Origin of the sequence: Serratia sp. JSRIV004 (assembly GCF_019968705.1) — a bacterium.
Lineage (GTDB): Bacteria > Pseudomonadota > Gammaproteobacteria > Enterobacterales > Enterobacteriaceae > Chania > Chania fonticola_B.
In genome coordinates, this window is the sequence record NZ_CP074140.1 from 4,591,594 (window position 1) to 4,822,279 (window position 230,686).

Annotated in this window: 191 protein-coding genes, 6 tRNA genes, 3 rRNA genes and 1 other RNA gene (2 of these 201 running past the window's edge); 68 read left to right on the plus strand and 133 right to left on the minus strand. The window is 54.6% G+C overall.

All coding sequences use genetic code 11. The features are described from left to right. Both KGP21_RS21955 and KGP21_RS21960 read left to right on the plus strand, forming a co-directional pair. Positions 1 to 23 carry the final stretch of a sensor histidine kinase gene (locus tag KGP21_RS21955; protein ID WP_021807619.1) on the plus strand. It extends 1,570 nt beyond the left edge of the window, so 23 of the gene's 1,593 nt are visible here — the last part of the coding sequence; its start codon lies beyond the left edge, outside the window; its stop codon occupies positions 21 to 23. Positions 24 to 40: 17 nt separating this feature from the next. Continuing rightward, positions 41 to 727, plus strand: coding sequence for a response regulator (locus KGP21_RS21960; protein ID WP_166733205.1), 687 nt, complete (start codon positions 41 to 43; stop codon positions 725 to 727). Positions 728 to 855: 128 nt separating this feature from the next. On the opposite strand, the gene ompL is transcribed toward KGP21_RS21960, so the two are convergent. The 8 genes from ompL to yihU form a co-directional block, all read right to left on the minus strand. Further along, positions 856 to 1,575 (minus strand): porin OmpL, encoded by a 720-nt coding sequence (gene ompL, locus KGP21_RS21965; protein ID WP_223536331.1) that lies wholly within the window; start codon positions 1,573 to 1,575, stop codon positions 856 to 858. Positions 1,576 to 1,679: 104 nt separating this feature from the next. Then, positions 1,680 to 3,116, minus strand: a complete 1,437-nt coding sequence (locus KGP21_RS21970; protein WP_021807616.1) for an MFS transporter — start codon at positions 3,114 to 3,116, stop codon at positions 1,680 to 1,682. An 85-nt stretch (positions 3,117 to 3,201) separates the two neighbouring features. Then, a complete protein-coding gene (locus tag KGP21_RS21975) occupies positions 3,202 to 4,599 on the minus strand; it encodes an MFS transporter (protein ID WP_021807615.1) in 1,398 nt (465 codons plus the stop codon). A gap of 80 nt (positions 4,600 to 4,679) precedes the next feature. Further along, on the minus strand, positions 4,680 to 6,707 hold the full coding sequence (locus KGP21_RS21980; protein WP_223536332.1) for an alpha-glucosidase: 2,028 nt from the start codon (positions 6,705 to 6,707) through the stop codon (positions 4,680 to 4,682). 54 nt (positions 6,708 to 6,761) lie between these two features. Then, a complete protein-coding gene (locus KGP21_RS21985) occupies positions 6,762 to 8,105 on the minus strand; it encodes an L-fucose/L-arabinose isomerase family protein (protein WP_021807613.1) in 1,344 nt (447 codons plus the stop codon). 27 nt (positions 8,106 to 8,132) lie between these two features. Then, a complete protein-coding gene (locus tag KGP21_RS21990) occupies positions 8,133 to 9,176 on the minus strand; it encodes an aldose epimerase family protein (protein ID WP_223536333.1) in 1,044 nt (347 codons plus the stop codon). Between the two features lie 47 nt (positions 9,177 to 9,223). Further along, positions 9,224 to 10,087, minus strand: coding sequence for a class II fructose-bisphosphate aldolase (locus tag KGP21_RS21995; protein ID WP_021807611.1), 864 nt, complete (start codon positions 10,085 to 10,087; stop codon positions 9,224 to 9,226). A 48-nt stretch (positions 10,088 to 10,135) separates the two neighbouring features. Continuing rightward, on the minus strand, positions 10,136 to 11,026 hold the full coding sequence (gene yihU / locus KGP21_RS22000; protein ID WP_223536334.1) for a sulfolactaldehyde 3-reductase: 891 nt from the start codon (positions 11,024 to 11,026) through the stop codon (positions 10,136 to 10,138). Between the two features lie 224 nt (positions 11,027 to 11,250). On the opposite strand from yihU, the gene KGP21_RS22005 reads away from it, so the two are divergent. The 5 genes from KGP21_RS22005 (at position 11,251) to proX (ending at position 16,706) form a co-directional block, all read left to right on the plus strand. Then, positions 11,251 to 12,147, plus strand: coding sequence for a sugar kinase (locus KGP21_RS22005; RefSeq protein ID WP_223536335.1), 897 nt, complete (start codon positions 11,251 to 11,253; stop codon positions 12,145 to 12,147). Positions 12,148 to 12,183: 36 nt separating this feature from the next. Next, positions 12,184 to 12,984 carry a DeoR/GlpR family DNA-binding transcription regulator gene (locus KGP21_RS22010; RefSeq protein ID WP_024530699.1) on the plus strand — a complete coding sequence of 267 codons (801 nt, stop codon included), beginning with the start codon at positions 12,184 to 12,186 and terminating at the stop codon, positions 12,982 to 12,984. A 343-nt stretch (positions 12,985 to 13,327) separates the two neighbouring features. Continuing rightward, positions 13,328 to 14,530 carry a glycine betaine/L-proline ABC transporter ATP-binding protein ProV gene (proV, locus tag KGP21_RS22015; RefSeq protein ID WP_021807606.1) on the plus strand — a complete coding sequence of 401 codons (1,203 nt, stop codon included), beginning with the start codon at positions 13,328 to 13,330 and terminating at the stop codon, positions 14,528 to 14,530. Further along, positions 14,523 to 15,632, plus strand: a complete 1,110-nt coding sequence (gene proW / locus KGP21_RS22020; protein ID WP_021807605.1) for a glycine betaine/L-proline ABC transporter permease ProW — start codon at positions 14,523 to 14,525, stop codon at positions 15,630 to 15,632. Before proV ends, proW begins: the two co-directional genes overlap by 8 nt. A 72-nt stretch (positions 15,633 to 15,704) precedes the next feature. Next, positions 15,705 to 16,706: a glycine betaine/L-proline ABC transporter substrate-binding protein ProX gene (proX, locus tag KGP21_RS22025; RefSeq protein WP_021807604.1), complete on the plus strand. Its 1,002-nt coding sequence runs from the start codon at positions 15,705 to 15,707 to the stop codon at positions 16,704 to 16,706. 33 nt (positions 16,707 to 16,739) lie between these two features. Here proX and KGP21_RS22030 read toward each other — a convergent pair whose 3' ends face one another. Next, a complete protein-coding gene (locus KGP21_RS22030; RefSeq protein ID WP_021807603.1) occupies positions 16,740 to 17,618 on the minus strand; it encodes a LysR family transcriptional regulator in 879 nt (292 codons plus the stop codon). 103 nt (positions 17,619 to 17,721) lie between these two features. On the opposite strand from KGP21_RS22030, the gene KGP21_RS22035 reads away from it, so the two are divergent. The 5 genes from KGP21_RS22035 (at position 17,722) to emrB (ending at position 24,057) form a co-directional block, all read left to right on the plus strand. Then, complete coding sequence (locus tag KGP21_RS22035; protein WP_115160023.1) at positions 17,722 to 18,921, plus strand: MFS transporter; 1,200 nt, start codon at positions 17,722 to 17,724, stop codon at positions 18,919 to 18,921. A gap of 393 nt (positions 18,922 to 19,314) precedes the next feature. Then, a complete protein-coding gene (gene mprA, locus KGP21_RS22040) occupies positions 19,315 to 19,836 on the plus strand; it encodes a transcriptional repressor MprA (RefSeq protein ID WP_021807601.1) in 522 nt (173 codons plus the stop codon). Positions 19,837 to 19,858: 22 nt separating this feature from the next. Continuing rightward, positions 19,859 to 21,310, plus strand: a complete 1,452-nt coding sequence (locus KGP21_RS22045; RefSeq protein WP_021807600.1) for an efflux transporter outer membrane subunit — start codon at positions 19,859 to 19,861, stop codon at positions 21,308 to 21,310. Between the two features lie 21 nt (positions 21,311 to 21,331). After that, a complete protein-coding gene (gene emrA, locus KGP21_RS22050; RefSeq protein WP_024484847.1) occupies positions 21,332 to 22,504 on the plus strand; it encodes a multidrug efflux MFS transporter periplasmic adaptor subunit EmrA in 1,173 nt (390 codons plus the stop codon). A gap of 56 nt (positions 22,505 to 22,560) precedes the next feature. Next, a complete protein-coding gene (gene emrB, locus KGP21_RS22055; protein ID WP_235050830.1) occupies positions 22,561 to 24,057 on the plus strand; it encodes a multidrug efflux MFS transporter permease subunit EmrB in 1,497 nt (498 codons plus the stop codon). 279 nt (positions 24,058 to 24,336) lie between these two features. On the opposite strand, the gene KGP21_RS22060 is transcribed toward emrB, so the two are convergent. The 4 genes from KGP21_RS22060 to KGP21_RS22075 form a co-directional block, all read right to left on the minus strand. Then, positions 24,337 to 26,178, minus strand: a complete 1,842-nt coding sequence (locus KGP21_RS22060) for a hybrid-cluster NAD(P)-dependent oxidoreductase (RefSeq protein ID WP_209530160.1) — start codon at positions 26,176 to 26,178, stop codon at positions 24,337 to 24,339. Between the two features lie 40 nt (positions 26,179 to 26,218). Next, positions 26,219 to 26,980, minus strand: coding sequence for a chitin disaccharide deacetylase (gene chbG / locus KGP21_RS22065; protein WP_209530208.1), 762 nt, complete (start codon positions 26,978 to 26,980; stop codon positions 26,219 to 26,221). Positions 26,981 to 27,287: 307 nt separating this feature from the next. Then, positions 27,288 to 28,061, minus strand: coding sequence for a MurR/RpiR family transcriptional regulator (locus tag KGP21_RS22070; protein WP_223536336.1), 774 nt, complete (start codon positions 28,059 to 28,061; stop codon positions 27,288 to 27,290). Positions 28,062 to 28,359: 298 nt separating this feature from the next. Continuing rightward, positions 28,360 to 29,451 (minus strand): tRNA/rRNA methyltransferase, encoded by a 1,092-nt coding sequence (locus KGP21_RS22075; protein ID WP_024484850.1) that lies wholly within the window; start codon positions 29,449 to 29,451, stop codon positions 28,360 to 28,362. Between the two features lie 196 nt (positions 29,452 to 29,647). Between KGP21_RS22075 and trxC the strand changes: the two genes are divergently transcribed. From trxC to KGP21_RS22100, 5 genes are all read left to right on the plus strand, one after another. Then, complete coding sequence (gene trxC, locus KGP21_RS22080) at positions 29,648 to 30,067, plus strand: thioredoxin TrxC (RefSeq protein WP_094981235.1); 420 nt, start codon at positions 29,648 to 29,650, stop codon at positions 30,065 to 30,067. Between the two features lie 115 nt (positions 30,068 to 30,182). Continuing rightward, positions 30,183 to 30,887 carry a tRNA-uridine aminocarboxypropyltransferase gene (locus KGP21_RS22085; protein WP_021807596.1) on the plus strand — a complete coding sequence of 235 codons (705 nt, stop codon included), beginning with the start codon at positions 30,183 to 30,185 and terminating at the stop codon, positions 30,885 to 30,887. Positions 30,888 to 30,942: 55 nt separating this feature from the next. Next, complete coding sequence (locus KGP21_RS22090; protein ID WP_223536337.1) at positions 30,943 to 33,594, plus strand: bifunctional acetate--CoA ligase family protein/GNAT family N-acetyltransferase; 2,652 nt, start codon at positions 30,943 to 30,945, stop codon at positions 33,592 to 33,594. Between the two features lie 153 nt (positions 33,595 to 33,747). Continuing rightward, entirely contained in the window at positions 33,748 to 35,103 is a 1,356-nt protein-coding gene (gene pssA, locus KGP21_RS22095) for a CDP-diacylglycerol--serine O-phosphatidyltransferase (RefSeq protein ID WP_218518976.1), read from the plus strand. Between the two features lie 76 nt (positions 35,104 to 35,179). Then, positions 35,180 to 35,512, plus strand: coding sequence for a YfiM family lipoprotein (locus KGP21_RS22100; protein ID WP_094981238.1), 333 nt, complete (start codon positions 35,180 to 35,182; stop codon positions 35,510 to 35,512). A 316-nt stretch (positions 35,513 to 35,828) separates the two neighbouring features. Here the strand turns inward: KGP21_RS22100 and rrf are convergent. From rrf to gmhB, 6 genes are all read right to left on the minus strand, one after another. Beyond that, a 5S ribosomal RNA gene (rrf, locus tag KGP21_RS22105) occupies positions 35,829 to 35,944 on the minus strand. 103 nt (positions 35,945 to 36,047) lie between these two features. Continuing rightward, positions 36,048 to 38,955, minus strand: a 23S ribosomal RNA gene (locus KGP21_RS22110). Between the two features lie 220 nt (positions 38,956 to 39,175). Continuing rightward, positions 39,176 to 39,251, minus strand: a tRNA-Ala gene (locus tag KGP21_RS22115). A gap of 108 nt (positions 39,252 to 39,359) precedes the next feature. After that, positions 39,360 to 39,436, minus strand: a tRNA-Ile gene (locus KGP21_RS22120). A 75-nt stretch (positions 39,437 to 39,511) separates the two neighbouring features. Next, positions 39,512 to 41,052 (minus strand): 16S ribosomal RNA (locus tag KGP21_RS22125). The 16S, 23S and 5S rRNA genes sit together here with 2 tRNA genes alongside, the layout of an rRNA operon. 404 nt (positions 41,053 to 41,456) lie before the next feature. Continuing rightward, positions 41,457 to 42,020: a D-glycero-beta-D-manno-heptose 1,7-bisphosphate 7-phosphatase gene (gene gmhB, locus KGP21_RS22130; protein ID WP_021179944.1), complete on the minus strand. Its 564-nt coding sequence runs from the start codon at positions 42,018 to 42,020 to the stop codon at positions 41,457 to 41,459. Between the two features lie 186 nt (positions 42,021 to 42,206). Here gmhB and metN point away from each other — a divergent pair, with 186 nt between their 5' ends. The 7 genes from metN (at position 42,207) to KGP21_RS22165 (ending at position 48,787) form a co-directional block, all read left to right on the plus strand. After that, the gene (gene metN / locus KGP21_RS22135) at positions 42,207 to 43,238 is read left to right on the plus strand and encodes a methionine ABC transporter ATP-binding protein MetN (RefSeq protein ID WP_021806092.1); all 1,032 of its coding nucleotides are present in this window, start codon (positions 42,207 to 42,209) and stop codon (positions 43,236 to 43,238) included. After that, positions 43,231 to 43,884 carry a methionine ABC transporter permease MetI gene (locus tag KGP21_RS22140; RefSeq protein ID WP_021179942.1) on the plus strand — a complete coding sequence of 218 codons (654 nt, stop codon included), beginning with the start codon at positions 43,231 to 43,233 and terminating at the stop codon, positions 43,882 to 43,884. The genes metN and KGP21_RS22140 overlap by 8 nt, the downstream gene beginning before the upstream one ends. Before the next feature lie 98 nt (positions 43,885 to 43,982). Continuing rightward, on the plus strand, positions 43,983 to 44,798 hold the full coding sequence (locus tag KGP21_RS22145; RefSeq protein ID WP_021806093.1) for a MetQ/NlpA family lipoprotein: 816 nt from the start codon (positions 43,983 to 43,985) through the stop codon (positions 44,796 to 44,798). Positions 44,799 to 44,915: 117 nt separating this feature from the next. Continuing rightward, a complete protein-coding gene (rcsF, locus tag KGP21_RS22150; RefSeq protein ID WP_024485562.1) occupies positions 44,916 to 45,320 on the plus strand; it encodes an Rcs stress response system protein RcsF in 405 nt (134 codons plus the stop codon). Further along, the gene (gene tsaA / locus KGP21_RS22155; protein WP_166733218.1) at positions 45,317 to 46,024 is read left to right on the plus strand and encodes a tRNA (N6-threonylcarbamoyladenosine(37)-N6)-methyltransferase TrmO; all 708 of its coding nucleotides are present in this window, start codon (positions 45,317 to 45,319) and stop codon (positions 46,022 to 46,024) included. The genes rcsF and tsaA overlap by 4 nt, the downstream gene beginning before the upstream one ends. 121 nt (positions 46,025 to 46,145) lie before the next feature. Continuing rightward, on the plus strand, positions 46,146 to 47,864 hold the full coding sequence (gene proS, locus KGP21_RS22160) for a proline--tRNA ligase (protein WP_223500258.1): 1,719 nt from the start codon (positions 46,146 to 46,148) through the stop codon (positions 47,862 to 47,864). A 65-nt stretch (positions 47,865 to 47,929) separates the two neighbouring features. Next, positions 47,930 to 48,787, plus strand: coding sequence for a YaeF family permuted papain-like enzyme (locus tag KGP21_RS22165; RefSeq protein WP_223500260.1), 858 nt, complete (start codon positions 47,930 to 47,932; stop codon positions 48,785 to 48,787). A gap of 19 nt (positions 48,788 to 48,806) precedes the next feature. Here KGP21_RS22165 and nlpE read toward each other — a convergent pair whose 3' ends face one another. Genes nlpE through KGP21_RS22180 form a run of 3 tightly spaced genes read right to left on the minus strand, consistent with a single transcriptional unit; the run spans position 48,807 to position 50,499 of the window. After that, the gene (gene nlpE / locus KGP21_RS22170; protein ID WP_021806095.1) at positions 48,807 to 49,493 is read right to left on the minus strand and encodes an envelope stress response activation lipoprotein NlpE; all 687 of its coding nucleotides are present in this window, start codon (positions 49,491 to 49,493) and stop codon (positions 48,807 to 48,809) included. A gap of 40 nt (positions 49,494 to 49,533) precedes the next feature. After that, entirely contained in the window at positions 49,534 to 49,947 is a 414-nt protein-coding gene (gene arfB / locus KGP21_RS22175; protein ID WP_021179935.1) for an alternative ribosome rescue aminoacyl-tRNA hydrolase ArfB, read from the minus strand. Positions 49,948 to 49,950: 3 nt separating this feature from the next. Beyond that, positions 49,951 to 50,499, minus strand: a complete 549-nt coding sequence (locus KGP21_RS22180) for a YaeQ family protein (RefSeq protein ID WP_021806096.1) — start codon at positions 50,497 to 50,499, stop codon at positions 49,951 to 49,953. Between the two features lie 214 nt (positions 50,500 to 50,713). Between KGP21_RS22180 and KGP21_RS22185 the strand changes: the two genes are divergently transcribed. Then, complete coding sequence (locus KGP21_RS22185; RefSeq protein WP_024529521.1) at positions 50,714 to 50,914, plus strand: YaeP family protein; 201 nt, start codon at positions 50,714 to 50,716, stop codon at positions 50,912 to 50,914. After that, positions 50,907 to 51,164: a Rho-binding antiterminator gene (gene rof, locus KGP21_RS22190; RefSeq protein WP_223499701.1), complete on the plus strand. Its 258-nt coding sequence runs from the start codon at positions 50,907 to 50,909 to the stop codon at positions 51,162 to 51,164. The genes KGP21_RS22185 and rof overlap by 8 nt, the downstream gene beginning before the upstream one ends. Before the next feature lie 51 nt (positions 51,165 to 51,215). Here rof and KGP21_RS22195 read toward each other — a convergent pair whose 3' ends face one another. The 25 genes from KGP21_RS22195 to rpsB form a co-directional block, all read right to left on the minus strand. Then, positions 51,216 to 51,530 carry a cytochrome c gene (locus KGP21_RS22195; RefSeq protein WP_223536339.1) on the minus strand — a complete coding sequence of 105 codons (315 nt, stop codon included), beginning with the start codon at positions 51,528 to 51,530 and terminating at the stop codon, positions 51,216 to 51,218. Positions 51,531 to 51,540: 10 nt separating this feature from the next. Then, positions 51,541 to 52,866 carry a tRNA lysidine(34) synthetase TilS gene (tilS, locus tag KGP21_RS22200; protein ID WP_223536342.1) on the minus strand — a complete coding sequence of 442 codons (1,326 nt, stop codon included), beginning with the start codon at positions 52,864 to 52,866 and terminating at the stop codon, positions 51,541 to 51,543. 56 nt (positions 52,867 to 52,922) lie between these two features. Continuing rightward, positions 52,923 to 54,383, minus strand: coding sequence for a dipeptide permease DtpD (dtpD, locus tag KGP21_RS22205; RefSeq protein ID WP_218518973.1), 1,461 nt, complete (start codon positions 54,381 to 54,383; stop codon positions 52,923 to 52,925). Between the two features lie 59 nt (positions 54,384 to 54,442). Continuing rightward, complete coding sequence (gene cadA, locus KGP21_RS22210; protein WP_021806099.1) at positions 54,443 to 56,581, minus strand: lysine decarboxylase CadA; 2,139 nt, start codon at positions 56,579 to 56,581, stop codon at positions 54,443 to 54,445. 96 nt (positions 56,582 to 56,677) lie between these two features. After that, positions 56,678 to 58,024 (minus strand): cadaverine/lysine antiporter, encoded by a 1,347-nt coding sequence (cadB, locus tag KGP21_RS22215; RefSeq protein ID WP_021806100.1) that lies wholly within the window; start codon positions 58,022 to 58,024, stop codon positions 56,678 to 56,680. A 419-nt stretch (positions 58,025 to 58,443) separates the two neighbouring features. Then, on the minus strand, positions 58,444 to 59,994 hold the full coding sequence (gene cadC / locus KGP21_RS22220) for a lysine decarboxylation/transport transcriptional activator CadC (protein WP_223536344.1): 1,551 nt from the start codon (positions 59,992 to 59,994) through the stop codon (positions 58,444 to 58,446). 89 nt (positions 59,995 to 60,083) lie between these two features. Next, entirely contained in the window at positions 60,084 to 60,473 is a 390-nt protein-coding gene (locus tag KGP21_RS22225) for a VOC family protein (RefSeq protein ID WP_098929928.1), read from the minus strand. Between the two features lie 218 nt (positions 60,474 to 60,691). Next, positions 60,692 to 62,830 (minus strand): lysine decarboxylase LdcC, encoded by a 2,139-nt coding sequence (locus tag KGP21_RS22230; protein WP_209528780.1) that lies wholly within the window; start codon positions 62,828 to 62,830, stop codon positions 60,692 to 60,694. A 114-nt stretch (positions 62,831 to 62,944) separates the two neighbouring features. Further along, positions 62,945 to 63,904, minus strand: coding sequence for an acetyl-CoA carboxylase carboxyl transferase subunit alpha (accA, locus tag KGP21_RS22235; protein WP_021806103.1), 960 nt, complete (start codon positions 63,902 to 63,904; stop codon positions 62,945 to 62,947). Between the two features lie 12 nt (positions 63,905 to 63,916). Beyond that, on the minus strand, positions 63,917 to 67,405 hold the full coding sequence (gene dnaE, locus KGP21_RS22240; protein ID WP_071682796.1) for a DNA polymerase III subunit alpha: 3,489 nt from the start codon (positions 67,403 to 67,405) through the stop codon (positions 63,917 to 63,919). Between the two features lie 139 nt (positions 67,406 to 67,544). Beyond that, a complete protein-coding gene (gene rnhB / locus KGP21_RS22245) occupies positions 67,545 to 68,150 on the minus strand; it encodes a ribonuclease HII (protein ID WP_021806105.1) in 606 nt (201 codons plus the stop codon). Beyond that, positions 68,147 to 69,295, minus strand: a complete 1,149-nt coding sequence (gene lpxB / locus KGP21_RS22250) for a lipid-A-disaccharide synthase (protein ID WP_059201635.1) — start codon at positions 69,293 to 69,295, stop codon at positions 68,147 to 68,149. The genes rnhB and lpxB overlap by 4 nt, the downstream gene beginning before the upstream one ends. Positions 69,296 to 69,298: 3 nt before the next feature. Then, on the minus strand, positions 69,299 to 70,087 hold the full coding sequence (gene lpxA, locus KGP21_RS22255) for an acyl-ACP--UDP-N-acetylglucosamine O-acyltransferase (protein ID WP_021179920.1): 789 nt from the start codon (positions 70,085 to 70,087) through the stop codon (positions 69,299 to 69,301). Positions 70,088 to 70,090: 3 nt separating this feature from the next. Beyond that, positions 70,091 to 70,546: a 3-hydroxyacyl-ACP dehydratase FabZ gene (fabZ, locus tag KGP21_RS22260; protein ID WP_021179919.1), complete on the minus strand. Its 456-nt coding sequence runs from the start codon at positions 70,544 to 70,546 to the stop codon at positions 70,091 to 70,093. Between the two features lie 161 nt (positions 70,547 to 70,707). Continuing rightward, the gene (lpxD, locus tag KGP21_RS22265; protein WP_021806107.1) at positions 70,708 to 71,730 is read right to left on the minus strand and encodes a UDP-3-O-(3-hydroxymyristoyl)glucosamine N-acyltransferase; all 1,023 of its coding nucleotides are present in this window, start codon (positions 71,728 to 71,730) and stop codon (positions 70,708 to 70,710) included. Positions 71,731 to 71,734: 4 nt separating this feature from the next. Further along, positions 71,735 to 72,232, minus strand: a complete 498-nt coding sequence (skp, locus tag KGP21_RS22270; protein ID WP_021179917.1) for a molecular chaperone Skp — start codon at positions 72,230 to 72,232, stop codon at positions 71,735 to 71,737. A gap of 163 nt (positions 72,233 to 72,395) precedes the next feature. Next, positions 72,396 to 74,822, minus strand: coding sequence for an outer membrane protein assembly factor BamA (bamA, locus tag KGP21_RS22275; RefSeq protein WP_021179916.1), 2,427 nt, complete (start codon positions 74,820 to 74,822; stop codon positions 72,396 to 72,398). 35 nt (positions 74,823 to 74,857) lie between these two features. Then, entirely contained in the window at positions 74,858 to 76,213 is a 1,356-nt protein-coding gene (gene rseP, locus KGP21_RS22280; RefSeq protein WP_021179915.1) for a sigma E protease regulator RseP, read from the minus strand. A gap of 32 nt (positions 76,214 to 76,245) precedes the next feature. Beyond that, a complete protein-coding gene (gene cdsA / locus KGP21_RS22285; protein ID WP_021179914.1) occupies positions 76,246 to 77,094 on the minus strand; it encodes a phosphatidate cytidylyltransferase in 849 nt (282 codons plus the stop codon). Between the two features lie 9 nt (positions 77,095 to 77,103). Next, the gene (ispU, locus tag KGP21_RS22290) at positions 77,104 to 77,862 is read right to left on the minus strand and encodes a (2E,6E)-farnesyl-diphosphate-specific ditrans,polycis-undecaprenyl-diphosphate synthase (protein ID WP_021179913.1); all 759 of its coding nucleotides are present in this window, start codon (positions 77,860 to 77,862) and stop codon (positions 77,104 to 77,106) included. A 370-nt stretch (positions 77,863 to 78,232) separates the two neighbouring features. Next, positions 78,233 to 79,429, minus strand: a complete 1,197-nt coding sequence (ispC, locus tag KGP21_RS22295) for a 1-deoxy-D-xylulose-5-phosphate reductoisomerase (protein WP_059201637.1) — start codon at positions 79,427 to 79,429, stop codon at positions 78,233 to 78,235. A gap of 158 nt (positions 79,430 to 79,587) precedes the next feature. Beyond that, positions 79,588 to 80,145, minus strand: coding sequence for a ribosome recycling factor (gene frr, locus KGP21_RS22300; RefSeq protein WP_021179911.1), 558 nt, complete (start codon positions 80,143 to 80,145; stop codon positions 79,588 to 79,590). A 126-nt stretch (positions 80,146 to 80,271) separates the two neighbouring features. Beyond that, positions 80,272 to 80,997, minus strand: coding sequence for a UMP kinase (pyrH, locus tag KGP21_RS22305; protein WP_021179910.1), 726 nt, complete (start codon positions 80,995 to 80,997; stop codon positions 80,272 to 80,274). A gap of 134 nt (positions 80,998 to 81,131) precedes the next feature. Continuing rightward, positions 81,132 to 81,986 (minus strand): translation elongation factor Ts, encoded by an 855-nt coding sequence (gene tsf, locus KGP21_RS22310; protein ID WP_021179909.1) that lies wholly within the window; start codon positions 81,984 to 81,986, stop codon positions 81,132 to 81,134. A 117-nt stretch (positions 81,987 to 82,103) separates the two neighbouring features. Further along, a complete protein-coding gene (gene rpsB / locus KGP21_RS22315; protein ID WP_021179908.1) occupies positions 82,104 to 82,829 on the minus strand; it encodes a 30S ribosomal protein S2 in 726 nt (241 codons plus the stop codon). Positions 82,830 to 83,189: 360 nt separating this feature from the next. Here rpsB and map point away from each other — a divergent pair, with 360 nt between their 5' ends. The 4 genes from map (at position 83,190) to KGP21_RS22335 (ending at position 88,151) form a co-directional block, all read left to right on the plus strand. Continuing rightward, the gene (map, locus tag KGP21_RS22320; RefSeq protein ID WP_223500266.1) at positions 83,190 to 83,984 is read left to right on the plus strand and encodes a type I methionyl aminopeptidase; all 795 of its coding nucleotides are present in this window, start codon (positions 83,190 to 83,192) and stop codon (positions 83,982 to 83,984) included. Between the two features lie 60 nt (positions 83,985 to 84,044). Next, on the plus strand, positions 84,045 to 86,708 hold the full coding sequence (glnD, locus tag KGP21_RS22325) for a bifunctional uridylyltransferase/uridylyl-removing protein GlnD (protein ID WP_179253216.1): 2,664 nt from the start codon (positions 84,045 to 84,047) through the stop codon (positions 86,706 to 86,708). Between the two features lie 42 nt (positions 86,709 to 86,750). Continuing rightward, positions 86,751 to 87,575, plus strand: coding sequence for a 2,3,4,5-tetrahydropyridine-2,6-dicarboxylate N-succinyltransferase (dapD, locus tag KGP21_RS22330; RefSeq protein ID WP_021179905.1), 825 nt, complete (start codon positions 86,751 to 86,753; stop codon positions 87,573 to 87,575). A gap of 186 nt (positions 87,576 to 87,761) precedes the next feature. After that, on the plus strand, positions 87,762 to 88,151 hold the full coding sequence (locus KGP21_RS22335; RefSeq protein WP_021179904.1) for a DUF3461 family protein: 390 nt from the start codon (positions 87,762 to 87,764) through the stop codon (positions 88,149 to 88,151). 379 nt (positions 88,152 to 88,530) lie between these two features. Here KGP21_RS22335 and KGP21_RS22340 read toward each other — a convergent pair whose 3' ends face one another. Further along, positions 88,531 to 88,980, minus strand: a complete 450-nt coding sequence (locus KGP21_RS22340) for a flavodoxin (RefSeq protein WP_021806110.1) — start codon at positions 88,978 to 88,980, stop codon at positions 88,531 to 88,533. A 33-nt stretch (positions 88,981 to 89,013) separates the two neighbouring features. Next, on the minus strand, positions 89,014 to 89,772 hold the full coding sequence (gene truC, locus KGP21_RS22345) for a tRNA pseudouridine(65) synthase TruC (RefSeq protein ID WP_115159684.1): 759 nt from the start codon (positions 89,770 to 89,772) through the stop codon (positions 89,014 to 89,016). 264 nt (positions 89,773 to 90,036) lie between these two features. Between truC and KGP21_RS22350 the strand changes: the two genes are divergently transcribed. Continuing rightward, complete coding sequence (locus KGP21_RS22350; RefSeq protein WP_218520359.1) at positions 90,037 to 91,071, plus strand: linear amide C-N hydrolase; 1,035 nt, start codon at positions 90,037 to 90,039, stop codon at positions 91,069 to 91,071. 287 nt (positions 91,072 to 91,358) lie between these two features. Next, positions 91,359 to 92,678: an alpha/beta fold hydrolase gene (locus tag KGP21_RS22355; RefSeq protein ID WP_094981695.1), complete on the plus strand. Its 1,320-nt coding sequence runs from the start codon at positions 91,359 to 91,361 to the stop codon at positions 92,676 to 92,678. Between the two features lie 173 nt (positions 92,679 to 92,851). Here KGP21_RS22355 and pbpC read toward each other — a convergent pair whose 3' ends face one another. The 4 genes from pbpC to KGP21_RS22375 all read right to left on the minus strand — a co-directional run bounded on the left by pbpC (position 92,852) and on the right by KGP21_RS22375 (position 102,229). Next, positions 92,852 to 95,215, minus strand: a complete 2,364-nt coding sequence (gene pbpC, locus KGP21_RS22360) for a penicillin-binding protein 1C (protein ID WP_179253219.1) — start codon at positions 95,213 to 95,215, stop codon at positions 92,852 to 92,854. Positions 95,216 to 95,270: 55 nt separating this feature from the next. Next, on the minus strand, positions 95,271 to 101,267 hold the full coding sequence (locus tag KGP21_RS22365) for an alpha-2-macroglobulin (RefSeq protein WP_223498283.1): 5,997 nt from the start codon (positions 101,265 to 101,267) through the stop codon (positions 95,271 to 95,273). A gap of 69 nt (positions 101,268 to 101,336) precedes the next feature. Beyond that, on the minus strand, positions 101,337 to 101,780 hold the full coding sequence (locus KGP21_RS22370; RefSeq protein WP_021806116.1) for a hypothetical protein: 444 nt from the start codon (positions 101,778 to 101,780) through the stop codon (positions 101,337 to 101,339). Positions 101,781 to 101,902: 122 nt separating this feature from the next. Further along, on the minus strand, positions 101,903 to 102,229 hold the full coding sequence (locus KGP21_RS22375; protein WP_021179896.1) for a YqcC family protein: 327 nt from the start codon (positions 102,227 to 102,229) through the stop codon (positions 101,903 to 101,905). A gap of 152 nt (positions 102,230 to 102,381) precedes the next feature. On the opposite strand from KGP21_RS22375, the gene KGP21_RS22380 reads away from it, so the two are divergent. Continuing rightward, complete coding sequence (locus tag KGP21_RS22380) at positions 102,382 to 103,620, plus strand: MFS transporter (protein ID WP_021179895.1); 1,239 nt, start codon at positions 102,382 to 102,384, stop codon at positions 103,618 to 103,620. A gap of 621 nt (positions 103,621 to 104,241) precedes the next feature. Here the strand turns inward: KGP21_RS22380 and syd are convergent. Then, on the minus strand, positions 104,242 to 104,790 hold the full coding sequence (gene syd / locus KGP21_RS22385; RefSeq protein ID WP_021806117.1) for a SecY-interacting protein: 549 nt from the start codon (positions 104,788 to 104,790) through the stop codon (positions 104,242 to 104,244). 63 nt (positions 104,791 to 104,853) lie between these two features. Between syd and queF the strand changes: the two genes are divergently transcribed. The 3 genes from queF to xni all read left to right on the plus strand — a co-directional run bounded on the left by queF (position 104,854) and on the right by xni (position 108,064). Then, positions 104,854 to 105,699: an NADPH-dependent 7-cyano-7-deazaguanine reductase QueF gene (queF, locus tag KGP21_RS22390; RefSeq protein ID WP_059201647.1), complete on the plus strand. Its 846-nt coding sequence runs from the start codon at positions 104,854 to 104,856 to the stop codon at positions 105,697 to 105,699. 183 nt (positions 105,700 to 105,882) lie between these two features. Continuing rightward, positions 105,883 to 107,247, plus strand: a complete 1,365-nt coding sequence (gene ppnN / locus KGP21_RS22395) for a nucleotide 5'-monophosphate nucleosidase PpnN (protein ID WP_021179892.1) — start codon at positions 105,883 to 105,885, stop codon at positions 107,245 to 107,247. A gap of 58 nt (positions 107,248 to 107,305) precedes the next feature. Continuing rightward, complete coding sequence (xni, locus tag KGP21_RS22400) at positions 107,306 to 108,064, plus strand: flap endonuclease Xni (RefSeq protein ID WP_021806119.1); 759 nt, start codon at positions 107,306 to 107,308, stop codon at positions 108,062 to 108,064. A gap of 30 nt (positions 108,065 to 108,094) precedes the next feature. Here xni and rlmM read toward each other — a convergent pair whose 3' ends face one another. From rlmM to KGP21_RS22420, 4 genes are all read right to left on the minus strand, one after another. Then, positions 108,095 to 109,198 (minus strand): 23S rRNA (cytidine(2498)-2'-O)-methyltransferase RlmM, encoded by a 1,104-nt coding sequence (rlmM, locus tag KGP21_RS22405; protein WP_021179890.1) that lies wholly within the window; start codon positions 109,196 to 109,198, stop codon positions 108,095 to 108,097. Further along, the gene (locus KGP21_RS22410; protein ID WP_024484299.1) at positions 109,191 to 109,586 is read right to left on the minus strand and encodes a DUF423 domain-containing protein; all 396 of its coding nucleotides are present in this window, start codon (positions 109,584 to 109,586) and stop codon (positions 109,191 to 109,193) included. Before KGP21_RS22410 ends, rlmM begins: the two co-directional genes overlap by 8 nt. Before the next feature lie 52 nt (positions 109,587 to 109,638). Beyond that, positions 109,639 to 110,556, minus strand: a complete 918-nt coding sequence (locus KGP21_RS22415; protein ID WP_021806120.1) for a transcriptional regulator GcvA — start codon at positions 110,554 to 110,556, stop codon at positions 109,639 to 109,641. Between the two features lie 508 nt (positions 110,557 to 111,064). Beyond that, complete coding sequence (locus tag KGP21_RS22420; protein ID WP_021806121.1) at positions 111,065 to 111,289, minus strand: YgdI/YgdR family lipoprotein; 225 nt, start codon at positions 111,287 to 111,289, stop codon at positions 111,065 to 111,067. Between the two features lie 193 nt (positions 111,290 to 111,482). Between KGP21_RS22420 and csdA the strand changes: the two genes are divergently transcribed. Together csdA and csdE are read left to right on the plus strand one after the other, a co-directional pair. Further along, positions 111,483 to 112,688, plus strand: a complete 1,206-nt coding sequence (gene csdA, locus KGP21_RS22425; RefSeq protein ID WP_024529486.1) for a cysteine desulfurase CsdA — start codon at positions 111,483 to 111,485, stop codon at positions 112,686 to 112,688. A gap of 19 nt (positions 112,689 to 112,707) precedes the next feature. After that, positions 112,708 to 113,142 carry a cysteine desulfurase sulfur acceptor subunit CsdE gene (csdE, locus tag KGP21_RS22430; RefSeq protein ID WP_021179885.1) on the plus strand — a complete coding sequence of 145 codons (435 nt, stop codon included), beginning with the start codon at positions 112,708 to 112,710 and terminating at the stop codon, positions 113,140 to 113,142. Here csdE and tcdA read toward each other — a convergent pair. Then, entirely contained in the window at positions 113,133 to 113,939 is an 807-nt protein-coding gene (tcdA, locus tag KGP21_RS22435; RefSeq protein WP_021806123.1) for a tRNA cyclic N6-threonylcarbamoyladenosine(37) synthase TcdA, read from the minus strand. The genes csdE and tcdA overlap by 10 nt on opposite strands. 78 nt (positions 113,940 to 114,017) lie before the next feature. Further along, positions 114,018 to 115,163, minus strand: a complete 1,146-nt coding sequence (gene mltA, locus KGP21_RS22440; protein WP_021179883.1) for a murein transglycosylase A — start codon at positions 115,161 to 115,163, stop codon at positions 114,018 to 114,020. Between the two features lie 237 nt (positions 115,164 to 115,400). On the opposite strand from mltA, the gene KGP21_RS22445 reads away from it, so the two are divergent. The 3 genes from KGP21_RS22445 to KGP21_RS22455 all read left to right on the plus strand — a co-directional run bounded on the left by KGP21_RS22445 (position 115,401) and on the right by KGP21_RS22455 (position 115,759). Next, positions 115,401 to 115,477: transfer RNA gene (locus KGP21_RS22445), tRNA-Met, on the plus strand. A 65-nt stretch (positions 115,478 to 115,542) separates the two neighbouring features. Further along, positions 115,543 to 115,619: transfer RNA gene (locus KGP21_RS22450), tRNA-Met, on the plus strand. 63 nt (positions 115,620 to 115,682) lie between these two features. Further along, a tRNA-Met gene (locus KGP21_RS22455) sits at positions 115,683 to 115,759 on the plus strand. Positions 115,760 to 115,864: 105 nt separating this feature from the next. Here the strand turns inward: KGP21_RS22455 and amiC are convergent. After that, positions 115,865 to 117,115, minus strand: coding sequence for an N-acetylmuramoyl-L-alanine amidase AmiC (gene amiC / locus KGP21_RS22460; protein WP_021179882.1), 1,251 nt, complete (start codon positions 117,113 to 117,115; stop codon positions 115,865 to 115,867). A gap of 228 nt (positions 117,116 to 117,343) precedes the next feature. Between amiC and argA the strand changes: the two genes are divergently transcribed. Beyond that, positions 117,344 to 118,669, plus strand: coding sequence for an amino-acid N-acetyltransferase (gene argA, locus KGP21_RS22465; RefSeq protein WP_021179881.1), 1,326 nt, complete (start codon positions 117,344 to 117,346; stop codon positions 118,667 to 118,669). A 74-nt stretch (positions 118,670 to 118,743) separates the two neighbouring features. Here the strand turns inward: argA and dinQ are convergent, their stop codons facing one another. The 13 genes from dinQ to rppH form a co-directional block, all read right to left on the minus strand. After that, positions 118,744 to 118,842 carry a damage-inducible type I toxin DinQ gene (dinQ, locus tag KGP21_RS29805; protein ID WP_371822059.1) on the minus strand — a complete coding sequence of 33 codons (99 nt, stop codon included), beginning with the start codon at positions 118,840 to 118,842 and terminating at the stop codon, positions 118,744 to 118,746. Between the two features lie 405 nt (positions 118,843 to 119,247). Beyond that, complete coding sequence (recD, locus tag KGP21_RS22470) at positions 119,248 to 121,098, minus strand: exodeoxyribonuclease V subunit alpha (protein ID WP_179248326.1); 1,851 nt, start codon at positions 121,096 to 121,098, stop codon at positions 119,248 to 119,250. Further along, the gene (gene recB, locus KGP21_RS22475) at positions 121,095 to 124,643 is read right to left on the minus strand and encodes an exodeoxyribonuclease V subunit beta (RefSeq protein WP_223500269.1); all 3,549 of its coding nucleotides are present in this window, start codon (positions 124,641 to 124,643) and stop codon (positions 121,095 to 121,097) included. The genes recD and recB overlap by 4 nt, the downstream gene beginning before the upstream one ends. Next, positions 124,640 to 127,531 (minus strand): pitrilysin, encoded by a 2,892-nt coding sequence (gene ptrA, locus KGP21_RS22480; protein ID WP_223500270.1) that lies wholly within the window; start codon positions 127,529 to 127,531, stop codon positions 124,640 to 124,642. The genes recB and ptrA overlap by 4 nt, the downstream gene beginning before the upstream one ends. Before the next feature lie 292 nt (positions 127,532 to 127,823). Next, positions 127,824 to 131,195 (minus strand): exodeoxyribonuclease V subunit gamma, encoded by a 3,372-nt coding sequence (recC, locus tag KGP21_RS22485; RefSeq protein ID WP_223500271.1) that lies wholly within the window; start codon positions 131,193 to 131,195, stop codon positions 127,824 to 127,826. A gap of 258 nt (positions 131,196 to 131,453) precedes the next feature. Next, complete coding sequence (locus KGP21_RS22490) at positions 131,454 to 131,807, minus strand: prepilin-type N-terminal cleavage/methylation domain-containing protein (protein ID WP_223500273.1); 354 nt, start codon at positions 131,805 to 131,807, stop codon at positions 131,454 to 131,456. After that, positions 131,797 to 132,243, minus strand: coding sequence for a YgdB family protein (locus tag KGP21_RS22495; protein WP_223500274.1), 447 nt, complete (start codon positions 132,241 to 132,243; stop codon positions 131,797 to 131,799). The genes KGP21_RS22490 and KGP21_RS22495 overlap by 11 nt, the downstream gene beginning before the upstream one ends. Positions 132,244 to 132,245: 2 nt before the next feature. Then, positions 132,246 to 132,818: a prepilin peptidase-dependent protein gene (locus KGP21_RS22500; protein ID WP_223500275.1), complete on the minus strand. Its 573-nt coding sequence runs from the start codon at positions 132,816 to 132,818 to the stop codon at positions 132,246 to 132,248. After that, entirely contained in the window at positions 132,806 to 133,309 is a 504-nt protein-coding gene (locus KGP21_RS22505; RefSeq protein WP_094981700.1) for a prepilin peptidase-dependent protein, read from the minus strand. The genes KGP21_RS22500 and KGP21_RS22505 overlap by 13 nt, the downstream gene beginning before the upstream one ends. A 206-nt stretch (positions 133,310 to 133,515) precedes the next feature. Further along, positions 133,516 to 134,310, minus strand: a complete 795-nt coding sequence (thyA, locus tag KGP21_RS22510; RefSeq protein ID WP_021179872.1) for a thymidylate synthase — start codon at positions 134,308 to 134,310, stop codon at positions 133,516 to 133,518. Between the two features lie 6 nt (positions 134,311 to 134,316). Then, complete coding sequence (gene lgt, locus KGP21_RS22515; protein WP_202672079.1) at positions 134,317 to 135,189, minus strand: prolipoprotein diacylglyceryl transferase; 873 nt, start codon at positions 135,187 to 135,189, stop codon at positions 134,317 to 134,319. 195 nt (positions 135,190 to 135,384) lie between these two features. Continuing rightward, the gene (gene ptsP / locus KGP21_RS22520; RefSeq protein ID WP_094981685.1) at positions 135,385 to 137,634 is read right to left on the minus strand and encodes a phosphoenolpyruvate--protein phosphotransferase; all 2,250 of its coding nucleotides are present in this window, start codon (positions 137,632 to 137,634) and stop codon (positions 135,385 to 135,387) included. A gap of 12 nt (positions 137,635 to 137,646) precedes the next feature. Further along, positions 137,647 to 138,174, minus strand: a complete 528-nt coding sequence (gene rppH / locus KGP21_RS22525; protein ID WP_021179868.1) for an RNA pyrophosphohydrolase — start codon at positions 138,172 to 138,174, stop codon at positions 137,647 to 137,649. A gap of 696 nt (positions 138,175 to 138,870) precedes the next feature. Here rppH and mutH point away from each other — a divergent pair. From mutH to KGP21_RS22540, 3 genes are all read left to right on the plus strand, one after another. Beyond that, the gene (gene mutH, locus KGP21_RS22530; RefSeq protein WP_021806136.1) at positions 138,871 to 139,551 is read left to right on the plus strand and encodes a DNA mismatch repair endonuclease MutH; all 681 of its coding nucleotides are present in this window, start codon (positions 138,871 to 138,873) and stop codon (positions 139,549 to 139,551) included. 126 nt (positions 139,552 to 139,677) lie between these two features. Continuing rightward, a complete protein-coding gene (locus tag KGP21_RS22535) occupies positions 139,678 to 139,896 on the plus strand; it encodes a YgdI/YgdR family lipoprotein (RefSeq protein ID WP_059201658.1) in 219 nt (72 codons plus the stop codon). Between the two features lie 197 nt (positions 139,897 to 140,093). Further along, entirely contained in the window at positions 140,094 to 141,134 is a 1,041-nt protein-coding gene (locus KGP21_RS22540; protein WP_021179864.1) for an NADP(H)-dependent aldo-keto reductase, read from the plus strand. A gap of 44 nt (positions 141,135 to 141,178) precedes the next feature. On the opposite strand, the gene lplT is transcribed toward KGP21_RS22540, so the two are convergent. Continuing rightward, a complete protein-coding gene (gene lplT, locus KGP21_RS22545) occupies positions 141,179 to 142,369 on the minus strand; it encodes a lysophospholipid transporter LplT (RefSeq protein ID WP_161738716.1) in 1,191 nt (396 codons plus the stop codon). After that, complete coding sequence (gene aas, locus KGP21_RS22550) at positions 142,366 to 144,522, minus strand: bifunctional acyl-ACP--phospholipid O-acyltransferase/long-chain-fatty-acid--ACP ligase (RefSeq protein WP_223500276.1); 2,157 nt, start codon at positions 144,520 to 144,522, stop codon at positions 142,366 to 142,368. The genes lplT and aas overlap by 4 nt, the downstream gene beginning before the upstream one ends. 471 nt (positions 144,523 to 144,993) lie before the next feature. On the opposite strand from aas, the gene galR reads away from it, so the two are divergent. Then, positions 144,994 to 146,013, plus strand: a complete 1,020-nt coding sequence (gene galR, locus KGP21_RS22555) for an HTH-type transcriptional regulator GalR (protein WP_021179861.1) — start codon at positions 144,994 to 144,996, stop codon at positions 146,011 to 146,013. Here galR and KGP21_RS22560 read toward each other — a convergent pair. Further along, complete coding sequence (locus tag KGP21_RS22560; protein ID WP_021806140.1) at positions 146,010 to 146,465, minus strand: GNAT family N-acetyltransferase; 456 nt, start codon at positions 146,463 to 146,465, stop codon at positions 146,010 to 146,012. The two genes, galR and KGP21_RS22560, sit on opposite strands and share 4 nt — an antisense overlap. A 182-nt stretch (positions 146,466 to 146,647) precedes the next feature. Between KGP21_RS22560 and KGP21_RS22565 the strand changes: the two genes are divergently transcribed. Then, positions 146,648 to 147,655 (plus strand): LacI family DNA-binding transcriptional regulator, encoded by a 1,008-nt coding sequence (locus KGP21_RS22565; RefSeq protein WP_209522711.1) that lies wholly within the window; start codon positions 146,648 to 146,650, stop codon positions 147,653 to 147,655. Here the strand turns inward: KGP21_RS22565 and lysA are convergent. Next, positions 147,652 to 148,908 (minus strand): diaminopimelate decarboxylase, encoded by a 1,257-nt coding sequence (gene lysA / locus KGP21_RS22570; RefSeq protein ID WP_021806142.1) that lies wholly within the window; start codon positions 148,906 to 148,908, stop codon positions 147,652 to 147,654. The genes KGP21_RS22565 and lysA overlap by 4 nt on opposite strands. Before the next feature lie 122 nt (positions 148,909 to 149,030). On the opposite strand from lysA, the gene KGP21_RS22575 reads away from it, so the two are divergent. Beyond that, a complete protein-coding gene (locus tag KGP21_RS22575; protein WP_209522713.1) occupies positions 149,031 to 149,954 on the plus strand; it encodes a LysR family transcriptional regulator in 924 nt (307 codons plus the stop codon). Here the strand turns inward: KGP21_RS22575 and KGP21_RS22580 are convergent. Next, complete coding sequence (locus KGP21_RS22580) at positions 149,951 to 150,859, minus strand: LysR family transcriptional regulator (protein WP_021179856.1); 909 nt, start codon at positions 150,857 to 150,859, stop codon at positions 149,951 to 149,953. The two genes, KGP21_RS22575 and KGP21_RS22580, sit on opposite strands and share 4 nt — an antisense overlap. Positions 150,860 to 150,968: 109 nt before the next feature. Between KGP21_RS22580 and KGP21_RS22585 the strand changes: the two genes are divergently transcribed. The 3 genes from KGP21_RS22585 to KGP21_RS22595 all read left to right on the plus strand — a co-directional run bounded on the left by KGP21_RS22585 (position 150,969) and on the right by KGP21_RS22595 (position 154,481). Next, on the plus strand, positions 150,969 to 151,853 hold the full coding sequence (locus KGP21_RS22585; RefSeq protein ID WP_021806145.1) for an MBL fold metallo-hydrolase: 885 nt from the start codon (positions 150,969 to 150,971) through the stop codon (positions 151,851 to 151,853). 18 nt (positions 151,854 to 151,871) lie between these two features. Then, positions 151,872 to 152,510: a DsbA family protein gene (locus KGP21_RS22590; RefSeq protein WP_218518952.1), complete on the plus strand. Its 639-nt coding sequence runs from the start codon at positions 151,872 to 151,874 to the stop codon at positions 152,508 to 152,510. A gap of 237 nt (positions 152,511 to 152,747) precedes the next feature. Next, positions 152,748 to 154,481 (plus strand): ABC transporter ATP-binding protein/permease, encoded by a 1,734-nt coding sequence (locus KGP21_RS22595; RefSeq protein WP_021806147.1) that lies wholly within the window; start codon positions 152,748 to 152,750, stop codon positions 154,479 to 154,481. A 204-nt stretch (positions 154,482 to 154,685) separates the two neighbouring features. On the opposite strand, the gene KGP21_RS22600 is transcribed toward KGP21_RS22595, so the two are convergent. From KGP21_RS22600 to agaR, 7 genes are all read right to left on the minus strand, one after another. After that, complete coding sequence (locus tag KGP21_RS22600; protein ID WP_059199085.1) at positions 154,686 to 155,645, minus strand: IS110 family transposase; 960 nt, start codon at positions 155,643 to 155,645, stop codon at positions 154,686 to 154,688. A 243-nt stretch (positions 155,646 to 155,888) separates the two neighbouring features. After that, entirely contained in the window at positions 155,889 to 156,323 is a 435-nt protein-coding gene (gene agaF / locus KGP21_RS22605; protein WP_094981498.1) for a PTS galactosamine/N-acetylgalactosamine transporter subunit IIA, read from the minus strand. A 10-nt stretch (positions 156,324 to 156,333) separates the two neighbouring features. Further along, on the minus strand, positions 156,334 to 157,227 hold the full coding sequence (locus KGP21_RS22610) for a PTS system mannose/fructose/sorbose family transporter subunit IID (RefSeq protein WP_024485029.1): 894 nt from the start codon (positions 157,225 to 157,227) through the stop codon (positions 156,334 to 156,336). Further along, a complete protein-coding gene (agaW, locus tag KGP21_RS22615) occupies positions 157,217 to 157,996 on the minus strand; it encodes a PTS N-acetylgalactosamine transporter subunit IIC (protein ID WP_021179850.1) in 780 nt (259 codons plus the stop codon). Before agaW ends, KGP21_RS22610 begins: the two co-directional genes overlap by 11 nt. Positions 157,997 to 158,010: 14 nt before the next feature. Beyond that, a complete protein-coding gene (gene agaV, locus KGP21_RS22620) occupies positions 158,011 to 158,487 on the minus strand; it encodes a PTS N-acetylgalactosamine transporter subunit IIB (protein WP_021806150.1) in 477 nt (158 codons plus the stop codon). Between the two features lies 1 nt (position 158,488). Beyond that, entirely contained in the window at positions 158,489 to 159,772 is a 1,284-nt protein-coding gene (locus KGP21_RS22625; protein ID WP_094981496.1) for a D-tagatose-bisphosphate aldolase, class II, non-catalytic subunit, read from the minus strand. 20 nt (positions 159,773 to 159,792) lie between these two features. After that, positions 159,793 to 160,569 (minus strand): transcriptional repressor AgaR, encoded by a 777-nt coding sequence (gene agaR, locus KGP21_RS22630; protein WP_037375671.1) that lies wholly within the window; start codon positions 160,567 to 160,569, stop codon positions 159,793 to 159,795. Positions 160,570 to 161,265: 696 nt separating this feature from the next. Between agaR and KGP21_RS22635 the strand changes: the two genes are divergently transcribed. After that, positions 161,266 to 162,480, plus strand: coding sequence for an MFS transporter (locus KGP21_RS22635; RefSeq protein WP_094981495.1), 1,215 nt, complete (start codon positions 161,266 to 161,268; stop codon positions 162,478 to 162,480). Between the two features lie 366 nt (positions 162,481 to 162,846). On the opposite strand, the gene KGP21_RS22640 is transcribed toward KGP21_RS22635, so the two are convergent. Then, a complete protein-coding gene (locus tag KGP21_RS22640; protein ID WP_223500277.1) occupies positions 162,847 to 164,499 on the minus strand; it encodes a multidrug ABC transporter permease/ATP-binding protein in 1,653 nt (550 codons plus the stop codon). A gap of 506 nt (positions 164,500 to 165,005) precedes the next feature. Between KGP21_RS22640 and KGP21_RS22645 the strand changes: the two genes are divergently transcribed. Then, positions 165,006 to 165,557, plus strand: a complete 552-nt coding sequence (locus KGP21_RS22645) for a tyrosine-type DNA invertase (RefSeq protein ID WP_024485021.1) — start codon at positions 165,006 to 165,008, stop codon at positions 165,555 to 165,557. Between the two features lie 166 nt (positions 165,558 to 165,723). On the opposite strand, the gene KGP21_RS22650 is transcribed toward KGP21_RS22645, so the two are convergent. From KGP21_RS22650 to KGP21_RS22735, 18 genes are all read right to left on the minus strand, one after another. After that, positions 165,724 to 166,389 carry a response regulator transcription factor gene (locus tag KGP21_RS22650; protein WP_021806155.1) on the minus strand — a complete coding sequence of 222 codons (666 nt, stop codon included), beginning with the start codon at positions 166,387 to 166,389 and terminating at the stop codon, positions 165,724 to 165,726. A gap of 66 nt (positions 166,390 to 166,455) precedes the next feature. Further along, on the minus strand, positions 166,456 to 167,049 hold the full coding sequence (locus KGP21_RS22655; protein ID WP_021179842.1) for a response regulator transcription factor: 594 nt from the start codon (positions 167,047 to 167,049) through the stop codon (positions 166,456 to 166,458). 359 nt (positions 167,050 to 167,408) lie between these two features. Continuing rightward, complete coding sequence (locus KGP21_RS22660; RefSeq protein WP_021806156.1) at positions 167,409 to 167,948, minus strand: fimbrial protein; 540 nt, start codon at positions 167,946 to 167,948, stop codon at positions 167,409 to 167,411. Positions 167,949 to 168,019: 71 nt separating this feature from the next. Further along, complete coding sequence (locus KGP21_RS22665; protein WP_037375677.1) at positions 168,020 to 169,165, minus strand: fimbrial protein; 1,146 nt, start codon at positions 169,163 to 169,165, stop codon at positions 168,020 to 168,022. Next, complete coding sequence (locus tag KGP21_RS22670; RefSeq protein ID WP_223500278.1) at positions 169,156 to 171,708, minus strand: fimbria/pilus outer membrane usher protein; 2,553 nt, start codon at positions 171,706 to 171,708, stop codon at positions 169,156 to 169,158. The genes KGP21_RS22665 and KGP21_RS22670 overlap by 10 nt, the downstream gene beginning before the upstream one ends. Before the next feature lie 104 nt (positions 171,709 to 171,812). Next, positions 171,813 to 172,487, minus strand: coding sequence for a molecular chaperone (locus KGP21_RS22675; RefSeq protein ID WP_021806159.1), 675 nt, complete (start codon positions 172,485 to 172,487; stop codon positions 171,813 to 171,815). A gap of 99 nt (positions 172,488 to 172,586) precedes the next feature. Then, the gene (locus KGP21_RS22680; RefSeq protein ID WP_021806160.1) at positions 172,587 to 173,111 is read right to left on the minus strand and encodes a fimbrial protein; all 525 of its coding nucleotides are present in this window, start codon (positions 173,109 to 173,111) and stop codon (positions 172,587 to 172,589) included. Positions 173,112 to 173,610: 499 nt separating this feature from the next. Beyond that, entirely contained in the window at positions 173,611 to 174,159 is a 549-nt protein-coding gene (locus KGP21_RS22685; protein WP_021179836.1) for a tyrosine-type DNA invertase, read from the minus strand. 592 nt (positions 174,160 to 174,751) lie between these two features. Further along, positions 174,752 to 175,486, minus strand: coding sequence for an SDR family NAD(P)-dependent oxidoreductase (locus KGP21_RS22690; RefSeq protein WP_223498295.1), 735 nt, complete (start codon positions 175,484 to 175,486; stop codon positions 174,752 to 174,754). 4 nt (positions 175,487 to 175,490) lie between these two features. Beyond that, on the minus strand, positions 175,491 to 175,739 hold the full coding sequence (locus tag KGP21_RS22695) for an acyl carrier protein (protein WP_209554722.1): 249 nt from the start codon (positions 175,737 to 175,739) through the stop codon (positions 175,491 to 175,493). A gap of 15 nt (positions 175,740 to 175,754) precedes the next feature. Beyond that, positions 175,755 to 176,564: a MaoC/PaaZ C-terminal domain-containing protein gene (locus KGP21_RS22700; RefSeq protein ID WP_223500279.1), complete on the minus strand. Its 810-nt coding sequence runs from the start codon at positions 176,562 to 176,564 to the stop codon at positions 175,755 to 175,757. After that, positions 176,561 to 177,811, minus strand: coding sequence for a beta-ketoacyl synthase (locus KGP21_RS22705; RefSeq protein WP_223500280.1), 1,251 nt, complete (start codon positions 177,809 to 177,811; stop codon positions 176,561 to 176,563). The genes KGP21_RS22700 and KGP21_RS22705 overlap by 4 nt, the downstream gene beginning before the upstream one ends. A gap of 4 nt (positions 177,812 to 177,815) precedes the next feature. Further along, a complete protein-coding gene (locus KGP21_RS22710; protein ID WP_223500282.1) occupies positions 177,816 to 179,210 on the minus strand; it encodes an efflux transporter outer membrane subunit in 1,395 nt (464 codons plus the stop codon). Then, positions 179,207 to 181,162, minus strand: coding sequence for a MacB family efflux pump subunit (locus tag KGP21_RS22715; protein WP_021806167.1), 1,956 nt, complete (start codon positions 181,160 to 181,162; stop codon positions 179,207 to 179,209). The genes KGP21_RS22710 and KGP21_RS22715 overlap by 4 nt, the downstream gene beginning before the upstream one ends. Continuing rightward, positions 181,155 to 182,330 (minus strand): efflux RND transporter periplasmic adaptor subunit, encoded by a 1,176-nt coding sequence (locus KGP21_RS22720; protein ID WP_166733267.1) that lies wholly within the window; start codon positions 182,328 to 182,330, stop codon positions 181,155 to 181,157. The genes KGP21_RS22715 and KGP21_RS22720 overlap by 8 nt, the downstream gene beginning before the upstream one ends. After that, positions 182,330 to 184,477, minus strand: coding sequence for a peptidase domain-containing ABC transporter (locus KGP21_RS22725; RefSeq protein WP_223500284.1), 2,148 nt, complete (start codon positions 184,475 to 184,477; stop codon positions 182,330 to 182,332). The genes KGP21_RS22720 and KGP21_RS22725 overlap by 1 nt, the downstream gene beginning before the upstream one ends. Before the next feature lie 24 nt (positions 184,478 to 184,501). After that, positions 184,502 to 185,449, minus strand: coding sequence for an ABC transporter (locus tag KGP21_RS22730; RefSeq protein WP_115159255.1), 948 nt, complete (start codon positions 185,447 to 185,449; stop codon positions 184,502 to 184,504). Beyond that, complete coding sequence (locus KGP21_RS22735; protein ID WP_179248339.1) at positions 185,449 to 186,117, minus strand: DsbA family protein; 669 nt, start codon at positions 186,115 to 186,117, stop codon at positions 185,449 to 185,451. Before KGP21_RS22735 ends, KGP21_RS22730 begins: the two co-directional genes overlap by 1 nt. Before the next feature lie 1,360 nt (positions 186,118 to 187,477). Between KGP21_RS22735 and KGP21_RS22745 the strand changes: the two genes are divergently transcribed. The 3 genes from KGP21_RS22745 to KGP21_RS22755 all read left to right on the plus strand — a co-directional run bounded on the left by KGP21_RS22745 (position 187,478) and on the right by KGP21_RS22755 (position 192,137). After that, the gene (locus KGP21_RS22745) at positions 187,478 to 188,563 is read left to right on the plus strand and encodes an efflux RND transporter periplasmic adaptor subunit (RefSeq protein WP_059201682.1); all 1,086 of its coding nucleotides are present in this window, start codon (positions 187,478 to 187,480) and stop codon (positions 188,561 to 188,563) included. Beyond that, the gene (locus KGP21_RS22750; RefSeq protein ID WP_223500286.1) at positions 188,563 to 191,643 is read left to right on the plus strand and encodes an efflux RND transporter permease subunit; all 3,081 of its coding nucleotides are present in this window, start codon (positions 188,563 to 188,565) and stop codon (positions 191,641 to 191,643) included. Before KGP21_RS22745 ends, KGP21_RS22750 begins: the two co-directional genes overlap by 1 nt. A 119-nt stretch (positions 191,644 to 191,762) precedes the next feature. Further along, positions 191,763 to 192,137 carry a lysozyme inhibitor LprI family protein gene (locus KGP21_RS22755; protein ID WP_021806174.1) on the plus strand — a complete coding sequence of 125 codons (375 nt, stop codon included), beginning with the start codon at positions 191,763 to 191,765 and terminating at the stop codon, positions 192,135 to 192,137. A 41-nt stretch (positions 192,138 to 192,178) separates the two neighbouring features. Here KGP21_RS22755 and KGP21_RS22760 read toward each other — a convergent pair whose 3' ends face one another. Both KGP21_RS22760 and KGP21_RS22765 read right to left on the minus strand, forming a co-directional pair. Continuing rightward, complete coding sequence (locus tag KGP21_RS22760; protein WP_021179822.1) at positions 192,179 to 192,400, minus strand: hypothetical protein; 222 nt, start codon at positions 192,398 to 192,400, stop codon at positions 192,179 to 192,181. A gap of 245 nt (positions 192,401 to 192,645) precedes the next feature. Further along, complete coding sequence (locus KGP21_RS22765; RefSeq protein WP_059201683.1) at positions 192,646 to 193,557, minus strand: EamA family transporter; 912 nt, start codon at positions 193,555 to 193,557, stop codon at positions 192,646 to 192,648. A 182-nt stretch (positions 193,558 to 193,739) separates the two neighbouring features. Here KGP21_RS22765 and KGP21_RS22770 point away from each other — a divergent pair, with 182 nt between their 5' ends. From KGP21_RS22770 to KGP21_RS22785, 4 genes are all read left to right on the plus strand, one after another. Continuing rightward, positions 193,740 to 193,958, plus strand: a complete 219-nt coding sequence (locus KGP21_RS22770; RefSeq protein ID WP_021806176.1) for a hypothetical protein — start codon at positions 193,740 to 193,742, stop codon at positions 193,956 to 193,958. Between the two features lie 2 nt (positions 193,959 to 193,960). Then, entirely contained in the window at positions 193,961 to 194,296 is a 336-nt protein-coding gene (locus KGP21_RS22775) for a low molecular weight protein tyrosine phosphatase family protein (protein WP_059201684.1), read from the plus strand. 193 nt (positions 194,297 to 194,489) lie between these two features. Continuing rightward, positions 194,490 to 195,431 carry a hypothetical protein gene (locus KGP21_RS22780; protein ID WP_209528718.1) on the plus strand — a complete coding sequence of 314 codons (942 nt, stop codon included), beginning with the start codon at positions 194,490 to 194,492 and terminating at the stop codon, positions 195,429 to 195,431. Between the two features lie 48 nt (positions 195,432 to 195,479). Further along, the gene (locus tag KGP21_RS22785; protein ID WP_223500288.1) at positions 195,480 to 195,992 is read left to right on the plus strand and encodes a DUF3828 domain-containing protein; all 513 of its coding nucleotides are present in this window, start codon (positions 195,480 to 195,482) and stop codon (positions 195,990 to 195,992) included. A 3-nt stretch (positions 195,993 to 195,995) separates the two neighbouring features. Here the strand turns inward: KGP21_RS22785 and KGP21_RS22790 are convergent, their stop codons facing one another. From KGP21_RS22790 to xerD, 7 genes are all read right to left on the minus strand, one after another. After that, positions 195,996 to 197,396, minus strand: coding sequence for an HdeD family acid-resistance protein (locus tag KGP21_RS22790; protein WP_223500290.1), 1,401 nt, complete (start codon positions 197,394 to 197,396; stop codon positions 195,996 to 195,998). A 229-nt stretch (positions 197,397 to 197,625) separates the two neighbouring features. After that, positions 197,626 to 197,699: transfer RNA gene (locus KGP21_RS22795), tRNA-Gly, on the minus strand. A gap of 157 nt (positions 197,700 to 197,856) precedes the next feature. Next, complete coding sequence (gene lysS / locus KGP21_RS22800) at positions 197,857 to 199,374, minus strand: lysine--tRNA ligase (RefSeq protein ID WP_021806189.1); 1,518 nt, start codon at positions 199,372 to 199,374, stop codon at positions 197,857 to 197,859. A 9-nt stretch (positions 199,375 to 199,383) separates the two neighbouring features. After that, a protein-coding gene (prfB, locus tag KGP21_RS22805) for a peptide chain release factor 2 (protein ID WP_098929871.1) occupies positions 199,384 to 200,482 on the minus strand; the annotation gives its coding sequence in 2 pieces (ribosomal slippage) (positions 199,384 to 200,406 and positions 200,408 to 200,482; 1,098 coding nt in all). Between the two features lie 196 nt (positions 200,483 to 200,678). After that, positions 200,679 to 202,412: a single-stranded-DNA-specific exonuclease RecJ gene (gene recJ / locus KGP21_RS22810; RefSeq protein ID WP_115159279.1), complete on the minus strand. Its 1,734-nt coding sequence runs from the start codon at positions 202,410 to 202,412 to the stop codon at positions 200,679 to 200,681. Positions 202,413 to 202,418: 6 nt separating this feature from the next. Continuing rightward, positions 202,419 to 203,132, minus strand: a complete 714-nt coding sequence (dsbC, locus tag KGP21_RS22815) for a bifunctional protein-disulfide isomerase/oxidoreductase DsbC (RefSeq protein WP_021806191.1) — start codon at positions 203,130 to 203,132, stop codon at positions 202,419 to 202,421. A 27-nt stretch (positions 203,133 to 203,159) separates the two neighbouring features. Then, positions 203,160 to 204,059, minus strand: coding sequence for a site-specific tyrosine recombinase XerD (gene xerD / locus KGP21_RS22820; protein WP_021179811.1), 900 nt, complete (start codon positions 204,057 to 204,059; stop codon positions 203,160 to 203,162). Between the two features lie 93 nt (positions 204,060 to 204,152). On the opposite strand from xerD, the gene fldB reads away from it, so the two are divergent. Next, positions 204,153 to 204,671 (plus strand): flavodoxin FldB, encoded by a 519-nt coding sequence (gene fldB, locus KGP21_RS22825; protein WP_021179810.1) that lies wholly within the window; start codon positions 204,153 to 204,155, stop codon positions 204,669 to 204,671. Positions 204,672 to 204,706: 35 nt separating this feature from the next. Here the strand turns inward: fldB and creD are convergent, their stop codons facing one another. The 5 genes from creD to sdhE form a co-directional block, all read right to left on the minus strand. Further along, entirely contained in the window at positions 204,707 to 206,095 is a 1,389-nt protein-coding gene (gene creD, locus KGP21_RS22830; RefSeq protein ID WP_223500291.1) for a cell envelope integrity protein CreD, read from the minus strand. A gap of 103 nt (positions 206,096 to 206,198) precedes the next feature. Continuing rightward, entirely contained in the window at positions 206,199 to 207,617 is a 1,419-nt protein-coding gene (gene creC, locus KGP21_RS22835) for a two-component system sensor histidine kinase CreC (protein WP_021806194.1), read from the minus strand. After that, positions 207,614 to 208,309, minus strand: coding sequence for a two-component system response regulator CreB (gene creB / locus KGP21_RS22840; RefSeq protein ID WP_021806195.1), 696 nt, complete (start codon positions 208,307 to 208,309; stop codon positions 207,614 to 207,616). Before creB ends, creC begins: the two co-directional genes overlap by 4 nt. Continuing rightward, the gene (locus tag KGP21_RS22845; protein ID WP_071681918.1) at positions 208,309 to 208,731 is read right to left on the minus strand and encodes a protein YgfX; all 423 of its coding nucleotides are present in this window, start codon (positions 208,729 to 208,731) and stop codon (positions 208,309 to 208,311) included. The genes creB and KGP21_RS22845 overlap by 1 nt, the downstream gene beginning before the upstream one ends. Further along, entirely contained in the window at positions 208,712 to 208,978 is a 267-nt protein-coding gene (gene sdhE / locus KGP21_RS22850; protein WP_021179805.1) for an FAD assembly factor SdhE, read from the minus strand. The genes KGP21_RS22845 and sdhE overlap by 20 nt, the downstream gene beginning before the upstream one ends. Positions 208,979 to 209,278: 300 nt before the next feature. On the opposite strand from sdhE, the gene ygfZ reads away from it, so the two are divergent. Then, a complete protein-coding gene (gene ygfZ, locus KGP21_RS22855) occupies positions 209,279 to 210,271 on the plus strand; it encodes a tRNA-modifying protein YgfZ (protein ID WP_223501552.1) in 993 nt (330 codons plus the stop codon). A 39-nt stretch (positions 210,272 to 210,310) separates the two neighbouring features. Here the strand turns inward: ygfZ and KGP21_RS22860 are convergent, their stop codons facing one another. Both KGP21_RS22860 and KGP21_RS22865 read right to left on the minus strand, forming a co-directional pair. Next, positions 210,311 to 210,808, minus strand: a complete 498-nt coding sequence (locus KGP21_RS22860; protein WP_021806198.1) for a DUF2165 family protein — start codon at positions 210,806 to 210,808, stop codon at positions 210,311 to 210,313. Between the two features lie 231 nt (positions 210,809 to 211,039). Continuing rightward, positions 211,040 to 211,714, minus strand: coding sequence for a hemolysin III family protein (locus KGP21_RS22865; protein ID WP_037375710.1), 675 nt, complete (start codon positions 211,712 to 211,714; stop codon positions 211,040 to 211,042). A gap of 236 nt (positions 211,715 to 211,950) precedes the next feature. On the opposite strand from KGP21_RS22865, the gene KGP21_RS22870 reads away from it, so the two are divergent. Next, entirely contained in the window at positions 211,951 to 212,559 is a 609-nt protein-coding gene (locus KGP21_RS22870; protein WP_094981477.1) for an HD family hydrolase, read from the plus strand. 33 nt (positions 212,560 to 212,592) lie between these two features. On the opposite strand, the gene KGP21_RS22875 is transcribed toward KGP21_RS22870, so the two are convergent. The 8 genes from KGP21_RS22875 to KGP21_RS22910 all read right to left on the minus strand — a co-directional run bounded on the left by KGP21_RS22875 (position 212,593) and on the right by KGP21_RS22910 (position 223,096). Then, complete coding sequence (locus KGP21_RS22875; protein ID WP_115159283.1) at positions 212,593 to 213,339, minus strand: SDR family oxidoreductase; 747 nt, start codon at positions 213,337 to 213,339, stop codon at positions 212,593 to 212,595. A gap of 174 nt (positions 213,340 to 213,513) precedes the next feature. Further along, positions 213,514 to 216,393: an aminomethyl-transferring glycine dehydrogenase gene (gene gcvP / locus KGP21_RS22880; protein ID WP_223500294.1), complete on the minus strand. Its 2,880-nt coding sequence runs from the start codon at positions 216,391 to 216,393 to the stop codon at positions 213,514 to 213,516. 85 nt (positions 216,394 to 216,478) lie between these two features. Beyond that, positions 216,479 to 216,865 carry a glycine cleavage system protein GcvH gene (gene gcvH, locus KGP21_RS22885; RefSeq protein WP_021806203.1) on the minus strand — a complete coding sequence of 129 codons (387 nt, stop codon included), beginning with the start codon at positions 216,863 to 216,865 and terminating at the stop codon, positions 216,479 to 216,481. Positions 216,866 to 216,894: 29 nt separating this feature from the next. After that, a complete protein-coding gene (gene gcvT / locus KGP21_RS22890) occupies positions 216,895 to 217,992 on the minus strand; it encodes a glycine cleavage system aminomethyltransferase GcvT (RefSeq protein ID WP_223536346.1) in 1,098 nt (365 codons plus the stop codon). 510 nt (positions 217,993 to 218,502) lie between these two features. Further along, on the minus strand, positions 218,503 to 219,705 hold the full coding sequence (gene ubiI / locus KGP21_RS22895) for an FAD-dependent 2-octaprenylphenol hydroxylase (protein WP_059201695.1): 1,203 nt from the start codon (positions 219,703 to 219,705) through the stop codon (positions 218,503 to 218,505). A gap of 228 nt (positions 219,706 to 219,933) precedes the next feature. Further along, positions 219,934 to 221,112, minus strand: coding sequence for a 2-octaprenyl-6-methoxyphenyl hydroxylase (ubiH, locus tag KGP21_RS22900; protein WP_059201696.1), 1,179 nt, complete (start codon positions 221,110 to 221,112; stop codon positions 219,934 to 219,936). Between the two features lies 1 nt (position 221,113). Beyond that, the gene (pepP, locus tag KGP21_RS22905) at positions 221,114 to 222,427 is read right to left on the minus strand and encodes a Xaa-Pro aminopeptidase (RefSeq protein WP_021806207.1); all 1,314 of its coding nucleotides are present in this window, start codon (positions 222,425 to 222,427) and stop codon (positions 221,114 to 221,116) included. A gap of 90 nt (positions 222,428 to 222,517) precedes the next feature. Then, positions 222,518 to 223,096: a YecA family protein gene (locus KGP21_RS22910; RefSeq protein ID WP_024486381.1), complete on the minus strand. Its 579-nt coding sequence runs from the start codon at positions 223,094 to 223,096 to the stop codon at positions 222,518 to 222,520. 295 nt (positions 223,097 to 223,391) lie between these two features. Between KGP21_RS22910 and zapA the strand changes: the two genes are divergently transcribed. The 3 genes from zapA to KGP21_RS22925 all read left to right on the plus strand — a co-directional run bounded on the left by zapA (position 223,392) and on the right by KGP21_RS22925 (position 224,607). Continuing rightward, positions 223,392 to 223,721: a cell division protein ZapA gene (gene zapA, locus KGP21_RS22915; RefSeq protein ID WP_021179791.1), complete on the plus strand. Its 330-nt coding sequence runs from the start codon at positions 223,392 to 223,394 to the stop codon at positions 223,719 to 223,721. 41 nt (positions 223,722 to 223,762) lie between these two features. After that, positions 223,763 to 223,946, plus strand: a non-coding RNA gene (ssrS, locus tag KGP21_RS22920) — 6S RNA. A 52-nt stretch (positions 223,947 to 223,998) separates the two neighbouring features. Further along, positions 223,999 to 224,607 carry a 5-formyltetrahydrofolate cyclo-ligase gene (locus KGP21_RS22925; RefSeq protein WP_021806210.1) on the plus strand — a complete coding sequence of 203 codons (609 nt, stop codon included), beginning with the start codon at positions 223,999 to 224,001 and terminating at the stop codon, positions 224,605 to 224,607. A gap of 47 nt (positions 224,608 to 224,654) precedes the next feature. Here KGP21_RS22925 and serA read toward each other — a convergent pair whose 3' ends face one another. Together serA and rpiA are read right to left on the minus strand one after the other, a co-directional pair. Continuing rightward, positions 224,655 to 225,893, minus strand: coding sequence for a phosphoglycerate dehydrogenase (gene serA / locus KGP21_RS22930; RefSeq protein WP_021179789.1), 1,239 nt, complete (start codon positions 225,891 to 225,893; stop codon positions 224,655 to 224,657). A gap of 426 nt (positions 225,894 to 226,319) precedes the next feature. After that, positions 226,320 to 226,979 carry a ribose-5-phosphate isomerase RpiA gene (rpiA, locus tag KGP21_RS22935; RefSeq protein ID WP_037375716.1) on the minus strand — a complete coding sequence of 220 codons (660 nt, stop codon included), beginning with the start codon at positions 226,977 to 226,979 and terminating at the stop codon, positions 226,320 to 226,322. 216 nt (positions 226,980 to 227,195) lie between these two features. Between rpiA and KGP21_RS22940 the strand changes: the two genes are divergently transcribed. After that, complete coding sequence (locus KGP21_RS22940; RefSeq protein WP_021179788.1) at positions 227,196 to 228,089, plus strand: LysR family transcriptional regulator ArgP; 894 nt, start codon at positions 227,196 to 227,198, stop codon at positions 228,087 to 228,089. A gap of 37 nt (positions 228,090 to 228,126) precedes the next feature. Here KGP21_RS22940 and KGP21_RS22945 read toward each other — a convergent pair whose 3' ends face one another. After that, positions 228,127 to 228,858 carry an oxidative stress defense protein gene (locus KGP21_RS22945; RefSeq protein ID WP_021179787.1) on the minus strand — a complete coding sequence of 244 codons (732 nt, stop codon included), beginning with the start codon at positions 228,856 to 228,858 and terminating at the stop codon, positions 228,127 to 228,129. 1,345 nt (positions 228,859 to 230,203) lie between these two features. Between KGP21_RS22945 and cspA the strand changes: the two genes are divergently transcribed. After that, on the plus strand, positions 230,204 to 230,416 hold the full coding sequence (gene cspA, locus KGP21_RS22950; RefSeq protein WP_021806212.1) for an RNA chaperone/antiterminator CspA: 213 nt from the start codon (positions 230,204 to 230,206) through the stop codon (positions 230,414 to 230,416). Positions 230,417 to 230,575: 159 nt separating this feature from the next. Here the strand turns inward: cspA and argO are convergent, their stop codons facing one another. Then, a protein-coding gene (gene argO / locus KGP21_RS22955; RefSeq protein ID WP_021806213.1) for an arginine exporter ArgO crosses the window boundary here: on the minus strand, positions 230,576 to 230,686 show its end. It continues 513 nt past the right edge of the window; the window shows 111 of its 624 coding nt (coding positions 514-624); the start codon falls outside the window, past its right edge — the gene reads right to left on this strand; it ends in the stop codon at positions 230,576 to 230,578.

Sequence of the window (230,686 nt, forward strand, 5' to 3'; positions counted from 1 at the left end):
CGCTGTTTATCCCCAAAGCTTAAGCACCCGGATCCGACCTATGCAACCTGAGACACTGGACGTTCTGATCGTGGAAGACGAGCCGCAACTGGCTACGCTACACGCCGAATTTCTTGAGAAACATTTCAACCTGCGGGTGGTGGCCTATGCCGCGACCCTGGCGGAAGCCAGAGCAAAAGTGAATGCTCACCAGCCCCGGTTGATCCTGCTGGACAACTTTCTGCCGGACGGCCAGGGGATTGCGCTAATGGAAGAAGCCGCGGTGAAAAAGCCCGGCTGCTCGGTGATTTTTATCACCGCCGCCAGCGATATGAATACCTGTAGCCAGGCGATCCGCAACGGGGCCTTCGACTACATCATCAAACCGGTATCCTATAAGCGGCTGCGCAATTCGCTGGAACGCTTTATGCAGTTTGTGCAGACCCAGCGCACCTTCAAGGTCATCGACCAGAGCAGCGTCGATGCGTTGTATAACCTGCAGTCCAAGCAGTTTTCCAACGAACCCAGCGCCAAAGGGATTGAAACCATCACCCTGGAGTTGGTGCAGGCGTTGTTCATCGAGCAGCCAGAGGTAGCCCACGCGGTGGAAGACGTGGTGGCACACGCCGGCATTAGCAAAACCACCGCACGCCGCTATCTGGAATACTGCGTAGCAACCCAGTTTGTGCACGTTGAAATGCTCTACGGCAATATCGGTCATCCTCGTCGTCTATACCGCAAGGCTTAGGCTGACATCTGCCTGTCATATTGCGGGGTTATGCTGATTCACAGATATCCCCTTCGATATCGGCATCAATGTTACATTCAGCTCTTTTTACCCGGCCAAGACTTGGCCGGGTTTTTTATTGGTGTGGCTTAAAAGGTATACCGCAACCCTACGCGGATACGATACTGCTCCTTATTATAATCGTTCCAGCGGTCCAACCATTGCAGCTCCAGATAGGGCATCCAATGGGTATCGATTTTATAGCTGAACTTATTGGTGATCTCCCAATGGTGACTCTTGCCATTCTTACTGTGGAAATCGTTAACCCGGATAAAGTAATGTGGCTCGAAGGTATAATTTAACTCATCGCTGAGCTTGAAGTTCCAGTAGTTGGCAATTTCATGGGTATCATTACGCGCCGGGTTGCCGTTAAAGTCGATGGAATCATAATTATTATGGTTATAGCGATAACGCACGGTCAGGTTGAAAAACGGCAGGAATTTATAGTTGTTGTCCAGATAGATAGCACCGCCAGAACCCGCACTACTCGAGTTGACCAGCCCGCCGGGAGACACCGTCCATTTATCCGTTGGCCGGAACAATGGATACCAACCCTCCAGCTCGTTATAGCTGTGCTTAAGCTGATCAAACTTGCCAATGTTATAGGCGTTGGTGGCCATCACACCGGCTCCACCATCAAAATTATAGCCGCCGCGCAGGATGATTTCGTTTAATTCCGAGGCGGTATTATAAGCCTCACGAGTTTCCAGATAGGCGCGTCCGGCCTGAGCGCTGGTTGAGGCAAACAACGCCGCCACCAGCAGTATCGTCTTGGTTTTATTGCTGCTAGAACCCCAGAAAGTAGACATGGTTAAATTTCCTTGTGACATTGTTCCTGATAAAAGCCTGCAGAAATCCCGCCGTCATGCCGTTAGGCATGACGGCTGTGCGTTATTATTGGTAATGCTGTGGCTTAGACTTCTTTGATTATTGCCGTATTGATTGCCGGATGAGGCTCGGCCTGTTGGTCGCGGTTTCCTTTTTTGTGATTAATCTCGGTGATGATTTGCATAAATAGCTGCTCATTCAACTTATAGAAAAACCCCATCATGACGGCGGCAACCATCGCCAATACGCAGGGATAAATAAAGATTAACTCGCGCAGGCCTTTCAGCACCGAGGCAGACTGCTCAACATTCGGTATGTAGCCGATCTGCGTCAGCATAATGCCCGGTAACAATCCGGCTAGCGCGGCGGAGATCTTGCGTGAAAAGGTATAGCCGGTATACACCGAGCCTTCCGCGCGGATGCCGGTTTTCCATTCGCCGTAATCAACGGTATCGGGCACCAGCGCCCAGTTCAGGCTGTTGACGAAGGCCGTGCCGAAGAAGGCCATGCAGGAGAACGCTACGAAAGAGAGCGAGCTGTCGCCCCAGGCGTAGTTACACAGATCTCCCAGGCACCACAGCAACAGGCCACCCAGGTAGACCCGCTTTTTACCAAAACGCTTCACTGCCGCTGGCACCATCAGCACGCCAATCAAAATGCAGCCCATGCTGAAAAAGCCCATATAGGACAGCAAATGGATATCGTGCAATACGTATTGGGTGTAATAGACCTGGATCGCCAACTTGATATTAAACGCTGCCAGCGTACACAGGTTGGCGATGCACAGCACCAGCAACGGCGGATTCTGGAAAATGGCGCGGAAGGATTTGAAGATGCCAGGTTTATGATGCGCCGGTACCACATCAACATAGCGCTCTTTGACCCCGGCATGGCACCACCACATGCAAAACACACCACAGGTCGCAAACACCACTGCGGCAACCAGATAGCCTATCTCCGGGCGTGAAGTGAACAACATCTGGATCGGGACAAAGCCCACGGTGCATAACAGCAGCCCCAACGTTGCACCTCCCTGCCGCCAAGCGGCAAGGTGCGCACGCTCCTGCGGGTTTTTGGTGATGGCTGGCACCATCGCCCCATAGGAGCAGTTCATCAGGCTGTAGAACAGGCCGAACAGCATAAACAGTACGGTGGCCAGTACGGTTTTGGTATTCAGGCTGAACCCGCTATTGAGGAAGTTGGCCACGGCCAGCAAGGCTACTGGCAGCGAGGCATAGAAGATAAACGGCCTGAACTTGCCCTTGGCACCGATATTACGCCGGGAATCCAGCAGCACGCCGGTCAGCATATCGGTGAAGGCGGTGAAGAATTTGGCGATCAAAAAGATCACGCCGCCGTAGATGGCGGGTAATCCCAGAATATCGGTATAGAACTTCAGCAAATACAGGGTACCGATACACAGCATCAGGTTGGAACCGAAGTCCCCCATGCCGTAGGCGAACTTTTCGCGCAGCGGCAACCGTAGCGTAACGGGATCTTGGTAGGATAGAGAGTTGGCCATCTGGCAGATCCTTATTATTGTCTTACACCCTGCGTCTTTCTTGTTACAAGGGCGAATACATTCGCCCCGATTAACACCTGGCTGCTTATAGCGCCGGGCTTGGTACCCGCTTGCGCTCTTCCAGCTCACCGACGATCTTGAGGTAGTTCTTCTCCGTCAGGTGATAGAACAGCCCCATGGTCAATGCGGTCAGCACGGCCAGGCCACAGGGATAGAGGAAGATCAGCTGCCGCAAGCCTTCCAGCGTGCCAGGCCCCTGCGCCACGTTGGGAACATAGCCGATATAGGCCAGCATCACGCCAGGGAAGAAGCCTGCCAGCCCTTGGGAAACCTTGCGAAAGAAGGTAAAGCCGGTATAAACCGTGCCTTCCGAACGCACGCCGGTTTTCCACTCACCGTATTCCACGGTGTCCGACACCAGCGCCCAGTTGAGGCTGTTGACGAAGGCCGTACCGAAGAACGCCAGGCAGGAGAACAACACAAACAGCGTGGAGGTATTGCCCCACATATAGTTCATGGCATCGCCCAGGATCCACAGCGACAGGCCACCCAGATAGACGTTTTTCTTGCCAAAGCGTTTCACCACCGTCGGAACCAGCAGTACCCCAAGCAGGATGCAGCCCATGCTGAAGAAACCCATATAGGACAGCAGGGTGATATCGTTGAGGACGTATTGGGTGTAGTAGATCTGGATCGCCAGCTTGATGTTAAAGCCCGCCAGCGTGCACAGGTTGGCCACGCACAGCACGAACAGCGGTTTGTTACCGGCGATCGCCTTGAAGGACTGCAACAGACCCGGCTTGGGTGCACCCGGTTTCGGGATCTCGACATAACGCTCTTTGACGCCGGAATAGCACCACCACATGCACAGCATGCCGACGAAGGCGAAGATAGCCGCCCCCACTAGATAACCCACCTGTGGGCGCCCGTCAAACAGCGACAGGATCGGCACAAACGCTACGGTACACAACAACAAACCCACCGTCGCCCCGCCCTGCCGCCAGGCAGCCAGTTGCGCCCGTTCCTGCGGGTTTTTGGTCATCGCAGGCACCATCGCGCCGTAGGAGCAGTTCATCATGCTGAAGAACAGCCCGAACGCCATAAAGATCAGCGTGGCGATCACCGTTTTAATGGTGACATCCAACGAAGCGCCCACGCCGATAAAATTGGCCACCACCAGCAACGCCACCGGCATTGAGGCATAAAGAATAAATGGCCGGAACTTGCCTTTGGGGCCAATATTGCGCCGGGAATCGAGCATCAGCCCGGTCCCCATGTCGGTAAAGGCGGTAAAAAAACGCGAGATGAGAAAGATCAGCCCGCCCCACGCGGCGGGGATCCCCAACACGTCGGTATAGAATTTCAGCAGATACAGCGTGCCGACACACAACAGCAGGTTGGAACCGACATCGCCCATGCCATAGGCGAATTTCTCGCGTAGGGGCAATATCAGCTTCACCGGATCCTGGTTAGTTTCACTCATGGTGATTCTCCTTGGAAAACACCTATTCCCAGAGATAGCCGCCCTTGCCGGTTGGGCAACGGGCGGCTGACAGTTGGTGATTACAGCGTGCGTAGCGAGGCAAACAGCTCCGCCCATTCGCTATCCGCCCGATAGAACACCGGCGGTTGGCCCATTGGTGCTGCTATCGTCACCTCGGCTTCTCCGCTATGCCGCTCACCGGTCCACAGGTTGATCCAGCTATCCTGCGGCAGGTAGAGCGTCCAGTCGGTGCGCCCTTCTTCATGCACCGGGGCCACCAGCAGATCGCGGCCAAACAGGTATTGGTATTTCAGGCTGTAGGTGTGAGCATCGTCTTCATAATGCAGGAACAGCGGGCGCATCACCGGTAAGCCGGACTGCGCATTGAGCGCCACCGCCTGCTTGATGTACGGCTTGAGGGAGGTGAAGACCTGGCTCATGCGGGCAAACTGGCGGATGGTTTCCACATCATGATCGAACTGCCAGTTATCATCTGGGCGGTTACCTTCATGGGTACGCATCATCGGCGTGAAAGCGCAGAACTCGCACCAGCGCATCAGCAGTTCTTTACTGCGTTTCATCTCAAACAGCGTGGTGTAACCGCCGATATCGCTGTGGTGCAGACCGTGGCCGGTCATCGCCAGCGACAGTGCCGCCGGGATCACCGAAGCCAGGCCGTCGTCCAGGCTCCAGTCCACGTTCTGATCGCCCGCCCACATCATCACCGAATACTTCTGGCTGCCGGTGTAGCCCGCGCGCATAAAGAACAGGATCTCGCCCAGCTTGCCGCATTCTTCCAGCGCGTCGTAGTTGCACTTGGCCCACAGTGCTGGCCAGGCGTTATGCATGATTTCCGCATCGATGCCGTTATGCAAAACGGTATCGGTCGGCAGATATTCGCCGAAGTCCGCCATCCAGCCGTCGAGGCCAAACTCAATCAGGTTCTTTTTAATGACGTTCTTGTACCAGTCATAAGCTTCAGGCTTGGTGAGATCGACTACGCCAGCATAGAACTCGCCAAATTCGACCTGGTAGTCTTTGCCGTCGTAATCCTTGGTCAGATAGCCTTTTTCTGCCGCCTCGGCATACAGCTCTTTCTCGATGGCCACGTAAGGGTTGATGTACCCCAGAAAATGTACCCCCTCCTTCTTCCACTGCGGGATGCGTTTATCCAGCTCCGGGTACAGCTCGCTGTCCCAGCGCCAGTTCCACATCAGGCGTTTGCCAAAAGAGGTGATCCGCCGTCCTTCCCAGTCCTGCGCCCAGATCCCGCTAACCTTGACACCGTGCTCGCGCATCACGTCCAGCTTCTGTTGGCAGACTTCGGTGCCACCCTGAATGCCCAGGATCACCCCGTCATACACCCAGTCCGGCAGTTCCGGCTGGCGGCCAAGTAACGCGGTCAGCTTTTCCAGCAGGCTGATGTAGCTGTCGGCACAGTCAAAGCGCAACACCGCCTGATCCTGCCAGATCGCCAGTTCATGGAACTCTGGGGCAGAAAAATCGAAGTTCATGTAGCAGCTGTTTTCTACGTGGCAATAATATTTCTGGCTGCTGACAAACGTCGGCTGCGGGAAGAAGGTCCAGTAGTAATCACCACCGGCGTTTTCCTGGCAGTCCGCCTGCCAGGTAACGTAGGTCTGCTTGTTACGCCCAACCCCCTGCTCGCTGGTCCATAACGGGAAAGGTTTGCCGCGCAGGTCGAAATAGGAAAACTGTTCGCCGCAGCCATAAACGTGATCTTGCTGCTGGGCAGCCAGGCGCAACCACATGCGGTTGTTCTGCTCGTCGCTGTTGCGCAGCTGCATTTCCAACCGCCCTTGCGCATCGGTAGTGATTGCCAGCGTGCACTGGGCCACATCGCCCCGGCTAAAGCGGATCAGCCAGCCTTTGCCCTGCGGGACGATCTGGGTTTCGGTCAGCGCCAGTTTTTCACTGAGCTGGTCTTTGATACTGAAGTTACCGCGGAACATCTCGATGTCCGCCTTGCCGCGCCCAATCCACAGGCACGGAGCCGCAGCCGTGTGTTGTATCAGCACACGCTGCTGAAAGGTCAACGTAAATCCACCTGCGTGTTGCGTGAGTTCCAAGCCTTGCTGAGAAACCATGATCCATTCTCCAAAAGGTTAAATGCCGTATTTTTCCAAGCGTTGGTCGCCCGCTCAGGTCAGTTCAATCACGTCCAAACCAAGCAGACCGGCCACTTTGCGCAGCAGCGGGCGGTGCTCGCCGTAAACCAGCGAGGTGTGGTGCTCCATACCCGCCGCAATCAGGCGCTGGCGGTAAGTGTCTGCATCCACATCCAGGCGCGCCGTCCCGGCTGTGCCGGAAAACGCCAGCGGAGCCTTGATCATTTCGCCACCGGCCAGCATCAGGCGCAGCTTGCCCTCACCCTGAGTGATGCGGCATAGCGTGATGCGCCCCGGTTTGAGAGCAAACTCAGACAGCAGAGGAAGCTTGCGGTTGGAGTGGATGGTGGCCTGCACCGGGCCATCGCGATCGGCCATTTCGATCGGTGCCTGCCCGCAGTGCCAGAACACCACGCTGTTATCCTGCGGATCGATATCCACCAGGTCGGTATTGAACGCCGCATTGCCAGAGGCCCACTGCGCCATCAGCGAAGAGAGCACGCCAAACATGTCGGCTTCACAGCCACACGGCACTTTATCTTCGTTCATCAACGCCAACGCCCCGCAGGCAGCGCAGCCGTAATCGGTAAAGAAATCCGGCCAGCAGCGCACGGCAATGCCGGTGTAACCTTCACGCTGCGCTTTTTCACGCAGGGCAGAGTAAACCTTGAGCGTTTTGCGGGTGGCCGTTTGATCCATCTCTGCCAGGTTAGGGAAATCCTTGGCACGGCGCGCATAAGGCGCATCGGCCACGCTGTCCGGCAGCGCCTTCACCTCTTCAATAAACTCCAGCACCGGCTGGCGAGTCACCTCAACGCCAAAGTGCTGCGTCAGTTGCTGCTGGTTGTAGTTACAGGCGTCAAAACCCAGCGGGTGTTCACCAATCACCATCACCTTGGCCTGTTTGAAGCGCTTAACGATCGCCGCGGCCTGCGCCAACTGCTGTAATTCGTTAATCACCCGGCTGTCGTCCGGCAGGCCGTGCAGCGTTTGCACGTTGATGGCTTCACGGCTCAGGGCATGGCAAGCCAGATTCACCCCGCAGAAAGAGTTCAGACGCAAACGGCCACCGGTACGGGCCTCCGGGAATGACCACATCGCAGTGGGCACCGGGAAATCTCGCACCACTTCGGTGGTGAGGGAGGCATCGGTAAAGGTCACTTGCAGGATCAGTAGCAGATCGAGATCGGCCTGTTTGAGTGCGGGCAGTATTTGCAGAGCCGATTCGGCATCAAACTGTAATACCGGTTCCCCCACCAGCTCGATATCCATCCCGCTCAGCGCCTGCCAGGCTTGCGCCAGCATCTCTTGCGCGTAGGGCACATCGAAGGTCGCGCGGCCAAGCGCCAACACGCCCACTTTTGCTCTATTTTTCATCACATTGCTTCCAGTAATCGAATAAATCTATGCCACGGTGCTGAAACGGTGTTCAGTCTGGCTGTAATAGTTTTCCCCTGGGCGCAGCACCACGTTGCCAAAATGGGCGTGGTGAATGCTGTCTGGGAACGCCTGGGTTTCAAGGCAGATGCCGGAAAACGCCTGATAGCGATGGCCAGCCTTGCCATTCCAGATCTTGTTGGAAAGCTTGAAGGCGTTATAAAACTGCACGCCCGGCAGCGAGGTGTATACTTCCATCACTCGCCCGGTCTGCGGACAAATCAGGCTGGCGGCGGGATGCAACGCGTCATCGCCAGGTTTAAGCACGTAGTTCATATCAAAATCCTGCGCCGGGCGGTGCAGCATGGCGTCCCCAAGACGACGGGCGTTGCGGAAATCAAATGCCGTCCCGGCAACACGGCGGATTTCACCGGTGGGCAGCATGGTGGTTTCATCTACCGGCGTCATAAAGTCGGCGTCGATCTTGAGCTGCTGATCGTGGATCAGGTGCTGATGCCCGCGCAGGTTGTAGTGGCTGTGATTAACCAGGTTGACCAGCGTCGGCTTATCGGTCTGTGCCTCAAAGCTCAGCGTCATCACGTTGTCTTCCGTCAGGCCGATGCGGTGGCTAACCTGCAGATTGCCCGGATAGCCTTCCTCACCATCGATAGAGGTACGGCTGAAAATAATGCCGTCGCCGTCTTCCTGTGCCTGCCAGACATATTTGTCAAAACCCCGACGTCCGCCGTGCAGGTGTTGTCCGGTAGGAAGCTCGTTGGTGGCCAGAATAGATTCCTGACCGTCGATGCTGAAACGGCCACCAGCGATACGGTTGGCGCAGCGTCCGGCAATCGCGCCGAAGAACGGATGCCCAGCCTGATAAGCCGCCAAATTGTCGAACCCCATCACGACATCTTCCGCTTGCCCATGGCGATCCGGCACCCAAAGCTGAGTAATGATGCAGCCGTAATCGGTCACACACAGCCGCATCCCGTTGGCATTGGTCAGCGTGAAAAGGGAAACGGCCTGCCCTTGATGTTCGCCAAAATGCTGGCGTTGAATGGTTGTCATAATCTGTGCCCTATGGTGAGCGCGGCAGTTTGCCGCGCAACGGATGCTTAAAACTGAGCGGCTTTACCCTGGCTGCCAAACAGTCTGATTTTTTCGGCGACCTTGGCCTGCATCACATCACGGCCATGTCCGAGCGACACCGCCAAGACAAACTCGTGCGGATCCTTGTCGAGCACTTCAGCCATGCCCTGGGTGAAAGCCTGCCGCAGTTCGGTGTCCACGTTCACCTTGGCGACGCCCAGTGAAACCGCCTTGCGGATCTGATCGTCTGGTACGCCAGAGCCACCGTGCAGCACAATCGGTTTTTTGACGATCTCGCGGATCTCTTGCAGGCGTTCGAACGCCAGCTTTGGCTCCTGTTTGTACAGGCCGTGAGCGGTGCCGATGGACACTGCCAGATAATCCACCGTGGTCGATTGAGCAAACTGCAGCGCTTCGTCACTGCTGGTGATCAGGGCGTCTTTTTCGTCGACCGAAATATCATCCTCGGTGCCGCCGATCTTGCCGATCTCACCTTCGACCCCAATGTTCAGCGCGTGGGCCACATCCGCCACGGCACGGGTGATCCGCACGTTTTCGTCAAATGACAGGTGAGAGCCGTCAAACATCACCGACTGGAACCCGGCCTGCACCGCCTGCATGGTCTGTTCGAAGCTGCGGCTGTGATCCAGGTGGATGCACACCGGCACCGTGATATCGTGCATAAACGCATCGATCATCGCCTTCATGGGCTCCAGACCCATCACGCTAATCACCTTCTGCCCCACCTGGATCATGATCGGGGCCTGCTCCTGTTCGGCTGCCAGCAAAATGGCGCGAATGGTTTCGGCGTTGTGTGCGCTGAACGCGCCGATGGCATAGCCGTTTTCCCATGCATGTTGGATCATGGTGTTACCAGATAAATAAGGCATTTCTTCTCCCCTCTGCGCGCTGCATAGCAACCGCAATTACGTTAAGTGTTACGCGTGATCCGCTCTGCCCGAAGCAGCCCGAACCTGTTCCAAAATGGCACTCCAATCCTGACGCCCACGCCCGCTGGCCCGCGCCTGGCTGTAAACCTCGCGTGAGGCTGCGCCCATCGGCATGGCAACGTGCAACTGATTGGCCACATCCAACGCAATGCCCAGATCCTTGTGCGCCAGATCGATCATGAACGCCGGGCTGAGATCGCCCTTCAGCACCTTGTTTGGCCAAGTGGTGGTGAAATGCCCCTTGCCTGCCGGTGTGCCGCTCATCACTTGCAGCGCAACGTCAAACGACAGCCCCAGCGCCTCGCACAGCACCGCAGCTTCGGCAGACAGCGCGTTGAGCGCGATGCTCATGTAGTTGTTGATCAGCTTCACGCGGATCCCCATGCCCGGACCACCGGCGTTGATCAGCTCCGAGCCCATCGCCATCAGCACTGGCGTCGCACACTCCACCTGCTCGGCAGTCCCACCGGCCAGGATCAGCAACGTGCCAGCCTGAGCATGGTCTGAAGTCCGCCCGACCGGGGCATCCATCAGGCTAAAACCCCGAGCCTGCATCTGGGCAATCAGCCGATCCGTTTGCATTGGGTGGATGGTGGACATATCCATCACCAATGCCGCAGGCGATAAGGTGCAGCACACCCCCTCGGCACCAAATAGCACCTCATGTACCAGTTCGCCGTTAGGCAACATGGTGATGACGAACTCCGCGTCCTGTACCGCCTGCGCCGGGCTGGTTGCCGCCTTGGCCCCCTGAGCAACCAAGGTGCTGACCGCCGCCGGGCTGATATCAAAAACGTTCAGCCGGTGCCCCTGCTTAATCAGGTTGCTGGCCATCGGCGCGCCCATTTGCCCTAGCCCGATAAATGCGATCTGTGCCATGGTTCTCTCCTGTTGGTTACCTGTGTCATGTCTGTGTCATCTCATCAGCCACAAACCAGACCGTTTTTGTCTGTTTTTGATCGTATTTGTAATTTATGGTCAAAAAATTGACAGCCGTCACTCTTTTAACATTTGAGTGAATTAAAATGGTGGCAGCGTGATCGGTAGCCACTTTTTGCTGAAAACCGTTCGCTTACACAGTTCAACATCCAGGGATCCAGACCATGACTCGAATCGCATGCGTAGGCATTGCAGTGCAAGACCGCCTGTATTACGTAGAGAAACTGCCTGAAGGCGGGGGGAAATATGTTGCCAACGACTACCGCGAAATTGGCGGAGGCCCAGCGGCAACGGCTGCGGTAGCCGCAGCCAGATTGGGCGCAGAGGTAGATTTCATTGGCCGGGTCGGGGACGATGCCACCGGGCAAACCCTGTTGGCCGAGTTAGGCAGCTATGGCGTCAATGTCAGACATGCCCGCCGTTGCCCACAGGCGCGCTCATCGCAATCGGCTGTGCTGGTGGATGCCCAGGGAGAACGCATGATCATCAACCATCCCAGCCCAGACTTACCCGAGGATGCCGAATGGCTGCATGACATCGACTTTAGCCAGTACGATGTGGTGTTGGCGGACGTGCGTTGGCATCAGGGCGCGCTGACTGCCTTCACCTTGGCCCGGCGCGCAGGTGTCACTACCCTGTTGGACGCCGATGTCACACCGCAGGATATCCACCCGCTGGTTGCTTTGGCCGACCATGCCGCCTTCTCCGAGCCGGGTTTACTGCGGATGACAGGAAAAACGGATATCGAGCAGGGATTGCGTGCAGCAAAAAATGACAAAAACGGACAAGTTTATGTCACTCAGGGTAAACATGGCTGTTTCTGGCTGGAAAACGCTCAACTGAAACATCAGCCAGGCTTTTCGGTTGAGGTGGTGGATACCACGGGGGCTGGCGACGTTTTCCACGGTGCGCTGGCGGTAGCCCTGGGTTCACAACCCGATATAGCTCAGGCGGTGCGTTACGCCAATGCAGTTGCCGCATTGAAGTGTACCCGTCCTGGCGGGCGCGCGGGCATCCCCAATTGTGATCAAACTGACTCTTTCCTGGCCAGTTTTGTATAATATGGTTGGCCGATGACAATATTAAGGGAGTGGAGCATGAGTCTGACTGAACTTACCGGCAACCCACGCCACGATCAGCTGATCCAGTTGATCGCCAAGCGCGGCTATATGAACATCGACGAGCTGGCGCAATTGCTGGAAGTGTCAACGCAGACGGTCAGGCGCGATATCCGCAAACTGAGCGAGCAGGGGCTGATTAGCCGCCATCATGGCGGGGCAGGCCGTGCCTCTAGTGTGGTCAACACGGCCTTTGAGCAACGGGAACTCTCTTACACGCAAGAGAAGATAGCCATTGCGGAGGCCATTGCCGATTATATTCCCGATCGTTCCACCATTTTTATCACCATCGGCACCACCGTTGAGCATGTTGCCCGGGCGCTGATGAACCACAGCCATCTGCGCATCATTACCAACAGCCTGCGGGTGGCGCATATCCTGTATAAAAACACCGAGTTCGAAGTGATGGTGCCGGGCGGTACGCTGCGCCCCAATAACGGCGGTATCATCGGCCCCAGCGCCGTAAGCTTTGTGGAAGGCTTTCGCGCCGACTATCTGATCACCAGCGTAGGGGCAATCGAAGCCAACGGCGATCTGTTGGAATTTGACGTGAATGAGTCCAGCGTGGTGAAAGCGATGATGGCACACTCACGTCATATTCTGCTGGCTGCGGACCACACCAAGTTCCATGCTTCGGCGGCAGTAGAAATCGGCAATACCCGACAGGCGACCGCGTTATTTACCGACCTACCTCCCCCCTCAGCAATGGGATCGGTGTTACAGCAGCAGCAAGTGGAACTGGTCGTTATTCCCACCAGCAGCGAAGAACCCACGCTCTGATCCACGGTGGTAAATCTGCTGATTTTCCTGCCGTTCCTCAATGCACGCAGAACTTTACCATGCGTGCATTAATTACCCGTTTGACACTGCCAATATTCCCTGCCAATAGTTGCCATAGTCACCAATATATCCTGCCATTACCCATTGCTCATTACGGTTAAATAACCGCGTAAAAACCGGGTAATTATACCCAATCATCAAACCGGGTATCACCAGAAAAATCCTGCGATATGAACATTGAGGGTTGTCTCAGAATGTCAGTGTGTTAGGGTATAGGGCACTCTTATTTTCTATTAGGACAATTTTAGCGTTTGATAATAAACCAAAGGAAACAGCGAATTGCATGGCAATTAAACTAGAAGTTAAAAATTTATATAAGATATTTGGTGAGCACCCGGAACGCGCATTTAAGCTGATAGACAAAGGTTTGACGAAAGACCAGCTGCTGGAAAAAACGGGGTTATCACTGGGCGTCAAGAACGCCTCTCTGGCCATTGAAGAAGGCGAGATATTTGTCATCATGGGGCTTTCCGGTTCCGGTAAATCCACCCTGGTACGCCTTCTCAATCGTCTGATAGAACCCACCCGCGGTGAGGTGCTGATTGACGGCGAGGATATATCCAAAATATCCGATGCTGCGCTACGCACCGTGCGGCGTAATAAGATCAGCATGGTGTTCCAGTCATTCGCTTTAATGCCGCATATGAACGTATTAAATAATACCGCCTTCGGCATGGAATTAGCGGGTATTCCTTTACAGGAACGCCAGGAAAAAGCGCTGGACGCTTTGCGTCAGGTTGGGCTGGAAAATTATGCCAATGCCTATCCCGATGAACTGTCCGGTGGTATGCGCCAACGTGTCGGCTTAGCCCGCGCCATGGCTAACGATCCGGATATATTGTTAATGGATGAAGCCTTCTCTGCGCTGGACCCATTAATTCGTGCCGAGATGCAGGATGAGCTCGTCAAATTACAGGCGAAACATCAGCGCACCATCGTCTTTATTTCCCACGATCTGGATGAAGCGATGCGTATTGGCGATCGCATTGCCATTATGCAAGGCGGCGAAGTGATCCAGGTGGGGACCCCGGATGAAATATTAAATAATCCGGCCAACGATTATGTGCGCACCTTCTTCCGCGGCGTCGATATCAGCCACGTTTTCAGTGCCAAAGATATCGCCAAACGTCGCCCGGTGACCCTGATCCGTAAGACCCCCGGTTTTGGTCCGCGCTCTGCGTTGCAGATCCTGCGTGATGAAGACCGTGACTATGGCTACGTGCTTGAACGCGGCCAGAAATTTATCGGCGTGGTATCGATAGACTCTCTCAAGCAGGCGCTGGCGGCCAATCAAACACTGGACGACGCCTTGCTGGATGCCCCACTGCCCGTTCCGGCGGATATGCCGCTGAGCGAACTGATCTCACTGGTCGCACAGGCTCCTTGCGCCGTGCCGGTGGTCGGGGAAGACAACAACTATATCGGTATCATTTCCAAAGGCATGCTGCTGCAGGCTTTAGATAAAGAGGGCCCTACGAATGAGTGATTATCAGGATCCATGGGCAACAGCTGCCACATCCCCTAACGACGCCCCGGCAACTCAGGCTGCTACCAGCAGCGATCCCTGGTCAACCGGCGCACCGGCAGACAGCGTACCCCATGATGCCGCTAATCAGGCCGCATCGGGCGCTGACTGGCTTAACAGCGCCCCAGTGGAGCCCGAGCACTTTAGCCTGCTGGATCCGTTCCACAAGGCTTGGGTGCCGTTTGACAGCTGGGTCACCCACGCCATTGATTGGCTGGTACTGCACTTCCGTCCGCTGTTCCAGGGTATTCGCGTGCCGGTAGATTTCATCCTCAGCGGTTTCCAGCAGTTTTTGCTGGGTATGCCTGCTCCAGTCGCCATTTTGCTGTTCTCGCTGATCGCCTGGCAGATATCCAGCCTCGGCATGGGAGCCGCCACGCTGCTGTCGTTAGTCGCCATCGGCGCTATCGGGGCCTGGTCACAGGCGATGGTCACGCTGGCGCTGGTGCTCACCGCCCTGTTCTTCTGCATCCTGATCGGCCTGCCGTTGGGCATATGGTTGGCCCGCAGCAAACATGCCGCCAAGGTGATCCGGCCACTGCTTGATGCCATGCAGACCACACCAGCCTTTGTCTATCTGGTGCCGATCGTCATGTTGTTCGGTATTGGTAACGTGCCAGGGGTAGTGGTAACAATCATCTTCGCCCTGCCGCCCATCGTACGTCTGACGATCCTGGGCATCAAACAGGTGCCGGAAGATCTGATCGAAGCCGCCGAATCCTTCGGCTCCAGCCCGCGCCAGCTGCTGTTTAAAGTGCAGCTGCCGCTGGCCATGCCAACCATCATGGCCGGGGTTAACCAAACGCTGATGCTGGCGCTGTCGATGGTGGTTATCGCCTCGATGATCGCCGTAGGCGGTCTGGGCCAGATGGTGCTGCGTGGCATCGGCCGCCTGGATATGGGGCTGGCCGCCGTAGGTGGCGTCGGTATCGTTATTCTTGCCATTATTCTCGATCGTCTCACCCAGTCGCTGGGGCGCGATCGCCGCAGTAAAGGGCTAGGCCGCTGGTATACCCACGGCCCAATCGGGTTGATCGCTCGCCCGTTTATCAAAAAAGCCTGATCGTTCTACCCGCCAGCGGCTTACTGCCCTGGCGGGCTATCTCCAAACAACATCAATAACAGAGGAAAAACTATGCGCACTACAGGGATCTGGGCAATAGCCCTTACCACACTGCTTGGTTCACAGGTTGCTTCCGCTGCTGATTTGCCAGGAAAAGGTATTTCGGTACAACCGATACAGAGCACTATCTCCGAGGAGACCTTCCAAACGCTGCTGGTCAGCAAGGCATTGGAAAAACTCGGTTATGACGTCAAAGAGCCACGTGAGGTGGACTACAACGTGGCCTACACTTCCATCGCCGCAGGGGATGCCACTTTTCTGGCAGTGAACTGGGATCAGTTGCACGCCGATCAGTATCAGGCCGCCGGGGGCGATAAAAAATTCTATCGTGAAGGGGCTTACGTCAGCGGTGCCGCTCAGGGCTACCTGATCGACAAAAAAACCGCCGAGAAGTATCACATTACCAACGTTGAGCAACTAAAAGATCCGAAAATTGCCAAGCTGTTTGATACCAACGGTGACGGCAAGGCCGACTTGACCGGCTGTACCCCGGGCTGGGGCTGTGAAACGGTGATTAATCACCATATCGACGCCTATGGCTTGGGCAAAACCGTGGAGCATAATCAGGGCAACTACGCCGCCATGATCTCCGATACCATCACCCGCTTCAAAGAAGGCAAACCGGTGCTGTATTACACCTGGACGCCTTACTGGGTCAGCGATGTGATGGTGCCAGGGCGTGACGTTGTCTGGCTACAGGTGCCGTTCTCTTCCCTGCCGGGCGAGCTGAAAGATGTCGATACCAAGCTGCCGAACGGGGCCAACTATGGCTTCCCGGTCAACAACATGCATATTGCCGCCAATAAGCAGTGGGCGCAGGCCAACCCTGCCGCCGCCAAGCTGTTTGCCATCATGAAACTGCCGATTGCCGACGTCAACGCGCAGAACCTGCGGATGCATGCAGGCCAGTCCTCCGAGGCTGATATCCAAAACCATGTCAATGGCTGGATCAAGGCTCACCAAGCCACGTTTGACGGCTGGGTGAAAACCGCCGCTGAAGCCGCCAAGTCATAATATCCCCATGGGCGCGGCATAGACGCTGCGCCCTCATTCCGGCAACATCATCTCGGTAAACTGTAAAAATCGTTCGGCCGTCTTCGACAGAGGTGAGTTCCACACGCAATACACCTGACGACGTGGACCATCGACGATCGGAATAGCCACCAGCGAACTCAAACGCTGGGCGGTGGAAATTGGCACTATTCCCGCCGCCAAACCTCGCCGTACCAGATTCTCCAACCATTCGATATGGTCGATCTCAAAGCTCACATGGCGTTTGATCCCTGCCGCCTGGAAGGCCCGGTCGGTCTGCCGCCGTGCCCCGGTTCCGCTATAGAAATCCACCAGCGGCACTTCTGATAGCGTTTGCAGATTGATACGTTGATACCCCGCCAGAGCATGTTCTGCGGCCACCAACGCCACCAGCGGCTCATCGGTCAACTGGCGATGCGACTCTGGCAGCATGTCTTTATCGCCCGGCCAGATGCCAACAAATGCCACATCGGTCTTCTGCTGGCGAATATCTTCCAGCAACACCTCGCTAATGCCAACGTACAGCCGGATATTCACCGCCGGATGATGACGGTGGAATTCCCCCAGCTTTTCGGTGAGGTCAATCGCGTTGATGGTTGAAATAGTGCCAATCGTCAGCGTACCGGATACCGTACCAGCGGCCGCCACCACTTCCTCTACCAACGTCTGCTTGGCGGCCAACAACCGCTGCGCCGGTTGAATGAAAGCCCGGCCAGCGGTGGTCAGCTCAACGCGACGCGAAGTGCGCTCAAACAGCGTACAACCGAGTTCTTCTTCCAGCTTGGCGACCTGATGACTCAGGGCAGACTGCACCGTATGGCAGCGCTGTGCAGCACGGGTAAAGCTCTGCTCCTCGGCCACCGCCAGGGCATAACGGATCTGTTTTAGATTCATGCTATCTATCGCGAAATGAGATGGATCAGATGAAAATTATACATTGGTTTAACATTCTATTCTGCCTGATACTTCGATCACAGATTTCCATTATTGAAGACCTATGAACCAACCAACCGAACACCCGGGCCTTAGCCCTGCACTGACGCTGTTAATCGCGATGGCCACCGGCCTGGCGGTTGCCAGCAACTACTACGCCCAGCCGCTGCTGGAAACCATCGCACAAAACTTTAATCTCTCGGTTAACCAGGCCGGATTTATCGTCACCGCTGCCCAGCTAGGCTATGCGGTTGGCCTGCTGTTTCTGGTGCCGTTGGGCGATATGTTTGAGCGCCGCGGGCTGATCGTCTTTATGACGCTGTTGGCCGCCGGGGGCATGCTGATCACCGCATCCTCCAGCACCCTATCGATGATGATCCTCGGAACGGCCCTTACCGGCTTGTTCTCCGTCGTGGCCCAGCTTTTAGTGCCACTCGCCGCCACCTTGGCGCACCCGGCAAAACGCGGTAAAACCGTCGGTGTGATCATGAGCGGCCTGCTGCTCGGCATTCTGCTGGCACGTACCGTCGCCGGTGCTTTAGCGGCCCTCGGCGGCTGGCGTACCATCTACTGGGTGGCCAGCGTGTTGATGATCCTGATGGCCCTGCTGCTGTGGCGCGCCTTGCCACGCTATAAGCTACATTCCGGCCTGAACTACCCGCAGTTGCTGAAATCCATTTTTTCCCTGTTCTGCTTCACCCCGTTGCTGCGTACCCGCGCGATCATTGGCGCTTTGTCGTTCGCCAACTTCAGCGTGCTATGGACCTCAATGGCTTTCCTGCTGGCTTCCCCACCGTTCAGCTATTCCGAAGGCGTAATTGGGCTATTTGGTCTAGTGGGTGCTGCTGGCGCCTTGGCTGCCTCACGTGCCGGTCATCTGGCCGATAAGGGCAAAGCAGGGCTAACCACCAGCGTCGGATTGGTGCTGTTGCTGCTGTCCTGGATCCCGATTGCGTTGGCCCCGTACTCTCTCTGGGCGCTGATTATCGGCATTCTGGTGCTGGATCTGGCGGTACAGGGGGTGCATGTCACCAACCAAAGCGTGATTTATCGCATCATGCCGGAGGCGCGTAATCGCCTGACCGCCGGTTACATGACCAGCTATTTTATCGGGGGTGCCGTGGGTTCAGTACTTTCCGCCGCCGCTTATCAACATGCTGGTTGGAACGGCGTAGCGGCGATTGGTGGCGTATTGTGCGTGCTGAATCTGCTGACCTGGTGGCGTGGCAAGCGCTATGACCCGCAGGGTCCGGCCACTATCTAGTTAGCAAGAAAATAATAACTCAGGAAATTTATTAGGCCGCAGGGTGTGAAAATTACTTACACTCTGGTAATATTGTCGCGGTAAATTATTGGCGACCTATGCACCCTGCGCCCCGGACCACCATGAACGACCTTACTCAGGTAAGTTTTCTTTCTATCCCCTCCGCAGGATGCCGTAGTGCCCCGCCCAGTGACTTAAACAAACCTTACCTATCTCAGCCTGCGGAACGGCAGAATTTGTGCCTTCAATCACAAGACCTTAGAGTCTGTGGCGTTAAGCATTTACAAACAACTTACAAATGACACGAATTGCTAAATTATTCCCCTGGCTGAAGATTTACATTATTAATCACTATCGTTACTATACCGAACGAAATTAATGAGGCACTAAATTATGGAAAGCTCGTTTACCCCCATAGAGCAAATGCTGAATTTCCGCGCCAAACGTCAGAAAGACTTCCCATACCAGGAAATCCTGCTGACCCGCCTGTGCATGCATATGCAAGGCAAGCTGTTGGAAAATCGCAATAAAATGCTGAAAGCACAGGGAATCAACGAAACCTTGTTTATGGCTCTCATTACGCTGGATGCGCAGGAAAACCACAGTATTCAGCCTTCTGAGCTAAGCTCGGCCCTGGGTTCGTCACGCACCAATGCCACCCGCATTGCCGATGAACTAGAGAAACGCGGTTGGATTGAGCGCCGGGAAAGCGATCACGATCGCCGCTGCCTGCATCTGCATATGACCCAGGCTGGGGAAGCGTTTCTCGAACAATTGCTGCCACCGCAGCATAAATGTCTGCACTTTCTGTGGTCTACGCTGAACGACGAGGAGCAGCAGCAGCTTGAAACGCTGACGCGCAAATTGTTGACCCGTTTGGATCAGATGGAAGTTTCAGAACAGTTATCCCAATAATTCCTGTTCAGGTAATCATTTTATGCGATCCCCGTTAAACTGGAGATTCACCCCGCTGTTCGCCGTTCTGTTGCTCGCGGGGTGCGCATCTACCGATAATATTGCCCCGCAATCCAAGATGATGGATCCGCAACAGCTGCAGCTTGCCCAGCCGAAAGTCAGCTCGCTTGCCATCAGCCCGCAATGGTGGCGCACGCTTAACGATCCCCAGCTTGATAGCCTGATGACCCAGACGCTGCAAAACTCGCCTTCGCTGCAACAGGCGGGCGCTCGCGTGCGTGAAGCCCAAAGCGTGGCAGGTGAAGCCAGTGCCGCCAACGGCCCCAACCTGGATCTGAATGCCAGCATCAACCGTCAGCGTGTGGCGCAAAACACCAACCTGGGCTTTGGCTATCCGCCCAACCCGGTGTATGAGTCCTCTAACTCCTTGGGCCTGAATCTGGCCTATGAGTTTGACTGGTGGGGCAAATATCGCAATCAGGTCAATGCGGCAAAAGCGCAGATCGACGCAGCCCGTGCCGAGCAGGCACAGGCCGCTCTGACGCTGACCAGTTCGGTAGCTTCAGCCTATTACCAGTTACAGGCGAATTACGCGCTGGAGAATTTGCTGCAACAAGAGGTGGATAACAATCAACGCCTGGCAGACCTGCGCCAAAAGCAATATAAAGCCGGGATCTACGGCGTGGAAATCCCGCAACAGACCCAGGCACAAGCAGACAGTGCCAAGCAGCAGATCATCCAGCTGCAGTCACAGATTGAACAACTCAAACACCAGTTGGCCGCCCTGGCCGGTCTTGGCCCGAATGCGATGCAGTCTCTGCATCCGGTGGCCATGCCAAGCGAAGAACAGTTAGCCCCCAAAGGCGAACTCACCGCAGAGTTACTGGGTAAACGCCCGGACATCGTGGCACAGCGCCAACTGGTAGAGTCCTATAACCAACGGGTCAGTGCGGCACGCAAAGAGTTTTACCCTAGCCTGTCGATCTCGGCCTTTGCTGGCTTGACCACCACCAACGTCGGCGGCACCAGCCCGAATCTGTTTGAGGCCGCCAGCCAGGCGTGGGGCGTGGTTCCAGCCATTTCCCTGCCAATCTTCCATGCCGGTGCGCTACGCAGCAAGCTGGGTGAAGAGTCTGCACTCTACGATCAGGCGGTGGGTTCCTATAACCAAACGCTCGTCAATGCGTTACAGGAAACGGCCGACGCCATCACCATTCAACAGAGCAGTAGCAAGCAGCTGCTGCAGGCAACCTCTGCCTCCCAATCCATGCAGGATGTGTACCGGGTCGCCAGCGCCAAATACCAGGCAGGAATTATTGGGCGTGATGAACTGTTGACCAGCCAGACGCAGCTATTACAGCAGCAACAGGCACAACTGAATGCCAGCAGCAACTTGATGCAGGCGAAGATAGCATTGGTACGCGCGTTGGGGGGTGGCTACCAGGCCCCGGCGGCAGCGGAACCTAAAGCATAATTTTAGAGCGTGGAGAATACCATGAGTGCAAGTGCGGAAACTCAAACCCCGCAGCAACCGGCTGGCAAAAAACGGCAGCGTAAATTCTGGCTGCTGCTGTTGACGTTTATTTTTGTGATTATTGGGGTGGCCTATTTAGTTTATTGGTTCCTGGTGCTGCGTCATCACCAAGAAACCGACGATGCCTACGTGGCCGGTAATCAGGTGCAGATCATGGCACAGGTCTCCGGTAGCGTGAACAGCGTGACCTTTGATAACACCGACTTTGTCCGCAAAGGCGATGTGCTGTTAACGCTGGATCCTACCGACGCCGAACAGGCGTTTGAACGGGCCAAAACCGCGCTGGCCAACAGCGTGCGCCAAACGCATCAGTTGGTGATCAACGGTAAGCAGTATCAGGCTAACATTGCGCTGCGCAAATCCGAGCTGAGCAAGGTAGAAAACGATCTCAAGCGTCGTATCGTGCTGGGCAACGCCGATGCCATTGGCCGCGAAGAGCTGCAACATGCGCGTGACGCAGTAGACAATGCCAAAGCGGCACTGGAAGTCGCAGTGCAGCAATATAATGCCAATCAGGCGATGGTGCTGAATACCCCGTTGGATAAACAGCCCGCCGTGCTGCAAGCCGCCGCACAGATGCGCGACGCCTGGATGGCGCTGCAGCGTACCCGCATCGTCAGCCCAATCACCGGCTTCGTTTCACGCCGTAGCGTTCAGGTGGGGGCACAGATCTCCCCTGGGACGCCTCTGATGGCCATAGTGGCACCGGACCATGTCTGGGTGGACGCCAACTTTAAAGAAACGCAGATCGCCAATATGCGTATCGGCCAAGAGGCTACCGTGGTAAGTGACCTGTACGGCAGCGACGTGGTGTTCAAAGGCAAGGTCGTGGGTATCGATATGGGTACCGGCAGCGCGTTCTCACTGTTGCCTGCACAGAACGCGACCGGCAACTGGATCAAAGTGGTACAGCGTTTACCCGTGCGTATCGAACTGGATGCGCAACAGGTTGCTGAGCATCCTCTGCGTATCGGTCTTTCTACGCTGGTCAAAGTCGACACCACCAATCTGGACGGCCTGGTGCTCTCCGATACGGTACGCCAAAAACCGCTGTTTGAAACCAACGCGCTGACGCTGGATCTGGCGCCGGTGAATCAGATGATCGCCGATGTGATCCATGCAAACGCCGGTTAAGCGAGCGGGAGGCTACCTTGGCACAGAAACCGCTTGAAGGTGCCCAGCTCGCCTGGATGACGGTCGCGCTCGCCATGGCGACCTTTATGCAGGTGCTGGACTCCACCATTGCCAACGTGGCGATACCGACCATCTCGGGTAACCTCGGGTCTTCCAACTCGCAGGGCACCTGGGTGATCACCTCGTTTGGGGTGGCCAACGCCATCTCCATTCCGATCACCGGCTGGTTGGCGAAACGCGTGGGTGAAGTTCGCCTGTTCCTGTGGTCCACGGCGCTGTTCGCCCTGGCCTCCTGGCTGTGCGGTATCTCTAACAGTCTGGGCATGCTGATCTTCTTCCGCGTGATCCAGGGCATCGTCGCCGGGCCGCTGATCCCGTTGTCGCAGAGCTTGTTGCTGAATAACTATCCCCCCGCCAAGCGTTCGATGGCCCTGGCGCTATGGTCAATGACCGTGATCGTCGCGCCGATTTTCGGGCCGATCCTGGGCGGCTATATCAGCGATAACTATCACTGGGGCTGGATCTTCTTCATCAACATTCCGATTGGGCTGTTTGTGATCCTGGTCGCGATGTCGACGTTGAAAGGCAGGGAAACCAAAACCGAGATCAAACCGATCGATACCGTCGGGCTGGTACTGCTGGTGGTTGGCATCGGTGCGCTGCAGATCATGCTCGATCAGGGCAAGGAGCTGGACTGGTTCAACTCGACCGAGATCATTGTCCTGACCGTCGTGGCCGTGGTGGCGTTGGTGTTCCTGGTGGTATGGGAGCTCACGGACGATCACCCGGTGGTGGATTTGTCGCTGTTCAAATCGCGCAACTTTACCATCGGCTGTCTGTGTATCAGCCTGGCCTACATGCTGTATTTCGGGGCGATCGTGCTGTTGCCACAGTTGCTACAGGAGGTATATGGCTACACCGCCACCTGGGCCGGCTTGGCGTCTGCGCCGATCGGGCTGCTGCCGGTGATCTTGTCACCGATTATCGGCCGCTTCGGTCATCGGCTGGATATGCGCCGTTTGGTCACCTTCAGCTTCATCATGTATGCCGTGTGCTTCTACTGGCGCGCCTACACGTTTGAGCCGGGGATGGATTTTGGCGCTTCCGCCTGGCCGCAGTTCTTCCAGGGCTTTGCGATTGCCTGCTTCTTTATGCCGCTGACGACCATTACCCTGTCTGGGTTGCCGCCGGATCGCATAGCGGCAGCATCGAGCCTGTCGAACTTTACCCGTACCTTGGCGGGCTCTATCGGCACCTCGATCACCACTACGCTGTGGACCAGCCGGGAGGCGATGCATCACTCGCAACTGAGCGAGTTTGTGAATCCGTTTAACCCGCAGTCGCAGGAGATGTACAGCAAGCTGGAGCAGCTCGGCATGAGCAAGCAGCAGGCTTCGGCGTATATCGCCAACGAGATCACCGCGCAGGGGCTGATCATCTCGGCCAACGAGATATTCTGGCTTTCGGCGGGGGTGTTCCTGATCTTGCTGGCGCTGGTCTGGTTCGCCAAACCACCGTTCAGTTCCGGGGGTGGCGGGGGCGGAGCCCACTGATCGAGTCACGCCCACAGAGGCTTATGTGAATGGCGAAGGCCCTATCGGATCTTCTATAGTATAGGGGCGGTTCAAAGATGAACCGCCCCTATAAAATTGGATGATTGTTACCAGGTTTACATAGCTCATGGCAACGCTGTCGGAACCCCGACTACCGTATGTATTTCAGCTAAAATCGAGAAGTGAACACTGCATGGCGGCAGCCACGTCAAAATGTTTTAACAGTCAGCCCTGGCAACCAAAATTGGCAAGGCTATTCACAGCCCAATATCAAATAAATTAACTGCCGAGCCCCTCAGATACGACTTCCACATCCGTTAATGGAATAGAACAGCATGCCAACACATAATTGCTCTGCTGTTCTTCAGAAGACAGTGCTGAAGAGCTTTGTTGGTCAACACGCCCGGAAACCAGCCTGACTTTGCATTGACCACAGAATCCTGCCCTGCAGCCATAGGGAAGCGACACACCTGTTTGTTCAGCCTGCATCAATAAAGGTTGCTGGTTATGACCCGCGAAAGCAGTTCCATTTATTGTCAGTGTAATAGGCGTAAATACGGATGGCGGAATAGCAGCCAGGCCAAACGCTTCTTGGTGATACTGAGATTCAGGTAAGCCTAGTAGTAATAATTGGCGTTGAGCATTTTTCATGAACTCATCAGGGCCGCAGACAAATACTTGCCGCTCAATTATCTCAGGGATGCCCTTGAGTGTGTGGGTATCTAAACATCGTCTTTTCTCGCCCCATAATGCATCAGGTTGACTTAATGCGATAATGACTTTCAGATTGGGATTTGCTGTCTGCAGATGCTCAAGTTCTAATTTAAATGCAATATCTTCACGAGTACGACATTGATAGTAAAGGAAAACATCAACAGCCTTTTTGTTATCATACAAATAACGCAGCATTGATATCATTGGTGTTATTCCACTACCTGCTGCAATTAACAAGAACTTATCCGCAGAGTCGTCGATATAGAATTCACCTGCAGGTGTTTCCATCGCCAGTTTATGCCCAACCTGAAAGTGGTCATGCATCCAGTTCGAGACGCGCCCGCCGGGTGCTCGTTTTATTGATATTGCATATAACCCGGGACGAGAAGGTGTTGACGAAAGCGTATAGCGTCGCGTGAAATATTTCCCTTCGATCTTAATTGTTATTGGCAAATGCTGTCCTGGAAGGTAATGGGGAAGTGAATTATTATTTCCCGATTCAAACCAGAAAGTACAAAAGTTGCGTGAAATATTTTCCCGTCTAACACAAAGTAGACTTAATCTTTCATTAGCATGAAGCTTAAATTTTTCTCGGGGCTTTTCCTCTAAAACCTCGATAATGTCACCCACTTTAATCACGCCTTCATTGAGGGCCACCAGATTATGCCCAAATTTAATATTACCTTGTTCATCACTTCTGAATTCAGACAATGTTCTTAGGGGTTCTTTTTTTTCATCAAATGTGCTGCTTTGCTGGTCAATAGTTGTCAGAATACATCGTGTGCAAGGCTTAACCCCCTCAAAAACAACATCACCGATGCGAATTCGTTTCCAACCATCTTCATCGAATGCATTTGTTCCACTGACGACCAGGTTAGGTCTAAAATGCATCATTGAAAAATGTTCAACACTGCGTTCATTTAGTGCCGCCAGAGAAGCCTCACTGAGGATCAGCAAAGGGTAACCGTCAGCGAAGCTGATATTGTATGGAATAGCGGCACGTGTTCTGCTTGACTGTTCACCGGTATAAAGTAGTTGCGTGGGAACGCCGAGAATGGCTGAAACCCACTGGTTTGCCTCTTTTGTAGTGGCACAGGCGGCGAAATTATCCTTAAAGACATTAGTCTGTGTTTCAAGCATCGAAAAATCTGAATATTTGAGGGTCAGGCGTTCACGTTGTGGATAGCTTAAATATAACCCTTCAGCAAATAACGTAGATGTTACATTAAGTAATTGGGGAAAATCACGTGCCGTAAGCATTTTACCATCTTCTCGCGCTACCATAAAGCGACGGTCGAACGCGATTCCCTGTTTCTCAACCCATGCTTGTGATTGGCTTATTCCGCCCGTCGATTTGACAGGATATACCGTTATCTCGGCTAAGTAGGGTTTATTGTTTAGTCTCATTTTACCCTCCAGACTAAATACCAGGCCTGAAATTTAATATTCAGATAGAAGAATAATTCCCAAGAATATATCCACGATAAATTATTTCCCTCTTAAGATTTTGGGAGGTCAATATTTCAATTTCTTTTACCCGAGGATAGGAATACGAACTCTTTAAAATGGTATCATCAAGAAAAGCAGGATGACACATAATCTCAAGGCTTTTATCTCCTCTCTTATCTGCATCATCCAGCAGTTGCAGTATGAGAGTCTCCGAGATAGTGTCCCCATAGAAACTGGAATCAAAATAATCGGTACTACGGAAATTATTGAACTGGATATCATGCTTTTTAATTTCGCGACGGTCTATACGTAAAGGGAGTGACTTCTTATTGGCAAAATGCTCAACCAATGGATAAATTTGTGGCAGCATATGTACAAAATGATGACTGTCCAGATGCGTAGGTGTTCGCCCAAATATGTCTATAAACCTCTCAAATTGCGCATTTAATTCTGCTGTTATTTCTGCAGGTTCTACCATCCCCTTTTGCGCATACTCCCACAGCCATTTGCCGAGCTCTCCTTTTTCATTGACCAGTTTTTTCATTGCCGTTAAGGGGCGTCCATAAGTCAACGTAAAGTGCAGCCCTACGCCTAAACCCGGATGCTTCTGGCTCAGTTTGGCAGCGTGGGTAACATACGGAGAGGTAACCATGGCCGTTGTCGAAGTAACAATTCCGTTATTGTAAGACTCAATAATTCCGTAGTTCTGACCTTTGCTCATACCAAAATCATCAGCATTAACAATCAATATTTTTCTCATTTTCATCCACTTATCATTTTTCAGCATTGTCCGCAGATATATGTTAATGACCTAAACGCAACACGTTTAGGCAACAACGCGCAACCAGCGTGATAGACATATCAATAATCAAACCACTAATGATATTAATATCACAAAAGAAGATGACTGCAATGTTTTTTTGATAAATTTATCAAAAAGGCCTGATTGCGCTGAAATAAACATTAGCGCTACCGAATGGATGCGATGTTACATGGATAGTTACAGGGTATTTATTCAGAACAGTTGAGCAAGAGGGTTTTTATTAAGCCTTTGATTTATAACCACATTAAGTCCTAAAGGCAAACAGGATAATGTGTATAAACATCATGTAGACGGAATTGTTATCGATAAAGATTTCTGACTCTTTCGAGTCTTTGATGACCAGTGGCACTCGTGGGAGAACGACCAGATAATCAACTACAGAGCTAGCAGTGGTATCCTCATTCATGGTGATCAGCACAAGTTTTGCCCCTTTCCTTTTGAAACTGTCTTTTTCATACTGTTTGAGAATGTTTTCAGCACCGGACACCGAAAAAATGATAACAACATCCCCTTGTGTTGCAATCTCATCAAGGTAGTCAAACCGCTCCTGCTCGCTGATCACGTGGGCAGAGCGTGTACCGTAAAACAGCATATGCTCTAAATACCCAGCCACATAAAATGAGCCACCGAGCCCCACAATGTATAAATTGTTTGCACCCAATATCAGTTCCTTTATATCGCGAGAGGATGTGTAATATTTTTCATCCCTGAGCAACTCAATGTGATCCTTGTAGCCATCAACAATCTGGCTCATTGGGTTACGTGCGTTGCCGGCCTCAGATTCTTTGTTCTTCAGCTCATTGGCTAATGAAAACCTGAACTCACTGTAACCAGAATAGCCTATTTTTTTTGCCAGGCGCTGTATTGACGCGACAGATACATCATAGATTTCGGCAGCCGAGGCTATAGAATTATCAACAATCACAACGGGCTTCTGCAGGATTTTTTTTGCCAGGATCCGTTCTGTTTTCGTGAGTTTATAGTATGAAATTGATATTTCGTTTATTGCACTGATCATATCTGCCCTGAGTTTTTTTAACAAAAATCAACGGTACGCTACAACATAAGCTTACCCAGTATAACAAGATGCATGAAGTTTCTGGATAGCTTTTGTCAGGGGTAATGCCCACTTCTGACACAAAGCTGCCTCAGACTTGACCCGCTTAACAAAGGTGTCAGGCCAAGTATGAATCAGTACACATTAGCGATTCAGGACACTCTTTTTCGTCCTCTCCACTCTTGTTGCTCTAATAGATCAAAGCCCTGGCTTTACGGCCAGGGCTTTGTCATTAATCGGATTTTAATCGCGTAAAGCATTACGCCTGGTTCTGACGCCACCAATCGGCCAACAGAATACCGGTCGCTACCGAGACGTTCAGGCTTTCTACTTTGCCAGTCCCGCCGATAGACACGCTCATATCACCCTGTTGCCAAGCGCTGTCACTCAGGCCATCACGTTCCTGGCCCAACACCAGCACCATCTTGGTTGGCAGTTTAGCCTGCGCCAACGGCGTGCCTTTATGGCTGGAGGTGGTGACGATGGTGTAACCCGCTTTGCGAAACGTATCCAGCACGGACAGGAAGTCATCGGCATTGATTGCCTTGATGTGTTCCGCCCCGCCTTCAGCCGTACGCACTGCTGCGCCAGATTCCAGCACCGCTGGATCCTGTAGCAATACGCCGTTCACGCCAAAGTGTGCACAAGAACGAACGATCGCACCCAGGTTGTGTGGGTTGCCCACTTCTTCCAGTGCCAGCACGCAATCTTTGGCCGGTGCATTCTGCAGGTAAGCCTGCGCATCCAGACCTTGACGCTTTTTAATCAGGAAGCACACGCCGCCGTGATGTTCGGTACCGGACGCTTTGGCCAGTTCCTCTTCATCCACCACATGGTAAGCCTTGCGGTTAGCCGCCATCCAACGCAGTGCCTCACGGAAACGTGGGGTGACGGATTGCACAAACCAGGCACGGACGATGGCATCTGGACGGCTGGCGAACAGGGCTTTACAGGCGTTTTCACCGTAAACACGGGTTTCTTCCGCACGTTGGCGGCGCAGCTGCTCAGGATCGATAAAGCTTTTGCCACTGATGCCACCATGATCGAACGCCGGTTCTTCTTGCGGAGCACGGGACACGGTTTTCCACGGTGATTCATAACCACCGCTGTCTTCGGTGCGCGCCGGACGGCGAGGACGATCGCTTTCACTGCTGCTGCGACGGGGATCGGTACCCCGACGGTCACCACCGCGCGCCTTATCCTGACCGGCACGGCCAGAGCGTGCATTGTCAGCCGGGCGGCCTTTGCCGTCAGGTCGTTTATTCTTGTTACGGTTGTCGCCGCTATCGTCGTCACTACGGACGAACATCACTTTAACCTTACCGTTCTTGCCACTAAATGAATCGTTCATTGTCTTCTCCACCAACGCGCAGGGCGCGAAGATTACCTGATGTTGGTGCGCTAAGCCACCAACTTGCGCTAAAAGCTAGCATCTATCAAATTCATCGAACAAATCACTTGGTCGAATGCCACGCTTTTACCGATAATAAGCAACATTAAGGATACATATACGCGGCTAACATGCTGCGTCAGCCCCAGAGGTAACCATGAATACAGTTTGTGCAGCTTGTAATGCCACCAACCGCGTGCCGGAAGAACGTCTGGCGGACGGCGCTAAATGTGGCCGCTGCGGCCATGAATTGTTCGACGGTGAAGTGATTAACGCCACCGCCGCCACGTTGGACCAGCTCCTGCAAGACGACTTGCCGATCGTGGTCGATTTCTGGGCCCCGTGGTGTGGCCCGTGCCGCAGCTTCGCGCCGATCTTTGAAGACGTGGCACAAGAGCGTGCTGGCAAGGTGCGTTTCGTGAAGGTCAACACCGAAGCCGAACCCGAGTTGAGCGCCCGCTTCCGCATTCGCAGCATCCCTACCATCATGGTGTTCCGTGAAGGCAAGATGGTCGATATGCTCAACGGCGCGTTGCCGAAAGCGCCGTTCGATAACTGGCTTAACGAGCTAGTTTAACGCAAAAGCGCTTACTATGCCGCCAGTTGTGTCGGCATAACATCGCCTAGATAGCCCGTGCGCCTCTCCCGCCGGGCTTTTTTCTGCGCTACAATGGCGGTTTTTCAGGATCGTTATGACTGACAACGCCGTACTTCGTCTGCGCCAAGACCGTTTAGACCGCGCCACCCGCCCATTTCTGGCCAGAGGTAGCCGCGCCGTGCGCTGTCAGGGTTGTTTGCTACCGCAGCAAAACTGCCTGTGTGCCACCATCAAACCGCAGCAGGCCAACAGCCGCTTTTGCCTGATCATGTTCGGCGCAGAACCGTTGAAACCCAGCAACACCGGACGCCTGATCGCCGATATCCTGCCTGATACCCTGGCGTTTACCTGGTCGCGTACCGAAGTCGATCCGGGCCTGTTAGCAGCCATCAACGATCCTACTCGTCAACCCTACGTGGTATTCCCGGCCTCTTATGCCGATGCGGACCGCCCGGTGGTTAGCAGCGTGCCCACCGGTGGCAAGCCGCCTTTATTTATCATGCTCGACGGTACCTGGTCGGAAGCGCGCAAGATGTTCCGTAAAAGCCCCTATCTGAATCAGTTCCCGGTCTTTTCACTGAACGTGTTGGCCTCATCGGACTATTTGCTACGTGTTGCCAGCCGCCCCGAACAGCACTGTACGGCAGAAGTCGCTGCCGCCCTGCTCCAACAGGCAGGCGATGAACAGGCCGCGACCGGGCTGAGCCAACATTTCAATTACTTCCGTGAACAGTATCTGGCCGGGAAACCTCACCGCCCAGAGGCACCGGTCACAGCAAATCTGCCACAAAGCGCCTAGAATCAGACGATAATTTGCCTCTTTCAGGCAAACCGATCAGGAGCAGGAGCCGCACATGAGCCAGAGAGGGTTAGAAGCGCTATTACGTCCCAAATCAATTGCCGTGCTCGGCGCTTCGCAACAGCCCGGCCGGGCTGGCTACCTGATGATGCGCAATCTGCTGGCTGGCGGTTTTACCGGCCCGATACTGCCGGTCACGCCTCGCTACAAGGCTGTCTGCGGCGTGATGGCCTATCCCGACGTAGCCAGCCTGCCGCTGACCCCCGATCTGGCCGTGCTGTGTACCAATGCCCAGCGTAACCTGGCACTGATCGAAGCCCTGGGTGAGCGCGGCTGCAAAACCGCTATCGTACTTTCCTCCCCCGTGGAACAATTCGCCGAGCTGAAGGCCACCGCACAACGCTACTCAATGCGCCTGCTGGGGCCAAACAGCCTGGGCTTGCTGGCGCCTTGGCAAGGTATCAACGCCAGCTTTTCGCCGGTCCCCATTCAGAAAGGCAAGCTGGCGTTTATCTCCCAGTCTGCCGCCGTGGCGAACACCATTCTGGACTGGGCGCAACAACGGGAGGTTGGCTTCTCCTACTTCATCGCGTTAGGGGATAGCCTGGATATCGACGTCGACGATCTGCTCGACTTCCTGGCCCGCGACAGCAAAACCAGCGCCATTCTGCTGTATCTGGAAAACATCAACGACGCGCGGCGTTTCCTTTCCGCCTCCCGCAGTGCCTCACGCAATAAGCCGATCCTGGTGATCAAAAGTGGCCGTAGCCAACAGGCGCAGCTACTGCTCAACAGCCAGCAGGGATTGGACGCCGCCTACGATGCGGCCATCCAACGCGCCGGTTTGCTACGTGTACAGGATACTCACGAGCTGTTTTCCGCCGTGGAAACCTTGAGCCATATGCACCCGCTACGCGGTGAGCGGCTAATGATTATCAGCAACGGCGCGGCCCCCGCAGCCATGGCGCTGGACCAATTACTCTCCCGCAACGGTAAGCTGGCAACGTTGACGGATGAGACTCAGGAGAAGCTGAGCACTGCCCTACCGGAGTTTATCCGGCCAGGAAATCCTATCGATCTGCGTGATGATGCAACCCCCAAGCGCTATCTGGCCGCTCTGCAACCGCTGCTCGACAGCCACGACTATGACGCCCTGCTGCTGATCCATGCCCCTAGCGCCGCCTCTCCGGGCACTGAGACCGCCGAACGGCTGATCGAGGCCATCCGCCAGCACCCACGTGGGAAACGCATTACGCTGTTAACCAACTGGTGTGGCGAATACTCCTCTCAGGAGGCCCGCCGCCTGTTTACCGAGGCCGGGATCCCAACCTATCGTACGCCAGAAGGCGCGGTCACCGCGTTTATGCATATGGTGGAATACCGCCGTAACCAGAAGCAACTGAAGGAAACCCCGGCGCTACCGATTGGGCTTACGGCCAATACCGCTGCCGCGCACCAGTTAATTCATCAAGCGTTGGGCGAAGGGGCTAGCCAGTTGGATACCCATGAAGTCCAACCGATTTTGCAGGCTTACGGCCTCAGCACCCTGCCAACCTGGATTGCCAGTGACAGCGCCGAAGCGGTGCACATTGCCGAACAGATTGGCTACCCGGTAGCGCTCAAGCTGCGCTCTCCGGATATCTCGCATAAATCCGAAGTTCAGGGGGTCATGCTTTATTTACGTACTGCCACCGAGGTGCAGCGTGCGGCGGAAGCGATCCTCGATCGGGTGAAGCGTACTTACCCGCAGGCGCGCATCCACGGTCTGTTAGTGCAAAGCATGGCCAACCGTGCCGGGGCACAAGAGCTGCGGATTGCCGTTGAACAGGATGCCACCTTCGGCCCGCTGATAATGCTCGGCGAAGGCGGCATCGAATGGCGTAAGGAAAACCAGGTCGCCGTTGCCCTGCCGCCGCTGAATATGGCGCTGGCGCGTTATCTGGTGTTGCAGGCGGTGAAAGGAGGCAAAATCCGTGGGCGCAGTGCGCTGCGGCCGCTTGATATCCCCGGCTTAAGCCGCCTGTTGGTGCAGGTTTCCAACCTGATCCTTGACTGCCCAGAGATCTCACGCCTCGATATTCATCCGGTATTAGCCTCCGGTAGCGAATTTACCCTGCTGGACGTTTCCATGCAGTTAACGCCTTTCAGTGGCGATCCACAGGCGCGCCTGGCGATCCGCCCTTATCCCCATGAGCTGGAAGAAACCATTGAATTAAAAGACGGTTCTCAATGCCTGTTCCGCCCGATCCTGCCGGAGGATGAACCGGCGCTGAAGCACTTTATCGACCGCGTCACCAAAGAAGATCTCTATTACCGCTACTTTAGTGAGATCAACGAGTTTAGCCACGACGATTTGGCTAACATGACCCAAATCGACTACGATCGAGAAATGGCTTTCGTAGCGGTACGCCATGGCGAAGAGATCATCGGCGTGACGCGCGCCCTGTCAGATCCGGACAACACCGACGCCGAATTCGCCGTACTGGTACGTTCCGATCTGAAAGGCCTGGGTCTGGGCCGACAGCTCTTGATGAAAATGATTGGCTATGCGCGAGCGCAAGGCCTGATCCGCCTGACAGGCATTACGATGCCGAATAACCGCGGAATGGTCACACTGGCTCAAAAGCTGGGGTTCAAGGTCGATGTGCAAATTGACGAAGGGATTGTCAATTTAACCCTGCCGCTACAGGATGGGGCGACGCCGTGACCGCTGTCGCAATGTAATACGAATCCACTACTTAACGCCAAAACATACGCACAATCGGGGCAACTAGTGGTATTATCGCCCGATTGTTCGAAGCATTTTATTCATGGAAGTGGCGTTCCGGCCATCCAAATATGAGAGAAGAAGCGCACTGTGATGTTGTCAAAATTTAAACGTAGCAAACATCAACAACACCTTGCACAACTGCCCAAACTCCCCCAGACGGTTGCTGATGTCCGTACCCTTTTTACGCCGGCTGATTTCCGTGCAACGCTGCTGGAATCGATCGCTAACGCAACAACCCGCATTTATCTGGTAGCGCTCTATCTGGAGCATGACGATGCGGGCCGCGATATCCTCAATGCGCTCTATCAAGCCAAGCAGCAGCGCCCTGAGCTGGAGATCTGCGTGTTGGTAGACTGGCATCGTGCTCAACGTGGGCGTATCGGTGCGGCAGCGGCCAATACCAATGCCGACTGGTACTGCGCTATGGCTGCACAGCACCCGCAGGTTTCGGTGCCGATTTACGGCGTTCCGGTCAATACTCGCGAAGCGCTGGGCGTACTGCATTTGAAGGGCTTTGTCGTTGACGATACGGTGTTCTACAGCGGCGCCAGCATTAATGATGTCTATCTGCACCAGCATGATAAGTATCGTTACGATCGCTATCAGCTGATAACCAATAATCTGTTGGCGGTGACCCTGTGCGATTACATCAAACAGCATCTGTTAACCGCCGGTGCCGTGCAGCGTCTTGATCGTGCTGACAGGCCCAAAAGCCTCGAGATCAAAAACGAAATCCGCCTGTTCCGCTTTGCCCTACGCCGTGCCGCCTATCAATTTCAGGGGAACGCCAGTAATGATGAGCTGGCCGTCACCCCGTTAGTCGGCCTGGGTAAACAGAGCATTCTGAACAAAACGATCCACCACCTGATGTGCAGCACCGATCAGAAACTGACGCTGTGCACGCCTTACTTCAACCTGCCAGCCTTGCTGGTGCGCAATATCATTTATCTGCTGCGCCAAGGAAAACAGGTGGAGATCATCGTGGGTGACAAGACGGCCAATGACTTCTACATTCCTGAAGATCAGCCGTTCAAGATTATCGGTGCGCTGCCTTATCTCTATGAAATCAACCTGCGCCGCTTCCTGAGCCGCCTGCAACGCTATGTTGATACCGGCCAGCTGATTGTGCGCCTGTGGAAAGACGGCGATAACAGCTATCACCTCAAAGGGATGTGGGTCGATGACGAGTGGCAGTTGATCACCGGTAACAACCTCAACCCGCGCGCCTGGCGGCTGGATCTGGAGAACGCCATTCTGTTCCACGATCCCAAGCACGAAATGCAGGAACAACGGCATAAAGAGTTGGAAACGATCCGTACCCATACCACAGTGGTTGGCCACTATCTCGAATTGCAAAGCATTCAGGAATATCCGGTCAAGGTGCGTAAACTGATCCGTCGTCTGCGTCGGATCCGTATCGATCGCTTGATTAGCCGTATATTGTAAACTCGCTATAATTAACTGCACCACAGCCCGGCAATGCCGGGCTTTTTTGTCCATATTGAGACAGGATGTTTTCACTATGTGCCCACTCCGCCCGTTTATCCTCCTTCCGGTACTGTTGTTCTCCAGTGGCTGTACCCACATGGCCAATGATAGTTGGACCGGTAAAGACAAGGCTCAGCACTTTGTGGCTTCCGCTGCATTTGCCGCCGCTGGCGCAGCTTATGGCGATCATCAGAACTGGAATGAGGCACGTAGCCGCAGTTTTGGCCTGCTATTTTCGGTTGGGTTGGGCGCGGCAAAAGAGCTGTATGACAGCCGCGAAGGCGGTACGGGCTGGAGCTGGAAGGATTTTGCCTGGGATGTGGCAGGGGCTGCGACAGGGTACAGTATTTATCATCTGGCGCGTTGAAGCTTGGTAATGACCCCTCACCCTAACCCTCTCCCACAGGGAGAGGGAACCGATCGAGTCCGCGGATCTCTCTGTGTAATACTTCATCTTTCTACTTACTTCCAACGTCCTGAAGCGGTACGGGCAACCCCAACCTCTCCCCACTTTCCGAAGCAGTACGGGCTCATCCACGACGCCGGACGGCTCCCTCTCCCTCACACGGGGGTTCAGTTGTTCTCGGCTGGTACTCTGGGAGAGGGTGGGGGTGAGGGGCATTTCTGTTTTTGACCCATAGCAAAAAGGCCATCCTTGCGGATGGCCTCTTGGCTTAATTGATGCCTGGCAGTGTCCTACTCTCGCATGGGGAGACCCCACACTACCATCGGCGCTACGGCGTTTCACTTCTGAGTTCGGCATGGGGTCAGGTGGGACCACCGCGCTATTGCCGCCAGGCAAATTCGTTTCATTCTTGGCCGTTACTTTCGTAACCACCAGAACCAATCTCGGAACTTCACTGAAAATCTCTACAATCTCTTCAAAACACCTTCGGTGTTGTAAGGTTAAGCCTCACGGATCATTAGTACTGGTTAGCTCAATGCATCGCTGCACTTACACACCCAGCCTATCAACGTCTTAGTCTTAAACGTTCCTTCAGGGGCCTTAAAGGCCCAGGGAAGACTCATCTCGAGGCAAGTTTCGCGCTTAGATGCTTTCAGCGCTTATCTTTTCCGCACTTAGCTACCGGGCAGTGCCATTGGCATGACAACCCGAACACCAGTGGTGCGTTCACTCCGGTCCTCTCGTACTAGGAGCAACCCCTCTCAATCTTCCAACGCCCACGGCAGATAGGGACCGAACTGTCTCACGACGTTCTAAACCCAGCTCGCGTACCACTTTAAATGGCGAACAGCCATACCCTTGGGACCTACTTCAGCCCCAGGATGTGATGAGCCGACATCGAGGTGCCAAACACCGCCGTCGATATGAACTCTTGGGCGGTATCAGCCTGTTATCCCCGGAGTACCTTTTATCCGTTGAGCGATGGCCCTTCCATTCAGAACCACCGGATCACTAAGACCTACTTTCGTACCTGCTCGAGCCGTCACTCTCGCAGTCAAGCTAGCTTATGCCTTTGCACTAACCTCACGATGTCCGACCGTGATTAGCTAACCTTCGTGCTCCTCCGTTACTCTTTGGGAGGAGACCGCCCCAGTCAAACTACCCACCAGACACTGTCCTCACCCCGGATCACGGGGCCGAGTTAGAACATCAAACATTAAAGGGTGGTATTTCAAGGTTGGCTCCATGCAGACTGGCGTCCACACTTCAAAGCCTCCCACCTATCCTACACATCAAGGCTCAATGTTCAGTGTCAAGCTATAGTAAAGGTTCACGGGGTCTTTCCGTCTTGCCGCGGGTACACTGCATCTTCACAGCGAGTTCAATTTCACTGAGTCTCGGGTGGAGACAGCCTGGCCATCATTACGCCATTCGTGCAGGTCGGAACTTACCCGACAAGGAATTTCGCTACCTTAGGACCGTTATAGTTACGGCCGCCGTTTACTGGGGCTTCGATCAAGAGCTTCGCCTTGCGGCTGACCCCATCAATTAACCTTCCAGCACCGGGCAGGCGTCACACCGTATACGTCCACTTTCGTGTTTGCACAGTGCTGTGTTTTTATTAAACAGTTGCAGCCAGCTGGTATCTGCGACTGGCTTCAGCTCCGAGAGCAAGTCTCTTCACCTACGCGCCAGCGTGCCTTCTCCCGAAGTTACGGCACCATTTTGCCTAGTTCCTTCACCCGAGTTCTCTCAAGCGCCTTGGTATTCTCTACCTGACCACCTGTGTCGGTTTGGGGTACGATTTGATGTTACCTGATGCTTAGAGGCTTTTCCTGGAAGCAGGGCATCAACTACTTCTGCACCGTAGTGCATCGTCATCACGCCTCAGGGTTGGTAGCGTTCCGGATTTACCAGGAACACCCCCCTACACGCTTAAACCGGGACAACCGTCGCCCGGCTAGCCTAGCCTTCTCCGTCCCCCCTTCGCAGTAACACCGAGTACAGGAATATTAACCTGTTTCCCATCGACTACGCCTTTCGGCCTCGCCTTAGGGGTCGACTCACCCTGCCCCGATTAACGTTGGACAGGAACCCTTGGTCTTCCGGCGAGCGGGTTTTTCACCCGCTTTATCGTTACTTATGTCAGCATTCGCACTTCTGATACCTCCAGCAAACCTCACAGTTCACCTTCAACGGCTTACAGAACGCTCCCCTACCCAACAACGCCTGAGCGTCGCTGCCGCAGCTTCGGTGCATGGTTTAGCCCCGTTACATCTTCCGCGCAGGCCGACTCGACCAGTGAGCTATTACGCTTTCTTTAAATGATGGCTGCTTCTAAGCCAACATCCTGGCTGTCTATGCCTTCCCACATCGTTTCCCACTTAACCATGACTTTGGGACCTTAGCTGGCGGTCTGGGTTGTTTCCCTCTTCACGACGGACGTTAGCACCCGCCGTGTGTCTCCCGTGATAACATTCTTCGGTATTCGGAGTTTGCATCGGTTTGGTAAGCCGGGATGGCCCCCTAGCCGAAACAGTGCTCTACCCCCGAAGATGAGTTCACGAGGCGCTACCTAAATAGCTTTCGGGGAGAACCAGCTATCTCCCGGTTTGATTGGCCTTTCACCCCCAGCCACAAGTCATCCGCTAATTTTTCAACATTAGTCGGTTCGGTCCTCCAGTTAGTGTTACCCAACCTTCAACCTGCCCATGGCTAGATCACCGGGTTTCGGGTCTATACCTTGCAACTATTCGCCCAGTTAAGACTCGGTTTCCCTACGGCTCCCCTATACGGTTAACCTTGCTACAAAATATAAGTCGCTGACCCATTATACAAAAGGTACGCAGTCACACCACGAAGGTGCTCCCACTGCTTGTACGTACACGGTTTCAGGTTCTATTTCACTCCCCTCGCCGGGGTTCTTTTCGCCTTTCCCTCACGGTACTGGTTCACTATCGGTCAGTCAGGAGTATTTAGCCTTGGAGGATGGTCCCCCCATATTCAGACAGGATGTCACGTGTCCCGCCCTACTCATCGAACTCACAGTTAATGCATTTTAGTGTACGGGGCTATCACCCTTTGCTGCGCGACTTTCCAGACGCTTCCACTAACACAAGAACTGATTCAGGTTCTGGGCTGTTCCCCGTTCGCTCGCCGCTACTAGGGGAATCTCGGTTGATTTCTTTTCCTCGGGGTACTTAGATGTTTCAGTTCCCCCGGTTCGCCTCGTATGGCTATGTATTCACCATACGATAGTGTGTCGAAACACACTGGGTTTCCCCATTCGGGTATTGCCGGTTATAACGGTTCATATCACCTTACCGACACTTTTCGCAGATTAGCACGCCCTTCATCGCCTCTGACTGCCTAGGCATCCACCGTGTACGCTTAGTCACTTAACCTCACAACCCGAAGGTGTTTCTGTAAACAGAAGACACTGTCGTGCTGTTTATTTGAGAGACTCTATGACAGGTTAATCCTTACCCCAGTACTTCTACGGAGGGATAAGTTTCAGCTGTCATGTTTCAATTTTCAGCTTGTTCCAGATTGTTAAAGAGCAAAATACTTCGCAGCATACTGTTGCCAGTACACTCTGAAGTATTACCAAGGACCATATGGATATGGTGGAGCTAAGCGGGATCGAACCGCTGACCTCCTGCGTGCAAGGCAGGCGCTCTCCCAGCTGAGCTATAGCCCCATACAGTCACTTGCAGAAACCTTTATTTACCACTCGCTCAGGCAAGGCATGCTCACTGGACGTTTACGGTGTAAACGTATCGCGTGCAACGCAGCACAAGTGCGAATTTGGTAGGCCTGAGTGGACTTGAACCACCGACCTCACCCTTATCAGGGGTGCGCTCTAACCACCTGAGCTACAAGCCTATAAAGGTATTTCTGCTCGTTACTTTTTCATCAGACAATCTGTGTGGACACTGCACTCAACTGCATATCTTTAGGTAAGGAGGTGATCCAACCGCAGGTTCCCCTACGGTTACCTTGTTACGACTTCACCCCAGTCATGAATCACAAAGTGGTAAGCGCCCTCCCGAAGGTTAAGCTACCTACTTCTTTTGCAACCCACTCCCATGGTGTGACGGGCGGTGTGTACAAGGCCCGGGAACGTATTCACCGTAGCATTCTGATCTACGATTACTAGCGATTCCGACTTCACGGAGTCGAGTTGCAGACTCCGATCCGGACTACGACATACTTTATGAGGTCCGCTTGCTCTCGCGAGTTCGCTTCTCTTTGTATATGCCATTGTAGCACGTGTGTAGCCCTACTCGTAAGGGCCATGATGACTTGACGTCATCCCCACCTTCCTCCGGTTTATCACCGGCAGTCTCCTTTGAGTTCCCGCCATTACGCGCTGGCAACAAAGGATAAGGGTTGCGCTCGTTGCGGGACTTAACCCAACATTTCACAACACGAGCTGACGACAGCCATGCAGCACCTGTCTCACAGTTCCCGAAGGCACCAATCCATCTCTGGAAAGTTCTGTGGATGTCAAGAGTAGGTAAGGTTCTTCGCGTTGCATCGAATTAAACCACATGCTCCACCGCTTGTGCGGGCCCCCGTCAATTCATTTGAGTTTTAACCTTGCGGCCGTACTCCCCAGGCGGTCGACTTAACGCGTTAGCTCCGGAAGCCACGCCTCAAGGGCACAACCTCCAAGTCGACATCGTTTACAGCGTGGACTACCAGGGTATCTAATCCTGTTTGCTCCCCACGCTTTCGCACCTGAGCGTCAGTCTTTGTCCAGGGGGCCGCCTTCGCCACCGGTATTCCTCCAGATCTCTACGCATTTCACCGCTACACCTGGAATTCTACCCCCCTCTACAAGACTCTAGCTTGCCAGTTTCAAATGCAGTTCCCAAGTTAAGCTCGGGGATTTCACATCTGACTTAACAAACCGCCTGCGTGCGCTTTACGCCCAGTAATTCCGATTAACGCTTGCACCCTCCGTATTACCGCGGCTGCTGGCACGGAGTTAGCCGGTGCTTCTTCTGCGAGTAACGTCAATGAACAGTGCTATTAACACCGAACCCTTCCTCCTCGCTGAAAGTGCTTTACAACCCGAAGGCCTTCTTCACACACGCGGCATGGCTGCATCAGGCTTGCGCCCATTGTGCAATATTCCCCACTGCTGCCTCCCGTAGGAGTCTGGACCGTGTCTCAGTTCCAGTGTGGCTGGTCATCCTCTCAGACCAGCTAGGGATCGTCGCCTAGGTGAGCCATTACCTCACCTACTAGCTAATCCCATCTGGGCACATCCGATGGTGTGAGGCCCGAAGGTCCCCCACTTTGGTCCGAAGACGTTATGCGGTATTAGCTACCGTTTCCAGTAGTTATCCCCCTCCATCGGGCAGTTTCCCAGACATTACTCACCCGTCCGCCGCTCGTCACCCAGGAGCAAGCTCCCTGTGCTACCGCTCGACTTGCATGTGTTAGGCCTGCCGCCAGCGTTCAATCTGAGCCATGATCAAACTCTTCAATTAAAAGCTTGATTTGCTGCAACTCGTGCAGCGATGCTCGAAAATTAACTTTCGTAATCATTCATTCGCATGAATGACTGCTTGGTCACTCTTCAAGACTTGATATTTTTTTGCTACCGAAGTAGCTGGATATCGTCTTGTGAGTGCCCACACAGATTGTCTGATAAATTGTTAAAGAGCAGTGAGTTACGCGCTTTCGCTTGCTAACTCGAGGTGGCGTATATTACGCCTCCCTCTTTCAGAGTCAACCTTAATTTCAGGTTTTTTTCTCTGCGACCCCCGGAGACTCTGTGAAGTTGTTCACATGTTCCGTGTCGATGGAGGCGCATTATAGGGAGCTGGTTCAGAATGACAAGGGATAATATGCACTTTTCTTCCGACCGCTCACTATTCATGCATAACGCTGCTTAAACCCGCTTTTTAATCGCTGCCGGCAGCTCTTGCAGGCTGTTTAGCACCCAATCCGCCGCTTTTTCGCCTTCTTCAGTCACTGGCTTGCCGGTGCGTACCAACACTTTAGTGCCTACCCCTGCAGCTGCGGCCGCCTGCATGTCTTCGATTTTGTCGCCAACCATATAAGAAGCGGCCAAATCGATGTTCAGTTCTTTCTGCGCCTGCAACAACATGCCCGGCTGCGGTTTGCGGCAATCACAAACCTGGCGATACTCTTCTATTACTGCTTCAGGATGATGTGGGCAGAAATAGATGCCGTCCAGATCGACGTCGCGGTCAGCCATCGACCAGTCCATCCATTCTGTCAGACGCATAAACTGGTCTTCGCTGAATTTACCACGGGCAATGCCAGACTGGTTGGTGACCAGCACCAGTGCGAAGCCCATGCTTTTCAGTTCACGGCAGGCGTCAATCACGCCATCGATAAACTGGAAATCATCTATTTCATGGACGTAGCCATGATCGATATTAATCGTGCCGTCACGATCTAAGAAAATTGCTGGAACGCGTTGTGTCACCGGTATGCTCCTGAAAGCCTGAAAACCGCCACAGTATCGCATGTTTTCGCCGAGACTGAGAATGATGAAGAATAGCGTTAACGTTGACTTGGACGTCTAGACGCCTTAACATCTGATCCAGACCTTGGCGCTGATCAAGGTCTCTCTTTATTAGGCCACGGCAACCAAGCTAAAAATAAGAAGAATATGATTAAACTTTCCAACATCACCAAAGTGTTCCAGCAGGGGTCGCGTTCCATTAGCGCACTCTCTGACGTGACTCTTCACGTTCCTGCCGGACAGATTTATGGCGTCATCGGTGCCTCAGGCGCCGGTAAGAGTACGCTGATCCGCTGCGCCAACATGCTTGAGCGCCCAACGTCAGGTACCGTTCTGGTTGATGGCCAGGATCTAACCTCCCTGTCTGAAGGTGAGCTGACGCGCGCACGCCGCCAGATTGGCATGATCTTCCAACACTTTAACCTGCTTTCTTCACGTACGGTCTTCGGTAACGTTGCCCTGCCGTTGGAGCTGGACAACACCCCACGCGCGGAAATCAAAAAACGCGTGGTCGAACTGCTGGAGCTGGTTGGTCTGTCAGATAAGCACGATGCCTACCCTGCCAATCTGTCAGGCGGCCAAAAGCAGCGTGTGGCCATCGCCCGTGCGCTGGCTAGCAATCCTAAAGTGCTGCTGTGCGACGAAGCGACCAGTGCGCTGGACCCTGCCACCACCCGCTCCATTCTTGAACTGCTGAAAGATATCAACCGCCGTCTGGGGCTGACCATCCTGCTGATCACCCATGAAATGGACGTAGTGAAACGTATCTGCGATCAGGTCGCGGTTATCAGCCAAGGTCAATTGATTGAGAAAGATAGCGTTAGCGAAGTGTTCTCCCATCCCAAGACGCCGCTGGCACAGCAGTTTATCCAGGCTACGCTGCATCTGGATATTCCGGATGATTATGCCGCACGTCTGGTACCTGAGCGTACCGGAGGCCGTCAACCGCTGTTACGCCTGGAGTTTACCGGCCGCTCGGTCGATGCCCCGTTACTGTCAGAAGCGGCTCGTCGCTTTAACGTGAACAACAATATTATCAGCGCACAGATGGATTACGCTGGCGGCGTGAAGTTCGGCGTGATGCTGGCTGAACTGCACGGCTCCGATGAAGATGCACAGGCAACGATTAAGTTCCTACAAGAAAATCAGGTAAAAGTAGAGGTTCTGGGTTATGTCTGAGGCAATGATGTGGTTAATGGCACGTGGCGTGTGGGAAACCGTTACGATGACCTTTGTCTCCGGCTTCTTTGGCTTTGTTCTTGGCTTACCGGTTGGCGTACTGTTATATGTGACCCGCCCTGGGCAAATCATTGCCAACAATACCGTCTATAAGGTGTTGTCCGGATTGGTGAACATTTTCCGTTCCATCCCGTTCATTATCCTGCTGGTCTGGATGATCCCGTTCACTCGCATGATCGTTGGCACCTCTATCGGTTTGCAGGCGGCTATCGTTCCACTGACCGTGGGCGCGGCTCCCTTTATTGCCCGTATGGTAGAAAACGCCCTGTTGGAAATTCCGTCAGGTCTGGTTGAAGCTGCTCGTGCCATGGGTGCGACCCCAATGCAAATCATCACCAAAGTGCTGCTGCCTGAAGCGCTGCCAGGTTTGGTGAATGCCGCTACCATCACGCTGATCACCCTGGTGGGCTATTCTGCAATGGGCGGTGCCGTTGGTGCCGGTGGCTTAGGTCAAATTGGTTATCAGTATGGTTATATTGGTTATAACGCTACCGTGATGAATACGGTATTAATATTACTGGTGGTGCTGGTGTATCTGATCCAGTTTGGTGGCGACCGTATCGTGAAGGCCGTTACCCACAAATAGTTTTACCCACGCGCTGACATCTACTCGATAGCTTTGCTGCATCTGGCAGCATAAAGAGTAAGGCGTATTTCATATGCGAGTCTAATTGAGGAAGGGATATGTCGTTAAAGTTTAAATCCATCGCAACAATCGGCGCACTGATCGGTACTCTGGCTCTGGCCGGTTGTGGCCAGGATGAAAAAGATCCAAACCATATCAAAGTGGGTGTTATTGTTGGTGCTGAACAGCAAGTAGCTGAAGTGGCACAAAAAGTAGCAAAAGATAAGTATGGCCTGGACGTTGAGCTGGTCACCTTCAACGACTACGTGTTGCCAAACGAAGCCCTGAGCAAAGGCGATATCGATGTCAACGCCTTCCAGCACAAGCCTTACCTGGATCAGCAGATCAAGGATCGTGGTTATAAGCTGGTTACGGTGGGTAACACCTTCGTGTACCCGATCGCCGGTTACTCCAAAAAGATCAAATCCATTGATGAGCTGCAAGATGGTTCACAGGTAGCACTGCCTAACGATCCCACCAACCTGGGCCGTTCACTGTTGCTGCTGCAAAAACAGGGTCTGATCAAGCTGAAAGACGGTGTTGGCCTGCTGCCAACCGTGCTGGATGTGACCGAGAACCCGAAAAACCTGAAGCTGGTTGAACTGGAAGCACCACAGCTGCCACGTTCACTGGACGATCAGCAAATCGCTCTGGCCATCATCAACACCACTTACGCCAGCCAGATTGGTTTGACGCCAGCCAAAGACGGTCTGTTTGTTGAAGATAAAGACTCACCTTACGTCAACATCATGGTTGCCCGTGAAGATAACAAAGACGCGGAAAACGTGAAGAAATTCGTTCAGGCTTACCAGTCTGACGAAGTTAACGAAGCAGCCAACAAGATCTTTAACGGTGGCGCAGTAAAAGGCTGGTAATCATTCCTTAGCCATTTTATTCCGATAATTGCAAGACGGGCTACGGCCCGTCTTGTTATTTGTGCCAGAGATTGCTTCAATAGCGCCACTTTGATTATAAAATGGCAGGGACTCTCAATGCGTGTTTTACCTCTCTGTTTGTTAGCGCTCGCGCTGACTGGATGCTCAACGCAGCACACGGCTCCATCCACAACAAACAGCACAACAACTACGGCCGCTCCCGCTCCGGTAAAAGCCACCCCAGCAGCCCGCCCGGCCCCGGTAAAACTGTACAAGAGTGCAGAAGAACTGGTCGGTAAACCTTTCCGCGATTTAGGTGAGGTTTCTGGCGAATCTTGTCAGACCACGGTTCAGGACTCTCCGCCAAATCTGAATACCGCACGTAAGCGCATGCAGACCCGAGCCTCCTACATGAAGGCCAATGCGGTGCTACTGCATGACTGTCAGATTGTCAGCGGCGTCGCCGGTTGTTACCAGCAGGCCATCTGCCAAGGCTCTGCGCTTAACGTCTCAGCCAAATGACCGAATTTGTTTTTGAGCAGATCGGCACCATCCGTTCTCCGTATAAAGAGAAATTCGCGGTTCCCCGTCAGCCTGGGCTAGTTGAAGACGGCGGCGGTGAACTGGTGCTGTTGCCGCCTTACAATCAACCCGAAGCGGTACGTGGCCTCAGCGAGTTCAGCCATCTGTGGGTGATGTTTGTGTTTCATCAAACCATGGAAGGAGGCTGGCGTCCTACCGTGCGGCCTCCTCGTCTGGGCGGCAATGCGCGTATGGGCGTGTTCGCCACCCGTTCGACCTTTCGCCCTAACCCGTTGGGTATGTCCTTGATCGAACTGAAAGGCATACGGACTCAAGGGGGCGAGGTGGTACTGGAGCTGGGCAGCCTGGATTTGGTTGACGGTACGCCGGTGGTCGATATCAAACCTTATTTGCCGTTTGCCGAAAGCCATCCGCAAGCGCGAGCCGGGTTTGCTCAGGCGGCTCCGGCCGGTGATATGCCGGTGAATTTCTCGCCCGAAGCGGAACAACAGCTGCAGCAACATGTGCGGCGCTACCCCAACCTGCGCCGTTTTATCACTCAGGTTCTGGCGCAAGATCCTCGCCCCGCCTATCGAAAAGAAGAAGCCAGCGGGCGCGAATATGCGGTATGGTTGTTGGAGTTCAACGTGCGCTGGCGGATCGTTGATAGTCAAAGCGAAGTGTTGTCGCTCGACGCCCGTTAAAATTCCGCCCGCTCTCTTTTGACAACCGGCTTGCGCTGGTAAACTAAGCCACTTTTGAAAATTTTGGCGGCCAACCCTGGCAGCCCGATGCAATTTGCAGTTCTAACGGAACCAAAACACCATGCGTACAAGCCAATATCTGCTCTCCACACTGAAGGAGACACCTGCCGACGCCGAAGTGATCAGCCACCAGCTGATGCTACGCGCCGGGATGATCCGCAAGCTGGCCTCCGGTCTTTACACCTGGCTGCCGACCGGCCTGCGCGTTCTGAAGAAGGTTGAAAACATCGTTCGCGAAGAAATGAACAATGCTAACGCGATCGAAGTTTCCATGCCGGTAGTTCAGCCCGCAGACCTCTGGCTGGAAAGCGGCCGCTGGGAGCAGTATGGCCCGGAATTGCTGCGTTTTGTCGATCGCGGCGAACGTCCGTTTGTACTTGGTCCAACCCATGAAGAAGTGATCACCGATCTGATCCGCAACGAAATCAGCTCCTACAAGCAGCTGCCGCTGAACTTCTTCCAGATCCAGACCAAGTTCCGTGACGAGGTTCGCCCACGTTTTGGCGTAATGCGTTCGCGTGAATTCCTGATGAAGGACGCCTATTCCTTCCACACCACCCAGGAATCCTTGCAGGTCACCTACGACGCGATGTACGAGGCCTACAGCAAGATCTTCAACCGCATGGGACTGGATTTCCGTCCGGTGCTGGCCGATACCGGTTCTATCGGTGGCAGCGCTTCACATGAGTTCCAGGTGCTGGCAGACAGCGGTGAAGACGATATCGTGTTCTCAACCGGTTCCGACTATGCTGCCAACATCGAGCTGGCCGAAGCGGTTGCCCCCGCTCAGCCACGTGCTGCGGCAACCGAAGAACTGCGCATCATCGATACGCCGAATGCCAAAACCATCGCCGAGCTGGTAGAGCAATTCCAACTGCCAGTAGAGAAAACGGTGAAAACCTTGATGGTGCACGCCAGTGAAGAGAGTGGCCACAAGCTGGTTGCCCTGCTGGTGCGCGGCGATCACGAGCTGAATGAAATCAAGGCCGAGAAACTGCCACAGGTCGCGGTTCCACTGACTTTCGCCACCGAAGAAGAAATCCGTGCAATCGTCGGCGCAGGCCCAGGATCCCTTGGTCCAGTCAATTTGCCGATCCCAGTGGTTGTCGATCGCAGCGTAGCCGCTATGAGCGACTTCGGCGCGGGTGCCAACATCGATGGCAAACACTACTTTGGCATCAACTGGGAGCGTGATCTGCCGCTACCACAGAGCGCGGATATCCGTAACGTGGTGGAAGGCGATGCCAGCCCAGATGGGAAAGGTACGCTGCTGATCAAGCGCGGTATCGAAGTGGGCCACATCTTCCAACTGGGTACCAAGTACTCGGAAGCGATGAAAGCCACCGTACAGGGTGAAGATGGCCGTAATCAGGTGCTGACCATGGGTTGCTACGGCATCGGTGTGACGCGCGTGGTAGCTGCTGCCATCGAACAGAATCACGATGACCGTGGCATTATCTGGCCAGACGCGATTGCCCCGTTCCAGGTAGCTATTCTGCCAATGAACATGCACAAATCATTCCGCGTGCAGGCTCTGGCTGAGGAACTGTACGATACCCTGCGTTCACATGGCATCGACGTGATCCTCGACGATCGTAAAGAGCGCCCAGGCGTGATGTTTGCCGATATGGAACTGATCGGCGTGCCTCACTCCATCGTGATTGGCGATCGTAACCTCGACAGCGAAGAGATTGAGTATAAAAATCGCCGTGTTGGCGAGAAGCAGATGATTAAAACCGGCGAAATCGTTGATTTCCTGCTGGGCCAGATCCAACGTTAATTGATAGACCAAGCCCCCCAGATGGGGGGCTTTATTAATGGATATTGTTGTTAAAGGATTAACTTATGCCATTACGCAGCCCCTCGGCTACCTGCCTGTATGCTTTGCTTTCGGTGTTTTTGACCGGTTGCACGATGAACGTAGGCTTATCCGACCGTGAAAAACACTCCATCAATCCCGTCAACGTTCAGTTCCAATCGTTAAGCTCCGCCCCAGGAAAAACGCTGCGCGAAATCAATCAGACCGACCTGCAAGAGGGTGACCTGCTGTTCTCCTCAACGATTGGTTTGAAATCACTCGGGATCCGTATCTTGAGTACTTCGTCAGTCAGCCATGTTGCTGTGTATATTGGTGAGGGCCAGGTTGCCGAAGCGGTAGGGGAAGGCGTGCAGATTATCAGCCTGAAAGATGCGCTGACCCATAGCGACAAGATGTTTGCTTTGCGCATCCCCGATCTGACACCGGAGCAGGCTAGCCAGATCCGTCAATTCGCCAGCCAAAAGGCCGGCAGCCGGTATAACTATCTGGGCATTGCCGAGATGGTGCCCTTTATGATGACCAAGCAGCTGTGTTCGCTGAACCCCTTCTCTGCCGATTTCCGCCAGCAATGTGTACAAGGCTTGGCCGCCGCCCAGCTCAAGACGCCGACCGGCGCAGAGTCGTCCTATTTCTGTTCGGAGTTTGTGATTGCCGCGTTTGAAAACGCCGGACATCCGTTGACGTTAGCCGCCCCAGGCTGGGTCAGCCCAGGCGATTTACTGCATATGCGCGAAGGGGATATTGCCACGCTGGCACCTAGCAAAGCGCTGGTTTACGTGGGCCATATCAAACCGGGGATCTATTTACGTTCGCGGGCGTTAGCTAAAAACCAACCCACACTGATATCTGCAACGGACAACAATAACGACCCCATCATCAAATGATGAGGCCATAATTCGTTGATTAATTAGCACAGCTCTTGCTGTTGTCGAAAGTGATTTTGCCACCCGGCTCCGGGATCAGCGCTTTTTGCATCTGCCCTTCCTCCATGGAAGGCTGCACGCTGAAATGCCCGTTCAACATCAGGAATACCGGTTCGCCCGGTGCCCGCTGAGCCTTCAGATAGCCCTGCTCCAGCGCGATATTATTCGCTACCGGGAAGGTTTTGCCAGTGGCACAATCCTGGAATACCGCCGCGTCGGCCATATAGGTATACAACCCGGTCAACGGCATCGGCGTTTTCGGCAAGGCTTTGGTCACCGGCGACAGCACATAATTAAGCTGAGAGACAATCGGTGCTCCACTGCGGTCCAGCATTCTCAATTGCTTGCCTTCCGGATGGAAATAACGTTTTTCACCATTGCTCTCGGTCAGCACCAATTTATCTGCCGTGCGCGCCCATTTACCGTAGCTGGCAAAGGTGCTATCGCCATCTCTTGAACCGCGATAGGTTTCCTGCAAGATAAAGGTGCCGTCTTGATCGAGGAACAGTGTGGTGTCCAGTCCGCTGCAATCGGCACAGGGCAATAAGCCCTGATAGCTCTGCTGCATCGGCTGAAGCGGCTGTTCTTTTGGCTGGTATTGATTATTACATCCCAGCAATGAAAGGGCTCCTGCCGCTAAAAACAGGGCAATGGTTATTTGCTTCAAGTTATTCTCCTGTTGTCATCCGTTGATGCCAAGACGCCGCCTAAGGTAAAACCTTGCCGCGCAGCGCCTTGGTCGCGCCTTTACGCACTTTGCCTTCGAGACGGCGTAATTTGGCGCCTTTACTTGGTTTGGTGGCCCTGCGCGTCTTTTCGACCACCATCGCCTGTTGGATCAGTGCCACCAGCCGGGCCAGTGCCGCTTCACGATTCATTTCCTGGCTGCGATATTCCTGCGCTTTGATAATTACCACCCCATCACCGGTCACTAAATGATGATTAAGCGCCAGCAGCCGTTCTTTATAGTACTCTGGCAGGCTGGACGCCCGGATGTCAAAGCGCAAATGGATCGCCGTTGAGGTTTTATTCACATGCTGGCCACCCGCCCCCTGCGCGCGGATCGCCGTTAATTCTATTTCGTTGTCCGGTATGGCTACGTTCCTTGACAGTTCCAGCACCGGTTATACCTGCGCCTGCTGCCATTCGGCAAATTGAATTTCCAGACTATTCTGAAGGTCTGACAGCCAGATAGTGCCTTCCTGCAGCGTGGCCTGTAGCGTCATATTGCGGCTGGCTAACGCGGTCAAGCGGGACAGTTGTTCATCATCGAGAAAGCGAATGCTCAAGTTCTTGTGGTTGGCAACTTTGCTCTGCATAGACTGCCACCAGACATGCCCGGCGCGATCGCCATAGGCGTAAAGCACCACCCGAGGTGACTGATTGCAGGCTTTCTTGATGCGTTTCTCGTCCGGCAGCCCCAGCTCTATCCACATCTCCAGCCCGTTATGGTCGTTGCGCCGCCAGATTTCCGGCTCGTCTTCCGCACTCAGGCCTTTGGTAAACACCAGGCGTTCATCGGCATGGCAGATCCAGGCCAGCAGGCGCAGCATCATGCGCTGTTCGGTTTCTGAAGGATGCTGGGCCAGGGTGAGTGTGGTATCAAAGTAAAAGTGACGGTCCATATCAGCGATATTGAGCGTGGCTTTGTAAATTGTTGCTTTCAGCGCCATGGGTAACCTCTTTATTAACAGGCCACATTGTACTTGATCAGGGCAGCCCGCAGCCAGCACGGGGAACGTCAGGAGTGGACTAATGCCCAAAAAGAGGAACTAATAACTCACTAACACCTGTGCTATAGTCCTTTAGATAGGATTTAACCCCGAGTGTCTGTGCCTTATTGCAGCCTGCGTGGCAATAATGCAGAGATCCTAAAGGGAGGCCATTGTGCAACAATACTGTGAGTTAGTACGACGTTTTTACGCTCAGATCGGCAGTGGAGATCTAGGCTACGTGCCGGATGCACTAGCATGTGTGTTAAAGGCATTGGACGAGGTTGCCGCGAATAGCGAGCTACCGTCCTCCGTTAGGGAACAGGCGGCATTTGCCGCCGCTAACTTATTGGTGAGCGACCATGTTGATGAATGATGAGTACCAATCCATCAATTGCGATGACTATGAAAGCCTGGAACTCGCCTGTCAGCATAACTACATTCTGAAGCTAGAGTTACGCGACGGAGAGAAGTTCGAAGGCATTGCCACCGAGTTGAAATTTACCAAGGGCGTTGAGTACCTGATTGTCGATCAGGCCGGTAGCGCTCTCAGCTTGCGTCTGGATCACATCCTCAGTTTCAGTCATCCGGAAATCGGTACCGTGGTTGTCAGCCTGTCAGACTGATATAGCGGTAACGCCATCTCCACAGGGCAGCCCAAGGGCTGCCCTCGTCATTTAAGGCTTCAGGCTGGCGTAATAGGCCGCCAGGTCGGCAATATCCTCATCCGACAACCCCGAGACATAGGCCTTCATTACTTCCGCCTGCCCGCCAGAGCGCTCCCCTTTCTTGTAAGCCTGCAAAGAGTGCTCCAGATACATTTGATTCTGCCCGGCCAGGTTCGGGTACATAGGTACCGAAACCTTGCCTTCCGCGCCGTGGCAAGCCATGCAGCTGGCCGATTTATTCTTCCCTGCCGCCGCATCGCCCGCCGCCATGGCGGAAAAACTCAACACGCTGGCCATCACTATCATTACGCTCACCAATTTCATTGCCCACTCCTCACAACAGATTGTTATTATTTTTTTTCCAGCCAAGCCGCCAGACCGGTTGCCCCGCAGACGCTTGCCCTTCCTCAGTAATAAATACGCCCACGGCAGCGATTAACTGCTCATCATAGTAGAGCAACGGGATACGTTCACGCTGCCACGGTGGAATAGCCAACTCTTGCCACAGTTTTTTGATCGGGCGTGAACCGGCACGGCCAACTATCCGCGCCCTGCCCTTGGCGGTAAAACGCACGCTGACCGACTCATGCTCTAAAGGGGCACGTACCTGGCATTCACCTTCGCCCACGTACAGAGTACCCAGTCCGTCTGGTAACGCCAGTGGGGCCTCATTAGGCCAGGGCAATTGTGCGCCGCTCAGATCAGACATCAGCGGTAGCAGATACAAGCGCTGGCGAAAACGGCGGATCTGGTAGTTCCCGAGTTGCAACTGTGGTTCGGCATCTTCCCGGCTTAACGCCACTTCCTGCCATAGCCGATGCAAGCTATCTCGCGCAGGCATGGTGACGCCAAACAGCCCAATCCAGCGCCGTAGCAAAGCATAGCGCCTGGCCGCAGAACAGGTAGCCAATTCGGCGATAGCGAGCGAGTTTTCGCCATCCAGCAGTTGGGTCAATTGCTCGGCCAGCAGCTCATCAAGCAGTTGCTCCTGCTCGGCACATAATTCAGCGCTGCGGGCGGTGGCGGCAGCAAAATGCGGCCAACGTTGATTCACTATCGGCAGAACGTTCAGACGTAAGAAGTTGCGATCGAAGCGGGGATCCTGATTGCTGTCATCCTCGATCCACTGCAGTTGATGCTGGTGTGCGTAGGCTTCCAACTGCTGACGAGATATTCCCAACAGCGGGCGCAATAAGGGATTGTTACCCAAACGGGTTTGTGCCGCCATGGCAGACAACCCCGCAGGGCCGCTGCCCCGTTTTAAGGCCAGCAAGAAGGTTTCACATTGATCGTCGAGATGCTGCGCCGTCAGCAAAGCCTCGTCTACGGCCAACGTTTCTGCGAAAGCAGCGTAGCGGGCCGAACGGGCCGCGGCCTCGATACCTCCAGGCCGCCCCTCTAGCTGAACATGTTTTATCACCAGCGGTACCTGCCAGCGTTCGCATTGCTGCTGGCAATGTGCCACCCAATCATCGGCAAAACGGCTCAGGCCATGGTGGACATGCACCGCGCGCAGGGCAATGTCCGGTTGCTGCTGGCGCAACAGCATCAGCATATGCAATAGCACGCTGGAATCCAGGCCGCCGCTGAACGCCAGCAGTAGTTGGCGCTCAGCCCCTAGATGGTCGGCAATCTGTGTCAGGAGGTGGTGGGTCTTCATCAATTGAGCTTAGTGACATCTACATAGCTGCACGTTAACCAGCCCACCGCCATCAATCAAGCATTAACCGCGCTATCATTGCGCCGGGTCATTCCCCACCACAGCCCCAGAGCCGCCAGCACCAAGGCGGCGCAGCCTGCGGCTCCCCAGCCTATCTGGGTGAAAACCTTGCCATAAGCTTCGATCATCGCATTACCCAGTTGGCTTTCGGTGGTCTGATTGGCAATCAGGCCCGCGAGATAATTAGCCACCGAGCCGGTCGCCAGCATATAAATACCGGTCAACACGCCGGTGACGCCAGGAATATCCAACCGGGTGATTTGGGCCATCGCCACCGGATCGATAAACAGTTCGGCAAATCCCATCACCGCCAGCCCGGCCACCATCATCCCCATCGAGGCCTGGCCATGCAGTTCCCCCCAGCGCGCATTTAGCGCCATCAGCATAAAGCCCACCGCAATCAACAGCAGGCCAAAGGCAAACTTGCACCAAATGCGCACCGTCTGAGCGTTTCCCTGGCTGCTACGCATCAGCCAGGCCAGCAGTACGCCGCCCAGCATGACCGCAAAGGCGTTTACCGACTGGAACAGCGCAGTAGGTACCGACCAGGAGAACCATTGCCGGTCAACAAAGTGATCGATAAACAGGCTGATCGAACTGCCGCCCTGTTGGGCAAAGGCCCAAAACAGCGTCCCCAGCAGCATCAAGATGATGATTTGCCATAACGCCCGCCGTTGTTCACCGCTCACCCGCCAGAGGATACGCATGACGATCACCACCGCAACGGCGCACACTACGCCAAGCAGATAGCCGGCCCAGTTGTGAATAAACAACAGCGCGAAAAACAGCGGAGCACACAGCACCCCAGCCACCAGCCAGAACCAATGCGGCAAGCGTAGCGTGGTGGCCTGTATCAGCGGGATATTCACCCCGCGCGTATGCCGAAAATGTTTACTTCCCGACAGGAAGATCATCAGCCCGGCAAACATTCCTATTCCCGCCAGCGCAAAACCGACGTGCCAGCCATAACGTTCAGCGGCCAACCCACAGGCGATCGGAGCCAGGATAGAGCCAACGTTCCCCGCAGCGTACAGCAGAGAAAACCCGCCTTCCCGCCGTGGATCCTGCGCCTGATACAGCTCTCCCAGCAGGCAGCTGATATTGGATTTAAACAGGCCGTAGCCGCAGATGATTATGCCCAGCGCCAGGTAAAGAGAGTTGGCAGAGACCGAACCCAGCCCCAATACGATATGGCCCACGGTCATCAAGGCCGCCCCGGCAATCACCGAGACGCGGTTACCCAACAGGCGATCGGCCAGCAGGCCGCCCAGAATGGGGGTGACATAAACCAAAGAGGCATAAGCGCTGAAAAGGGTGATGGCGTGGCTATCGGAGTAGCCTAACTGGTGGGTCAGATAGAGGATCAGTAACGCGCGCATGCCGTAAAAACTAAAATACTCCCAGATTTGGATTGCAACGACATAGTAGATAGCGCGCGGCTGTGAGGGTGTTTTCATGGTGTACTCCCATCAGGATAAGCAAGGGGAAAGCGTCTGTGCTTTCCCCTGTGATGCCATTATTCCGCTTTCAACACTTTCACCGTGTAGCGGCCATCCGGCTGGCGGTACGCCCCGTGAATATCGGTCTCAAAGCCCGGATAATGCGCGCCGATTTCACACAGCATTTGCAGGAACTCCAGCACCGGGCGGCTTTCTTCGGTCAGCATTTCCCCCGGCATCACCAACGGCACGCCTGGAGGATAAGGCAGGATCATATTGGCATTGACCTTGCCGACCATATCCTCCAGATAGACTTCCTCCACTTCGCCGTGCAGCTCTTTCTGGAAGGCGTGGTAAGGGTTCATCACCATGGTTGGCAGCACTTCAAACGCACGGTACATCAGGTCCGGCAGGTTGTGATGCTCGACCAGGCGATGGATGTTCTGCGCCAGATCCTGGATGCGCATGTTTTCATAGAACTCAGGCGCTTCCTGATACAGCGATGGCAGCATGTTTTTCACCCGCAGGTTCAAATCGAACGAGCGTTTGAAATCGGTCATCGCGCGCAGCAGGCTCAACGCTTTGGTTTTATCGATACCAATGCTGAACAGGAACAGCAGGTTGTACGGGCCGGTTTTCTCCACGATGATGCCGCGCTCATCCAGGTATTTGGCTACCAGGCTGGCTGGGATACCGAACGGTTGCATCTCGCCTTCTTTGCTCATCCCTGGAGTGAGGATGGTCACCTTGATCGGGTCGAGATACATGTGTTCGTTATCGATGTTTTTGAAGCCGTGCCAGGCGCTGTCGGAACGCAGCGGCCAGCATTCTGGCTCATCGATATGCTCAGGCTGCCAGACGTCAAAGAACCAGCCTTCGGACTCCACTTTCAGCCGTTTGATTTCCTTGCGGAACTTGATGGCACGCTCGATGGAACCGTTAATCATGCGCTTACCGGCGTTGCCCTTCATCATCGCAGCGGCGGTTTCGGTGGACGCCACGATGCCGTAATGAGGCGAGGTAGTGGTGTGCATCATATAGGCTTCGTTAAAGGTCTCTTCGTTGATGTCCCCTTTAACGTGGATCATCGAAGCCTGCGAGAACGCCGCCAGCAGTTTGTGGGTCGACTGGGTTTCATAGATCACCTTGCCTTCAACCCGGCCCCCGCTCATGCCGCATTTGCCTTTGTAGATCGGATGGAAGTTGGTGTAAGGCACCCAGGCGGAATCAAAGTGGATCGATTTAACGTCCAGAGTCTGTTTGATGAAATCGGTGTTGTAGAGCAGGCCGTCGTAGGTGGAATTGGTGATCACCGCGTGCGCTGGCCAGCTGGCGTTCGGCGTTTCTTTCACCCGCTTGGCGATAGTGGCGCGGCTGAATTCGCTCTGCGGGATACCGCCGAGAATTCCGTAGGCATTGCGGGTTGGCCGGAAGTAGATCGGCGTGATGTCACTCATCATCATCAGATGGGTCAATGATTTGTGGCAGTTACGGTCGATCAGCACGGTGCTGCCTGCCGGAGCGGCATACATACCAACAATCTTGTTGGCGGTAGAGGTGCCGTTGGTCACCATGTAGCTGCGTTCGGCATTGAACACGCGGGAAATATACTCTTCGGCCTCTTTGTGCGGGCCGGAGTGATCCAACAGCGAACCCAGTTCGGAAACCGAAATGGAGATGTCAGACTTCATGGTATTCGGGCCAAAGAAGTCATAGAACAGGCTGCCTACCGGGCTTTTCTGGAAGGCGGTGCCGCCCATATGGCCTGGAGTACAGAAGGTATATTTGCCTTCACGCACGTATTTGAACAGCGCCTTGGTCAGCGGTGGCAGGATGGCATCGATATACTCGTCGGTGTTCTGTTTGATCTTGGCGGCGATATCTTTTGCCGCGCCCAGCGCGTATTCGAAGAAGCGCACCTGCATGCGCAGATCGTTGAGGCTGACATCAAGCGTCGAATAGGTATTGGCAAAGGCATACAGCGGCATGTATTCATTGAGCTGGCTGATCTCTTCGCACAGCTCAAGGTTGTATTTGTCCCAATCGAAAATCACGCCGCACAGGCGGGCATTGTTTTCGATCAGCTTTAATAAATCTTCACGGTCATTAGGGTAGACGATGCGGAAGTCCAGGCTTTCCAGCGCCTGATGCAGTTCGCGGATCGGCTCTTCTTTGAAGTAGACACCCATGTGATTCATGATGGCAATAACGTTCATAATCATTTCTCCAGGCAAAGCGGGCCCCTTCCCGTCGCGGCTGACAGGTCGGAAAGAAAGGGGCTGGGTAAATTCAGTGGGTCAGAGCACGCAATCTCAGTGCGCTTTGGCCGTGGTGCTGTCGTTGACCGCTGCGGCTGCTTTGGCAACCTGGCGGGTATTCATTTTGCGGGCATAGAACATCAGGATGATCAGGCTGACGATAAAGGTGCCGGACAGCTCGAAGGAGTTGGCGCCCATCAGGGCGATAAAGCAGAATCCACAGCCCAGTACCGACGCCACCAGGCTCAGCAGGTTACGCACGTTGACGCCTTCAAAGCGGATCAGGTCAACGCAGGAGTAGAAGTAAGGCAGCATGGTCAGCAGCACCGCGATACCGGTCAGTTCGCCGAACAGGTCGGAAGCCTTGCCACCACTGGAGTTCATCACGGTGATCAACACCATCAGCGCGGTCATTTTGCAGCTTGCCAACAGCAGGCCCTTCTTCGGAATGCCGTTTTTATCCAGTTCGCCATACACTTTCGGGAAGTTGCCGTCGTTGGCCGCACGCACCCCGGCCTGGCCTACCAGCATCATCCAGGAACCCAACGAGGTCAGGCAGGCAAAGGCGGTGAAGGCGGATACCATCGGAGCGGCCCAGTTACCCATAATGGCGGAAGCGCTGATGGCGAATGGCGCACCGCTGGCGGCCATTTGCGCCGCTGGGAACATCCCGCTCATCACCTGAGTGGCGGCAATGTAGATAATCCCAGCCAGGCCGGTACCCAGCATGGTAGCCAGTGGTACGGTACGTTTAGGGTTTTTTACCATCCCGGTGCTGACGGCGGCGGATTCAACGCCGATAAACGCCCACAGGCAGAGCAGGATACTTTTCACCACGGCATGGCTGTCGGTGGTACCCGAGGTATTCCAGTTGGCTTGATAGGTGGCAACATCAAACCAGTGCCAACCGGCCACGGCGGTGACCACTACCGGGATCAAGACCAGTACTAGGCCCAGCGTGGTCAAGCGGCTGACCCAGGTGCCCCCCAGCAGATTGACAAAGGTGAATATCCAGACGATGGCGATACAGGCAATCCCGGCCGGTACCGGATTATTCAACGCGGGGAAGAAAGTAGAGAGATAAGAAACGGCGGTAATGCCGATTGCCAGGTTACCGATCCAGTTGGCATGGTAGTAAAGTACGCCAGTCTGGAAACCGAACGCCGGGGAGATTTCCCCCGCATAGGCAATTGGCCCACCCTGCTGCGGGTTTTTGGTCGCCAGGCGGGCGTAAACATAAGCCAATGACATCGCGCCGATGATAGAAATCACCCATCCCCAGATGGCGATAGATCCCAGACTTGCCAGGTTTGCCGGTAATAAGGCAATCCCGCTCCCCATCATATTACCGGCGACGACGCCGGTGCAGGCAATAAGCCCTATTTTCTTGGATGAAGCCATGGTCAGTTTCTCCTGATTATCGATGCTGGTAAGTGCTGAGCATTAAGAGGCGAGATTAATGAACAGACTTGATAATCAGGATGCTAACGATCGGCCAAAATAAAGTCCTAAAGATAAGGTGAAATTACGCTCAGGGTGCGACAAATGATAACCGGAGGTTTTTGGTGAAAACATCAAGATGGCAGGATGAGCTAAAGAAAAGATAAATATTATTTAAAAACAATAATATAAATTTATAAAATAGCTGTAATCAGTGATGTAACCGGAGGGAGCCATACAGAACGCCGACACGCCGTAAACCCGTCCCTGGGGGCTCGCAATCGCGCATCCCTGCGCTCAACGGTCGGCTAACCTGTATGACTCCCACCGGTATCAAGCTTTTGGTGTCGCTATATTTATGCCACGGGTCGGTAATGGGGCTATTTTTGGGTGTCGTAATTGTCCAGATAAGGAACCACGGCAGCGACCGAGGTCTGGAATACGCCATTGCGGATCCAATGTAGCGTATTTTCACCGGGGCGCAGGTTAAAAGCGGTAATATAAGAGTCCGCAGCCTGATGGTTATGGCCCTGCATTTCGTAGACTTTGCCTAGTAACACATAGTTCAACCATGACATCTGTAGATCGATAGCTTTATTAATGGCGCGATAAGCCTCATCGGTTTTTCCCTGCGACAAGGCATCGACGGTAACTATCTGCTGCAAGATGGGTGAATTTACCAATGCTGGTAACGTCCCCAGCCGGGTAATATCCGTTCGTAGCTGTGCGAGTTCGGCCGCATCAAGGGGTTGGTAGGAGTTACGCAACAAATCCACCAGCACTTTTTCGGCAACGGCATACTCAAAGTCCGGCGAGGCTTTGATTATTGCCTCCAATTGGCTGCTGGCGCGGGTCAGTGAGTCCGCATCTCCCTGTACCAGCAACTGATGTGCCTGATAGAAACGCTGCAGCGCCGGGCCATTTTGCGGCAGCAGCTGCGCCAAACGCTGCGCCAGTTGCTGCGGCCAAGGCTGTTTCAGCGCCGCCGACAGGCTGGCAAGGAAATCCTGCTGAATTTTTAGCTGATTATCGGTGGTAATAAAGTAGCGCTTATCCAGCATGATCGAGCTGTCGGCATTATCCACCAGCCGCACCGACAGGAAGCATTGCTGGGCACGGTAATGGCGTTGGTTAACGAACTCGATATACAGCGACTTGCCAGAGCTGCTCGGCCCGGCAAAGTTGTAGTTAGTCTGATCGTGTACCAGGAACGTGGAATAGGTATTCAGCGCGTCGGTAACCAGCTCACTCACGCCAACTACGTAAGAGAGCTGTGGCGTCCAGTTGCTGCAGCTGTTACCCCCCTGGATACGAATATCGATATCACGCGGGTTGAGCAACACCGGCATAGTGGACACCGGTATGCGCTGAGACAGGGTCGCAATGCCAACAAAGGCGACGCAGGCAGACAGCGCCGCCAGGAAAGCCAGCCACACCCAAAAGGGTGAGCGTTGATAAAAACGACCTGCCGCACTAGGTAACAGGGTCTTTGGCTTGGTGGCCGGGCGAGGTGGTATATAGGCGGGAGCCTCTTCCTCGCTGCCATCTTCCGGCTCATGCATTACCACGGCCACTTGGGGTAGCAACGGCGGCGCGTCCTCCCCCTCTTCACACCACATGACCGGCGCCGTCAGTTTATAACCGCGTTTGGGAACGGTGATGATGTATTCAGGGCTGTCTGGATCACCGTCTTTCAGATATTTGCGCAGTTCGGAAATACACTGGGTCACCACATGGTTGGTGACGATATTACGCTTCCAGATGTTATCAATCAGCTCGTCGCGGCTGAGCACCACGTCCGGGTGCTGAGCAAAGTACTGCAACATATCGATCAGGCGCGGTTCCAGCGTCCGTTGACGCCCATCACGGCTTATGCGGTTGTCGGCCGGGGTGATCAGCCACTCCCCGACGCGGAAAACAGGCTCTTGCATGGCGGAAATAACTCTGTGGACACTGAGGGCAAGGGCGCGATGATAGCATAACGACCCATAACTTGGGCCGTTCTCAGCAGATTAAGCATTCATAGTTCATATAATTCGAGCGGTAATCCGTCAGGATCGCTGAAAAAGGTAAAGCGGGATTGGGTATAGGGATCGACCCGAACCGGCTCGCAAACGACCCCTGCCGCCTGTAAATGTGCTATCGATGCCTCGATGTCCTCTACGCTGAATGCCAGATGACGCAGGCCACAGGCTTCCGGGCGGCTCGGCCTGGCAGGAGGAGATGGGAAAGAAAACAGTTCAATGACGTATTGGCCATTCAGCGCCAGATCGGCTTTCCAGGAGTCACGTTCTTCACGGTAATATTCCGCTAACAGGGTGAACCCCAGGATATCGCAGTAAAAGTGCTTACTGGCGGCGTAATCAGAACCAATCACCGCAATATGGTGAACCTGTCGTAATGCCAACATGGATGGACTCCGTAAGTTATTTAGTGACCCCTCACCCCAACCCTCTCCCACAGGGAGAGGGAGCTGATTCAGAGCCGTAATCAGGTTGAAGAGTTGATCTGTAGCCCGTTTTATTTCCCCTCCGATCCCTGAGTCGCAGCCAGATACCAAAGTCAGGATGTGGCACGATCGGTCCCCTCTCCCTGTGGGAGAGGGCTAGGGTGAGGGGCCATTATTACCTAACTGGTTTTCAGCACCTTCACCAGATAGCGCCCATCCTCGGTCAGTTTAGCGCCGTGGATATCGGTTTCAAAACCTGGATAGTGTTCACCGATCGAGCACAGCATCAGCAGGAAATCGAGCACCGCGCGGCTCTCTTCGGTGATCATCTCCCCCGGCATCACGACCGGTACGCCCGGCGGATAAGGCAGGATCATGTTCGCCGCCACCTTGCCGATCAACTGATCGATCTCGCAGGTTTCCACATTGCCGCGTACCTGCTGCTGGAACATCTCATAAGGCGTCAGCTTCATTTCTGGCAATACGTCAAACGCACGCAACATCAGGCCCGGTAAATCGTGCTGGCGGATCAGTTGGTGGATCCCGGCGGCCAGATCCTGAATGCGCATATGGCGGTAGAAGTCCGGATCTTCAGCATACAGATCCGGCAGCATGTTCTTCACCCGCAGGTTAAGATCGTAAGCTCGTTTGAAATCCGTCAGGCTGCGCAGCAGGCTCATCGCCTTGGTCTTGTCGATACCAATGCTAAACAGGAACAGCAAGTTGTACGGGCCGGTTTTCTCCACCACGATCCCACGCTCATCCAGGTATTTCGCTACCAGCGCGGCAGGGATCCCACTTTCCTCCAGCTCACCCAGTTCGTTCATCCCCGGCGTCAAAATGGTGACCTTGATCGGATCCAGATACATATGATCGCTGTCGGTCTGGCCAAAGCCATGCCAGTTATCGTCCGGATTCAGCGGCCAGCACTGTGCTTCGTCAATCTCTTCCGGCTGCCAGATATCGAAGAACCAGGTATCACTCTCAGCGCGCAGGCGTTGCACTTCACGACGAAAATGCAGGGCTCGCTCCACCGAACGGTTAATCATGCGCCGCCCTGGATTGCCACGTAGCATCGCCGCAGCGGTTTCCATTGAAGCCACAATGCCATAATGCGGCGAAGTGGTGGTGTGCATCATGTAAGCTTCGTTAAAGGTGTTCTCATCATAATCCCCTTTAATGTGGATCATCGAAGCCTGAGAGAACGCCGCCAGCAGCTTGTGGGTCGATTGAGTTTCATAGATCACCTTGCCTGGGATGCGATCGCCACTCATGCCGCTTTTGCCGTCATAAATCGGGTGGAAATTGGTGTAAGGCACCCAGGCCGAATCGAAGTGGATCGACGCCACGTCCAGCGTTTGCTTGATGTAATCGGTGTTATACAGCAGGCCATCATAGGTGGAGTTGGTGATCACCGCATGCACCGGCCAGCTGGCGTTGGCTGTGTCTTCCACCCGCTTGGCAATGCTGTCGCGGGTAAATTCGCGCTGGGGAATGCCGCCTAAAATACCGTACGCATTTCGCAACGGGCGCAGATAAATCGGCACGATGTCACACATCATCAGCAGGTGACACAGCGACTTATGGCAGTTACGGTCAATCAGTACCGTACTTCCGGCAGGTGCCGAATACATGCCGACAATCTTGTTGGCGGTAGAGGTGCCGTTGGTCACCAGATAGCTTTGCTCCGCGTTGAACGTGCGGGCAATGTACTCCTCCGCCTCCAGATGCGGGCCAGTGTGATCCAGCAGCGAGCCGAGCTCCGTCACCGAGATGGAAATATCCGCCTTCAGGGTGTTGGCACCAAAGAAATCGTAGAACAGGCAGCCCACCGGGCTTTTCTGGAACGCGGTGCCCGCCATATGGCCCGGCGTACAGAAGGTATATTTCCCCTCCTTCACATAGGTGAACAGCGCCTTGGTCAGCGGAGGAGTGATGGTATCCATATATTCATCGGTATACTGGCGAATGCGCTGGGCGATATCGTCGGCAGCGTTCAGACCATACTCGAAGAAATAGAGCACCATACGCATTTCGTGCAGGTGGACGTCAAAGGTGGAGTGAGTGTTGATAAACGCATACAGCGGCAGGTATTCATTCAGCTCATTGATTTCGCTGCACAGCTCCAGGCTGTATTCATCCCAGTCGAAGATCACCCCACAGATACGCGCATTGTGTTCGATCAGCTTGAGCAGGTCACCGCTGTTCTTCGGGAACACCAGTTGGAAACCCATTGAGGCCAGCGCCACGTGCAGTTCGCGGATAGGCTCGTCTTTGTAATACACGCCCATCGGGCTCATGATCGCAATGATATTCATCGCAGCTATCCTTCAGTTAACTACCAATAGCTTATAACAACATAAAAAGCCGGGGCTGTCTTACGCGCATAAAAAAACCGCCCCGAAAGGCGGTTAGTCATCAGGCGAACAAACTCAGCAGTAACCGTAGTTCATCAGCCGTTGATAGCGACGGTTGAGCAACTCTTCGTTGTTCAGGCCATCCAGATCCGCCAAGTCCGCCAACAGTTGGGCTTTCAGCGAAGCCGCCATTGCCGGTACGTCGCGGTGAGCGGAGCCCAAAGGCTCTGGGATCACAGAATCGATCAGCTTCAGCTCTTTCAGACGCGGTGCAGTGATGCCCATCGCTTCTGCGGCAATCGGTGCCTTATCGGCACTTTTCCACAGGATCGAGGCACAGCCCTCCGGCGAGATCACCGAATAGGTGCTGTACTGCAGCATATTCACTTTATCGCCCACGCCGATCGCCAATGCTCCGCCGGAGCCGCCTTCGCCGATCACGGTGCAGATCACCGGGATATTCAGGCGAGACATTTCACGCAGGTTGCGGGCGATCGCCTCAGACTGGCCACGCTCTTCCGCACCCACGCCAGGATAAGCACCTGGGGTATCGATGAAGGTGATCAGCGGCATCTTGAAGCGGGAGGCCATTTCCATCAAGCGCAGCGCTTTGCGATAGCCTTCCGGTGCTGGCATACCGAAGTTGCGGCGGATTTTCTCTTTGGTTTCACGCCCTTTCTGATGACCAATGATCATCACCGGGCGGCCATCGAGGCGCGCAATACCACCGACAATGGCTTTGTCATCGGCATAGGCGCGATCGCCTGCCAGCTCTTCAAAGTCGGTAAAGATGTGTTTGATATAATCCAGGGTATAAGGACGGCGCGGGTGGCGTGCCAATTGGGCAATCTGCCAGGCCCCAAGATCGGAAAAAATCTTGCGCGTCAGCTCAACGCTCTTCTCACGCAGGCGCTGAACCTCTTCGTCCAGATTAATATCTAATTTTTCGTCTTGACGGCTGACTGCGGTCAGCGAGTCAATTTTCGCTTCCAGCTCTGCAATCGGCTGTTCAAAATCAAGAAAATTCAGACTCATAGCATTCCTATTTTAGTCAAATTCCAGTTCCACCTGCTCATTACCTACCAAGGTCCGCAAATCTATCAACAAGCGGTCGGTCGGCGTCACGCGCCAAGTTGCACCAAAGCGCAATCTTGCCCGTGCATCTTCCCGTTGATAGTAGAGATGCACTGGAATCGTCCCCGAGCGATGGGGTTCCAAAGACTGACGGAGACGGTTCAAAAGCTGGTCATCAATTTGCCTGTCCGTCAGCGAGATAGCAAGCCCGCGAGCGTATTTTTCACGTGCTTCACTGATGTCCATTAATTCACGAGCGGTCATTTTAAGCCCGCCGTTAAAGTCATCAAAGCTGACCTGTCCAGTCGCGATCAGGATACGGTCTTTTTCCAACAAATGCTGGTATTTTTCCAAGGCATCGGTGAATAACATGATGTCCAGACGCCCTGAACGGTCATCCAGCGTACAAATGCCGATGCGGTTGCCGCGTTTGGTCATCATGATCTTGGAAGCAATCACCAACCCGACGGCAGTAGTCATCTTGCCGCGATCCGTCGGATGCATATCTTTCAGGCGCTGGCCACCGGCATAGCGCTCGATTTCTTTGAGGTACTGAGTGATCGGGTGGCCGGTAAGATACAGCCCCAGCGTTTCCCGTTCACCATCCAGCACCACCTGTTCCTGCCAAGGGGGAACGTTGGCGTAGGATTGCTCCACCTGTTCCGGCGCTTCCGCCAGCACGCCAAACATATCCGCCTGGCCGATGGCTTCGGCTTTGGCGTGCTGATCGGCCGCTTTAAGCGCATCCCCCAGGGAGTTCATCAACGCGGCGCGGTGTGGCCCCAGGCGATCGAACGCCCCAGACATGATCAGCTTTTCCAGGATACGGCGGTTGAGCTTTTTAATATCGGAGCGGGCGCACAGGTCGAACAGATCTTTGAAATACCCCTGCTCGCCGGAATTACGCGCTTCGATAATTGCTTCGATCGGCCCTTCCCCCACGCCCTTGATGGCGCCGATGCCATAGACGATCTCGCCCTCATCATTAACGTGGAAGTGATACTGCCCGCTGTTGATGTCCGGCGGCAGGATTTTCAGGCCCATGCGCCAGCACTCATCCACCAGCCCCACCACCTTATCGGTGTTATCCATATCGGCGGTCATAACCGCGGCCATAAATTCGGCCGGATAGTGGGCCTTCAGCCACAGCGTCTGGTAAGACACCAACGCATAGGCAGCGGAGTGCGATTTGTTAAAGCCGTAACCCGCGAACTTCTCTACCAGATCGAAGATTTTAACCGACAGTTCGCCGTCAATGCCGCGCGATTTCGCACCATCTTCAAAACCGCCGCGCTGCTTGGCCATCTCGACCGGGTTCTTTTTACCCATGGCGCGACGCAGCATGTCTGCACCGCCCAGCGTATAGCCAGCTAATACCTGAGCGATCTGCATTACCTGTTCTTGGTACAGGATGATGCCATACGTCGGCTCCAGCACCGGTTTCAACGATTCATGCTGCCACTGGATATCAGGATAGGAGATCTCTTCGCGCCCGTGCTTACGGTCGATAAAGTTATCTACCATGCCGGACTGCAACGGGCCGGGGCGGAACAGCGCTACCAGTGCGATCATGTCTTCGAAGCAGTCAGGCTTCAGACGTTTGATCAAATCCTTCATGCCGCGCGATTCAAGCTGGAATACCGCAGTGGTTTCCGAGCGTTGCAACATGTCGAAGCTTTTCTTGTCATCGAGCGGAATGGCCGCGATATCTATCGGTTCCAACCCGGTCTTGGCGCGACGGGCGTTAATCATCTCCAACGCCCAGTCGATGATGGTCAGGGTACGCAGACCGAGGAAGTCGAACTTCACCAGCCCGGCGTATTCCACGTCGTTCTTGTCAAACTGGGTGACCGGGTGGTTACCTTCGGCATCGCAATAAAGCGGGGCAAAGTCGGTGATCTTGGTTGGCGCAATCACCACGCCCCCGGCGTGCTTACCGGCGTTACGCGTCACGCCTTCCAGCTTGCGCGCCATGTCGATCAGCGCTTTGACCTCTTCGTCTGCCTCATAGATTTCTGGCAGCTGCGGCTCTGCGGCAAAGGCTTTTTCCAGCGTCATGCCCGGATCGGGCGGCACCAGCTTGGAGATACGGTCAACGAAGCCATAAGGATGCCCCAGCACGCGCCCCACGTCGCGGATCACCGCTTTCGCCGCCATGGTACCGAAGGTGATGATCTGCGATACCGCCTCACGGCCATACATGTCCGCCACGTGCTCAATGACCAGGTCGCGTTTTTCCATGCAGAAGTCGACGTCGAAGTCGGGCATCGAGACACGTTCCGGGTTCAGGAAGCGTTCGAACAGCAGGTCAAACTCCAGCGGGTCGAGATCGGTGATTTTCAGCGCATAGGCCACCAGCGAACCGGCACCGGAACCACGCCCCGGGCCTACCGGCACGTCGTTATCTTTCGACCACTGGATGAATTCCATGACGATCAGGAAGTAACCCGGGAATCCCATCTGGTTGATCACTTTCAGTTCCAGATCCAGACGCTCATCGTATTCAGGACGGCGCTCGGCACGGACCTCCGGATCTGGGAACAGGAACTCCAGACGTTCTTCCAACCCCTCTTTGGACTTGAGCACCAGGAAATCTTCGGTGGTCATATCGCCGGTGGGGAACTGTGGCAGGAAATATTCGCCCAAACGGATGGTGACATTACAGCGCTTGGCAATTTCCACACTGTTTAGCAACGCTTCCGGGATGTCGGCAAACAGCTCGCACATTTCCTCTTCGCTGCGCATGTACTGCTGCGGGCTGTAGTTTTTCGGGCGTTTGGGATCGTCGAGCGTGAAGCCATCATGGATCGCTACGCGGATCTCATGGGCATCAAAGTCATCTTCCACCAGGAAACGGACGTCGTTGGTGGCGACTACCGGCAACCCACGTTCGGTTGCCAGGGCTACGGCGGCGTGCAGATAGTTTTCTTCATCCGCACGGCCAGTGCGGATCAGTTCGAGATAATAGCTGTCCGGGAAATGCTGCTGGTAAAACTCCAGGCATTGATCGACCAGGGCCTGGTTGCCACGCAGCAGAAACTTGCCGACGTCGCCCATGCGTGCACCGGAAAGCAGGATCAACCCGCTGCGGTGTTCTATCAGCCAGTCGCGATCGATCACCGGACCGGCCGGGCCATAGCCGCGCTGATACGCCCTGGAGATTAATAGGGTGAGATTTTGATAGCCAACGTTATCGGCTGCCAGCACGGTAAGCTGTGCCAGCTCATCGCCCAGCTCTTCGCTTTGCACATGGAAATCCGCACCGATGATCGGTTTGATCCCGGCACCGTGCGCACTGCCATAAAACTTCACCAGACCACACATATTGGTGAAGTCAGTGACGGCCAAGGCTGGCATGGCTAACGCGGCAGCTCTTTTCACCAACGGGCCGATCTTGGCCAATCCATCAATCATGGAGTAGTCACTGTGGACGCGCAGATGAATAAAACGAGGTTCGGCCATATCCAGATACCAACGTGTTGGGGTCCAGCAAGCTGGACCAGGGTTACATTAGGGTATGGGGAAGATCACCGTAGCCATTTCCCCTCACCCCGACCCTCTCCCAAAAGGAGAGGGGGCGTAATTTTAAGCATCGTGTGAACTATGCGAACGAGCCAGACTCCAGCACTCGTCTGACCGGGGCAAAACTGCGGCGATGATGCTCGGTAGCACCCAGAGCAGCCAGCTTTTCCAGATGGAACGCAGTCGGATAGCCCTTGTGTTGGGCAAAACCGTAATCCGGGAAAATCGCATCCAGCTCGGTCATCTCGCGATCGCGGGTCACCTTCGCCAGAATCGATGCAGCACTGATTTCCGCTACCCGGCTATCCCCTTTCACCACCGCTAACGAACGCATCGGCAATTTGGGGCAACGGTTGCCGTCAATCAACACCATGTCCGGTGCGATATGCAAACCCGCCACCGCACGCTGCATCGCCAGCATGGTGGCATGCAGGATATTCAGTTGGTCGATCTCGACCGGTTCAGCCCGCCCCAGGCTCCAGGACAGCGCCTTTTCCAGGATCTCGTCGTATAACGCCAGGCGGCGCTTCTCACTGAGCTTTTTGGAATCCGCCAGGCCAACAATCGGCCGTGCAGGATCGAGGATCACCGCAGCGGTCACAACGGCGCCCACCAAAGGCCCGCGCCCCACTTCATCCACACCGGCAAACAGCCGGGCGGCAGGGTAAACAAAGGGTTCCATCATGCTTTCGCCAGCTCCAATACAGCCTGAGCGGCCTGTTCATCGGCACCACAGCGAATGCTCTGATGCAGTTCAAGGAAGGTCTGTTTTAACAGCTCCGTCTGCGGGCTGTCTTCCAGCAGCGGCAATAACGCCGCGGCCAGCTTATCCGGTACACAATCGTGTTGCAGCAGTTCGGTGACGATTTCACGCCCCGCCAGCAGGTTAGGCAATGAGACATACGGGGTTTTCACCAGCCGCTCCGCCAGCCAGAAGGTAAATGGCTTCATGCGGTAGCCCACCACCATCGGGCATTTTGCCAACATGCATTCCAGCGCTGCGGTGCCGGAAGCCAACAGTGCCGCATCGCTGGCCACCATTGCCTCACGCCCTTTGCCATCCAGCAGGTGAACCTTGAGCTCCGGCGCAACCTCGGCCTTGATGCGCTCAAACTGCTCACGGCGCTTGGCATTGACCAAAGGCACCACCACTTCCAGATCGGGATAATGCTCGCGTAGCAGTTGTGCGGTACGCAGGAAGTCACCACTGAGCATTTCCACTTCGGCATTACGGCTGCCGGGTAGCAATGCCAAACAGCGAGCGCCCGGGGCAATGCCCAGCGTAGCGCGTGCGGCCAGCTTATCCGCCTGCAATGGCATCGCATCGGCCATGGTATGACCGATAAAGCGGCAAGGGACGTTGAAACGATCGTAAAACGCTTTTTCGAAAGGGAGGAACGCCAACACCAGGTCGGTCGCTTTACCAATTTTGAAAACGCGTTTCTGACGCCAGGCCCATACGGACGGGCTGACATAGTGAATAGTGCGGATACCGCGCTGTTTCAGGCGGCCTTCCAGCGTGAGGTTGAAGTCTGGCGCATCAATACCGACAAACACGTCAGGCTTCAGCTCACTGAACCGGCGGGTCAGATCCTTGCGGATCTTCAACAGGCGTGGCAGACGCTCAAGCACCTCTACCACGCCCATCACCGCCAGCTCTTCCATTTCGTACCAGGTTTCACACCCTTCGGCCTGCATCAGCGGGCCAGCGACACCGACAAAGCGGGCGCTTGGATAGTGCGTCTTAAGCGCACGAATTAAACCGGCACCCAGAATATCACCGGAAGTTTCCCCGGCGACCAATCCGATAGTCAATGGACGATTTGGCATAACTCAGCGAATAATCCCACGGGTAGAACGCGCAAAGAAATCGAGGAACTGCTGCACCACGGGCTGCTGTTGCGCCAGGGTTTCGATCTCTGCTTTAGCCTCGTCGAAGGTCTTCTCGCTGCGATAGAGGATTTTGTAGGCGTTGCGGATCGCCTGCATTTCATCCTTATCAAAACCACGGCGTTTCAGGCCTACGGCGTTAATACCAAATGGCGTTGCGTGGTTACCCTGCGCGATGACAAAAGGCGGTACGTCCTGAGCGACACCGGAGCAACCACCGACCATCACATGGGCACCAATCACACAGAATTGGTGGATCGCGGTCATGCCGCCAATGATGGCGAAATCGTCGATCTCCACGTGACCAGCCAGCGTGGCGTTGTTGGCCAACACGCAGGAATTACCCACCACGCAGTCATGAGCAACGTGCACGTTGACCATCAGCAGGTTGTCATTACCGACTTTGGTCAGGCCCGTTCCCTGCGCAGTACCGCGATGAATGGTGACGCTCTCACGAATGCGGTTACGATCGCCGACTTCAACCCGAGTCGGTTCACCAGCGTATTTCAGATCCTGATTCACTTCACCGATAGAGGCAAACTGATAGATCTCGTTATCGCGGCCAATCTTGGTGATACCGTTCACCACCACATGCGATTTGAGGACCGTACCCGCGCCGATTTCCACCTGGGAGCCGACGTAGCAGAAGGGACCTATATGCGCACCAGCGCCGATGACGGCGCCTTCTTCAACGATCGCACTTGGATGGATAAAGGCGGTTTTATCAATCACGGATTATGCCTCCCGGCTGCGGGCACACATCATGGTTGCTTCGCAGACAATTTTTCCGTCGACGGTCGCCACGCCTTTAAAGCGGGTTAAACCACGACGGGTTTTTTCGAAAGTGACTTCCATAATCATCTGATCGCCAGGCACCACAGGGCGCTTGAAGCGAGCCTCGTCAATACCGGCGAAATAGTACAGCTCGCCCGGTTCCAGTTTACCCACGCTCTTAAATGCCAGGATACCCGTGGCCTGAGCCATAGCTTCCAAAATCAGCACGCCTGGAAAAATCGGTTTACCAGGGAAATGCCCCTGGAAAAACGGCTCATTAACGGATACGTTCTTCACTGCACGCAGATATTTATGCTCTTCGAAATCCAATACACGGTCAACCAGCAAGAATGGATAACGGTGAGGAAGCAGTTCCAGAATTTCTGCAATATCTAGAGTATGAGTGTCAGTAGTCAAAATACTCTTCCTGTCTCTAAAAACTGATGGCATCAACAACACGGCCTGCGTTGACCCCAAAAAGGAGATCATCAGGCAGGCCGCAAATTAACAACTCTTTGCGCTTTTGGCATCATTGCCAACGCGTTTCGTTTTATACCCAGCATCCCGGGCCGTGGTGATTAGTCTTTTCCGACTTTTCGTTCGACAGCTTTCAAGCGCTTGCTAATCTCATCGATATTCATCACCAACGCCGCGGTTTTACGCCAAACTTTGTTGGGTTGTAACGGAATGCCAGAGGAGTATACCCCAGGTTCGGTGATTGGTCGCATAACCATTCCCATCCCGGTGACAACTACCTGGTCAGCAATCTCCATGTGACCATTGATCACACTGGCGCCGCCAATTTGGCAATAGCGCCCGATTTTCAGGCTACCCGCCATGATCACACCGCCCGCGACGGCGGTATTCTCGCCAATCACCACGTTGTGTGCAATCTGACACTGGTTATCTATGATAACACCATTCCCAATCTGGGTGTTATCCAACGCGCCGCGATCGATGGTGGTACAGGCCCCAATCTCAACGCGATCGCCAATAATCACCGTGCCAAGCTGCGGGATCTTGATCCAGTTGCCACGCTCGTTGGCGTAGCCGAAACCGTCCGCACCAATCACCGTTCCCGATTGGATCAGGCAGTGCTGGCCGATTTCCACTTCATGATAAATCGTCACGTTGGCCCACAGACGCGTACCTGCGCCGATGCGTGCCTGCTTGCCGATAAAGCAACCCGGGCCGATGACCACGTTATCACCCAGTTCAACACCGGATTCGATAACCGCGTTCGCCCCAATAGCAACGTTCTGTCCCAGCTTGGCCTGCGGAGAGATCACCGCGCTTGGCGCGATATCTGCTGCGGGTGCTGGCGTGGTGTCCATCAACTGCGCCATACGCGCATAGGTCAGGTAAGGGTTTTTCACCACCAGCGCTGCGCTACGGCAGTGTGGTAGGTCTGCTTCGGTGAGTACCACGGCACTCGCCTGGCAGGAAGACAACTGCTCTTGGTAGCGGCTGTTTGACAAAAACGTGATTTGGCCAGGCTGTGCGGAATGCATAGAAGCAATGCCGGTGATGACGAGATCGCCATCACCGTGCAATTGTGCATCCAACTGCTGCGCTAAATCAGCCAGTCGAATTGAAGGCATGGCGTTATTTAACCTGTTTCAGCACGTCTGCAGTAATATCTTTAGAAGTTCCTGCGTAAGCCACTGCGTTGGCGTCGATCACGACGTCATAGCCTTCTTTGCTGGCAACAGCTTTCACAGCATCCTGAATACGGCTCAGGATCTTGTTACGCTCTTCCATCTGGCGACGACGATTGTCCTGCTCGAAAGCCTGCGCTTTCTGAGAGAACTGCTCACGCTGAGCCATCACGTCTTTTTCCATCTTGGTGCGATCGCTGGCTTTCATGGTAGAACCATCACGCTGCAGTTTCTGCATTTTGGTTTGCAGATCGCGTTCCATGTTCTGGAGTTCGCTTGCACGGCCTTTGAATTCGCTTTCCAATTGCTTGGCTACGGTTTCACGAGCTGGCAGCTGTTGGAAAATGCTAGAAACGTTAACAACAGCAATTTTGTCAGCTGCCTGAACGCCTGCAGAAGCAGCCATTGCTAAACCGAGGCCTGCGGCACATAACCACTTTTTCACTATAAACTCCTTACCATCACCCATTTGTGTCACATGACACTTTTGAAAGTACACAATCTGCCAGACTTATCACATTACACAATGAGATTTCTCTCGCTATGAGCGGGTTTAAGCCTGGCATTTGCGATTCTTGTACCGCTATGCCCACGGGTGAAACCGGTTATTACCAGGTTTTACCGATGTTAAACTGGAACTGCTCCGACCTGTCGCCGTCGTATTTCTTGATCGGATCCGCATAGGAGAAGACCAACGGCCCCAGTGGAGACATCCACTGCAGCGCAAGACCGGCAGACACGCGAATGTTGCTCGCTTTGCTGTAGTCTGGCACCCCGTACATCAGCGTCTGATCGGTGTTTTCCCAGTGGGTATCCCACACGGTACCGGCATCGATAAACAGTGAAGTACGTACCGAGTTGGCGTATTTCTCGCTAAGGAACGGCGTAGGCGTGATCAACTCCATACTTGCCACGGCCATGGCGTTCCCGCCCACCGCATCGTTCGAATTACAGATATCCTGACGATCCGTTGTGCTACCGACTTTAAACTGACACTGATACGAGTTGGAGTTGTAGTACACGGCTTTTGGACCAATGGTGTTGGACTGGAAGCCACGTACGGTACTTGAACCACCCGCATAGAAGTTTTCATAGAACGGCATTTCTTTACCGCCCAATCCATCGGCATAGCCCACACGGCCACGACCCAGCAACACCCAGGTCTTGTCATCGTTAAGCGGCATATACTGCGCGGTGTCCAACGTCATCTTGTAGTATGAGTTGTCGGAACCCGGCACGGTCACCTTGGTGTTGAACGTAGTGCGGTTACCCTGGGTAGGGAAATAGCCACGGTCCAGATTATTATAGGTCCAGCCCAGGTTCAGCGTGAAGTCATCGGCTGTAAAGCTGGCGCGATCCTTAAAGTCAGGATAATCGCCCATCGAGTTCAGATAGCGCCACATGGCAATCTGCGGCTGCATTTCTGACAGGGAGTTATGGACGTAACCCAGGCCAGCTCGCAGCGAGTTGTTCTCGTTGATTGGGAAGCCCAGCGTGCCGTCAACACCATAACTGCTGTTGGTATAGTCAGACAGATCGGCATTATTCGCTTTAAAGTCGTTATAGAAGATACGGCCGCCCAGACTCACACCGTCAACGGTGAAGTACGGGTTGGTCACCGACAGCTCGGTATAGGTCTGATAGTCGTTCTTGGTACCGCTGATGCCAACAGAGTAGCCCGTGCCCAGCCAGTTATCCTGCTGTACACCTGCCTGGAAGCTGACGCCACTTTCGGTACCGTAACCCACACCAAAGTTCAGCGTCCCGGTGTTACGTTCTTTCACCTTATAGGTGATATCAACCTGATCGGGGGAACCCGGTACACGCTGGGTTTCAACGTCGACCGTCTCGAAGTAACCCAGTCGGTTCAGACGCTCTTTACCCTGCTCGACCTGATCGTTACCCAGCCACGCCCCTTCCATCTGGCGCATTTCGCGGCGCAGAACGGAATCTTTACTGGTGTCGTTGCCTTCGAACTTGATGCGACGCACATAGAAACGGTTACCCGCGTCGATGTTGACGTTCAGCTTCACGGTCTTATCCGCATCGTTGATTTCAGGCTGAGTCTGTACGCGAGGATAGGCGTAACCATAACGGCCAAACATCTTCTTGATGTTATCTTCCATTTTGGTCACTTTGGTGCCGTTAAACAGCTCACCTGGCTCAATCTTGGTCAACTGGGCCACCTCGGCCGAATGACCGGCCAGGTTGCCATTGACCACCACGCCGGAAAGCTTGTACTGATCGCCTTCGGTGATGTTAACGGTGATATAGATGCCTTTTTTATCTGGCGTCAGGCTGACCTGCGTCGAATCGATATTGAAACGGGCATAGCCGCGATCCAGATAGAAGCTGCGCAGGCTTTCAAGGTCCCCCGCCAGCTTTTGCTTCTGGTATTTGCGATCGGCCACTACGTTCCACCACGGCACATCATCACGCAACTGGAAGTGCGCGATCAGCTCATCGTTGGTGAAGGCATGGTTGCCGACAATGTTGATTTGTTGAATCTTGGCGGAAACCCCTTCCGTGAACACCAGTTTCAGGTCAACACGGTTGCGCGGCAACGGCGTGACAACGGCTTTCACCGAGGCACTGTATTTACCGACGCTGTAGTAGAAGTCTTCCAACCCTTTTTCAATGCTGGATAAGGTGGTGCGGTCGAGTGCTTCACCAACCCGGACGCCAGAGGCCTCCAGGTTTTGCTTGAGCATGTCATCTTTCACCGATTTGTTACCGGAGAAAGTGATGCTGGCAATGGTAGGGCGTTCCTTAACCTGAACAATCAGCGTATCACCATCGCGCAGGACGCGAACGTCCTCGAAGTTGCCAGTGGCAAACAACGCACGGATGGTATTACCGATATCATCATCAGAGACGGTATCGCCTACGCGAACCGGCATGTTGAGTAACGCCGCACCGACGGCGACTCGTTGCAGGCCTTCGAAATGAATATCCTTCACTACGAACCCGTCTGCACCGTATACGGTGGCGCTGCCAAACAGCAGCGACGCTATGAGCAACTTTTTCATCGCCATCGTTGTTATGCGTTCTTCCTAACCTGTCCCCGCCCCTAAAGACGAGAAAAATCATTGAAAAGTGCAAGACCCATCAGCAGTACCAACAAGATCGAACCAATGCGGTAGCTGTAGTCCTGTACTCGCTCAGAAACTGGCCCCCCCTTCAGCTTTTCTATCGCCAGGAAGAGGAGATGCCCACCATCTAATACCGGTAATGGGAAGAGGTTGATGATCCCTAAGTTGACGCTAATCAACGCCAGGAACATCATATAATACACAAAACCCACCTCTGCTGATGCCCCTGCTCCCTGTGCAATGGAAATCGGGCCACTCAGGTTGTTCAGCTTTACATCACCGGTAATTAATTTACCTATCATGCTGACCGTAAGGTGCATCAGCTGCCAGGTTTTGTCCCCCGCCTGATACAGCGCAGAGAACGGCCCATATTGACGGATGGTCTTGTACTCATCCGGCAGAGGGATAACTTTAGGTATAATCCCGGCAAACCCCACCGCTTTGTCTTTTCCCACCGGCTTTGTATCTGGTATCAGCGTTAAAGACAAGGGGGCGCCGTTTCTTTCTATCTCTAAAACCAGCGGAAGCCCTGGAGCATTGTGGATACGTTTAACCAACGTAACCCAACGACCAAGTGGCTGACCATCGACTTTAACGATCCTGTCCCCCGCTTGTAAACCTGCCTTTTGCGCAGCCGACCCGGTCTGGACTTCCGCCAGCACGGATTCAATCTGCGGGCCACGCGGGATCATGCCTAGAGAACGCACGGGATCTTCTTTGTCCGGCTCAAAGCTCCAGTGGCGCAAATCCAGGGTCTTGCTCACCTTTTGTGAGGTACCAAACGGAGCAATTTCTACCTCGGTTTGCGCATCACCGATTTTGGTCACCAACGCCAGACGAACAGATTCCCAATCAGGCGTTTCGATACCGTCAACGGACTTAAGTTCCATTCCCGGAGAAATTTCGGCATGAGCGGCAATGGATTGCGGAGTAATTTCACCGATGACCGGGCGGTAACTCGGCACGCCGATGATAAAGACGACCCAATAGGCAAGAATGGCAAACAGGAAATTGGCAATGGGGCCCGCGCTGACAATCGCCGCGCGCTGCCAGACGGTTTTATTATTGAACGCCTCATGACGCAGCTCGGGAGCTACCGTTTCGACGCGCTCATCGAGCATTTTGACATAGCCGCCAAGGGGGATCATGGCGACGACATATTCGGTGCCCTGGCGATCGGTGCGGCGCCATAGCGCACGGCCAAAGCCGATAGAGAAGCGCTCCACGCGGACGCCACAGCGGCGGGCCACCCAAAAGTGCCCGAACTCATGCACGGTGATCAATATACCCAGAGCGATAATAAACGCGACCAAGTTCCAGAGTACGCTGACCATAGAATCCCTTTACTCCCCCCGCCGATGACGGATTAAAACACTAACAGCATCAAGCAGGCAAATACCGGTACCGCTGCGGTCAGGCTATCGATACGATCCAGAATGCCGCCGTGCCCCGGGATCAGATGACCACTGTCCTTGATACCGGCTTCACGTTTGAACATGCTTTCCGTCAGATCGCCCAATACCGAAGCCAGGGCCGCAATTACCGAACAGACCAATAGGGTCATAGGCACCACGTTCAGCGGCGCATAGCGGCCAAACAGCCACGAAATCACGGCAGACGTGACCAGCCCACCGACCAGCCCTTCCCAGGTTTTGCCTGGGGAGACCTTCGGTGCCAGCTTGTGTTTGCCAAACAGCTTGCCGAACATGTAGGCGCCGGAATCTGCGCCCCAGACCAGCAGCATAACGTACAGCAACCACCAGGCACCGGTAAAATGATTCTCTTCATAGCCGAACTGACGCAGTGCCAGCATGCCCCAGAAAAACGGCACGATGGTCAACAGGCCAAAGACCAGCCGCAAGGTGCGCGAATTACGCCACAGCGCCGCCGAGCCTGGATAGAACAGCACCAGCAGCAGAGCCACCAGCCACCATCCCAGCGACAACCATAACGGGCCAGCGATCTGCAATTGGTGAACAGACTGATGGTAGGCAGGCACGCTGAGCATCATCAGCGCCAATAGGAAACCGCACAATATCGCCAGCCAGATACGTTGGGGGCGGGCAGCAAAGCCAGCCAACTGCCCCCATTCCCAGGCGGCTAACATGCACACAGCGAGTGTTACCAGGGCAAAGCCCATCGGCGGCAGTAAGAACAGCGCTGCGATAACAATCGGAATTAAAATCAGAGCCGTTATGATGCGAGACTTCAGCAAAAGTTCCCCCTAGGACGCATTGGCGTCGATAGGTGTTGTTCCTCCGAAGCGACGCTCGCGTTGTGCAAATGCATTCAGCGCACCTTCAAAGACAAGTTCATCAAAATCTGGCCAGAGTACATCAGTAAAGTAAAGCTCGGCGTACGCAATTTGCCACAACAAAAAGTTACTGATGCGATGTTCGCCACCGGTACGGATCACCAGATCCACCGGAGACAAATCGCTCATGCAGACGCGCTCACCCAGTAACTCCTCGCTGATCTGGTCCACGCACAGCGTACCCTGCTGCACTTGCTCAGCCAGATCCTTCACTCCCTGAATAATATCCCAACGGCCACCGTAATTGGCGGCAACGTTAAGCGTCAGGCCATCGTTATTTTCTGTCAGTTGCTCCGAGCGGCGGATACGCTCTTGCAAACGTGCGCTGAACCGGCTGACATCGCCGATCACACGCAACCTGACATTATGTTTATGCAGGCTTTTTACTTCGCTGTCCAGTGCGCGGACAAAAAGCTCCATCAGCGCGGAGACTTCCTGCGCCGGACGGTTCCAGTTTTCGCTGCTGAAGGCATAAAGCGTGAGTGCATCTAAATGGTGACTGGCGGCAAAACTGACCGCGCGGCGTACCGATTTCACCCCTGCTTTATGACCGAAGACACGTAACTTGCCCTGGCGTTTAGCCCAACGCCCATTGCCGTCCATAATGATCGCGACATGACGTGGCCCATGAGCAGAAAGATTAGCTTCTTGTTGGTTTGCGGACGACATAACTCGTACTTATTTCCTCGGTAGAAACACCACAGCCTTGCCGGAATATCGGACCTTACGCGCAAAAAAAGCCGTGTGCCTGACACAGCTTTTCAGTCTGCCTGCCTGGTGCCCCAAGGGGCTCCCGGCAAAGATTGGCGTAAGTTTTCCCCGTCTTCTGGCTTGGCACTGCCCTATTGGCCGCGTTTGTCAGGTAAAAAGAGCTGCCAATCCGGCCATTATTCAACGGTATAACCGGTGATTATGGCGCAGACTATAACACCTCCGTGAAGCCTGAACAAACGGCCACACGGCGGCCTGGCGAGTTTACCAGCAAATTCAGACAATGTAGCAGAGCCGAATTTGCCCTCGGTACACCCCGCCCAAGTGATTAAACCCGCAGGTTACGAACCAGACCTCGAGCCACCTCACGCGCCTGACGATCGATCTCCAACACCATCTCAATACTGGTTGGCTCCGCCAGCGCCATACATTCAACAACCTTTTGGTTCACGGCTGAAATATCAGTGAAACGAATTTGTTGCTGCAAAAATGCCGCTACGGCAATTTCATTGGCCGCGTTGAGCGCGGTGGTCGCCGCCTGGCCCGCATCGAAGGCTTCGATCGCCAAATACAGGCAAGGATAGCGCTCACGCTCCGGCTCGGAGAAGGTCAGCGCCCCGATACGGCAGAAATCGAGTGCAGCCACCCCGGAGTGGACCCTCTGCGGGTAAGCCATGGCATGGGCAATAGGCGTGCGCATATCCGGCGTACCCAGTTGGGCCAGCACGCTACCATCGGCATAGCGCACCATGGAGTGGATCACCGACTGCGGATGGAGGATCACTTCCATCTGCTCTGCCGAGGCGTTGAACAGCCAGCGAGCCTCGATATACTCCAGCCCCTTGTTCATCATGGTGGCGGAATCTACCGAGATTTTGCGCCCCATAGACCAGTTGGGATGCGCACAGGCCTGATCCGGCGTCATAGTGGCGAACTGTTCCATCGGCGTAGTACGGAACGGGCCACCGGAACCGGTCAGCACGATGCGCGAAACGCCGTGGGCTTCCAGCGAGCTATACCCCAGTTGGCGTTGGATGCTTTCTGGCAGGCTCTGGAAGATGGCGTTGTGCTCGCTGTCCAGTGGCAGCAACTGTGCCTGGCTCTTTTGCACCGCGTCCATAAACAGGCGGCCACAGGTGACCAGAGACTCTTTGTTCGCCAGCAGCACCTGCTTACCGGCACGAATAGCGGCCAGGGTGGGCAACAGCCCAGCGGCCCCGACGATAGCGGCCGTCACCTGATCGACGTCGTCTAATGCGGCCAGCTCGCAGGCTGCCTTTTCACCCGCCAACACGTCGGTTTTCACACCGTTTTCTGCCAGCACGGCGCGTAACTCATTGGCGGCCTGCTCATCGGCCATTGCCGCATAACTCGGGCGGAACTCTATGCACTGCTGCGCCATGACCGCTACATTACGGCCAGCTACCAGTGCCTTGATCGCGAAAAGGTCGGGATTTTCCCTGACCACGGCCAGGGTGCTGGTGCCCACGGAACCGGTGGAACCCAGAATTGTCAGTTGCTTCATGAGATCGCTCTGAATCTACTGCGTGATGAGATCGGAGGTACACCACAGTGTAACTTGCATCACGGCTGGTTTACGCTCTGTGCGTACGATAAAACGAGATCTGCACCACAAAAAATAAAGCGCCGCCAAGGCGACGCTTTATTTCAAGGCGATGGAGATTAGAAATCCATCAGTTCTTTTTCTTTATCGGCCAATGCCGCATCAAGCAGTTTGATGTAGGCATCGGTCATTTTCTGGATATCGTCTTGTGAACGGCGATCTTCATCTTCGCTGATTTCTTTGTCTTTCAGCAGTGCCTTCACTTTATCGTTGGCATCGCGGCGCACGTTACGCACGGCCACACGGCCCTGCTCGGCTTCACCACGTACGACCTTGATCAGATCCTTACGGCGCTCTTCCGTCAACGGAGGAAGCGGAACGCGGATCACGGTGCCAGCCGAGCTTGGGTTCAGGCCCAGATCGGAAGACATAATGGCTTTTTCTACCGCCGACCCCAGAGAACGGTCAAACAGGTTGATCGCCAGCGTACGGGAATCTTCTACCGTGACGTTGGCCAGTTGGCGCAGCGGCGTTGCTGTACCGTAGTATTCCACCATGATGCCGTCCAGGATGCTTGGAGAAGCACGGCCAGTACGGATCTTGCTGATTTGGTTTTTAAATGCTTCGACGCTTTTTTCCATGCGTGAATCAGCATCTTTTCTGATTTCATTAATCACGTTGCGAACCCTTGGAAGCTGGTTACTTGGCAGGCTGTACTGAAAAGTATAGCCCGTGAATTTTACTTATCAGAAGCACACAACGCCTGGCGTTACCCACTCCTGCGAAATTTGGCCAAACAGCCGTTATTTGGTGATCAGAGTACCTTCGTTCTCACCCATCACCACGCGACGCAGTGCGCCCGGCTTGTTCATGTTGAATACGCGGATCGGCAAGCCATGATCGCGGGCCAGCGTAAACGCCGCCAGATCCATCACTTTTAACTCACGCTCCAACACGTCCTGGTAGGTGATCTGTTCGTACAGCGTTGCGTCCGGGTTTTTCACCGGGTCAGCGGAGTATACACCATCCACTTTAGTCGCTTTCAATACCACATCGGCTTCAATTTCGATGCCGCGCAGGCAGGCCGCAGAATCCGTGGTAAAGAACGGGTTACCCGTACCGGCGGAGAAAATCACCACGCGGTTGTTACGCAGCAGGCTGATCGCCTCTGCCCAGCTGTAGTTGTCACATACGCCATTCAACGGAATGGCAGACATCAGGCGGGCGTTCACATAGGCACGGTGCAGTGCATCACGCATAGCCAGGCCGTTCATCACGGTAGCCAGCATTCCCATGTGGTCGCCCACTACGCGGTTCATGCCAGCTTGTGCCAGACCTGCACCACGGAAAAGATTGCCACCGCCAATAACTACACCGACCTGGATGCCCAGCTCGACCAGCTCTTTTACTTCCTGAGCCATGCGATCCAAAACGCTAGCGTCGATCCCAAAGCCTTCTGCACCTTGCAGGGCTTCACCACTCAGTTTGAGCAGGATACGCTGATAAACGGGTTTTGCATTGGTTGCCATGGTGTTCTGTCCTAAGAAGCAGTAGTAATAGTATTGGGGTTTTCAACCGATTAGCCTGGGCACGCGGGGCCCATCATCGGCGTTTCTCTGGCTGGATAAAATGGAGCCGCCTCGCGGCGGCTCCATTAACAGCATTAAGACTGTTTGCTCATTGCTGCAACTTCAGCAGCAAAGTCAGCTTCAACTTTCTCGATGCCTTCACCCACTTCAAAGCGGATGAAATTGGTTACGTCAGTGTTGTGCTCTTTCAGCACCTGAGCAACGCTCTTGCTTGGTTCGATCACGAAAGGCTGACCGGTCAGAGAGACTTCGCCGGTGAATTTCTTCATGCGGCCTTCAACCATCTTCTCTGCGATTTCTTTCGGCTTGCCAGACTGCATGGCGATGTCCAACTGAACTTGGTACTCTTTCTCTACCACTTCAGCAGACACATCTTCAGGCTTGACGAATTCAGGCTTGCTAGCGGCAACGTGCATTGCCAGCTGCTTAACCAGCTCTTCATCCGCGCCTTTGGTAGCGGCAACCAGAACACCGATGCGAGCACCGTGCAGGTAGCTACCCAACACGTCGCCTTCCAGGGCAGCAATGCGGCGAATGTTGATGTTCTCACCGATTTTTGCCACCAGCGCAACGCGCTCTTCTTCGAACTGCGCTTTCAGCACGTCAACGTCAGTGATTTTGCCAGCAAAAGCCGCATCCAACACTTTGTCAGCGAAAGCCTGGAAACCGCCGTCTTTAGCAACGAAGTCGGTCTGGCAGTTAACTTCCACGATCATGCCGAAGTTGCCTTCGATTTTGGTTTTGATCACGCCGTCAGCAGCTACGTTGCCTGCTTTTTTCGCCGCTTTGATCGCGCCAGATTTACGCATGTTTTCGATTGCCAGCTCGATGTCGCCGTTAGATTCGATCAGCGCTTTTTTGCAATCCATCATACCTGCGCTGGTACGCTCACGCAGTTCTTTTACCAGGGCAGCGGTAATATCAGCCATTTCTTTTTCCTCGGTTATCTCGCTCGGAGATAGTTCTCATTCAGATAAGCAAAGGGGGCCCTTAAAGGCCCCCCTAACCAACATATTCAATACCTGGTTAATAAGGGCTTGACCTTATTATTCAGCTTCTACGAAGCTTTCTTCCGCCTGAACGGCCAGATCTTGAGAACGACCTTCACGGATGGCGGCAGAAACGGCGGTCAGGTACAATTTGATTGCACGGATTGCGTCGTCGTTACCAGGGATGATGAAGTCAACGCCGTCTGGATCGGAGTTGGTATCAACGATAGAGAATACCGGGATACCCAGGTTGTTGGCTTCTTTGATCGCGATGTGTTCGTGATCGGCATCGATAACAAACAGAGCGTCTGGCAGACCCCCCATGTCCTTGATACCACCCAGGGAGTTTTCCAGCTTGGCCAGTTCACGAGTGCGCATCAGCGCTTCTTTCTTGGTCAGCTTGTCGAAGGTGCCGTCTTGGGACTGGATTTCCAGATCTTTCAAACGTTTGATTGACTGACGAACGGTTTTCCAGTTAGTCAGCATGCCGCCCAACCAGCGATGGTTCACGAAGAACTGATCGCAGCCGTTAGCATATTCTTTTACCGCTTCGCTTGCTGCGCGCTTGGTACCAACGAACAGGATCTTACCTTTACGGGAAGAGATCTTGGTCAGTTCAGCCAAAGCCAGGTTGGCCATTGGTACGGTTTTTTCCAGGTTGATGATGTGAACCTTGTTACGTGCGCCGAAGATGAAAGGCTTCATTTTCGGGTTCCAGTAACGGGTCTGGTGACCAAAGTGTACACCAGCCTGGAGCATGTCGCGCATGGAAACAGTTGCCATGATTAAAACCTCTATTAGAGTTGATTGGGGTTATGCCTCCACGTATCCCATAACGCCGACCCGGACAATGACGTGAGCCATCTCAAGGCACCCCGGCGGATGTGTCGATACGTGTGTGTTATTTACACAATGTGAGTGCAGTTAAAACTACTTCGGTCATTTCCTCATTGGCACTCAAGGCCGAATGCGGATCTGCCGGCGCGCTTTATACCATAAACCCGCCCCAGACACCAACTTTTGTTGCAGTTGACCTGGCCCTTCACAAATGAAATTTGGCAGCCTCAAGCCGGGCTGATACCATAACTCAATGCCTTATCTTTCTACCTTGTCGACCATAACGACACCTGCGGACTAACTTTCATGGCAATTTCAATTAAAACACCTGATGACATTCAAAAGATGCGCGTTGCGGGCCGCCTGGCCGCAGAAGTGCTGGAAATCATCGAGCCCCACGTTAAACCCGGCGTCACCACCGGCGAGCTGGACAGGATCTGCCACGAGCATATCACCAATGAACAGCAGGCGATCTCGGCCTGCCTGGGCTACCACGGCTTCCCAAAATCGGTCTGTATCTCGGTGAACGAAGTGGTGTGCCACGGCATCCCAAGTGACGACAAGGTGCTGAAAGACGGGGATATCGTCAATATCGACGTGACCGTAATCAAAGACGGCTTCCACGGCGACACCTCCAAGATGTTCATCGTCGGTAAACCCACCATTCTGGGCGAGCGCCTGTGCCGCATCACCCAGGAAAGCCTGTATCTGGCCTTGAAGATGGTCAAACCGGGTATCCGCCTGCGCACTCTGGGTAAAGCCATCCAGCAGTTTGTTGAAGCAGAGAAGTTCTCCGTCGTGCGCGAATATTGCGGCCACGGCATCGGCGAAGGTTTCCACGAAGAGCCGCAGGTACTGCATTACGATGCCGATGACGGCGGCGTGGTGCTGCAGGTCGGTATGGCCTTCACCATTGAGCCTATGGTCAACGCCGGTGATTACCGCATCCGCACCATGAAAGACGGCTGGACGGTGAAAACCAAAGATCGCAGCTTGTCGGCACAGTATGAGCATACTATTGTGGTGACTGATAACGGCTGCGAGATAATGACGTTGCGCAAGGATGACACCATCCCCAACATCATTACGCACGAGATGTAAGAACCGCAGGGTTCTTGTGACAAGCCGGCCTATGCCGGCTTTTTTTATGGGCGGCGAAACATGTCTGAAAATTATCGTGAGCTAGAAACCCCGGCCGTACCCAAGAAGCCGGACGCTCCCAGCACCTATGCCGATGAAGAGATCAATTGCCTGGCCCTCAAACAGCGGCTTGAGCAGTTTCAGCAGTGGCTGGCAGCGGCCTTCAATGCTGGTGCCAGTGCCGAAAGCCTGGTGGCGGCGCGCAGCAAGTTTATCGATCGGCTATTGCGGCGGCTGTGGCTGTTTTACGGCTTTGACACTATCCCCGAAACGGCGCTGCTGGCCGTCGGCGGCTATGGCCGTGGTGAACTGCACCCGCTGTCTGATATCGACGTGCTGGTACTCAGCCAGACTCGCCTGAACGATGAACAGGCCGCTCGCGTCGGTGAATTCATTACCCTGCTGTGGGATCTCAAACTGGAAGTCGGCCACAGCGTGCGCACGCTCGAAGAGTGCCTGCTGGAAGGCTTGGCGGACCTGACCGTTGCCACCAACCTGATCGAATCCCGCATGATCTGCGGCGACGTCGCCCTGTTCCTGCAATTGCAAAAGCACATTTTCAGCGACGGCTTCTGGCCTTCGCCCAAATTCTTTGACGCCAAGCTGATCGAACAGCAGCAACGCCACCAACGCTATCACGGCACCAGCTACAACCTGGAGCCGGATATCAAGAGCAGCCCCGGTGGCCTGCGTGATATTCATACGCTGATGTGGGTGGCCCGCCGCCATTTCGGCGCCACCTCGCTCGATGAGATGGTCGGTTTTGGCTTCCTGACTCAGGCCGAGCGCAACGAATTGAACGAATGCCAAAGCTTCCTGTGGCGTATTCGTTTTGCCCTGCACCTGGCGCTGCCGCGTTATGACAACCGCCTGCTGTTCGATCGCCAGCTCAGCGTGGCCCAGCTGTTGCGCTACGAGGGGGAAGGCAATGAACCGGTAGAGCGCATGATGAAGGATTTCTATCGCATGACGCGCCGCGTCGGCGAGCTGAACCACATGCTGCTACAGCTGTTCGATGAAGCGATCCTGGCATTGGACGCTACGGAGAAACCCCGCCCGCTGAACGATGATTTTCAGCTGCGTGGCGATCTGATCGATTTGCGCGACGAAACGCTGTTTATCCGCCAGCCAGAAGCCATCATGCGCATGTTCTACCTGATGGTACGCAACCGCGAAATAAAAGGCATCTACTCCACCACCGTACGCCAGTTGCGCCATGCGCGCCGCCACCTGAAACAGCCACTGTGCAACATTCCCGAGGCCAGAGAGCTGTTTATGGCCATTCTGCGACACCCAGGCGCGGTCTCACGGGCGTTGGTGCCAATGCATCGCCACAGCGTGCTGTGGGCCTATATGCCGCAATGGGGCAGCATCGTCGGCCAGATGCAGTTTGACCTGTTCCATGCCTATACCGTCGATGAACATACCGTGCGTGTGCTGCAAAAGCTGGAAAGCTTCTCCGATGAGGAAACTCGCCCACGCCATCCGCTGTGCGTGGAGCTTTATCCTCGCCTGCCTCACCCAGAATTGCTGTTGCTAGCGGCGCTGTTCCACGATATCGCCAAAGGGCGCGGGGGCGATCACTCCATTTTAGGCGCCCAAGACGCCCTGGAGTTTGCTGCATTGCATGGCTTGAACTCACGCGAAGCACAGCTGGTTGCCTGGCTGGTACGCTGCCACCTGCTGATGTCGGTTACCGCGCAACGACGTGACATTCAGGACCCGACCGTGATCCAGCAGTTCAGTAGCGAAGTGCAAAGCGAAACTCGGTTACGTTACCTGGTTTGCCTGACGGTCGCCGATATCTGTGCCACCAACGAGACCTTGTGGAACAGTTGGAAACAGAGCCTGTTGCGCGAGCTGTATTTCGCCACCGAGAAGCAACTGCGCCGTGGTATGCAGAACAGCCCGGATCTGCGCGAGCGGGTGCGCCACCATCGTTTACAGGCGCTGGCATTGTTGCGTATGGATAATATCGATGAAGAAGCGCTGCACCATATCTGGAGCCGCTGCCGCGCCGACTATTTCCTGCGTCACTCGCCGAATCAGCTCGCCTGGCACGCCCGCCACCTGCTGGCCCATGACTCAACCAAGCCACTGGTGCTGGTCAGCCACCAGGCCACGCGTGGCGGCACCGAGATCTTTATCTGGAGCCCGGATCGCCCTTACCTGTTCGCCGCCGTTGCCGGTGAGCTGGATCGGCGCAATCTCAGCGTGCATGACGCCCAGATCTTCACCAACCGCGACGGCATGGCCATGGACACCTTTATCGTGCTGGAGCCGGACGGCAGCCCGCTGGCCCAGGATCGTCATGCTGCGATCCGCCATGCGCTGGAGCAAGCTATCACCCAGCGAGATTATCTACCGCCGCGCGCTCGGCGTCCGTCGTCCAAACTACGCCATTTCAGCGTACCGACAGAGGTCAGCTTCCTGCCAACTCATACCGATCGCCGCAGCTATCTGGAGCTAATTGCCCTCGATCAGCCCGGCCTGCTGGCACGCGTGGGTGAGGTTTTTGCCGATCTGGGCCTGTCGCTGCACGGCGCACGTATCTCCACCATCGGCGAACGGGTCGAGGATTTGTTTATTTTGGCCGATGCCGATCGGCGGGCGCTGGATCCGCAAACACGCAGAAAATTAGAACAACGGTTGACAGAGGCACTCAATCCAACCGATAAAATGTGATAAAAGTAACCTTTCGTAAATAAAATCAGGACAGAGAACAGCATGCAGCAATTACAGAACGTTATTGAAAGCGCCTTCGAACGCCGTGCGGATATTACCCCGGCCAACGTAGACACCGTAACGCGTGAAGCGGTAAACCAGGTGATCGCCCTGCTGGACAGCGGCGCCCTGCGCGTTGCCGAGAAGATTGAGGGGCAATGGGTTACCCATCAGTGGCTGAAAAAAGCCGTCCTGCTGTCTTTCCGTATCAACGACAACAAGGTAATGGACGGTGCAGAAACCCGCTATTACGACAAAGTGCCGATGAAATTCGCTGACTACGATGAAGCTCGCTTCCAGAAGGAAGGCTTCCGCGTAGTGCCACCGGCTACCGTGCGTCAGGGGGCATTTATCGCTCGTAACACCGTGCTGATGCCTTCTTACGTCAACATCGGTGCCTACGTCGACGAAGGCACCATGGTAGATACCTGGGCCACCGTAGGCTCTTGTGCGCAGATCGGCAAAAACGTTCACCTGTCCGGCGGCGTCGGCATCGGTGGCGTGCTGGAGCCGTTGCAGGCCAACCCAACCATCATCGAAGACAACTGCTTTATCGGTGCGCGTTCAGAAGTGGTTGAAGGCGTGATCGTGGAAGAAGGTTCCGTGATCTCAATGGGCGTTTATCTGGGCCAAAGCACCCGTATCTACGATCGTGAAACCGGTGAAGTGCACTATGGCCGCGTACCTGCTGGCTCCGTGGTCGTATCCGGCAACCTGCCTTCCAAAGATGGTTCCTACAGCCTGTATTGCGCTGTGATCGTCAAGAAAGTGGACGCCAAGACCCGTGGCAAAGTCGGGATCAATGAGTTATTGCGCACTATCGACTAAGCTTGAACGGCGGGTGCAGCACCCGCCATTTTTTTGCCTTCAATACGCGGGCCGTCACAGTCTGTGACGGGCGTTTTCGCCATACTCTCTGGCAGTGGAATATTCCTGATGTGTTTCGATTTGCAGCTCACTACACTGCATATTGGCTAATCAGGCAAATATAGTTGATTAAAAGGTGGCGCTATTATGTATGACAACCTGAAAAGTTTAGGTATCAATCAACCGGAAGATATCGATCGCTATAGCCTGCGTCAGGAGGCCAATAACGACATCCTCAAGATTTACTTCCGCAAAGATAAGGGCGAGTTCTTTGCCAAGAGCGTGAAGTTCAAGTATCCACGCCAGCGCAAAACCGTGGTGGCAGACAATGCCGGCCAGGGTTACAAAGAGATCCATGAGATCAACCCCAACCTGCGCTACGTGATCGATGAACTGGATCAACTCTGCCAGCGCGATCAGGTGGAAGTGGATCTGAAACGCAAGATCCTTGATGACCTGCAGCATCTGCAAAACGTGGTCACCAACAAGATTGCCGAGATCGAATCCGATCTGGAAAAGCTGACGCGCGGTAAATAACCGCCACCCTCAGTCTAGTATTTGTCAGTTTAGGACGATTGGTCGCCCCTCACCCCTGCCCTCTCCCGCTGTAGAGTCCAGGGATCTCATAAACACAGAGATTGGGAGAGGGAGCGAGCCCGGAGTCGCAGACAGGTACAGGAGGTAAGTTGTGGCACGTTCAGTCCCCTCGCCCTGTGGGAGAGGGTTAGGGGTGAATAGGGTAAATCGGTAATCGATAGAGTTATTACTGCTCCGGCAGGCAAAACCTAATTCTTTAACGCTTGCTGGCTGCGGCCTTGAGTGCGTAAGGGATTAGGTTTTTTTTTGCTTTAGCTTTACCACAGGGGATAGCAGGAATAAAGTCGTGCCTGGCCGCTCGCCACCAGGCATCGAGAGGCTATTTCAACAAGGCGCCCCACTGCTCTACCCACGGGCAGGAAACCACTTCCGGTTCAGGTTGCTCGATCGCATCGATCTCCAGCACTTCACCTACGCGCGTCGCTCCCTGCTCCTGCAGCAAAGCATCAAAGGTACGCCCGGCACCGCAGAAATTGTCATAGCTACTATCACCCAGTGCAATCAAGCCATAACGCAGCTCCGGCTGATAGCCCACCTGGTCGCGAATAGCCTGGAACAGGGGTGCAATACTGTCAGGCAAGTCCCCTTGCCCGGTGGTGGAAGTCACGACCAGCGCATAATGCTGGCGGTAAAACTGCCACTCTGCCAGCGTCCCTTCCTCAAACACTTTGACCTCATGGCCCTGTTGTTGCAGGATATTTTCTGCCTCTTCCGCCACTAACAAAGAGTTACCGTAGACCGTTCCAACGAAAATGCCGACCTGAGCCATCGTTGCTGCTCCCTTATGACCGTTGAAAAATGATTAGCTATCCTGACCGTTAGCCTGCGGAAACTCAAGTTCTGGCAGCACGTTATGCCAGCCAAATTGTGACATGACACCTTGCCAATCCGCTTCCCAGGGCGCGGAAATATGCAGCGGTTGGCCGCTCACCGGATGAGTAAGTTGAAGATGGCTGGCGTGCAGCATCAGGCGTGAACAACCAAAATGTTCGGCCATCCCGCGGTTTTGCCGCAGATCGCCGTGAGCGGTATCACCAATAATCGGATGGCGCAGGTGCACCATATGACGACGCAGCTGATGCTTACGCCCGGTCTCTGGTTTCAGCTCAACCAGGCTATAGCGCGAGGTGTCATAGCGGCCAATCGCCACCGGCATCTCCACCGTTGCCAAGGGCTGATAATGACTTACCGCCGGTTTTGGAGCTTTATCCGGGTTGGCATGTTTATCCGCCAACTTATCCAACTCTTCCGTCAGCGCATAATCAACGGTGCCGCCCTCTAAAACATAGCCCCGCACCACCGCGTGATAGGTTTTCTGTACCTGATGCAGTTCAAACTGTTGCGATAATAACCGAGCCACATCGCTGGACAACGCCATCAGCAATATGCCGGAAGTAGGACGATCCAGACGGTGTACGGTAAATACGTGCTGGCCAATCTGATCGCGCACGGTTTGCATGACAAACCTCGTCTCGTGACGATCCAGCCAGCTACGATGCACCAGCCAACCTGAGGGTTTGTTAACGGCGATCAGATGTTCGTCCTGGTACAACACCTTCATAGAGTGATTTTTTCCATAGATTAATCATGCATTTTATCTCCTTGCCCCTGCAAGCTGCAGCCTGCTGGCCGGTTTGCAGGGGCAAGGAGATAGGTAATTGATTGATTCTATCGTCAAACATAAATAATAACGAAACGAAAATCCCGTTTGGCGCTCTCGTTTTTGCCCCACGGGTCAGTAGTGCCTACACTGTACAAAAAGTAGCAAGGAGAGATAACGGTGAGTTGGAATATAACGCTTTTGATAACCCCCCTTTTATTGTCCATGTGCGGCATTCTGTTTTCACCACAGTTGGCAATGGCCTGTACTCGCGCGGTCTACCACGGCGAAGGTAATCTGGTGATCACCGGCCGCACTATGGACTGGAAAGAACAGCTGCACTCTGACCTGTGGATTTTCCCGCAAGGAATGGAGCGCAGTGGTAATGCAGGCAGCAACTCGATCAAATGGACATCTAAATACGGCAGCGTCGTGACTTCCGCCTATGGTGTTGCAACCACCGATGGTATGAATGAAAAAGGTCTGGTGGCCAATATGCTGTGGTTGGTGGAATCTCAATACCCGGCATTCGATGGCGAGCAGCCAACCTTATCATTGGCAGCATGGGCACAGTATGCGTTGGATAACTTCGCCACGGTGCAAGAAGCGGTTAACTCACTGGAAAAGGCCCCTTTTATCGTTGTGACCGGCGGTGTGCCTGGCCAGGAACGTTTGGCCTCCCTTCATTTGTCGTTGTCCGATGCCAGTGGGGACAGTGCCATTTTCGAATACATTAACGGCAAATTAGTGATTCACCATAGCCGCGACTATCAGGTCCTGACCAATTCCCCTACCTTCGATCAGCAGTTGGCCATCACCAAATACTGGCAAGGGATTGGGGGTAACGTCATGCTGCCTGGCACAAACCGTGCTGCCGACCGTTTTGTACGCGCACAGTTTTATATCAACGCTATCCCGAAATATCATCAGGCCAGGCTGGCAGCCTCTAGCGTGCTGAGCGTTATGCGCAATGTTTCTGTGCCCTTTGGCATCACGACCCCTGAAGAACCCAATATTTCTTCCACTCGTTGGCGCACCCTGGCCGATCAAAAGAACAAGCTGTACTACTTTGAATCGGCACTGGGCAGCAGTACTTTTTGGGTAGACCTGAAACGGGTCAACTTTGCTGCCGGCGCTCCGGTTAAAAAGCTGACGCTGGGTAAAGATGAGATGGCAGATTTTACCGGTGAAGTTTCCGCTGAGTTTAAAACCAGCCCTCCCTTTGAGTTCCTTGCTGCCGACGTCATAGATAACGGCTGAGCCCGCTCGATGTTGACTGGTGGCTCCCACTGCCACCAGCACTCCCTTTATATTCATCAGTCAAGAATACTTATTCAGTCACACTCTTGCACATTTTGACTAAAATTTAATCACCCATGCATTTGCTAAGTTCATTCCTCCTGTTACGCTGATGTTCACTCTTCAAACTCCGGACTATTGTTGCTTATCGATAAAATAGAGTAGATCTGAACGCTCCGCGTAAACACCGATATGGCATTAAAATAACCGGCAGAAAAAAGAGAACACCATAATAGGGAGAGAAAAACATGAGCGTTGAACGAGAATATTTGTTGCCAGCGATCTGGGTGCGTGAACACCTGGTCCAGGTCCCGCTGAATTGGTTCAATAACAAGGATACCCGCACCATTGAGATCTTTGCCCGTGAGTTGGTTGACCCGTTACGCCGTGATGAACAACTCCCTTGTCTGCTGTTTTTACAAGGTGGTCCCGGAGGGAAAAGCCCACGCCCTACGGCACGCAGCAGTTGGATCGCCGAAGCCCTCAAAAGCTATCGGGTGATCCTGCTCGATCAGCGTGGCACCGGGCGCAGCAGCCGCATTGAAGGTAAGAGTCTGGCCGGGCTAACCGCCCACCAGGCGGCAGATTACCTGGCCTGCTTCCGCGCCGACTCGATAGTGAGCGATGCCGAATATCTGCGTAAAAACTGCTTTGGCGATCGCCCGTGGAGCACGCTGGGGCAAAGCTATGGCGGCTTTATCACGCTGACCTATCTTTCTCAGGCGCCGGAAGGTCTCCACTGCTGCTTTATGACCGGCGGCCTGGCAAGCCTGCAGCCCGATGCCGATGAAGTCTACGCTCATACCTATCCGCAGGTGATCGCCAAAAATCGCATCTTCTATCAGCGTTACCCACATCTGGAGCCGCTTATCGGTCAGATTGCCGACAAACTAGAGCAGGAAGAGGTGTTGTTGCCCGATGGCGACCGGCTGACCATACGCCGCCTGCAAAGCCTGGGGATCGATCTTGGCATGAGTGAAGGTTACGAGCGGCTACTTTGGCTGTTTGACGAAGCCTTCAACCCGGACGGTGAATTCAGCGACACCTTTTTGTCACAGGTAATGGCGTTGACCAGCTACGCGGAGAATCCGCTGTTTGCCGCGCTGCATGAAAGTATCTACGCACAGGATAAGGCCACCAATTGGGCCGCCCAGCGGCAACGGGGCAACTTCGATGCTTTCGCCGAAGATCGGCGCCCGCTTTACCTGACCGGGGAAATGATCTATCCCTGGATGTTCACCGAGATCGCCGCTCTGCGCCCCTTCAATGAACCCGTTAAGTTGCTGGCCGATCGCCGCGTGTGGTCACCGCTGTATAACAGCGATCGCCTGCTCGACAATCGGGTACCGGTATTCGCCGCCATTTATTTCAGCGATATGTATGTCGATTTGCAGCTCTCGCTGGCGACGGCGCAACAGGTGGGTAATTTGACGCCGTGGATCACCAACGAGTATGAGCATAACGGCTTACGCGTTGGTAATGTTTTTGGTCATTTGCAGACGATGGCGCAGAAAGCGGGCATTTACGCCCCCTCATCCCAACCCTCTTTCGCAAGGATAGCGAGCTGATGGCCCTGCTCTTTTGGCAGTAAAGAGAAAATCTCAAGCAAACTCTAAAGCTGTTTTGGAAGTAGAAGCAAACTCAATAACCTTCTTTATCCAAGGTAAGTCACTACCATTTCAAACACGCTCGTTCTGTCCCTCTCCCTGTGGGAGAGGGTTAGGGTGAGAGGAGAGGCATCTTAGTTCACCAGCTCAATGGTGATCAGGCGGCTATCGGCCCGGCCATGATCGTCCACCGCCCGGATGCGATACTGGCCATTGTTGACCGGCCGCCAATCGATGGCGGTTTTACTGCCGCTGCTGCCAAGATAAATATCATCGACAAACCAATACACCATTTTACTGTCCGCATCCGTCACCGCATTGAAGGAGATTTTGTCACGCCCCTGCTGCGATTGCCGCAAGGTATAGGTAGTATTTTTCAGCGGCGAGGTAATGCGCGGCGGGCTGCCCCCCATCGCCACCGCATTATCCTTGCAATGGTTTACCGGCGGAGCTCGCTTGGGTAATCCAGCCTGCGCAAACACGTTAGCCAGATCGGAAGGCCAGAACTCAAACACTTCGGTGCGGGTTTGTGTTTCATCATACGGCGGGCAGGCCACCTCACCGCTGTGAATATCCAACACCACCGGGCGATAGACGGTATCGACCTTGATCGGCGACTTGCCGGGGATAAACCAGGTTTTGCCTTTTTGCTGGCACCACTGCGTCGGCAGGTTGCCGCTAGCCAAGCAAATATCCACCCGCTTCAACTGTTTCGGGAAGGAGTGTTTCGGCTCCTGCAAGGCCGGATAGCTGGCGTTAATGCTGTCGATAATATTGAAAAATAACGGGGCTGCCGCATCGGCCCCCACAAACACGTTGTTGCCTCTGCTGTCGAAATTCCCTTCCCATACCACCAGCACGTAAGGCCCGAAGATCCCGACGCTCCAGGCATCGCGGAAGCCCCAGGAGGTCCCTGTTTTCCAATAGACCGGCAGGGATGACGAGCGTTGTGCCAAAGTATCACCAGGCCGGCGGTGCTGGCGCAGCATATCCAGCGTAGTAAAGCTGGCTTCTTCGCTGAGCAAACGGATTGGTGGCGGATAGGCATCACTCTTTTGCATCCGTAATGGGCGCAATGCGCCCCGGTTAGCCAACAGCGCATACAGCTTCGCCAGTTCCTGAGCAGTGATTTCACCGCCCCCCAACACCAGCGACAATCCATAATGGTTTTCACTGGCCAGGTTGGCGATGCCGGACAGGCTTAAAAACTGGTAAAACGTCGGTTGCCGTAGTTGTGAAGCTACGTACACCGCTGGAATATTACGGCTGAAATTCAACGCATCCGTCGCCGTTACCGGCCCCAGGAAACGTCGGTCAAAGTTTTCTGGCGCATAGGCGCCAAAGGATGAAGGCACGTCCTTCAGGATGGTCATCGGATGCAGTACGCCCTGCTCCATCCCCAAAGCATAAATAAAGGGCTTGAGGGTCGAACCAGGGGAGCGCTTGGCATTGGTCCCGTTCACCTGCCCCTGGATCTCGCGGTTGTAATAATCGGCAGAGCCTACCAGCGCCCTTATCCCCATATCACGGCTATCCACCAACAGCACCGAGGCATTATGGATCCCCCGGCTCTGGTTACGGACGATAAACGCGTTCACCTGCCTTTCGATCAGCCGCTGGAGCCCGGCATCCAACGTGGTATCCACACGGGTATCCAACTGCACTAACTGCTGGGTCTGTTGACGCAACTGTTCGATAAAGTGTGGAGCAATGTACGGCATCCGTTCTGGTTGGCGCAGTGCCAAAGGGAGTTGAAACAAGGCACGCTGACTACTGTCGGTGCTATACACGCCCTGCCAGCGTTGAAACAGGCGGTTACGGGCCTGCGTCAGGGCTTGCCCCAACACGCCGGTTTTAGGATCGATACGATAGCTGGGTGACTGCGGTAACACCGAGAGCGTCAGCGCCTCCGGCAAGGTCAGATCCTGCGGTGCCTTGGCAAAATAGATCAGGCTGGCCGCACCGATGCTTTCAATATTGCGGCCATAGGGGGCGTAATTGAGATAGGCTTCCAGAATATCGTGCTTGGAGTAGCTGAGTTCCAACTGCACGGCCCGCAGAACCTGCATCAGTTTACCGCCGGGTGTACGGGTATTCAGATGCCAATGCATGCGCGCCAGCTGCATGGTGATGGTCGAACCGCCCTGCATTTTGCCGCCGGCTACGTAGCTGCGCCAAAAGCCACGCAGCAGACTGACGGGGTTAAATCCGGGGTTGTAATAGAACCAGCGATCTTCATGCAGCAAAATACCCTGCACCGCCAACGGCGAGATCTTTTCCAACGGCGTCCACAGGCGATAACGGTCGTCATTGGCCAACGTGAGGCGCATCAGCGTCCCGTGGCGATCGTAGTAAACCGTAGAGAAGGGCACGCCCTGCGAAAGAGGAGGATGCGGCCACAGCCGGGCACCTACCAGGCCCAGCGCCAGCAGAAATACCGCCATCAGGATATTTTGCAGCCAGCGTTTTGCCACAGCAGATACAGGAAGGATTTTCATGGAGTCTCGATACCCACGAACCCCGCAGCTCAACGCTGCGGGGCATCGCGATGGCTTATTGACTTTCCGCCGGTACAACCACCAGTTTACCGCTGCTGGCCGACATGGCCTGCACTTCACGATCGTACATGGCTTCGCCATAAGCCGGAGGGATCGCAAAGCTACCGGTGTTGGTCGCTTTAATCTGGTAGACAAACTCCTGCACATCGGTGCTGGCGCTACCATAGATAATCACCCGGTCTTCGCGGATATCACTGTAATCAGGTGCCCAAGTGGAGCCCGAGGCAGCCAGTGGTGACTGCCACCCTGCATCCGTATTCTCGCTGGCTTCACCGTCTTCGCCGGTCGATTCTGGCTCTGGTGCCGTTTGCTGCACCACTTCAAATCCGCCAGGCAGCAGATCGACAATCGCCAGGTTGCTCTGCCCTTCTTTCGAATTGGCGCGGATTTTCAGATGAACGTTGATCTTCTGTCCTAACGTTACCTGAGTGACCGGTTTGCCCTGTTCATCGGTGTAATCACGGGTAATTTCCAAACCGCGAGCAATGGCTTTCTGTGGAGCAGCCAGATCGTAACCGGCCTGAGTGACCACATACCAGGCCGGAGCGTCGGCGCTGTTGGTAAAACGGATAGCCTTGGCCTCGGCCGTAAACTGGCCTTTGGCAAACAGCCCTATCATCTCTGAAATCACCTGCGGATCGACGTTACCTTGCTTGCCGCTCTGCGCAATCGTCAGCGAATCGCTAGTATTGGCCTGCGCCGCCACCTGAGCCGAGTAGCTTTCCAGCGCCAGGATACTCATCGCCGAAGAATAGGTGGTGTAGCGCTCTTCTTTCAACGCCTTGACCATGTTCTCCAGCACCTGCGGAGGGATGGAAGACACCTTCTCCGGGAAGTGGCGAGCGATCAGGTACAGACGCGTTGCGTCCTGCACCAGCGGATCGAAGTAATTCTGCGTCCACCAGCCTTTGTCATAGGCTTTGCTCAGTTGCTTCCAGCTAGGTTGCAGCAAGGCATTCGCCTCATCGTCCATTTTCAGCAGACGGTAAGACGATGCCAGATACAGGGCACTCAGATCGGTTTTCCAGCTGTCTGGATACAGTTTCTGCAACGTATCCTGCACCGAGGCCAGCGAGTTGGTGGTAATTTCGCCCTGCAAGGTCAGCAGGTAGACTGCCCAGGTACGCAGACGCAGATGGTACATATCATCATAACGGTTGGCTGCCAGTTCACGCAGCGCACCGTTGGCATCTTCCAGCATTCCCACCGGCAAAGCATAACCCGCCGCTTTGGCTTCCAGCAGGTATTGCACCACGTATGGCGTGACGAAAGGATCGGTTTCCGGCGATGAACGCCAGGCACCAATGGCCCCGCTGTCGTTCTGGCGGGAACGCAGTACGCCGAGCAGGTTTTTCAGCTGTTTGCTGACTTCGGCCTGGCTCAGGCTGCTTTTCATTTCCGGATGCTGGCTTTGCATGATCAGCGGAATGGAACGGCTGACGATCTGCTCAGAACAGTAGTACGGATAATCCGCCAGATACTGCGCCAGGCCGTTGGTCAGCACCAACGGGGAGTGAGATACCGCCGCGCTACGCTGCGCATAGGCATCAAACATCTGCCGCAGATTATCAATATTCTGGCTGCTACCGCTCATCCGGCCCATCACCGTCTGGGTGCGGAAAGGCATTGCCGGGCGTACCGAGGTGCTAACGGTACGGCGGCTGGTTTTATCACCGTAACGCGCATCAAACACCAACGGAGCATCACCCAGTGCCGCCTTGGCACGCAGGCGGAAGGTGATCACACCTTCACGCTTCTCCGCCAATGACAGGCTTTGCTCGGCCTTACTCACCACTTCCAACTGCGGTGGCGGCGTCAATTGCACGGCGATCGCCACAGGCTTTCCGTTCAACCCTTCGAGGTTATTGCTAACCCCTACGCTGACATCAAACTCATCCCCCGGTGCCACCATATAAGGCACATTCGGCGTCATGATGAAGTTGTCACGTACCGTCGCGGAGGTTTGGGCCTTGCCGATTTTGCTTGGCGTAACCGAAATGGCCATCACGCGGATCTTGCCGTTGAAGTAATCCGGCACCGGATAGGTAAACTGCTTCTCGCCGTTCACTTCGGTAATGCCAGACCAGTAGGCCACCGGCTTGTCGCGCTTGCGCTTGAAAGGATTCAGGTTGAGATCCAGCCCTTCACCCGCATCACCGCCCGGTGCCGCAGAAAGCGCCATCAGCTTGCTGAATTCCGGCAGGATCAGATCGAGGATCTGCGAGCTTTCCACACTCAGCTCACGCTTACGGAAGAAGTACTCCAGCGGATCTTTCAGGCGGTAACGCGCTACCTGCAAGATCCCTTCATCTACGGCAAACAGTGCCACCTGCTGTGGACCATCGGTTTTCACCGTAATCGTCAGGTTATCACCCGGCTTAATCACCTCAGGCGTCACTATTTCCAGGCCGTTTTGCCGGGCTTTGGTGCTGATTTTAAACGGCATGACGCCATAGCTCAGCGGGCTCATAAAGATCTCGCTGGAGTTCACGTCGCGCACAAACTGCACGTTGATATACCCGTTGCCTTCCATCCCGGCCGGAACCCGGATTTTCTGCACCGAGCTGGTGGTATCGGTGTGGAACCACTGCCAGGCATAGACACGGTCTTTTTCGATGGTGATCAAACCGCTGCCGGTATAAGGCGCGTTGATCGCCACTTCAATTTCTTCACCCGGCTGATATTCCGCCTGGTTCAGTTTCAGCTTCAGTTCGGCATTGCGATCCAGCGAACGGCTGAGGTTGGCATTGCCCGCCACGCTATAGGCGATACGGTTGAGCACCTTGCCCTGTGCATCTTCGATCACCAGAACAAAGTCACCCGGGGTGTCGGTTGCCAAGGTCAGATCGGTGCCCTGCTCGCTCAGCGCCAACGGCTGCTCGGACAACTGCACCTCTTTCATCTTCGATTGGTATTTATAAACGCCAGAATCCTGCTTGGTCAGCACCGAGATGTATTTCTGCTCGATCAACACCTGCTTCAGATCGGCGAGTGCAATCTGTTTCAGGGAAGGATCGACGGCAATCACGTTCAGATTTCGCGCCGAACCCCGGTTGATATAGCCTAAATCACCGTCTGGCTTCACGCCTACCAGATAGTCATACGGCGATACCAGCACCCGAGCGGTGGCGGCAACGGAACGCCCGCCACCCGCTACAAAGGCTTCTGACAGCAGTTGTAGCTGATAGGTGGCATCCGCATAGGACTTCAGATCCAGTGGGATATTCGCCACGCCCTGCTCGTTGGTGGTACGGTCTTCCAGCTCGGTTTCAAAACCGTCGCTATTCTGGCGGTTCTCAAAGAAGGCGTAATCCGGAAAGCGATCGAAGCTTGGATACATTGGCCGTAGCGTCAGCTTCGAGGTAACTCGGCGATCCTGGGCAGGCGTGCCAAACAGGTTCTGCACATCGATGTTCGCCTGCAGCTCAGAAGGTTTCACCCACCCTTGCTGGCGGTTCGGCGTCAACTCCAGCTTCACCTTCAGTTGGTCTGGCTCAAACTCTTTTACGTTGACGGCGGTATGGCCGAGCAAGGTGGAAGTGTCGTTATTCTTGCCAATCAGATACAGGTAGACGTTCCATTCGCCCGTTGGCGCATTCTCGTCGGTGGTGTAACTCAATTCATTGAAACCACTGCCACCGAGAGTCAGCGGCACCGTTGTCATCAATTTGTCGCGCGGATCGCGGATCTCGGCACGTACCGGTACGCCAGCCAGGGCTACGCCCCAATCGGCAGCACGGGTAATCAGACCAATATTGAAGGTATCGCCCGGACGGTACACGCCACGATCGGAGAACAGATAACTGCTCAGGGTGCGTGGATCGATCGGAGTTTCTTCGCCTTCAATATCAAAGCGGGAGAAATCCAGCCCGCGGTCGTTGTAGCGGGTGGTCGGCAAGAAGGACACATCGCCCTCTTTTTCGACCAAGAACATCACCGGCTGACGTTCGTTGGTATACACGTCCAACGATGGGAAACGCACGTGCCCATTGGCATCGGTCACCTGGCTGAGCAGCGTCACGCCGTTTTTGGCGATCACCGAAACCTTGGCGTTACCGACTGGTGCACCGCTGTGGATAGATTGGACAAACACATCACGCGTTTTATCCTGCGAGCGTTTGGCAATGATGCCCAGATCGGTGACGACAACAAAGCGCGAATCTCCCACGCTAGGTGAATCATCCCCTTCTTGCTCGCCCTGATCGCCTTCATCCTCTGCGGCCTGCGTCTTTTTCTTTTCCGGCTGCCATTCCGACAGCGTCAGCAGGAACACGCCGCGATGGGAATCCGTGCTGGTGGACAGGTAACGTGAGAGATCTATGCCCTTATAGCTTACTTCACCCGGCTGATCGTTGTTGATGACCGTTTGATAGTTAAAGTGTTCGGTAAAATATTCATCGTTAAGCTGGTTGAACTGGGCCGAAGTGTATTCGCTGCTTTTGAATGAGACGATATGCTGCAGCTGGCTTGGGATCACCCGCTTGATATCCAGACGCAGGCCGGGCACGTTACGCGCCGCCACGCTGATTTGCTTGTCACCATTCACCGACAGCAGAGAACCCTGTGACATAAACTGCAAGGTTTTCGGGAAGTCTGGTACTTCGACGATACGGTAGACCTTCTCCGGCATTTTATAGCCGCCCGAAGAGGTCATCAGGTTAGTGATCTCCAGCAGCATAAAGCGGTGAGCCGGTGCGTCAAACTTGAAGCTGAACTGCGGTTGATAGGTCTCTTCCGCTTCATTCAGGGTCAGCGTCAGCGGCGTAGACTGGGCCATCACGCTGTTTTCGATGCTCTCGGTCCCGCCCCACTGATAAAAATCGTCCGGTTCGTTACTGGCTTCGGAATCGTTAGGATTATGCTGCGGCAACAGCCAGGCCTTGACCGCGCGCCCGGCATCTTTGTCTTTGATCGCATCGCTGAAGGCGACGATCAGCGCACGCTGGCCTTTGCTGCCATCGCTATCGACCACCTGGGCGCTAGCGTCCTTCACAGTGAGGCTATACAGAGTTGGCACCGACACCCAGCTGTCTTTCGATTGAGCGATCTCATTGGCAGACACCACCGACTTGATGCCCTTGCCCAGTACCAGATGCACTTTACCACCGTGATCCAGCGCTTTCAGCGGTTCAGAATGCACCCAGGCGTTCAGCTTCTTGGCATCGTAAACCAGGGAGAAATTAAGTTTCTTTTCAGATTTGGCGTTGGCTTCGATCAACCCCATGGCGATCTGCTTTTCAAAGCTGGCCACGTCCACTGGCGCATTGAATTTGACGTTGAAGATAGCGCTGCGCTTTTGCGGATCTTGTGGGTCTTGATAATACTCAGCTTGCCCAAGTTGATAGTCAAAAGCCGGGGCACTAAAGCTGTAGTGGGTGTTGGCGAGTTTAATCTGCGGGGCCAGCAACACGGCAGGCTCGAGCTTAACCTCATATTTGCTGCCCATCGGCAATAGGTTTTTCGGCGTGAAGACCAGGGTCCAGGCGTTATTCCACTTCCACTGCCCTTCAAGGGCCGGGCTGATGGAGATGCCTTTTTCCACGACCTTGCCAGCATCGGTCAACGGTGCCACGGAGTTTCTAAAGGTGAGGGTGACCTGCTGCGGCGCAGATTTCTGCACGGCAAAGTTAACCGGCTCAGGATCGGATACCCGCACGCTGGTTTCCTGGTACACCATCGGTGCCGGTTCAATCGGCTGTGGCCGATTCAGCCACCAGTGCCATCCGTAGAAGGCGCCACCCGCGGCGCACAACAGCACCAGCAACGACAGGCTAATGGCTTTGGGATATTTGTCTACCCCACCTTCCAGCCGCAGGAAGCCGCGCCTCACCCCGCCGGATACCGCTGCCCACCAGGCAGGTGCATTCCAGTTCAGGTTGCCCACCACCGGCTTGAACAGCCGCCCCAACAGGCCAAAAACCAGGGCCAACAGGCGGAACAGGCCTTTTATCAACGTAAAAGGCAAACGGAGGATAAACTTCAGCAAATCCATGATTGCAGCACCTTTATAATCCTTGAAAGACACCCAGAGACAAGGTTTCCGACGACGGAGCCTAAGCAGCTAACAGCCTACACCCATTCCAGAAATCAGTGACAATACCAACACAATAAGAAGAATGGTCATGATCACGCCAAAAGCAAACATGGCAATTTGAAAAGCCAGCGTGCCAATACCGAGCAATACCGCAGCGGAAACCGCGCGCGGATTTTCCTTACACACACCAGCAATGGCGCCCAGGATCACGGCCCCCACAGCCAATACGGCAGTGACGATCTTCAAAATCCGATCCACATCATAATGAGGCCGCGAGACCTTTTCAGGGATTTGCTGGCCAGCCAATGAGGCCAGCAGTGATTCTTTGATAGCCACCGCTTTACCCGCAACAAGGCTTTCCAACGTCTGCTGAGGGGCAAATGGCCCGGCATAGAAATGCACCATCGCCAATAACAGCGCCAGGCCGCCTAGCGCAATCCCCGACCAACCGAATATATTTTGTCTCAACATGAGAAACCCTCCTTGGTGACTCGCGGTAATGTGCACATTATCTACTAGTTGCACACGGCGGTGGAAACTCTATTTTAGCCATACCGGCGAATTGCAGATTGCAGGTGTAGAATGCAGCGCGATTACAGCTCGATATTGAGCAGTGAATCCAGCTGTTGTAACAGCAACAGCAGCGGCAGGCAGTTCGGCTGTTTATCCTTTAACGCTTCTTCAAAATAGGGGGTGATGGCAAAACGCGTTGGCAGTGGCGCATTAGCATCGAGCAGCGCATGCATCCTTGGCAACAGTATCCACTGCAACCACTCTTCGGCCTGCATGCTGTCGATGCAAAAGGGTTCCGTGCTGGCAAAAGCCTCGGCTTCTGGCGGCGTCAACTGCCACAGCGTCAGATCGCGCATGGACTGTTCAATCGCCTGTAAATTGTGGCGAACCTGGTTGGATATACTCATCGACATTCCCGAACAATTTAAGCATGTTAATCAGCCTACGGCTGCAAGCCGCAAAGCATAACATTTAAGCCCAAAGCACCCAATTTTATCTGGTGGCGCCATGCCTGGCACGGCACAATACGCGCACCCAAAAATCACACATGATAAAAGACATGCCCGCAACATCACTCAATAAAAATCACGCTACGCCCGGTAAAGCCATGCTGGCTTCGGTTACCGGTTATGCTATGGACGGCTTCGATCTGTTGATACTCGGCTTTATGCTGCCGGTGATCACCACTGAGCTGGGTCTCACCTCATCACAAGCCGGTTCGCTGGTGACCTGGACATTGATCGGCGCAGTGATTGGCGGCGTGATCTTCGGCCATCTCAGCGACCGTTTTGGCCGCATCCGCGTGCTGACCATCACTATCCTGATGTTTTCGCTGTTTACCGGCCTGTGCGCCGTTGCCGTCGGCTACTGGGACTTGCTGGCCTATCGCACCCTTGCCGGGATTGGGCTGGGTGGCGAATTCGGTATTGGCATGGCGTTGATCGCCGAAGCCTGGCCCGCTGAGAAGCGTAACCGTGCCTCGGCTTATGTGGGCATGGGTTGGCAGCTCGGTGTACTTGCCGCGGCCTTCCTCACTCCGCTGTTGCTGCCTTATATCGGCTGGCGTGGCATGTTCCTGGTAGGCCTGCTGCCGGCGCTGGTTTCCTTCCTTATTCGCCGAACCATGGGCGAACCCAAAGCGTTTACACAGCAAAAAACCAGCGAACAGCAGCTCTCCTTTACTCAACGATTAAAGCTGCTATTTAAGGATCGCGCCACCGGCAAGGCCAGCCTGGGGATCTTTATCCTCTGCTCGGTGCAGAACTTTGGCTATTACGGGCTGATGATCTGGATGCCGACCTATCTGGCCAAAAACTTTGGCTTCTCGCTGACCAAATCCGGCGTCTGGACGGGAGTCACGGTGATCGGTATGACCTTCGGTATCTGGCTGTTCGGCGTATTGGCCGACCGCTTTCCCCGTTGGATCATCTTTGTCATTTATCAGGTTGGCGCTGTGGTGATGGTCATAAGCTATGCGCAACTCACCGATCCCACGCTGATGCTGTTTGCGGGTGCACTGATGGGAGTATTCGTTAACGGGATGATTGGCGGCTACGGCGCGCTGATTTCTGACACCTACCCGGTACAGGCTCGCGCCACGGCGCAGAATATCCTGTTCAACCTGGGCCGCGGCGTCGGTGGGTTGGGGCCATTGGTGATCGGTGCGCTGGTCACTCAGGTTTCCTTTACCGCCGCGATCAGCCTGCTGGCCGCTATTTACCTGTTGGATATTTTCGCCACGCTGTTCCTGCTACCGAAGAAACAAAGCACAGGCGATACGTTGGGGGCAATCGGGTAAACCTTAAGGGGGGGAAGTCAGGCAGGATTTGCTGTCTGGCCTTTGCTCCAGACAAAAAGTTGGGGGCACTGCGTTAACAGTGCCCCCGGTTCGTTTTATAGCTAATCCCGCTACAAGTGTGCTCCCTGCTCAATCCCTGAAAACTTTTCCTTTCGGCCATCCTGACCAAAACAATCCTTCGCAAAATCCTCTAACATCATCCTGACGCGGTTCCTCGGCCTTCCTGACCCACCAACAATCCTGTGCTGGCTCTCTATCTCCGTCCTGGAGGTGTCCTTGGTTTCAATCCTGAAACATCCTGTGTATCATCCTGATACCAATCCTTTCCACTCTTCCTGAGTGCATCCCTTTCTTCTTCCTGAAGCTGCATCATCCTGACGCTTTCCTGCTCCATCCGGCTTCCTTCCGGTAGACATAAGATCGCTTATTTCCTTCCCGTTAACAAGGGCATGTAGGACGGATTACGGTAAACTTGACTTAACCTACATCGGCAAAAATACATAACAAACTGATATATATAACTAATAATTAAAAAATGGCTAACTAAATCGAAAAATTAAAAGCGATCTCTCACAGCTTTTGTAAGAGATCTCGCACACGCACTAAAGGCAAATTAGCCGATTAATTAACTCTGGGGCGTAAAGCATTGAGAAAATCCCCCAAACTGGCGGCTAATAGCGTGCGTTTTTTGCTGCCAAATTGCTCAAGCAGCACGTTGCCGCTGACATTACACAGCGACACCACCGTCATTTCCGATTCTGTGGTCGCCAGGAACAACGTAGGCGATAGCTTAAGGCGTTTTTGCGTCACCAGATGCCCAATCAGATTCTCCTGCAGACGAATAAAGTCGTCTTCACTCCAGACCTGCAATAGCGTCAACGGATGCTCGCCAAACTCCGCATTCATATCCCCGGCATACTGTTGGGTATAGAAGGTGTGGATATCCGGCTGTAGTTGCAGTTCCAGCGCCTGCTCCACCTTTTCCAGGCTGGCCGCTGGCGTAAAAGGCTGTGGCAGCCACAGCACCGTATCATCGCGATTTTCGACAATACAGGGGGAAGCCACGCCGTACAGTTCCTGGCTAGCCGGGGCATGGCCATACTGCTGCTGCCATTTGTCGACATAGCGCTGGGTAAATTCACACAGGGCGTGCGATACATCATGGTCCATATTTTTTCTCGCATACGGTAAACTGGTGCCTATTGTACCTATCTAAGACCAAGGTGACAGCTCATGTCCTCCTATCAAGATCATCAGGCTCTGGCGGCACTGACGCTGGGCAAGCCAACCGCATACCGTGACTGCTACGATGCCTCACTGTTACAAGCGGTTCCTCGCAGCATGAACCGGGAGCCGCTGGGGCTTTATCCCGATAACCTGCCGTTCCACGGTGCCGATATCTGGACGCTGTATGAACTGTCCTGGCTCAATGCCAAGGGGCTGCCGCAGGTCGCGGTGGGAGAAATCAGCCTGAATGCCAACAGCGTCAACCTGATCGAGTCCAAAAGCTTCAAGCTCTATCTCAACAGCTTTAACCAAACCCACTTCCCAGACTGGGAAGCGGTACGCTCTACGCTACAACGCGATCTCGCCGCCTGCGCACAAGGGGATGTCAGCGTGAGCCTGTTCAGCGTCGATCGGCTTGAAGGCAGCCCTATCGCCCGGTTGGAGGGTGAATGCCTCGACCAGCAAGACATCAGCATTGATAACTACGAGTTCGACACGGGTTACCTGGAAGGCGCAGCCGGTAGCCAAATCGTCGAGGAAACGCTGGTCAGCCATCTGCTGAAATCCAACTGCCTGATCACCAACCAGCCCGATTGGGGCTCGGTGCAAATCCGCTATCGCGGTCCGCAGATCAACCGTGAAGCCCTGCTACGCTATCTGGTTTCGTTCCGTCATCACAACGAATTCCATGAACAGTGCGTTGAGCGGATCTTTAACGATCTGCTGCGTTTCTGCCAGCCGCAACAATTGAGCGTTTATGCCCGCTACACCCGGCGCGGTGGTCTGGATATCAACCCTTGGCGCAGCAATGTGGCGTTCGAACCGGCGCATGGCCGTCTGGCCCGTCAATAATGCTCAACAACTGAGCTAACAGGCGGTTTGTATTGGTAAAAATCCGGAGACGGCGGTAAGGTTAAATCAAGAGTGCCCGCTTTTTGCTCAGGCATTCCAGTAGGCAATACAAAATTCTTACCGCAGTGCACAGAGACAGGTAAGGATTATTATCGCCCTATTTATGGGCGCAAAGGAGTTACCTTGATTACACATATCAGCCCACTTGGCGCTATGGATTTGTTGTCGCAGCTGGAAGTAGACATGCTGAAGCGTACCGCCAGCAGCGACCTGTACCGTTTGTTCCGCAACTGCTCCCTGGCGGTGTTAAACTCCGGCAGCCAGACCGACAACAGCAAACAGTTGCTATCGCGTTATGAAAACTTTGATATCAACGTACTGCGCCGTGAACGCGGCGTAAAACTGGAGCTGGTGAACCCGCCAGAAGAGGCTTTTGTTGATGGCCGCATTATTCGTTCATTGCAGGCCAACCTGTTTGCGGTGCTGCGCGATATCCTGTTTGTCCACGGCCAAATTGACAGCGCCGGGCGTTTCCAACACCTGAATTCGGAAGACTCCATTCATATCACCAATCTGGTGTTCTCCATCCTGCGTAATGCCCGCACGCTTCACCTCGACGAAGACCCGAATATGGTGGTGTGCTGGGGTGGCCACTCGATCAATGAAAACGAATATCTTTATGCCCGTAAGGTCGGTAGCCAGCTGGGCCTGCGCGAGCTGAATATCTGTACCGGCTGTGGGCCAGGGGCGATGGAAGCGCCAATGAAAGGGGCCGCCGTCGGCCATGCGCAGCAGCGCTACCACAACAGCCGCTTTATCGGCATGACCGAGCCCTCCATTATTGCCGCCGAGCCGCCGAATCCACTGGTTAACGAGCTGGTGATCATGCCAGATATCGAAAAACGTCTGGAAGCCTTTGTGCGGATCGCGCACGGCATCATCATTTTCCCTGGCGGGGTCGGTACAGCGGAAGAACTGCTGTATCTGTTGGGCATTCTGATGAACCCGGAAAATAGCGAGCAGGTACTGCCGCTGATCCTCACCGGGCCGAAAGAGAGCGCCGATTATTTCCGCGTGCTGGACGAATTCATCATGAATACGCTGGGCGAGAAGGCCCGCCGTCACTACACCATCATCATCGACGATCCGGCCGAAGTGGCCCGTCAGATGAAAAAGGCCATGCCGCTGGTGAAAGAAAACCGCCGCAATACCGGTGATGCCTACAGCTTTAACTGGTCGATGCGCATTGCACCGGACCTGCAGCTCCCCTTCGAGCCAAGCCATGAAAACATGGCCAACCTCAACCTGTACCCGAATCAACCGGCGGAACAGTTGGCTGCAGCCCTGCGCCGTGCATTCTCAGGGATCGTAGCGGGTAACGTGAAGGAGAACGGCATCCATGCCATCGAACAGTTCGGCCCTTACAAGCTGCATGGCGATCCGTTGATGATGAAGCAGATGGATAACCTGTTGCAGGGCTTTGTCGCCCAGCACCGCATGAAACTGCCGGGAACCGCCTACGTGCCTTGCTACGAGATTGTAGCCTGATCCTCACCTCTGGGCGGCGTCATAGCCGCCCTAATTTTCTGACGTTGTTGCCTTGCCTATGCCTATACATTTACTGATTGTCGATGCTCTGAACCTAATTCGCCGCATTCATGCGGTGCAAGGCTCCCCTTGTGTCAACGCTTGCAAGCATGCGCTACAGCAGTTGATTCAACACAGCCAGCCCACCCACGCCGTGGCGGTGTTCGACGAAGACGACCGTAGCGAGAGCTGGCGACATCAAATTCTGCCCGATTACAAAGCCGGGCGTTCGCCGATGCCGGAAAACCTGCATCAGGAAATGCCGCAGCTGCGCGAAGCGTTTGCCGAGCTTGGGGTGGCCAGTTGGCATTCGGCTGGCAATGAGGCGGACGATCTGGCTGCGACGCTGACGGCCAAAATTGCCGCAGGCGGGCACCAGGTGACGATTGTCTCTACCGACAAAGGCTACTGCCAGCTGCTGGCACCCAGCGTACAGATCCGTGACTACTTCCAGAAACGCTGGTTGGATATGCCGTTTGTGCAGCAAGAGTTTGGAGTGTTACCGCAACAGCTCACGGATTATTGGGGGCTGGCAGGCATTGGTAGCAGCAAGATCCCAGGCGTTGCCGGTATCGGGCCAAAAACGGCGGTATTGCTACTGCAACAGATGGGGAGTCTGGATGGTCTGTATCAACACCTGGAACAGGTGCCGGAGAAGTGGCACAGCAAGCTGTTAGAGCACCGCGAGCTGGCCTATATCAGCAAGCAGGTCGCCACTTTGCGTACCGATCTGACGCTGGACGGCAATCTGCAACAGTTACGTTTGCCAATAAATTAAGGGCGCTGCCAACAGCAACGCCCTTACGCCTTACTCGCGCTCGTCGCGGCGGCCGGGAATGGCCGACCACATGCGGCGCACGTGTACGGTGATCTCTTCACGATCGTGGTACAGCTGCTTGGCGTGGATCTCTGCGCTAATCCCCTCGTTGGCCAAGGCTTCGTGGATGCTTTGCAGGTTCTGCGCCACCTCTTCGTAGCGCTTCTTCATCGGCAGCTTCAGGTTAAAGATCGCCTCACGGCACCAGCCTTTGAGCAACCATTGGATCATCAGGCTGGTCACTTTTGCCGGCTTCTCCACCATATCGCACACTACCCAGTAGTTTTTGCTGGTGGTCGGCTCAAAGCGGAAGCCGTCGACACGATGGTGGGTCACCTGCCCGGTATCCATCAGACTCGGGGCCATCGGGCCGTTGTCCACCGAATGCACCATCATGCTGCGTTTGACCAACTGATAGGTCCAGCCGCCAGGGCAAGCCCCCAGATCGACCGCAAACATCCCACTGCCTAAACGCTCGTCCCATTCGTCTGCCGGGATGAAAACGTGGAAAGCCTCTTCCAGCTTCAGCGTAGAGCGGCTTGGCGCATCGGACGGGAACTTCAGGCGTGGGATCCCCATATAGAACGGGGAGTTGTTGTTGCTATAGGAATATCCCACGTAGCAACAGCCCGGCGCGATAAAGAACACGTGTACCACCGGGCGAGAGGGATTCTCACGCGCCATCAGCACTTTCTGCTCACGCAATGCGCCGCGCAGCGGCACAGTCAGCTTGCGGCAGAACTTCAGCAGCTCTTTGCTTTCGTTGGTATCCGGTACTTCTACCCGTAATTCACCGCCGCGATCGACCACGCCCATCAGCATGCCGACAATCGGTGAAACCCGATCTTCCGGTGGCAAATCACGCAGCAGTTCTCCCACCACCAGCATCTGGCGGGCAAAGATCAGCTCACGGAACGGGATTTCTTTCGCCAGGCGATCGGCATCGTCCGGCTGATAGCATTCAAACAGCACATAGCCGCTGTTGTCTTTAACCCTGGCAAAACCAAACACTTCCAACTGGGCGGCCTTGTCGGTAATTTCCGCCGCGCACTCTTTCTCAAAGCCTTGGCGGCAGTACAACGCGATCTTATTCATGGCGCTCGGCCTTTTTCCTCAGACGCAAAGCGCCAATCAACATCAATGCCCAACCGATCAGGAAGCAGGTCCCGCCCACTGGCGTGACATAAACCCAAACCTTTTGGTGAGACAGCGCCAGACAGTACAGGCTGCCGCTGAACAACACGGTGCCGAGCGCCAACAGCGCTCCGCTCCAGTAAAACCACAGGCTGACCCGACGCTGCATGGCAACGGCCAGCCCCAGGATCGCCAGAGTATGGAACCCCTGGTAATCAAGCCCGGTGCGGATCCAGGCCATTTCATTGACCCCGAGCGCACTACTCAATACGTGCGCACCAAACGCGCCCAGAGCAACATAGACAAAACCACTGATAGCAGCAAAAATCAGCATAGAACGGCTACTCATCATTATTCACCTTAATCGAGATCCACCAGCCACAACGTCACCGCAGCCGGCTTTATTGTTCATAGCGAAAGCGGAACTTCTCCTGTTCGCTGGCCGCACGCGCCAAGATCCATTGGCGAAAGGCGGCTATTTTACCCAGTTCTGCCTGGCTGTCATGACATACCAGATAAAAAGCGTTTTTACTTACCAACACATCGTTAAACGGGCAGACCAGCCGACCGGCTTCGATCTCGGTTTGCGCCATCACGTTATTCACCAGCGCAATCCCCTGGCCATGAACGGCCGCCTGTACCACCATGGCACTATGGCTAAAGATTGGCCCTTGCTGCACGTTGATATGCTGTAACCCCAGTTGGCGGGTATATGCCAGCCAGTCGCGGCGTGAAGTATCATGCAGAAGCGTATGATAAGCCAGATCGCCCGGCACTTTCAGTGCATGATCGCCCATTAACAGGCTGGGAGAACAAACCGGCAGCAGATACTCCGCGTACAGACGCTCGGCGCGTACTCCCGGCCAGTTGCCACGGCCATAAAAGATCGCCACGTCAACGTCATCCGCCAGCTTTTCTTCTTCGCGGTCAATGGCCTGGATGCGCACATCGATCCCCGGATAAGCTGAGTTAAAGCTGGAAAGACGTGGCACCAGCCACTGAATGGCGAAACTGGGCGGCAGGCTGACGGTCAGAGCCCCCTTGGCACTGCGTGCCTGAAGCTTGCGTGTTGCCTCATTGATCGAAGAGAAAATCTCTTTGATATCCAGGTAATAACTCTGCCCCTCTTCCGTCAGCAACAGAGAACGGTTGCGTCGTCGAAACAGTTTCAGCCCCAGGAAATCCTCCAGAGACTTGATCTGATGGCTGACTGCGGCCTGGGTAACAAACAGCTCCTCTGCCGCCTTGGTAAAGCTCAAATGGCGGGCTGCCGCGTCAAAAACCCGCAGAGCATTAAGAGGAGGGAGACGTTTAGACATTCATTGACCCTTTTGTATGGCAAACTGCGGCGTTGTCGGCTGAACGCGTCCTTACCGCTACCTAGCTGTGCCGAAAAATGCCGCGAGCGCAGGGACACGCCAGAGCGGCCAATTTGCAATTCATCGGCTTTAGTTACATTTATGTAACAAATGACCGCCGGGTTTCGCAAACGAGATCAGGCTGCATGATACATAACGCCACTAGCCCATCCGCGTGGACTATTGCCATTAGTTTTTTTAATCCGAGCCATTATAAATTGTCCGTTGAGCATGCGCCAGTAAATACCTATAGTGGCGACACTTCCTGGGCCGGAACGAAAAGGGATTGGGTGTCGAAGACGCCGATGAACTTTTGGCTTGTGGTTGTGATGTTGTGTTTGCAATTTGTCCGCCAATTCGGACATGGTAGCTAGGCTACTGTTTTTCACTTCCTGTACATTTACCCTGTCTGTCCATAGTGATTTTATGCAGCACCGCCAACTTCGCGGTGCTTTTTTTTGCCTGGAAGTTACTGATTACCTTCAACCATCTCCTTCACATCGGCACGGTTAATCTGCTGCTCAACGCCGTTGGCATCTTTGTAGCTGATCATCCCGGTATCGTCATCCACCTTGGGTTTTCCATCGGCGACAATGGTGCGCCCATCGCTGGTATGCATGACGTAGTTACTTGAGCAGGCTGCCAGGGTAAACGTGAGCATCAGGGCAGAGATAACTGCGGCTGTCTTGTTCATTTGTGACTCCTTGTAGATAAAAATGCTGTAAAAATCATTTCTGTTATTTAAGGGACTCATTCGAACGCCAATATTCAGCATAACAAACTTTCGTCAGATTTCCAGGAAACAGCGACAATTGTTCGGGATAACTTGTCTCTGACGGCAAAATAGGACAGGATCAATGGCTGACAAAGCCACTGATAATCAGCCGATGAAGCCTTTTGAGCCTACCTTGTTCCGCAGCCAGTTCCCGGCCCTTCAACAGGCAGGAATTTATCTGGACAGTGCCGCTACCGCGCTAAAACCGCAGGCGGTGATCGACGCCACGCAGCAGTTTTACAGCGCAGATGCCGCCACCGTACACCGCAGCCAACATCGTGCGGCACAGGATTTGACCCAGCGCTTTGAGCAGGCACGCCAGCAGGTTGCCACCTTGATTAATGCCCCTTGTGCGGACGACATCGTTTGGACCCGCGGCACCACGGAAGCCATCAATTTAGTCGCGCAGAGCTATGCTCGCCCACGCCTGCAGCCGGGAGATCAGATCCTGGTTAGCGAGGCGGAGCATCATGCCAACCTGATCCCGTGGTTGATGGTGGCAGAACAGACCGGTGCCGAAGTGGTGAAGCTGCCGCTTGGCCCCGATCGCCTGCCAGATTTGACGCTGCTCCCTACGCTGTTGTGCGAGAAAACCCGCATTCTGGCCTTGGGGCAAATGTCCAACGTCACGGGAGGCTGCCCGGATATCGCGCTGGCTATTGAGTTGGCCCATGCGGTGAACGCGGTAGTGATGATCGACGGCGCACAGGGCATTGTGCATTGCCCTGCCGACGTTCAGCGGCTCGATATCGATTTCTACGCCTTCTCAGCGCATAAACTCTATGGCCCAACTGGCATTGGTGCGTTGTATGGCAAAACCGCGCTGCTGGCTCAAATGGGGCCATGGCAAGGCGGGGGGAAAATGCTGACGCAGGCTTCTTTCAGCGGCTTTACGCCACAAAAACCACCGCACTGTTTTGAAGCCGGTACGCCAAATATTGCCGGAGTGCTGGGGTTGGGTGCCGCGTTGAGCTGGCTGGAAACGCAGGATATGGCCGCCGCCGAGCAATACAGCCGCGCCCTGGCGCAAAATGCCGAACAGCGTTTGCAGCAGTTACCCGGATTTCGCAGCTTCCGCAGTTCCGGCTCCAGCCTGCTGGCCTTTGATATCGCCGGGATCCACCACAGCGATATCGTCACCCTGTTAGCCGAACAGAACATCGCGGTACGCGCGGGCCAACACTGCGCCCAACCTTTGATCGCCGCATTAGGGGTCAGCGGAACATTACGTGCGTCATTTGCGCCTTATAATACGCCGCAAGACGTCGATGCTCTGGTGCTGGCGTTAACTAACGCCATCGAACTACTGGCGGAATAAGATGCACAACGGAGAACCGATGCTTGCCCCTCACCCTTTTGGCCGTGAAATCACCGCCGAGACGCTGATAACAACCTTCAGCCCGCTAAAACAGTGGGAAGACCGTTACCGCCAACTGATCATGCTGGCGAAACGCTTGCCATCGCTGGCGGCCGATCTACGGCAAACGGAGATGGAACTGAGCGGTTGCGAAAACCGGGTCTGGTTGGGGCACCAGCGGTTGGCAGATGGAACACTGCATTTTTATGGCGACAGCGAAGGACGCATTGTGCGCGGCCTGCTGGCGATCCTGCTGACCGCAGTCGAAGGCAAAACGCCTCAGCAGGTCTTAGCTATCGATCCTTTGGCCCTGTTTGACAGCTTGGCGCTGCGTGCCCAGCTCAGCGCCACCCGAGCCAGCGGCCTGGCAGCCTTGGCGGCCAGGGTACACGCCATCGCTGCCAGCTATGCCTGACGTGCCGCCTTTGCCACCATCTTCTTCAACGCGTGGGAGACGGCAATAAAGCCAAAGGTCGCGGTGACCATGGTCGCCGCGCCAAAACCCGCGCTGCAATCCATTCTTTTCGGCCCTTCTGCGGTACTGCGTGAGGCGCATACTGAACCATCCGGCTGCGGATATACCAGCGGCTCGGTGGAGAAGACGCAGTCGATCCCCAGCTTGCCTTTGCTGTTTTTCACCACGTTAAAGTCGTTCTTCAACCTTTCACGCAGCTTGGCGGCCAGCGGATCCTGGATGGTTTTGGCCAGATCGGCCACGGCGATCTGCGTAGGATCGATCTGCCCACCAGCACCGCCGGTAGTCACCACCGGGATCTTGTAGCGTCGGCAATAGGCCAACAACGCCGCTTTGGGCCGCACGCTGTCGATCGCATCAATCACATAGCTGAAATTATGGTTCAACAGCTCGGCGACGTTGTCCGGGGTAATAAAATCATCTACGCAGGTCACCCGGCATTCCGGGTTGATCGCCAGGATCCGTTCCGCCATCACTTCGGTTTTCGATTGGCCAACATGCTGGCGCAAAGCATGGATCTGCCGATTGGTGTTGGTGACGCAGACGTCATCCATGTCGATCAGGGTGATCGCTCCAATGCCGGTGCGTGCCAGCGCTTCAGCCGCCCATGAACCGACCCCGCCAATGCCGATCACACAAACGTGCGCCTGGGCAAACAGGGCCAATGCCGGCTGGCCGTACAGGCGTGCCGTGCCGCCAAAACGCTGTAGATAGGCCTCTGAATAGGCTGTACTCATTTTGCTTTACTTACCTTGGTTGCAAATAGGCAGGGCCGGAAGATCCGGCCCTGCGGGTCAAGCTATATGCCATCGTTCTTAGCGGGTAACCAACTGGGAACCACTCGAGGCGGTCAACGGTTGATTGGCGCTAAACAGCTGTGCCCCAGGATTACCGCCTTTCAATACCCAGACCCGGCCATAGTGATTATAGAACCCTGCCGAGTGACCGGCTTCTGGGCCAATCCCCTGGTACATGTCAAAGTGCTGGCCCTTGATGGCGCCACCCACGTCGAGAGCGACCATCAGGCGCATTTCATATTTTCCCGTGAACTTGCCCTTGTTGTCCAGTAGCGGGACTTCTGCCAGCAACGTGGTACCGGCCGGGATCAGAGAGCGATCGGAGGCCACGGAGGCTTTGGCAATCAGCGGCACCGCGCTGGCCCCTTTCACCGGAGCAAAAGGCACCGGGTGGAAGAACACGAACGACGGGTTTTGCTCCAGCAGTTCGCGCACCTCGGCTTCGCTGTGGGTATCCGCCCACTGGCGAATGGCCTGCATTGACATGTCGGCCTTGGCCACTTCGCCGCGATCGATCAGCACCTTGCCGATACTGCGGTAAGCATGGCCGTTCTTGCCGCTATAACCAAAGAACACCAATGGCTGGCCATTGCCGAAATCGACATAGCCGCTGCCCTGCACTTCCATCATGAAGTTATCCATCAGGGAGTTGGTGTAAGCGATGATGTAACGGCTGTCCAGCGCCCCTGAGTAGATACCGGCACGATCCGGCAGGCGGCGCTTGCCTTTGGCTGGCATGCTGTACAGCGGGTAGCGGAATTCGCCCTGTTGGGTATAACGCGCCTGCAGCACCGGGGTGTAATAGCCGGTGAACTGGACGTTGCCATAGCTATCGACGCCTTCCATCTGATAGGCGCTGAGGCCGAACTGGTTCAGTTGGCGCGTATCCGCCCCCGCCGCCATCCAGTTTTGCACCGCCTGATAGGTGGCGTTATTGCGGTTAAACAGCGACGGCGAAGCGTATTTAATCTCCATCAGCTGGTTGGCGTAATCCTGGCCGTTGATCGGGGCGCCTCTGGCATTGGGGCGATTCACCAACTCCAGCGACTGATCCAGATGACCATCTTTATACTGCTGCCCCCGGTCGGTCGGTTTTGACGAACAACCGGCCAGTACCGCAATCACTAACCCACCGAGCAGGTATTTGCCCCAACGTCCTTTCATTGCACACTCTCTCAGACTGATATGTTCCATACCCAATGGATACGGGTAAACTGGCTGAACGATAACAAACGGCCATAGATAAAGGAATCGCTACCGCTAAAAATTCCCAGCCAGATGATTATGATGAAAAAAAACGCAAATTGGGGACTAATGCAGCATAAAAATGGCTTTCGGTGAATTATATGCAAAAAGGGTTTGCAACAAAATGCCTGGAGAGTATAGTGCGCTTCCATCGGACGCGGGGTGGAGCAGCCTGGTAGCTCGTCGGGCTCATAACCCGAAGGTCGTCAGTTCAAATCTGGCCCCCGCAACCAACCGATACTGTGATAACGGTATCAAAAATGTGTTGGATTCGATGAAAGAAAAGGTATTATACGGACGCGGGGTGGAGCAGCCTGGTAGCTCGTCGGGCTCATAACCCGAAGGTCGTCGGTTCAAATCCGGCCCCCGCAACCAACCGATACGGCAATAGCGGTATCACATGAAGGGTTGGTTCGATAATATCAGTATCAAGACGGACGCGGGGTGGAGCAGCCCGGTAGCTCGTCGGGCTCATAACCCGAAGGTCGTCAGTTCAAATCTGGCCCCCGCAACCAATCTTGATAACATCAGACAAGCACCTTAACGGGTGTTTTTTTGTATCTGAATTTCCCCCTACCTTCCCAATTAACTACGCCGCCCCTCCTTGGGCTACGCCTGGTTTAACGCCGTGCCAATGCGCCACCGTTGGCGAAATAGGCTTTGATCCCGGCCAGAATAGATTGCGCCACCTGCTGCTGAAAATGGCTGGTGCGCAGCTTGCGCTCTTCTTCCAGATTGCTGATAAACGCCGTTTCCACCAGGATCGACGGAATATCAGGGGCCTTCAACACGGCAAAACCGGCCTGATCGACACGATTCTTATGCAAACGGTTAATTTTACCCATCCGGTTCAGCACTTCCTTACCGAATTTCAGGCTGTCATTGACGGTGGCGGTCTGCAAGAGATCGAACATGGTGTGATCCAGGTAGCGATCGCCACTCTTGCTGACTCCGCCGATATCGTCGGCGGCGTTCTGGGTTTGCGCCAGAAACTTGGCGGCGTTGCTGGTTGCCCCTTTGGTAGAAAGCGCAAACACCGAGGAACCGCGTGCCGCACGGTTGCTGAAGGCATCGGCGTGGATCGAGACAAACAGATCGGCCCGCTGCTTACGCGCTTTGGCTACACGTACCTTTAATGGGATAAACACGTCTTCATTACGCGTCATAAACACTTTCATGTTGGGTTCGCGTTTGATCAACGCACTGAGACGACGGGCAATCTGCAGCACGATATCTTTTTCACGGGTTTTATTTTTGCCAATGGCCCCCGGATCTTCACCGCCATGCCCAGGATCGAGCATGATCACAATCGGCCTATCGCGCCCTGCCTTACCGGCCTGCGGTGCTTCCGCCGGTAACGTCCGCTCCAGATCGCCCTTGTTGTAATCTTCCAGTAACGCCAACAGCGGATCATACTCTTCACCGCTGCCCCCCTTGGTAGGATAAAGATCCATTACCAGGCGGTTACGATATTCGGAGACCGGTGTCAGGGTAAACATATTTGGGCTGACGCTTTGCTTGAGTTCCAGCACCAGCCTGACGGTATTTTTGTCAAACTGGCCGACCCGCGCCTGTTTCAGATAGGGATCTTCTTTGCGCACCTGCCCGGCGATGCCTTTAAGCACGCTATTCAGCTGTACCCCTTCCACATCCACCACGATGCGCTCTGGATTGGTCAGGGCAAACTGTTTGTATTTTAGCGGGACATTGGATTCCAGCGTGACTCGGGTATAGGTCGAGGAAGGCCAGACACGAACGGCAATCACATGAGAAGCAGCGGCGAAACCAACGCGACTCACACTCAGCAACCAGGTTGCAGCAACCCCCTGCAACAAACGACGGCGACCCGGATTGTGATTAGAGTTAGGCATGCGGCTCCGGTAAAAATAACGATTAAAAAAACAGCAAAAAAAAACAATGGCAAAAACTTTACCCAATCCATTCACCGCTGTCATCAGAAAATCTTTTTATGATCTTTCAATTTATTAATCAGTTAGCGCATTTGTCAGAAAAATCACTGTCATTTCCTGCTTGCCTTTGGCGCAATAAAAGAATAAAAATACAAAAATACCGTATAAATATGCAAATGAGGTCTTGCCGTGAAGGAACGTAGTACAGAGCTGGTGCAAGGATTCCGTCACTCAGTTCCCTATATCAATACTCACCGTGGCAAGACCTTTGTCGTCATGCTGGGTGGCGAAGCTATTGAACATGAAAACTTTTCCAGTATCGTCAATGATATCGGGCTGTTACACAGCCTGGGCATTCGTCTGGTGGTGGTCTACGGTGCGCGGCCGCAGATTGACGCCAATCTGGCGCAGCATAACTACGAGCCGATTTACCATAAGCATACCCGGGTAACAGACGCCCATACCCTAGAGCTGGTCAAGCAGGCCGCCGGCTTGTTACAGCTGGATATTACCGCACGGCTTTCCATGAGCCTGAATAACACCCCATTGCAAGGGGCGCACATCAACGTAGTGAGCGGCAACTTTATTATCGCCCAACCGCTGGGCGTGGATGACGGCGTCGATTATTGCCACAGCGGCCGTATCCGCCGTATTGATGAAGAAGCCATTCATCGCCAACTCGATAGTAAGGCCATCGTGCTGATTGGTCCGGTGGCGGTATCGGTGACTGGCGAAAGCTTTAACCTGACCTCGGAAGAAGTCGCCACCCAGTTGGCAATCAAGCTGAAGGCCGAGAAAATGATCGGCTTCTGTTCATCACAAGGGGTGACAGATGCAGAAGGCAATATCCTTTCCGAACTGTTCCCCAACGATGCACAAAAACGTATCGAGCAGTTGGAAGAGGCAGGTGACTACCATTCCGGCACCGTACGCTTCCTGCGCGGCGCGGTAAAGGCCTGCCGCAGCGGGGTACGCCGCAGCCACCTGATCAGCTATCAGGAGGATGGTGCACTGGTACAGGAGCTGTTTTCACGCGACGGTATCGGTACCCAAATCGTTATGGAGAGCGCCGAGCAGGTACGCCGGGCGACCATCAATGATATCGGTGGGATACTTGAGCTGATCCGCCCATTGGAGCAACAGGGGATTTTAGTCCGCCGTTCGCGCGAACAGTTGGAAATGGAGATCGACAAGTTCACGATTATCGAACGCGATAACCTGACCATTGCCTGCGCGGCACTCTATCCGTTCCCGGAAGAGAAGATTGGTGAGATGGCCTGCGTGGCAGTGCATCCAGATTACCGCAGCTCGTCGCGGGGCGAGATGCTGCTGCAGCGGGTAGAAAGCCAGGCGCGCCAGATGGGGCTACAGAAGCTGTTTGTGCTGACCACACGCAGCATCCACTGGTTCCAGGAGCGCGGCTTCACTCCGGCGGACGTCGACGTGCTGCCGATGCAGAAGCAGGCTTTATATAACTACCAACGCCGCTCGAAGATCCTGTTGGCCGATCTTTGAACGTAGTGGGACAAGCTGAGTAAATGTTAAAGGCCAGGATATGGTTAACCCTGGCCTTAGCTACGTTTCCGCTATCAGTCGATCAACCGGCGGATCAGTTCTAGCAGCGCGACGAGCGCTTTCAGAACGATGAGAACTTTATCGATCAAAGTTTTCATCCGTCTCTCCATCATATGGAGCGAGATCGCCGCTGCTTACCCTTCCATTTGCCTGTCACAACGGCTCCTTCCATTGTTAGTAAGGAAGCACCTCGCTCCGGCCAGAGCACTGAACCCGGCACCACCCGCAATTCAGCCAGGACTTCAAGACGTTATACCGCCATACAGAAGGCTGAAACGAAGCATCTCCATAACTAACTTAATGACTATACAACATTAAATTTTCTCGGGCGAGGCTTGGAACTTGTCCAAAAATGCTTCTCTATGATTTGCCTTTATCCGCCGCTGTTTATATACTGAGCACGTTAGTAAGGGAGCACCTCGCTCTGGCCAGAGTTACCGCTCCGTGCTGGAACACTAAAAAAACCTGACCTCACCAGTCAGGTTTTTTTACGTCTGTATGGCAAACGCCCACCGTTATTATTTCCCAATCTGCAAACGGTCTGCCAAGCCGCTGCGGCGTTGGGTGGGGGTGCGGATAGCGCTCACCAACACCTTGTCTACCGCATACAGCGAAAGCCGCTGGCGCGCGCGGGTAATGGCGGTATAAACCAATTCGCGGGTCAGTACCGGCAGAAAATGATTCGGCAGCACCAGCGCCGTGTGGTCGAACTCCGAACCCTGTGATTTATGCACCGTCATCGCATAGGCGGTTTCATGCGCCGGTAAGCGGCTAGGCTGTACCGATTTAATGCTGCCGTCCGGTAATTGGAAATGCACGCGCAGATCGCCGCCCTCACCGGGCAAGGCAATGCCTATATCGCCGTTAAACAGCCCAAGCGCGCTATCATTACGGCCAATCATCACCGGCCGCCCTAAATACCAGCGACCGGCGGGGCCAGGATTACGCCGAATCAAACCGGCACGCTGCAACCCACTTTCGATACGCTCATTCAACCCGGCAACGCCAAATGGCCCTTCGCGCAGTGCGCAGAGCAACTGGAAACGGCCAAAGGCATCCAGGATCGTTACGGCCCCCGCCCCTTCTGCTACCAGCCGCAGATAGTCGCGATAACCAGCAACGCCGTTATCCAACAGCCGTTGATAATCTTCGGTTTCTGCCAGCGGATAACCCGCCACGTCGGCATAGCTGCCATTCAACGCCGCCAGGGCGCGCTTGCTATCGCCAGCATTCACCGCCAAAGCCAACTGGCCAATGCCGGATTTGGCATCAAACCGGTAACTCTTGCGCAGCAGGCACAGGCTATCGCGCACCGCTGCCTCGGCCTGCGCTGGCTGCCCTTGCAAGGGGCAACCGGTCAGGCGCGACAACTGTGCCGCACGGGTTTCGCTATATCCCTGCTCGGCAAACCGGCAGATATCCCCCAGCACGGCTCCAGCCTCCACCGAGGCCAGTTGATCGCGATCGCCAAGGAAGATGACTCGCGCCTTGGGGGGTAAGGCGGCAATCAACCTTGCCATCATGGGCAAGTCCACCATCGAAGCCTCGTCCACTATCAGCACATCAAGATGCAGCGGGTTCCCCCGGTGATAGCGCATGCGTTGGCTGTTTGGCTGGGCCCCCAGCAAGCGGTGTAACGTCGCCGCTTCCGTAGGAAACAAGGCACGTTGCTCCGGGGTTAAGTCCAACTGACGGCTAGCGCTTCCCAAGGATTCGGTTAGTCGAGCCGCTGCTTTACCGGTAGGCGCAGCAAGCTGGATACGCAAACGCTCCCCGGCCGCCAACTGCACCAGCGCCGCCAACAGCTTAGCGACGGTTGTGGTTTTACCAGTACCGGGGCCGCCGGAAATAATCGCGATGCGGCGCGTGGCCGCTACCGCTGCGGCAATTTTTTGCCAATCAGGTTCGTCCGTGGCTGCGCCAAATAACCGATCGAGGATGGTGCGCAGCTGCGCTTCTTCAAGTTCCTGTGGCACGCTGTCGCTGCTGATAAAAGTGGCGACGTCACCTTCGCTCTGCCACATGCGTTGCAGATACAGCCGCTGCTGTTGCAGTACCATCGGCGTTGCCGTACTGCCATCGCTAATCGCTGGCGAGACCGCCAGACGCTGTTGCCAACTCGCCACGTCCGGTTGCCCGCAGGCCTGCCAGGCAGCCAAGGCCAACTCTGGCTGGCGGCCACCAAACAGATTTTCCGGCAATAATTGTTCGAGCAACAGACAAACGTGGCCCGCACCGGCCTCCGAGCTCAGGCAGGCGGCGGCCAGCAGAATATCCGGCTCATCATCGTTGGCGACCACCTGGGCAAATTGAACGTCCAGCGGTCGCAAGGCGCCCAGAGCCAACGCCTGATGCAAAATCTCAATCATTGCCCATCCTCAACGTCGACCGTTTCACCGCTAAACAGGCGATCCATTCCTTCAACCAGAGCGAACTCCGGACGACAGGCAAAAATACCGTTGCCCTCATGCTCGGCATCTACCCCGCGTAAAAACAGATAAATTACCCCGCCAAAATGGCGCTGGTAATCGTAATCCGCCAGACGATGCCCCAGATAGCGGTGCAGCGCCAAGGTATAGAGTTGGTATTGCAGATCGTAGCGGTGTTCCGCCATCGCCCGCGCCATCGCCTCTTGGGTATAGGCGCTGCTGTCTTCGCCCAGCCAGTTGGATTTGTAATCCAGCAGGTAATATTTGCCCTGCCAGCAGAACACCAGATCGATAAAGCCTTTCAGCATGCCCTGAACCTGTTGGAAATCCAGCGCCGGGCAGCCAGCAGAAAGGGGATCGTAGCGTTTTACCAGTTCATCCAACTGCTGCGCTTGCAGCAAGCCACCGATCGGCAGATAGAACTGTAATTCTGCCTGCCTGGCTCCCGCCGGTAAGGCGGATAGCGCGACGCCGCTGCTATTAAGTGGCGCATTCAGCAACACCTGCATCCAGCCGGATAATACCGGCAACCAATGCTCCTCCAGCCCTTGCTGTTGTAACTGCGCCAACAGCCACTGTTCATCTAGCGGTTGGGTAAAGTCCAACTCCTCAAACAGGCTGTGCAGGAAGGTTCCAGGTGCCGCGCCGCGCGGGAAAGTATGGGGAGTCAATGCGGGTGGTGTAGCCGTATCGCCCTCACCAACGGCATCAACGTCCAGGCGCGGCAACAGCTCCTGCATCCGGCTTGCGCCATGCTGTTGCAAGCCGGTATAGCTGGTAACCCGCCAGAAATCCTGCATCCTGCGTGGAAACTGCCTGGCCGTCAGTTCTGCGGCGGCGGCCATCTGTGGCTGCCAGCTTTGTTCACCCGGTGCATCCACCAGCGACAGCGCGATGCCCTGAGTTGCCAGCTGTTGCAGGCAGTTTTGCAGATAGGCCGCATCGCCCGCCTGCCCGGCCTGCACCAGATATCCCAGCGCGCTGCGGTGCAAATCCGTATCGCCCTGCTTCTTGCGCGTACCGAGGAACAACGGCGCAATACCGATGCTGCAGTGATACACCGAACGGGTCAGCGCCACGTATAGCAGGCGCAAATCCTCTGCCAACCGTTCCTCCTCCGCCCAGGCCACGCTTTCTTCGTTGGCATTCAGATCCAGCAGGGCTTTAAAGGTCTGGCGATCGTGATACAGCACCTGTTGCTGCTGGCGGAAATTCCCCACAAAAGGCAGCCATACCAGATCGAACTCCAACCCTTTCGACTTGTGGATGGTGATCACCTGCACCAAATGACGGTCGCTTTCCAGCCGCAGTTGCTGATTGTCCGACTGGCGATTCGGCTGAGCGATCTGTTGTGCCAACCAACGCACCAGCGCGTGTTCACCATCCAGTTGCGCCGTGGCTTCCTGCAACAGTTCCCCCAAATGCATGACATCGGTCAAACGGCGCTCACCCCCAGGGCTGGCCAACAGGTTTTCTGCCAGATGCCGCTTGGCCATCACCTCACGCAGCATTGGTAACACGCCGCGGCGCAACCAATGGCTACGATATCCATCAAACTCGTTGACCAAATCATCCCATGCGGACTCGTTATGGTTTAGTCCATCCAGCGTCAAGGCATCCAGCCCCAATAGCCCGGTGGCCAAAGCGCAGCGCAGGGTTCGCTCCTGTTCGGGTGCCAGTACCGCCTGTAGCAACCACAGTAAATCTTTGGCTTCTGGCGTATCAAATACGCTGTCACGGTTGGAAAGGTAAACCGAGGGAATGGCCAGCGCGCTCAGTGCATCACGAACCAACGCTGCTTCGGCGCGGCTTCGCACCAGAATGGTAATATCCGATGCCTGAACGTGGCGGCGTTGTTCCCCTTTGACCAGCCAGGCTTCTCCGGCCTGCCCGGCACTCAGCCAGTCGCGGATCTGGGCTGCACACAAGCGCGCCATTAATTGTTGGTAATCACTTACTCCGGCCCCATCCCCAGGTTGCAGCCAAAATTGCATAGCCGGTTGCGGCTTATTCTGCCACTCGAAGACCAGTTCCTGATTCTTCGCTGCGGCAGCCACCTCGATAAACGGGATTTGGCCAAACAGGAACGGCTTTTCCACCTGAGCAAACAGGCGGTTAACGCTGCCAACCATCGCCGGTGATGAGCGCCAGTTGGTCTCTAAGGTATAGTGGGCACTTACCTCTGAACGAGCCTTCATATAGGTAAAAATGTCTGCACCACGGAAGGCGTAAATCGCTTGTTTGGGATCTCCGATCAGCAGCAGGCCACACTCTTCCCGGCCAACATACAGTTTCTGGAAGATCCGGTACTGCTGTGGGTCGGTATCCTGAAACTCATCGATCATCGCCACCGGATAACGCTGACGGATCGCCAGCGCCAGTTGTTCACCACCGGCGCTTTGCAGTGCCGCATCCAGCCTGCTGAGCAGATCGTCAAACCCCAGTTCGGCACGCTGGCGTTTTTCCTGTTGAATGGAAAGGCGTATTTCGCTCAGCGCCCGTGCCATGATCAGGTCACGCAGGGTCAAGGGTTCGGCAAACAGCTCATCAATCGCCACAAACAGCGGATGCCGCGGAGCCTCACCTTTTTTGGTTTTCTCCAGCAGCACCGATTGGCGGAACTTCTCCAGCTCTTTGGGCAACTGGTAATCTTCGGTTTCCTGCCCCGCCCATTCCCCCACCTTATTCAGCCAGTTGGGTAAATGTTTGCTGCTGTAGCTGCGTTTGTCGACGCCAGACTGACTGATGAGTGCTTCCAGATCGGCCGCCGCCTGCCATTGCGCCTTGAGGGCATCGATCCGCGCAACGATCTGTTCATGGCGCATCAGCACCGTTTCGTCATCTTTCGGCGGCTGACGCAGAGTGGGAGCTTCGCCATGCAGATAGCCCGAGAGATCGCTCAACAAAGCCTCTGGGCCGCTCCACTCCTGACTGACCGCCCGGGCAACGCCCAGTGGCAATGGATAACAGTGACGCCGCCAAAAATCGGCGCAGGCCTGGCGGCGCAACGGCAGTTCGTCCTGCACCAGCGTTTGTTCAAACAAAATGCCCGACTCGAATGCGTTGTGAGTGAGCATTCGCTGACAAAAACCGTGGATAGTGTAGATCGCCGCTTCGTCCATCTGGCGCTCGGCAGCCAGCAATTGCGCTGCGGCCTCTGACAGATCGCCAATCTCCGCCATCAGCGCGGCAAACAGCGGGTCTGAGCTATGCCCGCGTACGCAGGCAATGCGTAATGCGTGGATATTACTGCGAATGCGGCCCCGGAGTTCCTCCGTCGCCGCTTCGGTAAAGGTAACTACCAGGATCTCTTCTACCGTGAGCGGCCGTGGAAACGCTGCTGCCTGGCCTAAGCCAAGCAGCAGGCGCAGATACAAAGCACCGATAGTGAAGGTCTTCCCTGTCCCTGCCGAGGCTTCGATCAGCCGTTCACCAAACAGCGGCAACGTCAGTGGATCAAGCCGCTGAGGAACGCCTTTCGTCATGGCGTCGCCACTTTACGAGGCAGCGTTTTTTGCAGGGACGAGGCGTTAGGATAGGTCACCCAACCCTCACCCGGCGCCGCAAAATCGGCTTTCTGCTGGCTGCTGCCACTCACCTGAGACAACAGTGCCAGACCCTGTGGCTTAATCACCGCCTGATGGAAATAATCCGCCAGCTTGGCAGGCGTCAGAGTCTGTACCTGAGCGATCAGCTTTTCACGGGTATCGAAGGCGAAATTACCGCGATCGAAATCGCTGCTAAAGCGGCCCGCTTCTTCACCTAAGGTCTGTGGACGCTGTTGCAGCTCATTGATCATGGCCTGTTTGTATTGGGCAAAATCGGCATCACTCAACTCACGCAGGCGCTTTTCCGTTTTCGGGTAGAAATCTTGATAGCGCTGGTAGAGATAGGCTGGCTGCTTACTGTTGCTTTGCAGCAGGAAACCAATGCCCCACTGGCGGCCAACCGGCATCGCAAAGGAGAACACCGCATAGCCGAGCTGCTCTTGCGTACGCAATTGGCTGTAGAACCACGGCTGGATGATCTGCCCCAGCAATGAGCTATACGCCATGCTGGTCACTTCGTCATACCCCGTTGGGACATACACCGCCGCCAGCGCCGAATCGGTGCTGCTGCCAGGGCGCTGCAGGTTGGCAAACTGGTTTTTGGCAATCACGACATTTTCGCCGTGCCACCATTCCAGACCAGTACAACCCAGGCTCTGCTTCAGTGAAGAAGCCAACGTGTCCACCTGTTGCTTGCTCATATTGCCCACTACCAGTAACTCCGGCGTGGCCCCGGCCATCAGGCTGTCACGGTAAGCCAGCACGTCTTGCAACGTAATGGTTTTCAGCACTTCGCGGCGTTCGCTACGCTCGGAGTAAGGCACGCGGGACAGCATCTGTACCGGCTGGATCGCCAGCTCAAAGGCTTTGCCCTTCTCTGCGGAATCCAACTGTTCCAGATACCAGGATTTCGCCTGTTCCAACTGCTCTTGCGTTGGGGTAAAGCTGGAGTAGCCTTCAATCAGCGAGGTCAACAGTTGTGGAAGACGCTGGGTAAAGCCATTGGCGCTAAACATCAGGCCATTATTAGGCGAGGTAGAGAAGCTAATCCCCCCCACAGAAGCCTGATAACTTAACTCATCTAGCGAGATCCCCGCCAGATAATCCATCAACGAGAACAGCACCTGATTACGCGCGGAATCCATGGTTTTGGCGTTACGCAACGCTACCGTGACATCGGCCTTGGGTTCATCGGCAAAATAGCGGCTTGGCATATACAGCACCCGCAGCCCTGGCTGGTTCACCACCATTTCCGGTTTGATAAACTCATGTGAGGGCTTGTTCAGGGTAAACTCATCCGGAATATAAGGGTTCAGCCCCGGCAGAGAAAGTGCGATATTTTTACCCAACTGCTGCCATTTCGCGAAGCGTTCCGCGCTGATTTTCTCGACCTGATAAGGTGCCTCGACAAAGTAAGCCGTTTTGTTGTGTGGCTCATTCGGGCTGATAAACCAGATACGCGCATTTTGTGGCGTCATTTGCCCCAGGCGTTCAGCAATGGCTTCAGGATCGTAGCGATCGGCCAGGTACGGCGCATCCAGCGTATGCTCTACCGGCACGCGCAGCATGGTGTCCACCAGCCATTCGATGTAATTCATGTCGCGGGTAATCGACGGATAGCGGAAATCCAGATTCAGCACATGGGCGATCTCGTCAAAATAACTTTGCTTGATCCCTTCACCACGCAGCATTTTCAGATAGCTGAAGATCGCTGCCACCACTTTGTCACGCTCCGCCAGCCCCTTGTCGGTCAAGGAAACGCTGATTGAGAACACGCCACCGTTGCGATCGATCATCGGGTCGGCACCCGCATTGATGGCATCTGCCAGCCCCTGCTTCTGTAGCCAGTCAGAAAGCGTATTGGTGCTGCGGTTGCCAATCAGGTAGCTGATATAGGTATCGGTTTTACTGCGGAACTCGGCGCTGTTGTTATCGATACGGAATTCGACCTTCAGCTGCTTGCGCGGCTGCGCCGGTACATAATGAATAATGATGCCCTGCTGCTCCGAGGTGACCGCCGGAACGGTGATCGGTGGCACTTTCGCATCGTGATTAGGAATGCGGCCGAAGGTTTTGACCGCCAGCGCTCTCAGTTCAGGCAAGGATTGGTTGCTGTACAGCACGCCCTTCATCAGGTTGGCAGAATAGTAACGCTTATAAAAACTAACCAGTTCTTCATGCAGCTTGCTGCCTGGCTTGTCCTGCAACGTCTCGAGGTTGCCGCCAGAAAAACGTGCGCTAGGGTGAGCCGGATTGAGGGTTTCTGCCCCAACCTGCGCCATGCGCATACCGTCACGAGAGCGCGCCATCGTTAACTCAGCATTCACCGCGTTGCGTTCGCGGTCCGCATTGCCGGGATCCAAAATAGGTTCGGCAATGGCATCGGCCATCCGATCGACAGCGGGTTCTAAAGCGTCATTTTCCACTTCCAGATAGTACGCAGTGCGGTAAGACGCGGTGCTGGCATTGTGGCTACCACCGTGCTTTTTCAAAAACTCGGAGAGGTTCTCGGGTTCTGGATAGCGCTTGGAGCCCATCAGTACCATATGTTCCAGGTAGTGAGCCAGGCCAAGTTGGCTGTTGGGATCTTCCAGCGAGCCTACCGGCAGCGCCAGAGCAGCCAGTGACTTTGGTGCTAACGCGTCGGACACCAGCAGTACGGTCATGCCGTTATCCAGCTTGATAGCCTGGTATTCACGCGGATCGTGATCGCTTTTGTTGATCTTTTCCGCCAGCGGTTGCCAGCCTTGCGCGGCCCAGCTTAACGGCGCCCAAAACATAACCAATAACATCAACCCGGTAATGCGGGTCAACAGTCTGCGCATATCCAAAATAAACCCCTGTTCTCTGGCTGTCTCGCCAACTCCCTGACGGTGACAGCACGGTGCAAAATGACACAACCGAAAGCGATGCCCAATGAAATTCAATTTCTAACTCAACGCATTACGGTTTTAAACACTCAACTCACTATAGCCCACATCGTTGGGGGCGCAGCGTACGCCACTCTACAACGTATATGCCTATACGTTATGTAAGACCAGACTTAACCTCAATGGTTGAGTATAAAAGCGTAAAATTTTTATCACCCCACTGCGACCTGTGCCACCGTGAGGGGTATTACCCAAGATTATTACGGGCCACGGGTAGCAGGTAACGCTTTGTTTCTTTGAGAATTTGTTCAAGGCGAACGTTATCCATTTGGCGGAAAACGCGCTGGGTATAGGGATCTGCCCCTTCCCCCGGGATCCGCTGATCGCCCTGCCAGGCTTGCAGCAGCTTGGCACGCGCCTTGATCTGGACTTCTTCATCCCAGTCTATCTGCTGCGTTTGTGCCTGATAACATTGGCTCAACCAGGCCCAGCCGCTTTTATTGAGCAGCATCAGCGGCTGCGACAGGCCACGGCGGTAGCCCGCCACCAGCTCCGCCAACTGCGCGTGGGCATCCTCGCTTGCGAGCGCAGCGAAGCGCCAGGCGGAATTCTTGCTGCCAAACATACGGCTTTCCCCGCTACCGCCAACGCAGCAATACACCAGGTGCTCCAGCCAAAGCAAGATGCCGTCTACGGCAGAAAGCGTTGCCGGTCGCCAGCGCAGCAAGCCATCCTGCTGTACCTGATGCAGCCAGCCGGTGATACGCATGCCCGCCACGTCGATATCCAGCTCCAGGCTGCCATTCTCCTGGCGCTGTTCACGCACCCGCTCGGCCAGCTCCGCCATTTCCTCCTGCTGCTTTTGCCAGTAAATCTCACCGAAAGCCCCGTAAGGTAATCCCCCCGATGCACGCACCCGTTGGTATAACTTGCCTGCGTCCTCCCCCTCGATCAGCGTGTTCAGCAATTGGCTGTTGAACTGATAGCGGCTGAGGTTATCCAGCGTAAAAGGCTCGTCTTCCGGCAGATCGGTCTCTTCCAGAATAAAGTTAACGCCAAGACGTAGCTGGAAGAAGGCACGGATCGGATGGCGGTAAAAACGGAGCAGTTCATCAAGAGAAACCTGGGTTTTCTCTTCCTCCGCCAGCGGTTGATTAAATTCTGGATGTGCAGCGCCACGGCCATCGGCAGCTGCCAACCATTCCGCCGCATAGCTTTGATCTTCGCTCCCCGGCAGGAAGTTTTCCGCAGCAAACGGCATGCGGGCATGGCGTTTAAGCAAGTGCTCACCGACCCTGCGTGCGCTGCCGTCTGCATCCAGCCCTTCATCGCCGGGCAGGCAATAGCTTTGCTGCAGATATTCCAACAGTTCAGTGACCAATACGGAAGGATAGCGCTCGCTGTTATCCTGAATGGAACGGCCAATAAAGCTGATATACAGCTGCTGCTGGGCAGAGAGGATCGCCTCCAGGAACAGGTAGCGGTCATCGTCACGGCGGCTGCGATCGCCGCGCTTAATCTGCTGCGCCATCAGGTCAAACCCCAGCGGCGGCAAGGTGCGGGGGTAGACACCGTCGTTCATGCCCAGCAGGCAGACCACCTTGAACGGAATGGAACGCATGGGCATCAAGGTACAGAAGTTGATCTGGCCAGCCAGGAAACGCTGGCTGATACGCTGCTGATCGAGCCGTGCGGCCAGTTCATCGCGCAGCAACGTCAACGGCACGGCATCGGGATAACGCGCCGCCAGGCCAAAGCTGGCCACTTTCTGCCACTGCTCTTCGATCAGCGCCAACGCCTCTTCCGTTTCACTGTCCGTCTCAAAGAAGCTATTGAGCAGTTGGCGGCACAGCGGCAACCATTCGGCTAACGGCCGCTCTTCACTGAGGATTTGCCGCCAACGGCTGAGTTGTGCCAGCAGATCGGCCAGTTGCCCGGCCAGTTCGGCTACTAATCCACTCGACTCATCGTAAGGTAATACGCCCTGCCAATCTCCGGCGTTGCTGTCCATGGCGTAGCCCAGCAGCATCCGCGTCAGGCCAAACCGCCAGGTATGCTGCCCGGTTGCAGGCAGATCCAGCTCACGCACATTGTCATCATCCAGCCCCCAACGTACCCCGGATTCGCCAGTCCAGTGGCGTAACAGGCTTAAGCCTTCTTCCTGAATCGAGAAACGTGCCGCTAGCGCGGGCACGTCCAACAGCGCCAGTACCTGCTCTGAGGTAAAACGGCTTTGCGGCAGATCCAGCAGGGAAATAAAGGCTTGTAGCGCAGGATGCGCCTGCCTGGCCTTGCGGTCGGAAATGGCAAACGGCAGATAGCGCCCGGCGGGGGCATTGCCAAACACCGCCTGAATATACGGGGTGTAACTGTCGATATCCGCCACCATCACGATGATGTCGCGCGCGGTAAGTTGGGGATCTTCTGCCAGCATGGTCAGCAACCGATCGTGCAGCACCTCGACTTCGCGCTGCGGGCTGTGGCAGGCATGCAGACTGATGGAGCGATCCTGCGGATCGAGCTGGCGTTTATTGTCACTGCGCTCCAGAGTTTCCGGCGTGGTGCCGATCAGTGCGTGATCTTCCAGTTCCAGCATGTCGTGCTGAATGGCATGCAGCAAACTATCTGCCGGGATCTCGACAAAGGCATCGACTTCCTGCACCGCCTCCATCTGCGACAGTAAATACAGATGATCGCGCCCCAATTTGCCCCACGAAGCCAACAGCGGATTACTCAACTGTTGTTCTCCCTCGGCATCAAATAGTTGGGCAGCCTGTTCCGGCTGACGGAACAGGCCTTGCTCACGTGCCTGATGATAGTGGCGGCGTTTGCGGCTCTGCAAACGGGCCAGAAAGGCGTAGTCCTGAATGTCGCCCCAGTAATAGCGGCAGGGGTTGGTAAACATCAGATGGATATCAATATGTTTACCCAAAGCCTGCAGCGCTTCCAGGTAGATTGGCGGCAAGGCAGAAATCCCACAGATAAACACCCGGGGCGGCAACCCTGCTGGGCATTGAGTGGCATTCTCCAGGGTACTAATAAACCGGCGATATAAGTTGGCACGGTGCCATTCAGGCTGACCCAGCTCGTGGGTATATTCCACTAGCCGATGCCACAGGGGGGCTTGCCAGCTTTGTGCATCTGCAAGCCCTTCTACCGTTTCCCCACGCTGCCAACTCTCCAGCCACTGCGGGCGATAAACCAGATATTGGTCAAACAGATCGGCAACACGCCCGGCGAGCTGGTGGATCTTGCGCTTGTCGGCGTCATCGGTCAGGTAATGCTGTAGAGGAGCAAACTCGGGCCGGGTCAGCATGCCTGGCAGCAGCCACATCAGCTTCCAGGTCATGGCATCTTTGCTAAAGGCGCTCTCTTTGGGTATGCCGGGTAATACCTTGGTGAACATGTCCCAGATAAAGGTCGCCGGGAGCGGGAAAACGATATTCGCGGCAATGCCAAACTGCTCGGCCAGCTGCATCTGCAACCATTGCGCCATGCCGGGGCTTTGCACCAGCACCACTTCCTGTTGAAACGGATCGGCCAAAGGCTCTCTGGCTATCAGCGCGCTGGTCAGCGTTTTCAGCAAGTCCAGTTGATTGGAATGATAAACCGTAAACATGAGGCTCCTTGGAAGCGAAAAAGGGCATTACCGACTACTGAGTCAACGGCCCCTCACCCTAACCCTCTCCCACAGGGAGAGGGAACCGATCGAGAACACCTCGGCAAAAAGAGTCCGGGGCAAGTCTAACAACACTCGTGCTACTGGTCGTAATTTTAGTGACAGAATTCCCCCTCATCCCAACCCTCTACCAAAGAGAGAGGGAACCGATCGAGAACATCTCGACCAAAAGAGTCTGAGGTGGCACAACACCCCGTTCTACTGCCCACAATACCAGCGGCTGAGTTCAATCTGTTGGTGCAGCGGCGTTTGTATCTTCACCGTACGCCGCAGGCATGAGCCTTGCGCTTGGCGGGTTTCGACTTGGTAGTGCCAATTAGGCGGTAGCGATATGGCATGGCTTATTTCGGCACCGGCACTGAATATTTCCAGCTGTTGGTGCGCCAGCGACAAGGCCTGTCGATATTGCCACTGCCGTTGAAATGCCTGCAACAGCACCTGCTGATAGTGTAACAGCCCTAGCAGCGAGACGGCGAACAACAATGCCGCGATCAACACTTCGGGCAGGCTGAAGCCCCGCTGACTTCGCCGGCCAGCTGGTTTATTCAGCACAGTCGCTTTCCCGCTTTTCCGGACAGAAATCCAGCCAGCCGCCTTTTTGCGCTTTCAGCAGGTGGCCACCAGCCCCGCCTTGCTGTGTAGCCAGTTGGTATAGCCACAAGGGCTCCGCTCCCGCAACATCTCCAGCCCCACGCACCATTACCAGACCGGTACGGGCCGATAGCCGGGCGCAGGCTTGCAAAGCCTCGCTGCTAATCTGCTGACAGGACCAGTGGCTCGCCTGCAGAGACTCCCGTGGCCACGGTTGCGTCAGCCCCCAGCTTAGGGCCGAAGCCGCCTGGTTGTAAGCCCGCAGATAGCGCTGCTGATCGACGGCCAGCAGTAGCGCACTGTCCAATTGCCGCTGCTGGGCGGTGAGCAGCATCAGCCCCATCACCAGCAACAACATCACCGCAGCCAACGTGCTGCCCCCCTGCTGCATATCCATCTCTAGGGTGCCTCCATGCTAACCGCCCACTCCAGGCGGCGTTCTATATTTGCCCGCACCGTTGAGCGGCCCCTTAGGGTAAACAACATCAAGGACTTGCCATCGCGCCCTGCGATCTGGCTGACAGAAAAAGACTCAATCCGTACCTCTTCCTGATCCAGCAAGCGTTCCCAGCCGCTGCCCTGGCACTGGGTCACGCCGCTTTGCCCCTCCAGCCCGCCAGCCCGCAGGCGGTAACCAAAATACTCGGCATCGCCACCGCTGTCCCAGTTGCCATTGCGGTTAAGATCGTAGGCTACGATCACACAGCTGCCCGGCGCTTCCCCCGCTGCATGGCCAATCAGCAACGAGCGCCCCTGACACTGCCCGGCACAAAATCCGCTGCGGCGCAGATCCTTTTCAATCCCGAAAGCCAGCTGGCGTAACACCAGCTCCAACCGATAATGACGGCCTACATCAACCGTCTGCTGACGCAGTATCGGTAAGGTTTTCGCCGCCGCCAATGCAATCAGGCTGCCGAATGTCATCGCCAGCAGCACCTCCGGCAGGGTAAAGCCTTGTTCTAAGGTTCGCATAAGGGCAGGCTCCGGATAGCAGTTTCTTCGCTGCACAGCCGCAGCCGACCTTTGGCAGACAGCACCAGACGTATGCGGCCAGCCGGATTGCCCAGCAGGATATGCCCGGCCTGCGCATTGTTGCGCACCCCATAAAATCCCATCTCCTTTTGGGTATAACCTTGTAACTCCACATCCAGGTGTTCTGGGGTAAAGACCCGGTCCGCCAATGCACTACAAGGTGCCACCTGCGGGCCGCTGCCTATGCACCAGATTTTCCCAGGCCGAAACCACAATAACGCGTTGCGGTTATGCCAGTTGGCATCGGCCTGTAAGCGCGTTAAGAATGCCAGCAGTTGCTGGGCGGTCTGCTCAAGCCGTAGCGCCTGTTGATAATGATGCCACTGGCTAACCCCCCAAGAGGTCAGCATCCCCGCCAGCACCATCACGATCATCAGTTCGATCAGCGTCAGGCCTTGCTGGTGTTCGGGGCTATTTTTATATCGGTTCATACGGCGAGTGTAATCAGCCAGAGGCACGATGAAAGGCACCTTTTCTCAGGCTGGCAAATGATACGCAGAATTTTTAGTTAGCAGGTAACAAGCTGGGGGAAGTTGAGTACGGCTTCGCATTTTTGGCAATGCAGCACGAGCGCAGCATGCGGCGCGCCTACTTTCAGTAGGCGTAAGAAAGAGGGCCGGATACGGCCCTCAGCAAATCAGATAGCGACAGGAGCCTTGATCGGCGGGTGCGGATCGTAGCCTTCAATCTCAAAGTCTTCAAAACGATAATCAAACAGCGAGGCTGGCTTGCGTTTGATCACCAGCTTCGGCAACGCACGCGGCTCGCGGGTTAATTGCAGCTGCGTCTGCTCCATGTGGTTGCTGTAAAGATGGGTATCACCACCGGTCCAGACAAAATCGCCCACTTCCAGATCGCACTGTTGCGCCATCATATGCACCAGCAACGCATAGCTGGCAATATTGAACGGCAGGCCGAGGAACACGTCGCACGAGCGCTGATACAGCTGGCAAGAGAGTTTGCCGTCCGCCACATAGAACTGGAAGAAGGCATGGCACGGTGCCAGAGCCATCTTATCCAGCTCACCCACGTTCCACGCAGAAACAATAATACGGCGAGAATCCGGATCCTGTTTCAGCTGTTGCAACACGGTGCTTAGCTGGTCAATCTCGCGACCATCTGCCGCGCCCCAGGCACGCCATTGCTTGCCATAGACCGGGCCAAGATCGCCGTTTTCATCAGCCCATTCGTCCCAGATGCTGACGTTGTTTTCGCGCAGATACGCCACGTTGGTATCGCCGTTCAGGAACCACAGCAGCTCATGAATGATCGACCGCAGGTGGCATTTCTTGGTGGTCACCAACGGGAAACCTTCCTGCAGGTTGAAACGCATCTGGTGGCCGAAAATCGACAACGTGCCAGTGCCGGTACGGTCGGCTTTAGGGGTGCCCTCGGCGAGCACTTTGTTCATCAAATCCAGATACTGTTTCATTTTTCCTCACGACTGTTGTTGCTGTGGACGACGACGATACGCCCAGATCATCATAATAATACCGGCGAGCACCATCGGCACGGACAGGATTTGCCCCATGCTGATCACCCCGTCAAACAGGCCAAGCTGGGCATCCGGCTGGCGGAACGCCTCGACGATAATACGGAACGTGCCATAGCCAATCAGGAACAGGCCCGAAACGGCCCCCATCGGACGAGGTTTGCGGATGAACAGGTTCAGAATGATAAACAGCACGATGCCTTCCAGCACCATTTCATACAGCTGCGACGGATGACGTGGCAACACGCCATATTCGTTGAGCAGCGGTAGCAGTTGAGGATTGGCGGCAGCGATAGCGATATCTTCCGGACGCGAGCTTGGGAACAGCATCGCCCAAGGTGTATCGGTAGTGACACGCCCCCACAGCTCACCGTTGATAAAGTTACCCAGGCGGCCAGCGCCCAGACCAAACGGGATCAGTGGGGCAATAAAATCAGAAACCTGGAAGAAGTTACGCTTGGTGCGGCGGGCAAACCACAGCATCACCGCGATCACGCCAATCAGGCCGCCGTGGAATGACATTCCGCCATCCCAGACTTTGAACAGGTAGAGCGGGTTATCCAGGAACAGCGGCAGGTTGTAGAACAGCACGTAACCGACACGGCCACCGATAAAGACCCCAAGGAAACCGGCATACAGCATGTTTTCCACTTCGTCTTTGGTCCAACCGCTGCCGGGCTTGTTCGCGCGGCGTACCGCCAACCACATGGCAAAAACAAAGCCAACCAGGTACATCAAACCGTACCAGTGCAAAGAGACCGGGCCGATAGAGAAAATCACCGGATCAAATTTTGGAAACGCCAGATAGCTAGTGCTCATCTATCACCACAATATGTCTGTTATTCATCCCCAAGCGGGGGCGGCAGGTGCCAAACGCGGTGCAAAGCCCGTGCAACGGGAGCACCGCATTGAGATGGCGCATCATAACATAGGCTTAACCACGTCCGGGCTTGCCGGCAGGGAAAAGTTCTGTAAAAAAATAGGTCAACGCTTAACGGGCTGGACAACGCCTAATCAACGGCCACCGCGGATCAGCCCCCCCATGCCACGCCGTTCCATAAACGCCGCTACCTGGTGGCGAACCTCGGTGGTCATCTGGGCACTCAATACCCGCTTGGCCAATCCTTGCGCGTCTTCAAGTTCGATATGGCGCAACAGATATTTGATCCGTGCGACGCTGCGCCCGTTCATGCTCAAATTGCGGTAACCCATACCCACCAGCAGCAGAGCACCCATCGGGTCTCCCGCCAGTTCACCGCACAGGCTGACATGCAGCCCGGCCGCAGTCCCCTGATCGATGATCAATTTCAGCACCTGCAACATGGCTGGATGCAGGCTGTCGTACAACGAAGCAACGCGGGTATTATTACGATCCACCGCCAGCAGATACTGGGTTAAATCGTTGGTTCCTACCGAGACAAAATCGACGCGTGTCGCCAGATAAGGGATCAGGAAGATCATCGACGGCACTTCCAGCATGACGCCAATCCGCGGCTTGGGAATGTCGTACCCCAGCATCTCTTCCACTTCTCGCCCGGCGCGATCGATCAGGCGCTTGGCCTCGTCGATCTCTTCCAGGCTGGTGATCATCGGCAACAGGATCCCCAGATTGCCGGTTCCCGCATTGGCACGCAGCATGGCGCGCACCTGGATCAGGAAGATTTCTGGCTGATCCAGCGTAATACGGATCCCCCGCCAACCGAGGCACGGGTTTTCCTCGCTGATCGGCATGTAGGGCAACTGTTTATCAGCGCCGATATCCAGCGTACGCAGCGTCACCGGCTTGTGCGGATAGAAGAGTTGCAGCATGCCCTGATATTGCGCCACCTGCTCCTCTTCCGACGGGAAGCCGCTTTGCAGCATGAACGGGATCTCGGTGCGGTACAGGCCAACGCCGTCCACGCGCGCACCCAGCAGTTGTTCATGTTCCGGGCTAAGGCCGGCGTTCAGCATCACCTGGATCCGCTCACCGCTTTTCAGCTCTGCGGGCTGTTCAACGTCGTCTTCTGCCAGCTTGCTGAGCTCCTGCTCTTCGCTGATCAGACGTTGGTATTCCTTCACCAGCACCGGTTCCGGATCGACCAGCAGCTCGCCGCGATAGCCATCAACAATCAGCATTCGCTGGGCCAACAGCGCAGGCTGGATGTCCGCCCCCATCACCGTTGGCACGCCCATGGCCCGCACCAGGATCGCGGCATGGGAGTTGGCGGCACCGTCCCGCACTACCACGCCAGCCAGGCGATCCTGCGGCACTTCGGCCAACAGGGTTGCCGTCAGCTCATCGGCGACCAGCACAAATCGGGCTGGCCATTGGCTGGCCCCTTGGGTGGTATCGTCGAGGTGGAAGAGCAGACGTTGGCCAAGCGCACGCAGGTCGCTGGCACGCTCGCGCATATAGGTATCTTGCAAGGTCGCAAACTGGGCAGCGAAGGCTTCAATCACCTGTTTTACCGCCCACTCGGCTACCGAACCGGCATCGATCTCCGCGTACAGTTCACGTTTGAGACGAGCATCGTTGAGCAGGTGGGAATAGAGATCGAAGATCGCCGCGCTCTCTTTTTGCGAGCTGGCGCTAAAACGCTTACTGAAGCGGCGGAACTCTGCCCCAGCCTCTTCCAACGCCTGTGTCAGGCGTTCACGCTCGCTGACGGTATCCAGCGTGGAGGCTTTATACACCTGATCAAGTGAAGGTTGGCTGCTATCTAACCACCCCTCCGCCACTGCCACGCCAGGAGCCGCAGCCAGCGCCCGAATGCGGGTCTGGCGATACTGGCCAAAAATGGCGTTTAGCTGTGATAACGAGAGGATCCCGGCCATTTGGGTGGCCAGGGTAACCATGAAGGATTCTTCGCTTTCGTCAAACTGGCGCAGTTCACGTTGCTGCACCACCAACACGCCAAGCAACTGGCGGCGATGAATGATCGGCACGCCAAGGAAGGATCGGAAACGATCCTCTTTGACCTGCGGAATATATTTGAAGCTGGGATGGCTTTGGGCATCCGCCAGGTTGATCGGCTCTGCCCGCCGCCCGACCAGGCCGACGATGCCTTCGTCAAAGGCCAGGGCGATAGTTCGCCCACGGGGCTTTTTCAACCCGCGCGTCGCCATCAGGTAATAACAGCGGCGGTCGTTGTCTGCCAGATAGATGGAGCAAACTTCGGTGTCCATCGCCAGACAGGTTTCATTGACCAAAAGATCCAGCGCATCTGTCAGACTGGCCGCCGCGGCCACTTTCTCAACAATTTCTCGCAAGCGCGTGAGCATAGTCGGTTTGACTTAACCTCTCTTTCGGCGATAAGCAGGAGGCTGCCGCTGCGCTGCCAGTTCCTGCATAGGCATGACGGTTGCGGCAAACTCTTTCATAACCCGGCGGTACACGTCGCGTTTAAACGACACCACCTGGCGCACCGGATACCAGAAGCTCACCCAGCGCCAGCCGTCAAACTCCGGCGTACTGCTGCGCTGCATGTTGATATCCGCGTCATTGCACATTAACTGCAGCAGAAACCATTTCTGCTTTTGGCCGATACAAACCGGCTTTGTGTCCCAACGCACCAAACGTTTTGGCAATTTATAGCGCAACCAGTTGCGGGTTGAGGCCAGGATACGCACATCCTTTTTACTCAGCCCCACTTCTTCGAACAGCTCACGGTACATCGCCTGCTCAGGCGTTTCGCCAGGGTTTATTCCCCCTTGGGGAAACTGCCAGGAGTGCTGACCGTAACGGCGGGCCCATAGGACCTGCCCCTGACGATTACAGATTACGATACCAACATTCGGGCGGTAGCCATCATCATCGATCACCGGACTACCTCGATAAGCATAAATTCGTATTGATAACCTGATTGTTTCACACAAGCCACAGGCGGTAAACCACTGCTTTGCAGCGCCGTCGCTCGGATAACATTGGGATAACTCACAGATAATGGCAAAGTTATAAACATGTAACGAGGTTGGAGGGCGGTTTTATTCACTTTTTCTGTGGATAGGTGTGTGAAGAACTCTAGGGATAAGCCGGGAAAACTCAATTGAACTTAAAATTCGCCATATTTTTAATTTTTTATTATTCCTTTAAATACAATGCAATAATGACTTAAACACAGTTATGAACAGGGTAAAAATGTGATCTATGCACGCTTTGGATCTTTCTCTGGCGAAAGATCCACCAATGCGGATTTTATCCACAGATTATTATACCCAGTGACCTATAAAACCGCCAAATTCGTAAAAAATGCCCCGCGTCAAGGCTGTAAATCAAACCAGTGATCGGCAAAAAGTTGGGTTATCCCAGAAATCTGTGGATAAATAGGTGTAAGATCCTGTTTATTGTCGGTGGCTACAGGTGCACAACCCCGCGATGAAATTTTTCTACCGCGATGGGGTAGCCAAAAAGTCATGCAAAATCATGCTACTATTGTTGTTTTCCCCAGCCTGCTTTTCCCTTTTAAGGCTGTGAGTAAATTCGGTACATTTTTTAACCATAATGCATAGGTCTGATTTATGGCGTGTTTATCCCCGCTGCCGCCAGAAAACGAGCAGCAATTATTAGCCCGTGCCCAGGCGCTGGCTGGCTTTAACCTTGGTGAACTGGCAGCTCGTGCGCAGGTCAGCATTCCCAAGGATCTCAAACGGGATAAAGGTTGGGTCGGCATGCTGCTGGAGCTCTATCTGGGTGCCATGGCGGGCAGCAAGCCTGAACAGGATTTCCCAGAGCTGGGCATTGAGTTGAAAACCATCCCGGTCGACGCCGCCGGTAACCCGCTGGAAACCACTTTCGTCTGCGTAGCCCCGCTGACAGGCAATAGCGGCGTCACTTGGGAAAGCAGCCACGTACGCCACAAACTGGCACGCGTGCTGTGGATCCCGGTGGAGGGTGAACGACAAATCCCATTGGCACAGCGCCGCGTAGGTTCCCCGCTGCTGTGGCAGCCCAATCAGGAAGAAACCGAGATGCTGCGCCGGGATTGGGAAGAGCTGATGGATCTTATCGTGCTCGGCCAGGTTGAGCGGATCACTGCCCGCCATGGCGAAGTGCTACAGCTGCGGCCAAAAGCGGCCAACAACAAGGCACTGACCGAAGCCACCGGCGAACAGGGCCAACCGATCCTCACCTTGCCGCGCGGCTTCTATCTGAAGAAAAACTTCACCCGGGCGCTGCTGGCCAGGCACTTTACGCTTTGATTAGCCCTGCGCATCCTGATTTCACCGTCATTTCTCCTTACACAGATGGGATACGTCCGAAAGCCATCTTTGGCAGAGTTTGCTACTCTATTAGGACAATTATTCTAGGTATATAAGGTGTTCGGCATGAAAAAGTGGGTAATGGCTATTTCCGCCCTGATGATGGTCGCCGGATTAGCAGGCTGTTCCAGCGACTATGTGATGGCCACCAAAGATGGCAATATGATCCTCACGCAGGGTAAGCCTAAAATCGATAAGGATACCGGCCTGATCAGCTATCAGGACGAGCAAGGCAAGCAGCGTCAGATTAACGGCGATCAGGTCTCGCAGGTTATCGAGCGTTAATCCCAGCCCCCGCATCTTCCTGACCCCTGACGGATTATCAATCAGGGGATTAGCCCTGCCCTCGGCTGTTATATTCCACTTTCACCATCTTCTTAGCTTGGTTATAGTCAAGTAAGGCGTGTTACGCCGTTGGATCTCTGGCTGCTGTTTTACCGGGCATCACGCCCGTAAGCGCTAACATTGAAGGAAGGCCGTTAATGCAATACCACCGTATTCCCCACAGTTCTTTAGAAGTGAGCGTGCTGGGACTGGGCACCATGACCTTTGGCGAACAAAACAGCGAAGCCGATGCCCACGCACAGCTGGATTATGCATTAGCCGCTGGCATCAACCTGATTGATACCGCAGAGATGTATCCAGTGCCACCGCGCCCGGAAACCCAGGGGCTGACAGAGCAATACATTGGCAGTTGGATCAAAGCGCGCGGCAACCGCGATAAAATCGTGCTGGCAAGCAAGGTCTCCGGGCCGATCCGGGGTAATGACGCTGGGATCCGCCCACAGCAGGCGTTAGATCGCAAAAATATCCGCGCTGCCCTGGATGCCAGCCTGAAACGGTTAAACACCGATTATCTGGATCTGTACCAGCTACACTGGCCGCAGCGCACCACCAACTGTTTCGGCAAGCTCAATTATCAGTACACCGATGAGAAGGCCACCATCCCGCTGTTGGAAACTCTGGAAGCGTTAACCGAGCAGGTCCGGGCCGGCAAAATTCGCTATATCGGCGTCTCTAACGAAACCCCTTGGGGCGTGATGCGCTACCTGCAACTGGCAGAAAAACACGAACTACCGCGTATCGTCTCGATCCAGAACCCCTACAGCCTGTTAAACCGCAGCTTTGAGATTGGTCTGGCGGAGATCAGCCAACATGAGGGTATCGAACTGTTAGCCTATTCCAGCCTGGCCTTCGGTACGCTGTCCGGCAAATACCTCAACGGTGCCAAACCGGCCGGGGCACGCAACACACTGTTCAGCCGCTTTACCCGCTACTCTTCAGCCCAGAGCCAGGCGGCGATCGCCGAATACGTGGCGCTGGCGAAAAAGCACGGTCTGGACCCTTCACAGATGGCATTGGCATTCGTGCGCCAGCAGCCGTTCGTTGCCAGCACCTTGCTGGGTGCCACCACGCTGGAGCAGTTGAAGATAAATATCGACAGTTTTGACGTGGTGTTGAACGAGGAAGTGTTGCAGGCTCTGGAAGAGATCCACAGCCGCTTCACCATTCCAGCACCATAAAGACTATAGGGGCACAGCATGCTGTGCCCCTATGTATCAAACCGTTAGGCTTTGGAGCGGAATTGAGATATCCACAGGACGGTGATGGCAAGGCCGAACACGACGCCAAAACCGATCCCGACGCCGATCACCGGCACACCTAATTTGACCACCAAAGAGTAGAGGCCAAGCATCAGCAGCATGGCGGTATTTTCACCCAGGTTCTGTACCGCAATAGCATTCCCCGCCCCAACGGAGCGTTTGCCCCGCTCTTGCAACAGCGCATTCAGCGGCACCACAAAGAAACCACCCAGCACACCAATCACCAGCAGCACGCCATAAGCATTCAGCATGCTGGTTTGCACGGCAAAGAAGGCTACGGCGATGCCGATCAGGATCCCGGCAGGCATACAACGCTTAACCGTTTCCAGCGTCACAAAGCGTGCTGCCGCCCCGGCCCCGACCACGATACCTATTGCCACCATCGCGTTGAGCATGGTTGGCGTGGCGTTATCGCTAATGCCCAGCGCCACCGGCACCCACAGCACCAGCAGGAAGCGCAGGGTAACCCCAGCGCCCCAGAACAGGCTGGTACCAATCAGTGAGAAACGGGTTTGCCCATCGCGCCACAGCACCACGCAAGCGTTGAAGAAAGTGCTCCCCATGACGCGTGGGTGCCAGGAGGCCACCTTATGGGCAACAGGCAAGCGCGGGATGTACAGGTTGGCAACGACCGCCGCGCCGTAAACCACGGCACACACCGCCAGTGCAGCTACAATATGCCAGTCTGCCAGCAGGCCACCGGCTACCGAGCCCACCAGGATGGCGGCAATGGTGGAAGCTTCCATCAGCCCATTGGCCTTCACCAGCTTATCGCCGCTGGTGATCTCACCCAGGATGCCGTACTTCGCCGGTGAATAAGCCGCCGCCCCGATGCCGACCAGGGTATAGCCCAGGAACGGGTTCAGCCCAAAGCAGATCACCAGCGCACCGGCCAGCTTCAAACCGTTAGCGACCATCATCACCCGGCCTTTGGAGAAGCTGTCGGCGATTTGGCCCACAAACGGAGCCAGGATGATATAGGTGGCCACGAAGGCCATTTGCAGTATCGGTTGGCTCCAATCGGGGTACATTTGCTGTTTGATCAGCGCCAGGGTAGCAAACAGCAATGCGTTATCGCCGAAGGCCGAGAGAAACTGGGCACAGATCACCGCGATCATCGAACGTGACAGCAGTGGGGAATCAGTTGCATTCATGATGCCTTCTCCGGCTGTTCAGCCATTTGGCGCAAAGTAACGAAATCCGGTTTGCCGCTGCCCAGTAACGGCAACGCCTTCACCAGGCGAATATCACGCGGCACCGCCAGCTCCGGGGTGCCCTGCTCACGAGCCACCCGCAGCAAGCTATCACGGGTAATGCTGGCGTCGTTGGTGAACAACACCAGCGCTTCGCCTTTGCTGCTGTCGCTTTTCACCGTGGCCGCATGCAGCCCTTCCGGCGACAGGCGCACGGCCAACTGTTCCACGCTCTCCAGCGAGATCATTTCCCCCGCCAGTTTGGCAAAGCGCTTCACGCGGCCACGAATGGTGCAATAGCCCTGTTCGTCGAAGCTGACAATATCACCGGTATCGTACCAGCCAGCTTGCAACACGCCGTTTTCGTCCTCGGCTGCCGGAGTTTCCAGTTCGCCTGGGCGTTCAACCCGCAGGTAGCCCTTCATGATGTTCGGGCCTTTCAATTGCAGACGGCCACCGTTATCGATCCCGGCCATCTTAATCAAACGTGCTTCCATCTGCGGCATAATGCGGCCTACGGTGCCAACTTTGGCCGCCAGAGGCACGTTGATCGACACTACCGGAGCACACTCAGTGACGCCGTAGCCTTCTAAAATGCGGATGCCGTATTTGTCCTGATAAATCTGTTTGGTGCTTTCGGCCAGCTTCTCGGCACCGGCCACCACATAGCGCAGGCGGGCAAAATCGTAAGGATGGGCGAAACGGGCGTAGTTGTTGAGGAAGGTCGCTGTCCCAAACAGCACGGTGCAGTTACGGTCATAGACCAATTCCGGCACCACGCGATAATGCAGTGGGCTTGGGTAGAGGAATACCCGGCTACCAGTCATCAACGGGGTGATCAACCCAACCGTCAGGCCGAAAGAGTGGAACAGCGGCAGCGAGGACATAAAGCGATCGCGCGGGGTGAAATCCGCAATGGTTCGGATCTGCTCCACGTTCGCCAACAGGCTGGCATGGGAATGCACCACGCCCTTCGGATGGCCTTCCGAGCCGGAGGTAAACAGGATCAGCGCCGCATCTTCTGGCTGCTGCGGCACCATGGCCTTTTGTGGCTGGAACAGGTGACGCAGGATCCACAGCTTATCGTCGCGGGTGACGGTATCTTTCAAATCTTCCAGATAAACCCAATTGGCTTCCGGCACCTGCTCTGGCAGGTGAGTCAACTTGCCCTTTTCCAGGAACTGGCGCGAGGTGACGATGGTTTTAATGGTGGCCGCGGTCATCGCGCTTTTCAGCCCGTTCACACCGGCGGTGTAATTGAGCATCGCCGGAATACGGCCCCGCAATGAAGCGCCAAAGATGGCGGCAGCGGTAATAGTGGCATTGGGCAACAGCAGGCCAACATGCTCTTTCGGCGCGGTAAAGCGCTCCAGGATGCGGCTGACGCCCAGCGATTTTTTAAGCAGCGTATGATAGCTGTCTTCCTTGAAACCTATGTCTTCGATGCAGGGCTTGAAGCGCCCATAACGATGCTGTGCGGCCAACAGCGCGCCGAACAGGGTTTGCGGTTTGAGGGTATCCATGCGCGCCTGCATCATGATCTGATGCAGCCTGTCACCGGCCAACTGCCGGCGTTGACTGGCTTTTGGCGCGTCTGGCATCGGTAAAGTGGTTGGTGGCAGAATGCTGATGGTGGTCTGTGGGAAGGCGCGGAGTTTATACACCCCGGCCATACGGCCAAACACGCTGAACTCCGGGCCATCGATACGTACCGGCACGATGGTGGCGCCAGATTTGGCGGCGATAAAGGCCGCCCCGTCGTAGACCTTCATCAATGAACCGGTCACCGTAATGCGCCCTTCCGGGAATACCACGATCGGCCTGCCCTGTTCAACCATGCGCACCAGATGCTTGATGGCCATCGGTTTGGTGGGATCCAGTGGCACAAAATCGATATAAGGCTTCAACCAGCGCATAAACCAACGTTCGGAAATGCTGGAGTAAACGGCAAACACCGGTTTGATCGGTAAGAACAACGCCAGCAGCGCGCCATCCATGAAAGAAACGTGATTCGGGGTGATCAGCAGTTTCTGCTGCTCAAAATGCTTGGCGTCGCCTTCGACACGAACACGAAACAACAGGCGAAACAGTGCACGTAACACGGTATATATCATCCCACTCTCCCTCGGGGTTGATGGCCTTAAAAATTGTCTGAGGAAGAATACTATACGGCAGGCAAAAAAAAACCTACGCATCCGCGTAGGTTGGTGCAATTGAAAATGGCTTCAACATACAGAGTATGCCGATTGCTCACCAATCAATACCTCTGGGACAGTCAATTTACCCCGCCACGCCAAACTCTCGCCAGCGGCCAATCGCAACAGTCCGACGCAAAGTGTAACCAGCGATGTAGTTTTTCCTTTGATAGACATTGTTTTGAAACTATTGAAAAACCTCAACCAACCCGGATCGTTGGGGCACCGCACGTTGCGCCCGTTAACCCTGGATCCGCTTGGGGTGAAAAGGTGAATTTAAAAGCCATAAATGCAACGCTCACCACAAGTTAGCGATACCAGCCCTTGCGGCGCGCGATTTTTTCCGCAAAACTGAGGAATGTAAGCGATTACCCAGGAAGTGTTGCAGATATGGCCACGATTAAGGATGTTGCCAGGCTGGCGGGTGTTTCCGTCGCCACGGTGTCCCGCGTAATAAATAACTCCCCAAAAGCCAGCGAAAGTTCACGAACCGCCGTGCTGGCCGCCATGGAAGGATTGCAGTATCACCCCAACGCCAATGCCCGTGCGCTGGCACAGCAATCCACCGAAACCCTGGGCCTGATTGTCTCTGACGTTTCCGATCCCTTCTTTGGTGCCATGGTAAAAGCCGTGGAGCAGGTGGCCTACGCCACGCATAATTTTCTGCTGATTGGTAACGGTTACCACAATGCCGAAAAAGAGCGCCAGGCCATTGAGCAACTGGTGCGCCATCGCTGTGCGGCCTTGGTGGTGCATGCCAAGAAGCTGACCGACGATGAGCTGACCGTCTGGATGCGCCAAATCCCAGGCATGGTGCTGATCAACCGAACGCTGCCTGGGTTTGAGCCCCGCTGCGTAGCGCTAGACGATCGTTACGGTGCCTGGCTGGCTACCCGCCATCTGATCCAGCAGGGCCACCAGCGGATCGCCTTCATCTGCTCCAACCATCAGATTTCAGATGCTGCCGATCGATTGCAGGGCTACCTGGATGCATTGGAAGAACACGGTATTGCGGTGGATGAGAAGCTGGTTGCCTACGGCAAGCCGGATGAGATTGGCGGCGAGCAGGCCATGACCGAGTTGCTGGGCCGTGGTAAGCAATTTACCGCCATCACCTGCTATAACGATCCGATGGCCGCCGGGGCGCTTTCGGTGCTCAGTGATAACAGCGTGGACGTTCCTGGCCAGATTTCGCTGATTGGTTTTGACGACGTGCTGATTTCCCGCTATCTGCGCCCACGCCTGACCACTATCCGCTACCCGGTGGTGGCGATGGCAACGCAAGCAGCAGAGCTGGCATTAGCGTTGGCCAACAACCAGCCGCTACCGGAGATCACCAATATGTTCAGCCCGACGCTGGTCCGCCGCCATTCGGTCGCCAGCATCAATAACGCTTTCGATCAGAGCTAATCTAGCCGGCGGTGGTAGAGGCGCACGGGGCGATCCGGGTACTCCAGCGCCTCGCCGATGTGCTGCCAGCCATGGCGTTCGTAATAACCGCTAAATTCGGCATACAGATACAGCTCCTTGAACCCGGCTTGGCGGCTGTACTCCTGCACATATTGCTGGAGCTGCAACCCCAGCCCGCTGCCGCGCTGGCTCTCTTCAACGTAAAGCGCGGCCAGCCACGGCGTTAAATCCTGGCGGCTGATCAAATCACAGCGCCACAGCCCCACGGTGCCCACCGGCTGGTCATCCAACAGGGCGATAAAGGTGATCGGCAAACCTTCATGCCGCAGGCTGCTGGCCACCACACTGGCAAAGAATTCCCGGCTGTTTTCGCTGCCAAACGCCTGCCACTGCCAGTCGATAACCTGTTGCTGATGCTGCGGATAGTCCGCCAGATGCACAATACGAAACACGCTAATCCCCTCGGAAAAATGCCTTAAACGCCTGCACCGTCAGTGTACGCCAATCAATGCATGGGTGCCCCAACAACATAGGTTGCTGAATTTGTAGGGGTCGAACATGTTCGAGCCGATCTCACCCTATGCTAGACTCAGCACTATTTACCGCAGCGGACGTTGAAAGAGGGTAGCCATTGATGATCACCATGTTGGATGTTTCCATGCGCGCGGGGGTGTCCAAAGCCACGGTTTCCCGCGTTTTAAATGGCACCGGCCAGGTGAAGAAAAGCACGCGTGATGCGGTGTTCAAGGCAATGGATGAATTGGGCTACCGGCCGAACTTTCTCGCCCAATCGCTGGCCAATAAAAGCTCCAACAGTATTGGGCTGGTAGTGTCCAATTTTGACGGCCCCTACTTTGGCCGTTTGCTGCGCCAGGCTGCCAAACTGGTCGAGGCCAGCGGCAAGCACCTGATCGTCACCGACGGCCACGACACGCCAGAAGATGAATTGCAGGCGGTACGGCTGCTGGCGGATCGCCGCTGCGACGCGATTATCCTTTACACCCGCTTTATGAGCGAAAGCGCCCTGATGGAGCTGCTGGAAGACCTGCCGGTTCCGGTGATGATCATTAACCGCGATCTGCCGAAGGCCCGTGAGCGCTGCGTGTTCTTCGAACAGCAACAGGCCGCCTTCAACGTGGTGGATTACCTGATCCGTCAAGGGCACCGTGAGATCGCCTGCATCACCGGGCCTATTGATACCCCCACCGCCCAATCCCGCTTGGCGGGTTATCGTCAGGCGTTGGAACGCCACCAGGTTGCGTTCAATGATGCCTTGATCACCAACGGTGATAGCAGCGTACCCGGCGGATACCTCAGTTGTAAGGCACTGCTGGCTAGCGGCAACTCCTTCAGCGCGCTGTTTGCCAGCAACGATGATATGGCCATCGGTGCGATGAAGGCCCTGCACCAGGCTGGCAAACGCCTGCCTGAGGACGTTTCGCTGTTTGGTTTCGACGATGAACCAAGCGCCGCCTATCTGCAACCGGCGTTGTCCACCGTCTACCTGCCGATCGATGCGATGATCGAAGCGGCGATCGCCCAAGCCCTGCGTCTGATCAACGGCGAAGCGCTACAACCGCTAACGCCGTTTGTCGGTGAGTTAAAACTGCGTGAGTCCGTGGTACCTGGCCCCTACGCTTAAATTAACTCCAGCCCGATCAATTCTTCAATCGTCTGACGGCGACGGATCAGCCGAGGCTCACCGTTTTCAAACAGTACTTCCGGCAGCAGCGGACGACTGTTGTAGTTGGAGGACATCGACGAGCCATAGGCCCCGGTGTCATGGAACACCAGATAATCCCCGACCCGCACCTGCGGCAACGGACGGGTTTCAATACCGCCACCCGCCTGCTGGGTAAACACATCACCTGACTCACACAGCGGCCCGGCAATCACGGTGTCTTGCAGCGGTTGATGATCAGTATTGCGGCCGTCGGCAGGCAGTAGGGAGATATGGTGATAGCTGCCATACATCGCCGGACGCATCAGATCGTTGAACCCAGCGTCTACCAAGACAAAGTGGCGGCTGCCCATCTGTTTTACCGAACGCACTTCGGCCACCAGCACGCCCGCTTCCGCCATCAGGAAACGCCCCGGCTCGATTTCCAACTTCACCGGATGGCCCAGATGTGCGGCAACTCGCTCACGTGCACGGTTCCACAGGCCGTAATAGTGTTCGGTATTAATCGCCTCTTCCCCTTGCTGATAAGGGATAGAAAGGCCGCCACCGGCGGAAATCGCCGTAATGTCCTGCCCCAGGGCAATCACCTGCTGCACCATGGCATCACACACGCGCTCCAGGTGCTGGTAATCCACCCCGGAACCGATGTGCATATGCAGCCCGATCAGTTTCAGTCCGTATTGCTGCACCTTGGCGACCGCCTGCGGCAGATCGGCATACCAGATACCGTGCTTGCTGTTTTCACCGCCGGTATTGGTTTTCTGGCTATGGCCGTGGCCAAAACCAGGATTGATACGTAGCCACACCGGATGCCCGGCAGACACCTGACCAAGCTGTTCCAGCATATCGATAGAACCAGCGTTGACCGGGATTTTCAATTCGCTGACGCGCGCCAGCGTGGCGTGATCCAGCACATCTGCGGTAAATACGATATCCTCGCCACCCGGCTCAAAACCGGCTTTTAACGCGCGCTCGATTTCCCCCAGCGACACCGAATCCACCTTGACGCCCTGCTCGCGCATCAGGCGCAGAATATGAATATTCGAGCAGGCTTTCTGGGCAAAACGGATCACGTCAAAGTGCTGCAACTGGCTGATACGCTGGCTGATGATATCTGCATCATAGGCCCAGACCGGGCAACCAAAGCGTGGGGGCAGCGCCAGCAGATTGGCGGCGTTCAGGGCGGTAGAGGTGTCGTTCAAGGCGCGTGGCATGGTTCGGTTCCCATAATCAAATTTTCCACCATCATGCCGCAGCAGCCTCTGTGTGAAAAATATCTATTTCGCCATAGTCTATTCATTTATGATATGGCTTTCCCTCTCCGTGGAGTTTCGCCATGTACGCCATTACCCTACGCCAGATTGAAATTTTTCACGCGGTGATGACCACCGGAAATCTGACCGAGGCGGCGGCGCTGCTGCAAACTTCACAACCGACCGTCAGCCGCGAACTGGCCCGCTTCGAGAAGCTGATCCAGCTGCAACTGTTTGACCGCGTACGTGGCCGTCTTTACCCCACAGTGCAAGGTTTGCGGCTGTTTGAAGAAGTGCAGCGTTCTTATTACGGCCTGGATCGCATCAAGAATGCAGCGGCAGGTATCCGGCAATTCCAGCAGGCGCAGCTTTCCATTGCCTGTCTGCCGGTGTTTTCCCAATCGCTGCTGCCTGCCGTGTGCAAACCTTTTGTCGATCGTTACCCGGAAGTGAGCTTCAGTGTGATCCCACAGGAGTCACCATTGCTGGAAGAATGGCTTTCGGCACAGCGCCACGATCTGGGCCTGACGGAGAATACCCTGACGCCCGCTGGCACCGAGCGCATGACGCTGCTGACGATGAATGAAGTGTGTGTGCTGCCTGCCGGGCACCCAATGCTTGCGAAAAGCACGCTGACGCCGCAGGACTTCAACGCAGAAAACTTTATCAGTCTGTCGAGCACCGACAGCTATCGGCAACTGCTGGATGCATTGTTCCATGAGCAAGGCATCGAGCGCCGGATGGTGATGGAGACCCACAGCGCCGCCTCGGTCTGTGCGATGGTCAAGGCCGGAGTCGGCATCTCGATCGTCAACCCACTGACCGCGTTGGATTACGCCAATAATGGCGTTCATGTGCGGCCCTTCAGCGTCGAGGTGCCATTTACCGTGAGCCTGATCCGCCCGCTGCACCGCCCCTCTTCCGCGCTGGTCACGGCCTTTGTGCAGCACTTGCAGCAGCAGGCGCAACAGTTGCCCGCCCGCCTGGCTTCCGTGATCCAACGCTAACGCAGCGTGGCACGCCAGCCAGGATCGGTGGCAAACCATTCCACCAGGAAGTCCAGCATGGTGCGCAACGTGGCGGGCATTTGGCGGCGCGAAGTGTAAATGCCGTAGATCCCCATCGTTTGTGACAGATACCCCGGTAACAGTTCCACCAACTCCCCCTTTGCCAACAGTGGCGCAGCGGAATAGTAAGGCTGCATGGAAATCCCCGCTCCTTGCAGCGTTCCTGCCAACAGCACCACCGACTCGTTGGCGCTGAGGTTACCGCTGACTGCCACCGCCGACTTCACACCCTGCTCATCAAAGTGCCACAGGCTTTTACCAAAGTAGGAGTAGGTCAGGCAGTTGTGCAGAGCTAAATCTTGCGGGTGACGCGGGGTGCCATGAGCGGCCAGATAGGCTGGAGACGCGCAGATCACCGAAGCGCAGTTGGAAAGCGGCCGAGCAATCAGATTAGGATCCAACTCATTGGTGATGCGTAGCGCCAGATCGATCCGTTCTTCCACCAGATTGACCGCCCGGTTATCCATTTGCAGGTCCACAGCAACCTGAGGATGACGTTTCAGGTACTGCGCCACCGCCCCCACCAGCGCCGTTTGGCCGAGCGATTGCGAGCAACTGATGCGTAACAGGCCGCGTAAATCATCACTCTGCTCATTTTCGACCAGATCGATATCTTTCGCTACCGCCAGCATTTGGCGGCAACGTTCCAAGGTGCGCTCCCCGGCATCGGTCAGGCTGAGCCTACGCGTAGTACGGTGCAACAGCCGTGCGCCAGCCCATTGTTCCATCTGCGCCAGATAGCGCGTCACCATAGCCCGCGACATCGCCAGGGTATCCGCAGCCGCAATCATGCTGCCGCGTTCGACGATAGTGACAAAAACCTCTGCAGCGGTAATGCGATCCATGATTCGCTCGATTTACGCAATTAATAATTGCTTATTATCCGGTTTTTCTCTCGTTCTATGCAACCTATCATCTGGCCAACGACAACAAATACCTAAAAGGCACCTGCACATGTTTAAGAAATCATTACTGACCCTGGCCGTAACCGGCTTCGTTTCATTCAGCACCTTCGCCAATGCAGCTAATACGTTGACCCTGGAAGTGTATAACCCTGGCGAAAAGAGCGTATTCCCGGTCTCCTCCGAGATTGTCAGCGGCCCACACGAAGTGGCGCTGATCGATGCCCAATTCCAGCGTAACGACGCGCAGGAACTGGTGAAAAAGATCAAGGCCACCGGTAAGAAGCTGACCACGGTCTACATCAGCCATTCGGATCCGGATTTCTATTTCGGCCTGGACGTGATCAAAGCCGCCTTCCCAGAAGCAACTATCATTGCTTCACCGGAAACGATCAAAGCGATCAATGCGACCCAGGCAGGTAAACTCGCCTATTGGGGCCCCATCCTGAAGGAGAATGCACCGAAAACCGTGATCGTGCCGCAGCCGTTGCAGGGCAGCAGCTTTAGCATCGATGGCCAGCAGGTCGAAGTGAAAGGCCTCAATGGCCCAACGCCAGACCGCACCTTTGTGTGGATCCCATCGTTGAAAGCCGTGGTGGGTGGTGTGCCGGTAGCCGGTGACAATATTCATCCGTGGATTGCGGATAATCAGACCATCGAGTCACGCGCTCATTGGCAGCAAACGCTGGAAAGCATCAAGGCGCTGAAACCGCAGGTAGTGGTTCCGGGGCACTTCCTGCCGGGAGCGGCGCAAACGCTGGAGTCGGTGACCTTTACCCACAATTACCTGACCACGCTGGAAAGTGAGTTGCCAAAAACCAAGAATTCCGCGGAACTGATCGCGGCCATGCAGCAGCACTATCCAAAGCTGCAAGATGGTTCTAGCCTGGAACTGAGCGCCAAAGTGCTGAAAGGCGAAATGAAGTGGCCGCAGTAAAGCGGTAGGAGCAAAAACATGACGACCCTGCATTACATTTTCGATCCGCTGTGCGGCTGGTGTTACGGTGCAGCACCGCTGGCCAAGGCTGCCCAGGCTATTCCGGGCCTGACCGTTGCCCTGCACGCCGGTGGCATGATGACCGGCAATGCCCGCCGAACCATCAACGAGGAATGGCGCAATTACGTGATGCCCCATGATAAACGGATTGCCGAGCTAACCGGCCAGCCCTTCGGCGACGGTTACTTCAACGGACTGCTGCGTGACACCACGGCGGTGATGGACTCTGAGCCACCGATCGTTGCGATCCTGGCCGCTGAACAGCTCGCTGGACGGGGCCTGGATATGCTGCACCGCATTCAGGAAGCTCACTACCGGGAAGGACGACGTATTGCCGATACGCCGGTGTTGGAAGCGCTGGCGAGTGAGCTGGGCCTGGATCCTGCTGCCTTTATTGCCGAGATGCGTTTGAACAGCGGCGCGCCAACGACACAGCATATCGCCGACAGCCGCGCACTGCTTGCCAAAGTCCGAGGGCATGGCTTCCCGACCTTTGCCCTGGAGGATACTCAAGGGCGGCTATCCCAGATCCCCGTGCAGGAGTATTTGGGGAATGTTGAAGGCTGGAAAGCCTTGCTGAAAGATGCCGTGAAATAAATCTGTCGGGGCGAGCACATGTTCGCCCCGAACATAGTTGTAACAATTTCATTATGTGTTGTGATTTGCCGCCGCGCCAAAGACGCCCTCGCCTTACGCTACTCAACGTTTCTTGCGCTCGTTTTATCTCCGCTGTATTGCAAATAATGAGCCACGTCAAAACTGCTTACATGTGGCGGTTTGTTTGTTACCAGCCTCGTGCCCATGCTAGAAGAAAACGATACCTTCTGGATTTTCATGAACACGAGCACCACACAAAAACGGGCCGTCTGGCAGTTGATCAAACCCTTTTGGGTTTCGGAAGAAAAATGGCGCGCCTGGGCGATGCTGATCGCCATCGTTGGCCTATCCCTGGGGCTGGTCTATATCAGCGTGCTGATCAACCAGTGGAACCAAGTGTTCTATGATGCCCTGCAGAATAAAAACTACCCGGTATTCAAAGCCCAACTGTGGCGCTTTACCTATCTGGCGTTGGCTTTCATCGTGCTGGCGGTCTACAAGATCTATCTGACCCAGGGCCTACAGATGCGCTGGCGGCGCTGGATGACGGAAAAATTTATGGGCAAGTGGCTGGCGCATCAGGCCTATTACCATACCGAACAGCAGCAGATTATCGATAACCCCGACCAACGTATCTCCGACGATCTCAACGTCCTGACCCAGTACACCTTATCTTTGTCGCTCGGTCTGCTTTCCAGCCTGGTGACGCTTTGTTCGTTTATTACCATTCTCTGGCATATCAGCGGGCCGATGACCTTTGTGATCGCCCAACATACCATTACCCTGCCCGGTTATATGGTGTGGTTTGCCCTGCTGTACGCGGCGCTGGGATCGTTGCTGATCTGGTGGGTAGGCAAGCCGCTGGTTATGCTCGGCTTTAATCAGGAACGCTATGAAGCGAACTTCCGTTTCGGGCTGATCCGTATCCGTGAAAATAACGATGCCATCGCGCTGTATCACGGTGAACCACGTGAGAAGCAGCAGCTAAGTAACCGCTTTGAAGCCATCCGCAGCAACTGGTGGTCGATCATGCGTATCACCCGGCGGCTAAATATCGCCAGCAACTTCTACGGCCAGTTTGCCATTGTCTTTCCGCTGCTGGTGGCGGCACCACGCTATTTCTCCGGTGCGATCCAGATGGGCGGGCTGATGCAGATCTCCTCCGCGTTTGGCCAGGTGCAAGGCTCGCTGTCGTGGTTTATCGACGCGTTTTCCAATCTGGCCACCTGGAAAGCCTGCGTTAACCGTCTGGCTGGCTTTAACGCGGCGGTGGACGAGGTCCATAACCTGACCCGCGGCATCAGCCTGCAACAGGAAGACCACTCACCGCTAATGCTGCGCGATGTTGGCCTGACGTTGCCCGATGGACAGCCGCTGTTAAGTGCGGCAACCATGACGCTGCAACGCGGCGAGCGCGTGCTGGTCGTCGGCCCTTCTGGCTGTGGTAAATCTACGCTGCTACGTGCGATTGCCGGGATTTGGCCTTACGGTTCTGGTGAGATCGGCCTGGATAAACATCTCACTACGCTGTTCCTGCCGCAGCGCAGCTATATCCCGATCGGTACGCTGCGTGAGGCGCTAAGCTATCCACACCAGGATAAAGACTACAGCGATGAGCAGTTGTTGAAAGTCCTGGAAAACTGCCGGCTGAAGCACCTGCAACGCTGGCTGGATACCAGCGCCAACTGGAGCCATCGGCTTTCACCGGGCGAGCAGCAGCGGTTGGCGTTTGCCCGCGCGATCCTTACCCGCCCGGATGTACTGTTCCTGGATGAGGCCACCAGCGCGTTGGATGATGAAACCGAGCAATTGATGTATTGCCTGCTGGTTGACGAACTGCCGGAGGTCACGCTGGTCAGCGTGGCACACCGCAACAGCGTGGCGAAATATCATCAGACCTGCTGGCGTTTCAGCCGCGACGAACATGGCCCGGCCCAGATGGCGCTTAGCCCGTTGCCGATACCGAGTTAGCCTCAACATACCCCTCACCCTAACCCTCTCCCACAGGGAGAGGGAACCGATCGAGTTTAACTGAAAGTATCGTGACCCTTCATAAGCATCGACTGATCCACCTTGGATAAGGAGTGCTCGAGGTTGCTGATATGATCTCTATACTGCCAAAAGAGCAGGGGCTATCAACTCCCTCTCCCTGTGGGAGAGATACCGTCTTGTCGGCTATCCGGCAAGCGGTATTTCCGCATTAAATGTCTTTCCTGATTTCACCACACCATAGGCCAGTTGCAGCAACTTTCGCATCGCCGCACACACTCTTTCTTTGCCCGACTTCCCACGCAACTTCAGCCTTTCTGTTAAGTCTTTAACCACAACATTGTATTGGCCTGCCACTACCGCGGGCATGTATAACGCACTTCGCAGCTCACCGTGCCCCACTTTCGATAACCGGCTTTTCCCTTTAAACATCCCCGACTCACATCGCTGTGGATTCAGTCCTGCGTACGCTACCAGGGCCTTGCTGCTGGTGAACCGACGCAGGTTTCCTGCGAAGGCCAGCAGGCTGGAGCTCAGCATCTCTCCCACTCCAGGGATACTTTTTAGCAACTCGCTGTCCCGTTTCAGGTCAGGGTTATCATCGATGTGCTGACTGATTTTCTTTTTCGTTTCTCGTATCAGTTCATCCAACGTGGCGATGTGCTCATTGAGTGAAGGGACGATGACTGCTTCGGCCACCTCCAGGCGATTTTCTTCCATCTGACGCATCTCTTCCAGGTTCTTAAGATGCCTGACCAACGCGGTCAACTGGCGCTCGCTCAACGGGGCTGGGAACCACGGGGCAGGCTGATGCAGTGCGCAGTAGCGGGCTATCATCGCTGCATCGCTTTTGTCCGTTTTGTTCCGGGCCAGTTCTGTATTGCCGAAGGAATGGATACACGCCGGGTTCATCAGACTGACGTGGTAGTTGTTGTCTGCCAGATAAGTGGCCAGTTCCGTGCTGTAGCTCCCGGTGGCTTCCATACAGACATGACAGTCGCCAAAGCGGCTCAACCAGGCTGCGAACTCGCGGCATCCAGAAGGGGTATTGGCAAACTTTTTGGTTTTATACTTCTGATTGTCCAGCAGTACGGCGACATCAAATTTGTGTTTAGCGATATCAACGCCGACAGGGGTTCTACGCATTATGGCACTCCATAACCATGTCTGAAATTTATCGCCGGACCATCCTTATATGTAGGTGCTCATAGGCACAGGATACCGTTCGGTCTACAAGGCGACAGGGAAATAGACAGCCGGGGCACAATCTCTCCCACGGGCTCATAGGCACTAGGGTTAGGGGGAGCTCACCGGCTATCTCCCGATGATCAGTCGGGGATCTTCTCCGCTAAGGCGGAGAAGATCAAGACATAAGGGTTGGGGTGAGGGTCAAATCCCATCAGCCTCGGCGTTGGCGCATTTCACCTTACGCCGCTCATGCCACAGGCTGGTCAAACCGCGTTTGCCGCAGGCCAGCGCCATGTCACGGAACTCGATCAGGCTCAGCCCTTCGCGCTCCAGCATCATTTCGGCAGCCAACTGCATATTCACCCCGGTCAACACCTCACAGTTGCCATGCGCATCGGCCAACTCGCAGGCACTACGGAAAGGCGATCCCCCCAGCATATCAGTAAGGAAAACCACGCCGTCCGCTTGTTCTACCGCTTGCAGCGCCGCACTCAATGCGACTTTCAGCTCCGCCGTCCCCATATGGACCGGGAAGTCCACCGCGATACAGGCAGGCTGTTCCCCTACCACCTGCTCTACCGCCTGTAGCAGGCCACTGGCGAAACCGCCGTGGCCGGTAATGACAATTCCTGGCATGTTCTCTTCCTCACAGTAAACCGATAAATTTACCCACTACGCCAATCACCACCGTCACACCGATCAGTTTCACCGGTGAGAAACCGCGCTTCATCAGGAAGAACACCAGCAACGTGAAACACAGCGGTAACAGGTTGGGCATCAACTTATCGAGCACGTCCGTTTGCAACGCCACGGTGGCCTTACCGGCATGCATGATCAGCGGCGTGGAAAGATGTACATAAGAGGCCACCAGCGCGCCGATGACCGTCATGCCCACGATTGACGCCGCATGGGATATTCGTTTGGTATGGGTTTTCAACAGCGTCAGCGCACTGGTGCCCGCCTGATAGCCATAGTGCGCCAGCCCAAAGCGCAGCCCGAAGTGGAACACGTTGAACAACAGCAGGAACACTATCGGCCCGAACAGGCTGCCTTCCAGCGCCAGAGATGCCCCGATGCCCGCACAAATCGGCAACAGCGTCAGCCAGAATAGCGCATCGCCAATGCCTCCAAGCGGCCCCATCAGCGCCACCTTCACCGCTCGAATGGTGGAGACTTTCTCCTTGTTTTGCTCCATCGCCAGCACCAGTCCCGAAAGGAAGGTGACGTCGAAGGGATGCACGTTGATAAACTCCATATGCATCTTCATCGAATTCGCCAGATCCTGAGGATTGCGGTGGATCTTGCGCAAGCCAGGGATCAGGGTGTACAGCCAACCACCGGCCTGCATACGTTCATAGTTGAACGATGCCTGCAGCAGCAGCGAGCGCCAGGCCATGCGGTTAATATCGCTACGCGTCAGCGCTTCTGCTGGCTGGCTATCAACATAGTCATCCTGCTCTACCTGGCTGGTGGCCAATGCCTGTTCCAGGCGTTTTGCTGCCTTTTGCGCCAGCAGATCGTCAGAATCATCAAATGCCATCTTCGGCGTCCTCCGGTTGAACAGGCTTTCTGGTCACATCCGCATCTGCCCGTTGACTGTTAAAGAAATCGATCAGCGCGATCGCCAATGCCCCCAGCGCCACCGCCAGGATCGGCAGCTTAAGGAACGTCACCGAAATAAAGCCGAGGATGAAATACGCCACGTAGGTTTTCTTCATCATCACTTTCATCAGCAGTGAGAAGCCGATCGCCGGCATCATGCCACCCGCCACCGCCAGCCCATCCAGCAGCCAGGTCGGCGCTTTCTGCACCATGGCGCTGGCCGCATCGGCACCGAAGTAGATCGGCAAAAACGCCACCACAAAGTAGAAAACAAACAGGATGCTGATGCCGAGGTAGTTCACCCGCTCAACGCCGCGCCAGTTCAGTTCCTGCACCATGCGATCGCAGCGGTGCATCATGGGTGAAAACGCGGTGAACAGCAGCGTGATGCAGCCCTGTACCGCAATGGCGAACGGCACCGCCACGCCAATGGCCACCTTGGGATCGGCCTTGGTGAGGATGGCAAACGCCGTGCCGACTACCCCGCCGATCACCACGTTAGGCGGTTGCGCACCGGCCAGTGGCACCATGCCCATCCATACTAGTTCCAGCGTCCCGCCCACCAGCAAGCCGGTGGTGACATCCCCGAGGATCAGGCCAACCAGCGGCCCCATCACTACCGGGCGGTGGAAGTGGGTCAGGCCGTCGAACAGGTCGACCCCGGCCAACCCCGCCAGCAATGCAATCAATAACGCGTCAGTTAACATGCTTCCCCCTGCGCTCAAGCGAGCAGTTTGCCTATCGCTTCACCGGCTTCATCCGGCACCCGGCGCACCTCGCAGGCTACGCCCAACGCCGCCAGCTCACGAAAGGCGGCAATGTCATCGTCATCCACCGAGACCGTTTTGTGGATTTGCCGTTTTCCTGCGGCGAAGTGCATATTGCCAACGTTGACGAAGGTGATGGGTACCCCGCCTCGCACCAGCGTCAATACGTCCTGCGGCGTTTTACACACCAGAAAAATCTTTTGCCGATCCGCCGCCTTATGGATCACGTCGATGGTTTTTTGCAGGGTGAAGTACCGAGTCTGCACGCCATCCGCCACCACCATGTCCATCAGGTTTTGCTGTACCGGATCGGCAGCGGCGTCATCGTTGGCTACTACCACCAGATTGGCTCCCAGCGTGTTGGTCCAGGTCACCCCGACCTGGCCATGCACCAGGCGGTTATCGATACGGGTCATCAGAATATTGGGCATATCAGCGCACCTCCGGGTAACAGGCTGAGTGGTAGTCGTCGAGCACCTGGGTAATTTTGTGGATCACCCAATCTTGCGGATCCTGGCTCAGCTCACCGGCATTCAAGGCCCGTGCCTGATCGGGTAAATACTGGCTGAGCAAGGCCAGCGGGATTGGGTTGCTCCGTAGATTGTCCATCAGCGCATTCACTGCCTGCTGAACCTGTGGCTGCGGCCAGTAATAGCGCACGCGATCGCTCAGGCTGTAGTGCCGGTCCAGATACTGTTGATGCGGGCTGCCGTGATAATAGCGGCTCCACTGCTGCGGCTGTTCACGCATCACCTGCTCAAGCGTGGCGCACAGCTGGGCTGAACAATGCTCCCCCAACCATTCACGTTCGATCCGATCGAGGGCAAACAGCGCCTCACGCAGCGCAAAGGTGAGCGCCGGGCCGACTTTCAGAATGGCGAAATGGTCACGCACCAGTTGCGAATAAGCCTTCGGTGCCTGGTAGTCGGTCGAATGGGCCTCATACAGCAAACCCGGTTGGCGTTCGATAAAGCGGCTCAATTCCTGCGCCGCCTGCGGTTGGTAATGTTCGACGCTGTGATGGTCGAACTCGACGCCGGGTTGCACTACCAAGGCGATCACTCGTGACCAGGCGCTGCTCAGCTCTGCCTGCTGCCAGGCATGACGGTGCGCTTCTAACGTGGCGGAGACTGCCTGTGGCGTAGTCACCTGGATGCCTTGCAGCGTTTCCTGCGCACCGCCCGGCACCGGTACTTCGGTTCCGATCACATATACCGGAGCTTCACCACCCGCTTGCTGCCAGGCTCGTTCTGCCACCGCACACAGACGCGCCGCACGCTGCGCCACCACTTCATCACCCAACGGGGTGGGATCGTCAGCGCAGGACATGGAGCAGTCGAGGTGGATCTTGCGAAATCCGGCGCGCACATAGTCGTCAATCAGGGTTTCGGATAGCGCCATCGCCTCTTGTGCCGGGCGGTCTTGCCAGGCGTTGGGGCCAAGATGATCGCCCCCCAGCCAAATAGCGCTCCTTGGTAACCCGATGTCATCCGCCATCTGCCACAGCGCATCACGAAACTGTGCGGCGGTCTGGCCGGTGTAGCCGCCAAACTGGTTAACCTGGTTTGACGTCGCTTCGATCAATACCGGCGTGCCACGTGCCTTTGCCTGCCGCAAGGCGGCCTGCAATACCCAAGGATGCGCGGAGCAAACGGAAAATATCCCCACCGGCTGGCCGGCCTTGTGCTGTGCTACCAGTTGTAACCACTGCTGCATGAATCCCCCATGAGGGCGCCCTACTCGCGATCGGCTATCACCACATCTACGCCTAAATCGCTGAGCGCCTGCTGATAATCTTGTGGAAGACGGCTATCTGTGATCAGCCGATGAATTTGCCCGACTTCGCGGATCATGCAAAAGCTCTTGCGACCAAACTTGCTGGCATCCGCTACCGCGATTATTTCGCGCGCCACCTCGCACATCACACGATTGAGGTGTGCCTCACCGGGGTGAGGCGTAGTGATCCCCGCAACCAGATCGAAACCGTCGACGCCCAGAAACAGTTTGTCGAAGCGGTACTGGCGCAATTGCTGCTCGGCAGCCGGGCCATAGAGCGAATAGGAGTTCTGCCGGACGCTTCCCCCCAACACCATCACTTCCACCCCGTCGTAACCTGACAGCTCATAGGCAATGTTCAGCGCATTGGTCATCACCACCAGATCGCGGCGCGGTTTCAACCAGGGCACGATCTGGGCCGTGGTGGAACCGGAGTCCAGGATCAGCGCATCACCGTCACGCACGTAGCTTGCTGCTCGGCAGGCAATCTGTGATTTCACATCGCGGTTCAAGCGCCCCTTGTCATGTAGCGGGCGGTCGAAGGCAAACTGCTGGTTGAGCATCGCCCCGCCATAGGCACGCAGCGCACAGCCTTTACGTTCCAGAAAGCGCAGATCGTTGCGGATCGTCACCGTGGAAACGGCAAACTGTTTGCTGAGCTGTTCCACCCGCACGCTTCCGTGCTCGCAGAGCAAATCGATAATGTGTTCACGTCGTTTAGCGGTGTTCACTGGCATGAGCAATAGGTCCTCAGGTTTCCGGTTTTGGCCGGGAGATGATGGCTTTCGCTCTACTGCGGCGGTATTACAACAAAGCGAAAGCAATGAAATTGTGATCGGGGTTACAGGGCAGTTTTAGCAGCAAATGGGGGTAAAAAGCTTTCGGATCGAAATGAAATGAAACTATTTCCTCGGCGGGCGCGAGAAAAGTGAAATCTGCCGCAGGCCGATAGGGCGGCAGGTTAAGAGTATGTGAAAAATAGCACAGTGAAAGCGGCTTTGGCGGGCAGCAGCGAAAAGGCTTTTCTTTCCTTAGGTGATCAACATCACAAAACTGTTAATTGGCTCAGTTTAGCCAACCGACACCCAGGTGGGTCACCAGACCGACAATCACCAAAATCACGATCACGGCGATGGTGTAAAGCACAATACGGCGGGGGCTGTAGAAAGAAGACATAGCGATTCCTCACAATAAGTTTACTGCCGTTACTATCCGTTATAGCGGGCAATGCTGCCAGCAATAGTTTCCCTCGCGTTGATCAAAGTCACCTGGTGGGTGCCAAGCGGCGCTTCCTTAACCTCTTGTCAGGCGGGGATATCTTTCCTAAACTGGCGCGTAGATACTGGCAGCCCTGCCTGTACGTAAGCGTTAACGTCAATCAACGCATCTCGTCATGCAGTAATGATTGGCTGCATGCCTGATGCGAGGATCTCATGCCCCAACCCGAACCATCCGCAAATTGTGTTGTTAAACGCAGCCGTTTGACGCGTTTCTTATTGCTGGCCGGCATCATGCTGGTGGCGGCTAACCTGCGCGCTCCTTTAACCAGCGTAGGCCCGTTACTGGAACAGATCCAGCGCCAACTGATGCTTTCTGCCACCGCTGCCGGGTTACTCAACTCCCTGCCGCTGATCCTGTTTGCGGTGTTATCGCCATTAACGCCGTCGCTGGCCAAGCGCATCGGAATTGAGCGCACCCTTGGGCTGGCGCTGGCGCTGCTGGTCGCCGGGATCGTGCTGCGTTCACAACCTTGGGATGGCATGCTGTGGTTGGGGACGGTGCTGATAGGCGCGGCCATCGCCTTTGCCAACGTGGTATTACCCACGCTGGTAAAACGCGATTTTCCTCATCGGGCGGCAGTGATGATCAGTACCTATGCAGCCGTGATGTCACTGGTGGCCGCTATCGCCTCCGGCATGGCGGTGCCGTTAGCGGCATTCAACGATAACGGCTGGCGTTTTTCATTGCTGTGCTGGAGCCTGCCGGCGTTTATCGCGCTGGCGATCTGGCTACCCCAACTGAAGCGCAAGCCCACTCCGGTTACCCGAACCGGCACGCCGGTGGCCGCAGAAACCTTTCGTTCCCCCTGGAGCAGCGCCCTGGGTTGGCAGGTGGCCTTGTTCATGGGGCTGCAATCCATCACCTTCTATACCATTATCGGTTGGTTCAGCGCCTTTGCCGCCAGCCACGGCACCTCACCGCAGCAGGCGGGCTTCGAGCTGTTTGTTTATCAGATCGTGGCGATCGCCGCCAACTTTGTGATGGTGTTTGCACTGCCACGCGCGCGCGACCAGCGGGGGATCGCACTGGTCAGTTCGCTGTTGATCTTTATTGGCGTAGGCGGATTGCTGTTGCTGCCTGCCCACTCGCTTATCTGGTTGATCTTTGCCGGGCTGGGGGCGGGGAGTTCATTGGTGCTGGCGCTGTCCTTCTTTGGTCTACGCAGCCAGCACCATCATCAGGCAACGGTGCTGTCAGGGATGGCACAGTCTATCGGCTATCTGCTGGCCGCACTGGGGCCGACCTTGTTTGGCCTGGTGCATGATTTGACGCAAGGCTGGACGGTGCCGTTGACGATTTTGCTAGGGTTAACGCTGCTGCAGATGCTGTTCGGCATCTTGGCCGGGCGTCGCAAGATTATCGGCTGAACCGGGCACGGCATGATCTTCCTCCAGCCAAAGATCTTCAATAAAGCGCTGTTGCCGCTCATTGAGCTGCCAGGATGGCGGAAATTTTAGCGTTTCCGCTAGTGGGACCTCTGTGGTGGGAATGAGTGAGTGATTATGCATCGGCGCGTTCCTGCTCCCCTGACTACCCTGTTGCCAATTAAAATCGGTACCACAAGCGCACTGTCATGTACCGTTTTCCCCAAGACACAGAGTAAATCATTGGCGGCGATTTTGATTATCGATATAAACAATCACTCAACTAGCCTAAACCTATGAGGCGACAGATATTCCTCAACCGACTCGCTATGTCGGGGCGAATATTAGCGCCCCGGCAAATTAAGCAATTCAATCAAGCTGGCTGACGGAGTCCCGGCTCGCCTGATGGCGCTTATCCCCAATCAGTTCGCTCAGATGGCCATCTCGCATTTGCAGCAGGCGATCCGCATGTTCAAAGTAATGGTCGTCATGGCTGATGGCAAACACGGTTTTTCCCATTTCGCGCAGCTGAGGCAGTAATTCGCGGTAGAAAGTACGGCGGAACTGGGGATCCTGATCCGCCGCCCACTCATCCAGCAGTAAAATATCCCGCTTTTCAGCCACCGCCAGCAACAGGGCCAGGCGCTTGCGCTGCCCTTGTGACAGTTGCGGATTGGTGACGCGCGTACCGTCGAACTCCAATTTGCTTTTCATTTTCAGGCGCTGCAACCAGGTTTCCACCAGTTCGGCGTCCGGCTGTTCCCCTTGCGGCCCCAACAGATGGTGAAACTGGTAGAAATCCGTAAAGATGGCAGAGAACAGGCGGCGATAATCTTCACGATCGGCGACCGTAATCGGTTGGCCATCCAGCAGGATCTGCCCACTAACGGGCACATACAGCCCAGTGAGCAGCATGGCCAGCGTCGATTTACCGCTGCCGTTGCCGCCAATCAGGAATACCAGTTCGCCCCGCCGTAACGTCAAATTGATCGGCCCAACCGCAAACCCTGATTGCTGTTCGCCCGCCGCATAGTGGAATGCCACGTCGCGCAGTTCCAGCGTTTGCCACGTACGAGCCTGTGGAGCCGGAAATGCCGGATCATAGTCTGCCAGTTTGAGCGCCTTCACTTTATTGAAGGCCACTTCGGCCGCAATCAGCGTCGGAAATGCCCCAACCGCCTGTAATAAGGGGGTACGCAGGAACAGTAAGGTCAGGGAATAGGTCGCCGCTATCGTGGTGTTCGCCCAACCCAAGCTGTTCGCCATATAGAACACCAGGCCGATGGCGCCCAGCATCATGATATTCGACCAGTTCACGGCGCTAAGGTGGAAGGTATCTGCGCGGATAATATGGTAACGGTAGTCACTGGCATCGGGCTGGTAAGCCTGCTGGAATAACATTTTTGCCCGATCGCGGTTCAGCGCCAATTCTTTGCGCCCGTCGATCGCCGCTTGATAATGCAGATAGAGCCGCTCTTCCGCTTCGCGCACGCTGCTCAGGTGGCTATAAACCCGCGAGACCAGATACCAACTTCCCAAAATGGTGATCGTCACCCATATCGCGGTCACACCCAGCATGGCAGGCGACAGCCAGCCCAGATAGGCAGCCGATCCCAGGGTCAGGATCACCCCCTGAACCAACTCCGGTAGGCGGACAAAAGCAATGGTGATATTGCGAATATCGCTCGACAGGCTAGCCAACAGTGAGGCACTGCCCAACTGCTCTAACCGTTCAATATGGGTATCCAATATGCGCTTTACCAGTTGGCCACGCAGCCGATAAACAAAATAGTGCCCCAAAGTGGTCAACGCCAACTGAGAACCGAGCGTAACAGCCATCAGCAGGGCCAACAGGCCGAGAAACTGCGGCAACACCACTAGCGGGTTACCCGCCGCTCCCATCAGTTGCACGTTAATAAATGCAATGATGCCAATCCCCAACGCCGCACTGGCCATGGTTAACGCCATTACCGCCAGAAACGGCCAGCGATACTGCTGGAACACCACCCGTAACAACTCCATCAGAAACCCTATTCAAAAATCATGCACTGGCGGGCATTGTAGTGGGCGAAAGCGTGATATCAATAACAATTCTCATTTTGTTGGGCGGGCAGATGCTGGCCCTGGCCTGCCCGTGCAGGCCAAACGCGGGGCGATAACTAAAGCCAATATAGAGCAAGCAGCTGTTTGTCTAGCTAAAAACATTATTAACACAATAATAAAAATCTCAAAAATAGGTATAAACCCAAAGATGTTCAAGTCTATTTAGATAAACAACTAACCTGTTAGATTGGTGGACATTTATAAATACACGATTTTTAAATCCATCAACCCGGGTTTCCTGATGATCAAGTGAGTTGATTTTTTCTTAATAAATAACCATTAACCCCGCTGCAAACCTAGTAATAAGATAATGCCGCAGGATTAATGCCGCAGTAACACTGCTATTTTGTTTGCTGATCAGGGTATTCAATGTTTAAATGAATAAACACCCGTCATATTTGCTTTATTTAACTTAGGGATAGAGAATGACAAAACGCAAATATCTCAGCCATATTGAAATTGAGAGAATGATCTCCGCCGTCCCGGACGGTGCCAACGGTTGCCGCGATCGCTGTATGCTGTTGATGTGCTTTATTCATGGGTTACGCGTCAGTGAACTACGGGGGCTGCGGCTGGAGGATATTGACCTGGCCACCAACCGCTTACACGTATCGCGCCTAAAGAACGGTTTTTCAGTCCAACATCCTATTCAAATCCGTGAGCGTATCGCACTGAGCCGTTGGCTGGCAAAACGCCCAAGCTACCTGGAACCTGATAGCCCCTGGCTGTTTCTTTCTCGCCACGGTGGGCAAATTTCACGCCAACAACTTTACCGATTAATAAAGTCCTACGGTGAATTAGCCGGTATCGACGTCCAGGTCCATCCCCATATGCTCCGCCACTCCTGCGGCTATGCCCTGGCAGACAGAGGGATCGACACCAGGCTCATTCAAGATTACCTGGGCCATCGCAACATTCAGAACACCGTTATTTATACTGCCAGCAATGTTGAACGCTTCCGGGTAATACATATTTAACCCAACGCAGGCCACCGATTCAAACTGGCACCACATTTTTTACTTCGCAGATGTCGTTAGCCGTGCAACAGCCAATATTCTTACGTTATATATCAGAGACGATCACGGTGGGCGGTATGCCCCGCCATACTTGATGACAGCAAGGCGGGGCAACGATTTCTAGCCATCAATCGGCAAACTGCTGGCTAATGTTTTTTCTCAGCGAGAACAGCTCGCTGTCGTTTTTAACCTGTAGTTTGCGCATGGCATTACATTTGTGCGCGCTGATGGTCTTGATGCTGCGTTGTTGCAGTTCAGCAATTTCCCGCAGGCTCATCCCGTTGAACAAGAACGACAGAACATCATTTTCGCAGCGGGTCAGATGATGCAGGCTTGAAACATCTTCAGGATCGCTACGCGCCAGATAAGAGCCAATCAACGGGCTCAATACGCGCTCACCGTTAAATACCCGGTGAAAAAACTCCCCGACCAGCGGCAATTCATCCCCACGGGATACCACGCTGATATTAGCCACATCAAGCAGCTTGCACAGATCCTCCCCTGTCTGGCTGCGGGTGTAAACAATGACACGTAACTCAGGCTGCTGCGCACACAAATTAAGTAGAACTTCCCGGCACTGCGCGATGGTTTCATTCAGGCCATTAAGTTCGGTGATGAGAATATCGACGGGTTGGTACAGCAACCTTTCGGCAACCGCAGCCATGCTGGTTTCCTGCACGATAATCTCATTGGCGACGTTAAGCGTGCCAAGAAAGCAAGACAGCCCAGTAAGTGTGAGTGGGCTGCGATCCATTAACGCCAAGCCAAGCGGCTTTTGTGACAACGGTTGCATAGACGACTCCTGTATAAATATCTCGTTGATCCCATCCAGAGAACAAGTGCATAGCGGTATCAAGGGTTAGCGGGCAAACACCGGGCCGGTCTTTGCCATCCACTTGCCTTGCAAATAAAGTTCACCGTCATTCTGAAAGCCCAACTTGTGCATCGCATTGCGCTTATGGGTGCTGACGGTGCGGACATCACGGTGCATCATCAACGCCGCGGTGGTCACGCTTTTACCGGAAAACAGGTGCGTCAACACATCCAGTTCACGGGACGTCAAGGCTTTGCCAATGGCAGACTGACTGCTCAGCAATTGACGCACCTTATGGCTATAACTGCGACAGCCAGATAAGACCTGCTTTACGCATTGCGCCAGCGCAACGCCAGGCTCCTGTTTGAGCACCAGCCCTTTGATACCTGATGCGGTCAGCAATTGCAGCACCCGAGGATCGTCAAGAGCGGTACACACGATCATCGCCGTGGTTGGCCAATGCTCCAGGCACTGCGCAATCAGCCTTAAACCATCCAGAACCGACTCTTCTTCACCACACAGTTCCATAATCAACAGCCGGGCCGGACGGTGGCGCATCAATCCTGGGATTTGCTCCAGATTACTGACCCGCTGTACCTCGTCCGTCAGTCCACAGGACTGGGCCAAAATATTACGCATTCCGAGTGCCGTGATGGGGCAAGATTCCATTACAATCACACCGTCCCCTTTTAGCCCATAAGGGCTGGGGGAATGCGCACTCCCTCTCTGATAAGTATGAACCACTGTCATATTAAACCTCCCATTTCTGCTAAATACCCTTTTTTACTTCCTTGATAAATTGGTGTGCAAAAATGTCATTCCCTCTCATATTTATGAGGGCTATCTTTTCTTGTTTTTATTGATCAAACAACACATTGAAAATAAAGTCAGCTACCAACAATTAATAAGCCCCAGGCAATTAACCCAACAGACACAGGTAAAGCTACCATAAAAAAGTGGGGCCAGGTTTTCTTATGGCTAGAGGGTATTACTGGTGATTACTGATAGGTGAGTGCCACCTGCACAACGCCCTCAATACTGCCTGGGGTTGCACCACCGTTAGTGCTAAAAGCGCGCGCCTTCAGCGGGAAACTCGCTTTATTGGTGGAGTGATCGACAGCCACGGTCATATCACTGCCGCTGCCCAACCGGCGATTAGCTGATGAACTGCCATCAACCATTTCAATCTGCACGGCACCGGCAGGATTGGCCGCCTCGTTCTTATACAAATCCGTGCTTTCCTCCGCTGCCGTACCGGTGAATGCCGCAGTAACGTTAGTGGTTGAAACTGGGCAGTCACTCAGATCCAGACTAAAACTCTGCCAATCGCTCCCCGCACCCGCAGTCAGAGTATGTGCCTTGATCTCCCCCAAATTCACGTTTACATCGCCCCCCACTGCATCGACCGTACATGGCGAAGCTTTAACCGTACCGGTGATCTTTATACGTGCATCGACCGCCAGAGCCGAGTAACTGATCCCCATACCACCGAGAGCCAGGCACAATGCAGTCGTTTTAAAAATTGCTTTCATATCCATAATAACTATCCTTCTCCATTTTAGTTAAACTTACTTTCGCAGAAAGTTCGAGATTGCCGATGCAAACGGGATTATTCCATTTTTACCGTAATAGTCGCGGTTGCCTCAAAGTCTCCAACTTTCGGTGCTTTGCCGGTCGTGCTAATAGGGTAGAAATTCAATGTCGTCTGACTATCGCTATTGATATTACCCAAGCCATTCATTTCCATTGATAGCCGATCTCCAGGCGAAATAACCTGAGTGTTCCCGCCACGTTTTTCCTCAATTCTGATCGCAATATCATCATTATTCGACGTCACCGAACCATTAGTGGTAGTGGTCTTCAGGGCAGTAGGATCATGAGGATTCACCTCGCCCTCAAACAGCAAGCTGATTTTTGCGCGCGTCGACAGGTTGGTACACTCCAGATACAGGGTTTCTTCATGTATCTGGACGGTACTTGGCTTTTGGCCTTTAACTTTAAAATCGGTGGACATAATGCTGCCAAAGGGCACGGTAATCATTGGATTTTTAAGTTCGCATTTTTGCGGCACGGTGATCTTACCGCTCATGCTCACTGAAGCCGTTGGTCTGCTCCCCCGGCCTACATTGGGATCCGAATTAATATAGACATCCAACAGGGGAGAATGCGTTATTGTCGACGTGCCAATAACCGCCTGCCTGAAATAGAGATGAACTAATCCTTGTGCACCACTATCATAGAGTACGCCCTTACAATCCTGAGGCCGGTTAAAAAAACCATTCCCCCGCCATCCGTTACCTGGGAAAGGCACAGGGAAATATTTATTGACGGCACCGGCAATATACACATCCATAGCAGCAGAAAAATCCTCGCTACCGCTCAACGAATAGAACTGCCTGCTACCATCCCCATCCGGCAGAGGCGCCCCCCTTGGGACAGCCATAATAAACGACTCTTTCATCCGAGTTTCGCTACCGCAGTCGCAGTTGACCCGATACCCGTCCCCCTCGTTCTGCCACACATTTTCGGCCTTATTCACCTCATAAAACGTCTTGCCAGCCGTGTTCTTATCCGGATGGTCGAACAACTGATTAAACGTAAAGTGATAACCCATAGTGGAGCCTGCAGGTTCGCACTGCCCGATGGCTGCCTGCGCCGATGGCAGGCTCCCCAATCCCAAGGCGATAACTCCCCCGATGGCTGAATAATGCACTAACGATTTCCATTTATTCATCATTAAAGCCTTTATAAACATTGGCCATTCATCAAACGGATCCCGGCGCTATCTTGTTGCTCCGGCACACTGTAAGACACTTGGCATTGCTGTGACGCGGCGTTGCCCCACTTGACCTGCAACTTGCCGCTACCGGCCATCCCAGAGAGGAATACCTGACCACCGTCACCGACGATGCTGCCGTTGTCACCCCCATTGCTATCGGTTACGGTGGCACCGAACGGTACTGGCGCCCCCTGCCTCAACAGGGTCATCAATACCCGCTGACCGACATTAGGTTTGAACTCGGCGCGCACGATGGCACCACGGGTTGGGATCACCGTCTGACTGGTTATCGTCATATCGACATCATCTGGCAGAGTAGTGGTATTTATCGCAATATTGTTTTTGCGATAAACCGTGGCATAAGGCACCACGGCATAGCCACGCCAGTCGGTCGTCACTCCTGATTGGTTGGCTATATTGACACCCTTGGCTCCCGGTGCTTTCACCAGCACCGCTGTCTCATTCATCTGTTGCGAGAGTGTCAAACCGTCTTCGTGCAAGAGGATCCCACCCTGCACACCGTAGTTGAGGCGTTGATCGGAACGGTTATAGCCATACCCCACGTTGACTCTGCCCAAGCCGCCACGATAGCCAAGGCTGCTATTGCCGTAAGCTCCGACTCCCTGGCTGGTGTAGCCCTGGCTGACGTTATAGCTCAGGTTATTACTGGGTAATGCGGTACCGTTCAGGCCGACTGAGTTACTGGTGGTGCCTTTACGGCTGGTATTCAGGTTGTAGCTTGCATAGCTGTCAGACAGCCTTCCACCCAATGGCATGCTGATATTTAAGGCGAGAATATGGTCGTCGTAGTTGACGCGTTCGCCGCTGCTGTCATAACCATCTCTGCTGAAGGTGTAGTTCAGGCCATAGCTGATACTGTTCCAGCTATTGTTATACCCGACGCTCACCGACTGGTTACGGCGCCGATCGTTCCAATAATCTTCGTTGTACAGACTGAGCGACAGTGAACCGGCACCTTCCCATAGCGTCTGGCTCATCGACAGTTCAGCACGGCTCTTCTTGTGATTCTGACTTTGTGATGTTTTGCCGCCGGTATAGGTATTTAACGTTTCCTGCAGCGTATAGAACCCCGCCGTAGAGTAACGATAGCTGGCCAAGGTGAAGCTGGTACCCGTTTCGACAAAGTTCTTGCCGTAACGCATACGCCACGACTGGCCGCGCTCTTTGGCAGAAAATTCAGGTTTAGACCAAGCCTGGGTAACATCGGCAGAAAACGCGCCGATAACCCCCATGTTTTGCCCCCAGCCGAGAGCCAGTGCCTGATATTTGCTGGCGGCCTGCACGCCGCCGTAGAGGGTGGCCCCACTCGGCAAGCCGTAGATCGCCGTGCCTTGAGTAAACAACGTATCATCCACGTTACTGTTGGATGAACGATATTGGCCGCTGGTCAGGCTGTATTTGAAACGCCCTTGCCGCTGTAACACCGGGACGGAAGCAAACGGCACCACTAACCTTTGCTCGCTGCCATCGCTCTCTTTAATGCTCACTTGCAGATCGCCGCTGCCCGCCGTCGGATAGAGATCGCTGATTTCAAAGGCCCCAGGTGGCACATAGCTCTGATAAATGACATAGCCGTTCTGGCGAACCGTGACCTGAGCGTTACTGCGGGCAATGCCTCGCACCGTCGGTGCATAACCCCTCAAACTCTCTGGCAGCATGTCATCATCCGAAGCTAACTGACCGCCACGGAAAGGCACGCTGTCAAACACCTCACTTTGGGAGGAGCTATCGCCCAGTATCAACTGGCTCTTCAGCGCCACGATATCGCGCTGTAAATAGGTATTGATGGAATCCCAGTGGCTTTCACCCTCAGAGTCACGATTCCAGGTTGAGTAGTTACGCAGACGCCAGGCGCCGAGGTTGATCCCTGAACGCAGGTTGAGATAATAGCTATTGCTGTCCGAGCTCTTACTGCTACGTGCCCAACTGTTGGCACCGCTAAAGTTATAGTTGACCAACAGCGCCGGTATTCCCTGATCCCACTGGTCTGGCGGAACATAGCCACGAACAGTCGAGTTCAATGCCGCCTGGGGGATACTGATGTCCAACCGCTGTTGATTAAAACGGAACGAGGCCGATGCCTGGGGAATGATCTGCGCCAGATTAACGCACTGCCCAGAGGCCGGGATAGCGGGGAAGGAAGCGATCTTCACGCCCATTGCCTCAAGCATATCGCTGCTTAGGCAAGGCTGCAGGCTATCCTCACCTGCCGGGCTTCGCTGCAGGGAGAAATCAAGATCCTGGGTATCGATCATCGCCCCATTCAGATAGATATCAACCCGGTACGTACCTGGGGCCTGAGTACGGCCATCTTCAAAAACCGTCAGATCAGCCCCTCGCTGAGACGGATTATCAAGCTCCAGCAGTGCCGGGTTAAAGTAATCGCGGGCCTGTGCGCTACCGGACATTCCCATTAACATGGCAACCTGACATGAGATCAACCAGGTCAGCGGGGTACGGTCAAATCCGCGCGAGCCTATACGCTTCGGGTTTTTCATCCATTTAACTCCATTTATCAGCCGTGCCAGTAAATTCCGGCAAGCCGCGTCCCTTCCCTGTACTACCTGTGCAGGGATTAGCTGTATTTAATCTGGTGAATGCCTTATAGAACCCCGATAAACGGTTTAGTAATACCGCCGTAATCGTTAATAACTTCCCAGCTCAATGCCCCACCAAGACTACCGTCGGGTAGTTCAAAGCGCGCACTGGACTTCGGTGCAACCATGCTGACATTTTTCAGCGGACTACCATTAACCTTGACTGAGAATAGCGTGATAAAATAGGGTGATGCATTGGTCACCTGAACCGCGTTACCGCTACGCTGCCAGGTCAATGTCTTGGCGGCGTCCTCTAACGTACCGGGTAACCCCTGTGGGCGATAAATCAGCTTGATGCGCGTCTTGACCGCAATTTGTAAACTGTTTTCCTGTTTCTTAGCCGAAGGAATAGATTTGATGTTCAGCCAATAGAGAGATTCTTTATCGGTCGGTAAATTCCCGCCAGCACGCACTACGCGTAGAATATTATTCTGCTCACCATCCAAACGGAATAAAGGAGGGGTAATGATAAATGGCGCCTTGGACGTGTCCCCTTCATGCGTGTCAACCCAGGACTGAATGAGATAGGGCACCTTATCCGGGTTATTAATCCCCAGAGAGGCTTCTTTTTTACCACCGTCATAAACCAGGCGCGTTCCGCCGACAATAATGCCCGCCTGTACCTGCGCACCAAAGGTTAGTAACAGCGCTGCGACTATTGTGCTCCGCCAGACTTTCATTGCTTATTCACCACTTCGGCCATTGAGAGAAAGGCCAGGGGATGGCTTTCGCCCCCCTGACCAGCCTTATACCGCCCGTATCAGCCGAGCGGATAAAACTTACTGATAGATAATGGTAAAGTTGCTTACTGCGTTAGCCTTACCCGCAGTGACGGTGGCTGAAGTCGCGTAGTAACGTGCAACAAACCCGAGCACGTTATCTTCGGTGCTGCTCAGCGGGTAAACGCTTGAATCCGTGTGCAGGTTAATCACTTTGTTGTTGTTGTCAGCAATCTGAACACCAACGCCAGTGGCAACACCTGGCTCATCGGTCAGCGCCAGAACGGCATCGTTACCCGCAACCTGGATACCATCAAAACGCACTGTCGCCGCTTTAACCGTATCTGGGCAGTCTTGCAGGATCAGGGAGAAATCCTTAGAGGCAGCAGTGACGCCAGCGCCACCCTTGAATGCGCCGACAAATACTTTACCCAGAGTAACGGTCTGGTTTTCTGAATCAGAATGCACAGTACAAGCTTGATCGATGATTTCACCAGCGAAGTTTACTTTGCCGTCTGCAGCGAACGCCGCGGTGGAAAACGCGGAGGCGGCCAGTACAGCCACGGCGAGCAGATTCTTGTTCATAGACTACTTTTCCTTTTAAATAATGCACTTCAAATACGCGCATTTGTTTATTTTTGACATAACCCTATGTCATTCCTTTTTATTTAGTTCATCGACTGAAACACGCCTGCGCAAATAGCAATGGGGCAGTAATACCTTTCCAGCCAAACGATTCATTTTGAACTAAAGTGACTCCTTTGGTTTAACGTGCCAAGGATGGCCTTAAAAAAAACAACGAATAGTTTAATGCTCTGAAAATTATAGGAATAAAAGAATTATGAGCTAGTTATAAAACAGGAAAGTTTCGATCTTGGATTTTTTTAGGTGGTCAAGTAAGAAAACACTTAAGGCTGGATGAGGGTTTATTATGGGGAAAATTATTTAACTCATTGTTATTTAATGACTTTATTAATCAAGATGAATTATTGAATAGTTAGTGTTGACATTATTTTTGAGTATCCTTAGAGTATGTTGCAATTTAGTTCAAAGTGACTCATTAGACATATTTTCCTTACTCAAATCACCATACTTCCTTGAACCGCCTGGCATTGCTTGCCGTATATAACACCGTATTCTGAATATTCCTATGGCCAAGAAAATCCTGAATCAAACGCGTATCAATTCCCCGGTCCGCCAAGGCAAAACCGCAGCCATGGCGCAGCATATGGGGATGTGCATTGACCTCTAGATTGGCCGCCTCACTGTAATTACGAATGAGCCAATAAATACGTTGGCGTGATAACCGAGATCCCCGGTTAGAAAGAAACAACCACTCGCTATCCGCACCACGATAATGTTTTCTCTTGGCCATCCAACGCTGTAAACACTTACGCTCGCGCACATACAAAGGATGAACCGTTGAGAAGCCGTTTTTCAATCGATGAATATAAATATTGCCACCTTCAAGATCGATATCTGACAGCCGCCAACTATTGATTTCACTCACGCGGCAACCATGAATAAAACACATATAAATCAAACAGTAATCTCTCTCTGGGTTCTTGCCTTTCAGCGTTGCCTCTAGCAGTTTTTCCACTTCGGAAGGCGTTAAATGTTTACGACTGGTCATAGTACCTCTTTGACTTTTCACCAAAATTATGTGGATTTTTCCTCCCTTTTATTTCCACAACAACGCTCAGGAGCATTGGCCCCTGCCTTCGGATAACATCCTGGATCCTACGCGGAGTATAGCCGATAAATAATTACGAAACAGCCAGGTCATTGAACAATGATAATTACCCATGATCTAACGCAAATTAGCTAACATTTAGATTAAAATCAGTAGTTCAGCTCAGCTATAGGTTAATAAAACAGCAAGATTAAATTGCGCAACATAATAACAACAGGATAAAAGCAATAAATACAACATAAAAAACCCTTGATGAAAAAATCAATAACAGTTAACCCCGGCAACCTAATGATCAGTAAAAAACAGTGGTGTTCGACAGTGGCCTCACCAGAGAATAATCCCAAAATAAAAGCATATAAAACAAATGATAAACATAGTTACTACCTATATAAAAAGGCAGCTTTATCGGAAAATACGCATAATGATTGGGTTGAAAATCAAACGGAGAAAAATAAATTCGCAGGAACGTACGGCAATAAAAAGGGGCACCGATAGACAGTGCCCCGACTTGATACAGGATGTATTAACGCGCTCAGACGGTCAAACCACCGTCTAGCACCAAAATTTGCCCCGTCATATAACGGCTATCATCACCGATGAGAAACGCGGTGGTACGCGCTACCTCGCTGGCTTTGCCCAGGCGGCGTAAAGGAATTTGCTTGCGCAGCGCCTTCAGCGCCTCCGGCGGAATGGCCTGTGTCATCTCGCTTTCGATAATCCCGGGCAACAGGCAGTTCACTCGGATACCAAAGCGCGCCACTTCCAGCGACAGAGATTTCCCCAGGCCGATCATCGCCGCCTTACTGGCCCCGTAGGCCGTTTGCCCGGAGTTGCCCTTGATGCCCGTCACCGAGGACATCAGCACCATAGCCCCTTCCCCCTGCGCCATCATGGCGGGCAGCAGGTGGCGGTTCCAATAAAAGATGCCGTTGAGGTTGGTGTCGATCACCTGCCGCCAGCGCTCGCCGGTTTGCTGGATATGCAAATCATCCAGCGTGATCCCGGCGTTATGGATCACCGCAAAAGGTGCACCGAGGCGTGCCAGCAACTGCGGAGCTACAAGGTTCACCGCCTGCTCGTCACTGCCGTCACACACGCAGCTTTCCACCCAGCCAGGCAACCCCGCGCAGGCTTCAATCACCGCCGCGCTGGCCGCCTTGCCGTTACGGCATGTGAACACCACGTTCCATTGCTTGGCCAACTCTTCCACCAATGCGCGGCCAATTCCCCGGCTCCCACCGGTCACTAACACCCATCGTTTAGTCATGAGATTACTTTTGTGCATCGGCCAGGTGTTGACAGAGTTCACCCAGCGTCATAGTCGGCTGATTGATGAACATTTCTGCGGTGAGCGTGGCTCCGAACTCGCGCTTCGCCAGCACCATCAGCTCCACATAGTCCAGGCTGTCCAGCTTCAACTGGCGCAGGGGCATCTCTGGCGCCAGATCGGCCATCCCGAGATCTTTGGCATCACAAATCATTTCCGTGACGGTGTCGTAAACCTGTTGGTAGTTTTCCATGGTTATATCCTTATGTTAATGATCGGCCATTGGCCATGTTTTTAAGGTGACGGAAGTCGCCAGCAGCGGATGCCACTCCGTTCTGGCCTCAATCACCGTGCGTAACACCAATCCGCTGCTTTTATTCCCGATCACCAGCATCGGCTGAATGCGGTAGTACAGCCGATCTTCGGGTGCAAATAGCGTTTCCGGGTTGAATAATCGGGCGCTGAAGTGGGTCTCATGATGCGTCTGTACCACTGGGCTCTGGGCAAACACCTCAATCAGCGTGGTGGCCTGCAGTTCCGGAAGCGTCGTCGCCAACATCGCCACGGTTTCCGGGGATTTCACCAGCAGTTGGAACAGCAGGGCGTCAAAGAAACTCCATGCCTGAGTGGTATCCGATGCCTGCCCTGGGAACGGCTGGCAGAGTGCCATCACCTCGTTAACGGTCAGCGCATGCTCGTGATCGGAAGCCACCAAGTCTAGTGACCTAGCCGGAACCAGCTTGCTGCTGAAGCAACTTTCCTGCGTGGCACAATCCCGCAACTCACCGGTGATCTGCTTGCCATTGCCCGCTATCTGCAAGTGATACGGCGTCTGGCACAACACCGGTCGGCGCATACGGGTGCTGAACACATAAAAGGCATGCTCCAGCGGATCCGCAAGCAGCACCGCACTCAGATGACGTTTCATATCCAGCATCGCACGCATCCCGTGGACGCTCAGTTGATCGGCCCCCATTTTGCGTACGTGTTGCAGATCAAAGTGGATCGGGTTGTAGTCGCCGGAAAAAGCAGCCCATTCCTCGGCATCGCGCAGGGTGTAGTTGAAGATCATGCTCATGCCTGCCCGATAACCAACGCCGCGTTAGCGCCGCCGAAGCCGAAGCTCAGATTCAAGATGTTCTTTAACCGGGCCGGGCGGTGCCCTTCGCTGATGTAGTCCAGATCGCACTCCGGGTCAGCATTTTTCAGATGACAGGTGGCGGGCATCAGCTGATGCTGCAACGCTTGCAGGCAGATGATGGATTCAAAGCTGCCTGCCGCCGCAATCAGATGCCCGGAGTAAGACTTGGTGCTGGAAAGCGGCGTGCTGTAGGCCGCGTCGCCAAAGGCCAGCTTGATCGCCTGGGTTTCATTCAGATCGTTGAGGGGCGTAGAGGTGCCGTGTGCATTGATATAGTCAATCTCCTCCGCCGTCACCCCGGCCTGGTGCAAGGCATGCTGGATGGTTTTCACCCGGGCAAGCTTGTCTTCCGCGGGAGCGGTAAAGTCGAAGGCATCAGAGTAATTGCCGTAGCCCTTGATTTCCCCCAGGATGGTTGCCCCGCGAGCCAGTGCGGCTTCGCGTTCTTCCAGGCACAACACGGCAGCACCTTCGGATAGCACAAAGCCATTGCGATCGAGGCTGAACGGGCAGCAGGCCTTGCTGATATCATCCTGCTCACTCGTCAAAGCACGCAGCACATCGATATTCCAGACGGCAGTGTCGCTGCTTAACGACTCTCCTGCCCCGGCCAGCATCATCGAGGCACGGCCACTGCGGATCACCTCAAACGCATCGCCAATGGCAATCGTCCCGGTCGCACAAGCCGCAATCGGACTATTTTGATAACCACGCAGCCCCCAGAACAGGCTACAGGCGGCCGTCGCGACATTCGGCATGGACAGGAAGCAGCCAAAGGGTGAACCCAGTCCTGCCCGCAAAAAGTCCTCATGATTGTTTTGAATTTCATCCTGGCCCGCCCAGCCGCTGCCGATGATAGTGCCGCACTCCAGCAAATCGTAATAGGCTGCCGGGCTCTCCCCATGGAAAGCCATCTCCATTGCTTCGCGGGCCGCCCCCAAGGCTAACCGGGCAAAGCGTGGCAAACGGCGGCGGATCGCGGCAGGCACCCCTTTCAAGTCTGGTTCGTCGTCGATCACCCCCAAGAAACGTGACTGGATCCCCACGGCAGATTTATCGTAATAGCGGTAGCCTTGTTGATAATCCATCATCGCCGCCCAGCTTTGCTCGGTATTCATCCCCAATGGCGTGACCGCACCGAACCCCGTAACCACCACGCGACGTGGCAAAGCATCTCTATTCATGATCTCATCCTGTTATATCACCGTCTTTTTCCACACCGCCGCCCAACGCCAGCCACAGCTTCATGGTGGCGTTGAGGTAGTTGTACTGCAGATCTGACAAATTGCTTTCAATGGTCAATAACGCATCCTCGGCATCCAGCAAGGTCTGGAGGGAGGCCGCACCGGCCTGATACTGGCTGTTGGCCAGCGCCAAACGCTGATGACCAAGCCGCAGGTTGCGTTGCTGATTGATTTTTTGCTGTTGATAGCTGAGCCGTTGCGACATGGCGTTGTCCACGTCCGCCAACGCGTTGTAGACCTGGCTGCGGAAAGCGATCGCCGCCTGCTTGACGTCTAAATCGGCTATTTCGATGGTCAGTTGCACGGTATTCCAGTTCAGGAAGGGTAAAGCAACGCTGCTCCCCAAGCTTCTGCTCGGGTTGCTGAACCACTGCTGGAAAATCGTGCTGCCCGCATTGAGTGAAGCACTCAGCGAAAGCGAAGGGTAGAAGTTCAAACGCTCCACATCCGACCCTGCCAGCGCAGCACGCAAAGTCTTTTCTGCCGCCTGCACATCAGGCCGACGGGCAATCGCTTCTACCGGCAAAGCGCTCGCTACCGGCACTTCCTGATTGATATCAAGGGAGCGGCGTTCGGCCTGGCGATCGGTGGGTGAACGGTTGAACAGGATCGCCAGCGCGTTGCGATTCTCTTCCCGCTGCTGTTGCAGCGTGCGGTAGTTATTCTCACGATTGATCAGCGATTGCTGTGCCTGTTGCAGGTCGATCTGCCCGGCGGCACCGGCGTCATAACGCGATTGCACCATCGCCAGCGTCTGTTGGCCGATTTCCAGCCCCGCTTGCTGTTGCTTGATTTGCTGATTAAGGTTGGCGATCTGCCAATAATACTGCGCCGTGTTGCCGATGAGCGTCAGCGCGGTGTTTTGCCGATCCTGTTCCTTGGCCTCAGCCTGCCACTGCGCCTGCTCTCTGGTTCGTGCCAGTTTGCCCCACAAATCCAATTCATAACTTAGCTCCAGACCACTGTTGTAAGACTCTGTGGAGTTCGTATTCTGACGCAGGTTCTTGCTATTACTGACCCCGCCGTTTGCCGTCGCGGTTGGCGTCAGGTTGGTATTCTTCAGCCCGGCCGCCAGCCTCGCCTGCTGGAGTTGCAGCCCGGCAATGGCCAGATCGTTGTTGCTGGTCAGCACCCGCCCAATCAGCACGGAGAGCTGCGGATCGTCGAAGTTATCCCACCAATGCTCGGTGTGTTGCAGAAAATCGCTTCCGCTCTGTTGCATCCGCCACTCGGCAGGTACTGACAGCATTGGCCGCTGATAATCGCTTTTCGTCAAGGAGCCACAACCGCTCAACAGCAGTGGCAATAGCATCACCAGAGAAAGTTTGTTGTTCGTCATTCGCGCGCCAACGCCTCCGTTGGATGCAGACGCGCCGCATTGCGCGCCGGGAAAAAACCAAAACCCAAGCCGATCAACGCCGAGAACCCACAGGCCAGCACCAACGGCGGCCAGGTAAAAATCATGGTGAACTCCTGTGTCACCAGGGAGAAAATCACCCCGGCCAGCCCGGAGCCAATAATGCCAATCAACCCACCCAGCGAGCAGATCACCATCGCCTCAATCAGGAACTGGCGCATGATGTCCACTGGCCGCGCACCGACCGAAAGGCGTATGCCGATCTCATGGGTACGTTCGGTAACCGAAACCAGCATGATGTTCATCACGCCAACCCCGCCCACCAGCAGTGAAATCCCGGCAATGGCGGTGATCAGCAGCGTCATCGAATCCGAGGCTTTACGGATGGCCTTGGTCATCTGGTCATTGGTTTGGGTGAAAAAATCGCGCCGGCCATGCGCCTGTTCCAACAGCCGTTCGACGCGCCCCTGTGCTTCGATAAGCGAGGACCCTTCGTGCACACGCAGCATAATCGACTCGATCGGCATATCGCCGGACATGCGCTCCAGCACTGCGGTATAAGGCATCCAGGCACCCAACATCATGCCGCTGTATTTGCCGCCTTTAGGTTCAGCAACGCCGATCACCCGGTAAGGGGTACCTGCAAGCTGGACGATCCCGCCCTCAGCCACTTCATCCGGCTCAAACAGCGTGTCGCGTAATTGCGGATCGATGATCACCACCGGCTCACGCTCATCCAGATCGCGCCGGGTAAAGCCGTTGCCGGAAAGGAAATTCAGGCCCTGCACACGAAAATAGGCGTTGCTGATACCGGAAATCGAAGCCATCGCCTCTTTGCCACCGCGCACCGCGGCCACGGTTTTGCTGACCACCGGCGATACGCTGTCGACATAAGGCTGGTGCTCCAACAGCTCAACATCAGCCACCGTCAGCGAGCGGGCGAGGTCCGGGCGCGGTTTATCCCACCCCAGTCCGGGGCGGACATCTAAGGTACTGCTACCTAATTGGCTAATTTCATTGAGTATATTTTGACGTGCGCCCTCACCCACCGCCATTGACGACACCACGGAAGAGACGCCGATAATGATGCCCAACATCGACAAAAAGGCCCTTGCTCGATGCCCCAGCAACGCACGCCAGGCCATCTTGACCGCCTCTTGCACGCTCGGCCAGAACGGGTTGCGCCCGGTAGCCGCGGCAACTGGCAGCGCAGGTTTGGTTTCCTGCAGGGCTACCGCCTCATTACGCTGGTCGGCCACGATCTCGCCGTCGCTGATTTCGATAATGCGCTGCGCCTGATTGGCCACGTCCCGATCGTGGGTGACGATAATGATGGTATGCCCCGAACGGTGCAGGGAATGCAGGATCCCCATCAGTTCCTGACCACTGGCACGGTCGAGCGCACCGGTCGGTTCATCGGCCAGAATGATTTCCGCCCCGTTCATCAACGCCCGGGCAATACTGACACGCTGCTGTTGCCCACCGGAGAGTTGCGCCGGTTTGTAATCCATTCGGTGCTGCAATCCAAGCCGGGTGAGCAGGTATTCGGCCCGCGTCTGGCGTTCTGCCGCAGGCATCGCGGTATACAGGGCGGGAATGGCGACGTTTTCGGCGGCGCTCAGGTAGGGCATCAGGTGATAACGCTGGAAAATAAACCCGATGTACTGACTGCGTAGCTGAGCCAACTGCTCACTGCTGGCAAGCTGGGTGGAGATCCCCTTGATCTGCATCTCCCCCTGCGTAGGCTTATCCAGGCAGCCGATGATATTCATCAGCGTGGATTTCCCCGAGCCGGACGCGCCAATGATCGCCACCATTTCGCCACGCTGAATGGAGAGAGAGATATTTTTCAGCACCGCCACGGTCTGCAACCCGGAGACAAAATGGCGGGAAATGCCGCTCAGTACGATCAAGGGAGTGGATAACTTAACCATTGCTAGCACTCCCGACGGCACGCTGCGCCAGTACTACGCGGTCTCCCTCTTTCAGCCCCTCTTTCACTTCGGCAAACTGGCGATCGTTCAGGCCGATGCGGATCCAGCGTGTTTCAAGCTGTTTGCCATTCATCACCTGTACCTGATAACGATCTTTACCCTGCTGTTCACCGAAGGCGGCCACCGGCACGCGCAGGGCATTCTTCACCTGTTCGGTGATAATAAAGACCTGAGCGGTCATCGAGGTGCGCAACAGACGTTTGCTGTTGGCAATGGCAAACACGCCGCTGTAATAGACCGCCGAAGCCTGCTGATTGGCAGAGCCTGACGAGTTACCTTCCTGCAAGGCTTCGTTCGGGGCTTCCTGGATCGAGCCCATCACGCTTTCGTAACGCTGTTTGGGATCGGCAACAACGTAGAACCACAGTGGTTGCCCGACTCGCACCTTCAGGATATCAGTCTCCGAAATACGGGTGTGTACCGTCATGGTGTCGACATCCGCCAGCACCAGAATGGTCGGCACGGTTTGTGACGACACGATGGTCTGCCCTTCTTTGGTGACGATCCCCAACACTTCGCCATCGATCGGCGCGACGATGCGGGTAAAGTCCAGATTGGCTTTCGCGGTTTGCTGCTCCATCTGCGCCTGAACGATCTGCGCGTCGTTGACCTTCAACTGGGCAAGCTGGGTTTGGAACTGCGCCTGCGCCTTCTCCAGATCGCTTTTCACGCCTGAACCATCACGATCCAGCCTCATTTGACGCTTCAATTCCTGCTGATACTGCTTGAGCGTTGCCTGGGTGACCTGTTTCTGCGCCTGAGCGCTTTGCAAGGCAGCCTCCGATTTACGCAACTCATTCTGTTGCAAGGTCGGATCGATTTCCGCCAGCAGTTGTCCTCGGGTGACGCGATCGCCCTGCTTCACATACAGCTTTTGCAATTGTCCGTTAACCTGCGCACCGACGCTGACCTGCAACGCCGGTTTGAGGATACCGGTGGCCAACACGGTTTTCTCGATATCGCCACGGGCGATCTCTTCGATGTCATAGGTATTATTGTGCGTAGGCCCAACGATGAACCAGGCGATCGTGCCGATCAACACCACCTGACACAGCAAGGCAATCGACACTAGCCTGCGTTTATCCATGCCAAACATTTTCAACTTCATTAACTCACCGCCGTGGTTAACGCTGTTGACGCTTCAAGCTCCGTAGCAACGCTCACCACATGGCCGTTGCTCACGCGGTACACCCGATCAAACATCGGCAATACGCTTTCGCTGTGCGTCACGGTGATCAGCGTTTTATGCTGCTCGCGACAATGCGTCAGCAAGGTGGTCATCACCTGGTGCGCCGTTTCCTCATCCAGGTTGGCCGTAGGCTCATCGAGCACCAGCACCGGACGATCGCTGTACATAGCCCGCGCCAGCAGCAGACGTTGGCGCTGCCCCAGCGAAAGCCCTGCATGGCTTTCACGGATCAGGGCATTCAAGCCCCCCGGAAGTTTTTCTATCACCGAGCTCAGATTCAGACCTGTAAGGGAGCGCTCGATCTGCCGATGTTTGCGCTCATCAAACCCCTCATCAAACAGGGTGATATTTTGCAGCACCGAGGCATTGAACAAGATGTCCTCCTGGCTTTGCAGGAAGAACAACGCGTGCACCTGCTGATAATCGAGCAGTTGGCCATCAACAATCACCTGCCCCTGCTGGGGTGTCATCAGGCCGGTCATCACCTTCAGCAAGGTACTTTTCCCCGCCCCCGACTCACCCACAATGGCAATGCTTTTCCCAGGTTTTAGCGACAGAGAAAGGTCTTGCAATACCGGCTGCTGGGCGTCATAGGCAAAGGCGATATTTTTATAACGTAACTGCGAAGTGAATTTAGGGATCGGTGTGGGTACCGCATCCTCCGCCCTATCCTGTTCAGGCCGCGATGGGAACAAGTCTCTGGCGCGGGTATCGATCACGTGCAACTGGTTCTTTTGCAGAACGGAGTAGAAAATCTTGGTGATATAAGAGGTGAAGATTTCACGCACAAAACTGTAGGCAAAGAACTCACCCAGCGTGATAGTGCCGTTTTTCAGCAACGGCAGCGCCAGCAACATAAAGAACACCATCTCCAGGCTGCCGATCAACTGATACAGGCTGCTTTTGACCTGCTCATACATCTTCTGCTGCTGGCGACAGGTAAACAACGACAGTGTAAACTTGGCGAACATCCCTTTGCGCTGGCTGTCCAATCCGGCGGACTTGATGGTGGAGAACCCTTGAATACTCTCCAGGATAAAGTCGCTCTGCTCGGCGGTTTTTACCTGCAACTGCTGGGTGTAAAAACGGTCACGATAGATGGCCCAGACGCTGACCAATCCCATCAGAGTGACCCCCACACCAGACACCATAGCCAGCAGCGGGCTCATGTAGCACATCACCGCCAGTGCGATAGCGCCAATGATCCAGTCGGTACGCAGGCCGTTATCCAGCTCGATTTTAGTCCCTGACGCCATCTGCCAGTTGGAAAAACGGCTGAAGACTTCGCCCGGCGCGCGTTTATCAAAGAAGTTCAGTGAATTGCTGAGCAGGCGCGAGAATCCCGCCACGCTGTTGATCACCACAAAGCGTTTGATAAAGCGCTCGGTGATCCAACGCACGCCGAAGGCCAGTGTGGTCGACACGACAAATGCCAGCAGGAAGTAGAAATAAGGGAAGTCGGTTTCACCTGCGCTGGAAAAAACCTGATTGATGGCGCTGCTGACCATCGTCGGCATAATAAACAGGGTTAAAGAGATCAGAAACGCCAGTATCATCAGCCGGTAAATACCGGGGATACGCGCGGTTTCTTTCAGGCTCATGGTGTCGGACGCACTGAAGCGCTTACTGGGCTGAACATTGGCCAGCGCCTGAGAGTCAGGCTGGGCTTCACTGTCCAGCACCAACGCATAACCGCTGATTTCCATTTTTAACGCATCAATCGGCAACAGTTGCTGACCAATGCCCGGGTTCATCACGCAGACATGATTACCTTTACGGTAGGCCAACACCACATAATGGCTCGCCCCATAATGTAAAATGGCAGGCAGCGGTATTTCCGCCAGTTCACCGTGCTCGAAAGCAACGGGATAGGCGGGCATCGCCAGTTCCGCCATAATGTCGCACAGTGTGGCCAGCGAGGTGCCATGCTGCGAGGCGGGATAGCGCTCCCGCAAGCTCTCCAATGGCGCACTGATGCCCTGCGTTTCCGCCATCATGGCGATGCAGGCCAGCCCACATTCATTCGTTTCGCCTTGAAACACCAGCGCCGGGATTATCTTTTCCATGATCTGACTTCTTCAATTTCCAGGTTATTCATTGATAAAAAATAACGAATGTGAGTGCCATAACAGCCAATCTTCAGGGTGCCTGACGATCGACGTTTCAATCAGTTCCGGCAGTTTGGCTTTCAGATTGCAGGCCGGTATCGGCGGATAGATGTGGATCTTTATTCCCTGATCGTAATACAGGTAATAAGAGACCACCTGTGCAGACAAGGCTCTGGCGATACGAATAACGCCGCTGTGCAGGTTGGCCGGGCGATCAAACAGGCGGCAACTGAGCTTCGCCGTTTTCGCCTCATTGGTATTGACGGTGTAATCCGGCGAGATATCCGGGAAAATCATGATATTGCGTTGATGATCGGCCGCCGCCATAATCGCGCTAGTCAAATTGCCGGCAATCGCCCGGTTATCATCATGGATCGAGCAGTAAGACAGGTGAATTCCCGCTTGCTGTCGCATTCTTTCCTGATAGACCTCCGCACTGGCAGAAACCACCACCGTTGCCTGCCCCGGAAACACCCCAGCTCCTACCATGCCAGCCAACACGTCAGAAACCATATGCAGCGGTGCAAGAACCACCGGTTGCCCTGCTCGGTGCAAGGGTTCGACAACTGCGTTGAGCTGTACCTGACAGTGTTCCAACTGGGCCAGGAGGTGAGCGTTACCGGCATAGGCAGCGGCCAGATCCAACAAACGACGACGCTGGCTGATCTTGGCAAAATCCACCTTGCGGTCATCCTTAATCAGGCATTGCTTATTGGCTGCGGCCACAAACGCACGCCTGCGCTCCCCCCGATTATTCAACCGCAGCCAGCGGCTAAGCGCCGCCAGCCCAAGAAACCAACGATAATCGCCATGCCGCAGCAACCAGCAAACGGTCTTGTGCTGTGTTCTGCGCAACGGTAAAAAACCCCGCGCGATTTTTGCGAGGGCATCTCTCCAGGCCAGATAAACCCACACGGCAAAGAAGCGCATTATTGCTCCAGCGGTTTATCATGCTGCAGCAACGACAGCAGGTGATCGGCAAATTCCGGGAAATCGCGATCCTGCAGTGCCAGCCACTTCTTGCTGACGATAAAGGTTGGGGTCGCGTTGATTTTGTAGTGATCGGATACCATGGTCATATAGCTCAGCAACTCTGCGACCTGCGGAGTTTGACTGGCTGCGTGATAAGCCGCGAGATCGATATCATTCTCCATCAACCAGCTATCAAGATTTTGGGGTTGACTCAGATCGCTTTGCTGTTTGATGACGGCGTTATAGGCACTTTCACGATGCTGAGCTTCAATACCCATCACCGTCAGGGTGGCAAATAATGGGGCGTAACTTGCCAGGCCATTGCTCTGCGCATTATTGAGATGCAGACGGATCAGTTTTGTCCCTGCTGGCATACGCGCTTCCAGCTTGGCAATATTCTCTTCGTTTATGGCACAGTAGTGGCAGCCGTAAGAGAATATCTCGACGAGGGTATTACCCTCTTTGATCGGGCTATTCTTGATCTCGTCATCGCTGACAGCAACCAGAGCTTGCTGTTCGATGCCCTGATTCAATACAAAATAGTGGAAATAGGCCGTCGTGATCAACGAGGAAATAACGATGATCGCCAAGGTATAAATGAGAAGCAGTAGGGGTTTTTTGAACATAAACCATATCTCCTAAAAAAGGCACACCAATGAGATCTTATAACGGAGGGATAGCCATTTTTATTTAGCACGTAGCGCCGTTGGCGAGCCAGCAGCCATCACATCCCTGTCCATCAATAAGCACCACTTTTCAAACAGGCCGATGCGAAAATCCTATCGCATCAGCCCAAATTTATATCCTGAAACTCAGGAAGAGCTTACGGCCGGCCTGCCGGGCAGTTGGCAGAATCAACAGAGGAGCTAGTCTGACTCACAATTCGGCCATTCTTATCCAGACAAGTTCTGACTACATAGCAAGCACCACCAGCGCCACCCACATACTCAACAGCACAGACTCTTTTACATTTACCGCCAACAATTGTATCTGCTTCAAGTGTATTAACTTTTTTCACAACATCGTCCTTTTTATAAAAGTGAAACAAAAACAGCCCGAGTAACGCCTATCATCAGTGATAGAGCAATCCTACGCTTGATATAAAGGCACGATTAACCATACCTTTATTAAAGCGCAGGAAATTACGTTAAGCTGAATTATTTCGCTCTATCAAAAGAACTCTAGCCCAAGGATAGCCCGACGTTTAAAGCAGATCAATAATAATTTTTGTGGCAATTGACCTATTGCAACCAAATCATAATGCCGCTAATACAGGATATTTCCCGTTAAAGAACAAGATTAAACACAATAAAAAATACACCACTAGATATACCGTACCAAATAAAAGAAATTAATAAAGGACAATTCCCTGAACGTGAAAATAACCCCACATCAAGAACGCAAGATATTAAAGAAAATCTAAACGGTATTACGAGGCGATAATCGGAGGGAGAAAGCAGAACAACTTGCATCATTGATAGCACAAGGTGTGCGGGACTGGGACTTTTATCATAGCCACCAACATAATTGCGGAAAATGATTTAGATCATAACCAAGAATCATCTTAATCCGTACCATCCTCGGCATCCTGCTACCGCGGATGCTGATTATCTGTTACCGATCATCTTAGCCGGGAAATCATTAGCGTTGATTGATTAGCCATAACCGAAACCGGGCCAACGGCATGAACTGAAGATAATTTACTCACGTTGGCAAACGGCATACTAAGCTTGAAGAGTCTACGAGTGGTTGAAACTGAAGGAAACAACATGGGTTGCGCACGCCCGCTAGCGGGTACCGGGAATCGCGTCAGGAGTGCGTGAAATCCCAGAGGGTTGTGTCCTACGGTCACAGTAGCAAGATTAAGTTCCCGCAGCAGCGTGAACCAAGGCCGGAGCTGGCCTAGACGAGCGGTAAGACGTGATGCATATGGTCAACGAGTTAACTCATCGCTCCCCCTAAAATCCGATCCTAAGAGATTGCATCGTGAATATAAAACTGGTTGCCGTTGTGCTTTGCACACTTTTTCTTACTGCCTGTGACAGAGAGACGCCTAAAGAACTCGAAAGCGTCCGTCCGGTGAATATCTTTGAAGTTAGCAACAGTGCCCAGCAAGGAGTACGCATCTTCCCAGCCAGGATTATCGCGGGTGACCGTACCGACCTGGCTTTTAAGCGCCCGGGGCAACTGCAACAATTGCTGGTACGCGAAGGGGAACGAGTCAACCAGGGGCAAGTGATTGCCGAGCTAAACAGTAATGACGCGCGCCTGCGGCTACGTGATCGGCAGGCCACGTTCGATTTGGCGCAGGCGCAATTCAATCGTTTCGCCACCCTGAGTGCCCGCAATGTTATTCCCCGTGCCGAACTGGATGTTCATCGCGCAGCGCGTGATTCGGCCCAAGCCGCCTTGAAGTTGGCCAGGGAAGAAGTGAGCGATATGCAAATCCGTGCCCCCTTTACCGGTGTGATTGCCACGCTCACTGCCCGTAACTATCAAGTGATCCCGGCAGGCCAACCGATAGCGACCCTGAACTCGCTGGATTCGCTGGATGTGGTCTTCAGCATCCCCGAAAATCTGTTCATTGTGATTGATGAAAACAATGCACAGTACCAACCTATTGTTCTGTTGAACAACTTGCCGGGCCGCGAGTTTACCGCCCGCTATAAAGAACACACCACCAATACCACCGCGGGCTCATTGACCTATCAAATGACCCTGACCATGCCGCGCCCAAAAGATCTGCCAATGCTCTCGGGAATGAGCGGCAGCGTGAAAATCAATCTCGGTAATCTGGCCGGGGCTTCGCAGAAGACCAATGTCATTGTGCCCGTAGAAGCAATATTTAACCCAGATAACAGCCCACGCAATCAGCCCCACGTGTGGGTGATCAAGGAACGTGATGGCAAACTGTTTGTGGAATCTCGTCAGGTTGAAACCGGACAACTGACCGCGAACGGAATACAGATCGTATCCGGTCTGGCCGATGGTGAACGGATCGTCGCCGCCGGTACTCGCGAACTGCGCCCCAATCAGGAAGTGCGCGCCTGGGTCCGTGAGCGAGGTCTGTAATGAAACTGACAGAGAACTTTATCAACAACGGCACCCGAATCTGGTTGGCTATCCTGCTGCTAGGCATTGGCGGCGTGCTGGCGTTTCTCAACATCGGCAGGCTGGAGGATCCGGCCTTTACCATCAAGACTGCGGTGGTGGTCACCCGCTATGACGGCGCTTCGGCCCAGCAGGTGGAGGAAGAAGTCACCCTGCCGCTGGAAAATGCCATTCAGCAGTTGCCATATATCGACAACGTGACCTCCATCTCCAGCGTGGGGCTGTCGCAGATCACCATTAATATCCGTGCCGAATACGGAGCCGCCGAATTGCCGCAAATCTGGGATGTGCTGCGCCGGCGCATTGGCGATGCCGCGATACGGTTGCCCCCCGGTGCCAGCCCACCGATAGTGAACGATGATTTTGGCGATGTGTACGGCTTCTTCTTCTCGCTGTATGGCGACGGCTTTAGCAATCAGGAGCTGCGCAACTTTGCCGAGCTGCTACGCCGTGAGTTAGTGGTGGTGCCAGGCGTGGGCAAGGTGGGGATTGTCGGGGTGATCCCGGAAGAGGTGCAGATTGAGATCTCCCGCGCCCAGATGACCGCCGCCAATATTATCCCACAGCGGCTTTACGATCTGCTGAGCCGGCAGAACGTGGTGTCCAACGCCGGAGATCTGTTGGTGGGCAGCGAGTCGATCAGGCTGCATCCCACCGGGGAATTTGCCAGCGTGCAAGAGTTGGGTAACCTGCTGATTAGCGAGCCGGGTAGCCCGCGCAGCGTTTACCTGCGCGATATCGCCACTATCAGCCAGGGCGTAACCCACTCCCCCAATAATATCTACCGTGCCAACGGGCGGCCTGCGCTCTCCATCGGCGTATCCTTTGCCCCGAATGTGAACGTGATTGTGGTGGGCGAAGCGGTCAAGGCCCGGTTGGCCCAACTGCAAGCCGAACGCCCCGCCGGGATGGATATCAGCGTTTTCTACGATCAGTCCCATGAAGTAGAAGGCGCGGTGAACGGCTTTATCATGAACTTTTTGCTGGCGCTGCTGATCGTGGTCGGCACCCTGCTGATCTTTATGGGGGTGCGCAGCGGGCTGGTGATCGCCGCCTCGCTGGCGCTGAACGTGCTTGGCACCCTGCTGATCATGAAGCTGTTCAACATTGAGCTGCAGCGCGTTTCGCTCGGGGCGTTGGTGATCGCCTTAAGTATGTTGGTGGATAACGCCATTGTGATCGTCGAGGGCGTGCTGGTTGGGCGGCAACAGGGTGAGAAAACCCTGCAGGCCATTAATAACGTGGTCAAACGCACCATGTTCCCGCTACTGGGGGCGACGGTGATTGCCATTCTGGCGTTTGCACCGATCGGCTTATCCAACGATGCCACCGGGGAATACTGTAAGTCACTGTTCCAGGTGCTGCTGATCTCTCTGATGCTGAGCTGGTTCACCGCCTTGACCCTGACGCCGGTATTCACCAAATGGGCGTTTGAAAAACAGAAAATGGCCGAGCCAAAACCCGATGAGCCGGTCAAGTCGCCTTATGACGGTTGGCTGTTCCGCGTCTATCGCAATCTGTTGGGCAAACTGCTGCGCCAGCGCACCATTACGCTGGGGGTGCTGGCCGCGTTGATGGTTGTCTCGGTGATCGGTTTTGGTAACGTGCGCCAAAGCTTCTTCCCACCGTCCAATACGCCGATCTTCTTCGTCGATCTCTGGCTGCCCTATGGCACCGATATCGCCTACACCGAAAAGATAGCCGCCGAGATCGAGCAGCATATCCAGGCGCAAGAAGGCGTCAGCGATACCATGGTCACCATCGGCCAGGGTGCGATGCGCTTTATGCTCACCTACAACGCACAGCGGCAATATTCCAACTATGCACAGATCATGGTACGAGCCAAACAGCTCAACCAGATCCCCGGTATGATCGGCCAAATAGAGGGCTACGTACGCAACAATTTCCCTCAGGTGAACGCCCAGGCCAAGCGCATCATGTTCGGGCCTTCGAATAACAGTTCCATCGAAGCACGCTTTATCGGCCCGGATCCTAACGTGCTGCGAACGCTGGCGGCCAAGGCAGAAACTATCGCCAGCGCCGACCCCAATGCCGACGGCGTGATGCACGATTGGCAACAGCGCAGCAAGGTCATTCGCCCGCAGTTTTCGGATTATCTTGGCCGTGAATTAGGGGTGGATAAACGCGAAATCGACAGTGCACTGCGCATGAGTTTTGGCGGGATCGCCGTTGGCCTATATCGTGATGGCACACGGTTAATGCCGATTGTGTTAAGAACGCCGGACTCGGAGCGGTTGAATGCCGAACGGTTGAACGACGTGATGATCTGGAGCCAGGCACGGCAGGCGTTTATTCCCATCGACAACGTGGTCAACGGCTTTACTACCGAGTGGGAAGATCCTCTGATCATGCGCCGGGATCGCAAACGCACCCTGACGGTTCAGGCCGATCCTAGCTCCCAGAGCGGTGAAACCTCTGCCGAACTGTTACAACGCATCAAACCGGATATTGATGCCATCCCATTACCGCTCGGCTATGAACTGAATTGGGGCGGCGACTATGAAAGTACCAAGGAAGCCCAGGCAGGGTTGTTCACCAGCCTGCCGGTAGCCTTTGTGATCATGTTCATCATCACCGTGCTGATGTTCAGCTCACTAAAAAATGCCGTCGCCATCTGGCTGACCATTCCGCTAGCGTTGATTGGGGTAACCGTGGGCTTCCTGCTAACCGGTATCCCGTTTGGCTTCATGGCGCTGATTGGCCTGTTGAGTTTGAGCGGGATGTTGATCCGTAACGGCATTGTGCTGGTAGAGGAGATCGGGTTACAACGGCAGGAAAAACCAATCCTGGAAGCCATCATCGACGCCTCTACCTCACGCTTGCGCCCTATCCTGCTGACGGCCTTTACCACCGTACTCGGCCTGGCCCCACTGCTTAGCGATGCCTTCTTCCAAAGCATGGCGGTGGTGATCATGTTCGGCCTGGGCTTTGCTACCGTGCTGACGCTGTTGGTGCTGCCGGTGATCTACAGCTGTATGAACTCCGATAAGCAAAAGGTCACACCGCAAACCGAGGCTTGAGACTTAAGTAAGAGCACCGCATACGCCCGGTTGAATTTTTGTCTTCAATCGGGCTATTGCAAAATGCGGCATTGGTTTACTGTGTAGCCAGTTCAAAACCAAACACGGAGAAGTGCAAAGTGATTAAAGAAACAATCTTGGGATGTTCGCTGCTGTTGGTCTCTGCCACTACGTTGGCCGGTGGTTGTGACAGCCCGCGCACCCCTTATGACGTGACCTACTGCGCGGCATTGGAGATGGTGCAACTGGATCAAGAGATCAATGTGCAATACAAGAAGGTGATGGGGTTGCTGACCCAACCGCAAAAGCAGACGCTGAAGCAGTCGCAGATCGAATGGCTTAAAAATCGGGACAGTCAATGTAGCGACGATTCCATGATCAATGTCGCCTGCTCAAACAAGACCATGCAAAGCCGTATCGATTTTCTGAAAAGCGTAGAGCGGGAATGTAAAAGTACCGGCTGTGACAGCAAAAAACTGGCTCAACAGCAGTAATAGGATCGGGGCGCCTATGCTGCGCCCCGACTAAAAAATCACTATTTGGTTAACGCGATAATACCCAATGTCAGGCCAGCGACCGCTGCCGCCCCGCCTGCAATCGCCCCGGCGGTTTCCCAGTTATCCTGGGTGGTGCCTTTCATACAGGTATTAGTATGAACCAGACGGCCTTGGTCGTCATAGACCGGTACGCAAGGCGACTCGGTAGCACACCCGGACAGTAAAACGGCCAGCAGGCCCGCTGCAATAAACTTACTCATACTCACACCTCGGCGTTCAACAGCCAAAAAAACATCAAAATGAATGAAAATCGGGCCACTGTACCACCGATGCCTATCGCGATGGATCCGGAATAGTCGCAAAATGTGTGGGGGAGTGAAGCTATTAGATTAGGGCCTGCAATAGCAGAGTGGCTCATGGTTTATCGCGCTGCCTTCAATGGATGACGGCACAGCATGAAAAAAAGAGTAGATGAGGGAGTTCAGCATTCTCCCCCTTCACACCACTAGCGCTGTTGATATTTTCTGATGGCAGGCTTGAGCAACCCGCCAAACACATTGACCAACAAGCCCACGATGATCACCAATGCACCGATCATTTGTTGCAATGATAGCCTTTCGCCTAATAACCATGCAGCTGAGACAATACCGATAACCGGCACCAGCAGCGTTAACGGCGCAACGCGCCAGGTTTCGTAACGGCTCAGCAGGTTACCCCAGATGCCATAACCCATAATGGTGGCAACAAACGCCAGATAGAGCAGCGCCAGAATGGTTTCACCTTGAATATGCACCAGGCTGTCAATCAACAGCGCTTGCCCCTCAAACAACCATGAGCATATGAAGAACAGCACCACCGGTACGGGTGTACTCCACACCACCAGTGACATGATCGGCACATTACGATCGCGCATAATCACCTTGTTAGTGATATTCCCCAGTCCCCAAGATAGCGCTGCGGCCAGCGTCAACATCATGGTGGTCAACGTGATACCCGCCGTCGTTTGCCCAGCCATGCCCGCGCTAGCCAGCATAAACATGCCAACGGTGGCAATCATAATCCCGGCAATATGGTTCCATTTCAGCTTTTCTGCCAGCAACAGTGCGCCGAGCAAAATGGTAAAGAAAGCCTGGGCCTGCAACACCAGTGATGCCAAGCCCGCAGGCATGCCAAGCTTGATCGCCATAAACAGGAAAGCGAACTGACCAAAGCTGATGGTGATGCCGTACGCCAGCATCCAGCGGAGCGGGATTTTCGGTGGTTTGACAAACAGGATTGCCGGGAACATGACAAGCGCAAAACGCAGGCCCGCCAGTAAAAACGGTGGCATGCCATACAGACCAACTTTGATGACCACAAAGTTCAGCCCCCAGGCCACCACCACAAACAGTGCCAACAACTTATCCTTTACTGACATCATGCATTCCTTTTATTTCCCGTAGAGAGGTTGCGACCTCGTCAGAGCAGTGGCCACAGAATAAAGACGATTTATTGTTTATAGCCGAAATGTTAGCATTACCGGGCGGCATAAGATGCTGCTGCACCACCTCTCGTATTATCGCGGCTGCTGAACCCCGATAACACCGATGAGGCATTAACATGACTGACATACGTGGCCGGGCCTGGCGCCTGGTAAATAACAAACGCAACAAACACCGTGAGATGGGGGATTTTCAACCCAAGTTCACCAAAGAGAAAAAGTGGAAAATGCTCTATACCCGCTCACATAAAGTGACCCGGGCGAGGCAACTAGGCATTGAATACCCACAAGTATCCCGCGCCGTAGCCCGGCGTAACTCACTTGATGAGATTGATTAACCATGAATGTGCTGTTTGTCTGTAGCCGTAACCAATGGCGCAGCCCTACCGCAGAACGCATATGGCAACGGACTCCCGGCCTGACCACCAGGTCGGCCGGGACCAGCCGTAATGCCAAAAAAACGGTAACGCCGGCGTTATTGCGCTGGGCAGATATGATTTTTGTCATGGAGCAAAAGCACAAGAGCCGGTTGGTTGCCGAGTATCAGCGCCTGTTGGAACACAAACCGCTGCACGTTCTCGATATCCCCGATGACTATCAATATATGGATCCTGAGCTTATCACCCTGCTCGAACAATCTGCCGAGCCGTTCCTATCGCCTTTCATCCTGAAATAATCTTGTCGGGCACATGTCCTCGAAAGCGGTGTTCTCCCTTGCAGCGAGCGGTTTATCGTAAGCAGAAAATAGTCCCTGAGTCTGGTAATCTACCAGGCTTGAGTTCTTGGGTTTTAAGCCTTCCGGCTAACTAGCTAGGGTACAGTAAGACACTAATTCAGGATTATGTGATTGATTATAGGGATATAAAAGTATGATTACCGAACATACCGCGTTTTTCGCCAGCCCCTCCAAGCGATGTGATGATGTGTCTGCCATCGAGCGTAGAATAGCGACAAAGACGCTCTACTTATTGCTTTCTCCCGTTTTCACACTTGTTTTCATTGCATCTCTGGCTACGCCAACCCTATTTTTTATCGAGGGTGACACCTTTCTACTTGGTGTTTTATTTTTATTGATCCTTCTCCCCCTGAATTATTTATTCTTTAAAAGAATTAGCGACAACTTAAAATTAAAGCATGGAGAGGTGTACTTTAACGTCACCTCTCAAGGTGTTTTCTATACGCGATACAACGATCTTTCAGGCGGTGTAAGTCATTATCAGCTACTATGGCCAGAAGTCACAGGTTCGTTAGAAGACGGCACCAAGGCCACGATTGGCTTTCGTAATACGGGCTATAAAAATAATACTAAAAACCTGATTATCTACACCCAAACCCAATCCGGTGAAACGAAAGAAAATTTAATCCCGGTGCATGAAATAAAGAAATTCAAGCATCACTGGGAGATTACACGTGCAATACTGATGCAGATTGCCTCTCTACAACGGCCCGAACTGGTGATTTCTGAGGAGGTTTTCTATGACTTCAATGTTAACCCCTCGACGTTTGAGTTTCAGAAGAAAAGCCGACGAAGAAGGCTGGCAAATTTCGTTGGGATCACTATATCACTTATCCTCATTTTCGGGGCTTTGTATAGTGCATCTATAGGGCTTACAACGATTGAAGTGAGTGGCTTCTGGTTTGTGTTGTCTCTGGTGGTTTTGTTCTTGGCTATGATATTAATCATCGCGTTCACCGTGGTGATCTTTGAGCGCATCCCTTTCTTTAGGAATAGTTTTCCAGCGTATACCTTGGTTTCGTACAGGGCTGAACAAGAACGACCAAGCGTTGCCATCAAGGTGAGCACACCGTAGTATGGACCGTTGATTTAAGGGATAGAGAACGATTAAGGAATTGTAACCATGCGCATTTTTGCTTTGCTCTGTTTCTCTCTGCTTTCGTTTGCTGCACTTACGCAGCCCGCATCGGCCATTGAAAATCCCAGTAACTTTATAGCACGGATCTATGCCACCTATGGCCATGATGATGTTGCAACCGCATTCATCGGCGAAACGGGCCCGAAACGGATTGCTTCAAAGCAATTCCTCGCGGTGTTGGAAGAGGATCAGGCGCTAACCTTACCGGGCGATATAGGCTATCTTGACGCCGACCCGATCTGCCAGTGTCAGGATTATCAGAACCTGGTGGTGACGGATATCAATATTCTCTCGAACGATAATAAAAAATCGCATGCCGCAGTCACTTTTCGCGCTTTTAGTGATAACAGTCTCACGACTACCACCACGTTTGATTTAGTGGCTGAGAATGAGCAGTGGTTTATTGACGATATTTTTGATGCCAATCAGCACAGTGTTCGTAATGCTATTGATGCAAATAATAAAGCCCTGCGTATAAAAGGGGAAACATTACCATAATCGCTACTTGCCTTTGTCATTTGAGGGCTCACTGCGAACATTTGACGCTATCGTGCCCTGCGCTTTTTCATCACGCCATTGCTTGCGCAAAGATAACATTTTCTCCAGGGCTCGTCGTATGGTGGTTATCCAACCGGCCGGCCGGGGATCCGCCAACATGCTCAATGCACGTGCATAGTCAAGCATCAGCCCTGGTGTCCAGGCCATCGTTTTTGCGCGTTTACGTATTTGTACCGCCACCCATAATTCCGGCGTCGTGAGAATTTTACTCAACACCCACCAGTGGCCACGTTGTCCCCATATCTTACTCACTACGCCTTCCAGCGCTGCTTCAAGACCCCGCGCCACACTGCTTGAGCAGTTACGATGCGTGAGATTATACGTATTGTCTTCACGATAAACTTCCCAGAACCGTTTCAGACGTTCAGCATCGTAGTTCCTGATCCGCACACGCTGGGTTGAAGGACACCATGCCCCTGACTCTGTCACATAATCCGGTTGGAATTTCCCTTCAACATTATTGTCTGCGGTTGCCCGCAGCAAGCGGGTAAATTGATCTGGCGACCGATCAATATCGACCGCTGGATACAAACTGATATATATACCTTCCGGAGATTCAAGTGCAGCATGGCCGGTGGAAATCACCCCATTTTTATCCACCGCAGCAATATAACGATCAATCACAGGATGAGGCACCGTTTTACTCTTCGAGGATCCCACAGGAGTCCAGACATGTATGGTCAGTGCAGGTTCATCATCAGCCGGAGGGCCTTCCCATTCAGTCACCAAAGGCGTGGTTACTGCACTACTGGCTTCCTCAGCGGCCTTATTACCCAAAACCGCGGGGTTGACCTCCAGCTTTTTGACGCGCATCGCCAGCATAACCATATTCCACCCACCAAACATCAACCCAAGACCTAAACAATAAGGCACGGTGCCGACATAATGGGTCGGGTAGGGCTGAAAGAAGAAAATAGCTAACATCACTTCCAATACACCGCCAGCCACTACCAACTTCCAGTTTTTATAGCGCACGACCCCAGCGGAGACAATTTGCAATAACCCATCGGCCAAAAACAACGTGCCAAAAATCATCGATAAAATAAAATGGCCATGGTGTTGTCCACTCAAGATCAATATCGCGGCCAGGGAAAATGCGCCTCCTTTCACATAACGCAAGGTACGTTGTCCGCCGATGCCGGTATGCGCGACCATCAGCGTTGCCAGTCCCTCGATCAGCAACAGGAAAGCAAAGGGATGCAAAGGGAAATAAATCGCGTTATCCAACGCATCGATGAAAACGATTAAGCCCGCTAACACGCCTAACCAACCGGCAATCATCAACCCTCGCCAGCGGTTACGTAAATAATCTACCCCAAGTAAAATCATTACCAACCGAACCATGCCTTATCCCCTCTCATTGTAAGGCGGTTTGTCAGATCTACGCAGAAGTGGTTTTCCAAGATGGCATGAGTATAGTTTCAAACTGCATAGGTGTAACTAAACACATTTCTATAGAAGATAGTGGTTTGATTGGGGAAACACGGGTTGAACCAAGTTGATATGGGAAATGATAAAACGTTATTAAATCAGAGAATAGTTGATTTTAGTGGTGTTCAGGGAGACTTGAGATTGGAGCGGGTGAAGGGAATCGAACCCTCGTATGCAGCTTGGGAAGCTGCCGTTCTACCATTGAACTACACCCGCTTAGGTGTGCGACTGGCATTATAACCGGTTATGCGCGCCGGGCAAGAGAAGATAACGCATAACTGCCGATGTTTTAAGCGGTTAGCAACACCCCGCTCTCTTCAGGCGAAAAAAAACCGGCACAGTCGCCTGCACCGGCTTAATCACTCAGCTAACGTTACTTGCTCGGGCGCATGGCCGGGAACAGGATCACGTCGCGGATGGTGTGGCTGTTGGTCAACAGCATCACCATACGGTCGATACCGATGCCCAGACCCGCGGTTGGCGGCAGGCCATGTTCCAGCGCGGTGACGTAGTCTTCGTCGTAGAACATCGCTTCGTCGTCACCAGCATCTTTCGCGCTAACCTGATCGGCAAAACGCTGCGCCTGATCTTCTGCGTCGTTCAGCTCTGAGAAGCCGTTACCGATTTCACGCCCGCCGATAAAGAATTCGAAACGATCGGTGATTTCCGGGTTCTCGTCGTTACGGCGTGCCAGCGGAGAAACCTCTGCCGGGTACTCGGTGATGAAGGTTGGCTGGATCAGATGGCTTTCTGCGGTCTCTTCGAAGATCTCGGTAACTACGCGACCCAGACCCCAGCTCTTCTCTACCTTGATGCCGATGGATTCGGCAATCGCTACCGCGCTAGCCATCTCGTTCAGATCGTCGAGGTTGGTTTCCGGGCGGTATTTCTTGATCGCTTCACGCATGGTCAGCTTTTCAAACGGCTTGCCGAAGTCGAACACCTCATCACCATAAGGCACCTTGACGTCACCCAACACGTCCTGCGCCAGCGTACGGAACAGCGACTCGGTCAGCTCAATCAGGTCTTTGTAATCCGCATACGCCATATAGAGTTCCATCATGGTGAACTCTGGGTTATGACGCGGGGAAACGCCTTCGTTACGGAAGTTACGGTTGATCTCGAACACGCGCTCGAAGCCACCTACCACCAGGCGCTTCAGATACAGCTCTGGCGCGATACGCAGGTACATGTCGATGTCCAACGCGTTGTGGTGCGTGACGAACGGACGAGCAGACGCGCCGCCAGGGATCACCTGCATCATCGGGGTTTCGACTTCCATAAAGCCTCGACCCACCATGAAGTTACGGATCGCCGCCATCACCTGCGAACGGATCTTGAAGGTGTTGCGGGATTCTTCGTTGGCGATCAGATCCAGATAACGCTGGCGATAACGGGTTTCCTGATCGGCCAGGCCGTGGAACTTGTCTGGCAGCGGACGCAGTGCTTTGGTCAGCAGACGCAGCTCGGTACAGTGGATAGACAGTTCGCCAGTTTTGGTCTTGAACAGCTTACCGCGTGCGCCGAGGATATCGCCCAGGTCCCATTTCTTGAACTGCTCGTTGTAAACACCTTCAGGCAGATCGTCGCGTGCGACGTAGAGCTGAATGCGGCCACCCACGTCCTGCAGCGTCACGAAGGAGGCTTTACCCATGATACGGCGGGTCATCATACGGCCAGCTACGGTCACTTCGATACCCAGTGATTCCAGCTCTTCGTTTTCTTTGCTGCCGTATTCGGCATGCAGTTTGTCGGAGGTGGTATCACGACGGAAGTCGTTCGGGAACGCAATGCCGTTCTCGCGCAGCGCGGCCAATTTTTCACGGCGTGACTGCAGCTCGTTGTTGAGATCCAACGCCTGTTCGGCGCCTTGTGCTTGTTGCTCAGACATTTCTGTTCCTCATAACCCGGCTTTCAAACTTGCCTCAATGAATTTATCCAGGTCGCCATCCAGTACGGCCTGCGTATTACGTGTTTCGACGTTGGTGCGCAAATCCTTGATGCGGGAGTCATCCAGCACGTAAGAACGGATTTGGCTGCCCCAGCCGATATCGGACTTGTTGTCTTCCAGCATTTGCTTGTCAGCATTTTTCTTTTGCATCTCGTATTCATACAGCTTGGCGCGCAGCTGTTTGAATGCCTGATCCTTGTTCTTATGCTGAGAGCGATCGTTCTGGCACTGCACCACAATATTGGTTGGCAAGTGGGTAATACGCACCGCCGACTCGGTTTTGTTAACGTGCTGACCACCAGCACCGGAGGCGCGGTAAACGTCAATGCGCAGATCGGCCGGGTTGATTTCGATATCGATATCGTCATCCACTTCCGGATAGATAAATACGGAACTGAAGGAAGTATGGCGACGGCCACCGGAATCGAATGGGCTCTTGCGTACCAGGCGATGCACGCCGGTTTCAGTACGTAACCAGCCAAACGCGTAGTCGCCGATAATCTTGATAGTTGCCGACTTCAGGCCCGCGACGTCGCCGTCGGACTCTTCAATCACTTCCGTTTTAAAGCCTTTGGATTCCGCCCAACGCAGGTACATGCGCAGCAGCATGCTGGCCCAGTCCTGCGCTTCGGTGCCGCCGGAGCCTGCCTGGATATCCAGATAGCAGTCCGCGCTGTCGTATTCACCAGAGAACATACGACGGAATTCTAATTGTTCCAGCTTGGCGCTCAGTTGATCGAGCTCAACCACGGTCTCGTTGAAGGTGTCTTCGTCTTCCGCCTCAACCGCCAGTTCCAGCAGGCCAGTGACGTCTTCACAGCCCTGTTCCAGCTGATCGATGGTTTCGACAATGGCTTCCAGCGACGAGCGCTCTTTGCCTAATGCCTGTGCGCGTTCAGGTTCGTTCCAAACGTCCGGCTGTTCCAGCTCGGCGTTAACTTCTTCTAGGCGTTCTTTCTTGGCATCATAGTCAAAGATACCCCCTGAGAACGGCTGTCCGCTCGGACACATCCTGAATGCGGTTTTTTACCGGATTAATTTCAAACATGATTTTTTGTGTTCTTACGTTGATGTCGTCGATGGCGAAATGCCATTGGAACCGGTAATTCTAGCGGATCCAGCGGCCAGTTTATAGCGAGTTGGTCAGTTTTTGTGGGGGATCAACGTTCAGATGCAAGAATCAACATGTGGCACGTCAAGTCCCCTCTCCCTTTGGGAGAGGGTTAGGGTGAGGGGCTAGCCGGTTAACGCGGCCAGAGGTGCTGAATGAGCAACTGCACGTTACGGTTGCCACGGAACTCGTTCACATCCAGTTTGTACGCCAGTTCCACTTCTTTGATGCTGCTGTCCGGCCACTGCGTAGTATCGATATTGAAGGCGATGCCGTCCAACAATGGGCCGCCACCGAGCGGTTCGATCATCAGCTTCAGGTGTTTTTCGCCCACCAACCGCTGTTGCAGGATACGGAACTTGCCGTCAAAGGTTGGCTCAGGAAACGCCTGCCCCCAAGGCCCGCCCTCACGCAGAAGCTCCGCGGTGGTCAGGGTCAGTTCTTGCATCATCAACTCGCCGTCCGACCAGATCACGCCTTCCAGCATGGCTGGATCGAGCCATTCGCCGACCAGCTCGCCAAAACGCTGGCGGAACTCGTCAAACTTGGCCTCTTCCAGCGACAAGCCCGCCGCCATCGCATGGCCACCGAACTTCATCATCAGCCCAGGATTCAGGGTATCGAGCCGCTCCAGCGCATCACGCATATGCAACCCGGCCACCGAGCGGCCAGAGCCTTTCAAAATGCCGTCGCCCGCAGGGGCAAAGGCGATCACCGGGCGATGGAAACGCTCTTTGATGCGAGAAGCCAGAATGCCCACCACGCCCTGATGCCACTCTGGGTGATACATCGCCAACCCGTAAGGCAATGCGGTGGTGGTGCGTTCCAACTGATCGCACAGCTCCAGCGCTTCCACCTGCATCCCCTGCTCTATCTCACGCCGGGTCTGGTTGAGCGCGTCGAGATCGTTGGCCAGCATACGCGCCTGGGCAATATCGTCGCTCAACAGCATGGCGACGCCGATCGACATATCGTCCAGCCGCCCTGCCGCGTTCAGCCGTGGCCCAAGAGCAAAACCGAGATCGCTGGCCGCCAATTGCCGCGCATCGCGGTTAGCCACTTCCAGCAGAGCGCGAATACCTGGCCGACACTTGCCAGCCCGGATGCGGTTCAGCCCCTGATACACCAGAATACGGTTGTTGGCATCCAGCGGCACCACGTCCGCCACCGTGCCCAACGCCACCAGATCCAGCAATTCGGCTAGATTAGGCATAGCCAGCGCACGCTGTTCGAACCAGCCGCTGTCACGCAGCTTGGCCCGCAAAGCCAACATCAGATAGAAGGCAACGCCTACACCAGCCAAAGATTTGGAGGGAAAATCACAGTCACGCAGGTTCGGGTTAACGATCGCCTCTGCCGCAGGCAAAGTATCCCCCGGCAGATGGTGATCGGTGACCAGCACCTGTATTCCCAAGCCGTGCGCAACGTCAACGCCCGCATGCGAGGAGATACCGTTATCGACCGTGACGATCAGCTCGGCACCCCGAGCCGCCGCCTGTTCCACTACTTCGGGGCTAAGGCCATAGCCATCTTCAAAACGGTTGGGCACCAGATATTCGATAGAGCTACAGCCCATGCTACGCAAGGCCAGCACCGTCAGTGCGGTACTGGTGGCGCCGTCGGCGTCAAAGTCGCCCACCACCATGATGCGGCGGCCGTCGGCCAGTGCCTGCTGCAATATCGCTACCGCAGCATCGATACCGCTCAACTGTTGCCAAGGCAACATGCCCTTGACGCTACGCTCCAGCTCCTGCTCGCCCTTAACTCCGCGCAACGCGTATAAGCGACGTAACAGGGGAGGCAGGCTGGCGGGTAAATGGCTGGCATCTGCCGCCTCGCGGCGGCGTAATTGGGTTTTAATACTCACCGTGACTTATTTCGTGGCTGCGGAGGCTGCATGCGCATCCAACATCGCGGCCATCTCTTTCGGCCCTTGGTAGCCAGGGACAACCATGCCGTTTTTCAGCACGATAGCCGGGGTGCCGTTGATACCAAACTGAACGCCCAGCGCATAATGCTGGCTGATATCGGTTTTGCAGGTTGCCGGAGACACCGCGTCGCCCTTCATGGCAGCATCGAAAGCCTTAGCCCGGTCTGCGGTACACCAGATGGAACGCATATCTTTCTCTGCCTGAGATTCCAGCCCCTGACGCGGGAACGCCAGATAGCGCACGGTGATCCCCAGATCGTTGTACTCTTTCATCTGCTCGTGCAGCTTGTGGCAATAGCCACAGGTGATATCGGTGAACACGGTGATCACGTGTTTCTCTTTCGGCGCTTTGTAGACGATCATCTGATCTTTCAGCGCTTCCAGACGGGTCATCAACAGTTGGTTAGTCACGTTAACCGGCTCGCCGCCGCTGACGTCAAACAGCGGCCCTTGCAACACGTGCTTGCCATCTTCCGTCACATACAGCGTGCCGCCTTCGGTCAATACGGTTTTCAAACCGGCGACCGGCGAGGGTTGCACGTCTGCCTGCTTAATGCCCAGGCTACCTAGTGCTTTCTGAATGGCTGCATCGTCAGCATGGGCCGCGCCGGTAACCGAAGCCACCAGCAGGGAGAGCAGCATTAAACCTTTTTTCATTCTTCCAATCCTTTCGATCCCTGCGCATCAGGCGCGCGGGTGATGCTGTTGATGTAGCTGTTTCAATCTTTCAGTGGCTACATGAGTATAAATTTGTGTGGTTGAGAGGTCGCTATGCCCCAATAACATCTGTACGACACGAAGATCGGCCCCATGGTTCAGTAAATGGGTGGCGAAAGCGTGGCGCAGCACATGCGGAGACAGCCGTTCGCTGTCGATACCCGCTAGGATCGCATAGTGTTTAATCCGATGCCAGAACGTCTGGCGAGTCATTTGTTGGCTGCGGTTGCTGGGGAATAGCACATCCAGCGTCTGGCCGTTCAGCATCCAGGGCCTGCCGTGTTCCAGATAATTTTCAATCCAGTACACCGCTTCTTCACCCAACGGCACCAGGCGCTCTTTGTTGCCTTTACCGATCACCCGCACCACCCCCTGGCGCAGGCTGACATCGCTGATGGTCAACCCCACCAGTTCCGACACACGCAACCCGGTGGCATACAATACTTCGAGCATAGCCTTGTCACGCAGCTCCAACGGTTGATCGACGCAAGGTGCCTGTAGCAAGGCCTCAACCTGCGCTTCGCTCAGATCCTTGGGTAACCGCTGCGGTAATTTGGGCGAGGCCAGCAACGCGGTGGGGTCATCTGCCCGCATTTTTTCACGGTTGAGATATTGGAACAGGCGGCGCATCGCGCTTAACAACCGGGCTGAACTGGTCGCTTTGTATCCTCCCTCCACCCGTTCGGCGAGGAAGGCCTGTAAGTCCAACGCTTCGGCCTGTAACAGGCTGCGGTTGTTGAGAGCCAGCCAACCGGCCAGCGCCTGTAAATCGAGCCGATAAGAGGCCAGCGTATTCTCTGCCAGATTGCGTTCGATCCACAACGCATCCAGGAATTGCTCAATCAGCGCACTGTCTTGCTGTTGCACGCGGTCCTCTCTTGGTTACGTTTCTGCCACAGGCATTATGCCTTAAGGTATACTCGTTGCAATTCTACCTACGGCATTATAAATGGTTTAAACATGAAGATTGGTCTGTTTTACGGCTCCAGCACCTGCTACACCGAGATGGCAGCAGAAAAAATCCGTGAGATTCTGGGTGAAGACCTGGTCGACCTGCACAACCTGAAAGACGTTTCTCCCAAGCTGATGGAAGACTATTCCATCCTGATCCTGGGTATTCCAACCTGGGATTTTGGTGAGCTGCAAGAGGATTGGGAAGCGATCTGGCCGCAACTGACTGAACTAGACCTGAAAGGCAAGATCGTCGCCATGTACGGAATGGGCGATCAGTTGGGTTATGGCGAATGGTTTCTGGATGCGCTGGGGATGTTGCACGACCAGCTTGCCCCACAGGGCGTGCAGTTTATCGGTTTCTGGCCGATCGACGGGTTTGAATTTACCAGCCCCAAACCGCTCAGCGCCGACGGCAAACACTTTGTTGGCCTGGCGCTGGATGAGGTGAACCAATACGACCTGAGCGAAGAGCGTCTGCAACAGTGGTGTGAACAGATCCTGCTGGAGATGGAACCGCTGCTGTAACGAAATTGGGCGCGATATCGCGCCCAACAACGTCTTTATTTCCACAAACTGAAGCGGCTCTCGCCATTACTGGCTGGCGTCTCAGCGGTTTCTGGCTCGGCAATATTACCCTTCAAGCGAGTCGGATCGGCCACCTGATACCAGTCCAGCTTACGCGTCAGCAGCATAATGCCCGCCAGAACCCCGAACAGCAGCACCGAACCTAATACCAGTGCGTTATCTTCCGACTGCAACAGCATATACAGAATGCCATACAGCAGGAGCAGACTGGCGGCGAATAGCATGCCACGACGCATCCCGCGCAGCACGGCGCTGAGGTAGAAGGCAATCAGTCCACTACAGGCCACGCTTGCCAGCAGGTACGCCACGTCGAACCCCAGATGTTCCGAGAAAGCCAGCAGGATCAGATAGAACAGCACCAGCGCCGCCCCCACCAACAGATACTGGATCGGGTGCACCCGCAGCCCGGTCAGGGTTTCGAACAGGAAGAACGCCATAAACGTCAACCCCAGGAACAGCACCGCATACTTCACCGCCCGCTCGGTCAGTTGATAGTGATCGACCGGTTCGATCAGGCTCGTCGTGAAGGTCGGCAGCTTTTCCTCTTCCATGATGCCGTTATCATACATGAATGAGCTATTGATATTGTTGGCAAACCAGGTGCTGCGCCAGCGGGCAGAGAAGCCTCTATCGGTCACCTTGCGCTCATCCGGCAGGAAGTTGCCCAAGAAGTTCGGATGCGGCCAGTTACTTTGTAATAGCAGCTCGGAACTGCGCCCTACCGGCACCAGGGACAAGCTGCTGGTCCCTGCCAGGTTGAGGGTGAAATCCGCCGTCAGCCCTTCTTTCTGCAACGAGGCCAGGGCCAGCGGTGCATGGATCCCCTGAGAAAGCCCACTGACCAAAGTACCCGGCTCAAACTTGGCCTGCTGTTGAATGCCGTTGAGGGCAGAGATGCTTTTGATACCACGAGAATCGCTCAATGACAGCATCAGGAAGGGTTGGCCGATCGTAATGTTGCTATGCTGCAAATCCTCCAGATCGGGTTGGCCGAATTTCACCTGGAAATCCAGTGGCCCCTGATACACCTGAGTCTGGTAGATACCCAGCTTACGGATCTCAACGTTGGGCTTGCCATTGACCACCAAAGATTCGGGCAAAACAAAGCGTTGATAGCGAGTGGTCTCTATCTTGATTTCGCCTTTTTCGTTCTTCTTCTCTTCCCGGAAGGTGTACGGGATCACGATCACTGGCCCAAGAATACGCTGCGCCCGGCTGGTGCTTTCACTCACTTGCCCCACTACGCTCTGGCGATAGCCGCTACGTTCCTGTACCACATCCATGAGCATACCCACCGGGATCATCATCAGGATCATCAATCCCAGCAGGGTGGTTATTTTCCAAAACAGTACCGATTTAAACATCGTGGCAGACTCCTTGTAGGTAATGTCGCTACGATAAAGTCGGCAAGTGAAATCAGAATGTGGTTATGTGAAGGGAAGGTGAAGTGCGGGCAATAAGTTATATTCAGAGTGGTAAAGTGAGGATGGCCTTCGCGCCTGTGGGTTGCAGGTTTTGCAAACGGATGGTACCACGATGCAGGCGCGCCACTTCCTGCACGAAGTTCAGGCCCAGGCCGCTGCTCTTGGGTTTATCTTCCCGTGCCAGCGAATAGAAGCGTTCAAATACCTTATCCAGCGCATAGTCGGGTATGCCGCTGCCAGTATCGCAAAGGGTGAGCTGGTAATGATGCTCCAACCGCTCGCCATTGATACTGACCGAGCCACCGGCAGGGGTGAAATCCAGGGCATTATCCAACAGATTGCTCAGCGCCTGCCCCAGCAAAAAGGCATCTCCAGTCAGCGATGCTTCCGCTAACGCCCCCAATTCAATCGTGACGCCACGCTGCGCCGCCTGTGCTTCTTTACCCGCGACAATCTGCCGGACTAACGGCACCATCGCTACCGCAGCCAGTTCCAAACCGGGCCGGCTTTCTAACTGCGCCTGCACCAGCAACTTATCGACCAATTGCTGAATGCGGGCACTCTGCTGTTCGATGTTGGTCAAAAAGCGTTTCGCCGTCGCGGGAGGCGGTGATTCCTGCAAGAGTTCCGCCGCGCCACGGATCGCCGCCAGCGGGCTTTTCAACTCGTGTGTCAGGGTATGCACATATTGTTCAATATAAGCCTTGCCTTCCAACTTCATGCGCATGCTTTCCAGCGCTTGCGCCAGTTGGGTCAGCTCAACGCTGCCCATGCGTGGTAATGGCACCGCCTCGCCGTGCGCCACTCCGTCGGCATAACGCACCAGGCGGTTGATCGAACGGTTAATCCACCAGACGAAGCCCAGCCCGATCGCTAGCGCAATCCCTAGCAGCACTGCGCCCGCCAGCAAAATACGCCGCTCGCTGCGGCGGATCACCGGTGCCATGGTGCTGTTGGGTTTGCCGACACTCAACACGCCGATAATCTGCCCTTGCTCCACCACCGGTGCGGCCACGTACATCACCGAACTGCTCTCGTCATCGGCAATCGTCCGGGTGCTGCGCGCACCGTATTGACCACGTAATGTCAGATAAACATCGTTCCAGCGGGAGTAATCCTGCCCCAACGCCTGGCCTGAGGAATCGAAAATCACCTTGCCGCGCCCATCGGTAAGATAGACACGATATTCGTTCCTATCCTTGCGGATCCCGGCGATATTGGCCCCGATCGGCCGCTGATTTAGCTGGGCGATAGCCTGTGCCAACTGACCTTTTGCCGCATCCCCATGTCTCATATCCAGCCGCGCCACCTGTGCCAGCAGGTTGGCGGTATCCACCAGCGTGCCTTCGGTGGCACGCCGTACGCCAGGCTTGACCTCCTGCACGAAAATGCTCAGCACGAAATAGCCCGCCACCGCCACAATCAGGAAATAGCCCAACAGCAGGCGCAGGCCAATCCTCATGGCTGGCGGCTCACGCTATAGCCTAAGCCACGATGGGTATGGATCGGGGGTTCTGCGGCATCGATCGCCCGCAGTTTGGCACGCAGCGTTTTGATATGGGTATCGACGGTACGATCCAGGCTCTCTTCCGCCTGGGCCCAAACGATGTCCATCAACTGCTGGCGGGAGAACACCCGGCCAGGCGCTTGTAACAGGGTTTTCAGCAACAAGAATTCATAGCGGGTCAGCGGCAGCGGCTGTTGGTGGTAGCAGATCGTGGCTCCCTCTTCATCCAGGCTAAAGGCACCAAAATGATAAAGGGCAGGCTGTTGCAAGCGCTGCTGCTTGTGTAAACGCCGCAGGATCGTGCGCACGCGGGCGCTGACCTCACGTGGGGAGAAGGGTTTGGCTACATAGTCATCGGCACCGATTTCCAGCCCGATCAGGCGATCGAGTTCACCGCTGCGCGCGGTAAGAAACAGGACCGGTAAATCCGCCGCCTGCGCCAGCAGCCGACGGCAAAGCTCAAAACCGTTGATATCGGGCAGGCCGACGTCGAGGATCACCAACGCCGGTAAGCCCTGTTGCAGAGCCTGCAAAGCAGGCTCGCCACGTTCAAACCAACGCACCTGAAAGCCTTCGCTCTCCAGGGTATAAATCAGCGTATCCGCAATGCTGGGCTCGTCTTCTACCAGCCAAAGCAGCGGTTTCATTATACGTCCTCATCGGTAGCGGATTGTTCAAACAACAACCGTTGACGCAGTTGGCGCCAATCCGCTTTGCTCATGGAATCCGAAGCCAACCACAGCCGATGGCGTTTCTTGCCGTCGATCTGCTGAAGCGACAGCAAAATACCGAACCCAGGCATCCAGGGCTTGTTCACCATCAGCCATTCTCGGCCATGCCACTCAATCCGGCGTTCAGCCAGCAACCGCAGTTCTCCCTGCCTGGATGCAATGCGCTTTTGGCTGCGAATGCACTCAAACACCACCAACGTCAACAGCACCAACCAGATCGGGCCATAGCCTTCCGGCCACGGGGCGATCAGGATCAGTAAAATCAGCAGGCCGTGAGTCAGCAACGAGACTAACTGGGTACGCCAGGAAACGCGGACATCACATCGCCACAGGGCCACGGGCTTTATTTCGCATTTGGATCAGGGACACCATTCTCTGCAGATCTTGATCCTGCGGAGCGCCATGATTCATCAGCCAGTTGAACAAATCGGGGTCGTCACATTCGAGCAAGCGGATGAATACGGCCTTGTCTGCATCACTCAGCGTATCGTATTCATGTTCGAAAAACGGCATGATCGAGATATCCAACTCGCGCATGCCGCGGCGGCAGGCCCAGTGAATACGTGCTTTATTATTAATATCCATGTTGTTATGACTAACCTCTTTTCGGCATGGCTTGCCATGCTCTTGGGCAACCGACACTTGGTATGGCAACGCGCGCGCAATTTAATTCCGTCAGCCAACGATTTGGGTGCAATTGGGTTTCGTTGGCCGTAAGCGCCTAGAGTAACAATTTGACATACTCGCCGGGAAGGGCGTTCACCCAACAAAACGTAAAATGTCAAAAAAAGCGCTGCCTGGTAATAACTGTTTGCAAAGCCAGCCACCTCTTTTACCATGGTAGCAACCCCAACAGGTATGCTAAACATGCAGCAGGAACCGATTATGGCGTTCAATATTCCTTTTCCACCCCGTCAACCTTCCGCCTCTTCCCATCTGCCACTGACGCTGATCTCACTGGAAGATTGGGCCATGGTGCAGTTGAGCGGGCCAGACACGGTAAAATATCTTCAGGGCCAGGTAACGGCCGATATCGACAAACTGGCGGCCGATCAACACGTGCTGTGCGGCCATTGCGATGCCAAAGGCAAAATGTGGAGCAACCTGCGTTTATTCCACCGCGGTGAAGGCTTTGCCTATCTTGAGCGTCGCAGCGTGCTGGAAAGCCAACTGGCGGAAATAAAGAAATACGCGGTATTCTCCAAAATCACCATCGCGGCAGACAGCAATGCGGTGCTGCTGGGCCTCGCTGGCCTTGAGGCGCGGGCCGCATTGGCGAAGGTGTTTAGCACCCTGCCAGATGCAGAACACCAAGTGGTGCAAGATGGCGATACCACCTTGCTGCACTTTGCGCTGCCAGCAGAACGTTTTGTGCTGATTACCACGGCAGAAACCGCCGCTCTGCTAGCTTCAAAGCTGGAAGGTCAGGCTGAGCTGAACAACAGCCGCCAATGGCTGGCACTGGATATTGAGGCCGGTTATCCGGTGATTGATGCAGCAAACAGTGCGCAGTTGATCCCTCAGGCGACCAATCTTCAGGCGCTGGACGGGATCAGCTTCAGCAAAGGCTGCTACACCGGGCAGGAAATGGTGGCTCGCGCCAAGTTCCGGGGAGCCAACAAGCGCGCCCTGTACTGGCTGGAAGGTAAAGGTAGCCAGGTTCCACAAGCAGGTGACGATCTGGAGTTGAAGCTGGGTGACAACTGGCGCCGCACCGGCACCGTGCTGGCGGCAATCTCGCTGGCTGACGGAACGCTGTGGGTGCAGGTGGTGATGAATAACGATCTGGAAGCGGACAGCGTGCTGCGCGTACGCGATGACGCCAGCAGCCAGCTCGCCATCAAGCCTCTGCCTTACTCACTGGCGGAAGAAAAGTAAGTGGTTTGGCCGCAGGCATCACGCCTGCGGCCAGACGAGTTATTCGTCCAATTCCCCATCACGCGGCACCAGATAAATCAGCACCAGCAAAATAGTGACAAAGAAGCGGAAGGCATCGGGCACACCGTTCCACTGTTTTGACATCCACATGCCAAACCACTCGCCACCAACCGACATAAAGGCCACCTGCCAGGTGAGGAAGCCTAACGTCAACCCAGCAATGGCAAAGGTCTTGGCCCGGTTAAAGCTGGCCGCAGGCAGTTTCAGGCCGCGCAGCAGACGGATCCCCCCAATCCAGCACAAAATCGCGGTGAGGGTTTCCAACGCAATAATGCCGATATACCCCACCTGATGCAGCCATGGCGACTGGATGGAGCGATAGGTGATAGTGGCATCAGGGAAGATCGTATCCATCATAAAAACATGGCGTACGAAGGCAAAGTTGGTGTCGTAATCGGTGATATTGCCAAAGGCTACCAGTGAGGCAAATAGCGCGATAGCACAAACCAGCAGGGCTTTGGATAAACGAACGATCATATTGAAGAGTCCTGGGTAATGATTAAAGGCACCGGAAGGTGCAAATACCCCATAGATCTCAAGATGCAGGTCAGCCAGCAGCAAGCGCAGCCAACCCCCTGCGACTTGAAAGCGAGGGGTTTGGCGGGCTCAGAAATAAAGCTAAGGCTTGCTGGATACCCGAAAGAAACAAGCGCTTCTTTTTAACCCAAAAGAAACGCTTTGGCAATATATCGACAACAGATGAGCGGGTTATACGTAAAGGTAGATCGCCATGAAGTGGCACACACTGCCGCCGAGCACAAAACCGTGCCAGATCGCATGGCCAAAACGGAAGCGTTTCGAGGCATAGAAAATCACCCCTAGCGTGTACACCACGCCCCCTACCGCCAGCAAAGTTACCCCTCCGACTTCCAGGCGCATTGCCAACTGGTAGATCACGATCAATGATAGCCAGCCCATGGTCAGATAGGTCACCAGCGACAACACCTCGAAACGGTGCGCAAATGCCAGTTTGAAAATCACGCCGAACAGCGCCAGCCCCCAGATCACCACCATCAGCCCCCGCGCCAACGGTGAGTCCAGCCCCACCAGCAGGAACGGCGTATAGGTTCCGGCGATCAGCAGGTAGATGGCACAGTGGTCAAATTTTTTCAGCCAGTGCTTGGCTCTCTGATGTGGAATAGCATGGTACAGCGTGGAAGCCAGGAACAGCAGGATCATACTGCCGCCATACAGGCTATAGCTGGTGATGGCCGTTACCCCAGCGCCGTCGTTTACCGCCTGAACCAACAGCAGCACCAGGCCGACAATCCCAAACACCAAGCCGATACCGTGGCTGATGCTGTTGGCAATTTCCTCTGCCCATGGATAAGCCGTGGCGGGCAACTGGTCTGCCCCGACTTTCACTTCGTCCTTTTTCCCCATAAAGCGCAACCCCTCAAAACAACGCATATTGTGCGAATTAACTGCAAATGAGATTAACTGAGAACGATTCCAGTGTACACGTGTACGCTAAAATAAAACTGTGAGCGCTTGTAACACCACGCTAACATCGAAATCCTCAGCCTGCTGGGCTACAATCGATATGCTTTGCACCCTATGGATTTCAGTTACGGCTGGAAGACGGCGGGTATCCCATCATTCACCTCGAGGTTCGTACCATGTCATCCGCTGTACCCGCGTTAGACTTTGGCTCCATGACTCAAACCATCCAGTTTCTGATGGAAATCGACAAACTTAAAAGCGTGCAACGCCGTACCAAGGTGATGGGTACCCAGCGTCAGGAAAACTCGGCCGAGCACAGTTGGCACTTTGCCATTGCGGCCTTGAGTCTGGCCCCTTATGCCAGCGATGAGGTGGATATTCAGCGCGTGATCCAGATGGCCCTGCTACACGATATCGTCGAGATCGATGCCGGTGACGTCATGGTTTACGATCTGGCAGCACGAGCGGCGATCCACGACCAGGAAGTGGCGGCGGCAAAACGGTTATTCGGGATATTGCCGGAACCACAACGTGGGGTTTTCACCGCGCTGTGGCAGGAGTATGAAGCAGGCGAAAGCGCCGATGCCCGCTTCGCGTTGGTGCTGGATCGCTGCATGCCAATGCTGATGAACCTGCACAACGGCGGTCAGAGCTGGGTAGAGAATGATATCAGCCTGCAACAGGTATTGGACCGTAATACGATGATTGCCGATATCCATCCCGAGCTGTGGCAACATTTGGAGCAGCATTTGCAGGATGCACAGCGTAAAGGCTGGCTGAAGTAATCGATGAGGGGCGCCGATGGCGCCCTTGCTGATTCAACGCCCGCCAGCGGCTTCGATAAAAGTGCCAGTGACGTAGGACGCCGCATCGGAAAGCAGCCAGACAACAGCTTGCGCCACTTCCTCTGGCTGACCACCCCGTTGCATTGGCAACGCTGACTTCACCCGATCTACCCGCCCCGGCTCTCCTCCGCTGGCATGCATCTCGGTGTAAATACAACCTGGCCTTACGCAGTTGACGCGTATCCCCTGTGCCGCCACTTCCAACGCCAGACCGGTAGTTAACGTATCCACCGCCCCTTTTGAAGCCGCATAGTCGATATATTCCCACGGAGCCCCCAGACGCGACGCAGCGGAAGACACGTTGACGATCGCTCCTCCCTGCCCACCATGGCGTAACGCCATACGTTTTACCGCTTCGCGGCAGCAGAGAAAATACCCGGTGACGTTGGTCGTCAGCACCTTATTGATCCGCTCGGCGGTGAGTTGCTCAATGCTCGCCTGTTGGAACAGAATACCTGCGTTATTGACCAGTGCATCAATTGGCCCCAACGTGGCTTCCAGTTCGGCAAACATCGCCACCACCTCAGTTTCCTCGGCGATATCTGCTTGCAGAGCCATCGCCTTGCCACCCTGTTGGCGGATCTGCGCCACCACTAACTCAGCAGCAGCACTATCACGCAGATAATTGACGCCCACCGCATAGCCCTGCTGGGCCAATAATAATGCCGTCGCGCGGCCTATGCCCCGGCTGGCACCGGTCACTAACACTACTTTTGTCATTATTGTTCCTTGCTATTGAGATCAGAAACGATAGCGGGTATTTACGCAAGCAAGTCAGGCAACTTGCTGCTCGACGGTAGATTAATCAGTGAAGCGCAATTGCTGCGGTGCTGCAATAAAAAAGGGACACGGCTTCATGCCGTGTCCCTCGAGCATCATTTTGGCAAGATAGTGTTATTCGTAGTCGCTCATCGGTACGCAAGAGCAGAACAGATTACGATCGCCGTAGACATCATCCAGGCGCTTCACGCTCGGCCAGTATTTATTCTCACGCACGCCAGCTATCGGGAATACCGCCAGCTCGCGGCTGTAAGCATGCTGCCAGTCGTTAACCAGTTCCGCCTGCACGTGCGGTGCGTTAACCAATGGGTTGTCTTCCAGTGGCCATTCGCCTTGCTGCACGCGGTCAATCTCGCTGCGGATAGCCAGCATCGCATCGATAAAGCGATCCAGTTCCACTTTGTTTTCCGACTCGGTCGGTTCAACCATCAGCGTGCCTGCCACCGGGAACGACATGGTCGGCGCATGGAAACCGTAGTCGATCAGACGCTTGGCGATATCCATTTCGCTAATACCCGTCTCTTCTTTCAGCGGGCGAATATCCAGAATACATTCGTGCGCCACGCGGTGATCGCGGCCGGTATACAGCACCGGATAAGCGTCTTTCAGGCGGGTTGCGATGTAGTTGGCATTCAGGATTGCCACCTGGCTGGCCTGCTTCAGCCCTTCCGCACCCATCATGCGGATATACATCCAGCTTATCGGCAAGATAGAGGCGCTGCCGAACGGTGCAGCAGAAACCGCGCCCTGCTGGGTGGTCACGCCATCAATCTGCACTACGCTGTGGCCTGGAACAAACGGCGCCAGGTGAGACTTCACGCCGATAGGTCCCATGCCTGGACCGCCACCGCCGTGAGGGATACAGAAGGTTTTATGCAGGTTGAGGTGCGATACGTCCGCACCGATATAGCCCGGCGTGGTGATCCCCACCTGCGCGTTCATGTTGGCACCGTCCAGGTAAACCTGGCCGCCAAACTGATGCACAATCTGGCACACTTCGCGGATGGTTTCTTCATACACGCCATGGGTTGACGGGTAGGTCACCATGATGCAGGACAGGGCTTCCCCGGCCTGCTCGGCTTTCACCCGCAGATCGTGAAGATCGATGTTGCCGTTCTTGTCACAGGCCACAACCACCACGCCCATGCCCGCCATCTGGGCAGAAGCCGGGTTGGTACCGTGTGCCGAGCTTGGGATCAGGCAGATATTACGCCCAGCCTCGTTGCGGCTTTCATGGTAACGGCGGATCGCCAGCAAACCGGCATACTCACCCTGAGCGCCCGAGTTGGGCTGCATGCACACCGCATCGTAACCGGTCAGTTGCACCAACCATTGGGAAAGCTGCCCAATCATCACTTGATAACCTGCTGCCTGCTCTGGTGGGCAGAACGGGTGCAGTTCAGAGAATTCAGGCCAGGTGATCGGGATCATCTCCGCAGCGGCGTTCAACTTCATGGTGCAGGAGCCCAGCGGGATCATTGCCTGGTTCAACGCCAGATCTTTACGCTCCAGACGGTGCATATAACGCATCATCTCGGTTTCGCTGTGATAGCGATTAAACACCGGATGCGTGAGGATCGGATCTTTACGCAGCATGGCCGCAGGGATCGACTGGCTGTTTTTGCTCACGGCAGCATCCAGCGCATCGATATCCAAACCGTGGTTATCGCCGAGCAACAGGGCAAACAGCGTCTGCACATCTTCACGGGAAGTGGCTTCATCCAGCGTGATGCCGACTGCCCCGTGGATATCGGTACGCAGGTTGATGCCGAAGCCCAGCGCGCGTTCCAACACCGCCGCCTTGTCTTTCACTTCTACGGTCAACGTGTCGAACCAGGTTTTATGGCGCAGTGTCAGACCCGCTTGTTGCAAGCCAGCGGCCAGGATATCGGTCAGGCGATGGATACGCCCGGCGATACGTTGCAGGCCTTGTGGCCCATGGTACACCGCATACAGGCTGGCGATATTGGCCAGCAGCACCTGCGAGGTACAGATATTCGAGTTGGCCTTTTCGCGGCGGATATGTTGCTCACGGGTTTGCATCGCCATGCGCAGCGCAGTATTGCCGGCAGCATCGCGTGATACCCCGATAATACGGCCTGGCATCGAGCGTTTGAATTCGTCACGGCAGGCAAAGAACGCCGCGTGTGGGCCACCGTAGCCCATTGGTACGCCGAAGCGTTGCGCAGAACCGAATACCACGTCGGCACCTTGCTTGCCCGGTGCTGCCAGCAGCACCAGCGCCATGATATCGGCAGCCATGCTGGTGATGATTTTGCGCGTTTTCAGCTCTGCCAACAGGGCGCTGTAATCGTGCAGCTCACCGGTGGTGCCAACCTGTTGCAGCAGTACGCCAAACACGCCTTGCAGCTCCAACACCTTCGCCGGTTTATCAACGATCACGTCAAAACCAAAGGTTTCGGCACGGGTACGTACCACGTCCAGCGTTTGTGGGTGCACATCGTCAGCCACAAAGAAGCGGTTGGCGTCTTTCAGTTTGCTGGCACGTTTGGCCAACGCCATCGCTTCTGCGGCAGCGGTAGCTTCATCCAGCAAGGAGGCAGAGGCCAGATCAAGCCCGGTCAGATCGAGGGTCAGCGTCTGGAAGTTGAGCAGCGCCTCAAGGCGGCCTTGCGACACTTCCGGCTGATAAGGGGTATAAGCGGTATACCAGCCTGGGTTTTCCAGCATGTTGCGCAGGATCACCGGCGGCGTCAGCACCGCGCTGTAGCCCATACCGATATAGGATTTGTAGCGCTGATTCTGTGAGGCAATCGCCTTCAGTTCGGCCAACGCCTGATGTTCCGTGGCCGCATCGCCTACCGGCGGAGGCCCTGGCAGTTGGATATCGGCTGGCACAATCTGTTGGATCAGCGCGCTGAGTGAGCGAGCGCCCACGGCTTCCAGCATCTGCTGCTGTTGCTCTGCGGAAGAGCCGATGTGGCGCTCGATGAACGCTTCGCTGTGTTCAAGTTGGCTGAGTGTCTGAGTCATTGCTACAAATTCCTGAATGCTTGCGGGGTACGGGATATAGCCTGAACTGCAAAACGCCCCACAGGGTGGTGGGGCGTGATAGTGATTATTCGTCGATGGAGGCCTGGTAAGCACCCGCATCTAGCAGCTTGTCTAGCTCTGCCGCATCGGACGCCTTGATGCGGAACAGCCAACCTTCGCCGTATGGCTCGCTGTTGACCAGCTCCGGGGAGCTTTCTAGTTCGCCGTTAACCGCGATGATCTCACCGCTGATGGGCGCATAAATATCGGAAGCGGCCTTGACCGACTCCGCAACGGCACAGTCATCACCCGCGGAAACCGTGGTGCCGACTTCCGGCAGATCGACAAACACCATATCGCCCAGCAGTTCCTGCGCGTGTTCGGTGATACCAACAACGTATTCGCCGTTGCCTGCGTCACGCACCCACTCATGGGAGGTGGCGTATTTCAATTCTGTTGGCACATTGCTCATTGGCCTGCTACTCCTTCGAAGAATAAAAACTAATTGATCAGTGACTTACCGGCACGTACAAAACCTGGCTTACAGACTTTCACTGGCATTTCACGGTTACGGATCTGTACGATAGCCTGCTCACCGATACCGGCCGGAACCCTTGCCAACGCAATGCTGAAGCCCAAGGTTGGTGAGAAAGAACCGCTGGTGATCACCCCAACCTGGGATTGACCGTTCGCATCGGTGAAATGCACCGGCAGCTCATTACGTAATACGCCTTTTTCCGTCATGATCAAGCCGACCAGTTGTTCGGTGCCTTTTTCACGCTGCTGTTCCAACGCTTCACGGCCGATAAACTGACGATCCTGCGGTTCCCAGGCAACGGTCCAGCCCATATTGGCGGCTAACGGTGAAACGCCTTCGTCCATTTCCTGGCCGTAGAGGTTCATACCGGCTTCCAGGCGCAGAGTATCGCGGGCGCCCAGGCCGGCAGGTTTCACCCCGGCTGCCAGCAGTTTCTGCCAGAAATCCACCACCTGCTCTTTCGGCAGGGCAATTTCATAGCCCGCTTCGCCGGTATAGCCGGTGGTAGCAATAAACAGATCCCCCGCCTGCACGCCGAAGAACGGCTTCATGCCTTCCACAGCCTGCTTCTGTTCTGGGGTAAACAAGGTGGCGGCGCGCTCTTTGGCTTGTGGGCCTTGCACCGCAACCAGCGCCAGATCGTCACGCACCGTCAGCTCAACGTTGAACGGAGCCGCATGCTGTTCGATCCAGGCCAGATCCTTTTCGCGGGTGGCGGAGTTCACCACCAGGCGGAAATAGTCTTCGGTAAAGAAATAGACGATCAGATCGTCGATCACGCCGCCGGACGCATTCAGCATGCCGGTATACAGCGCTTTACCCGATTGAGTGAGTTTGGCGACATCGTTCGCCAGCAGGTAACGCAGGAATTCACGGGTACGAGCACCGTGCAGATCCACGATGGTCATATGGGAGACATCGAACATGCCGGCATCCTGACGCACGGCGTGGTGTTCATCAATCTGGGAGCCATAGTGCAGCGGCATCATCCAGCCATGAAAATCAACCATGCGCGCACCGCACGCCACGTGCTGGTCGTACAGTGGGGTTTGCTTTGCCATCTTTTCCCTCTTTCCACTCAAGTAGCCGAAGACAGGGTGTTATTACGCAATAAGGCGGGTGTAGCTCGCGGGCCTGATTGCGCGAAACACGCTGGCTGCTCAACACAAATTGCCTCGCCAATGGTCAACGACGCAAACGATACCTTTGCCCTGACGTTAACACCGAACGCCCCTATTAACCATAAGTTAAAATAGGCTCGACCGGATTCAGGGTCGGTAAAATGCCGCGTTAGTTTGCAGAGTTTTTCACTGGAAAAATGCGCTTTGAGGCACAAAATTAACAATTAAAGCGGCAAAAATCCGAAGTTATATAACAAACAGAGGCTGGGATAGAGAATTTCGGTTTTTGATAACCGGCCATGGAATTAGAAAAAGTAATGATAAATTCTGCCTGAAATTAGAATTTCTCAAACGAAGAGAGGTATAAGAGAAATCGATGACGGGTAAACATGCAGATTAGCGGGCGCAGTATGCCGCGCCCCATAGTGAGGTTTGTCAGCCCCAAGCTGACTAGGCGAGCCAGTCCGGCAGATCGTTAAGCCCCATGGCCTGACGCACCAGCTTCGGCTTCACGCCCGGCAGGCTGTCGGCCAGCCTTAAGCCCACGTCACGCAGCAGTTTTTTCGCCGGGTTATGGCCTGCAAACAGTTCGCGGAACCCTTGCATACTCGCCAGCATCACTGCGGCACCGTGCTTGCGGCGGCGCTCATAACGGCGCAGATACAGGTGTTGACCGATATCCTTGCCCTGACGTTGCAAGCGTTTCAGCTCGGATATCAGCTCGGCGGCGTCCATAAAGCCCAGGTTTACGCCCTGCCCAGCCAGCGGATGCACGGTATGTGCCGCATCCCCCACCAGCGCCAGACGATGGGCGGCAAAGCTGCGAGCGTATCGCCCGGTAAGCGGGAAGGTCAGCCGCTCGCTTTCAAGCTGGCAGTTGCCCAAACGCATATCGAAGGTCATCGCCAGTTCGCGGTTAAAGGCTTCAGGTTCCAGCTGTTGCAGCCGTTCAGCTTCTTCTGGCGCAACCGACCAGACGATCGAACTCAAATGTGGATCGCTAAACGGCAGGAAGGCCAGGATCCCTTCGCCATGAAATACCTGACGCGCCGTAGCCAGATGGGGCTCTTCGGTGCGAATGGTGGCCACCAGCGCGCTGTGGCGGTAGTCCCAGAAGGTCAGCGGGATATCGGCGTGTTGGCGCAGCCAGGAGTTGGCTCCATCGGCACCGATCACCAACCGGGCGGTTAACATGCGGCCATCTTCCAACGTGACGAAGGCGTCGTTTTCCCCCCATGCCACCTGTTTCAGCGCGGCCGGAGCGAGCAGCGTTACGTCGGCCAAGGTGGCCGCCTTATGCCACAGAGCCTGCTGGATCACCTCGTTTTCAATGATATGGCCGAGGTGGCTGAAACCACATTCGTCGCCGCGAAACGCGATCTTGCCGAAGCTGTCACGATCCCAGACTTCCATCGCGTTATACGGGCTGGCGCGCAGGTTGCGGATCTCATCCCACACGCCAATGCTTTGCAGCAAGCGCTCGCTGGCGGCGTTAATGGCAGATACACGCAACGCGGGTTGCTCTGGCAGCGGCGATAATTCCGGCTGCCGTTGTTCCAGCACCGCTACGCGCAGGCCGCTGCCCTGCAAACCGCAGGCCAGTGCCAATCCCACCATACCGCCACCGGCGATAATCACATCAAATGATTGCATGCTGCTTGAGTTCCTTAAATTTGCCCCTCACCCCAACCCTCTCCCACAGGGAGAGGGAGCTGATTTGGTGACTTTTATCAAAATATTGCCCCACATCAGCAAGGCAGGTAGGGCAAAAATTAGTGTTCATCCCAACTTCGGCCCAACCCTCTCCCAAAGGAGGGGGAGTTGGTACGGTGACAACAGTCAACATTCTGGCCGACTTCAGCAACATAGCTAAGGGAAAAATTAGCGTTCAACCCAACCTAACGTGCGTTTGGCAAAGGCATCGCGCATGGCCGGTAACTGCTCCATTGCCATCAGCCCCAGATTACGCCCGGCAACCAGCGGTGCGTAGCTATTGGCAAACAGGCGTATCAAACCGTCGGTGACGCCGATGGTCGCCTGCTGATCCTGTTGCCGACGTTGCTGATACTGGCTCAATAGCGCATAGGCCCCCAGATCGGTGCCAGCCTGCGCGGCTTCTGCCAGGGTTTCCGCCAGCGACATCACATCTCGCAAACCCAGGTTGAACCCTTGCCCAGCGATTGGATGCAGCGTTTGCGCCGCGTTGCCAACCAGCGCCAAGCGGTGGCTCACGTGCTGATTTGCCCTTAGCAGGCTAAGAGGGTAGCTGTGGCGCTTGCCCGCCTTCAGCATCTTACCCAGCCGCCAGCCGAAGGCCTGTTGCAGCTCACTGAGAAAACGCTCATCACTCCAGCTATCGACCTGCTGACGAGTTTCCCGTGCGTGACACCACACCAGCGAGCTACGCCCGCCAGACATCGGCAACAGCGCCAACGGCCCGTAGCGGGTGAAACGTTCAAACGCCCGCCCTTGCGGAGCCTCGGCCGTTGAAACGTTGGCAATGGTGGCAAACTGCGGGTAATCACTCTGCTGCCACTGGATATTGCAGGCCTGCGCCAGCGCCGAACGTGAACCGTCTGCCGCCACCAGCAACTGGCCCGTCAGGCGCTGCCCATTATCCAACTGCACTTCAGCACGATCGGCGGTGCGCAGCACATCGACCACTTTGGCCGGGCAATGCAGAGTGACCCCAGGGGCTTTCGCCAGCAACGCAAACAACCGCTGCCCGGCATCGTGCAGTTCAATCACCTGCCCCAATGCCTCCACCTGATAGTCCCGCGCGTGCAGGTTCACAAAACCGGCATGCCCGCGATCGCTAACGTGGACGTGAGTGATTGCCGTGGCACAGTCCCGCAAGGCAGCCCAAACGCCGATACGCGCCAGCTGTTGGCAGGTTCCCTGCGCCAGAGCGATAGCCCGTGCATCAAAGCCAGGATGCGCGCGATCGTCCGGCCGAGTAGCCTCCACCAGCTCGACGGCCACCTTGCCCTGAGTCAGTGATGAAATCGCCAGTGCCAACGTAGCGCCAGCCATCCCACCGCCCACAATGATTACGCTCATGTTATCTGGCCGCCGCCATCAAAGCCTCAATTGCGTCGGCATCCTTCACCACGCTGGCGGTCAAGTTCTCATTGCCGTCTTGGGTGATCAGGATGTCATCTTCAATGCGGATACCGATACCGCGATACTCCTGCGGCACATCGGCATCCGGTGCGATATACAGGCCAGGTTCTACCGTCAACACCATACCTGGCTCCAGCACGCGATCGCGGCTCGCTGAGCCATAGTGGCCCACGTCATGCACATCCAGCCCCAACCAATGGCTCAGGCCGTGCATAAAGAACTGGCGGTGTGCCTGCTCGGCAAACAGCTGTTCCACATCGCCCTTCATCACGCCCAGCTCAACCAACCCGGCGATCATGATGCGAACGACCTGATCGTTCACTTCGCGAATGCTGATACCCGGTTTAAACATTTCCAGCGCCTTGTTGATCGACGCCAGCACGATGTCATATACCTCACGCTGCGGCTTGCTGAACTTGCCGTTAACCGGGAAGGTGCGGGTAATATCGCCGGCATAACCACGATATTCACAACCGGCATCAATCAGCACCAAATCGCCGTCACGCATTTCACACTCGTTTTCGGTGTAATGCAGGATGCAGCCATTCTCTCCGCTGCCGACGATGGTGTTGTAAGACGGGAAGCGGGCACCCAAGCGGTTAAATTCGTGCAGGATCTCCCCTTCGAGCTGATATTCGAACATACCCGGGCGGCACTTTTCCATCGCACGGGTATGCGCCATGGCGCTGATCTCACCGGCGCGGCGCATAACAGCAACTTCTTCTGCCGATTTGAACAGGCGCATGTCATGCAGCCAAGGACGGTAATCCGTCAGGGTTGCAGGGGCTTCCAGGTTCTGACGGAAGCCTTTACGCAGTTTATCCAGCGCGCCAAACAGAATTTCATCGGCATAGGCATATTGCCCCTGGGCGTGATACACCACGTCCAGGCCGTTGAGCAGCAGGTGCAGTTGATCGTTGATTTCGTCGAAGGCCAGCGCGCGGTCTACCCCCAACTTGGCCGGAGCCGCGTCTTGGCCCAAACGGCGGCCAAACCAGATTTCTGCCGTCAGATCGCGTACGCGGTTGAACAGCACGCTGTGGTTATGAGTTTCATCACTCTTCACCAGGATCAACACCGCTTCCGGCTCGTTGAAACCGGTCAGATACCAGAAATCACTGTTCTGACGATAAGGATATTCAGAGTCTGCACTACGCGTCGCTTCCGGTGCGGCGAATATCACTGCCGCGCTGGCCGGAGCCATCTGTGCCAACAAAGCCTGACGGCGTTTATGGAATTCCTGCTGGGTCATCACATCTCCTGAAATCGGTTTATGCCACCTGCTGAACGCAGTCAGTAGGGGTTATCAGCGCTCTCGGCCAACGGACGCGGGATCCGCCGGTCAGTGCAACGTCGGCCGTTTATTTTCCGGGGCCGTCGGTTTCTGGCGGGTAAATTCAGTATGGCAAAGCAGCGCAGCAACGCGCACATACTCCACCACTTCTTCCAGCGACTGTTCCAGTTCTTCCTGGTCTTCGCCTTCGTCATAACCCAGTTGAGCGATATTACGCAGATCGTCGATCGCCTCGCCCACTTCATCTTTCACCTGCGCCAGCTTCGGTTGCATCATGCCCAGCCCCAACAGGAAGTGGTTTACCCACCCCGCCAAGGCATCCGCACGGTCAAACACGCTGACGGTTTCGCCTTCCGGCATCATCAGTTGGAACATGAACTCGTCATCTTCCAGCGTATCACGAGTGATTTCATGCAGCTGCTGTAACGGTTGGCTCAACGCCTGCGGGAAGGCAATGCCTTCGTTGGTCAGATCAAACACCAGCGTCTGCCAGCTGGCGTCACGGTTGCCACCGCACAGCAGGCCACTGATCAAACCGTGCATCTCGGCTGCGGTCAAAGCAACCGCCTGCTGGTTAAGAGCCACGGTCAAAGATTGGTAACTTGGAAATGTATTCTGTATAGACATGCGCATTCGTCATCGTTGGCAGGATAAGTTCGTGTTATGCTACCACCAAGGTCCGTTGGTATACCAGTTGAGGCAACACCTCAGTGGCTAGTTATAATCAGCGCAGTCCGGGCAAACGTACGGTAAATACGCATTTTGCAACCGTTTTTTGTCTGGTAAGGTTAGGCGCGGTAGATTACAACCAGGTACTGAAAAAGTGTTGAATCTTGGTACCCAGGTATATATAGTGACGCCCGCTTCGGCAGCCCGGCAATGGCTGACCGGTGCTGGCGCGAAATTTAGGCAGGAAGGTGGCATGTCTGCACAACCGGTAGATATTCAAATTTTTGGCCGCTCGTTAAGAGTCAATTGCCCGCCAGAACAACAAGATGCGTTGAACATGGCAGCAGAAGATCTTAACCAACGGTTGCAAGATCTTAAAGTTCGCACTAGAGTCACAAATACAGAGCAACTCGTATTTATCGCGGCATTGAACGTCTGTCACGAACTTGCTCAAGAACGCTTGAAAACGCGTGACTATGCGGCCAATATGGAACAACGAATTCGTATGCTGCAACAGACCATTGAACAAGCACTGCTTGAACAGGGTCGCATCTCTGAACGTCAGGATGCACAATTCGAATAACTTAAGTTGCTGGAGTTGAAGGCTCCGGCAATGAGTGAAAAATTTCTCTGAGATGTTTGCCAGCGGGCCAGTCCCCTGAGCCGATATTTAGTACCAACAGAATGTGATGATCCATGATCGGTGTGCATGCTCGGCCCGTCCGAGAAGCCTTAAGATTGTGACAGCACGTTCACCTTGAACCATGGGTTCAAGGGTTACAGCCTGCGACGGCATCTCGGAGATCCCTTCACCTGCGTTTTCAGTGTGTTAACTCACCACTTTTGGCGAATCTCACACTATGTCTTTGCAACCTCAGTTCGCTCAGCAACGCCAACTCATCCGTAACGAAATACGCCAACGACGTCGTGCCTTAACGCCCGCTCAGCAGCATGATTTTGCCCAGCAAATGGCCTGCAATATTGCGCAACATCCCCGCATTCAGGCGGCCAGAAGCATTGCGGCGTTTCTCTCTTTTGATGGCGAACTAAATACAGGCCCGCTGATCGAGCGACTGTGGCAACTGGGTAAACAGGTTTATCTGCCGGTGTTACATCCGTTCAGCCCCGGTAACCTGTTATTCCTGCATTACACCGCGCAAACACCTCTGGTGAGTAACCGCTTCAAAATCCTCGAGCCAGCGCTCGATGTCCGCAACGTCTTGCCGGTGTCACAATTGGATGTAGTCTTGACGCCGCTGGTCGCCTTCGATTCGGCAGGGCAACGTCTGGGGATGGGCGGCGGGTTTTACGATCGCACCTTGCAGAACTGGCAACACATTGGCCCCTATCCGATGGGGATTGCGCACGATTGCCAACGGGTTAGCGCCTTGCCGGTGGAACAATGGGATATTCCCCTGCCAGAGATTATCACCCCGTCACAAACCTGGGCCTGGCCAGTCTCCGCATAGCAAAAGGCCGGATTGCTCCGGCCTTGATGTTTTCCGTCGGTTACCGACTAGAGCAGTAAGCGGGCGCGGATAGTCCCTTCGATCGCTTTCATACGTTGCAACGCAGCATCAGCACGTTCGGTTTCCGCTTCGATATCGATAACCACGTAGCCGATTTCCGAGCTGGTCTGCAGATACTGGGCCGCGATGTTCACCCCTTCTTCGGCGAAGATCTGGTTAATCTGCGTCAGGATGCCTGGACGGTTTTCATGAATATGCAGCAAACGGCTGGCGTTCGGGCCATGAGCTGGCAGCGATACTTCTGGGAAGTTGACCGCAGACAGCGTTGAGCCGTTATCGGAATACTTCGCGAGCTTGCCAGCCACTTCATCACCGATGTTCTCCTGCGCTTCCTGGGTTGAACCGCCGATATGCGGCGTCAACAGCACGTTATCGAACTCGCACAGTGGAGAATTGAACGGATCGCTGTTGGTTGCCGGCTCTTCCGGGAACACGTCGATTGCCGCACCAGCCAGATGGTTGCTCGCCAAGGCGTTACACAGTGCCGGGATATCTACCACGGTGCCACGTGAGGCGTTGATCAGGATCGCACCTGGCTTCATCAGCGCCAGCTCTTCGGTGCCGATCATGTTCTTGGTCGACAGCGTTTCCGGCACGTGCAGCGTAACCACGTCGCTCATATTGAGCAGGTCGGAAAGATGACGCACCTGTTGGGCATTACCCAACGGCAGCTTGTTCTCGATGTCGTAGAAGAACACCTTCATCCCCAGGCCTTCCGCCAGGATGCCAAGCTGAGTCCCGATGTGGCCGTAGCCGATGATCCCCAACTTTTTGCCCCGCGCTTCATACGAGCCCACGGCCAGTTTCTGCCACTGGCCACGGTGTGCCTTGGCGTTGGCCATTGGGATCCCGCGCAGCATCAACAGCAGCTCACCCAGCACCATTTCGGCCACGGATCGAGTATTGGAGAAAGGCGCGTTAAACACCGGAATGCCGCGTTTGGTCGCTGCTTTCAAATCAACCTGGTTGGTGCCGATACAGAAACAGCCCACCGCGACCAGCTTCTCTGCGGCCGCGAAAACTTCCTCGGACAGATGCGTACGCGATCGGATACCCACGAAGTGTGCATCACGGATCGATGCCTTCAGCGCTTCGGTGTCTAACGCACCTTTATGATATTCGATGTTGCTATATCCGGCAGCACGCAGGTTATCTACGGTGCTCTGATGAACCCCTTCTACCAACAGGAACTTAATCCTGTCTTTCTCCAATGATACTTTTGCCATTTACCCGACCCTATAATCAGACTTCAGAAGCGGCTGTTTTCCCCTTTATACCCGTCATATTCCAAGCGACAGCTTGAAATCCAGAGGGTATAGCTTTCACATTACCGCCAGACCGGCAGCAACCCAAAATCAACAGCACGTCCCTCCAACATAACAAAAATAACGCGCCCGGCAATACAAACGATTGCCTGCCCGTTAGCACAAGGCTCAGCGATGTCGGTGCTTTCTGGTGGAAAATGCCATCGGGAAAGATTTAGGCAGAAGCTTAACGGAGGTTATTCACGGAATGTGACATATGTCACCAAATTCGTCGATTTTGAGAAAAGATATTTTAAGACAAGAATTATGCGTGGCGGGCCGTTAGCCCGTAAAAAGCGGCGAACCGGCTGAGGCTATGTCAGCAGGCTCGCCGCTGTCATGGCCAGATTATCTGACCACTTTTTTTACGCCATCCGGCGTGCCGACCAGTGCAACGTCCGCGCCACGGTTGGCAAACAGACCCACGGTAACCACACCGGCGATGCTGTTGATCTTATTTTCCAGCGCGATAGCGTCAAGGATTTCCAGGTTGTGCACGTCCAGGATCACGTTGCCGTTATCGGTTAACACGTTCTGGCGATATTCCGGCAGGCCGCCCAGCTTGACCAACTCACGCGCTACGTAGGAACGGGCCATCGGGATCACTTCTACCGGCAGCGGGAATTTACCCAGCACATCAACCTGCTTGGTGGAGTCGACAATGCAGATAAACTGACGAGCAATGGCAGCAATGATCTTCTCACGGGTCAGAGCCGCGCCACCGCCTTTAATCATCTGCATGTGGCCGTTGATTTCATCGGCACCGTCCACGTAGATATCCAACGAATCCACTTCATTGCTATCGAAAACGTGGATCCCCAGGCTTTTCAGCTTGGCGGTCGACGCGTCTGAGCTGGATACCGCGCCTTCGATCTGGTGTTTGATCGAACCCAACGCATCAATAAAGTGAGCCGCGGTAGAGCCGGTGCCCACGCCCACGATAGTGCCAGGCTTCACGTATTCCAATGCTGCCCAACCTACCGCTTTTTTCAGTTCATCCTGAGTCATGATGTGCTCATTGCCTATGTACGAAAACGTGTGCGTATTATAGGGTAAATCACTGACGGCAACTTAGGCTAAAACACACTTATTTAACCTGACGCACATTTCTGCCCCTCCCTACGACGCCCGCGCTGAAAAGAGCGGCGGGATTTTTTCACCTGAGAAAGTGCAAAAATGTGGCATAGTGCCTGAATCAATTTACTAAAAGGGATCTTCTCTCCGATGAAACGCCCAGACTATAGAACGCTGCAAGCGCTGGACGCGGTGATCCGTGAGCGTGGCTTTGAGCGCGCGGCACAAAAACTTTGTATCACCCAATCGGCGGTATCCCAGCGCATCAAACAGTTGGAAAACCTGTTCGGCCAACCGCTACTGGTACGCACCGTGCCACCGCGCCCAACCGAGCAGGGTCAAAAACTGCTGGCCTTGCTGCATCAGGTCGAGCTGCTGGAAGAGGAGTGGTTAGGGAATGACAATGGGGTCGATACGCCGCTGTTGCTGTCACTGGCGGTCAACGCCGACAGCCTGGCAACCTGGCTGTTACCGGCACTAAAACCGGTACTGGCCGATTCCCCGGTGCGCCTGAATTTGCAGGTGGAAGACGAAACCCGCACGCAGGAACGTCTGCGCCGGGGGGAAGTGGTGGGCGCGGTGAGTATCCAGCCGCAGCCGCTGCCGAGCTGCCTGGTCGATCGGTTGGGCGCGTTGGACTATCTGTTCGTCGCCTCAAAAGCCTTTGCCGATCGCTATTTCCCCAACGGCGTGACCCGCTCCGCCCTGCTGAAGGCACCGGCGGTGGCATTCGATCATCTCGATGATATGCATCAGGCATTTTTACAGCAGAACTTCGATCTCTCGCCGGGCAGCGTTCCCTGCCATATCGTTAACTCGTCAGAGGCGTTTGTTCAGTTGGCACGGCAAGGCACCACCTGCTGTATGATCCCGCATCTGCAGATTGAGAGAGAGCTGGCTAGCGGAGAACTGATCGACCTGACTCCGGGCCTGTTCCAGCGCCGTATGCTGTTCTGGCACCGCTTTGCACCGGAGAGCCGCATGATGCGTAAGGTCACCGATGCGCTGCTGTCTCACGGGCATCAGGTATTAAGGCAGGATTAAAGGCGCGGCATAACACCGCGCCCCGGCAAGAGATTGCTTACTGTGCGGCGTTGGTTTTCAGCTCGAATACCACGTCCACCTGATCGTCAAAGTGAATACTTTGCTGTTCGTAAGTCTGAGCGGCATCGCTTTCCGGTGCCGCAGCAGCGGCCTTAAACATGCGCGCGACCGGCATCGGCTGGTAGTTGGCAACGTGATAGCGAATGCTGTACACCGGCCCCAGCTTGGCCTTAAAGCCCTGCGCTAACGAGGCAGCTTGCTGAGTGGCGTTTTCAATCGCTTTCTGACGTGCCTGCTCGCGATAAACCTCTGGCTTGGCCACCCCAAGCTCAACCGCACGAATTTCGTTCAAACCCGATTTCAGCGCACCGTCCAACAGCTCGTTGAGTTTATCCAACTGGCGCAAGGTTACCTGCACCTGGCGCACAGCCTGGTAGCCCTTCAGCTGCGATTCACCGGTTTTCAGATAGTCATATTCTGGCTGGGTCCGCAGGTTGGCCGCATTGATATCTTTCTTTTCAATGCCGTTTTTTTGCAGGAAGTCAAAATACTGCGCTACGCGCTCATCAACCTGTTTTTTCGCCTGGGCAGCATCTTTGGCAGAGACGCTGACTTCGATCGCCAGTGTGGCAATATCCGGGGTGGCGTCAACGCTGGCCGTACCGGAAGTGACCACATGCGGCCCTTCAGGTACTTCTGCTGCCTGCAGCGCCAGAGGTAACGTGCCTAATCCAATCATTGCGGCCATGGCCAATGCTTTAAGCTTCACAGTGTCTCCTTGAATGACTAAATGCTTACCTTCAAAGCTAACACATCCTGCCGCCCTTGGAATTCGGATTAGTGACAAAGGGTAGCGTTGTCCTGCAAAAAATTGAAAAATCGCATCCCGGAAATTGCGTTTTCTGGTAGGAAAGGTACGTACGATCTGCGACAGACGAAGCAACGCCCCCATCCACCGATTACGCAACTCACTTAAATTGCATAAATAACCCCCATCGAAAGCTAAAACGTCATTGGCATGATGAGAAAGTATTACGGAGTTCAGCCAAAAAAGGTGGGAGCGGAATTCTTGAGGTTTTCATTGTGAGAGAACCGATCAGGAAATCAGGCGAGAAACACACCTTTTAACCCGGTATTAACAGCATCAGAGTTTGTCACACCTTCATACTGAGCCTGTTTTAACTTGGATTTACTGATAATAAAAACATGTTGTTAAAAACAGTATTGACACAGTATCTAAAACCCGTAAATTAGGCATCAACAGCCGCACATAAAACAGCTCGCTGTTAATATAGAGCGCAAGCAGTATGTATTTTTAATAGTGTTTTTGTTTTTTTGCGGTAAAGGCCACGAAATATTTTTATATGGGATAATCGCAGTTGGGTAGAGTGGCAGGCTCACGCGATAACGTTTTAAGGCCATGTAGTCAGTCTCTATAATCGCAAAGTATGTATGTTAACGCGATGGTGTAAGGCTCTGATTTATAGTTTTTTGATGTTGCGTATTGTTGAAAGAATGTTATCGCAACGAAAGTAAGGCCACGCATCAAGTACTTTATATCGCGAGGGGAGATGTACTGGTTTAACCTACTCAATCTTTGATATTTCTTCGGATTAGTAGGCGTTATAAACATCAGTCAGTATAGGGAGGATGATATAGCTATCTTTTATCACCCAATATTATCTGTGATAAACAAGTGCATTTAGAGTAGTACCAAAATCAGTAGTATCAAGTTATGTAAGTTGATTCATGTTAAATCTTAAGTTTGTAGTACCCTAAAAGCCCTGACTGCAACGGTCGGGGCTTTTAGCTTTCATGGTTCAGCCAAGCTTCGTGTTCCGTACATACAGCCATCGAAAAGATAAGGCGCGGTACACGTGTGAAAAAAGTTAGTGAAGTTAATGCTTGCAAAATTAATCAGCACGTGACTATTATGGCTCATCGGTTTGGAACACAGACCTTATGAAAGCAGTTTTAGTAAAGCAGTCCTCAGTCCAAGTGCTATCCATAGATATCCTTCTTCATGAGCCTCCTCCTAAGTGCCCAATAAGTAAATCTCTGCAAAACAGGCCATGTTCGCCACATTGAGTGGCTCAAAATTAAAGGAAGTATCTATGTCTGATAAAATGACTGGTTTAGTAAAATGGTTTGATGCAGGTAAAGGTTTTGGTTTTATTACTCCTGCTGATGGCAGCAAAGATGTCTTCGTGCATTTTTCTGCGATCCAAAGTAACGATTTTAAAACGTTAGATGAAGGGCAAAAAGTAGAATTCTCTATTGAGAATGGTGCTAAAGGCCCTTCAGCTGGTAACGTTTTTGCGCTTTAAAGACCGATCAGTTTGCTAGAGCTTGCAATAGCGATGAGGGCAAATAGCCTGAGCAGTTAAGCCATAGCGATAAAAAGCCCGCTCTCGTAAAGCGGGCTTTTTCGTATAGAAAAATCAAGAATATGACTCAAATACTACTAGGGTTGGTATGGTCGATTCCTACCAATTAGAGGTTAGCCCATGCCAGGCTAATTGTAGCGCAATGACCCACATCACCAGCCCGACCAGAACGTTGATAATCCGTTGTGCCGTCAGGGTTTTCAGCCACGG

What these genes read in the sequence shown, in the direction of transcription:
- amiC (WP_021179882.1), bottom strand. Translation starts at nt 117,115, where the DNA reads ATGCCTAACTCTAATCACAATCCGGGTCGCCGTCGTTTGTTGCAGGGG.
- proV (WP_021807606.1), top strand. Translation starts at nt 13,328, where the DNA reads ATGGCAATTAAACTAGAAGTTAAAAATTTATATAAGATATTTGGTGAG.
- chbG (WP_209530208.1), bottom strand. Translation starts at nt 26,980, where the DNA reads ATGAGAAAAATATTGATTGTTAATGCTGATGATTTTGGTATGAGCAAA.
- metN (WP_021806092.1), top strand. Translation starts at nt 42,207, where the DNA reads ATGATTAAACTTTCCAACATCACCAAAGTGTTCCAGCAGGGGTCGCGT.
- KGP21_RS22030 (WP_021807603.1), bottom strand. Translation starts at nt 17,618, where the DNA reads ATGAATCTAAAACAGATCCGTTATGCCCTGGCGGTGGCCGAGGAGCAG.
- mltA (WP_021179883.1), bottom strand. Translation starts at nt 115,163, where the DNA reads ATGAAAGGACGTTGGGGCAAATACCTGCTCGGTGGGTTAGTGATTGCG.
- rpsB (WP_021179908.1), bottom strand. Translation starts at nt 82,829, where the DNA reads ATGGCAACTGTTTCCATGCGCGACATGCTCCAGGCTGGTGTACACTTT.
- KGP21_RS22045 (WP_021807600.1), top strand. Translation starts at nt 19,859, where the DNA reads ATGCGATCCCCGTTAAACTGGAGATTCACCCCGCTGTTCGCCGTTCTG.
- proS (WP_223500258.1), top strand. Translation starts at nt 46,146, where the DNA reads ATGCGTACAAGCCAATATCTGCTCTCCACACTGAAGGAGACACCTGCC.
- KGP21_RS22230 (WP_209528780.1), bottom strand. Translation starts at nt 62,830, where the DNA reads ATGAATATCATTGCGATCATGAGCCCGATGGGCGTGTATTACAAAGAC.
- recD (WP_179248326.1), bottom strand. Translation starts at nt 121,098, where the DNA reads ATGATTGAGATTTTGCATCAGGCGTTGGCTCTGGGCGCCTTGCGACCG.
- pyrH (WP_021179910.1), bottom strand. Translation starts at nt 80,997, where the DNA reads ATGGCAACCAATGCAAAACCCGTTTATCAGCGTATCCTGCTCAAACTG.
- KGP21_RS22375 (WP_021179896.1), bottom strand. Translation starts at nt 102,229, where the DNA reads ATGAGTATATCCAACCAGGTTCGCCACAATTTACAGGCGATTGAACAG.
- KGP21_RS22735 (WP_179248339.1), bottom strand. Translation starts at nt 186,117, where the DNA reads ATGTTCAAAAAACCCCTACTGCTTCTCATTTATACCTTGGCGATCATC.
- ygfZ (WP_223501552.1), top strand. Translation starts at nt 209,279, where the DNA reads ATGGCGTTCAATATTCCTTTTCCACCCCGTCAACCTTCCGCCTCTTCC.
- KGP21_RS22535 (WP_059201658.1), top strand. Translation starts at nt 139,678, where the DNA reads ATGAAAAAGTGGGTAATGGCTATTTCCGCCCTGATGATGGTCGCCGGA.
- KGP21_RS22505 (WP_094981700.1), bottom strand. Translation starts at nt 133,309, where the DNA reads ATGAACCGATATAAAAATAGCCCCGAACACCAGCAAGGCCTGACGCTG.
- tsf (WP_021179909.1), bottom strand. Translation starts at nt 81,986, where the DNA reads ATGGCTGATATTACCGCTGCCCTGGTAAAAGAACTGCGTGAGCGTACC.
- KGP21_RS22650 (WP_021806155.1), bottom strand. Translation starts at nt 166,389, where the DNA reads ATGCAACCGTTGTCACAAAAGCCGCTTGGCTTGGCGTTAATGGATCGC.
- KGP21_RS22765 (WP_059201683.1), bottom strand. Translation starts at nt 193,557, where the DNA reads ATGTCAGTAAAGGATAAGTTGTTGGCACTGTTTGTGGTGGTGGCCTGG.
- dinQ (WP_371822059.1), bottom strand. Translation starts at nt 118,842, where the DNA reads ATGATGGAGAGACGGATGAAAACTTTGATCGATAAAGTTCTCATCGTT.
- KGP21_RS22575 (WP_209522713.1), top strand. Translation starts at nt 149,031, where the DNA reads ATGTACGCCATTACCCTACGCCAGATTGAAATTTTTCACGCGGTGATG.
- agaF (WP_094981498.1), bottom strand. Translation starts at nt 156,323, where the DNA reads ATGCCAGGAATTGTCATTACCGGCCACGGCGGTTTCGCCAGTGGCCTG.
- csdE (WP_021179885.1), top strand. Translation starts at nt 112,708, where the DNA reads ATGCTTGCCCCTCACCCTTTTGGCCGTGAAATCACCGCCGAGACGCTG.
- KGP21_RS22770 (WP_021806176.1), top strand. Translation starts at nt 193,740, where the DNA reads ATGACTGACATACGTGGCCGGGCCTGGCGCCTGGTAAATAACAAACGC.
- KGP21_RS22870 (WP_094981477.1), top strand. Translation starts at nt 211,951, where the DNA reads ATGTCATCCGCTGTACCCGCGTTAGACTTTGGCTCCATGACTCAAACC.
- KGP21_RS22100 (WP_094981238.1), top strand. Translation starts at nt 35,180, where the DNA reads ATGTGCCCACTCCGCCCGTTTATCCTCCTTCCGGTACTGTTGTTCTCC.
- KGP21_RS22380 (WP_021179895.1), top strand. Translation starts at nt 102,382, where the DNA reads ATGCCCGCAACATCACTCAATAAAAATCACGCTACGCCCGGTAAAGCC.
- ubiH (WP_059201696.1), bottom strand. Translation starts at nt 221,112, where the DNA reads ATGAGCGTAATCATTGTGGGCGGTGGGATGGCTGGCGCTACGTTGGCA.
- agaV (WP_021806150.1), bottom strand. Translation starts at nt 158,487, where the DNA reads ATGCCCAATATTCTGATGACCCGTATCGATAACCGCCTGGTGCATGGC.
- yihU (WP_223536334.1), bottom strand. Translation starts at nt 11,026, where the DNA reads ATGGCACAGATCGCATTTATCGGGCTAGGGCAAATGGGCGCGCCGATG.
- truC (WP_115159684.1), bottom strand. Translation starts at nt 89,772, where the DNA reads ATGAAGGTGTTGTACCAGGACGAACATCTGATCGCCGTTAACAAACCC.
- KGP21_RS22860 (WP_021806198.1), bottom strand. Translation starts at nt 210,808, where the DNA reads ATGATCGTTCGTTTATCCAAAGCCCTGCTGGTTTGTGCTATCGCGCTA.
- KGP21_RS22660 (WP_021806156.1), bottom strand. Translation starts at nt 167,948, where the DNA reads ATGGATATGAAAGCAATTTTTAAAACGACTGCATTGTGCCTGGCTCTC.
- ptrA (WP_223500270.1), bottom strand. Translation starts at nt 127,531, where the DNA reads ATGCGCAGACTGTTGACCCGCATTACCGGGTTGATGTTATTGGTTATG.
- gcvT (WP_223536346.1), bottom strand. Translation starts at nt 217,992, where the DNA reads ATGGCAAAGCAAACCCCACTGTACGACCAGCACGTGGCGTGCGGTGCG.
- lpxB (WP_059201635.1), bottom strand. Translation starts at nt 69,295, where the DNA reads ATGCCAAATCGTCCATTGACTATCGGATTGGTCGCCGGGGAAACTTCC.
- ispU (WP_021179913.1), bottom strand. Translation starts at nt 77,862, where the DNA reads ATGTCGTCCGCAAACCAACAAGAAGCTAATCTTTCTGCTCATGGGCCA.
- glnD (WP_179253216.1), top strand. Translation starts at nt 84,045, where the DNA reads ATGTCTGAAAATTATCGTGAGCTAGAAACCCCGGCCGTACCCAAGAAG.
- KGP21_RS22790 (WP_223500290.1), bottom strand. Translation starts at nt 197,396, where the DNA reads ATGGTTCGGTTGGTAATGATTTTACTTGGGGTAGATTATTTACGTAAC.
- KGP21_RS22585 (WP_021806145.1), top strand. Translation starts at nt 150,969, where the DNA reads ATGTTTAAGAAATCATTACTGACCCTGGCCGTAACCGGCTTCGTTTCA.
- KGP21_RS21960 (WP_166733205.1), top strand. Translation starts at nt 41, where the DNA reads ATGCAACCTGAGACACTGGACGTTCTGATCGTGGAAGACGAGCCGCAA.
- KGP21_RS22540 (WP_021179864.1), top strand. Translation starts at nt 140,094, where the DNA reads ATGCAATACCACCGTATTCCCCACAGTTCTTTAGAAGTGAGCGTGCTG.
- KGP21_RS22940 (WP_021179788.1), top strand. Translation starts at nt 227,196, where the DNA reads ATGAAACGCCCAGACTATAGAACGCTGCAAGCGCTGGACGCGGTGATC.
- zapA (WP_021179791.1), top strand. Translation starts at nt 223,392, where the DNA reads ATGTCTGCACAACCGGTAGATATTCAAATTTTTGGCCGCTCGTTAAGA.
- KGP21_RS22365 (WP_223498283.1), bottom strand. Translation starts at nt 101,267, where the DNA reads ATGGATTTGCTGAAGTTTATCCTCCGTTTGCCTTTTACGTTGATAAAA.
- emrA (WP_024484847.1), top strand. Translation starts at nt 21,332, where the DNA reads ATGAGTGCAAGTGCGGAAACTCAAACCCCGCAGCAACCGGCTGGCAAA.
- KGP21_RS22600 (WP_059199085.1), bottom strand. Translation starts at nt 155,645, where the DNA reads ATGCGTAGAACCCCTGTCGGCGTTGATATCGCTAAACACAAATTTGAT.
- dtpD (WP_218518973.1), bottom strand. Translation starts at nt 54,383, where the DNA reads ATGAAAACACCCTCACAGCCGCGCGCTATCTACTATGTCGTTGCAATC.
- KGP21_RS22910 (WP_024486381.1), bottom strand. Translation starts at nt 223,096, where the DNA reads ATGTCTATACAGAATACATTTCCAAGTTACCAATCTTTGACCGTGGCT.
- KGP21_RS22785 (WP_223500288.1), top strand. Translation starts at nt 195,480, where the DNA reads ATGCGCATTTTTGCTTTGCTCTGTTTCTCTCTGCTTTCGTTTGCTGCA.
- rcsF (WP_024485562.1), top strand. Translation starts at nt 44,916, where the DNA reads ATGCGTGTTTTACCTCTCTGTTTGTTAGCGCTCGCGCTGACTGGATGC.
- KGP21_RS22670 (WP_223500278.1), bottom strand. Translation starts at nt 171,708, where the DNA reads ATGAAAAACCCGAAGCGTATAGGCTCGCGCGGATTTGACCGTACCCCG.
- KGP21_RS22680 (WP_021806160.1), bottom strand. Translation starts at nt 173,111, where the DNA reads ATGAACAAGAATCTGCTCGCCGTGGCTGTACTGGCCGCCTCCGCGTTT.
- pepP (WP_021806207.1), bottom strand. Translation starts at nt 222,427, where the DNA reads ATGACCCAGCAGGAATTCCATAAACGCCGTCAGGCTTTGTTGGCACAG.
- KGP21_RS22635 (WP_094981495.1), top strand. Translation starts at nt 161,266, where the DNA reads ATGCCCCAACCCGAACCATCCGCAAATTGTGTTGTTAAACGCAGCCGT.
- KGP21_RS22410 (WP_024484299.1), bottom strand. Translation starts at nt 109,586, where the DNA reads ATGAGTAGCCGTTCTATGCTGATTTTTGCTGCTATCAGTGGTTTTGTC.
- agaR (WP_037375671.1), bottom strand. Translation starts at nt 160,569, where the DNA reads ATGCCAGTGAACACCGCTAAACGACGTGAACACATTATCGATTTGCTC.
- KGP21_RS22700 (WP_223500279.1), bottom strand. Translation starts at nt 176,564, where the DNA reads ATGAGCATGATCTTCAACTACACCCTGCGCGATGCCGAGGAATGGGCT.
- KGP21_RS22690 (WP_223498295.1), bottom strand. Translation starts at nt 175,486, where the DNA reads ATGACTAAACGATGGGTGTTAGTGACCGGTGGGAGCCGGGGAATTGGC.
- KGP21_RS22370 (WP_021806116.1), bottom strand. Translation starts at nt 101,780, where the DNA reads ATGTTGAGACAAAATATATTCGGTTGGTCGGGGATTGCGCTAGGCGGC.
- KGP21_RS22875 (WP_115159283.1), bottom strand. Translation starts at nt 213,339, where the DNA reads ATGACAAAAGTAGTGTTAGTGACCGGTGCCAGCCGGGGCATAGGCCGC.
- recC (WP_223500271.1), bottom strand. Translation starts at nt 131,195, where the DNA reads ATGTTTACGGTTTATCATTCCAATCAACTGGACTTGCTGAAAACGCTG.
- KGP21_RS22675 (WP_021806159.1), bottom strand. Translation starts at nt 172,487, where the DNA reads ATGAAAGTCTGGCGGAGCACAATAGTCGCAGCGCTGTTACTAACCTTT.
- KGP21_RS22610 (WP_024485029.1), bottom strand. Translation starts at nt 157,227, where the DNA reads ATGGCATTTGATGATTCTGACGATCTGCTGGCGCAAAAGGCAGCAAAA.
- KGP21_RS22070 (WP_223536336.1), bottom strand. Translation starts at nt 28,061, where the DNA reads ATGATCAGTGCAATAAACGAAATATCAATTTCATACTATAAACTCACG.
- creB (WP_021806195.1), bottom strand. Translation starts at nt 208,309, where the DNA reads ATGAAACCGCTGCTTTGGCTGGTAGAAGACGAGCCCAGCATTGCGGAT.
- KGP21_RS22090 (WP_223536337.1), top strand. Translation starts at nt 30,943, where the DNA reads ATGAGCCAGAGAGGGTTAGAAGCGCTATTACGTCCCAAATCAATTGCC.
- thyA (WP_021179872.1), bottom strand. Translation starts at nt 134,310, where the DNA reads ATGAAACAGTATCTGGATTTGATGAACAAAGTGCTCGCCGAGGGCACC.
- KGP21_RS22010 (WP_024530699.1), top strand. Translation starts at nt 12,184, where the DNA reads ATGAGTCTGACTGAACTTACCGGCAACCCACGCCACGATCAGCTGATC.
- KGP21_RS22705 (WP_223500280.1), bottom strand. Translation starts at nt 177,811, where the DNA reads ATGAATAGAGATGCTTTGCCACGTCGCGTGGTGGTTACGGGGTTCGGT.
- KGP21_RS22060 (WP_209530160.1), bottom strand. Translation starts at nt 26,178, where the DNA reads ATGAGACTAAACAATAAACCCTACTTAGCCGAGATAACGGTATATCCT.
- gcvP (WP_223500294.1), bottom strand. Translation starts at nt 216,393, where the DNA reads ATGACTCAGACACTCAGCCAACTTGAACACAGCGAAGCGTTCATCGAG.
- KGP21_RS22145 (WP_021806093.1), top strand. Translation starts at nt 43,983, where the DNA reads ATGTCGTTAAAGTTTAAATCCATCGCAACAATCGGCGCACTGATCGGT.
- KGP21_RS22350 (WP_218520359.1), top strand. Translation starts at nt 90,037, where the DNA reads ATGTGCGGCATTCTGTTTTCACCACAGTTGGCAATGGCCTGTACTCGC.
- KGP21_RS22035 (WP_115160023.1), top strand. Translation starts at nt 17,722, where the DNA reads ATGAACCAACCAACCGAACACCCGGGCCTTAGCCCTGCACTGACGCTG.
- KGP21_RS22640 (WP_223500277.1), bottom strand. Translation starts at nt 164,499, where the DNA reads ATGGAGTTGTTACGGGTGGTGTTCCAGCAGTATCGCTGGCCGTTTCTG.
- KGP21_RS22750 (WP_223500286.1), top strand. Translation starts at nt 188,563, where the DNA reads ATGAAACTGACAGAGAACTTTATCAACAACGGCACCCGAATCTGGTTG.
- KGP21_RS22685 (WP_021179836.1), bottom strand. Translation starts at nt 174,159, where the DNA reads ATGACCAGTCGTAAACATTTAACGCCTTCCGAAGTGGAAAAACTGCTA.
- accA (WP_021806103.1), bottom strand. Translation starts at nt 63,904, where the DNA reads ATGAGTCTGAATTTTCTTGATTTTGAACAGCCGATTGCAGAGCTGGAA.
- ptsP (WP_094981685.1), bottom strand. Translation starts at nt 137,634, where the DNA reads ATGCTCACGCGCTTGCGAGAAATTGTTGAGAAAGTGGCCGCGGCGGCC.
- lysA (WP_021806142.1), bottom strand. Translation starts at nt 148,908, where the DNA reads ATGCCACGCGCCTTGAACGACACCTCTACCGCCCTGAACGCCGCCAAT.
- KGP21_RS22760 (WP_021179822.1), bottom strand. Translation starts at nt 192,400, where the DNA reads ATGAGTAAGTTTATTGCAGCGGGCCTGCTGGCCGTTTTACTGTCCGGG.
- KGP21_RS22335 (WP_021179904.1), top strand. Translation starts at nt 87,762, where the DNA reads ATGTATGACAACCTGAAAAGTTTAGGTATCAATCAACCGGAAGATATC.
- sdhE (WP_021179805.1), bottom strand. Translation starts at nt 208,978, where the DNA reads ATGGATATTAATAATAAAGCACGTATTCACTGGGCCTGCCGCCGCGGC.
- KGP21_RS22695 (WP_209554722.1), bottom strand. Translation starts at nt 175,739, where the DNA reads ATGGAAAACTACCAACAGGTTTACGACACCGTCACGGAAATGATTTGT.
- rnhB (WP_021806105.1), bottom strand. Translation starts at nt 68,150, where the DNA reads ATGATGGAACCCTTTGTTTACCCTGCCGCCCGGCTGTTTGCCGGTGTG.
- creD (WP_223500291.1), bottom strand. Translation starts at nt 206,095, where the DNA reads ATGTTTAAATCGGTACTGTTTTGGAAAATAACCACCCTGCTGGGATTG.
- queF (WP_059201647.1), top strand. Translation starts at nt 104,854, where the DNA reads ATGTCCTCCTATCAAGATCATCAGGCTCTGGCGGCACTGACGCTGGGC.
- map (WP_223500266.1), top strand. Translation starts at nt 83,190, where the DNA reads ATGGCAATTTCAATTAAAACACCTGATGACATTCAAAAGATGCGCGTT.
- KGP21_RS22355 (WP_094981695.1), top strand. Translation starts at nt 91,359, where the DNA reads ATGAGCGTTGAACGAGAATATTTGTTGCCAGCGATCTGGGTGCGTGAA.
- KGP21_RS22715 (WP_021806167.1), bottom strand. Translation starts at nt 181,162, where the DNA reads ATGGTTAAGTTATCCACTCCCTTGATCGTACTGAGCGGCATTTCCCGC.
- galR (WP_021179861.1), top strand. Translation starts at nt 144,994, where the DNA reads ATGGCCACGATTAAGGATGTTGCCAGGCTGGCGGGTGTTTCCGTCGCC.
- rpiA (WP_037375716.1), bottom strand. Translation starts at nt 226,979, where the DNA reads ATGACTCAGGATGAACTGAAAAAAGCGGTAGGTTGGGCAGCATTGGAA.
- KGP21_RS21975 (WP_021807615.1), bottom strand. Translation starts at nt 4,599, where the DNA reads ATGAGTGAAACTAACCAGGATCCGGTGAAGCTGATATTGCCCCTACGC.
- KGP21_RS22625 (WP_094981496.1), bottom strand. Translation starts at nt 159,772, where the DNA reads ATGCAGCAGTGGTTACAACTGGTAGCACAGCACAAGGCCGGCCAGCCG.
- lysS (WP_021806189.1), bottom strand. Translation starts at nt 199,374, where the DNA reads ATGTCTGAGCAACAAGCACAAGGCGCCGAACAGGCGTTGGATCTCAAC.
- xni (WP_021806119.1), top strand. Translation starts at nt 107,306, where the DNA reads ATGCCTATACATTTACTGATTGTCGATGCTCTGAACCTAATTCGCCGC.
- gcvH (WP_021806203.1), bottom strand. Translation starts at nt 216,865, where the DNA reads ATGAGCAATGTGCCAACAGAATTGAAATACGCCACCTCCCATGAGTGG.
- KGP21_RS21985 (WP_021807613.1), bottom strand. Translation starts at nt 8,105, where the DNA reads ATGAAAAATAGAGCAAAAGTGGGCGTGTTGGCGCTTGGCCGCGCGACC.
- KGP21_RS22925 (WP_021806210.1), top strand. Translation starts at nt 223,999, where the DNA reads ATGTCTTTGCAACCTCAGTTCGCTCAGCAACGCCAACTCATCCGTAAC.
- KGP21_RS21980 (WP_223536332.1), bottom strand. Translation starts at nt 6,707, where the DNA reads ATGGTTTCTCAGCAAGGCTTGGAACTCACGCAACACGCAGGTGGATTT.
- KGP21_RS22140 (WP_021179942.1), top strand. Translation starts at nt 43,231, where the DNA reads ATGTCTGAGGCAATGATGTGGTTAATGGCACGTGGCGTGTGGGAAACC.
- KGP21_RS22195 (WP_223536339.1), bottom strand. Translation starts at nt 51,530, where the DNA reads ATGAAATTGGTGAGCGTAATGATAGTGATGGCCAGCGTGTTGAGTTTT.
- lplT (WP_161738716.1), bottom strand. Translation starts at nt 142,369, where the DNA reads ATGAATGCAACTGATTCCCCACTGCTGTCACGTTCGATGATCGCGGTG.
- cadC (WP_223536344.1), bottom strand. Translation starts at nt 59,994, where the DNA reads ATGCAAGAGCCTGTTTTCCGCGTCGGGGAGTGGCTGATCACCCCGGCC.
- rseP (WP_021179915.1), bottom strand. Translation starts at nt 76,213, where the DNA reads ATGGTCAGCGTACTCTGGAACTTGGTCGCGTTTATTATCGCTCTGGGT.
- recB (WP_223500269.1), bottom strand. Translation starts at nt 124,643, where the DNA reads ATGACGAAAGGCGTTCCTCAGCGGCTTGATCCACTGACGTTGCCGCTG.
- KGP21_RS22590 (WP_218518952.1), top strand. Translation starts at nt 151,872, where the DNA reads ATGACGACCCTGCATTACATTTTCGATCCGCTGTGCGGCTGGTGTTAC.
- mprA (WP_021807601.1), top strand. Translation starts at nt 19,315, where the DNA reads ATGGAAAGCTCGTTTACCCCCATAGAGCAAATGCTGAATTTCCGCGCC.
- rof (WP_223499701.1), top strand. Translation starts at nt 50,907, where the DNA reads ATGAATGATGAGTACCAATCCATCAATTGCGATGACTATGAAAGCCTG.
- KGP21_RS21970 (WP_021807616.1), bottom strand. Translation starts at nt 3,116, where the DNA reads ATGGCCAACTCTCTATCCTACCAAGATCCCGTTACGCTACGGTTGCCG.
- trxC (WP_094981235.1), top strand. Translation starts at nt 29,648, where the DNA reads ATGAATACAGTTTGTGCAGCTTGTAATGCCACCAACCGCGTGCCGGAA.
- tilS (WP_223536342.1), bottom strand. Translation starts at nt 52,866, where the DNA reads ATGAAGACCCACCACCTCCTGACACAGATTGCCGACCATCTAGGGGCT.
- KGP21_RS22565 (WP_209522711.1), top strand. Translation starts at nt 146,648, where the DNA reads ATGATCACCATGTTGGATGTTTCCATGCGCGCGGGGGTGTCCAAAGCC.
- serA (WP_021179789.1), bottom strand. Translation starts at nt 225,893, where the DNA reads ATGGCAAAAGTATCATTGGAGAAAGACAGGATTAAGTTCCTGTTGGTA.
- KGP21_RS22595 (WP_021806147.1), top strand. Translation starts at nt 152,748, where the DNA reads ATGAACACGAGCACCACACAAAAACGGGCCGTCTGGCAGTTGATCAAA.
- KGP21_RS22415 (WP_021806120.1), bottom strand. Translation starts at nt 110,556, where the DNA reads ATGTCTAAACGTCTCCCTCCTCTTAATGCTCTGCGGGTTTTTGACGCG.
- KGP21_RS22495 (WP_223500274.1), bottom strand. Translation starts at nt 132,243, where the DNA reads ATGGATATGCAGCAGGGGGGCAGCACGTTGGCTGCGGTGATGTTGTTG.
- KGP21_RS22645 (WP_024485021.1), top strand. Translation starts at nt 165,006, where the DNA reads ATGACAAAACGCAAATATCTCAGCCATATTGAAATTGAGAGAATGATC.
- ompL (WP_223536331.1), bottom strand. Translation starts at nt 1,575, where the DNA reads ATGTCTACTTTCTGGGGTTCTAGCAGCAATAAAACCAAGACGATACTG.
- KGP21_RS22075 (WP_024484850.1), bottom strand. Translation starts at nt 29,451, where the DNA reads ATGAACGATTCATTTAGTGGCAAGAACGGTAAGGTTAAAGTGATGTTC.
- KGP21_RS22665 (WP_037375677.1), bottom strand. Translation starts at nt 169,165, where the DNA reads ATGTTTATAAAGGCTTTAATGATGAATAAATGGAAATCGTTAGTGCAT.
- fldB (WP_021179810.1), top strand. Translation starts at nt 204,153, where the DNA reads ATGAAGATTGGTCTGTTTTACGGCTCCAGCACCTGCTACACCGAGATG.
- KGP21_RS22725 (WP_223500284.1), bottom strand. Translation starts at nt 184,477, where the DNA reads ATGGAAAAGATAATCCCGGCGCTGGTGTTTCAAGGCGAAACGAATGAA.
- cspA (WP_021806212.1), top strand. Translation starts at nt 230,204, where the DNA reads ATGTCTGATAAAATGACTGGTTTAGTAAAATGGTTTGATGCAGGTAAA.
- KGP21_RS22225 (WP_098929928.1), bottom strand. Translation starts at nt 60,473, where the DNA reads ATGTTGGCATTACGACAGGTTCACCATATTGCGGTGATTGGTTCTGAT.
- rlmM (WP_021179890.1), bottom strand. Translation starts at nt 109,198, where the DNA reads ATGAATAAGATCGCGTTGTACTGCCGCCAAGGCTTTGAGAAAGAGTGC.
- proW (WP_021807605.1), top strand. Translation starts at nt 14,523, where the DNA reads ATGAGTGATTATCAGGATCCATGGGCAACAGCTGCCACATCCCCTAAC.
- KGP21_RS22580 (WP_021179856.1), bottom strand. Translation starts at nt 150,859, where the DNA reads ATGGATCGCATTACCGCTGCAGAGGTTTTTGTCACTATCGTCGAACGC.
- KGP21_RS22655 (WP_021179842.1), bottom strand. Translation starts at nt 167,049, where the DNA reads ATGCGTAATATTTTGGCCCAGTCCTGTGGACTGACGGACGAGGTACAG.
- lpxD (WP_021806107.1), bottom strand. Translation starts at nt 71,730, where the DNA reads ATGCCTTCAATTCGACTGGCTGATTTAGCGCAGCAGTTGGATGCACAA.
- creC (WP_021806194.1), bottom strand. Translation starts at nt 207,617, where the DNA reads ATGAGGATTGGCCTGCGCCTGCTGTTGGGCTATTTCCTGATTGTGGCG.
- KGP21_RS22165 (WP_223500260.1), top strand. Translation starts at nt 47,930, where the DNA reads ATGCCATTACGCAGCCCCTCGGCTACCTGCCTGTATGCTTTGCTTTCG.
- aas (WP_223500276.1), bottom strand. Translation starts at nt 144,522, where the DNA reads ATGATATATACCGTGTTACGTGCACTGTTTCGCCTGTTGTTTCGTGTT.
- KGP21_RS21990 (WP_223536333.1), bottom strand. Translation starts at nt 9,176, where the DNA reads ATGACAACCATTCAACGCCAGCATTTTGGCGAACATCAAGGGCAGGCC.
- KGP21_RS22780 (WP_209528718.1), top strand. Translation starts at nt 194,490, where the DNA reads ATGATTACCGAACATACCGCGTTTTTCGCCAGCCCCTCCAAGCGATGT.
- pbpC (WP_179253219.1), bottom strand. Translation starts at nt 95,215, where the DNA reads ATGAAAATCCTTCCTGTATCTGCTGTGGCAAAACGCTGGCTGCAAAAT.
- cadB (WP_021806100.1), bottom strand. Translation starts at nt 58,024, where the DNA reads ATGGCTTCATCCAAGAAAATAGGGCTTATTGCCTGCACCGGCGTCGTC.
- syd (WP_021806117.1), bottom strand. Translation starts at nt 104,790, where the DNA reads ATGGACCATGATGTATCGCACGCCCTGTGTGAATTTACCCAGCGCTAT.
- KGP21_RS22180 (WP_021806096.1), bottom strand. Translation starts at nt 50,499, where the DNA reads ATGGCGCTGAAAGCAACAATTTACAAAGCCACGCTCAATATCGCTGAT.
- KGP21_RS21995 (WP_021807611.1), bottom strand. Translation starts at nt 10,087, where the DNA reads ATGCCTTATTTATCTGGTAACACCATGATCCAACATGCATGGGAAAAC.
- dnaE (WP_071682796.1), bottom strand. Translation starts at nt 67,405, where the DNA reads ATGGCCGAACCTCGTTTTATTCATCTGCGCGTCCACAGTGACTACTCC.
- KGP21_RS22775 (WP_059201684.1), top strand. Translation starts at nt 193,961, where the DNA reads ATGAATGTGCTGTTTGTCTGTAGCCGTAACCAATGGCGCAGCCCTACC.
- ubiI (WP_059201695.1), bottom strand. Translation starts at nt 219,705, where the DNA reads ATGCAATCATTTGATGTGATTATCGCCGGTGGCGGTATGGTGGGATTG.
- mutH (WP_021806136.1), top strand. Translation starts at nt 138,871, where the DNA reads ATGGCGTGTTTATCCCCGCTGCCGCCAGAAAACGAGCAGCAATTATTA.
- KGP21_RS22720 (WP_166733267.1), bottom strand. Translation starts at nt 182,330, where the DNA reads ATGAAGTTGAAAATGTTTGGCATGGATAAACGCAGGCTAGTGTCGATT.
- KGP21_RS22340 (WP_021806110.1), bottom strand. Translation starts at nt 88,980, where the DNA reads ATGGCTCAGGTCGGCATTTTCGTTGGAACGGTCTACGGTAACTCTTTG.
- proX (WP_021807604.1), top strand. Translation starts at nt 15,705, where the DNA reads ATGCGCACTACAGGGATCTGGGCAATAGCCCTTACCACACTGCTTGGT.
- emrB (WP_235050830.1), top strand. Translation starts at nt 22,561, where the DNA reads ATGACGGTCGCGCTCGCCATGGCGACCTTTATGCAGGTGCTGGACTCC.
- tsaA (WP_166733218.1), top strand. Translation starts at nt 45,317, where the DNA reads ATGACCGAATTTGTTTTTGAGCAGATCGGCACCATCCGTTCTCCGTAT.
- KGP21_RS22710 (WP_223500282.1), bottom strand. Translation starts at nt 179,210, where the DNA reads ATGACGAACAACAAACTTTCTCTGGTGATGCTATTGCCACTGCTGTTG.
- bamA (WP_021179916.1), bottom strand. Translation starts at nt 74,822, where the DNA reads ATGGCGATGAAAAAGTTGCTCATAGCGTCGCTGCTGTTTGGCAGCGCC.
- KGP21_RS22730 (WP_115159255.1), bottom strand. Translation starts at nt 185,449, where the DNA reads ATGCGCTTCTTTGCCGTGTGGGTTTATCTGGCCTGGAGAGATGCCCTC.
- KGP21_RS22500 (WP_223500275.1), bottom strand. Translation starts at nt 132,818, where the DNA reads ATGCGAACCTTAGAACAAGGCTTTACCCTGCCGGAGGTGCTGCTGGCG.
- dapD (WP_021179905.1), top strand. Translation starts at nt 86,751, where the DNA reads ATGCAGCAATTACAGAACGTTATTGAAAGCGCCTTCGAACGCCGTGCG.
- KGP21_RS22085 (WP_021807596.1), top strand. Translation starts at nt 30,183, where the DNA reads ATGACTGACAACGCCGTACTTCGTCTGCGCCAAGACCGTTTAGACCGC.
- KGP21_RS22005 (WP_223536335.1), top strand. Translation starts at nt 11,251, where the DNA reads ATGACTCGAATCGCATGCGTAGGCATTGCAGTGCAAGACCGCCTGTAT.
- dsbC (WP_021806191.1), bottom strand. Translation starts at nt 203,132, where the DNA reads ATGAAAAAAGGTTTAATGCTGCTCTCCCTGCTGGTGGCTTCGGTTACC.
- KGP21_RS22865 (WP_037375710.1), bottom strand. Translation starts at nt 211,714, where the DNA reads ATGGGGAAAAAGGACGAAGTGAAAGTCGGGGCAGACCAGTTGCCCGCC.
- pssA (WP_218518976.1), top strand. Translation starts at nt 33,748, where the DNA reads ATGTTGTCAAAATTTAAACGTAGCAAACATCAACAACACCTTGCACAA.
- cadA (WP_021806099.1), bottom strand. Translation starts at nt 56,581, where the DNA reads ATGAACGTTATTGCCATCATGAATCACATGGGTGTCTACTTCAAAGAA.
- lgt (WP_202672079.1), bottom strand. Translation starts at nt 135,189, where the DNA reads ATGAGCACTAGCTATCTGGCGTTTCCAAAATTTGATCCGGTGATTTTC.
- tcdA (WP_021806123.1), bottom strand. Translation starts at nt 113,939, where the DNA reads ATGAGTACAGCCTATTCAGAGGCCTATCTACAGCGTTTTGGCGGCACG.
- KGP21_RS22420 (WP_021806121.1), bottom strand. Translation starts at nt 111,289, where the DNA reads ATGAACAAGACAGCCGCAGTTATCTCTGCCCTGATGCTCACGTTTACC.
- agaW (WP_021179850.1), bottom strand. Translation starts at nt 157,996, where the DNA reads ATGTTAACTGACGCGTTATTGATTGCATTGCTGGCGGGGTTGGCCGGG.
- csdA (WP_024529486.1), top strand. Translation starts at nt 111,483, where the DNA reads ATGAAGCCTTTTGAGCCTACCTTGTTCCGCAGCCAGTTCCCGGCCCTT.
- ispC (WP_059201637.1), bottom strand. Translation starts at nt 79,429, where the DNA reads ATGAAGCAACTGACAATTCTGGGTTCCACCGGTTCCGTGGGCACCAGC.